The organism is Streptomyces sp. NPDC088197 (assembly GCF_044741185.1).
GTDB lineage: Bacteria > Actinomycetota > Actinomycetes > Streptomycetales > Streptomycetaceae > Actinacidiphila.
Genome location: NZ_JBIUSD010000002.1, coordinates 170,343 through 401,028 on the forward strand (window position 1 = coordinate 170,343; position 230,686 = coordinate 401,028).

A 230,686-nucleotide genomic window follows, 5' to 3' on the forward strand; every position below is an offset into this window, starting at 1 on the left:
GGATCCCAACAGAAGCGCATGCGGGCGGGGCCCCGCCGCCGGTCGGCCGGGCCCCGCTTCTTGTCGCTTTTTGCCCGTCCTTGACGGGCATTCGGGTCAGCGTCCGGCGACGGCCTCGGCCAGGGCGAGGACCCTGCGGGCCTCTTCCACGTGCAGATTCTCGATCATCCTGCCGTCCACGGTGACCACGCCTCGCCCCTGTGACGTGGCCTCTTCGAAGGCTTCGACGATCCGGCGGGACCTGTCGATCTCCTCCTGCGCGGGGGCGAAGATCCGGTTGCACGGTTCGAGCTGCGTGGGGTGGATCAGCGTTTTGCCGTCGAAGCCGAGCTGCCTGGCTTGTCGGGTCTCGGCTTCGAAGCCGGGCAGATCACGTACGTCGTTGTAGACACCGTCCAAGACGGCCTTGCCGCTGGCGCGGGCCGCGAGCAGGGCGAGCGACAGACCGGTGAGCAGCGGGGCCCTGCCCGGTACGTGCTCGGCGCGTAGTTCCTTGGCGAGGTCGTTGGTGCCCATGACGAGGACGGTGAGCCGCGGGGAGGCCGCCGCGATGGCCGCTGCGGCGAAGACGGCCCGCGGGGTCTCGATCATCGCCCAGATCGCGGTGCGGTCCGGGGCCCCGGCCCTCACCAGGGCCTCCTCGACCTCCCGTACGGTCTCCGGGGAGTCGACCTTCGGTACGACGACGGCGTCCGGGGCCGCTTCCGCCGCGGCCTTCACGTCGTCGGCGTACCAGGGGGTGCCGGGCGCGTTGACCCGGACGGTCACCTCGCGGTAGCCGTACTCGCCGCTCGCCGCGGCCTCGGCGACGCGCTTGCGGGCGTCGGCCTTGGCGTCGGGGGCGACGGAGTCCTCCAGGTCGAGGATGAGGGCGTCGGTGGGGAGGGTCTTGGCCTTCTCCAGGGCGCGGTCGTTGGCGCCGGGCATGTAGAGGACGGAGCGGCGGGGGGTGATCCGGTCGTTCATCGGGTGTCCTCCTTCTCGGCCTGCTCGGCCCTCTCCACTTGCTCGGCCTGCTCCGCCTTCTCCGCCGCCGCGTAGGCGTCGGCCAGCTCCGGGTCGCGGGCGGCGAGGGCGTCCGCCAGTTCCGACACCACCAGGCACTGCTTGTACGTGGCGTCGTCCTGCATCTTGCCGTCGATCATCACCGCGCCCGTACCGTCGCCCATGGCGTCGATCACCCGGCGCGCCCAGGCCACGTCCTCGGGGGCGGGCGAGAAGACCCGCTTGGCGACGGCGATCTGCACCGGGTGCAGCGACCACGCGCCGACGCACCCGAGCAGGAAGGCGTTGCGGAACTGGTCCTCGCAGGCCGTCACGTCCTGGATGTCCCCGAAGGGCCCGTAGTACGGCAGAATCCCGTGCGCGGCGCAGGCATCGACCATTCGGGCGATCGTGTAGTGCCACAGGTCCTGCTGGTACGTCGCCCGGGGCGCGCCGTCGCCCTTCGGGTCCTCCCGCACCAGGTAGCCGGGGTGTCCCCCGCCGACCCTGGTGGTCTTCATCCGGCGGCTCGCGGCGAGGTCGGCCGGGCCGAGCGACAGCCCCTGCATCCGGGGGCTCGCGCCCGCGATCTCCTCCACATTGGCCACGCCGGTCGCTGTCTCCAGGATCGCGTGCACCAGGATCGGCCGTTCGACGTGTGCCTTGGCCTCGAGCTGCGCCAGCAGCCGGTCCACGTAGTGGATGTCCGCCGCGCCCTCCACCTTCGGCACCATGATGACGTCGAGGCGGTCGCCGATCTCCGTCACCAGCGTCAGCAGGTCGTCCAGCGCCCACGGCGAGTCCAGGCTGTTGATCCGCGTCCACAACTGCGTGTCGCCGAAGTCGTTCGCCTTCGCGACCGCCACCAGGCCCTCGCGCGCCGCCACCTTGCGGTCCGCCTGTACGGCGTCCTCCAGATTCCCCAGCAGCACGTCGACCTGCGGCGCCAGCGTCGGCACCTTCGCCGCCATCTTCTCGTTGCCGGGATCAAAGAAGTGGATCATCCGCGAGGGCCGGAACGGCACCTCCCGCACGGGGGCCGGTGCCCCCACGGCCAACGGCCGAAAGAAGTCCTTCGCCGAGCGCATGCCATCTCCCGTTTCATCGATCGAGGGTGGGGAGCCTACGTCTGTGCCCGCACGTATGAGCCCGCCCGCGCCCATCCGTACGCCGCTCACCTTATGACCGCGCCCCTCTCCGGGTTACCCGACAGTACGTGTGCCGTTCGTCACCGGCCCGTTTTCGATATCGAGCGAGATATACTCGACACCTAAGTTGATATCACCAGAGGTGCATCATATGAGCCGGACCGTGATCGACCTGGACGACGAACTGCTCGCCGATGTGGCCCAGGCCCTTGGCACGGGCACGAAGAGAGAGACCGTCAACACAGCCCTGCGTGAGGTTTTGGAGAACCGGAGACGAGCGCTCGCCCTCACGCGTTTGCGTGCCCAAGCCGCCAACGGGGCCTTCGACTTGGAGATCTTCGAGGACAAGACGAACTACCGCCGGTGAGCGCGGCGCAGTTTCTGATCGACACCAGCGCCCTCGCACGGATCATGCGCGGCGACGCGGAGCAGTTCGGCTGGGACCAAGCGGCAGCGGCCGGTCTGATCGCCACCTGCCCGATCACCGAGTTGGAGTTCTTCTACAGCGCAGGGTCGGCCGCCGACCGTGCGCAAGCCACCGCGGACATGCGCATGCTGTTCGGCTGGGTGCCCGTGGACGACCGCGCGTACGACCGCGCCTGGCAAGTGCAGGGCGTCCTCACGGAACGCGGAGAGCACCGCAGCACCGGCGCCGTGGACTTGGTGGTCGCCGCCACAGCGGAACTGCAGGGCCTCACCCTCCTGCACCGCGACCGCGACTTCGAGCGCGTCGCGGCCGTTACCGGCCAGGCACTCCAGTGGTACGGGCCTCCGGCCGGGAAGTAGTCGGCCCCAGGGCAAGCCGGGCTCTGGGGGCCTCCTACGGGTCCACGGAGTCGGAGACGGTGGCCGAGTCGCCTCGGACGACGTAGATGGCGCTGCCCGGCGGGGACTCGTCCGAGCGGGAACGGAGGTCGGCGAGGTCGAAGCCGGGGGGCCAGCGGGTGCCGGTCTCGGTCCAGCGGACGGCGGTGAGGTCGGCACCGCGCAGGTCGACCGAGGTGAGGTCGGTGACGGTGAAGTCGTCCAGGAGCAGGGCCATCCGCTGGTCGTCGTGGGTGACCAGGTGAGTGGCGAACTGGCGCCGCACCAGGGCGATCCGGACCGCGCCGAGGATGCGGGCGGCGCGTTCGGCCAGGGCCCGGTCGAGGCCGGGGGCGGCGGCGATTTCGTAGGCCAGATCAGCCGTCCACGACAGGTAGGAGTCTCCTCCGGCGGCCATCCCGTGCGTCGCCTCGCGGGCGAGTCGCAGAGCCTCCCTGAGATAGCCGTCCGCGGTCAGGGGCCGGCCGGGCGCCGGTTCAGCGCGCCCGAGGAAGGTCGCCGCACGGCGGAAAGCGCTGACGAACTCGGGTTCCCTGACCATATGCCGGGCGAAGTCGAGGACCGCCGCGAGCAGATCGACGCGGTCGAGGGCGCGCCCCCAGTCTCCGCCGTCGTCGTCCGCGAGGCGCTGTGCCAGGAAGACGGCCCGCGTACCGGCGGCGATCTGCGGCTGGCTCCGCACTTCCATGCGCCCGACGGCCGGGGTCAGCGTGGATTCAAACTTGGCCATGCCAGCAGGGAAGTTGACGTGCAGCATCGCCTCCACGAGGTTCGGACTCCTGGGCGGGGCGTACTTCGTGGTCGGGGCGGGTGGCGGCGGCGCGCCGGGAATCCGGTCCGGGTCCGGCGCGGGGAGTACGGACGCGAGGCCCGCGTCGACGTCGAGGGGCACGTCCTGTGTGAGAGCCGCGTGGCGGGACTGGAGCAGCACCTCGGACAGACCCGCCTCGATGTCGAGGACGCCGTCGAGGTCCCCGGCGAGGGAGCGGGCGTGCTCCGCGAGCAGCCACTCGTCGTGGTGATGTTCAGCCGTCACCGGTCGTCCTCCTCGGCGAGGAGACGCACGGCGGCGCGCCGCGCCTTCTTCAGACTGGCGCGTACGGCCTCGGGAGTCATCGTCAGTTGCTCGGCGATCTCGGCGGGCGCGTACCCGTCCAACGTCCAGGCCAGGATCTGCCGTTGGCGCGGCGGAAGACTCCGGAGCAGGGCGAGCGTCACATGCCGCTCCTCCAAGTCGGCGTACGCGTCCGGACGCGGCAGCAGCGAGGTGGGTTCCGGCACCTCGTCCACCGGGTCCTCCCGGACCGCCGCCGTCTTGCGGGCGAGCGCGCGGGCGGCGACGGTGCGGACGTACGCGCGCGGAGTGCGGACCGTGGTCCAGTAGCGGTGGACCTGGATCATCGCCTCCTGCGCCATGTCGGCCGCGACGGCCAGCGCGGCCCCGTGGTGCAGCAGAAAGACGACGAGGCCGCGTATCTCGGCGCGGTAGAAGTCCGAGAACTCCTCGTCCACGGTGCCGCGTACGCGCTCGGGGGCCCCGGTCTCCCCCGGTAAGCGCTGTGCCGACGCGGTGGTCGGCGGTTCATGGTCGGTCACGTGCTCTCATCGTCCCTTCGGCCCGCCGCGCGGCTGATCGTCAGGTGGAGCCGGTGGCCGCCACCGCGTGCGTCGTCCAGTTCCAGCCGGTCCCCCGCCCCGAGGCCGTTGACGGCCTCGGCGAGATACGCGGCGCGCGCGTGCTCGTAACGCGCCCGCCAGCGCAGCCGCAGCCAATACCCCAGCAGCGCGCACCCCTTGGCCGTGAGAACCGAGAGAACGGTGACGGCAAGCGTGGCCCGGTCCATGGTGTCCCTCCCCGAGGGGCCGTGGATTTCGGCCCGCTACAGAAGAAGAGGCGCGGGACCGTACCCCGCGTGAACCCGTACAACCGGACTGTACGAGCCGGACGAGGGTGGCGCGGGTTTGGGACGGAAATAGAGATCGCATGCCCTACGGAAAGCGACCACGAAAAAACTCAGCGTGGCGCGTCATCGGCGCCACGGTCGGCCAGTTCAGGCGTGCGAGCGGTATGTCGCAGCAGCGGCTCGCCGACGAGGTGAATCTCAGCCTGGACCAGATCGCATCGATCGAGCAGGGCCGCAGACCGCTCGGCCTGCGGCTGGCCCGCCAGCTCGACCAGTTGCTCCGCACGAGCCAGACGCTGGAGGTGGCCGTCGCCGAAGTCCCGCAGGCGGAGCGGTATCCGCTGTTCGCGCAGGACTACATGGAGGAGGAGCCGCTGGCGCTGAGCCTGATGTCGTACGAGAACCAGGTCGTGCCGGGCCTGCTCCAAACCGAGGGTTACGCGCGAGCCGTGTTCGGCAACCTGTACCCGCCGCTGAGCCCCGACGAGCTTGAGGAGAAGGTCGCCGACCGAGTAACCCGGCAGAGCATCTTCGATCGCTTGCCCTGGCCGCCGATGATGACATTCGTCCTGGAGGAGTCCATCCTGCGGCGGCCGATCGGCGGCCGCAGGGAGTTGCACCGCCAGATCGCACACCTGCGGGAGCTGGCCCAACTCCCCTTTCTGAACATCCAGATCATGCCAACCGACCGTGAGCATCACGCGGGGCTCGCAGGTCCGATGGTGCTGCTGGAAACGCCCGCTCACGAGCACTTGGCATACCTGGAAGGTCAACACGTGAGCGTGCTGGTCGATGATCCAGATGATGTCGCTCTGCTCCAACAGAAATATGGGATGCTGCGTTCACAGGCCCTCACGCCCGAGGAGAGCATGAGCCTGATGGACGATCTGCTAGGAGACCGATGAACCGCGCAGCACGGCCAAGCCCCTCCCCCGACCTCGTCTGGGTCAAGTCCAGCTTCAGCAGTGATGCGGGCGGGAACTGCGTCGAATTCGCCTACGACTGGCGCAAGTCCTCGTACAGCAGCGATGAGGGCGGCAACTGCGTCGAGGTCGCGTGCGACTGGCACAAGTCCTCACACAGCACCGGCGAAGGCGGCAACTGCGTCGAGGTCGCCGCGCATCCACAGGCGATTCACATCCGCGACTCGAAGGACCCCGAGGGCCCGGCGCTCACCGTCACGCCCGCCGCGTGGTCGGCGTTCGTGACGTTCGCCGCCGCGCAGCAGCCCGCGCTCTGACGTATCGGGCGACATGTCCGACGGATCGCCCGCACGGCGTGAGTGCGGGCGCCGCCGTTGCGGTCCTAGACTCGGCTCATGGGTAGGACCGACCGCGCCAGCCGGGTGATCGCGGCACCACCGGCGACCATCTACGGCGCCCTCATCGACCGCGACTCCCTCGAAGCCTGGCTGCCGCCGGACGGTATGCGCGGCCGGATCGAGCACTGGGACCCCCGCCCCGGCGGCGGCTTCCGTATGGTGCTCACGTATCTCGACGCGGCCGACAGCCCGGGCAAGTCCTCGGACGCGACGGACGTCGTCACGGTCGCCTTCACGCAATTGGTCCCGCACCGCCGCGTCGTCCAGCAGGCCGTCTTCGAGGCGGACGACCCTCTGTACGCGGGCACCATGACGATGACCTGGTCTCTCACGCCCACCGACGACGCCGGCGACGCCACCGAGGTCGCCGTCACCGCCACCGACGTACCGCCCGGTATCGACCAGGCCGACCACGAAACCGGCATCGCCTCCTCGCTCGCCAACCTCGCCACGTACGTCGAACCGATCGGCTGACCGGCCCCGGCTGGGCGAGTGGTACGCAATCGTTGCAGGTAGAGGGTTGTCTCCTGCCGGTAGGCCCTGTGTACTCGGCGGCATGAGTGACAGACAGCCACCTCCATACGACGGCGACAACGGCGGACAGTCCGGCCCCTGGGAGCACAACCCGCAGGGGCAGCAACAGCCCAACCCCTATGGCCAGCCCGGCCCTTACGGGCAGGGACCCATACCGTCCTACCCCGGCGGCGGCCAGCCTGACGTCGCGAACTACGGTCAACAGCCGACCGGAATGCCCCCGTTGGCCAACTGGGGGGCGCGGGCGGGTTCGTATCTCATCGACGCGCTCATCCTCGGTGTCCCGTACGCGATCCTGCGCTTCGGCATCGGCGGCACGGCCGGGGCCCTGCTGGGCGCGGTCGTCGCCCTGGCCGGTTCGATCTACTTCTCCTACATGGAGGGTACGACCGGGCAGACGCCGGGCAAGAAGGTCGTGGGCACCCGCACGCTGCGCGAGGCGGACGGCCAGGTCCTCGGCTTCGGTCTGGCCTTCGGCCGGCGCCTGCTGCACATCCTGGACGCTCTGCCCTGCTACCTCGGCTTCCTGTGGCCCGCCTGGGACGCCAAGAAGCAGACCTTTGCGGACAAGATCGTCCACTCCGTCGTCATCAAGCCCTGACCCGCACCCTGTTGTCCGTGTGCCCCGGCCCTGCCGCCGGGGCGCCCGGACACGGATAGGCCCGCCTCCATGGACTGGGACCGCGAACGTCCCTGGCGCGACAACATTTGGGTCCGCCTCGCGCCCGCCGTGCTCTACGTCGCCGTGTGCCTGTTCTGGCTGCCCGCCCCCACCGTCCCGCTCGTCGGCGGCATGGCCGGCGGCTTGGTGTTTGCGTGGCGAGACCTGAGAAGCCGGCGGCACATCGCCTCAGAGACCGGGCTCACCCCCCGGCAGGTCGCCGTGGCCGCCCGCCTCATGCGCAAGGAGGTCATCCCCTCCGACCCCGCGGCCCGCCACGCCATGACCCTCCTCCTGCACCGCCAACGCCGGGCAGCCCGCACCACCCGCCGCCTGGCGCTCGCCCTCGCCACCCTCTTCGCCGCCCTGGGCGCCGCCGTGCTCCTGTGGGGCCCCACCGCCAAGGACCTCGCCGCCATCTACCTGGCCCTCGCCGCCCTCCTTCTCCTCACCACCCTCCCCTCCACCCGCCGCACCACCCACCGCCTGGCCCGCACCGAAGCCCACCTCACCCCGCCCCCTCCCCTGCTGGAGCAGTGATCCGCAGGCCGCGACCACCTGTTCCGGTCATCGGGAACCCCGCCGCAGTTCCCACACGTCACTCATGACCGAGGTGAAACAATGCCCCGGAGCTGACGGGGACCACGGGGGGACGGGCGTCACCACGCCGGACGGCAGCGTCTGGCGCTATCTGTACGACGCGCTGGGCCGTCGGATCGCCAAGCAGCAGTGGGGCGACAGCGGCCTCATCGCGGAGACCGTGTTCGTCTGGGACGGCGCGCGCATGACGGAAGAGGTGACGGGGCAGGCCGCCACGACCTGGGAGTACGCGCCTGGCACACACCGTCCGCTGGCCCAGATCGATGAACGCTTCTACGCCATCGTCACCGATCTCATCGGTGCCCCCAGCGAACTCATCGGCTCCGACGGCGATGTGGCGTGGCGGAGCACGCGCACGGTATGGGACCGGCAACCAGCCGTCGACGGGCAGACCGACTGCCCGCTGCGCTTCCCCGGCCAGTACGCCGACGCCGAGACCGAACTCCACTACAACCATCTGCGGTATTACGACCCGGTCACCGCCCGCTACCAGAGCCCCGATCCCCTCGGCCTGGTCCCGGCTCCCAACCACCACACGTATGTGGAGAATCCATACGACGAGATCGACCCGTTCGGCCTGAGTCCCTGTACGGAACTGGGTCGCGCCCTCAAGCCGGGCGAGATCTTCATCTACCGTGCCGTCCAGGCCAAGGAGCTGGCACAGCTGCTCAAGACGCGGCGGTTCGAGAACGTCCTCGGCATCGAGACCAAGTACTTCTCGACGACGATGGAGGGCGCGGCGGCTTATGCCCGGGCCGCGTTCAAGGCGTACAAGGAAGAAGGTCCTTATACCCTGGTCAGATCGGTGATCCACAAGGACGCGATCAACCCCGAGAGCCTGATCGACCACCTGGCGGACGCGGGCGGCGGAATCGACGCTCTGGCCCTGTCCGTGGAAGAGATGGCCCACGCGGGACGAGTTCGCGTCCTTCCCTTCATGCCCCTGCCCTGATGCACCCCTTCTGAGTGGAACGCGACGTGGACATCATCATCGTTTCGGACAACGCACGGCTTCTTGAGGTGTGGCGGCGGCATTTGGGGGATGGTCTGCCGGTGGAGTTGTGGGAGGCCGAGGCCCGGGACGTGGGCGCTGATGCCGTGATGGTGGCCGGGGTGTTCGCGCACGGGCGGTACGGGGGGAAGCCGACGCCGGGGCGGGCGCAGATTTTGCGGAACGTGCGGGGGGACGGTTATCCGGGTCTTGTCGTGGTGCCCGCCACGCGCCCGGCGATGCTGGACGGCGAGGGGCGACCGGTGGTGCGGCCGGAGTACGCCGACGTCAGCCCCGCGTATTTCGGGGTGTCGCGGGCGCTCGAGGCGGTGCGGGAGTGGAACGCGGGCGGGGAGGTGCCGCGAGTGGACGTACTGCTGTTTCCGCTCGGGCTGTTGGGAATGGAGTCCGTCGAGGACACGGCTACGCCGGAGGCTGTGGGGAGGGCGGTGCGTGAGGGGTGGGAGGCGCTGGGAGGGGCTAGCTGAGCCAGAGGGCTATCGCGTCGCCTTCGGCGGCTGCCGCTTGGAAGAAGGGGACGAGGGCCTCGTAGTGCTGGGTCGCGTATTCGAGCGTTTCGAGGGCCTGGCCCTCGACGCTCGGGTAGAGGACGCCCTCTTCGACCTCGGCTTCGGTGAGGTCCTTGGTGAGGGCGGCGGCGGGGAGTGCGGTCAGGGCGGCGGCGGCCGTGCGGACCTGGTCGGGGGTGAGGTAACGGGGCGGGCCGTAGCCCCAGTCGCCGGCGCCGGGTATCGGCTGGCCGCCGTGGACGATGTCGAGCGGGAACTCGATCCGCCGGAACAGGAAGTCCAGGGCGTCCCACGCCTTGTCGATGTCGAGACAGCGCGGCTGACCCGCGCCCGTGGTCTCCTCCGACTCGGCGTACATCAGGTCGAAGACGAACTCCTGCGTCCAGTCCGGTTCCCGGACGGCGCGGTCGAGTTCGGCGGGTGTCAGACGTGCGTAGTTCTCGATCATGCCCATGCGTCGCATGCTAGCGCCGGGGTCTGACACCCGCCGCCCCTGGAAAGGGGGTTACGGCCAGCGCATGGAGAGGTCGGGCTCCTTCTCCATGTTGCGGGAGCCGTCGTTGGTGTCGACCAGCGTGAAGCCGTGGTGCTCGTAGAAGGCGCGGGCGTCGGTGTTGCGCTGGAAGGCGAAGAGGGTGAGGCCGGCGGGGCTGTGCGCCTTGGCGCGGGCGAGGAGGCGGCTGCCGATGCCCTGGCGGCGCACCTCCGCCAGGAGGTAGAGGGCGTCGAGGACCCCGTCCTCGACGGACGCGTAGCCGACGACGGCGCCGCCCTGCTCGGCCACCCACACCGCCGAGCCGGGCAGCACGATGTCCCGCACCCACGCCTCCACTTGGGCGTCCGTCCGCTTGCGCGGCGGCAGGTACGGCATGGTCACCTCGCGCGAGGTGACGTGGACGTGCGCGATGGCGGCGGCGTCGGCCGCCACCGCGTCCCTGACGATGGTCTCGGGGGTGTCTGTCACCCGCGTGACCTTACGTATCGGGGGCCGTGGGCTCGACCCATTTTCCGTCACCCCTGCCAGGACGGCCCCGCCCGGGACGGCCCCGCACGGGACGGCTGCCGCCGTGGGCGGGGCTCGGGGTGCTGGCCGCGTGGGCGGCGGCGGCCCTGCTCGGGGGCGGGCTGCTGCTGCGGGGACGGGACGCGTGACGGAGCAGGGGGGCGCGCTCCTCACAGGGCGGGCAGGTGCAGGCGGCCCCGGCCCTCCCGCACGTGGGGCAGGACGGTCGGGTCGCCGACCAGCGCGCCGTCCAGGTCCGTCGTCACGCGCAGGGCGTGTTTGCCGAGGTAGACGGGGCCCGGCTCGGGCTCGTCGCGGTAGAGGACGAAGCCGGTGACGCGGTCGACGCGGTTCGGGAGCAGCCGCCACACGCCGGTCGCGGAGCACACCGTCGCTTCCGGGACCGCCTCGGCCAGCCACGCGGCGGCGCTCGCCTCCACGGCGGCGGCGAAGCGCTGGCTGTCGTCGAAGGGGCGGACGAGGTCGAGGCGCCCCGAGCCGGGGACGGGGACGCCGTCGCGCCAATCGAACCAGGCGCGGTAGTACGGGCGTTGGCCGGACAGGGCGGCGAGCCGCCGTCTCGCGGTCACCCGCAGCAGCGTCGGGGCGCTCGGGTCGCGGTCCTTCAGGCCCGCCACCAGGTCGGGGTGGGCGATCAGTACGGTCGTGGGCGTGGCGCCGGACCAGCGGGTCAGGCACGCGGCGATACGGGTGAGGAGGTCGTCGACCGTTCCGTTACGGGGGTCGGCCGCGATCCACGGCTCGGCGACGACGTTGCCGAGGGCGTACACCTCGTAACCGCCTGCGCGGAACGCCGCGTCGAGGCCGCGCCAGGTACGCGCCCGGTCCAGGGCGTCCGCCACCGCCTTGCGCAGCTCGTCCTCTTCCGGCTCCGCCCGGTACACCCTCAGCCGCACGACGGCGTCCGGGTCGTCCGTCACCCGGAACATCACCTCGGCGCCGCCGGCCGCGGGGAAGCGGGAACGCGCGCCGTAGACGGACAGTCGGCCGGGGAAGAGGCGGTCGCCCATGCGGGCCGCCGTGCGGCGGTGCCGCCGCGTGCCGAGCAGACCTGTCGCCGCTCCGAGCAGCATCACCAACCACAGCACGGGGGGCTCCTTTCGCCTACCCCGACGCTAGCCGTCCGCCTCCGGCGCGGGCCTGAGCATCCGTACTCATCCTTCCCGGGGCGCGGCCCCGTGCGGTTCCTCTGCTGTGGGGCGGTTCGCCGATCTTTTGAGGGGCGCGGGGAACCGCGCGCTCAGCCACCGACGGTGGCGCGGCCTTTTGAAGACCGGCGCCAGCGGGGCAGATGCCGTTGTCTTCGGGCTGACAGCCCGGTGGGGGCTGGTCGCGCGGTTCCCCGCGCCCCCGAGAACAAGGCCCTGTGCTGCGGCAGCGCACGTTCCCCGCGCCCCGGAGGGGGTCAGCAGCCGCCGCAGGTGTAGAACAGGGCGTCCCAGTGGCTGCCCTCGTCGGCGTAGATGTTGCCGGAGGCAGCCTGGTACTGGGGGTAGCCGTCACCGCGGAGACCGATGTAGGTGAAGGCGCTGTGGATGTAGTTGGTGATGCAGGTGTTCTTGCCGAAGTCGAGCTTGTAGCCGTTCCAGTGGGAGTACGTGCCGCTGGCGTGGCCGGTCTCGGTGCCGCCGGTGATGTTGAGGGCGCAGCCGCTGGCGTGCTTGAGGGTGACGGCGCCCTGGGCGGTGGTGAGGTTGAGCTGGTCGAAGGACGTACACGTCGAGACGTTGCGGTTGGAGCAGCCGCCGGAGGACGACCAGGTGATGCCCGCGCCGCTGAACATGCTCGTCGCCTGGGCGTGGGTGAGCTTGGTGACGGCGAACGCGTCGGTGGAGCTGGCCAGTCCGATGCCGGGGGCGAACACCGCGGTGACGACGAGAGTCAGGACACTGAGCACGGATCGGGCGCGCAGACGTAGCGTCATGCGATTCCTCCTGCTGTTTCCGCTGGGGTGGGTGGTGTGCGGGTGACCGGTGTGCAGGTGGCGCAGGAGGAGTGTGCCCGAGCTCTACGCGCGTCCGCCAGTGTCCGCACATGAACGGTCCCGGTCGCGGGGAACACGACCGGGACCCGGAGCACGGCAAAGACCGGTAAAGGCCGGTAAAGGCCGGTAAACGGCCCGCGAGGGGTGACGCCCAGGGGGCCAAATCCCGCTACTGCTCCTGGGGTTCGAGGCCCGCGCGCAGCAGCCCGTACGTGTACGCGTCGTCAAGTGCCGCCCAGGACGCGGCGATCACGTTGTCCGCGACGCCGACCGTGGACCACTCGGCGGCGCCGTCCGTGGTGGTGATCAGCACGCGGGTGGTGGAGTCGGTGCCCGAACGGCCTTCGAGGATACGGACCTTGTAGTCGACCAGCGCGAAGGCGGCGAGCTGCGGGTAGATCCGGCCGAGGGCCGCGAGCAGGGCGCGGTCCAGGGCGTTGACCGGGCCGTTGCCTTCGGCGGTGGCCACGATGCGCTCGCCCTTGGCCCACATCTTCACCGTCGCCTCGTTGGCGTGGGTGCCGTCGGGGCGGTCCTCGGTGATGACGCGCCAGGACTCGGTGCGGAAGAAGCGGCGCGGGCCGCCGTTCTCAGCGCGTTCCAGCTCCTCGCGCAGCAGCAGCGCGAACGACGCGTCGGCGGCCTCGTAGGTGTAGCCCTTCAGCTCGCGCTCCTTGACGCGCGCGACGACCCGGCCGACCAGCTCGCGGTCGCCGCCGAGGTCGATGCCGAGTTCCTTGCCCTTGAGCTCGATGGAGGCGCGGCCCGCCATGTCGGAGACCAGCATCCGCATGGTGTTGCCGACCTGCTCGGGGTCGATGTGCTGGTAGAGGTCGGGGTCGACCTTGATCGCGGAGGCGTGCAGACCGGCCTTGTGCGCGAATGCGGAGACGCCGACGTAGGGCTGGTGGGTGGAGGGCGGCAGGTTGACGACCTCGGCGATGGCGTGCGAGATGCGGGTCATCTCGCCGAGCGTGCCGGGCGGCAGGACGCGGCGGCCGTGCTTGAGCTCCAGCGCGGCGACCACCGGGAAGAGGTTGGAGTTGCCGACGCGCTCGCCGTAGCCGTTGGCGGTGCACTGGACGTGGGTGGCGCCCGCGTCCACGGCGGCCAGGGTGTTGGCGACCGCGCAGCCGGTGTCGTCCTGCGCGTGGATGCCCAGGCGCGCGCCGGTGTCGGCCAGGACCAGCCCGGTGACGGCCTGGACCTGGGCGGGCAGCATCCCGCCGTTGGTGTCGCACAGGACGACGACGGACGCGCCCGCCTCGTGCGCGGCCCGTACGACGGCGGTGGCGTAGGCGGCGTTGGCCTTGTAGCCGTCGAAGAAGTGCTCGCAGTCGACGAAGACGCGGCGCCCTTGGGCGACGAGGTGGGAGACGGTGTCCGTCACCATCGCCAGGTTCTCTTCGAGAGTGGTGCGCAGGGCCAGTTCCACATGCCGGTCGTGGGACTTGGCGACCAGGGTGATGACCGGGGCGCCGGAGTCCAGCAGGGCCTTGACCTGCGGGTCCTGCGCGGCGACCGCGTTGGGGCGGCGGGTGGCGCCGAAGGCCACCAGCGTCGCGTGTTTCAGGTCCAGTTCGGTGGCGGCTCGGGCGAAGAACTCGGTGTCGCGGGGATTGGCGCCGGGCCAGCCGCCCTCGATGAACCCCACTCCGAAGTCGTCCAGGTGCCGGGCGATCGTCAGCTTGTCGGCGACGGTGAGGTTGATTCCCTCGCGCTGGGCGCCGTCGCGCAGCGTGGTGTCGAAGACGTGGAAGCTGTCGTCCAGTTCGGCGGTCATGGCTGTCGTAACTCCTGTCGGGTGAGTGGGTTCCCGTCCGGACATGCGGATATCGGGAGGATCCAGCTCCACTTGCCCCCATCGTCCCTCGCGCCCCGCCTCCCGGCGGTGGTGGGCCGGAAAACGAAAAAACCTCTCGCGGATGCGAGAGGTCTGCACGCGGGTCTGGGCGGGTGACGCTCCCCTGTGGTCAGGGGATCAGTCACTGCGGACCGGCGTGCCTGCGGCCAATAATCACGTTGGCGTACGGGTGCACGTTGGCAGTGTGCCACAAACCGGCCCACTCGGGACGCCGGTCTCACCATTCGGTCGCTTCCCTGGTGGGCGGCGCCTCGCGGTCCGACGCGCCGCCCCCGCCCGCGCTCAGCCGCCCAGCGGGTGCATCCAGCCGTACGGGTCGGCGGCCCGGCCGCCCTGGATGTCGAGAAGCGCCTCCCGTAGGCGCATGGTGACCGCGCCGGGCGCGCCGTCGGCCACCGGCCAGCTCGCGCGGGTGGACTTGACGGACCCGACCGGAGTGATCACGGCGGCGGTGCCGCACGCGAAGACCTCGGTGAGGGTGCCGTCGGCGGCGTCCCGCTTCCAGTCGTCCACGGAGATCCGGCCCTCGCCGACCTCGTAGCCGAGGTCCGCGGCGATGGTGAGGAGGGAGTCGCGCGTGATGCCCGGCAGGAGGGAGCCGGACAGCTCGGGGGTGACGATGCGGTCGCCGTACACGAAGTACAGGTTCATGCCGCCCATCTCCTCGATCCAGCGGCGCTCGATCGCGTCGAGCCAGACCACCTGGTCGCAGCCGTGCTCGATGGCCTGGGCCTGGGCGACGAGGGAGGCGGCGTAGTTGCCGCCCGCCTTCGCGGCGCCGGTGCCGCCGGGCGCGGCGCGCACGTACTCCTCGGACAGCCACACTGAGACCGGCTTGACGCCGCCGGAGAAGTAGGAACCGGCCGGGGAGGCGATCACCAGGAAGAGGTACTCGTTGGCCGGGCGCACCCCGAGGCCGACCTCGGTGGCGATCATGAAGGGCCGCAGGTACAGGGACGCCTCGCCCGCGTCCGGCACCCACGCCTTCTCCTGCCTGACCAGCACGTCGCACGCCTCGATGAAGGTCTCGACCGGCAGCTCGGGCATCGACAGACGGCGCGCGGAGGACTGGAAGCGCCGCGCGTTGGCCTCGGGCCGGAAGGTGGCCACGGTGCCGTCGGGCTGGCGGTACGCCTTCAGGCCCTCGAAGATCGTCTGCGCGTAGTGCAGCGTCATGTTCGCCGGGTCGATCGAGAGCGGGGCGTACGGCACGAGCTGGGCGTCGTGCCAGCCGCGGCCCTCGGTCCACTTGATGGTGACCATGTGGTCGGTGAAGTACCGCCCGAAGCCGGGGTCGGCCAGGATCGCCTCGCGCTCGGCGGCGGCCAGCGGGTGGGCGGAGGGCTTCAGCTCGATCGTGGGTGTCGTCATGTCCGTGTCCTTCGCCGTGTTCGCTGTCGTTCGCCGTCGTTCGCCGTCGTGCGCTGGCGGGTGCTGTCAGCGCAGGTCAGCCGTTGTCGTTCGCCGTCGTGGCGGCGGGGACACCGGGACAGGTCCTAGGACGTCCGAGCATCCGGTCGCACCGCGGCCCCACCGCCGATTATCGCAGCGGTGGGGCCGGGTACCTACAGGTGGGGCCGGGGCAGCCCCTGGCCTCGAGGTCGGACCGCCGCGTCAGGCGGATACCCGGGCGGCCAGCGCGTCGCCGATCGCGACCGTGCTGCGGGCGGGCTGTCCGGTGCGCTCGGACAGGTCGGCCTGGACGGCGGCGTCGATCCGCTCGGCCTCGGCCTCGTAACCGAGGTGCCGCAGGAGCAGGGCGACCGAGAGCACGGTGGCGGTCGGGTCGGCCTTGGACTGGCCCGCGATGTCGGGCGCGGAGCCGTGCACCGGCTCGAACATCGAGGGGAAGTCGCGGCTGGGGTTGATGTTGCCGCTGGCGGCCACGCCGATGCCGCCGGAGACGGCCGCGGCCAGGTCGGTGATGATGTCGCCGAAGAGGTTGTCGGTGACGATCACGTCGAACCGCTCGGGCTGCGTGACGAGGAAGATCGTCGCCGCGTCCACGTGCAGGTAGTCGGTGCTGACCTCGGGGAACTCGGCGCCGACCTGCTCGAAGATCCGGGTCCACAGGTGGCCCGCGTGCACGAGCACGTTGTTCTTGTGCACGAGCGTGAGCTTCTTGCGGGGGCGGGCCTGGGCGCGGGCGTACGCGTCGCGCACCACGCGCTCGATGCCGAAGGCGGTGTTCAGGCTGACCTCGGTGGCCACCTCGTGCTCGGTGCCGGTCCTGATCGAGCCGCCGTTGCCGGTGTACGGGCCCTCGGTGCCCTCGCGGACCACGACGAAGTCGATCTCCGGGGTGCCCGCGAGCGGCGAGGCGACACCGGGGAACAGCTTGCTCGGCCGCAGGTTCACATGGTGGTCGAAGGCGAAGCGGAGCTTGAGCAGGAAGCCGCGCTCCAGCACGCCCGACGGCACCGACGGGTCGCCGATCGCGCCCAGCAGGATCGCGTCGTGCGCCTTGAGCCGGCCGAGGTCGTCGTCGGTCAGCGTCTGACCGGTGGCGTGGTAGCGCTTCGCGCCGAAGTCGAACTCCTCCGTCTCCAGCTTGACGTCCTGCGGAAGCACGGCGGCAAGGACCTTGAGGCCCTCCGTCACGACTTCCTGGCCGATTCCGTCACCGGGGATCACTGCGAGGCTGATGCTGCGAGACATGCCGTGCACCCTACTCCGCGTCCCAGCCCCTGACACGGCGTGTCCGCATGCCGGACGACCGGAGGTATCCGGCATCCTGGGCGTCAGCCGGTCGCCACGCCGCGTTCACCGCGCGGACGGACGCCAGTCGGGCCACGGTAGGACGGCGCTGGGAGATTGCGCGTCATGGACACACCACAGATGGGTATCGACGCCAGGCTCGCCGGTCGGATGAGCATGGCGGAGCAGCACGAATACCTGCGCGCCAAGCTGACCCGCCGCCGGGTCATCGGCGGCAGTGTCGCGGCCGCGGGCACGATCGCCGCCTCCGGCCTCCTCAGCGGCGTCGCCGCCGCGAGCACCCCGAGCCCCGGCGCGGGCCCGACGCTGCTCGGCCGGCCCGCCACCGGGCACCACGTCGACGGCGCGCTGGTCGCCCCGTTCGGCCGCCACCTCGCCTTCGGCCCCGACCCGAAGACCCAGTTCCGGGTCTCCTGGCAGGTGCCGCTCGCGGTCCGCAGGCCGTTCCTGCGGGTCGGTCTCCAGCCCTGGTCGCTCAGCCACAAGATCGAGGCGGAGGTGCGGGCGCTGCACACCCCGCAGCTCCTCAACAGCAAGCTGCCGCCGGTCGACCAGTTCTACCTGCACGTGGCGCTGGACAAGCTGCGTCCCGACACCACCTACTACTACGGCGTCGGCCACGAGGGCTTCGACCCGGCGGACGCCGCCGCCTTCGCGACCGTGGGTTCCTTCACCACCGCTCCCTCGCAGAGCAAGCGGGAGCGCTTCACCTTCACCGCCTTCGGCGACCAGGGCGTCAGCTACCACGCGCTGGCCAACGACTCGCTGATCCTGGCCCGCAACCCGGCCTTCCACCTGCACGCGGGTGACATCTGCTACGCCGACCCGGACGGCGCGGGCCTGCCCGCGGACGGCGCCGACTACGACGCGCGCACCTGGGACTCCTTCCTCGCGCAGACCGAGTCGGTGGCCGCGCGGGTGCCGTGGATGGTGACCACCGGCAACCACGACATGGAGGCCTGGTACTCGCCCAACGGCTACGGCGGCCAGGAGGCCCGCTGGGCGCTGCCCGGCAACGGCCACGACCCGAAGAACCAGCCGGGCTCGTACTCCTTCGTCTACGGCAACACCGCGGTGATCGCGCTGGACGCCAACGACGTCTCGTACGAGATCCCGGCCAACTACGGGATCACCGGCGGCAAGCAGACCGCGTGGCTGGACCGGACGCTCGGCCAGTACCGCAAGCAGCACGGCATCGACTTCCTGGTGGTCTTCTTCCACCACTGCGCGTACTCGACCACAAACGCGCACGCCTCGGACGGCGGTGTGCAGGCGCAGTGGGTGCCGCTGTTCGAGAAGCACCGGGTGGACCTGGTGATCAACGGCCACAACCACGTGTACGAGCGGACCGACGCGATCCGCGGCGGGCAGGTGTCCCGGCAGGTGGCGATCGGTGCGACGACCCGGCCGGAGACGGACGGCGTCGTCTATGTGACCGCGGGCGGCGCGGGCCGCAGCCTGTACGACTTCCCGGCGCCGGACTCGGTGGAGGGCGCGGAGCACCACGTGGACTCGGTCACGACGTGGCACTCCGCGAAGGGCGGCGGCAAGGTCGCCGACACCGTCGAGTGGTCGCGGGTCCGCTACACCGGCTACTCGTTCATCTCCGTGGACGTCGAGCCCGCGCGGCCGGGGCGGGAGTCGACCCTGACCGTGTCCGCGCTGGCGGAGACGGGTGCGCGGATCGACCACTTCACGGTGGCGCGGCGCGCGCGGTAGGGCCGGAACCGTGAGACCGGTGGTGGGGAGCCGGTCTCATGAGGCCGGGCCACGGGGCCGGCCGCGGGCCGCGCGCCGCTCGTGCGGCGTGCGGTCAGCGGGCCTCGTGGCCCGTGCTGCCGCCGTTGTCGCGGCGGTCCATGCTGCGCTGGAGGGCGCGGAGGGCGTTCTGGCGGGCGGTCTCGTCCATGGTGATCAACTCCAGGGAAAACTTGAGGAGATGGATGGCGGTCGCCACGGAACGGGGCGGGGAGCGGGCGCCGCGGGGGTGACCCGCGCGAAGGGCGCTGCTCGCATCCGCCGCTCGCTCGATGGAGCGAGACGTTCGGCTTCTTACAAAGTTAGGTCAGCGTGGCCGTCCTGTCGCCACAATTACTCGGACTTCCTACTATCTGAGACGACCGTCACCCATGAGGAGGCCCCCGCCACCGGATGGGGACCGGTGACGGGGGCCGCTGAGGGCAGGGCGTGGTCAGCCCTGGTGCGGGTAGCGGTAGTCCGTCGGCGGGACCAGCGTCTCCTTGATGGAGCGCGTGGACGTCCAGCGCAGCAGATTCTGCGCGGCGCCCGCCTTGTCGTTGGTGCCCGACGCCCGGCCGCCGCCGAACGGCTGCTGGCCGACGACGGCGCCGGTCGACTTGTCGTTGATGTAGAAGTTGCCCGCGGCGAACCGCAGCTTCTCCATCACGTCGGCCACCGCGGCCCGGTCCTGCGCGATGACCGAGCCGGTCAGGCCGTACGCCGAGACCGACTCCATCTGCGCGAGCATCGTCTCGAAGTCGGCGTCCTCGTAGACGTACACACCGAGCACCGGGCCGAAGTACTCCTCGCGGAAGATCTCGTTGGCCGGGTCGGTGGAGACCAGGACGGTCGGGCGGATGAAGTACCCGACCGAGTCGTCGTACGTGCCGCCCGCGACGACCTCGATCGTCGGGTCGGCCTTGGCGCGGTCGATGGCGGCCTTGTTCTTGGCGAAGGACCGCTCGTCGATGACGGCGCCGAGGAAGTTGGACAGGTCGGTGACGTCGCCCATGGTGATGCCGTCGACCTCGGCCGCGAACTCCTCCTTGAAGCCGCCGTCCCAGATCGAGCGCGGGATGTAGGCGCGGGAGGAGGCCGAGCACTTCTGGCCCTGGTACTCGAAGGAGCCGCGGGTCAGCGCGGTCTTCAGGATCGCGGGGTCGGCGGACGGGTGCGCGACCACGAAGTCCTTGCCGCCGGTCTCGCCGACGATCCGGGGGTAGGACTTGTAGCCCTCGATGTGCTCGCCGACCGTGCGCCACAGGTGCTGGAAGGTCTTGGTGGAGCCGGTGAAGTGGATACCGGCGAGGTCCGGGTGGGTCAGGGCGACCTCGGAGACGGCGATGCCGTTGCCGGTCACCAGGTTGATGACGCCGTCGGGCAGCCCGGCCTCGCGCAGCACCTTCATCAGCAGGACGGCCGAGTGGGTCTGCGTCGGCGACGGCTTCCACACCACGACGTTGCCCATCAGGGCGGGCGCGGTGGGCAGATTGCCCGCGATGGCCGTGAAGTTGAACGGCGTGATCGCGTAGACGAAGCCTTCGAGCGGGCGGTGGTCGAGGCGGTTCCAGACGCCGGGGGCGTTGGCGACCGGCTGCTCGGCGAGGATCTGCCGCGCGAAGTGGACGTTGAACCGCCAGAAGTCGACCAGTTCGCAGGGGCTGTCGATCTCGGCCTGCTGGGCGGTCTTGCCCTGCCCGAGCATCGTGGAGGCCACGATCGTCTCGCGCCAGGGTCCGGCGAGCAGTTCCGCGGCGCGCAGGATGATCGCGGCGCGGTCGTCGAAGGCCATCGCGCGCCAGGCGGGGGCGGCGGCCAGCGCGGCGTCGACCGCGTCCTGCGCGTCCTGCGCGGTGGCCTCGGCGTAGCTGCCGAGCACGGCGCCGTGGTTGTGCGGCTGCACGACGTCGGAGCGCTCGCCGCCGCCCATGCGCTGCTCGCCGCCGATGAACATCGGCAGGTCGACGGGGTTGCCCGCCAGTTCCTTGAGCTTCGCCTCCAGACGGGCGCGCTCCGGGCTGCCCGGCGCGTACGAGTGCACCGGCTCGTTGACCGGCGCGGGAACCTGGGTCACGGCGTCCATGAAGCGTTTCTCCTTCGGTGAAGAAAGGGGGATCAGCGGGCGGGAGTCGACGGGCGGATCAGGGGCCCGGGACCGGCGGGCCGGATCAGCGGGCGGGGAGGAAGGAGCGGAGGAAGAAGGCGAGGTTCGCCGGGCGCTCCGCGAGGCGGCGCATGAAGTATCCGTACCAGTCTGCGCCGTACGGCACATAGATGCGCATACGTTCGCCTTCGTCCGCGAGCCGCCGCTGCTCCGCGGCCCGGATGCCGTACAGCATCTGGAACTCGTACGACCCGGCCGGCCGGTGGTTGCGCGCCGCCAGGTCCTGAGCGATGGCGATCATGCGCGGGTCGTGCGAGCCGACCATCGGGTAGCCGTCGCCCGCGAAGAGGATGCGCAGCGCCCTGACGTACGCCTTGTCCACGTCGGCCTTGGCCTGGAAGGCGACCTCGGCGGGCTCCTTGTACGCGCCCTTGACCAGCCGTACGCGCGAGCCCGCGACCGCCAGCGCGCGGGCGTCGTCCTCGGTGCGGAAGAGATACGACTGGAGGACGGCGCCGGTGCCGGGGTGCTCGCGGCGCAGCTCGTGGAGTATCGCCAGCGTCGAGTCGACGGTGGTGTGGTCCTCCATGTCGAGGGTGACGGTGGTGCCGACCTCGGCGGCCAGTTCGGCGACCCGCCGTACGTTGGCCAGCGCGATGTCGTGGCCGCCGTCGGGCAGCGTCTGGCCGAAGGCGGACAGCTTCACCGACACCTCGGCGCGGCTGCCGAGGCCGTCGTTCCGCAGCGCTTCCAGCAGCCGCAGATACGCGTCCCTGGTGGCCTGCGCGGTGGCCCGGTCGGTGACGTCCTCACCGAGGTGGTCGAGGGTGACGTCGAGGCCGGAGGCGGTCAGCGACCGCACGGTGTCCATCGCGGGGCGCAGTTCGTCGCCCGCGATGAAGCGGTTCACCACGGGACGGGTGACGGGTGCGGCGGCGACGACGCGGCGCATACGGTCGCTGCGCGAGGCGGCGAGCAACACGGGACCGAGCACGGTGGCTCCTCCGGGACGAGGGCGGTACGGGGGAACGGCCGTCCCCGGCCGTCGCCCCGAATCTAGGATTCGCCTACCCGTTGGACCAGCGACACCTGTCACGCATCAGGGTGTGGTCCCTCATACAGATGTATGAGGGAGAATGGACGAGTGCGTAGTGACTACGGCGGCAGCGGCGGTTTCAGTGGCTTCGGCGGCGATCTCCAGGAGCTGGTCGACGAGGTGTCGGCGCTGCTGGGGGCGCCCGCGACCTTGGAGGACCGGGACTTCCGGCTGATCGCCTTCGGCGTGCACGACGGTGACGACGGCGCGACGGACCCGGTGCGTACCCGGTCGATCCTCACGCGCGGCTCCACCACCGAGGTCCGCGCCTGGTTCGAGCAGTTCGGCATCACCCGCGCCACCGGGCCGGTACGGATTCCGGCCGCGCCCTCGGCGGGCGTCTTCCGCGGCAGACTCTGCCTGCCCGTGCGGCACGGCGGCGTGGTGCACGGCTACGTCTGGCTGCTGGACGAGGCCGAGCACACCGCGACCCAGCTCGACGCGGCGATGGCGGTGGCCGCCAGGATCGGCGACCGGCTCGCGGTGACGGCCCGCGAGGGCGCGGGCACCGGCCGGGCGCTGCGCGACCTGCTGACCGCCCGCACCCGCGCCGCCCGCGACAACGCGGAGGACGCGCTGCGGACGGCGCTCGGCCCGGACGCCGACGAGCCGCACGCGCTGGTCTGCATCCGGCCGCCGTCCGGCGGCGAGGACGACCTGCCGGGGCCGCGGACGATCCCGTCGGCCGCCGCGCTCTGTTTCGTGCCGGGCCCGCGCGGCGACTGCGTCGCGCTGCTGGTGCGGCTGCGCACCGTACAACTGCTGGCCACGGCCAGGTCGGCGGCGGCGCGGGTGCTCGGGGAGGTGGCCTCGGAGGGCGCGGTGGCCGGGGTCAGCGACGGGCGCAAGTCACTCGCGGAGCTGCCGGAGGCGTGGCGGGAGGCGGGGGACGCGGCGCGCGCCGCGCTCGCGCAGCCGCTGCACGGGCCGATCGCGAAGTGGTCGGGCATCGGCCCCTACCGTTTACTGACCGCGCTCCCGGCGGACGTCCCGCCGGACCCGGTGATCGCCCCCTTGCTCTCCCCCGCGCACCGCGAACTGGCCCACACCGCCGAGGCGTTCCTCGACAACGCCGGGCAGGCCGGCCGCACCGCCACCGCGCTGGCCATCCACCGCCAGACCCTCTACTACCGGCTCTCGCGCATCGAGCAGTTGACCGGCCTCGACCTGGCCGACGGCGAGTCGCGACTGCTGCTCCACATGGCCCTGAAGGCGGCGCGGCTGTAGGGCGGCCGGACATACCGACGGCGCCGCCCCCCACACCCGGTGGGGGGCGGCGCCGTCGTACGCGTGCGGACCGTCAGTCCGTCAGGTTCACCGCGCGGGCGGACGTCGCGCCGATCTCCGCCGCGATGTCGCTGAGGACACCGGCCGGGATCGTGGAGTCGACGGTGAGGGCGACCAGCGCGTCGCCGCCGGCAGCGGCGCGGGCGACCTGCATACCGGCGATGTTGACGCCGACCTCGCCGAGGATGCGGCCGAGGGTGCCGACCACGCCGGGGCGGTCGGTGTAGCGCAGGAAGGCCATGTGGTCGGCGAGCACCAGGTCGGTGTCGACGTCGCCGACCGCGACGATCTTCTGGATGTTCTTCGGCCCGGCCAGCGTGCCGGAGACCGAGACCTCGGTGCCGTCGGCGAGCGTGCCGCGCACCGTCACCAGATTGCGGTGGTTGGGCGACTCGGAGCTGGTGGTGAGGCGGACCTCGACCCCGCGCTCCTGCGCGAACAGCGGCGCGTTGACGTAGGAGACCGTCTCGGCGACGACGTCCTCGAACACGCCCTTGAGCGCGCTGAGTTCCAGCACCTTCACGTCGTGCTGGGTGATCTCGCCGGAGACCTCGACGTCGAGGCGGGCCGCGACCTCCCCGGCCAGCGCGGTGAAGATCCGGCCGAGCTTCTCGGCGAGCGGCAGAGCGGGCTTGACGTCCTCGGCGATGACGCCGCCCTGGACGTTGACCGCGTCCGGGACCAGCTCACCGGCGAGCGCGAGGCGCACCGAGCGGGCGACGGCGATGCCCGCCTTCTCCTGCGCCTCGTCGGTGGAGGCGCCCAGGTGCGGGGTGGCCACCACGTTGTCGAACTGGAACAGCGGGGAGTCGGTGCACGGCTCCTTGCTGTATACGTCCAGACCCGCGCCCGCGACCCGGCCCTCCTTGAGCGCCGAGGCCAACGCCTCCTCGTCCACGATCCCGCCGCGCGCGGCGTTCACGATCCGGACCGACGGCTTGACCTTGTGCAGCGCCTCGTCACCGATCAGGCCGAGCGTCTCGGGCGTCTTGGGCAGGTGCACGGTGATGAAGTCCGCGGCTTCGAGCAGCTCGTCCAGCGTGAGCAGCTTGACGCCCATCTGCGCGGCGCGCGCGGGCTGCACATAGGGGTCGTACGCGACGATGTTCATCCCGAAGGCGGACATCCGCTGGGCGACCAGCACGCCGATCCGGCCGAGGCCGACGACGCCGAGGGTCTTCTCGCTCAGCTCGACGCCGGTGTACTTGTTCCGCTTCCACTCGCCGTTCTTGAGCGCGGCGTTGGCCGGGGCGATGTTGCGCGCGGTGGCGATGATCAGACCGCAGGCCAGCTCGGCGGCGGTCACGATGTTGGAGGTCGGCGCGTTGACGACCATGACGCCGGCCTTGGTGGCGGCGGAGACGTCGACGTTGTCGAGGCCGACGCCCGCGCGGGCGACGACCCGGAGTTTGCTCGCGGCGGCTACGGCTTCCGCGTCGACCTTGGTGGCGCTGCGGATCAAGATGGCGTCGACATCGGTGATCGCGGACAGCAGGTCGGCTCGGTCCGCCCCGTTGCAGTGCCGGATCTCGAAGTCCGGGCCGAGCGCGTCCACCGTGGCGGGCGACAGCTCTTCTGCGATGAGTACGACAGGCTTCTGGCTCACGTGGTCCTCACTTGTCCTTCGTGGGCGGCCGGTCCCGCGGTCGCTCCAGGGAGGGAGGGGATGGCATGCCGCGTGGAAGACGCACGACGCTGTGAGCCTGACGCGCTTGTTAAGGCAGTGTATCGGCGCGTTGACGGGCACCCTACGCCTTGGTGTAAGGATCACCCGAAGGTGGTTGTACGCCACGGCCAAGGGGCTTCTCACCCGCCGGACAGACCCCTTGGCCCGCCCGGCGGCCGAGAGCCCCCGAGACCGCGTGAGGGGTGTTACGCCTCTTCGTCGACCCAGCTCATCAGCTTGCGCAGCTTGCGGCCGGTCGTCTCCAGCAGGTGGTCCTCGTCGGCCTTCTTGTACTCGTTGTACTTCGGCAGACCGGCGTTGTACTCGGCGATCCAGTTGTTGGCGAAGGTGCCGTCCTGGATCTCGCCGAGGATCTTCTTCATCTCGGCCTTGGTGTTCTCGTTGATGATCCGCGGGCCGGAGACGTAGTCGCCCCACTCGGCGGTCTCGGAGACCGACCAGCGCATCTTCTCCAGGCCGCCCTCGTACATGAGGTCCACGATCAGCTTCAGCTCGTGGAGGCACTCGAAGTACGCGATCTCCGGCTGGTAGCCCGCCTCGACCAGGGTCTCGAAGCCGGCCTTGACCAGTGCGGAGGTGCCGCCGCACAGGACCGCCTGCTCACCGAAGAGGTCGGTCTCGGTCTCCTCGGTGAAGGTGGTCTTGATGACGCCGGCGCGGGTGCCGCCGATGCCCTTGGCGTACGACAGGGCCAGCGGGAAGCCCTTGCCGGTGGCGTCCTGCTCGACGGCGGCGATGCAGGGCACGCCGCGGCCTTCCTCGTACTGACGGCGGACCAGGTGGCCGGGGCCCTTGGGGGCGACCATGCACACGTCGACACCGGCCGGCGGCTTGATGAAGCCGAACCGGATGTTGAGGCCGTGGCCGAAGAAGAGGGCGTCGCCGTCCTTCAGGTTGTCCTTGATGGACTCCTCGTAGACCTTGGCCTGGATCGGGTCCGGGACCAGGATCATGATCACGTCGGCCTCGGCGGCGGCCTCGGCCACCGACACCACGCGCAGGCCCTGCTCCTCGGCCACGGTCTTGGACTTGGAGCCCTCGTGCAGACCGACGCGCACGTCGACGCCCGAGTCACGCAGCGACAGCGCGTGGGCGTGGCCCTGGCTGCCGTATCCGATGACCGCGACCTTGCGGCCCTGGATGATGGACAGGTCGGCGTCGTCGTCGTAGAACAGCTCGGCCACTTCGGGTCTCTCCTTGGATCGGGTTGTACGGCCCACCGTACGACGGGTGGGGACACGGGGGTTGCGGGGTCTCGCCATACGGATTCGGGCGAGGAGGCGTTACGTGACGCCGCGGTGCTACGCGGAGCGGTCCAGCGCGCGCAGGCTGCGGTCGGTGATGGAACGGGCGCCCCGGCCGACGGCGATGGTGCCGGACTGGACGAGTTCCTTGATGCCGAAGGGCTCCAGCATCTTGAGCATGGCCTCCAGCTTGTCGGCGCCGCCGGTGGCCTCGATGGTGACGGCCTCCGGGGAGACGTCCACGGTCTTGGCGCGGAAGAGCTGGACGATCTCCACGATCTGGGAGCGCGAGTCGTTGTCGGCCCGCACCTTCACCAGAACGAGTTCGCGCTGAACCGCCGACGCGGGGTCGAGTTCGACGATCTTCAGCACGTTGACGAGCTTGTTGAGCTGCTTGGTGACCTGCTCCAACGGCAGTTCGTCCAGCACGTTGACCACGATGGTGATGCGGGAGATCTCGGGGTGCTCGGTGGTGCCGACCGCGAGGGAGTCGATGTTGAAGCCGCGCCGGGAGAACAGCGCCGTGATCCGGGCGAGGACACCGGGCTTGTTCTCCACCAGGACGGAGAGGGTGTGCTTGGACATGGTCGGGATTCCTTCTCTCACGTGTCCGCGGTCGCTTCAGTCGTCCAGCTCGTCGCTGAAGTCCGGGCGGACGTCGCGGGCGGCCATGATCTCGTCGTTGGAGGTGCCTGCGGCGACCATCGGCCACACCATCGCGTCCTCGTGGACGATGAAGTCCACGACGACGGGGCGGTCGTTGATGGAGTTGGCCTTGGCGATGACCGCGTCCAGCTCCTCGGGGGTCTCGCAGCGCAAGCCCACGCAGCCCATCGCCTCGGACAGCTTCACGAAGTCCGGGACGCGGGTGCCGCGGTTCTGGATGGAGCCGACGCCCTGCGTGGAGCCGGGGACGTTCTCGGCGCCTGAGTGCAGCACGGTGTTGGAGAACCGCTCGCCGTAGAAGAGGTTCTGCCACTGGCGGACCATGCCCAGCGCGCCGTTGTTGATGATCGCGATCTTGATCGGGATGTTGTTGAGCGCGCAGGTGACCAGTTCCTGGTTGGTCATCTGGAAGCAGCCGTCGCCGTCGATCGCCCAGACCGTGGCGTCGGGGCGGCCGGCCTTGGCGCCCATGGCGGCCGGGACCGCGTAGCCCATGGTGCCCGCGCCGCCGGAGTTGAACCAGGTGGAGGGCTTCTCGTACTTGATGAACTGGGCGGCCCACATCTGGTGCTGGCCGACGCCCGCGGCGAACAGCGTGCCCTCCGGGGCGAGTTGGCCGATCCGCTCGATGACCTGCTGCGGGGACAGGCTGCCGTCGGAGGGCAGGTCGTAGCCGAGCGGGTAGGTGTTGCGCCAGAAGTTCAGGTGCTCCCACCAGCCGGTGTAGTCGCCCTTGTGACCGGCCTCGTGGTCGGCCTGGACGGCGACGATCAGATCGGCGAGCACCTCGCGGGCGTCACCGACGATCGGGACGTCCGCGACGCGGTTCTTGGAGATCTCGGCCGGGTCGATGTCGGCGTGCACGACCTTGGCGTACGGCGCGAAGGTGTCGAGGCGGCCGGTGACGCGGTCGTCGAAGCGGGCGCCGAGGGCGACGATCAGGTCGGCCTTCTGGAGCGCGGTGACCGCGGCGACGTCGCCGTGCATGCCGGGCATGCCGACGTGCTGCGGGTGGCTGTCGGGGAAGGAGCCGAGCGCCATCAAGGTGGTGGTGACGGGCGCGCCGGTCAGTTCCGCGAGGATGCGCAGCTCGCCGGTGGCGCGGGCCTTCATGACGCCGCCGCCGACGTAGAGCACGGGGCGCTTGGCCTCGTTGATCAGCCGGGCGGCCTCGCGGATCTGCTTGGCGTGCGGCTTGGTCACCGGGCGGTAGCCGGGCAGGTCCTGCTGCGGCGGCCAGGAGAACGTCGTCTCGTTCTGCATCGCGTCCTTGGCGATGTCGACCAGGACCGGGCCGGGGCGGCCGGTCGAGGCGATGTGGAACGCCTCGGCGATGGTGCGCGGGATGTCGGCCGCGTCGGTGACCAGGAAGTTGTGCTTGGTGATCGGCATGGTGATGCCGCAGATGTCCGCCTCCTGGAAGGCGTCGGTCCCGATGGCCTTGGCGGCGACCTGCCCGGTGATGGCGACGATCGGCACCGAGTCCATGTGGGCGTCGGCGATCGGCGTGACGAGGTTGGTCGCGCCGGGACCCGAGGTGGCCATGCACACGCCGACCTTGCCGGTGGCCTGCGCGTAGCCGGTGGCGGCGTGACCGGCGCCCTGCTCGTGCCTGACCAGGATGTGCCGGACCTTCGCGGAGTCCATGAGCGGGTCGTACGCGGGCAGGATCGCGCCCCCGGGAATGCCGAATACCGTGTCGGCGCCAACGGCCTCGAGGGAGCGGATGAGCGACTGCGCGCCCGTCATGCGCTCGGGGGTGGCTGCTGCGGCGGGAGCCGCGCTGCGGGTCCGCGGCTGCGGATGGTGGGACCCGTTGGCCTGCTCGGTCATCTGCGTTCTCTTCTCTCGAAGATGGGGGTGATGAGGGTTTTGTGGGGGTGTCCGACGGGGGCCGGACAACAAAAAACCCCTCGTGCCGTGAGGCAAGCGAGGGGAGCGCGTCGGTGCGTGTGCGAGGCTGTACGGCCTCGGTCAGCCGACGCGCTTTCCAAGTACGAGAATTCGGGTGCGCATGGCCTTGACCTTCCTCCCGGACCCCGGCGGGTGTCAAGCCGGTGGGACACGCGTCTCAGTATTTGAGCGACGCGAGGGCAGCGGAAGTCCGTTCGATGTGACCTGTTCACGGGGTGTTTCCCGCGGTACGGGATAGCCGCCGCGGGTCAGCGAGCCGCGCAGCCGGTGCTCGTCCAGCGGCCCCGAGAAGGCCATGCCCTGGCCGTGCGTACAGCCCATGTCGCGCAGGACGTGCAGTTGCTCGGGGCGGTCCACGCCGTCGGCGACGCTGCCCACGCCCAGGTCGTGGGCGATCCGCAGCAGACCGCGGGTGATCTTGTGCAGCCGGGCCGACTCCACGACGCCCTCCACGAAGCAGCGGTCGAGCTTGACGAGGTCGACGGGGAGTCTGCGCAGCGCGATGAGCGAGGCGTAGCCGCCGCCGAAGCCGCCGAGCGCGATCCGTACGCCCATCCTGCGCAGCGCCGACAGCCGCCGCTCCAGGTCGTCCAGGGCGATCCGGGGGTCGCCGCCCGCCAGCTCCAGGACGAGGCCGCCGGGGGGCAGTCCGTGCCGGGTGAGCATGGTCTCGATGCCGGACACGGGGAGGTCGCGGTGGAGCAGGCGGTGGGCGGGGAGCCGGACGGCGACGGGGACGGTGTGACCGGCCCCGTACCGCAGCGCCGCCTGCTCCACCGCCTGTTCCAGCAGCCACCGCCCCAGTTCTAAGGAACGGTCGGTGTCCTCGGTGGCGCGCAGGAATTCGGCGGGGGTGAAGAGGATGCCCTGCGCGGACCGCCAGCGGGCCTGCGCCTCGACGGAGGTGACCCGGCCGCTGTCCAGTTCCACCACGGGCTGGTGGAGCAGGGTGAACTCGCCGTCGTGCAGCGCCTTGCGGAGCCTGCCGGCCAGTTCGGTGCGGCGGACGACGTCGGCCTGCATCTGCGGTGCGTAGACCTCGACGCGGCCCTTGCCCGCCTGCTTGGCGCGGTACATCGCCAGGTCCGCGTTGCGCATCAGCTCGCCGGGGGTGGCGCCGGGTTCGGCGAAGGCGATGCCGATGCTGGCGGCGACCCGGACCTCGCCGCCCTCCACGCGGTACGGCTCGCAGAGCACCGACCGCAGGCGTTCCGCGATGTCGAGGATCTGGAACTCGCGCTCACGCGGGTCGGCGCTGGCGCCGCAGACCAGGGCGGCGAACTCGTCGCCGCCGAGCCGGGCCGCGGTGTCGCCGGAGCGCAGCGCGTCCCGTATCCGCCGGGCGGCCTGGACCAGCAGTTCGTCGCCCGCCTGGTGGCCGACCGTGTCGTTGACGGCCTTGAAGCCGTCGAGGTCGACGTAGAGCAGGGCGGCGTGGGCGTCACCGGCCCTCCGGCCGCTCAGGGCGCGGGTGACGCGCTCGGTGAACAGCGCGCGGTTGGGCAGGTCGGTGAGCGGGTCGTGCGAGGCGTTGTGCTGCAACTGGGCCTGGAGCCGGACGCGTTCGGTGACGTCCCGGCTGTTGAAGATCAGGCCGCCCTGGTAGCGGTTGACGCTGGACTCGACGCTGAGCCAGCAGTCGTCGGCCACCGAGCCGTCCTGGTTGCGGGTGTGGCCGGAGCGGATGCGGCACTCGATCCTGGTGGCGGGTTCGTCGCCGGGCGGCGCGGCGAGGAATCTGCGGACCTCGTGGACGACGCGTCCCAGGTCGTCGGGGTGGATGTGCGCGGCCAGTTCGGTGCCGACCAGCTCCTCCGGGTCGCGGCCGTAGACGCCCTGCGCGGCGGGGCTGACGTAGCGCAGCACTCCGGTGGGCGCGGCGATCATGATGACGTCGCTCGACCCCTGGACCAGGGAGCGGAAGTGATTCTCCTTCTGGGCCAGTTCCTGGGTGAGCGAGATGTTGTCGAGCAGCATGATGCCCTGGCGTACGACGAGGGCGAGGACGACGGTGCAGCCGGTGAAGAGGACGACGCGGTCGCACTTCTGGCCGGTGATCACGTTGTAGAGGATGCCGAGGGTGCAGACGGCGGCGGCCAGATACGGCGTGAGGGCGGCGAGCGAGCCGGTGACCTTGCGGGTCGCGGTGGCGGTGCGCCGCACCGGGTCGGTGCGGGTGCCGGTCCACGGCGCGTACGCCAGCAGCATGCTGCCCGCGAACCAGCCCGCGTCGAGGATCTGGCCCGAGCGGTAGTGCTCGCGCAGGATCGGCGAGGTGAACAGGGCGTCGCACAGCACGGTCATGGCGAGCGCGGCGATGGCGGTGTTGACCGCGGCGCGGTTGGCGGCCGAGCGCCGGAAGTGCAGGGCGAGCACCATGCTGACCAGGACGATGTCCAGCAGCGGGTAGGCCAGCGAGAGCGCCATGCGGGCGGTGCTCGGGCCGTCCCAGGCCGCGGTGTGGGCGAGCGCCAGGCTCCACGACAAGGTGAGCAGCGAGCCGCCGATCAGCGACGCGTCCAGCGCCAGGCAGACCCAACCGGCTCTGGTGACCGGGCGTTTGGCCAGGACGAGCAGGCCGATGATGGCGGGCGGCGCGAACATCAGGAAGCAGAAGTCGGCGGCGGAGGTCTGCGGCACCGGGCGGCGCAGCACCACCTCGTACCAGCCCCAGATGCCGTTGCCGAGCGCGACCATCGCGGAGGAGACCGCGAACAGCAGCCAGGCGGGGCGGTGTTGGCCGCAGACCTTGCGCGCGTAGACCAGCGAGGAGACGGTGGCGGTGGCCGCGGCGGCGGAGAGTCCGAAGTCGCCCATGACCAGGGCGACTTCGCTGGAGCCCCAGCCGAGCACGGCGCCGGTGGTGTAGCCGCCGCACAGGACCGCGACCAGGAGTTGGGGCAGCAGGCCCGCCCGGCCGCCGCGCGCCGAAGGGCGGGCGAGCACCGCCCCGGTGGAGCTCACCGTGCGGTCCGGTGTCGTCGGCGCGGGCCGAACGGCCGCGGTGTGCTGCTCAGTACGGCGCTCTGGGCCCGCGCGCTGGAGTGACCGGAGTGAATCCATCGGCCGTGCATCGCCCGTCGCCCCCCTTCACTTGCTCGTCGTTCACATCACCGTGGCCGTCCCTCCCGGCCCCGGTGAGTCCCCCGATCGGGACGATACACCAGATCCGTCACTCAGGGACATAGTTCCTCTACTCAGCGTAACCACAGGGAAGATGGCGGACGCGCGTGCGGTCGCCGCGTGCCGAAGGGCCGTCCTCCCCCGTGCTGTAGGCGTGCCCGTCCCGCATCACGCATACGCGTCGGCCGCGCCCCGACGGCCGTGCGCGGGACGTCTCGGTCCGCCCATCGGCCGGTCGGCCGGTCGCTCGGCCAGCCGGGTCAGCTCGTCGCGACGACGTTCTCCAGCGGTTCACCGGCCGCGAAGCGTACGAGCTGCTCGCGGATCAGCCGCTGGGCGCGCGGCATGAAGGCCGAGGTGCTGCCGCCCACGTGCGGGCTGATCAGCACGCCCGGCGCGTGCCACAACGGGTGCCCCGCGGGCAGCGGTTCGGGGTCGGTGACGTCGAGCGCCGCGGTCAGCCGCCCCGCCCCGGTCTCGGCGAGCAGCGCCTCGGTGTCGACGACCGGGCCGCGCGCCATGTTCACCAGCAGCGCGCCGTCCTTCATCCGGGCCAGGAACTCCGCGCCGGCCAGGCCGCGGGTCTGCTCGGTCAGCGGAGTGGTGAGCACCACCACGTCGGCGGACGGAAGGAGGCGCGGCAGCTCGGAGAGGGCGTGCACCGGTCCGCGCGGCGCGTTCCTGGCGCCGCGCGCCACCCGCACCACCTCGCACTCGAACGGGATCAGCCGCTCCTCGACGGCCGCGCCGATCGAGCCGTACCCGACGATCAGCACCTCGCGGTCGGCGAGCGCCGGGTAGAAACCGCCGTGCCACTCCTCGGCGTCCTGGCCGCGCACGAAGCGCGGGATGCCGCGCAGCGAGGCGAGGACGAGCGCGAGGGCGAGTTCCGCGGTGCTCGCCTCGTGCACCCCGCGCGCGTTGCACAGGCTCACGCCGGGCGGCAGTCGCTCCAGGTGCGGCAGGATGTGGTCCACTCCGGCGCTGAGCGTCTGCACGGCGCGCACCCCGGTCATCCGCGGCAGCGGCAGCGCTCCCGCGGTCGCGCCCTTCATGTAGGGGACGACGTAGAAGGCGGCGTCCGCCGGGTCGGCGGGGAAGTCGCCGTCACCGTCCCAGAAGACGTACTCGAAGGCGTCCGGCAGTCCGTCCACGCCCTCGGGCGGCACGGAGAGCCACACCTGGGGACGGCGGTCTCGGGTCATGTCGTTCATGGTCAGGAGGCTATGACACAGTGGGGCGGCGGCTGGGATCGGTCCGGCGGATCACGAACGGCCCTTTGAGGGAGGACGGTCGGGTGGAGCGCAGGACAATCGGTGCAGCAGCTCTCGAAGTGGGCGCCGTGGGCCTGGGATGCATGCCGATGAGCTGGGCGTACAGCACCTCGCGCCAGGACGGCGAGACGTCGCTGCGGGCCGTGCACACCGCGCTCGACACGGGTTCGACGCTGCTGGACACCGCCGACATGTACGGCCCGTTCACCAACGAGCTGCTGCTGGGGCGGGTGTTGAGGGAGCGGCGGCGCGACGCCTTCGTCTCCACCAAGTGCGGGCTGCTCGTCGGCGAGCAGCACATCGTCGCCAACGGCCGCCCCGGGTACGTCAAACGCGCCTGCGACGCGTCGCTGCGCCGCCTCCAGACCGACGTCATCGACCTCTACCAGCTCCACCGCGTGGACGCCGAGGTGCCCATCGAGGAGACCTGGGGCGCGATGGCGGAACTGGTCGCGGCGGGCAAGGTGCGGGCGCTCGGCCTGTGCGCGGTCGGCGCGCGCGGCAACCGCCGCACCGGCGCGCACCTGCACGACGAGACGATCCGGCACCTCGTACGCGCCCAGCAGGTCTTCCCGGTCAGCTGTGTGCAGGCCGAGCTGTCGGTGTGGGCGGCCGAGGCCCTGGAGTCGCTGCTGCCGTGGTGCGCGGCGCGCGGGATCGGCTTCATGGCCGCGATGCCGCTGGGCAACGGCTTCCTCACCGGCACGCTGACGCCCGGCGGCGGTTTCGAGCCGGACGACCTGCGCGCCCGGCATCCGCGCTTCACCGCCGAGATGATGGCCGCCAACCAGCCCGTGGTGGCCGGACTGCGCCGGGTGGCCCAGCGGCACGACGCGACCGCCGCCCAGGTCGCCCTGGCCTGGGTCCTCGCCCAGGGGCCGCACGTCGTGCCGGTCCCCGGCGCCAAGTCGGCCCGCTGGACGGCCGAGAACGCCGGGGCCGCGCGGCTGCGGCTGACCTCGGAGGACCTGTCGGAGATCGCGGAGCTGCCCGCCGCGCGCGGCTCGTGGGACTGACGCGGGTCTGCCGTGCGGCCCCGGCGGGTACGGGTGATCGGCGGGCGGGACGCCGCTCGCGTGTGATGTGCTGGGGCGAAACGAGGGAGTGAGCGCCGTGAGGTCTTGGAGCGCAGTGCGCCGCGGGCCGGTCCGCCGGACGGCGGCCGGGACTGTGGCCGCCGTGGCCGTACTCGTCCTCGGCGGCTGCTCGTCGGACGGCCCGAATCTCGTCACTCCCCGGCCGTCGGGCAGTGGCGCCTCGCCGTCCGCGACCTCCCCGAGCGGCGGCACGGCCGGGACCACCGCGCCGCCCACCAGCCCGTCGGAGTCCGCCGCGCCCGCCAAGGGCACCGCGAAGGTGACCGGCACCGTCGCCTCCGGGCTCGACACCCCGTGGGGCGTCGCGACGCTGCCGGACGGCACCATGCTGGTCGGCTCCCGCGACACCGGCCGGATCGTCCGCGTGGACCCGGTCAAGAAGACCACCAGCGCGGTCGGCACCGTGCCCGGCGTCCAGGCGGGCGGCGAGGGCGGTCTGCTCGGCCTCGCGGTCTCCCCCGACTTCGGCTCCGACCGGCTGGTCTACGCGTACTTCACGACCGCGTCGGACAACCGCATCGTCCGCATGCTGTACGACACCTCGCACGCCGAGGGCCAGCAGCTCGGCGCCCCCGACACGATCCTGCGGGGCATCCCCAGCGGCACCATCCACAACGGCGGGCGGATCGCCTTCGGCCCCGACAAGATGCTGTACGCCGGGACCGGCGAGACCAACCAGCGCGGGCTCGCGCAGGACAAGTCCTCGCTCGCCGGGAAGATCCTGCGGATGACGCCCGACGGGCAGCCGCCCAAGGACAACCCCACGCCCGGCTCCCTCGACTACTCCGACGGCCACCGCAATGTGCAGGGCCTGGCCTGGGACGACAAGGGCCGCCTGTGGGCGTCGGAGTTCGGCCAGGACACCTGGGACGAGCTGAATCTCATCGAGCCCGGCAAGAACTACGGCTGGCCGGTCGTCGAGGGCATCGCGCACCGCGCGGGGTACGTCGACCCCGTCGTCCAGTGGCACACCGACCAGGCGTCGCCCAGTGGGATCGCCTACGCCGCCGGGTCCATCTGGATGGCCGCCCTCCACGGCGCCCGCCTGTGGCGCATCCCCCTCGACGGCGTCCGCGCCGCCGCCGCGCCGCAGTCCTTCTTCACCGGCGCCTACGGCCGCCTGCGCACTGTCGTCGCCGCCGACGACGGCACCCTGTACCTGACGACCAGCAACACCGACGGCCGCGGCACCCCCGCCAAGGGCGACGACCGCATCCTGCACCTCACGGTGAGCTGACCCGCGCGGGCGGCGTCAGGACGCCGCCGGGGCGAAGAGGTTCAGCCGGTGGGCCAGCGCGGCGGCCTCACCGCGGGTGGACAGCGAGAGCTTGGCGAGGATGTTGGAGACGTGGACGCTCGCCGTCTTGGGTGAGATGAACAGGACTTCGGCGACCTGACGGTTGGTGAGGCCGTCGGCGACCAGGCGGAGCACGTCGCGTTCACGGGCGGTGAGCCCGAGGGATTCGACGGGGTCCGCGGCGGGGGGCGCGGGGCTGTCCAGGGGCAGGCGACCGCGCTGGGCCAGTCGGGTGATCCGGTCGCGCAGGGGGCGCGCGGCGAAGGCGTCCGCCGTCGCGTACGCCTGCGCGAGCAGGCACCCGGCCTCCTCACGGCCCTCGGGCCCCGCGGCCAGCAGCGCCTCGGCGTGCCGGTGGCGTACGGCGGCCAGTTCGTACGGCCGTTCCTGGCGGGCGAAGGCGAGCGCGGCGGCGGCCCACAGGTCGGGCTCCGTACGGCCTTCGGCGCGGGCCAGTTCGGCGTCGACCACCAGGGCGTACGCCTCGGCGAGCGGGGTCGGCCGGGACAGCTCGCGGGCGGCGGCGCGGATACGTTCCAGGACGCGCGGTTCGGCGGCGCCGTCGGCCTCGGCGGCGGCTCCCGCGGCGAGCAGGGGCCAGGCGAAGCGGGTGGTCCCGGTGGCGAAGCCGCTGTCGATCGCGCCGAGGAGTTCGCGGCGCGCGTCGTCGAACCGGCCCTGGGCCGAGGCCAGTTGGAGCGCCAGGGTGCGGCTCGGGATGAGGTGCTGCGGCTGCGTGTCGTGGAGGAGACCCGCCCGGGCGGCGGCCTGGTAGCGGACGGCGGCCTCGGTGTCGCCGAGCAGCAGAGCGAGGAATCCGTGGTGCATCTCGATGCCCGCGCGCGGATACGAGCCGTCGGCGTACCGCAGCGCCTCGGCGAGGGCGACGGCGGCCTCCGCGTACCGGCCGAGCGAGATCAGCGACTCCCCCTCGTTGGTGAGCAGCCACGAGCGGATGCCGAGCGAGACGCGCGCGCCGATCAGCCGCTGGCCCTCGCGGGCGACGGCGACGGCCTCGCGGGAGCGGCCCGCGCCCTCCAGGACGGAGGACAGATTGCCGTAGGTGCGGGCGATGGCGCCGGGCACCGCGTGGTCGCCGCTGAGCAGCCGCCGTACCTCCTCGACCTCCGCGATGCCGCCGTCGATGTCACCGCCGTCGGCCTGGAGCAGGCCGAGGGTGACGCGGGCGTGCAGTTCGGTGTCGCGGGCGCCGGCCTGCCGGGCGTACTCGACGGCGCGGCGCCCGATGTCGATGCCCTCGGCGCCGGATTTGTGCACCATGATCCAGCTCGCGATCATCGTGAGGACCTCGGCGTGCGCGGCGGACGGCGGCTGGCCGCGGACCAGTTCGCGGGCGCGCGACAGCTCGTCCCAGCCGTCGCCGCGGCCGAGCGCCTCGGTGACGCGGGAGCGCTGCGCCCAGAACCAGGCGGCGCGCAGCGGGTCGTCGCCGCTGTCGGCGCGGTCCATCAGCCGCAGTGCCCGCTTGGCCATCGCGTGCGCGCGTTCCCGCTCGCCGCCGAGCCGGGCGGCGACGGTGACCTCGGCGAGCAGGTCCAGCAGGCTCAGCGGGGTGTCGGGGTGGCAGCCGCACGCCGGGTACGCCTCCGCGTAGTCGGCGGGCCGCAGCTCGGCGCGGGTCTCCTCGGGGGCGTCGTCCCACAGTTCGAGCGCGCGCTCCAGCAGCCGGTACTGCTCGGCGTACGCGTGCCGCCGCCTGGCCTCGACGGAGGCGCGCAGGACGGCGGGCAGCGCCTTGGCCGGGTCGTGGGCGGCGTACCAGTAACTGGCGAGCCGCGCGGCCCGCTCGTCGGCGCGGACGAGCGTCGGGTCGGCCTCGACGGCCCGCGCGTACCGCCGGTTGATCCGGCTGCGCTCGCCGGGCAGCAGGTCGTCGCCGACGGCCTCGCGGACCAGGGAGTGCCGGAAGCGGTAGCCCTCACCGCTGTCGGAGGGCAGCAGGATGTTGGCGCCCACTGCGGTGCGCAGCGCGTCCAGCAGGGCGTCCTCGTCCAGTCCCGTGATGGCTTCGAGCAGCCGGTACTCCACCGTGCTGCCGCCTTCCGCGACGAATTTCGCCACCCGCTGGGCGTCGTCCGACAGCGCCTCGACGCGGACCAGCAGCAGGTCGCGGAGGGATTCGCTGATGCCGGTGGCGCAGCCGCGGGTGATGCTGCACGCCAGCTCCTCGACGAAGAAGGGGTTGCCGTCCGAGCGGGTGAAGACCTCGTCCACGACGGCGTCCGCGGGCTCCGCGCCGAGGATCGACGCGAGCTGACGGCGCACTTCGGCGCGGCTGAAGCGGGGCAGCTCGATGCGCTTGACGGTCCGCAGCCGGTCGGTCTCGGCGAGGAAGGGCCGCAGCGGGTGCCTGCGGTGGATGTCGTCGGCGCGGTAGGTGCCCGCGATCAGCACGCGGGCGCGCTGGAGGGAGCGGAAGAGATACGCCAGCAGCTCGCGGGTGGAGCGGTCGGCCCAGTGCAGGTCCTCCAGGACGACGACGAGCGTACGGTCGGCGCCGAGCCGTTCCAGCAGGCGGGCGGTGAGCTCGAAGAGGCGGACCCGGCCGTCCTCGTCGTGCGGGTCGCGCGGCAGGCCGCCGCCGGATTCGGCCAGCTCGGGCAGCAGCCGGGCCAGCTCGGCCTCCTGCCCGGCCGCGGCGGCCGTCAGCTCGGCGCCGAGCGCCCGGTACAGGGCGCGCAGCGCCGTCGAGATCGGGGCGAACGGCAGTCCGTCCGCGCCGATCTCCACGCAGCCGCCGACCGCGGTGACCGCGCCGGCCGCCCGCGCGGCGGCCACGAATTCCTCGGTCAGCCGGGTCTTGCCGACCCCCGCCTCCCCGCCGATCAGCACCGCCTGCGGCTCCCCCGCCGCCGCGGCGGCCAGCGCGGCGCCGAGCTTCGCCAGCTCGGCGTCACGGCCAATGAACTCGGGACTCAGCGACTGCGTCTGCACGCTGCCGAGCATCGCACGCCCACGCCTTCCCCCGACACCGATTACCCGGGCGGCGCCTTGCCCGTCCCTGCCGCCCGGCGCGGGAGAGGGGCCGCCCGCCGGGGTCGGCCCCTGCGCCCGCGCACCCGGCAGCGCGGTCGCGGTGGTCCGGGCCGGCGCCGGGTGCGGCGCAGTCATGCGGCTTGGTGGCGGGCTCGGCCGCGGGACGGGCGCGGGGAGGCGGGGGCCTCCGCGGCCGAGTCCGCCTCGGTGCCGGTGCGGGCGGCGGTCCTGGTGGTCCTGCGGTTCCTGCGGGCGGCGTCGCGGGCGGCCTTGGCGTCCCGGGCCAGCCGCCAGGCGTCGGCGCGGTGCTGGAGGTCGTCACGGCGGGCCTGCTGGAGTTCGTAAGCGAACATCGGTCTCTCCCCTTGGATGATGTGCTTGTTCCGCTGCCACAAGCTTCGTCTCCAAGGGGGTCCCGCCACATCGGGCAGTTGCCGCAACTCTCGGCCCCAGGGGGCCTTAGACGGCTGCCCCGTACGGGGTGCGGGTGCCTTAGACGCTCACCGCGCGGGGGTCAGGACGCGGGGACCGTAGGGAGGTCGGCGAACACGTCGAACCACATGGCGCCCGCGATGAGCAGGCCGATGAAGGCCAGGACGACACCGCCCCAGGCGAGCGCCTGGCTCCAGTGGCCGCGGGCGGCGCGGGCCCGGGAGGCCGGGTGCAGCAGCACTCCGCCGCAGACGATCAGCGCGACGACCGCGAAGATGCCGTTGACCAGGGCGATCGCGTGCCAGGGCGTGCCGTATCCGGCGGCGATCTGCTGCTTGGCGGTGCCGCTGGACGTCTTGATCTGGCCGATCAGGCCCTGCCGCTGGGAGACGACGTTGCTGAGCCAGGTGCCGGTGAGCGAGGACAGCGCGAGCGCGGCGCCCGCGACGGCGGCGGCGCCGGTCACGATGGCGGAGGCGGCGGACGGCGCCGCGGGCTCCGCGGCGAGGGCGTCGTCCTCCTCCTCGTCGTCGGCTCCGTCGCCGATCACCTCGTAGTCGGTCTCGTCCACGACTTCGAGGTCGGCCGCGGTCTCCGCGGCGGGGGTGCCGGGCTTCTCCTGCGCGGACGCGGTCCCGGTCCCGGTCTCGGTCCCGGTCTTGGTCCCGCTCTCGGTCCCGGTCCCGCTCTCAATCCCGCTCTCGTTCTCGGCGTCGGTCACTGTGGGGGGCTTGGTGGTCTCCATGGTCCGCACCGTAGGGATGCTTTCTGAGAGCGGACTGAGAGTCGTCTGAGAGTGCCCGCCTCAACCTGTGAGATCCACTGTCCACATCCCGGCCGACTCACGTCGCCGGGCACGGCCGAGGCCGCCCTCGGCGACGTGAGCCGCCCACGGCGACGGGACCGCCCACGGCCGAGGGCGGCCCCCGCCACCGGGAACCGCCCTCGTATAACCGTCCGGCACGCGCGGGCGGCCTGGCCTCAGCCCTGCACGCCCAGCTTCTCCAGCACCAGCTCACGGACCCGCTTCGCGTCCGCCTGCCCGCGCGTGAGCTTCATGACGGCGCCGATCAGCGCGCCCGCCGCGGCCAGGTTGCCGCCACGGATCTTGTCCGCGATCGCCGCGTTGGCCGCGATGGCCTCGTCCACGGCCGCGCCCAGGGCGCCGTCGTCGGACACGACCTTCAGGCCGCGCTTGTCGACCACCTGGTCGGGGTCGCCCTCGCCCGCGAGAACGCCCTCGATGACCTGGCGGGCCAGCTTGTCGTTGAGGTCGCCCGCCGAGACCAGCGCCGCGACCCTGGCCACCTGCGCCGGGGTGATCGGCACATCGGCCAGCTCGGTGCCGGACTCGTTGGCGTGCCGGGCCAGCTCGCCCATCCACCACTTACGGGCCGCCGCCGCGTCCGCGCCCTCGTCGATGGTGGCGAGGATCAGGTCGAGCGCGCCCGCGTTGAGCACCGACTGCATCTCGTGGTCGGCGATGCCCCAGCTCTCCTGGAGCCGCTTGCGGCGCAGCCGCGGCAGCTCGGGCAGCCCGGCGCGCAGCTCCTCGACCCAGTCACGGGCCGGGGCGACCGGCACCAGGTCGGGCTCGGGGAAGTACCGGTAGTCCTCGGCCTCCTCCTTGATCCGGCCGGAGGTCGTCGACCCGTCCTCCTCGTGGAAGTGCCGGGTCTCCTGGAGGATCGTGCCGCCGGAGGACAGCACCGCCGCGTGCCGCTGGATCTCGAAGCGGGCCGCCCGCTCCACACTGCGCAGCGAGTTGACGTTCTTGGTCTCGCTGCGGGTGCCGAACTTCTCCCGCCCGTGCGGGCGCAGCGACAAGTTGACGTCGCAGCGCATCTGGCCCTGCTCCATCCGGGCCTCGGACACGCCCAGCGCCTTGATCAGCTCGCGCAGCTCGGCGACGTACGCCTTGGCGACCTCGGGGGCGCGCGCGCCCGCTCCCTCGATCGGCTTGGTGACGATCTCGATCAGCGGGATGCCCGCGCGGTTGTAGTCCAGCAGCGAGTGCGAGGCGCCGTGGATCCGCCCGGTGGCGCCGCCGACGTGCAGCGACTTGCCGGTGTCCTCCTCCATGTGGGCGCGTTCGATCTGCACCCGGAAGACCTCGCCGTCCTCCAACTGGACGTCCAGATAGCCGTTGTACGCGATCGGCTCGTCGTACTGCGAGGTCTGGAAGTTCTTCGGCATGTCCGGGTAGAAGTAGTTCTTCCGGGCGAAGCGGCACCACTGCGCGATGTCGCAGTTGAGCGCGAGGCCGATCTTGATCGCGGACTCCACGCCGACCGCGTTGACCACCGGCAGCGCGCCGGGCAGGCCAAGACAGGTCGGGCAGGTCTGCGAGTTGGGGTCGGCGCCCAGTTCGGTCGAGCAGCCGCAGAACATCTTGGTCCTGGTGCCCAGCTCGACATGGACCTCGAGGCCCATCACCGGGTCGTACGACGCCAGCGCGTCCTCGTAGGACAGCAGCTCCGTGACGGTCACAGTTCCCTCTACCTTCTCAGTCCGTCCGGTCAGCCGGTCAGGATGTCGTCGTCGTTCGCCTGGCGCAGCTCGCGGATGAGCAGGGCGACGCCGGTGGCCACCGCGGCCACCCGGATCAGGCCGTCGACCAACTGGAGGGTGTCCTGCTCGCCGCGGGCGGTGCGGACCTTCTTGATGTTGCTGAAGGCCGCGAAGAGCGTGCTGCCGATGGCCAGGTACGTGCCCGGCTTGCCCTTCTTCTTCACGGTGCTCATAGCTGGGGTGCCTCCTCTAGCAAGGGGTGGCCCCACTTCTTCACGAAGGCGGCCTCGACGGCGGCGCCGACCCGGTAGAGCCGGTCGTCCTTGAGTGCGGGTGCGATGATCTGGAGTCCCACCGGCAGCCCGTCCTCGGGGGCCAGTCCGCAGGGCAGCGACATCGCCGCGTTGCCCGCGAGGTTCGCGGGGATGGTGCACAGGTCCGCGAGGTACATCGCCATCGGGTCGTCGGCGCGCTCGCCGATCGGGAAGGCGGTGGTCGGCGTCGTCGGCGAGACGATCACGTCGACGCTCTCGAATGCCTTCTCGAAGTCCCGGGTGATCAGCGTGCGGACCTTCTGCGCCGAGCCGTAGTACGCGTCGTAGTAGCCGGAGCTGAGCGCGTACGTGCCGAGCATGATGCGGCGCTTGACCTCGGGGCCGAAGCCCGCGTCACGGGTCAGCGCGGTGACCTCCTCGGCCGACTTCGTGCCGTCGTCGCCGACCCGCAGGCCGTAGCGCATGGCGTCGAAGCGGGCCAGGTTGCTGGAGCACTCCGACGGCGCGATCAGGTAGTACGCGGCGAGCGCGTACGTGAACGACGGGCAGGAGATCTCCACGATCTCGGCGCCCAGGTCGCGCAGCAGCTCCACCGACTCGTTGAACCGCTGGACGACACCGGCCTGGTAGCCCTCGCCGCCGAACTCCTTGACGACGCCGACCCGCAGGCCCGCCACGCCGCCGTTGCGCGCGGCCTCGACGACCGGCGGCACCGGCGCGTCGACGGAGGTGGAGTCGAGCGGGTCGTGCCCGGCCATCACCTCGTGCAGCAGCGCGGCGTCCAGCACCGTACGGGCGCAGGGGCCGCCCTGGTCGAGCGAGGACGAGAAGGCGACCATGCCGTACCGCGAGACGCCGCCGTAGGTGGGCTTCACGCCGACCGTCGCGGTCACCGCGGCGGGCTGCCTGATGGAGCCGCCGGTGTCGGTGCCGATGGCCAGCGGGGCCTGGTACGAGGCGAGCGCCGCGGCCGAACCGCCGCCGGAGCCGCCGGGGATACGGGTCAGGTCCCACGGGTTGCCGGTCGGGCCGTACGCGCTGTTCTCCGTCGAGGAGCCCATCGCGAACTCGTCCATGTTGGTCTTGCCGAGGATCACCACGTCGGCGGCCTTCAGCCGCTTCGTGACGGTCGCGTCGTACGGCGGGATCCACCCTTCGAGGATCTTCGAGCCCACGGTGGTGGGCACGCCCTCGGTGGTGAAGATGTCCTTCATCGCCAGCGGCACACCCGCCAGCGGGCCGAGCGGCTCGCCCGCCGCGCGCTTGGCGTCCACGGCGCGGGCCTGCTTGAGCGCGCCCTCGCGGTCGACGTGCAGGAAGGCGTGCACCTTCTCGTCGACGGCCTCGATCCTGGCCAGGTGCGCCTCGGTGACCTCGACCGCGGTCAGTTCGCCGGACGCGATCTTCTCCGCCGTCTGAGCGGCGGTCAGCCTGATGATGTCCGTCATGGTCTTAGTCCTCCCCCAGGATCTGCGGCACCTTGAAGCGCTGCTGCTCCTGCGCCGGGGCGCCCGACAGGGCCTGCTCCGGGGTCAGCGACGGCCGGACGTCGTCCGGGCGCATGACGTTGGTCAGGGGCAGCGGGTGCGAGGTCGGCGGTACGTCCTCGCCGGCCACCTCGGACACGCGGGCTACCGCGCCGATGATGTCGTCGAGCTGTCCGGCGAAGTGGTCCAGCTCGTCGGCGGACAGTTCCAGCCGTGCCAGCTTGCCGAGGTGGGCGACCTCCTCGCGCGTGATGCCAGGCATGCGATTGCGATCCTCTGCGGGGTGAGATGTCGGTGGACCCCTCATCCTACGGGCCCGGGGGCACGCCCCCAGACCCCATTTCCCTCCCGCACGCGGCAACCCGATCTTTTCAGGGGCGCGGCCCCGGTACGGTGCGCTGACGCGGGACGGTGCTTTTCAGGGGCGTACCCACCTGCGCAAGCGGACGCACAAGGGCCGTGCCCATGGGCGCGTCAGGGTCGGCGGATCTCCGGCAGAGCCGAATGCTCGGGCTCGGGTTCGGGCGTCGCCGCCAGCGCGGCGACAGGCCGCTGCCACCCTCGTTCACCGCGGGCGCGCAGCCACGCCGTGGCTTCGTCGGGAGGCATGGCGGCGGCGACGAGCCACCCCTGGACGGCGTCGCACCGCAGGTCACGAAGGCGTTCCCAGGTCTCGTCGTCCTCGACGCCCTCGGCGACGACGAGGAGGCCGAGGGAGTGGGCGAGGTCGATGGTGCAGCGCACGATCTCGGCGTCCTCGTTGTCGATGACCAGGCGGGCGACGAAGGAGCGGTCGATCTTGAGTTCGCTGACGGGGAGCCGTCGCAGGTGGACCAGGGAGGAGTAGCCGGTGCCGAAGTCGTCGAGGGACATCTTGACGCCGTGTCCGGTGAGCCCGTTGAGGGTGTCGGCGGCGCGCTGCGGGTCTTCGAGCAGGACGTGCTCGGTGATCTCCAACTGGAGCGAGCCCGGCGGGACCTGGTGCCGGGCGAGGCGGGCGGCGACGGCGCCCGCGAAGCCGGGGCTGTGGACGTCGCGGGGCGAGACGTTGACGGCGACGGGGACTTCGAGGCCCATCCGGCGCCAGCGGGCGACCTGTGCGAGGGCGGTGTCGAGGACGTACTCGGTGAGCTGCGGCATGAGCCCGGACGTCTCGGCCATCGTGATGAACTCTTCGGGGTTCACCCGGCCGCGCTCCGGGTGTTCCCACCGCACCAGCGCTTCGAGTCCGGCGACCTGGCCGTCGAAGCGGACCTTGGGCTGGTAGTGGAGCTGGACGTCCCCGGCGTCCAGGGCGCGGCGCAGGTCGCCGAGCAGGCCGAGCCGGTCGGGGGTGTTGCCGTCGCGCTTGGCCTCGTAGACCTCGACGCCGCTGCGGTCCAGCTTGGCCTGATACATCGCGACGTCGGCGCGGCGCAGCAGCCCTTCGGCGTCCACCGCGTGGTCGGGGAAGACGGCGACCCCGGCGCTGGCCTCCAGCACCAGGGTCAGGCCGTCCAGGCTGATCGGGGAGCCGAGCGCCAGGGCCAGCGCGCGGGCGACGCGCTGGGCGCGGGTCGGCGAGTCGCAGATGGGCAGCAGGACGGCGAATTCGTCGCCGCCGAGCCGGGCGGCCTCGGCGCCGCGCGGCAGCGCGAGCCGCAGCCGGTCGGCGACCTGGAGGAGCAGCCGGTCGCCCGCGAGGTGCCCGAGCGTGTCGTTGACCGAGCGGAATTTGTCGAGGTCGATGAGGATCAGGGCGCTGCGCTCGCCGCGTCCCTGGGCGATGTCGAGCGCCGACCGGACGCGTTCCAGGAGCCATTGACGGTTCGGCAGGCCGGTGAGCGGGTCGCGGAGCTGTTCCTCGGCGCGGGCGTGCGCGATCCACAAGGTGGAGTCCAGCGCGATCAGCGGGACGGAGAACAGCGGCAGCAGGACGGGCATGTCGCAGGCGACGACCAGGATCAGCGGGGAGATGCCGAGCAGGGCGACGCCGACCATGCCCTGCCGGATGAGCGCGGTGCGCGCGACCGTGGGCAGGCCGCCGCCGCGCGGGGCGAACGCGAGCCACAGCAGCAGCCGGGTCGCGGTCAGATAGGCCAACGCGGTGACGAGGATGGCCGGGGCGGCGGACAGCGTCCAGGCGGCGGGCCGCCAGGGGCCCTCGACGGAGGGGTGGTCGCCGAAGCAGTAGAGGGTGAGCGCGCCCGCGCCGATGCCGAGGATGTCGATGGCGCCGTGCAGGGCGGCCTCCCGCCAGCGGTGCCTGCGGGCGGCCCCGACCAGGACGACCACCGCGAGGCTGACGAGGACGGCGGGCACCCAGCCGTAGAGCAGGAGCATGGCGAGGGTGAGGGCGGCGCCGGATCCGGTGCCGCCCCACCAGCGGTCGCGGCCCATCGCGACCAGGTGGCCGACAACGATGCCGGTGAGTACGGCCAGGGCCCAGCCGATGGTGCCGCCGGGGAAGAGCGCGTGGCCGCTGACGACCATGCGGACGACGCCCGCGACGAGCGCGGCACCGGCCACCGCCGGCACCCCTATCCGGATCGACGGCCGGGTCGCGCACGGGAGCGGTGTCGCGGCCTGGCTGCTGGGCAGCGGCGCCGCTACGACGCCCTCCGTCGTTTCCATGCCCGTCCCTCTCGCAGCCTGGTGTGGCAAGCAGGTCCACCGCGCCGGTGCCCGCGGTGGGACCCGCTGAGGCCGCTGGAAGGTTCATGCCCGGCGGGCGCGCTTCTCAACAGTAGGCCGCGACACGCCACCTCGGGCACCGATCGGCAGGGGTTCCCGGAATGCGACCTGGGCGATCGCCGTATTCTGATATAGGCCGAACGGGTGACATCCCAGGGCCATTCAGCCGGATTCGGCGGCCGTTTCTGTGCCGTCGGCGTCCGCCGCTTCCACGTCTTCGGCCACCGGCTTGTCCGCGGCACCTTCCTCCGTTTCCGCCGCCTCCGGCGGATTCACCGCGACGGCTCTGGCGGCTTCGGCCCCCTGTTCGAGCAGGACGGCGAAGCCCGGCTCGTCCAGCACCGGCACCTTCACCTGGAGCGCCTTGTCGTACTTGGAACCGGGGTTGTCGCCGACGACGACGAAACTCGTCTTCTTGGAGACCGAGCCGGTGACCTTCGCACCGCGGCTGACCAGGGCCTCCTTGGCGCCGTCCCGGGTGTGTCCGGCCAGTGTTCCGGTCACGACGACGGTGAGTCCTTCGAGGGGACGCGGTCCCTCGTCCGAGCCCTCCTCGGTGAACTTGACGCCCGCGGCCCGCCACTTCTCGATGATCTCCAGGTGCCAGTCCTCGGCGAACCACTGCTTCACCGACGCGGCGATGGTCGGGCCGACGCCGTCGACCGCGGCCAGTTCCTCCTCTGCGGCGTCCTTGATCCGGTCCAGGTCGCGGAATTCGCGGGCCAGCGCCTCGGCGGCCACCGGGCCGACATGACGGATCGACAGACCGGTGAGGATGCGGGCCAGCGGGCGCTCCTTGGCCGCGGCGATGTGCTCCAGCATCGCCAGCGCGTTCTTCTTCGGCTCGCCCTTCTGGTTGGCGAAGAAGGTGACGATCTTCTCGTCGCCGCTGTCGGCGTCCCGCTTGGGCAGGCCGGTGTCCTGGTCGAGTACGTAGGAGCGGATCGGCAGCAGCTCCTCGATCTCCAGGCCGAACAGGTCGCCCTCGTCCTTCAGCGGCGGCTCGGAAGGCTCCAGCGGCTGGGTCAGGGCGGTCGCGGCGACGTATCCGAAGTTCTCGATGTCGAGGCACTTGCGGCCCGCGAGGTAGTAGATCCGCTCGCGCAACTGGGCAGGGCAGTAGCGGGCGTTGGGGCACCGCAGGTCGATGTCCCCTTCCTTCATGGGCTGGAGGGCGGTGCCGCAGTCCGGGCACTCGGCGGGCATCACGAACTCCCGCTCGCTGCCGTCCCGCAGGTCCGCGACCGGCCCGAGGATCTCCGGGATGACGTCGCCCGCCTTGCGCAGCACGACGGTGTCGCCGATCAGGACGCCCTTCTTCTTCACCACGTCCTGGTTGTGCAGCGTCGCGAACTCGACCTCGGAGCCCGCCACCGTGACCGGCTCGACGACCGCGTACGGCGTCACGCGCCCGGTGCGGCCGACGCCGACGCGGATGTCCACCAGCTTGGTGTTGACCTCCTCGGGCGGGTACTTCCAGGCGATCGCCCAGCGCGGCGCCCGCGAGGTGGAGCCGAGCCGTCCCTGGAGCGGGATCTCGTCCACCTTGACCACGACGCCGTCGATCTCGTGCTCGACGTCGTGCCGGTGCTCGCCGTAGTAGGCGATGACGTCGGAGACCTCGGCGAGCGAGTCGACCACCTTGTTGTAGCGGGCGGTCGGCAGGCCCCACTCGCGCAGCAGCTCGTACGCGTGCGACTGGCAGTCGATGTCGAAGCCCTGGCGGGCGCCGATGCCGTGCACCACCATGCGCAGCGGGCGGCTCGCGGTGATCCGCGGGTCCTTCTGCCGCAGTGAACCGGCCGCCGCGTTGCGCGGGTTGGCGAAGGGCTTGTCGCCCGCCTCGACCAGCCGCTCGTTCAGCTCCTCGAACTTCTCGCCGGGGAAGTACACCTCGCCGCGGATCTCCACCAGTTCGGGCACGCGGTCGCCCGCGAGCCGGTCGGGGATGTCGGCGATCGTCCGTACGTTGGGCGTGATGTCCTCGCCGGTCCTGCCGTCGCCGCGTGTGGCGGCGCGGGTGAGGCGGCCCTGTTCGTACGTCAGATTGACCGCGAGGCCGTCGACCTTCAGCTCGCACAGGAAGTGGTACGGGCTGTGCGTGTTGTCCGGCGGGCCCAGCTCCGCGGCGACGCGCTCGGCCCAGGTGGCCAGCTCCTCCGGCGCGAAGGCGTTGTCGAGCGACAGCATCCGCTCGCGGTGCTGGACGGAGGTGAACTCCGTCTCGTACGCGCCCGCGACCTTCTGGGTCGGCGAGTCGGGGGTGCGCAGGCCCGGGTGCTCCTCCTCGACCGCTTCGAGTCGGCGCAGCAGCGTGTCGAATTCGGCGTCGCTGACGACGGGCGCGTCGTTGACGTAGTAGCGGAAGCGGTGCTCCTCGATCTGCTCGGCGAGGCGTGCGTGCTCCTCGCGTGCCTCGGCGGGGATCTCCGCCGCGCTCGCCTCGCCCCGGCTTGCGTCGTCGTCCACGGCTGCCACGAAACTGTCCCTTCCCTCACTCAGGGTTGTCGACGAGCGATCGCGCCGCCTTCGCGCAGTGCACCAGGGCGGCACGGGCATAGGCCGGAGAGGCCCCCGCCAGACCGCAGGAAGGGGTGACCGCGACCGAGGAGCCCAATGCCCCCGGCGCCAGCCCCAGCCTGCGCCACAGCGCCCGAACACCACTGACGCTACCGCCAGGGTCCGACAATGGGGCATCCTTGCCGGCGACGACACCGGCGAAGAGCGCGGTGCCGCCTTCCGCGGCCTCCCCGAAGTCGTCCCAGTCACGCTCGGTGAGCAGGTCGAAGTCGAAGGAGATGCCGACGACCCCGGCGCGCCGCAGCAGACCGAAGGGCACCTCGGGGGCGCAGGAGTGGACGACGGCCGGTGCGCCGACCGCCGCGATCAGGTCGCGCAGCGTCGACTCGATGACGGCGCGGTCCACCGCGCGGTAGGTCTGGTAACCGCTGGCCGTCCTGATCCTGCCGTGCAGCACTGAGGTGAGCGACGGCTCGTCGAGCTGGAGCACGATCTGGGCGCCGGGGACCCGGCGCCGCGCCTCCTCGACGTGCAGCCGCAGGCCCTCGGCGAGCGATCCCGCCAGGTCGCGTACGGCCCCGTGGTCGCGCAGCGCGGCCTCGCCGTTGCGGGTCTCGACCCCGGCGGCCAGCGTCCACGGGCCGACCGCCTGGATCTTGAGCGGCCCTTCGTAGCCCTGGGTGAACTCCTCCAGCGCGTCCAGGTCCTCGCCGAGCCAGGACGTGGCCCGCTTCGAGTCCCGTCCCGGCCGGTCGCCGAAGCGCCAGCCGCTGGGCTCCACGCGGGCGTAGAGGTCCACGAGCATGCCGAGGGTCCGGCCGATCATGTCGGCGCCGGGGCCCCGGCCGGGCAGCTCGGGCAGGAAGGCCATGCCCGCCGTGGCCTCCACGGCCACCCGCGCCGCCTCCCGGGCGTCGCCGCCCGGCATGGACCCGACACCGGTCGCGGTGCCCGCGGGCAGGGAGAAGTCAGTCTGGGTACTCACGTCCGAAAGCGTATGCGCTCCGCGGCCGGTCGCTTTCCCTCGCGGCGGTCGCCCTCTCCTCCGGCGGTCACCCTCTCCTGCCGGTCGCCCTCCCTACGGCGGGCCGTTCCACACCAGCGACAGGTGGACTCCGTAGATCGCGGAGGCGACGGCGGCGAAGGAGAGGGTGCAGGCGATGGTGCGCGGGTGGGTGCGGGCGAGGACGCGGGCCAGGGGGATCAGCAGGGGGAAGCCGGGGAGCAGGAAACGGGCGCGGGCGATGTAGACGCCCGCGCCGAGGGTGAGGACGGCGAGGAGCGCGCCGCTGAAGAGCAGCAGCGGCAGCGGCTGGCGCTGGACGAGGCTGAAGGCGAAGAGCGCGAAGCAGGCCACGACGACGAGGGTGACGACGACGAAGGCGACGGGTACGTCGCTGCCGCGCGGGCCGAGGAAGACCCAGCGGAAGCGCCGCAGCAGGTAGCCGCCCTTGCTGAAGCGGTTGCCCCAGGCTTCCTGGACGGCGAAGTAGCCGTCGGCGCGGTGCACGCGCACGCCCACCCAGACGACGAAGGCCAGCCATCCGGCGGGCGCGAGCAGCATGCCGAGCGCGGGCCGCCAGACCGGCCCCCACCAGGGTCCCTCGCGCGGCTGCCGCAGTGCCCGGACCGCGGCGAGCCCGGCGGTGAGGCCGACGGCCGCGGCGATGGCGACGCCGGTGGGCCGGGTGAGTCCGGCCAGCGCGGCGAACGTCCCGGCCCACACCCAGCGTTTGGCCAGGGTGGCGTAGAGGGCGGCGGCGCAGAGCGCGGTGAACAGCGACTCGGTGTACGCCATGCTCTCGACCAGCGCGTGCGGCAGGCAGCCCCACAGCACCGCGAGGATGACGCCGGTACGCCGCCGGTGGAGGCGGTTGCCGACCAGGAAGATCAGCCAGGCCGCGGCCATCGAGGCGGTCAGCGAGACCAGCCAGGACGCCTTGGCGTCGCCGACCGGCAGGACCGCGTCCGCGACGCGGCAGAGCGCCGGGTACAGCGGGAAGAACGCGAGGTTGCTCCAGCCGTGCCAGGCGTTGGGCACTCCGGTGACCGTACGGTCGTAGCCGTGCTCGACCACGTCCTGGTACCAGCGCGAGTCCCAGGACCCGTACAGCACCGTGCCGGGTGAACGGCCGCGCCGCTCGGCGAAGTAGCAGAGCAGGACGATGCCGAGGGCGCGGGCGGCGCCGTAGCCGAGCAGCGCGGGGGCGGCGAGCCGCAGGGCGGCCTCGGCGCGGGTCCGTACGTCCCGCCCGGCGCTGCTCGGCCGGGGTACTGCGGTGGCAGAGGCCATGGTCGGTCCGCTCCCTCGGATCGGGGTGGGGCGCGGATGACCTTAAGGTGCGGAAGCGACGAAAGCGGTCGGATATCGGCTGCGCCGGAGCAATCGACCGGCATAAGTACACGGTTGGGCGACCGCCCCCTGCGGGAAGCCCACCGAAACCGGCGGGGCGGGGGGCCGCCCGCCCGAAACGTGACGCGCCCCCGGCCGCCGAGACGCGACGCGCCGGTCCGGGGCCGACGTACGACGGGGCGCCGGGCGGCCTCACGCGCGGCGCACGCCACCCGCCACAGCCCGCACCCCGCCGTCGCCGTCAGCCGTCACCGTCAGCCGTCGCCGTCAGCCGTGCCGGAGGCGGCACACCGCCGCCGCCAGGCGCGCCCGAGGCGTTACCGGCCCGGTCGGACCGTCAGGTCGGTGATCTCCGCGTCCCGGGGCAGGTCGATCGCGGTGAGGACCGTGGTGGCGACCGACTCGGGCGCGATCCAGCGCTCGGCGTCGTACTGCTTGCCCTCCTGCTGGTGCACCTTGGCCTGCATGGGCGTGGCGGTGCGGCCGGGGAAGACGGAGGTGACGCGCAGGCCGTTGGCGTGCTCCTCGCGGCGCAGGGCGTCCGCGAGGGCCTTGAGGCCGTGCTTGCTGGCCGCGTACGGGCCCCACTGCGCATGCGCGTCGAGTCCGGCGCCGGAGTTGACGAAGACCACATGGCCGCGGGAGAGCCGCAGTTGGGGCAGGAACAGCCGGGTCAGCTCGGCGGGGCCGACGAGGTTGACCGCGAGCGTCTCGTTCCACACCTTCGGGGTGAGGTCGCCGATGTCGCCCAGTTCGACTACGCCGGCGATGTGCAGCAGCGAGTCCAGCCGGTCGGGCGGCGACTGGTGGCCGAGCGCCCAGGACAGCCGGGACGGCTCGGCGAGGTCGCCGACCAGGGTCCGCGCGCCGGGGAAGGCGGCGGCCAGCGCCTTGGCCCGGCCCGCGTCCCTGGCCAGCAGCCACAGTTCGTCGCCGCGCTCCAGCAGCCCGCGCGCGACCGCGGCGCCGATGCCGGAGCCGGCTCCGGTGACCAGGTGGATGCTCACACGTTCTCCGTCAGGTAGGTCATGGCCTCTTCGCCGGTGTCGGCGAAGGCCACCAGATCGGCCAGCGGGAGCGGCAGGAAGCCCTCCTCGTCCATCCGGTGCAGTTGTTCCCTGAGCCCGTCGTAGAAACCGGCGCTGTTGAGCAGCACGACGGGCTTGGCGTGCAGCCCGTGCTTCTTCAGCTCCAGGATCTCGGTGGCCTCGTCCAGCGTGCCGGTGCCGCCGACCATGATGACGATCGCGTCCGCGCGCCGCAGCAGTTCCGCCTTGCGCTCGGCGAGGTCGACCGCGGTCACCATCTCGTCCGCGTTCTCCCGCGCCTTGGACCGGAGGAATTCCACCGACACCCCGACCAGCCGGCCGCCGCTCTCCTGGACGCCGTCCGCGACGACCTTCATCAGGCCGACGTCCGAGCCGCCCCAGACCAGGGTGTGGCCGCCGCGCCCGATCAGCTCGGCGAATTCACGCGCAGGGGCCGTATACCGCTCGTCGAGATCGGCGGCGGAGAGGAAGACACAGATGTTCATACGGTCACGGTATCGGCGCCCGCGCGCGCTCCTGCGGCCTGATCGGCGTTCACGGCGGCGGTCCGTTCCGGCCGCGGGTCCGTCCGGTCGGCGGTGGCCCGGTCCGCGGCCGAACCCGCCCGGTCCGTCGTGGCGATCGTCGCCGAGCCGACGACGCGCGTGCCGTCGTACAGCACGACGGCCTGGCCCGGCGCGATGCCGCGCACCGGCGCGCCGAAGCCGACCCGCAGCTCGCCGTCCACCAGCTCCGCCGTCACCGGTACGTCCTCGCCGTGCGCCCGCAGTTGCGCGGTGTACGCGGCGGGGCCGGCCGGCGGGGTGCCGCACCAGCGCGGCTTGATCGCGGTGAGCGATGTCACGTCGAGAGCGTCGAGGGGGCCGACCGTCACGGTGTTGTCGACCGGCGAGATGTCCAGGACGTAGCGCGGCTTGCCGTCGTCCGCGGGGACGCCGATCCGCAGGCCCTTGCGCTGGCCGATGGTGAAGCCGTAGGCGCCCGTGTGCGTGCCGACCCGCGCGCCGTCCTCGTCCACGATCGCGCCCTCCGCGGTGCCGAGGCGCTTGGCCAGGAAGCCCTGGGTGTCGCCGTCCGCGATGAAGCAGATGTCGTGGCTGTCGGGCTTGCGCGCCACCGCGAGCCCGCGCCGCTCGGCCTCCGCGCGGATCTCGTCCTTGGTGGTCAGGGTGTCCCCCAGCGGGAACATCGCGTGCGCGAGCTGCCGCTCGTCCAGGACGCCGAGCACGTACGACTGGTCCTTGGCCGCGTCGCTCGCCCGGTGCAGCTCGCGCGTGCCGTCGTCCTTGACCAGCACGGTCGCGTAGTGCCCGGTGCAGACCGCGTCGAAGCCCAGCGCCAGCGCCTTGTCCAGCAGCGCGGCGAATTTGATCTTCTCGTTGCAGCGCAGGCAGGGATTCGGCGTCCGGCCCGCCGCGTACTCCGCGACGAAGTCCTCGACCACGTCCTCCCGGAAGCGCTCCGCGAGGTCCCACACGTAGAACGGGATGCCGATCACGTCGGCCGCCCGCCGCGCGTCCCGCGAGTCCTCCACCGTGCAGCAGCCCCGCGCGCCCGTCCTGAAGCTCTGCGGATTCGCCGACAGCGCCAGGTGCACGCCGGTCACGTCGTGCCCCGCCTCGGCGGCGCGCGCCGCCGCCACGGCGGAGTCCACACCGCCGCTCATCGCGGCCAGTACGCGCAGCTTCTTGCGATCGGCGTCAGGGAAGTCATTCACTCCCCCAGAGTAACGGCCTCCCGGCCCGGCCCTCAGGTCTGGCCCGCGGCCCTGGCGCGTTCGACGGCCGGGCCGATCGCGGCGGTGAGGGTGGCGATCTCGGCGGGGGTGGTGGTGTGGCCCAGGGAGAAGCGCAGGGTGGCGCGGGCGTGGGTGGGGGGCTGGTGCATGGCGAGCAGGACGTGGCTGGGCTGGGCGACGCCCGCGGTGCAGGCGGAACCGGTGGAGCAGGCGATGCCCTGGGCGTCGAGGAGCAGGAGCAGGGCGTCGCCCTCGCAGCCGGGGAAGGTGAAGTGGGCGTTGCCGGGGAGGCGGCCCGCGGGGTCGGGGTCGCCGTTGAGGATGGCGTCGGGCACGGTGGCGAGCACGTCGCGGACGAGGGTGTCGCGCAGGGCGCCGATGTCGCGGGTGAAGGCGGTGCGGCGCTCGGCGGCGAGGGTGCCTGCGGTCGCGAAGGCGGCGATGGCCGGTACGTCGAGGGTGCCGGAGCGGCTGCGCTCCTGGCCGCCGCCGTGCAGCAGCGGTACGGGGGTGTCCTCGCGCCGCAGCACGAGCGCGCCGACGCCGTACGGGCCGCCGATCTTGTGGCCGGTCACCGTCATCGCGTCGAGGCCGCTCGCGGTGAAGTCCACCTCGGCCTGGCCGAACGCCTGCACGGCGTCGGAGTGCATCGGAATGCCGAACTCCCGTGCCACCTCGGCCAGTTCGGCGACCGGCAGCACCGTACCGACCTCGTTGTTCGCCCACATCACGGTGATCACGGCCACGTCGTCGGGGTCACGCTCGATCGCGGCGCGCAGTGTCTCGGGGTGGACCCGGCCGTAGCCGTCGACGTCCAGCCACTCGACGACGGCGCCCTCGTGCTCCGCGAGCCAGTGGACGGCGTCCAGCACCGCGTGGTGCTCGACCGGGCTGGCCAGTACGCGGACCCTGCGCGGGTCGGCGTCCCTGCGCGCCCAGAACAGGCCCTTCACCGCCAGGTTGTCCGACTCGGTGCCGCCGCCCGTGAAGACGATCTCGCTGGGGCGCGCGCCAAGTGCCGCGGCGAGCGCTTCCCGTGACTCCTCGACGGTCCGCCGGGCCTGCCGCCCGGCGGCATGCAGTGCGGACGCGTTCCCGGTCACCGTGAGGTGGGCGGTCATCGCCTGGACCGCCTCCGGGAGCATGGGCGTGGTGGCGGCGTGGTCGAAGTAGGCCATGGTGCCCCGATTCTACGTTCGCCGGAGCAACCTTCCGACCCCCACCCGCGTCCGCCCCCTCCCCGCCCCTCGCCCCCACCCCGAATCGGGCGGGAAACAGGTGTGTCCTCACCGCTCCATGCCCCCTCTCCGGGTGGGACCCGGCGCTTCACCGTACGGCCATCGGCACCGGCGTGGTGGCCGACCGCGGCGGGAGGGGGGTCAGGGGCGGGGGGCGCGGGCGAGTTGGCGGGACTGGGCCACGAGGCGGTTGGCGGTGTCCCAGACTTCGGCGTCCTCTTCGAGGAGGCCGCCGGCGAGATTGCGGGTGGTGAGGGCGATGCGGAGGGGGCCGGGGGCCGGGCGGGCGCGGAGGTGGACGGTGAGTTCGAGGGTGGGGACCCAGCCCTTGAGGCCGAGGTCGAAGGCGGTGGGGGGCAGGGCGTCCACGGCCAGGAGGAGCGAGAGGACGTCGTGGTCGCGGCCGTCGGCCAGGCCGAACCAGCCGCGCATGTCACCGCGCCCCGAGGGCACGCCGACGGCCCAGCCCGCGGTGGCCGGATCGAGCCGGAGCGCGATGCGGTCGAGGAGGGCGCTGGAGCCGGGCAGCGGCGCGCCGCCCTCGGGGGCGTCCTCGGGGCCGACGCAGTCCGCGTACTCCGGCATCGACGGCTCGGGCGCGGTGGTGCGTACGTCGTCGGGCAGCGCGCCCAGGTCGCCGTACGCGGCGATGACCCGCATCCGCTCGACCTCACGGCCCTGCTCGTCGGTCTGGTAGAGCGACGCCTGCCCGCTGGAGAGGGTCCGGCCCGCCCGTACCGTCTCGGTCCTGATCACGGCGGGGCCGGGGCCTGAGGCGGTCAGGTAATGGGCGGTGATGGTGAAGGGGTCGTCGTGCGGCAGCGCGTCGCGCAGGGCGCGGGCGACGACGGCGAGCAGATACCCGCCGTTGACGGCCGCGGCGATGGTCCAGCCCGGTGAGAGGTCGATGTCGTACGTGCCGGGCTCGCCCGGCCGGGCCGTCACCGTCGTGTCGCGGTCGAATTCGCTGTCGCCGAGGGTCGCGCGGGCTGTCGCATGTGCCATGCCCCGATGTTACCCAGCGGTAGAGACTCCGTGTCCAGCGCTGGCGGTTTCCCGCCGCGGCGACCGGCCGCGCGACCCCGCCGTTCATACGCACGGCCCGGCACACGCGCGGCCCGCGTACGCACGGTCCGCGTCCGTACGACCGGCACACGCACGGGCCGGCCCGGACGGAGTCCGCTACTCCCCCTCCGCCGCCGCGCTCCTGCGGTGCCACGCCCGCGGCGCCCGCCAGTGGAACCGCAGCGCCAGCAGCCGCAGGACGAAGGCGACCAGCGCCGCGAGCCCCGCGGTCACACCGCCCAGCACGTCGAAGTGGATCAGCAGCGCGACCGTACTCGCGCCGACCAGGGCCGGGACGGCGTACAGATCGCGGTCCCAGCGCAGCAGCGACGGCACCTCGTTCGCCAGCAGGTCGCGCAGGACGCCGCCGCCCGCCGCCGTGGCGAGGCCGAGCGCGACGGACGGGGTGAGCCCGAGCCCGTACGTATGCGCCTTGATCGTGCCGCTCACGCAGAACAGCCCGAGCCCGGCCGCGTCGAAGACGTTCATCGTGGCGGTGATCCGCTCGACCTCGGGGTGCAGGAAGAAGACCAGCGCGGTGGCGACCAGCGGCGTCGAGAAGTAGCCGACGTCGGTGAACGCGGCGGGCGGCACCGCGCCGATGACCAGATCGCGGAAGACCCCGCCGCCGAGCGCCGTGACCTCGGCGAGCACCGCCATGCCGAACACGTCGTAGTTCCTGCGGACCGCCGCCAGCGCGCCGGAGATCGCGAAGACGAAGATCCCGACGATGTCGAGCGTGTGCTGGACGGTGGGCGTGAACAGATCCGTGGCCATGCCGATGTTGTACTACGGCCCGCCGTACGAACCGCGAGGCCCACCGTACGAACCGGCGCCGGACCGGCGGCGCCGGCCGTACGGCCAGAAAGCAGCGACCGCACGGCCCGCCCCGTCACGACTGCCTACGGCGTGACAGCCGCGCTGTCCTGCTGGTTGTCCGGCTGGTTCTCCGGGTGGTTCTCCGGGTGGTGGCACGCTACTTGGTGGCCGGTCGCCAGCGGCGCCAGCGGCGGCTCCTGCGTCTTGCACACCTCCGTCGCCTTCCAGCACCGGGTGTGGAAGCGGCAGCCGCTCGGCGGCGAGATCGGCGACGGCACGTCACCGGTGAGCAGGATGCGCTTGCGCTGCGTGCGCCGCCGCGGGTCGGGCACCGGCACCGCCGACATCAGGGCGGTGGTGTACGGGTGGAAGGGCGCGCTGTACAGCGCCTCCCGGTCCGCGATCTCCACCACCTTGCCGAGGTACATCACCGCGATCCGGTCCGAGACATGGCGGATCACCGACAGGTCGTGGGCGATGATCACATACGTCAGGCCCAGCTCCGACTGGAGGTCGTCCAGCAGGTTCACCACCTGGGCCTGGATGGACACGTCCAGCGCCGAGACCGGCTCGTCGGCGACGACCAGCTTCGGTTTGAGGGCGAGCGCCCGCGCGATGCCGATCCGCTGCCGCTGACCGCCGGAGAACTCGTGCGGGTAGCGGTTGTAGTGCTCGGGGCTGAGCCCGACCAGCTCCAGCAGATTCTGCACTTCGCGCTTCACACCGTGCTCGGTCGCGACCTTCTGGAGCTTGTACGGGGCGCCGACGATCGTGCCGATGGTGTGCCGCGGGTTCAACGAGGAGAAGGGGTCCTGGAAGATCATCTGGACGTCACGCCGCATCGGGCGCATCGCCCCGGTGCTCAGGTGCGTGATGTCCCGGCCCTGGAACTCGATCGTGCCGCCGGTCGGTTCGAGCAGCCGCGTGATCAGCCGTCCCATCGTGGACTTGCCGCAGCCCGACTCGCCGACCACGCCGAGCGTTTCGCCCGCCGCGACCTCGAAGTCGATGCCGTCCACGGCCTGTACGGCGCCGACCTGGCGGCGCAGCAGGCCCTTGGTGATCGGGAAGTGCTTGACCAGACCGGTCACCTTGAGCAGCGGCTCGCCGCCGCGCTGCCGCGGCAGCGGGACGCTCTTGTCGAGCGAGGGCCTGCCCGACGAAGTGCCGCCGCCCGAGGCGGAGTTGTCCGGCAGGACGTCGTCCGACGCGGGCCTTTCCGGGGGCGTGCCGTCCGACTGTGTGCCGTCCGACGAGGACGCGTCCTGCGGCGGCTCGTCCGGCGAGGGGTTCTCGGCCACGGGTTCTTCCTGACCCTTCACAGCTTCGGTTCGATCTCTTCGGTCCAGATCCGGAGGCGGTCGGCCTCGCCGAGGTGGCAGGCGGCCATGTGGCCGGGGCCCACCTCGCGCAGTTCCGGCACGTCCGTCTCCGCGGCGCCGCCGGTCAGCGCCGCGTACGGGCAGCGCGGGTGGAAGGCGCAGCCGGACGGCACGTTGATCAGGCTGGGCGGGGTGCCCTTGACCGGGTTGAGCCGCTCCAGGCGCTCCCGGTCGAGACGCGGCATGGAGCCCAACAGGCCCCAGGTGTACGGGTGTCGGGGCGCGGTGAACAGCGTCTCGGCGGTGCCGCGCTCCACGGCCCGGCCCGCGTACATCACCAGCAGGTCGTCGGCGACCTCGGCGACCACTCCGAGGTCGTGGGTGATCATGATGACCGCGGAGCCGAACTCCTTTTGCAGGTCCCGGATCAGGTCCAGGATCTGCGCCTGCACGGTCACGTCGAGCGCGGTCGTCGGCTCGTCGGCGATCAGCAACTCGGGGTTGTTGACCAGCGACATGGCGATCATCGCGCGCTGCCGCATACCGCCGGAGAACTGGTGCGGGTAGTCCGAGAAGCGCTTCCCGGGCTCCGGGATGCCGACCCGGTCCAGCATCTCCACGGCCCGCTCGGCCGCGACCTTCCGCGACACCTTCTGATGCACCCGGTACGCCTCGACGATCTGCGCGCCGACCGTGTAATAGGGGTGCATCGCGGAGAGCGGGTCCTGGAAGATCATCGCCATCTTGCGCCCGCGCAGCCGCCGTACGTGGTCCGGGTCGGCGGCGACCAACTCCTCGCCGTCCAGCCAGACCTCGCCGGATATCCGGGCCCGCGAGGTGCGGTGCAGGCCCATGATGCCCAGCGACGTCACGGACTTGCCCGAGCCGGACTCGCCGACGATGCCGAGCGTACGGCCGCGCTGGAGGTCGAAGCTGAGGCCGTCGACCGACTTCACCAGGCCGTCGTCGGTGTCGAAGTGGATCCGCAGGTCGCGTACCGACAGATACGCGTCCCCCGCGGGGGCCGGGCCGGGGTCCGCCACCGGCTCCCCGACGACGGACGCCGCCTTGTCGAACCCGACGGCGCCGCCCTCGGACGTTTCGGACGTGCCGCTGTCGGGGGCACTGCCGTCCGTGGTGCTCACGAGTACCTCACGCGGGGGTCGATGGCGGCGTACAGCAGGTCCACCACAAGGTTGCAGAAGACGATGAAGGTGGCCGCGACCATCGTCACGCCGAGCACGATCGGCAGGTCGTTGTCCTTGACGCCCTGCACGGCGTAGGCGCCGACTCCCTGGAAGGAGAAGACGCGTTCGGTGATGATCGCGCCGCCGATCAGCAGGCCGAAGTCCATGCCGAAGATGGTGACGATCGGGGTCAGGGCCGCGCGCAGCGCGTGCTTGCCGACGACCGTCCGCTCCGGCAGGCCCTTGGCCCGCGCGGTACGGATGTAGTCCTCGCCCATCGTCTCCAGCATCCCGGCTCTGGTGAGGCGGGCGTACAGCGCGGAGTAGAGGAAGGCCAGCGCGATCCACGGCAGGATCAGATTCCACGCCCATTGGGCGGGATCGGTGGTGAACCCGACGTACTCGACGTTGTCCCAGATCGTCCACTTGTAGGAGAACAGGCCGAGCAGCACCATGCCGGTGAAGAAGATCGGCAGTGAGACACCGGCCAGGGCCACGCCCATGGAGATCCGGTCGAAGACCGTGCCGCGCTTGAGCGCGGAGATGACGCCGATGACGACACCGGAGACCACCCAGATCACGGCCGCGCCGATCGCCAGCGAGAAGGTCACCGGGATACGGGTCTTGATCTGCGGCCACACCTCGACGTGCGACTTGAAGGAGTAGCCGAAGCAGGGGCGGTGGCAGACCGCCGCGTCCGGGCCGAACTTGTAGTTCGCGCCCATGACGATGGCCTTGATGAAGTGCCAGTACTGCTGGTAGAGCGGCAGGTCCAGCCCGAGGTTCTTCTTGACCGCCGCGATCGACTCGGGGTTGGCGTCCTTGCCCACGTACTGGGTGGCCAGTTGGGTCGTGCTCTGGCCGCCGATCTTGGGGACCAGGAAGAAGATCGCGAAAGTGACCGCGCTGACGACAAGCACCAGGATTATCGCGGCGATCACGCGTCGAATGATGTACGCAGTCACAGCGGTTCGGCGCCGGGTCCGCCGGGCCGGGGGTCAACCCCGGTCCCGACGGACGCCGATGCCTTCACCTGCCTTCCGGTGTTCGGTGCTCTCGCTTACTTGGAGGAGCTGAGCAGCAGGTAGTCGTACATGCCCAGGTACGCCTGAGTGATCGTCACGTTCGTGGCGCTCTCCGGGCGGTACAGCAGGTTCTTGCGGTAGATCAGCGGCACGACGGTGGCGGTGTCGAGCACCATCTTGTCGATGTCGCCCCAGGCCTTCTCACGGGCGGCCGCGTCGGTGTTGGCGATCGCGTCCGACAGCGCCTTGTTGATGGCCGGGTCGTTCAGCTCCATCAGGTTGTTGCCGCCGGAGGGCTTGATGGCGCTGCCGTCCACGATCTGGTCGAGGAAGCCGTAGCCGGTCGGCCAGTCGGCGCCCCACGCCATCATCATCAGGCCGAGCTGGTGCTCGTGCACGTAGCTCGGGACACCGGCGAAGTTGGCGAAGTACTTGCCCGCCGGGTAGCTCTTGATGTTGGCGGTGATGCCGACCTGCTTGAGCGAGTTCTGCACCGCGGTGGCCTGCGCCATCTCGGCCGGACGGTCCGAGCGGGCGGTCAGGTTGGTGGTGAAGCCGCCCGGCTTGCCGCAGGCGCTCAGGGCCTGCTTGGCCTTGGCCACATCGCCCTTGTTGCCCTCGGTCGGGTACTGGTCGAACTTCGCGTAGCCGTTGACGGTCGGCGGGAGCAGCGTGGTGGCGATGTCGCCCTTCACGCTGCCGCCGATCGCGGTCTGCACCGAGACCTTGTCGATCGCGTACTCGACGGCCTTGCGGCACTCGATGTTGTCGAACGGCGCGACCTTGGAGTTGATCGCCATGTACGCGGTGGCGCCGGCGTACGAGTCGTCGGTGCTGCCCTTGTACTTGGGGCCGAGCACCTTGCCCTGGGTCTGCGGGGTGACACCGGTACCGCCGGAGTCCACCGTGGTGTTGCCCGCCAGCAGGTTGTTGTCGATGGTGACCGCGTCGACCTTGAACTTGATCGTGTACTTGTCCGGCAGCGGGTTGCGCACCGGGTCGGTGGCCTGGCTCCACTGCGGGTTACGGACCAGCGTGGCGCCCGCGCCCTCGGTGTACGAGGAGAACTTGTACGGGCCGGACGACACGATGTGCTTCACGTAACCGGCGCCGTCGTCCTTCGCCTGCGGCACGGGGGCCGTCTGCGAGAACGTCGCCAGGTAGTCGAAGTCCGCGAAGGGCTTCGCCAGGTGGAAGACGATCGTGGTGTCGTTCGGGGTCTCGATGGACGCGAGCCCGTTGGGGTTCTTGTCCTTGTACGGACCCTGGTACTTGTCGCCGCCCGCGAGGTACGCCTTGAAGTACGTCGGGCCGTTGGACAGCGCCTCGGGCGCGAAGTTGCTGCGCTCGATCGCGTACTTGATGTCCTTGGTGGTGATCGGCGTGCCGTCTTCGTACTTCAGGCCGGACCGGATGGTGTACGTCCAGGTCTTGGCGTCCGGGCTGGCCTTGCCGAGTCCGGTGGCGAGGTCGGGGACGACGGTGAGGCCGTCCTTGCCCGCGGCGGGCTTGAAGGTGAGCAGGGTACGCGCGTAGAGGCGGGAGAAGTTCTGCACCCAGCCGTAGTACGTGTTGCCCATGTCCAGGGAGTCCGGCACGTCGGAGTTCTCCATCACGACCGTCCCCCCCTTCTTGTCGGACTTGTTGACGATCGAGGTGAGCGCGGCGTCGGAGCCGGAGGCGGACTTGCTGCTGCCGCCGCTCGGGTTCTTGCCGCCCTTGTCGTCCTTCGAGTCACTGCTGCACGCGGATGCTCCCAGGGCCAGAGCCATGGCAAGCGCCAGCGCGGCTGTCGCTTTTCTGCTGTTCATGCCGAGGAAAGCCTCCAAATCGAATGGATATACGTGGTTTCAGCGGTGGTACGGGCGGGCTGGTACCCGGTACGGGCGGTGCGGCGTGGCGTGCTGCGGCCGTTCACTTGCTGCGCGGGTCGAGGGCGTCGCGCAGTCCGTCGCCCAGCAGGTTGAAGGCCAGGACGGTGATGAAGATCGCGAGGCCGGGGACGACCATGTACTGCGGGTCGGCGTAGAAGAGGTCGACGGCGTCGTTGAGCATGCCGCCCCACGAGGCCTGGGGCGGTGCGATGCCGACGCCGAGGAAGCTCAGGGCGGCCTCGAAGAGGATGTTGGTCGGGATCAGCAGCGTCGAGTAGACGAGGATCGGCGCGACCAGGTTGGGCAGCAGTTCCTTGAAGAGGATGAAGGGGCCGCGGGCGCCCATGCTGCGGGCGGCTTCGACGAACTCGCGTTCGCGCAGGCTCAGCGTCTGGCCGCGCACGATGCGTCCCATGTAGGGCCAGTTGAAGAAGCCGATCACGAAGATCAGCACGCTGATCCGCAGCGGCAGCCCGTTCATCCCGAAGGCGCCGTCCTGGAGGGAGGCGGAGATCGAGATCGCGAAGAGCAGCAGCGGGAAGGCGAGGAAGGTGTCCATCAGACGGCTGATCAGGCTGTCGACCCAGCCGCCGTAGTACCCGGCGATGACGCCGAGGACGGTGCCGATGATGTTGGACAGGATCGTCGCGCCGGTCGCCACCAGCATCGAGACCCACGAGCCCTCGATGATCCGGGCCAGCAGGTCACGGCCGAACTGCGGGTCGATGCCCAGCGGGTGGGCCCAGCTCATGCCGCCGAAGGGGCCCTTGGGGGCGACGCGGACGGGGTCCACGAGGTCCTGGTGGAAGGCGGTCGGGTCGAGGCCGAAGACGTGCTCGATCGGCTTGGCCAGGATCGCGAGCAGCACCAGCAGGATGACGACGACACCGCCGGCCACCGCCACCTTGTCGCGCTTGAAGCGCATCCAGGCGATCTGACCGAGGGACCGGCCCTCGATCTGGCTCCGCTCGACCCCGCTGAGGATGGCTTCCGGCTGTGCCTCGGCCTGCCCATGGGTGGTCTCAATCGGTGCGGTCATGGTGTGACTGACCCCTCTCGCCGGCGGGTAACCGGCGCGCGCCCGCCGCTGTAGCGGCTTTACTCATCAGTCGTGCTGCTGGTGCGAGTCTCATGAATTGCGTGATGCATGAACTGGCTCTGCAGAAAGTGCTGTTGGTACGAGGCGGTGCAGGTGGTGCAGATGACAACGGGGGCCTGAGGCCCTTGCCGCTGGATTCTTCTGCGATGTGTCGATCACCCGCCAGCCCTCACCACGAAGGGATGCGCAACTGTGATGTGGTGATTCATCGACCGTTACCGACGCGTACCTCGGGGTACGGTCGTGTGGTGAACGAGCGGCTGCGTGCGGTATGCGACCTGATGGTGCCGGTGGTACGGGAAATGGCGGGGCGTCACGAGTACGACGGCCGCGTCCAGGACCTGTCGCCGGACGGCGTCCGTCGCGGCCTCGACGCGATGGCCCGCGCCCAGCGCGCCGCGGGACCGCTGGAGTCCGCCCACGACGACCGGCACCTGACGGTCTTCGAGGAGGCGCTGCGCGTGCAGTACGGGGAGCTGGAGCTGCACAGGCGCGACCCGTACCCGCATCTGTCCAATCTCGAACTCGCCTGCTACGACCGGGAGTACGCCTCCGGGCGGGAGCGCGCCAAGGCCCGCCGCAAGCATCTGGCGCGCTGGCCGGAGGCCGTGGACGCGGCGGTGGCGTCACTCGACCGGGTGAGCGCGCCGGTCGCGGACGCGCTGCTGGGCGCCGTACGCGGACTCGCCGCCGGGCTCGACGCCGAGGACAGCCCCGACACCGCCGCCGCGCTGGCCGCGCACGGGCGGCTGGTCGCGCACATCGAGCGGGCCGCCGAGCACGGCGACCCCGACCCCCGGCTCGGCGGCAACGCGCTGGCCGCGCTGATGGGCAGTCAGGAGGGCCTGAGCGTCGACCTGTCGGCGCTCGCCGTCGAGGCCGACCGGGAGCGGGCCCGGCTCACCGAGCTGCTGGTCGACTCCTGCCGCGCGTACGACCGGCACCGGCGGGTGGACGAGCTGCTCCCCGAGCTGATGGCCGACCACCCCGACGCCGACGGCGTCATCCCCGAGGCGGCCAGGCTCACCGACGAGGTGATCGCCTTCACCCGCGCGCACAAGCTCGCGCCGTACGTGGACGGGGACTGTCTCGTCGGGCCCGCGCCGCCCTCCCGGCGCTGGGCCATGGCCATGATGAGCTGGGCCGCGCCCGCCGAGGCCGATGCCGCGTCCTGGTACCACGTCACTCCGCCGGAGCCGGACTGGCCGGCCGAGGAGCGCGAGGAGTGGCTGACCGTCTTCAGCCGCACCAGCCTGCCGTCGATCACCGTCCACGAGGTCGCTCCCGGGCACTTCGCGCACAGCCGCTCGCTGCGGCGGGCCGCGACGCCGGTGCGGCGGGTCCTGCACAGCCTCTCCTTCGCCGAGGGGTGGGCGCACTACGTCGAGGAGGTCTGCCTCGAAGAGGGGTTCCGGGCGCGGGACCCGCGCTTCGCCATCGGGGTCGCGCTCGAAGCGCTGGTCCGCGTGACGCGGCTGACGTGTTCCATCGGGCTGCACACCGGGGCGCTGTCCCTTGAGGACGCGACCCGGCTCTTCATGCGCGACGCCCATCTCGCCCGGGCCGGGGCCTCCGCCGAGGCGCGGCGCGGCACCTTCGACGCGGCCTACGGGCGGTACACCTGGGGCAAGCTGGAGATCATGCGGCTGCGCGAGCGGGCCAAGCGGAAGGCTTCCTTCACCTTGCCCGAATTCCACGCCGCCCTGCTCGCCCTGGGCAGTCCGCCGCTCGGCCTGATGTCCGCCGCCCTGGACGATTCCGGCGCTTGAGGGTCGCTCATCGCCGTTCGGGATCCGCCGGACAGGCCCTAGCGGGGGCCCCAGGCCGGGCCGCCGGCGAAGGCTTCGCGGTCGAAGAAGGGCTGCCCGTTGGCGCGCATCCACATGGCGACGGGATCGTAGGCGTCGGCCATGGCGACGGTGGAGACGGGCAGACCGTCGGGGACACCGGCGACGGACTGCTGCATCATGAGGCGGACGGACTCGACGGACTGCGGAGAGTCGTCGTAGACCTCGACGCCGATGGCGAGATAGGGCTCGCCGAGGGTGGGCTGGACCCAGGCGCGCCGGAGGGCGCGCACGGCGGGCGTGCGGTGCGCGGCCTGCGCGAGCAGAGCGTAGAACTGCGGAATCTGTAGCGAGGGTTCGCCGATCTGGAGCGGCCCGGCGGGCAGCAGGTCGAGCCCGGCGGCGATCCGGCGCAGGTCGAGCCAGGGCACCCCGACCCCGCCGCCCGGCGCGTGCGGGTTGAGCCAGAGGCCCCAGCGGTCGGGGAAGAGGGTCAGGGCGATGTCGCGCCCGGAGACGACCTCGTACTCCCGGGTCCAGCCGCTGGCGGCCAGCTCACGCGGCGAGGTGACGCACGGCGCGTAGCCGTGGCCGCCGATCCGGAGGTTGCCGTACTGGGCATCGGCCGAACCGGGCGTGCCGTGCCAGAGCAGCATCCACACCTGGCCCTCGGCCAGCGACGCGAGCAGGTTCTCGTATGCGTCGAAGCGACCGGGCGCCACCTGGAGCAGCATCTGCTCCACATGGCCGGCCGCCGCCGCACCGCCTTGCGCGCCCGCGATCACGTGGGACCGCCCCTTCCCCTCGTTCGGTCTGCCCGGCGCACACCTGTGCGCCGCCCGCCATCAAACCAGGTCACGTCCTGGATCCCCACCCATGCCGTACGGCCTCCCGCCGGTCGGTCCCGTTCGGTCCCGATGAGTCCGGTTCGGTCCGGTTCAGTCCCGCGTGAAGAACGGCCGTACGGTCTCCAGCATCCAGTCCGCGACCGGGTCCTGTGCGACGTCCAGCAGAATCAGGTGGACGGGCCAGGGCAGCGGCGCGGCGCCGAGGGCGCGGCCGATGGCGTCCATGGCCGCGGCGCGGTCCACGTCCTGCCAGCGGTCCAGCTCGACCCCGACGAAGAGCGCGGGCGGCTCCTCCTCCACGGCGGCCAGCGCGCGACGGGCGGACAGCACGACCGGGGTGACGGCGAACTCCCCCGCGGCGGTGGCGAGGAAGTCCACCGGCTCGTCGTCGTGGTCCGGTTCCCACAGCCGTACGCGGGCGCCGACCGTACGGCCGGGCGTGCCGTCCTGCTCGTACCGTTCGGCGGCGCCGCCGCGGCACAGCTCGGCGACGGCGGCGGGCGGCAGCGGCACTCCGACGGCGCCGCCGGGGTTCAGGGCGATGCCGACCAGCGGCGGCAGGCCGCGGGCGAATTCGTGGACGGGCGCGACGGTGCAGGCCATGCCGTCGGCGGCCTGCCGGAACTGCTGCTCGGAGCTGAAGACGGGCACATAGGTCGCGCCCTCCAGTTCGACGGTGGGCAGGTCGAGCCCCGGCGCGTCCGGCGCCCCGCCGTTCGGCAGCGGCACCCAGACATGGGAGCGCCCCAGCACCTCCAGCAGCCGGGGGGCGGCCGAGGGGTTGCCGAGGCTCGCGGTGAGCACCTCTTCCAGCTCGTTGGCCGGCCATATGTACGGTGCCGTGTACGGTGCCGGAATCTCCATGTCCACCCTTGTCCGCCCATGTGCCACTGTCCTGCCCGGAAACCCTAGCGGCTGGCGTGCAATGATTGGCGGCACAACTTGCATACCGGCCGTTGGAGGCCGCGCGGGAGAGTTCCGTCCCCTCACCGGGCCGGGCGCCGAAGGAGCAAGCCCTCCCTTGAATCTCTCAGGCACAGATACCGCGCGGGCGAGGCAGATCTGAAAAGCGGGCGGCTCCCTTGACGGGGAGCGGCCCCACCCAAGGTGCAAACCGGGGCCCGCGAGGGTCACGGTGAACCTCTCAGGTTCCGATGACAGATGGGGAGACCCGGGGCGAGCATGCCCCGGCCCGCCCTGTCCGTCCCGTGCCGTCACCCCTCTGGGAGCCCTCCGATGAGCCAGCCACCGACCTCCCCGCGCCACACCGCCCTCGACGCGTCGCACCGCGCGCTCGGCGCGACCATGACCGACTTCGCGGGCTGGGACATGCCGCTGCGGTACGGCAGCGAGCGCGACGAGCACACCGCCGTCCGCACCCGCGCCGGACTCTTCGACCTCTCCCACATGGGCGAGATCACCGTCACGGGACCGCAGGCGGGCGAGGCCCTCGACCACGCGCTGGTCGGCCACCTGTCGGCGCTCGCGGTCGGCAGGGCCCGCTACACGATGATCTGCGCACCCGACGGCGGCATCCTGGACGACCTGATCGTGTACCGGCTCGCCGAGCAGGAGTTCATGATCGTCGCCAACGCCTCCAACGCCCAGGTGGTGCTGGACGCCGTCACCGAGCGCGCGGCCGGTTTCGCGGGCGCCGCCGTACGCGACGACCGGGACGCGTACGCGCTGCTCGCCGTCCAGGGTCCGGAGTCCCCCGGCATCCTGAAGTCGGTCACGGACGCGGACCTGGACGGGCTGAAGTACTACGCGGGCCTGCCCGGCACGGTCGCCGGGGTGCCCGCCCTGATCGCCCGTACCGGTTACACCGGCGAGGACGGCTTCGAGCTGTTCGTGGCGCCCGCCGACGCCGAGCGGCTGTGGCAGGCGCTCACCGAGGCCGGGGCCGCGGCCGGGCTCGTACCGTGCGGCCTGTCCTGCCGGGACACGCTGCGCCTGGAGGCGGGCATGCCGCTGTACGGGCACGAGCTGACCACCGCGCTGACGCCGTTCGACGCGGGGCTCGGCCGGGTCGTGAAGTTCGACAAGGCGGGCGACTTCGTGGGCCGGGCGGCGCTGGAGGCCGCGGCGGAGAAGGCGGCGGCCACCCCGCCGCGCAAGCTGGTCGGGCTGATCGCCGAGGGCCGCCGGGTGCCGCGCGCGGGGTACGCGGTGAGCGACGCCTCGGGCGCCGTGGTCGGCGAGGTCACCTCGGGCGCGCCGTCCCCGACGCTGGGCGTGCCCATCGCGATGGCGTACGTGGACGCCGCGCATGCCGCGCCCGGTACGGAAGGGGTCGCGGTCGACATCCGCGGCACCCGTGAGCCGCACCGGGTCGTGGCGCTGCCGTTCTACAAGCGTGAGCGCTGACACGCTCGTACCGCCACCTGGTACCGGGCCTGTCCGGCCGGTACCGGACCTGTCCGTCGAGCCGACCGACCGCGCCGTCCCCGCGCGCGGGCACCCCTTCGCATCCGGGAGAATTCCGTCATGAGCATCAACCCCCAGAATCTTCGGTACACCAAGGAACACGAGTGGCTGTCGGCCCCCGAGGCCGAGGGCGTCACCGTCGGGATCACCTCGCACGCCGCCGACGCGCTCGGCGACGTCGTGTTCGTGCAGCTTCCCGCGGTGGGCGACGCCGTCACGGCGGGTGAGACCTGTGGTGAGCTGGAGTCCACCAAGTCCGTCAGCGACCTGTACTCGCCGGTCACCGGCGAGGTCACGGAGATCAACCAGGACGTCGTGGACGACCCGGCCCTGATCAACTCCTCGCCCTTCGCGGACGGCTGGCTGTTCAAGGTGCGCGAGCCGCAGGCGACCGACGAGCTGCTGTCCGCCGCCGAGTACGACGCCTTCATCGCGGGCTGACCTTCCGGCCTCCGTCACGGGCCGGTCCCCCGGCCGTCACGGCGGGCCGGCCCCCGGCTGTCATCGCGGGCTCGCTTCCCGCCGGGCCCGCCGTCATCACGGGCTCGCTTCCCGCCGGGCCCGCCGTCACCGGCCGTTCGCCGGCCCCCGGTATTCATCGACCTTCTGACCAGGAAGATCTCATGTCGCTGCAGAACCAGTCCCTGCACGAGTTCGACCCGGACGTCGCCGCCGCGGTCGACGCCGAACTCCACCGCCAGCAGTCCACCCTCGAAATGATCGCGTCGGAGAACTTCGCGCCGGTCGCGGTCCTCGAGGCCCAGGGCTCCGTGCTGACCAACAAGTACGCCGAGGGCTACCCGGGCCGCCGCTACTACGGCGGCTGCGAGCACGTCGACGTGATCGAGCAGCTCGCGATCGACCGCGTCAAGGCGCTGTTCGGCGCCGAGGCCGCGAACGTGCAGCCGCACTCCGGCGCGTCCGCGAACGCCGCCGCGATGACCGCCCTGATCAAGCCGGGCGACACCATCCTGGGCCTCGACCTGGCGCACGGCGGCCACCTGACCCACGGTATGAAGATCAACTTCTCCGGCAAGCTGTACAAGGTCGCGGCCTACCACGTCGACGAGCACACCGGTCTGGTCGACATGGCCGAGGTCGAGAAGCTGGCCAGGGAGCACCGGCCGCAGCTCGTCATCGCGGGCTGGTCGGCGTATCCGCGCCAGCTCGACTTCGCCGAGTTCCGCCGGATCGCGGACGAGGTCGGCGCGTACCTGATGGTCGACATGGCGCACTTCGCGGGCCTGGTCGCGGCCGGTCTGCACCCCTCCCCCGTGCCGTACGCGGACGTGGTCACCACCACGACCCACAAGACGCTCGGCGGCCCGCGCGGCGGTGTGATCCTCTCCAAGGCCGAGCTGGCCAAGAAGATCAACTCGGCGGTCTTCCCCGGTCAGCAGGGCGGCCCGCTGGAGCACGTGATCGCCGGAAAGGCGGTCGCCTTCAAGGCCGCCGCCACCGACGAGTTCAAGGACCGGCAGGCGCGTACGCTCCAGGGCGCCAAGATCCTCGCCGAGCGGCTGGTACGGGACGACCTCACCGAGGTCGGCGTCTCCGTCCTGTCCGGCGGCACCGACGTCCACCTGGTGCTGGTCGACCTCCGCGACTCCGCGCTCGACGGCCAGCAGGCCGAGGACCGCCTCCACTCGGTCGGCATCACCGTCAACCGCAACGCGATCCCCAACGACCCCCGGCCGCCCATGGTCACCTCGGGGCTGCGCATCGGCACGCCCGCGCTGGCCACGCGGGGCTTCGACGCGGAGGACTTCCGGGAGGTGGCGGAGATCATCGCGGCGGCCCTCAAGCCGAGTTACGATGCCGCGGCTCTCCGGGACAGGGTCGCCGCCCTGACCCGCAAGCACCCGCTCTACGCGTAGCCCCGTAGGGGCGAGGGGGGCACCTCCCGGCCGCAGGCCGACGGAGGAACCGCGTGCTCAGCCGGAGCGCTCCCGCAGGTCACCACCCGCCCCGGCGGGCAGTCCGGTTGTCGCCGGACCACCCGCCGGTGGGGGCTGGTCGCGCAGTTCCCCGCGCCCCTGGGGAACCCTCCTCCGCGGAGGAACCGTGAAGGGGCCGTGCCCCTTCGAGATCTGGAGTCCTCATGGCAATATCCGTATTCGACCTCTTCTCCGTGGGCATCGGCCCCAGCAGCTCGCACACCGTGGGCCCGATGCGTGCCGCGGGCATCTTCGTGCACCGGCTGAAGAACGAGGGACTGCTGGCGCACACCGTGTCGGTCCGGGCGGAGCTCTTCGGGTCGCTGGGGGCGACGGGCCACGGGCACGGGACGCCGAAGGCGGTGCTGCTGGGGCTCGCGGGCCACTCGCCGCGGACGGTGGACGTGGAGACGGCGGACGACGAGGTCGCGGCGGTGCGCGCGGCGGGCAGGCTGAGCCTGCTCGGGGCGCACGAGATCGCCTTCGACCCGCAGACGCAGATCGTGCTGCACCGGCGCAGGTCGCTGCCGTACCACGCCAACGGGATGACGCTGTTCGCGTACGACGCGGACGGCGCCCCGCTGCTGGAGAAGACGTACTACTCGGTGGGCGGCGGTTTCGTCGTGGACGAGGACGCGGTCGGCGAGGACCGGATCAAGCTGGACGACACGGTGCTGCGGCACCCCTTCCGCACCGGGGACGAACTGCTGCGGCTCTCGCGCGAGACGGGGCTGTCGATCTCGGCGCTGATGATGGAGAACGAGAAGGCGTGGCGTACGGAGGAGGAGATCCGCGCCGGGCTGCTCGACATCTGGCGGGTGATGGAGTCCTGCGTGCGGCGCGGGATGTCCCGTGAGGGCATCCTCCCGGGCGGCCTGAAGGTCCGCCGCCGCGCGGCGCAGTCGGCGCGCCAGCTGCGCGCCGAGGGCGATCCGGCCGCGCACGCGATGGAGTGGGTCACCCTCTACGCGATGGCCGTCAACGAGGAGAATGCGGCGGGCGGCCGGGTCGTGACCGCCCCCACCAACGGCGCCGCAGGCATCATCCCGGCCGTCCTGCACTACTACCTGAACTTCGTCGCGGCGCCGACCGCCGGCGCCGTCGACCAGGAGGACGCCGTCGTGCGCTACCTGCTGGCGGCGGGCGCGATCGGCATGCTCTTCAAGGAGAACGCCTCCATCTCCGGCGCCGAGGTCGGCTGCCAGGGCGAGGTCGGCTCGGCCTGCTCGATGGCGGCCGGCGGCCTCGCCGAGATCCTCGGCGGCTCCACGGAACAGGTCGAGAACGCCGCCGAGATCGGCATGGAGCACAACCTCGGCCTCACCTGCGACCCGGTCGGCGGACTCGTCCAGATCCCCTGCATCGAGCGCAACGGCATGGCCGCCGTCAAGGCCGTCACCGCCGCCCGCATGGCCATGCGCGGCGACGGCCGCCACCACGTCTCCCTCGACAAGGTCATCAAGACCATGAAGGAGACCGGCGCCGACATGAAGGTCAAATACAAGGAAACCGCCCGGGGTGGCCTCGCGGTGAACGTCATCGAGTGCTGAGCTTTTAGCGCCTGAGCTGGGGTTTCCCGTCTTTCGGCGCTGTCGGAGCCTTCCGTGCTTGCACGGCGGAACGTCCCTCGGAAGTCCCTCCGACAGAGTGGAGAGTCCCTGACTCCGCGTAGGCACGCACGGGCTCGGCCGTTGAGGCAGTGCTTCACGGTGCGAAACCCGAGCACCAAAGAACAGGGCAGTAGACGAGCGACCCAGGAGGTCGCCACTGGCCGAGCGCATCACGACAAGGAATGCCACCGACCCTGCGGAAATCCGCTCGCCCAAGGGTGCCGCACGGAAGATCTTTCGCAGGCGTTGGCGCTGCCCTCGGGAATGGGGTTTGCTAGGCCCTCCCTGAAGGGAGGACCTAGCGGGCTGTGTTCCCCAAGGGGGGACGAGTTGTGCGGCTGCTTGACGCGACAGCGCTCGTCGCGAGTTCCTACTCGTGACGGTTGTCCCGCAGCGCTCTTACGATATCGATGGCCATAAAGCCTATACCGACGCCCATGAGGGCCACAATGGGCCACGAAGAGTGGCTTATCGCTTCGATCATTACGGCCGCGAGCAGTAGGGCGATAAGCGCCGGGATAGTGATCCGGACAGGTCTAGGCATCGATCAGCACTTCCGTTCGTCGATTCGCCAGAATCCGGTGGGGAGATCTGTGACGAAGGTGACACAGCGTGCTCGCACTGCCGCGTGGGATGCCTTGGCCGTGACTGCCCACAGTCCCCAACGGAGCGCGTAGGCAATAGCCTTGACAGCGGGCCACGGAATCTTGGATTCAATCATGCCGAAGAAACCCCCCGCCACACCGGCTCCCCAGGCAACGTGCCTGGTCAGTTGCAGGATCGTACTGTCCGGGTCGCTGGCCGCTGTGGTGGCGGCGAGGCCGCCGCCGATGCTCTGGACGTTGCGGGTGGGTATGCCGGTGGCGTCCTGGGTGGTCCACGCCGGAGCCGGTGGCGGAACAGTAGGTCGTGACGGTGGCCCCCGCGTCGGTGCCCGCGGACTTGGGCAGGGTGGCCTTGATGACGCGGCCCTGGGCGTCGTAGGCGGTGGTCGTGACCAGGTTCAGTCCGGCCGGGTCGGTGTCCTTGTTCGTACCGGCGTCGGCCGCCACGCTTGTGGTGTTGAACACCGATACGGTCGACAGCAGTTGAGCACGTAGCCCGAGAGATCCTCGACACGGCCGAACCGTCAGTAGAATGCGGGGACTTACCGTAGTGAGTACGGCACGCAGCCCGGGGGCGAACGACCGAGTGCACGAACTCGCCGTGACGGAACAGGAAGTCGTGGTCCACGTCTTCGTCCCGCTCGACGCGCCGCATGCCGACGTCTGGCCGACCGCAGTCCGCGTGATGTGGCAGCGCTTCCGTGCCCTCCAGGGCGCGAACCAGCCGGTGTGGGCGACGGCACCCACCGAGATCCCGGAGGTGCTGCCGGACGCGGCGCTGCACGGCTCGGTGACGGTGGCTGCCGTCCAGTCGCCCGGGGGCCTCGACCAGGCGATCGTGCGACGTCACGGTGCCGTACTGAATCTGTCGCTGCTGCTCGGGGCGCGCGAGGACCGTGCCTGGCCGGAGTTGGAGCAGCGGGCCGCCGACGTGCTCGGCCCGCTCGACGCCAGCTGCCTGGGCGCCGTGGTGCTGCTCGTCGGCAAGCAGCCGGGCGGGGCGGTCGGCGGGCTGGACCTGCTGGAACCGGAGCGCGAGGACGACGACCGGTACCTGCGCCGGCTCCTCCTGCTCGGGCATCCGGAGCAGGACGCCTTCCTCGGTGCCTGGGCGTGGTCGGCCGACAGCAGTGCCGAGATGCCGCCGTTCGTCAGCTACCTGATGCATATGGCCGCTGTCCGGCATCAACTGCGGGTCCACAAAAGGCTCTCCGCCATCGACGGCGGCGACACGGGTCTGCGGGCCTTGGTACGGCTCCCCTATGGCGGCGGGATCGGCGAACTGCCGCTCGGCGATCCGGCGCGGGCACTGCGCGCCCTCCGGCACACCGTGGACGTCACGTGGACCAACGCGCGACTGGCCCTGCGTCGGAGCCGCGAGGCACACGGCGGCGATGTGACCGACACCGACGTGCTGGACGACGACCGCGAGGTCGTCGACTGGTTCGTCCAACTTCTTGAGGACGGCATCACGCGCGTGGAGACGACCGACAGCCTGCCCGTAACGGCAACCGCCGAGCGTCAGGGCGCACGGCAACCGCCGCCGGACAACGACGAATCGGAACCGTCGGCGGAGTTGGCGCCGGTCGCGGCGACGGCGCCGACGCGGCCGGACGGCTGCCCCGTGCGGGTGCTCGCGGTGACCGACGAGTGGTTTCCCGCGCACGGCGGCCTGACGGCGTTCAACCGAGGGCTGTGCCTGGCGCTGACGGTGGCGGGCGCCGAAGTCCACGTGCTGGTGGAGAATTTCACCGCCAAGGAACAGGCCGACGCGGAGGAGCACGGGGTGCGTCTGCTCGCCGCGGCCCGTCCGGGCCGTACCGGGCGGCAGTCGCTGATGCGTCGCGCCGAATTGCCGGAGGGAGTCGTGCCGGACCTCGTCATCGGGCACGGCAGGGTCAGCGGACCTGCGGCGCAGGCACAGGCGGAGGACCATTTCAGGGGGGCGCGGCGGCTGCACTTCCTCCATGTCGAGCCGGACCAGGCGGAATGGTCCAAGGAAGACGAGGGTGACGACGTGGGTGCCCGCGCCGAGGCCCTCACGGAGTTGGAGTTCGACCTGTGCCGAGGTGCCGCCCGCATCATGCCGGTGGGACCGCGCCTCGAGGAACTGCTGGAACGGGAGCGAGGTCTGCCGGGATACCGGGACCTGCCCCCGATACAGCGCATCGACCCCGGATTCGACGGCGAGGCCGACCCGGTGGACGGACCGCGCTCCGGTCGGACGCAGATCCTGTTCATGGGGCGCCTGAAGGATGCGCAGTTGAAGGGGCTGGACATCGCCTGCCGGGCACTGGAGAAAGCGGTACCGCCGAGGTCCGGGCCCGGATACTGGGAACTGCTGGTCCGCGGCGCGCCCGAGGACACCTCCCGCAGCCTGAGCGAGTACGCGAAGGACTTGATCGGCCATCCGGCCATCGACGTCAAGGTGCGGACCTACACAGAAGACCAGGAGAAGATCCGCAGGGATGTGCGGCGGGCCAGTCTGGTGCTGATGCCGTCCCGAGCCGAGGCGTTCGGTCTGGTGGCGCTCGAGGCGATCGTGGCCGGGGTGCCGGTTCTTGTGAGCGGCCGCAGCGGGCTGGGCATGCTGCTTCGCGAGATCCTGCCCGCGGAGGCGGAGCAGGTCGTCGTTGACGTGGACGGTTATGAGAAGCGGCTGGCGGCGGACGCCGCCGCGTGGGAACGGGCCATCAACTCGGTGATGTTCGACCGGCCGAGCGCCTTCGCCCGGGCCGCCCGCCTGCGCGAGGCGATGGCTGAAAGAGTGACGTGGGGCACGGCCGCCGCCCACGTGCTGCGGTGCGCGGAGGTGGACGGCCGGCCCCAGGAGTCCTGAACCGACGGTCGTGCCGGGGTCTTCCGGTGTGTGTCCTCAGTGAGTCTGCATGGCTGTCGTCCTCCCGGGCCGGCCCGGCGAACAGCGCGCCGCCGGTGTCGGACCCCACCGGAACACGCGGATCCTCAGCACTCCCGGCCGCTCTGGAAGACACTGGACAAGTCTGGAGGCGCGGTACGAATCCGCACGGGTCGTATGCGTCACGATCCGGGTACGAGACACGCGGCGGGCATGCCGTACGGGTGTGCACGTCAGCCACGTCCGCCAAGGCGTAGGGCCGGTACGGAGGGAAAGCGGTGGCAGGGGATCGGACCCCGGCGACGGATGAGGACCCGTCGGCGCTCAGGCAGCGGCTGGCCGTCGAGTTGGCCCATGCCGTGGTCCGCGCCGAGAAGCGGCTCGGCCGCGCGTTGGACCGGGCCGAACTGGCCAGACGGCTGAACGTCTCGCCGAGCAGTCTGTACGCCTACCTCAACGGGACGACGCTCGCGGGGGTGGGCGTCTTCGATGAACTGCTGGTCGCACTCGGTGTCGGCGGCCCGGAAGCCGGTCGGCTGAGCACGCTCCGGGACCGCGCCGAAGCGGCCCGGAGGCTCCGCCCCGCCGCGGCCAGAGCGACCGTCGGCACGAGCGGTCCGCCATCGTCCTCCCGCGTGCCCCACCAACTTCCCCCGTCTCTGCGGAATTTCGTCGGCCGGGAGCCCGAACTGCGGCGGCTTGACGGGCTACTGGAGCCGGATCCGGTCGCGGCGGTCCGGCCGGTGGTGATCACCAGCATCGAGGGCACTGCGGGAGTCGGCAAGACATCCCTGGCGCTGCACTGGGCACGCCGGGTGGAGGAGCACTTTCCCGACGGTCAACTCCACCTGAATCTGCGGGGCTTCGACTCGGGAGTGCCCATGTCCCCCGCGGAAGCGCTGCACGACCTGTTGCAGTCGCTGGGCGTGACGCCCGACGCGATCCCGGCCAGGGAGACTGCCGCCGCAGGTCTGTTGCGTACCGTGCTGGCGGGCCGTCGGGTGGTGGTGGTGCTCGACAACGCGCGCTCGGCCGATCAGGTTCGCCCGCTGCTGCCGGGCGGGCCGGGATCGCTGGTGATCGTCACCAGCCGCAACCGCCTCGACGGACTGGTGGTACGGGACGGGGCGTTCCGGGTCACCCTGGACGTGCTGCCGCGGTATGCCGCCCGGGCCCTGGTGGAAGGGCAGATCGGAGCCGACCGGCTGGCGGACGAACCACGGGCCGCTGACGAACTCGTGGACCTGTGCGCCCGGTTGCCCTTGGCCCTGAGCGTTGCCGGCGCGAGGGCGGCGCTGGAGCCCAAGGGCTCGATCGGTCTTTTCGTCGCACGGCTCCGGCAGGCCAACGCGCGGCTGGGCATCCTGGAGCTCAAGGACGCGGACGTCAACCTGCGGTCGGTCTTCCAGGGTTCGTACGCCCTGCTGCCACCGCCCGTGGCGCGGCTGTTCCGGCTGCTCGGCTGCCACCCCGGCCCTGACCTCGACGCGACCGCGTGCGCGGCGCTGCTCGGCGAACAGGCGCCGCCGGACGAACTGCTCGACGCGCTCACCGCCGCCCATCTGGTGCGGCAGCACGCGCCGGGCCGGTATGTACTGCACGACCTGTTGCGGCTGTACGCGCAGGAGTTGGCGGACGACGGCCCGGCCGCCGAGCGCGCCACCGCCGTCGAGCGCCTGCTGCGGCACTATCTGAGTGCCGCGCGACTGGCGGACCGCCGCCTCGAACCGTGGCGGCGCACTCCGGTCGAGCCGACTGGCACCGAACCGCCCGTTGAGAATCACGCGGCGGCCATGGCGTGGTTCGAGGCCGAGTTGGGCACGCTACAGGCGGTGATCGCGCTGGCCGCGCGGAGCGAGGGGCTGGAGTCGTACACCTGGCGCCTCGCCCAGGCGTGCGCGGTCTATCTGCGTCGCTCGGGGCGGCGGTTCCAGCGCGGTCTGGTGCACGAAATCGCCCGGGACGCGGCCGCGAAGGCCGGAGACCGCCGGGCCTGGGCGTCGGCCACCCGCCGGCTGGCGGACGCCCTCTCCCGCCTCGACCGGTCCGACGAAGCCCTGTCGCTGCTCTACGAGGCGCTGCGCGAATGCCGCCGGCTGGGTGATGACGACGGCGCGCGCCAGGTGCGGCTGTCCCTGGTGCGGGTGTACGCCGCGCGCGGCGACCACCGGCGGGCGCTCCCGCAGGCCCGGCTCGCGCTGGCGATGGCCGAGCGGACCGCGGATCCGCTGCCGCTGGCAGATGGCCTCAGCGCCCTGGCCCAGGAGCAGGAACGCTCGGGGGACCACGCGGCGGCGCTGGTACACGGCCGCCGGGCGTTCGACCTGTACGCGGAACTCGGCCATCTGGACGGCCAGGCGGCGATCCTGCTCACCACCGGGCGGGCCGAGCAGAGTTCGGGCCGGCACGCGGCGGCGATCGGCACCTATGAACGGTCCCTGGCCCTCGACCGGGCGGTGGGCGACCGCTACCGCGAGGCGCACGCCCTCGACCATTTGGCGGACGCGCACGCCGCGCTCGGCCACGACCGCGACGCGTACGCGCTGCGACGGGAAGCGCTCGATGTGCTGCGGACCCTGCACCACCCGGACGCCGCCCGGATCAGCGCCAAACTGCCGGACGCGCCGATCTCTCAGTAGCCGGGCGGCACTTCGGGGTCGGGCTCGGGTGCGGCAGGGGCGGGTCCGTCCTGCCAGCACAGTCCGTAGCCGTATCCCACCCGCATCGCGTCGAACTCCACTGCCACCGTGCCCTGCCGGTCGGGGCGCAGGAGGGATGTCCCCGGCGCTCGCTGGTAGATGACGGCGGTCGGGACTCGGCTCAACTGCCAGACGGACAGCGGCGGACGTCCGGGGGCGAAGCGCACCCGCAGGCTGAAGCGTTCGCTGCGGGTCAGCGGGACATGGACGAAGTGCGGTGCCATCGGCTGGTTCTGGGGGATGCGCAGCCGGAGCGTGTACGTGTGGCGGGCACCTGTGCGCAGCGGGGTCGGGAGGATCAGCCGCTGTTGGAAGAAGCTCTCGTAGGGGTGTTCGGGCAGATCGAGGCGGCCGCCGTCGAGGACAGAGACCTCCAGACCGTGGCCGTCGGCCTCGTCGTCGGTGCGGCGCGGCACGCTGAACGCGACCGGGATCTCGGCGAGGCCGTCGCAGGTGGCGACGATGACCCGCCGCTCCACCGCCTCGGGTGTCACGGTGTCCAGGCGCAGCCGGGTCTCGACCGACTCGGTGTACCAGCCGTGCGGATCGGTACGGGCGCAGCCGCTCGGACAGAGTTCGCCGTGCGCCCCGCCCGCGATCGACGGGGTCCAGGGGGGCGGCGAGACGATGACAGTCCCGGGCACGGCGTCCTTGTCCAGAGCGCGGTGCACCTCGGCCCAGAACGCGCCCCACTTGTCGATGTCGCCGCCGCAGGCGCCGACGATCGCCATCGTCACCGGGAGCGTCGGGTGCGAGTCCCCGCGGAGCGCGTCGGTCATGGTGGTGCGACCGTACCCGGTGTGACGGGAGAGTTGGTCGAAGGTCAGTCCCGCGGTCCGACGCAGATCTCGCAGCCAGAACGCGAACAGCGTGACGGGCGAACCGTCGGGAGGCAGTTCCTTTTGCGGACGGCCCATGCCCCGAACTCCCTTTCGCCGCCTGCTGCCACCGCCGAGTCTGGCACAACGCCCGGTGGCCTGGGAGCGCCCGGCGGCCGGTGCCGGTGCCGTGCGGAGTTCTCCGGAGATCGTCCGGGTACGCCGGAGAACCATTGTGCCCATTCTCCGTCCGTTGCTAGACACGTACTGCCGCCGGACACGTACCGACCGGACACGCGGACCGGTTCGCGGCCCACGTCGCCGTGGACGGCACGGTCGAAGCAGGGAGGGATCATGAAAGTCGCTTCGGACGCCACAGGCTCCTCACGGCTCCCGGCCGATGTCGTTCTGCGGATGGAGCGGTTCGGCCGTTTCGAATTCGATGCCACGGGGATCGAATTCGGCGCTGATCTGGTGTGGAGCGAACTACAGGCGCCGTTTCTGGAATTCGCCCAGTCCGACAGTGACCGGTTCACCACTCAACTGGCCGCGGCCGTCATACCGGCAGGCGGCTTCGCGCTCTTCGGAGCGGCCAGGACGGTCTGGAACCTGCTCGGCCCGGACTTCGCGCATCCCTGCTACGACGCCTTGCGGATGGACGCGCTGGAGTTCTTCCGAGCTCGCGGGGTACCCGGCAACCGCCTGTCCGCAGGGGATCGCGAGTTCTGGCGACTGCACCGGGGACCCGACGAGCCTTGGCTCGTCGGCCGACCGCCCCCGGCGCCGGGGGCGGCTCTCCCACCGCTGGCAACAGGGGAACTGCGCCCGGTCGCCCGGATGTCGGCCGGACCTCACGCCGAGACCGTGTACGCCAGGGCCGATGTCCAGGACGGCTGCGTGGCGGTGGTCGAGGCATGCGGTCGGGGCCGCGATCCGGCCGGTTGCCGGTTCGACTGGTTCGGCGCCGCGACGCAGTACGAACTCTATCTGCGGATCGGCGAGGCATTACAAGTCCCGGCCCATTGGGTCGCCGACGAGCTCATGCCGTTCATTCCCTTCTCCGCGCCGAGCCTCTGACCGGCCGGCCGAAAACGCCGCACGTCACGGTAACCGCTCCCGTACTTCCGGAAACCGTGCAACAAAACCCACCGCGGTTCCGTTTCAGTGAGAAGGTCGTGGCGGAACGCAGTTCCCGCACAAGAGCACCGCCCCCACGGCACCACGGGGTTCACATCGGGGAGTTGAGCAGATGACCAAGCAGCCGGTGGATATATCCACCACGGCCTCCGTGGAGGACGCAGCGGCCTTGTTCCGCACGGATATGCGAGCGAACTGGTTCGGGGAGAACAACACCGGAATCGCCACGACGTTCACGGAGAGCGGTGGTTCACCGCTCGGCATCCACCACACCGATATGCCGGACCTCGCACTGACGGCCGAACTCGTGAGCCGGGGAGAGAGCACCGAGCGGTTGTCGGTCCACCTCCTCATCTGGGACCGGGGGGAATGCCGGAAGATCCGGCTCGAAGCCGAAGGCAACGTGCGCGCCCTGCGCATCCTTGCGAACCGCAAGATGCGCCGATTCGTCGTCTCGCTCCAGGAGGAAGATCCCTCCCTCACCTACACGGGCATCTGAGCGGACAAGGGGAGGGGCTGCAAGGCCGGTCCGCCCGCCCGACGAATGAACGTCCGGCTTCGCGCCGGGCGTTCATTCGTGTCCGAAGGCCGTGGCCGAGACGTCCCGTTCCAGCGCGGCCCGGTGGATTCCGTATGTCGTGAGGTGCGATGCCTTGATCACGATGCAGTAGCGGTCCACCGAGACGAGGACCCTGCCGAGCCGGTCGTACTCGCGCCGCAAGAAGTTGATGGCCGCCTGGTTCGCCGCGGAGGTCTGGCCGCATATCAGCAGCACGGGGCGGCTGGACTCCGCAGGCGTGAACTTGGCGACGAGGGCGTACTCCTGATTGCCGCGGTCGAAGAGGAAGCGGTCACCTCCGACCTCGATGGCCACCGAGTCGGGCCCGCCGTTGTAGGGGTGGATGGTCACGCCCGGCAGGTGGGCGGCCAGATGGCCGCCGGTGCGGATGTTCGAGTCGCCGATCGGTCCGCCGACACAGAATTCCGTGCGGTCGGCGTTGCTGCCGCGGAACTCTCCGGACTCGACGGTCACCCGGCAGCCCAGCTCACCGGCGAGCATGGCCAGTTCGATGACCGCCCGCACGTCCCGGTGCTGTGCGGTCCCGGGGGCGTTGTGCTTGTTGCTGAGCACGATGAGGCAGGTTTCGCCGGGGCGGACGCCGAAGAAGGCAGCCTTCCTATTCAGTGCGCGGGACCGCCTGCCCCGCTCCCACAGCCAGCCGAAGCCGAGGCCCAGGAGGCTCGTCACCAGCCCGATCGCTATGTTCACCAGCACTGAGATAATCTCGCCGCCCTCCCCGGACAGTCCCCCATTGTGCGGCAGTTCACCGTGCGGCCGGAAGATCTCGACCGGTCACACCCATGGCCACGTCATGCCTTGCCGTTGCCCGCGGGCGGTGCCTGGCCGCCGCCGCCCGCCGGCTTCGAGGCCGGGTCCAGGGTGTGGATGAGAGCGACGACCCGTTCGCGCACCCGGGGCGGCGACTGCTGCTTGCCGTCGGGTGTCGTAGTGCCGTGGGGACCCATCCGTCCGACACGCCGACCGTTCGTCTCCAGCTCCGCCGTCACCTCACCGACCAGGACCGTGTCGCCCTCACCGACCGCTTTCGTCAGCACGGCGATCCGCTCGTCGACCTCCTCCCACGAATCCGGCGGCAGCCGCCAGGCCAGCACCGCGTCAAGGACCGCCAATGCCTCGAACCTGGCCGTCCTTCCGATCCGTCGTGCTCCGTCCGACGTACCCATCACTGCCTCCTGTTGATCTTGCTGATCCTGGAAGTGCTGCTGATCCTGGAAGTGCTGTCGGTCCTGGTGGCGCTGCCGGTCCTGTCGACCGTCGTCATCGGCGGCCGGAAAGGCGTACTGCCTCACCGGCCGGTGTGGATGTAGGGCGCCCACGCCGCCGGTGAGGCGGCGTGGCGAGCGCGAAGTTCGCGTACCACCCCGTGCAGGGCGACGGCGCAGTCGCCCACGTCGATGCCGCCGCCGTAGCGCCGCAGCGAGCGGTACAGCCGACGGGCGAGGCCGGCCGAGACCAGGTCCGCCGCCTCCCACAGTGAGCCGATCACCTGGGGGTATCCCGCGGTCAGGAACGCCGACGTCAGGTGAATCGCCTCGTCCGGGAGCCGGTCGGTCCGCGAGGTGTTGCAGGCGAGCAGCACGGCGAGCTGGGCGTACGGCAGTTCGTGGCGGTTGACTGCCCGCACCTCAAGGGGTCCGTCGGCCAGCAGCAGGTGGCTCTTCGAGGGGTTGTCGGGGTCGCTCACACCGTGACAGGCGAAGTGCACCGTGGCCGCCGACGGCAGTGCGGCCAGCACCCCGTCGACCGTGGCGTCGGCGTCCGCGATCACCCGCAGTCCGGCCAGCGCGCCGGCCGCGGCGGAGATCTCCGCCGCGGCCGCCCCGGAGCCGCCGTCCGTACCGGTGGCGCGGCCCACCGCGAGGTGCCGGGCGGCGCCCTGCGCCGCGGGGCGACGTTCCAGTCGGGCGTGCCGCAGCGCCCTGATGCTGGGCGTGTAGGAGGAGGCGACCCGGTCGAGCACGGAACGGCGCTCCCCCAGGTCCGCCTTGCGCTGGTAGCCGGCGGCGTGCAGCGGCAGATGCGCCAGCGGGCCGGAGGCGGACCACCACAGCCGAGGGACAGCGTGTCTCGGCGTCCCGTCCGGGATCGGCTCGGTGAGGCCGGCCGCCCGCAGCACCGGTTCCGCGACCTTGTCCCACAGCCACTCAAGGGTCCGGAAGATGGTCTCGGCCGCCGCGGCGCGCACGTCCTTCGGGCTGTCCAGATCCACGGCGACCGCGGCAAGGAAGTCCCGGGCCGTGTGGGCCAGCAGTCCTTCGGTCACGTCGAGTGTCACGGTCCTGATGCCCCGGGACGTGACCACCAGCGCGTCACATCGCAACCGGTCAATGTTGATCAGCACGATGGGCCCCTGTACCGCCTCCGCCTGCATCTGCATCGCGGTCGGCGGCAGCAGGAAGCTGCCGAAGCCGGGGTGGGACCGGATGTCACCGAGGAGCAGCCGCCACTGCTCGGCCGCCCGGTGCTGCGCCCGTGCGCCCGAGGTCTCGTCCCGCGACGCGATGTCATCGGCCTCCCGCATCCGCCCGGCGAGGTCGGTGAAGCGCGCGGCGAGCCGCGGATGAGCCTCTGCGAGGTCGGACACGTCGCCGCGCGCCTCCAGGTCCTGGCTCATGAGGACGGCACGGCCCTGTTCCAGCAGCGCGGCCGCCTGTTCGGTCCGGCCGGCGGCGAGCGCCACCGCGCACCCGGTTCGGGTCAGGCTGGTGCCCGTCGAACTGTCCGGGGACAGCCCTTGGAGGGCAGAGTGCACGGCGCGCTGGCGATCGTCGCGGTGCAGCGCCCGCGAGGTGAGCAGCGGCAGCATCTCCAGCGCGACGGCCGCGGCGTCCGCGGCCCGTGCCCAGTCCCCGAGCTCCACCCGGCGGCCGAGCGCGACGCGCGCGTTCTCGAATCTCACCGCTGGGGGCAGCTTGGCCTCTGCCTCAGGCTGCCACCGCACCTCGGCTTCCTCGACCCCGATCAGGTCTCCGCGGAGGTCGTGGTCGGCCATCACCACCAGGTCGGTGATCGTACGCAGCGTCGGCCGCAGGCGTTCACGCTGCTCCGCCATGCTGCCCCAGTGGCCGGGGGCGTCCGGGAGCGCCTCCAACGTGCGGGCCACCTTCCGCACCAGCCCGACCGCCTCCTTCGACATGTCCGGGTCGCGGCGGAGCATCGAGACCCCGGCAAGGGCCTTGGCGTAGAACATCGCGCAGGCGACCCACTGCGGTGACTCGGGGCGGACGTGGTCCACGGCCCACCGCAGGCCGTCGCAGGCCCGGAGCATCGTCGCGGCGTCGCCGCGGAGCGAACCGTACGCCTGCCGGTGCTCCTCAACCGCGCACAGCAGTTCGATATAGCGGGAGCTGGTGGCCGGGAGGGTGGCGAGTACGTCGTCGCCGGCCCGCACAGCCCGCTCCAGGTCCGCGGCGTCCCTACTGATGAGGTACTTCGCGGCCCACACCTGGAGCAGGGCCGCGGCCGTCCATCCCCGGCGGCCGGCACTGAGTCCTGGTTCGGCCAGCCTGGCGAGCAACTGCTTCTCGGCGAGCGCCAGTCGGCGCGGGTCCGACGGAGACGTGTCGACCCCGACGAGACTGCGGAGGACCGCTTCCGCGTCTGGTGGCAGACCCGTCAGGTCGGACTCCAGGGCAGGGTCGCAGACGAGGCCGGGCGCGGGCGCCGGGCAGGGCGGCCAGTGCGGTGAGGTGGAGGACGCGGGTCCCCCGTCGCCGCCCGGTGCGCGTTCGCCGTCCGGCCCGCGGGGTGTTCGCGCCTCCGGGTCCGGAGCACCGCCGAAGGAGGCCATCTCCTCCGGTCCTGCGCCCGGTGACCGGTAACCGGGGCTGCGTGGCGGTTCGTACAACCGGATCGGCGGCAGCGGGGGAAAGGTCAGGAGTGGACCCATCCACGGCCGCACGAGGCGGAGAAGACCTCCCGACTTGAACGGGAGCATTCCCATCAGCCGCACCATCTCGGCGGTCGCGGCGCGCTTCTGGGCGATATGCGGAAGCAGCGGGTCGCCCGGCCGCAGGTCCCGCTGCAACATCGCCCACAGCTCGTCCGACCTGGCGACGTCCCGCCGGGATCCGCTGAGGACGGCGCGCGCGGCCAGCAAGGACGCCATGTTGACCGCGTAGACGCCGCCGTCGTCCGGTGGGCCGTCGGCCCGGAACGCCTCCATGTGCGCGATGGCCTCGTCGGCCGTCTTGAGGTCGAGTTCGTAGGTCAGTACGGACATCAGGGCTATCGCCAGCAAGAGGTGCACCGGGGCGGCCTCGTGGGGCCGATAGTCCGTGCCGTGGACCCGCGCGTGCTCCACGCCCGCCAGCGCCAGTCGGCCGGCGGTGACCGCGAAGGCGGCCGAGGCGCGGTCCTTCGGGTCCGCACGGAATCTGACGACGGCGGCGTGTGCGGCCGTGCGCCCGACCAGTTCCGCCTCCAGGTGGTCGGGCGTGACGGCGTCGTGGGCGGCTCGGGCGAGCCGCCACATCTCGGGGAGCGCCGACTCGTCGCCGGACTCGTACCGGAAGCACGCGGACTGGGCGAGCCGTACCAACAGGCAGCAGCGTGCGATGTCGTCCCGCGGGAGCGAGTCCGCCAGCCGGGCCGCCGCCGACTCGATGGGCAGGACCGGCTGGAAGTGCCGGGGCAGCGGCAGTTCGGGGTAGGTGGCGGCGACCCTTACCGGGTCGTCGGCCGTACGCCCCTGCTTCTGCGCGCCGAGATGGTGCTGAACGTCGCGCGACAACCGGTAGTCGCCGAAGCGGAACGACAGGGTGCGCTCGGCCAGCCACAGGTGCAACACCCACGCAGGCCGCCCGGGATCGTCCCGCGCGCCGGTGTCCAGCGCGAACTCCAGCAGCGCCGCGGCGGCCACCGCCGCGTCGCGGCCGCCGCTCGACCAGGAGGACAGCAGCAGTCCGTCGGCGGCGGACAGCCAGCTCCGCGGGTCGGCGCGGACCGCGCCGACCCGGCGTTCGATGTCGGACGACCAGGACGCTTCACAGCGTCGCATCACGCGGTCCACGACTGCTCTCATATCCGGCATGTCGAGTCCTCTCTGAAGGGTGGGACGGTCGGGACTTGCGGGTCGGCCGCGCGGCACGTGGCGATCGGCGGGCCGCGGGGTGGGGCGGTCGGCTGCCGACGAGCGCGCGCCCGGACGGGCGGTCATGTCCGAGCGCGCGCCCGGACGGTTCAGCAGACGAGGTCCAGGACGACGGAGCGGTTGCGTTCGGCGGGGCCGGGCAGCAACCGGCCTTCGCTGTCGAGGTCTTGGACGTGGCCCGGCCACCGCGTGCCGACTCCCCGCAGCGTGATGTCGTGGGCGGCCACACCGAGCGAGACGAGGACGTCGCGGACCGCTGTTGCGCGGTCGAGGGACAGTCGCCTACGGCCATCGGCCGTTCCCGCGGACGCCGTCGTACCGATGAGCCGGATCTTCGCGTGGTGGGCCACGGCCCAGTCGGCGAGTTCCCTCAGGGCGGCGGCGGCAGCAGGCCGGTCGCGCAGTACCGACGTGTCGGGCAGGAATCCGACACTGCCGCTGTTCCGCAGCACGTGGTTCCCGCAGGAGGGCGGATACGTTTCCAGGGGACGCACCTTGACGACGGACACGGCGGGGGTGTGCGGTACGGCGGCACCCGTCGCCGGCACGGGGTCGGCCGCGACGCACTCGGCCCCCGCCTCGACGGCGATCGCCTTCCATATGGCGACGAGGTTCTTGTGCTCCGGGAGCGGCAGTCTGGCCTGCGGCGGCGCCGTGTCGCCGACGCCGCTGAAGAGGACGGAGATACCGGTGAGCTGCGGGAGCGAGCCCTGCCGCTTCAGGAAGTCGGCGACATCGGTGGCCTGGGCGTCCAGCACGCCGTCACGGCGGAAGTCCAGTGGCGCGACAGTCTGAAGCCCGGAGTCGGCCACCACGACCGTGCCGCCCGGACCGACGTTCCCCGCGGCCTCGGCCAGCGCCGCGAGCAGGTCGGCCTCGGGACGGCCGGCTTTCATGCGGTGGATCGTGTTCGTCAGCGACTTCACGAATGTGTCGTGGTCTTTGGCGCTGCGGGAACCGTTCTTGCCCGTGTCCTCGAAGGCCCCGCGGAATTCCACGTCGGGTGCGCCGTCCACTCCGACCACGGAGATCAGCTGACCCCCGTCGATCGCGGTATCCACCAGTGAGAGCGCGGCGGGTGTCAGCCGGGGCGCGGGTGTGTTGGCTCGGGCGCCGAGGACGAGGGCGACGCGGCCTCGGCCGGTGGCGCACGCGGCGGCCTGCTCCCGCTGCTCCGACGCGCTGTTCTTGGCCGGGTGACCGCAGCCGGATGCCGCAAGCGCCACGGCGCCCAGCAGGCAGAGAGCGGTGAGTCCGCGGAGAAGGGATCGTAATCTCGGTGATGCCATGGTGTGTGCTCCAGGAGTTCGAATCGATCGACGGCGCGGGGCCAGGTTCAATGAGCCCGGCCGCCCGGAGGCGTCCGGGCGACCGGATGACGAGCGGGAAGTGGCGGGACGCTGCGCGGACGTCAGGGGCTGGTCCAGTGCCGGCCGCACGACGGGCAGCGCAGGCCCAGACGGCAGTTCGAGCAGTCCGGACACGGCAGCAGACGACGGGCGCAGTGGGGGCAGAACTCGGGCCGGGGAGCGGGCGGCCGCATCGGGAACGGGCGCGGCTGCGGGCTCACGCCGCCGCCCCTTGGCCGTTCTCCTCATCGGGCTCGTCGGACTCCCCCGGTCCGTCGGGCCGATCGGCGGCGCGCAGGTCGGGGCCCTTCCAACCGCCGGGGACGAGCCGGTCCCCTGAGTCGGTGAGTCCGTCGGTGGCCGCCGGGTCAGCGATGTGCACGGCCATCAGGAACCGGGCGTAGTGCTTCAGGTCGTCGGCCCAGCCGAGGCATTGCCCGGTAGCCACCTCCCAGCGCCGGTGGTCGCGCTCGCGCTCGGCCAGCTCCTGCTGGTGGCGGTGGACGGCACGGACATGGCGTGGCGTCAGCCGCTGCACCTCCTGCCGGGCGGCCGCACGGTGTGCCAGGGCCATTCGGTACGCCGTGGCCAGCGGATTGTGGGCGAGGTACGCCGTGACCGCCGCCACCAGGCCGCCGGCCAGGTAGAGGCCGAGGAACAGCAGGGCCGTGCCGAGATTGGCGCTGCCGGTCAAGTCGTCGGCGGGCGCCCCCGCGGTGCTCGGGAGACCGAGGGTCTCGAGCCCGCTGCCCCCCGACGTGGCGGGCGTGTTGGTGGCGCGGACGAAGAAGCACACGGCGCCCATGAACAGCCAGACCATCGTCAGCACCACCGCGAGAGCACCCACGGCCGGCGTGGACCGCTCCACGAACCTGCGGGCGAGTACACCCACCTGGTGGCTCACAGCCAGCGCCAGGCCGGTGAACCCGAGGACAAGCGGAATGATCATCCACCCGGCCTCGTTCACCAACAGGCCGACGACTTGGTAGAAGGCGATCCCGTCTGCCCCCACCGCCAGCACCAGCGCGAGGTAGGGGTAGTAGTGCCTGGTTCTGCCGACGACCAGATCAGGGTCGGCGAACGGCATGTGACCGGGCGGGACGGTTCTGCTCATGGGGTCGGTCCTCCTTGCGGGGGCGGGGTGGGTTCAGCGGGCGACGCGGCCTCGGCAGGCCCGGCGGGCGACACGCTCACAGTGGCGGGCGGGGAGAGACGGGCACGGAACGCGCTCAGGTCGCTCTCGGCCCGGCTGAGGTCGTCCTTGGCGTGGTCGAGTGCCGTCTGCGCGTCCGAGAGCTCCTCGGCGGCCACGCCGATCAGGTGGTCGCAGACCGCCTCGCGGAGCTTGTGCTCGGATTCGAGCCGGGTGACCCACTGGACCGTCCAGGCGTCGATGAGGTTGTCCAGCGCGGTGCCCGTACCGGCGTCGATGGCGTTGGGAGCGAGTTCGCCGACGAGTTGGCGCACGGTCTCCTCGGCGGTGCCGAGATCGGCCGGTGGCGCCATCCGGTAGAGCGCCGGAATGGTCCAGCTCGGGTCGCCGTCGACCACGGTCGAAAACGTCGGCTCGGGCTGTTCGGGCGGGCGCTTGGTCTTACGGCGGAGAAAGGGAAGGTCCACGGAGGGTCCTCTCGGGGCGGGTGTTCACGGGTCCCTGGGTGGTTGGGCCGTCCAGGGAACGGCCGTTCACGAGTCCGGCGGAATTCAGCCGAGTTCGGGACGGTGGCCGGCAACCCAGGCGGGCAGCTCGGGACCGCCGTACTTGGCCTCACCGTTGATCCGGGCACCGTCCGCGTGTCGCCGGACCAACTGCCGGTCGTAGGCCATGACACGGCGCATGGCCTGCTCGTGCAGGTAGACCGCGCGTGCCGCGGCGGCTTCCCGCCGCACCGCGATACGGGCCTCGACCGTGTGCAGTTCGACGGTCAGTGCGGCAGCACGCCCGGCGGCCTGTTCGGCGGCGGAGCGCAGGTCGGCGAGCCGGCGCGACCATTCGCGCGCCCGGCGGGCGCGCACCACCGCCTCGGCGGTCTTGTGCTCGCCGCCGCGCCGCCGGTTCTGCTCTTCCTCGCTCAGGGGGCCGGCCGACTCGGCGGCGGCTGCTTCGGCCTCGGCGGCGAGCCGTTCGGCCTCCTGTACGCGGGCCCGGAGGACCAGCGCCCGGCCCCGGTCCTCGGCGGTCTCCCTGAGGCAGAGGATCCATTCGGCCTGCTGACCAGCGGCGGCTCCGCGACCGAGGAACTCGGGCGTCGGGGTGCCGCCGACGCCGCTCTCGCCGAGCGCGGGCAGTCCGGCCTTCGCGTCCCGGTTGGCATGGTGCCGGTCCACCAGGCGCAGGTGGATCGCATAGCGCCGGGGCTTGGGCAGGGGTGCGGGCTTGGTGCGGTCGTTGAGGCGAGGGGACATCTGGGGCCTCCCGTGGGCTTGGCAGGCACCGCGAAGCGGTGCGACGGACGGGAGGGACGCCCTGTGCACCCTCGCAAGTCCATCGATATGAAGCGTCTCTTCTTGTCTAACCAGAGTCAACTCTGTTTGTGAATATTCTCTACTTCAGGAGCAAAAGTTATCTGGGGTTTACAGATCGCTACAAGCCAGTACTCTCGTGACGTGCACTGACCTGCGATTAGAGGAGAGACGGCCAGTGATCCTCAAAGCCCAGATCCCCCCCATCCCGGAGAGCCGGGGCCGGCAGATGCCGGCCCGGCTCGCCCGCAAGGTGGGACCGCTCTTCGGAGTCGCCTGGGACGGCGCCCCGGGCGGCATGCATTCCTGGTGCTGCGACTACGCGCAGGTGACGCTCGCCGAGATCATGCGCGGCGCCCCGCGCCCCGCGAAGCCGTCCGAACTGGGGGACCACACCGACCGCGGACTGCCGGACAGCGAGGTGACCAAGGCGGGGCACACTCCGATCGCCAACGCCACGGCGTCGCGCTACGGCCCTGACACCAAGGCCGCGTTCGTCCTCATCGGCACCAATGTGCTGCTGGCGCCGGTCACCGAAGCCCTCGGTCGGGCGCTCGACGAGATTCCCGTCGAGGACCCGCACCTGCTCATCGGCGCCTTCGCGTACAGCCTGCTCGAAGTCTTCCGCTCGGAGCCGATCCTGCTTGTCGCCGCGCTCCAGGCGCAGGGCGTGCAGCACGCGTTGGGCGCCCTGGACGCCCCGGTCCGGAGCGAGGGCGTGCGGAGCCTCGCCTCCCACGAGTACGGTCCGATCCGGGCGCGGTACGACGCCGATCACGCGCCGCTCGGTCTGGACCTCGTGGAGAAGTTGGCGACGGTCCTGTGCGCGCGCCTGCGCCCCAGGGAGTCGAACGAGGTCGGCATGAACGAGCCGCTGCCGGGCGGGAGCGCCCGCGACCGCTTGCGCCGCACCGTCGTGGGCATGGCGCAGGCCACGCTCTTCGACCTCTCCGCGGTCACGGACGACGCCGCGGTGCGCATCGTGGACAACAAGAAGGGCCGGAGGGCTGAGCTCCATCTGCACACCGAGGTACGGGTGCGGCGCTTCGCGCAGGCGGTGCTCCCCCACGTCGAGCTGCCACCACAGGAGACCCCCGCCCGGATGGCGGACAAGCTCAGCTTGCTCCAGTCCGTGATCGAGGAGACCCCGTCCGGTCCCGATCTCGACGTCAAGGCCGCCCTGACCGTGCGACAGGGCCTGGTGACGGCGACGCTGGCGCTCTTCGAGGACCGGGACGAGTCGACCCGGCACGTACGGGCCCGCATGCTGGAACAGTTCGCCGACCGGGTCCGCGAACTGTTCGGCGCGGACTCCCCCGAGTTCCTGTTGGAGCGGCTGCACGCGCTGGCCGATCTCGTGCAGTTCCCCGCCGCGCAGGACGAGGACCCGTCACACCCGCAGATCGTCACCCGGCGTGCGGGGTGGCTGCGCGAGGGCGTCGCGCTGGCGAAGACGCTGATGGGCCGGGTCAGCGGGGGCAGCGTGGACGGCGGATACCTCGCCACCCGCCTCGACGACCTGCTGGTCGGCGTGAACCAGTTGCGCAAGGCGCAGTATGAGGCTCACGTCACCGGGCTTCCCGACGCGGAGCAGATCACGAGAGAGCTCATCCCGCTCTGGGACGACTGCATCGAACTGCTCACCTGCTTCTTCGAGAACGGCAGCCCGCGCTACTACGTGCGGCTGCACAACTACTGCGCCTTCCTCGTCGGGGCAGGCTCGAACGTCGAGATGCGCGAAGAGGGCCTGGAGCTGTACGACAACGAGGTGATCCCGGTCCGCCGCCGGATGAACGAGTTGGGCACCGCGTTCACCTCCCTGCGCAACGTCCTCCAGGTAGCGATGCGCGGGCACGTCTCGCTGGCCCGGGACCTTGACGACCCGCAGCGCTCGCGCGAGCACCTGGCGGCCGCCCGGACGTACGCAGCGGAGATCCGGGCCAACACCGACGAGGTGGACCGACTGCTGGAGTACGCGGGCGAGCGGGCGACCGGGTTCGTCATGGCGCTGAGCCTGGCGAACTGCTTCCTGACCTCGGCGGAGTACGCGCTACCGGACGATAGGGCGGACCGCGCCAGGTGGGCCGAGCAGGCCGCGGAGCTGATGGCCGTCGCGGCACCGTACGTCTCCGGCGGCCAGAGGAACCGCGCAGACCGCAGAAGGGAGTTCGAGAACCTCGGCAGCCGACTGCGCGCCCTCGACAGCGCCGCCGCGTGAGACACGCGGCGGGCATGAACCGCGCCGGCGAGGAGTACGGGGACCGGTCGCAGCCGGCCCCGTGGCAAAGAGCACCGCGCACACGTCGACGACCGTCGATACCCCCGCCGCACGGGTCTGGCCCCCGCGATACGGTGCGCGTTCCCGCCGCGGCCCGCTGAGTCAGCGGCGGCGGAGGGAGGGGTCGAGGAGGGCGGGCGGGGTGTCGAACTTCTCCTGGGGGGCGAGATCGGTGCCGGGCGGGACGATGGCGTCGAGGGCGTCCAGGACGTCGGCGGTGAGCACGGTGTCGGCGGCGGCGAGCTGCGAGTGCAGGTGGTCCAGGGTGCGGGGGCCGATGATCGCGCTGGTCACGGCGGGGTGCGCGGTGACGAAGCCGAGCGCGAGCTGGATCATCGTCAGGCCGGCGTCGTCGGCGACGCGGGCGATCCGCTCGACGGCGTCGAGCCTGGCCCGGTTGGACGGGACGGTCAGGTCGAAGCGCTCCGGGAGGTGGGCGGAGCGGTTGGTGGTGATGTCGCGGCCCTCGCGGACCGCGCCCGACAGCCAGCCGGAGGCCAGCGGGCTCCAGGCGAGCACGCCGAGCCCGTACTCCTCGGTCACCGGCAGGACATGGGTCTCGATGCCGCGCTGGAGGATCGAGTAACTGGGCTGCTCGGTGACGTAGCGGGCCAGGTGCTGCTCGCGGGCGGCCCACTGCGCCTGCACGATGCGGTACGCGGGGAAGGTCGAGGAGCCGAAGTAGCGGATCTTTCCCGCGCGTTGGAGGTCGGTGAGGGCCGACAGCGTCTCCTCGTCGCTGGTGCGCGGGTCCCAGCGGTGCATCTGGTAGAGGTCCACGTGGTCGACGCCGAGGCGGCGCAGGCTGTTGTCCAGTTCGGTGACCAGCCAACGGCGCGAGCTGCCCCGGTGGTTGCGCTCGTCGTCCATCGGCATGGTCGCCTTGGTGGCCAGCACGATGTCGTCGCGGCGCCCGGCGATGGCCTTGCCGACCATCTCCTCCGAGTCGCCGTGCCCGTACATGTCGGCGGTGTCGATGACGTTGATTCCGGCTTCGAGGGCGGCGTCCACGATGGCGGTGGCCTCGTCCTGCGTGGTGCGGCCGATCGCGCCGAAGTTCATCGCGCCCAGCGCGAGGGTGCTGACCTGCACGCCGGTGCGGCCCAAAGTGCGGTACTGCATGAGTGGATTCCTCCGTGCTCTGGCATCATGAGATAAACGGAACATTGTTCCGCCACAAACGACGATACGGAACGACGTTCCGGATAGCAAGCGCGACTGCCGGGGACACGGGACGGAGGACGGTGCGGTGAACGACGGAGAAGGCGGCGCGGGCGTGGGGGGCGGCCCGGACATGGGGGGCGGCGCGAACGCGCGGGGCGGCGCGGACGGCAGGGGCGGCGCGGCGGGCGGCGCGGGCGCGGCCCCCCGGCCCAAGCGGGCGGACGCACGGCGCAACAAGGAGGCCCTGCTCGACGCGGCGGCGGCCGTCTTCGTGACGTCAGGCGTCGAGGCGCCGGTACGGGACATCGCCGCCGAGGCGGGCGTCGGCACCGGCACGATCTACCGGCACTTCCCGACCCGCGCCGACCTCATCATCGCCGTCTACCGGCACCAGGTCGACGCCTGCGCCGAGGCCGGTCCCGCGCTGCTGGCGGCCGATCCGTCCCCGTACGCCGCCCTCGGGCAGTGGATCGACCTCTTCGTGGACTTCCTGGTCACCAAGCACGGGCTGGCGGGCGTGCTGCACTCCGACGAGGCCGGGTTCGACGCGCTGCACGCGTACTTCCTCGACCGGCTCGTGCCCGTGTGCACCCGGCTGCTCGACGCCGCCGTCGCCGCCGGCGAGATCCGCTCGGACGTCGAGGCGCGGGTGCTCATGCGGGGGGTCGGGAATCTCTGCATCGGGGCGGACAGCGATCCGGGGTACGACGCGCGGCGCCTGGCCGGTGTCCTCGTCGCCGGACTGCGGCTGCTGCCGTAACGGTTCCCGCCGCCGCTCTCAGCGCCCCAGACCGCCCGAAGCGTCACGCACGCCCCCGCCGGAAGCCTCACGCCCCCCTTATGCCCCCGCCCGAAGCCTCACGCCCCCCTTATGCCCCCGCCGGAAGCCTCATGCCCCCTTACGCCCCCGCCGGAAGGCGGCTGTCCAGCGCCCGGATGAACCCGGCGACGGTCGCGGTCATGGCGCGCCGCCCCTCGCGGAGATAGACGCGGGGATCGGTGATGTCGTCCACGGCGAGGCGGGCGCGGACGGCGCCGGTCATGGCGATGTCGAGCCCGGTTCCGACAGTGACCTTGCTGATCCCCTCGGCGGCGGCGAGGCCGAGTTCACCGGCGGTGGCGCCCGCCGTGTCGCGCAGGACGAGGGGGACGTCGAGGGCGGTACGCAGCCGGGCCAGCAGTCGGCGGTCCGGGCGCGCGCCGAGCGGGACGGTCAGGGCGTCGACTCCCGTCGCGGCGACGAAGGCGCGGGCCGCGGCCGGGCCGCCGCCCGGCTCGGGACCGGTCGCCGCGCCCGCGGGGACGGCCGCCGCGTCGGCCTCGATCCACAGATTCTGCTCGTGCGCCCACTGCGCGGCGTCGCGCGTCACCGCCACGTTCTCCGCGTACGGCAGGCGCGCCGCGTCGTACATGATCGAGCTGAAGCCGCAGTGCGCGGCCTGGGCGAGGAGCGCCGTCCTGCGCACCCGGTCCAGATGCAGCGCGACCGGTACGGCGGCGGCCCGCGCGGTCTCCGCGGCGGCGCGGGCGAGCGGCAGCAGTCGCCCGTCGTAGTACTGCACCACGCTCTCGCTGACCTGGATGATCACCGGGGAGCCGACCGACTCCGCGCCTTCGACGACGGCTTGTACGTGTTCGAGGGTGATCGCGTCGAAGGCCGCGATGGCGCGGTGCTCGACCGCTGCGGCGGTGATCAGCGCGCGGGCGGCTGCAAGAGGCATGGGTTCTCCCGACGGTGCTTGCGCGAGGATGCTTGTATTTGCACCTTACTCCGCACAATCGAACACTTTCAAGCATTTCTGGTGCGCACAGTCCGCACGGCCGTGGGGTCCGCACGCGTGTGCCACGCTGGTGCGCGCACGATCACGCCGAACCGGTCGAGCCGAGCCCGATCAGCCGCGCACGGTCGAGCCGAACCGGCCAACCCACGCACGATCAAGCCGAGGACGATCACGTCACGGAGGAGAACGCCTGTGTCCAGGGACGCCCGGTGGACCGCACTGCTGGATCTGCTGGCCGAGCACGGCCGCGTGGAGGTGGAGGAGGTCGCGACCACGCTCGACGTCTCCACCGCCACCATCCGCCGCGACCTGGACCAGCTCGCCGAGCAGCAGATGCTCACCCGCACCCGCGGCGGGGCCGTCGCGCACGGCGTCTCGTACGAGCTGCCGCTGCGCTACAAGACGGCCAGGCACGCCTCCCAGAAGCAGCGCATCGGCAGGACGGCCGCCTCCCTCGTCGCTCTCGGCGACGTCGTCGGCCTCACCGGCGGCACGACCACCACCGAGGTCGCCCGCGCGCTGGCCCTGCGCGGCGACGTCACGGCGGACGGCACCCGCCAGCCCGCCCTCACCGTCGTCACCAACGCCCTCAACATCGCCAACGAGCTCGTCATCCGGCCCCAGATCAAGATCGTCGTCACCGGAGGCGTCGCCCGCCCCCAGTCCTACGAACTCACCGGCCCCCTCGCCCGCGGCGTCCTCCAGGAGATCATCCTCGACATCGCCGTCCTCGGCATCGACGCCCTCGACCCCGCCCAGGGCGTCTACGCCCACCACGAGGACGAGGCCAGCATCAACCGCCTCCTCGCCGAACGCGCCCAACGCGTCGTCATCGCCGCCGACTCCTCCAAAATCGGCCGCCGCGCCTTCGCCCGCGTCTGCGGCCTCGAAACCATCGACACCCTCATCACCGACGAGGCCATCCCCCCGGAAACCGCCGCCGCCTTCGAAGAAGCCGGCATCACCGTCACCATCGCCTGACCCGGGCCCCGCCCCTGACCCTGACCCCGCCGGGCCCGCCCGTGGCCGTTCGCACCCCTTACCCTTCCGCCATGGCACCGAGCGACGTCACCCGTACGGAGATCAGCCGGGCGATCGAGGAGTTCGACCGGCTCGGCCGCGACGCGTTCCTGCGGACGTACGGCTTCCGCCCCGCGCTGCGTTACTTCCTCCTGCACGACGGAGAGCGGTACGACTCCAAGGCGATCGTGGGCGTGGCCCACGGCTACCTCCCCGGCCGGCAGCCCCTCGCCCCGGCCGACTTCTCCGGCGGGCTGGCCGCCGCCGTCGGCGTGCTCCGCGCGCTCGGCTACACGGTGGTCGAAGCTCAAGCCGAGGCCGAGGCCGAAGTCGAAGTCGAAGTCGAAGTCGAAGTCGAAGTCGGGGCCGAAGCCGCGAGCGGGGCCGGGGCCGGGTCCGACGACAACGCCGTCCTGCTGGGCGCGTACGGCGAACTCGTCGGCCGCATAGGGCGGTTGAAGGTGAACAAGGCGCAAGGTGCCCCGCTGCTGTACCAGCCCATGACGCTGCTCTGGGCGCTCGGGCGGGCGGGGCGGGGGCGCGCGCGGGTGCTGCCGTGGAGCCGCGTCGAGGAGGAGCTGGGCGGGCTGCTCGAACGGCGCGGGACGCGGGGCGAGCGGCCGCGGGCCGACTACCCGGTGGCGGCGCTGTACCGCGCGGGGCTGTGGGAGCTGTCCGGCCACTCGGGCGCCGTACCGCCCGCGCACGGTGATGCGACGCTGGCGCGCTGGTTCGCCGAGCAGCAGCCGTCGGGCGGTCTGACCGAGGCCGTGTACGACCTGCTGCGCCGGTCGGGCGAGGCGCGGGCCGTCGTCGTCGACACGCTGGTGGACACGTACTACCAGGACGTCGACCCCGGCCCGCTCCTGCGCGAGGTCGGGCTCGATGACGACGAAGTCGACGTGCCCGACGAGACCCACGAGACCCACGAGACCCACGAGACCCACGAGACCGAACGGTACGGAACCGGGCCGCATGAGGACCGTCAGCCGTATCAGGACGGCCAGGTCGCCGAGGGCGCGGAACGCTTCACCCCCGACCCCGTTGTCCTCGCGGCCGGTTACGACCGGCTCTGCCGCGCCGCCGAGCACCACGAGAAGCGGCGCGGGACCGGCCGCGTGAGCACCACCACCGAGCGCTACGTCCGGTCGCGCGCGGCGCGTCAGGCCGTCCTCGAGCGCTGCCGCGGACTCTGCGAGAACCCCGGCTGCACGGGCCAGCCCGCGGACACGACACCGAGCGGCGCGGCCATAGTGGAGATCGACCACGTCGTCGACCTCCAGCTCGGCGGACGCGACCACCCGAGCAACATGGTCGCCCTGTGCCCGAACTGCCACGCGGTGAAGACCCGCGGGCGCAGGCGCGAGAAGCTGCGCGCCGTCCTCGCCGAAGAGGCCGGAAAGCGGCACGCGGCGACTCTCGCCCGTCGGCACAGCCGCGGTCCTGGCGGTAGCACTGGGCGGGGGGACTGATCGGCGGTACGGGAAAGCGTCGTCGGGAACTACGCAGATTTAACCTCTCGGCTCCTTCTACGGCGGGGTCTACGCGCGTATCTTGAGCCGGATCGCTCATTCCGGCTCATGGTGATGTGCCGTCATGAGACGTGGAAACACGACGTATTCATCGCGTTCAACACACCGCACGAAGGAGACCCTCACCGGTGTCGCACATCTCTGGGGCAGAGCCCCGCCCTGACAGACCCGGTACTGCCGGGAACCGCAAGCGGCTGGTCACGATCGGGATAGCCGGCGCTGTGGTGCTGGCCGCGGTCGGCGTGCACACCGCCTTCGCGACGCCGTCCGCCGATGTGATGGTGTCCGAGGTGTACGGCGGCGGCGGCAACTCCGGTGCCACGTATACGAACGACTTCATCGAGCTGGCCAACTCGGGCAGCGCTCCGCTGGACCTGAGCGGGTACAGCGTGCAGTACCTGCCGGGCGCGCCGACGCCGACGTCCAAGTGGCAGGTGACGCCGCTGACCGGGTCGCTCGGCGCGGGCGCGCGGTATCTGGTGCAGGAGGCCGCGGGCACCGGCGGGACGACGGCGCTGCCGTCGCCGAACGTGGTCGGCGCCATCAACATGTCCGGTACGACGGGAACGGTCGCCCTTGTGCACGGCACCGACCCGCTGACCTGCGTGACGAAGGCGGACTGCGCCGCCGACGGCACCATCCGCGACCTGGTCGGCTACGGCACCGCCGCGGTGTTCGAGGGCAACGGCCCGGCGGCCGGGGCGAGCAACACCGACTCGGTGGCGCGCCCCGCCCTGACGGACACCGACGACAACGCGGCGGACTTCACCGCGGGCGCGCCCACTCCGGGCGCCGCGGGTGACGGCGGCGGCCCGACGACGCCCCCCACCACCCCGCCGACCACGCCGCCCACCTCGCCCCCGACCGGCGTCGAGGCGAAGATCCACGACATCCAGGGCGACACCCGGCTCTCCCCGCTCGCGGGCAAGGCGGTCACCGGCGTGACCGGCATCGTCATCGGCGTCCGCTCCTTCGGCTCCTCGCAGGGCTACTGGGTGCAGGACCCGACGCCGGACGCCAACCCCCGTACCAGCGAGGGCATCTACGTCTTCACCGGCTCGGTCACCCCGACCGTCGCGGTCGGCGACAGCGTCTCGCTCGCGGGCACCGTCTCCGACTACTACCCGGGCGGCACCTCCGCCGGCGGCCAGCCGGTGACCGAGCTGACCAAGGCCGCCGCCACGGTGGTCTCGCACGGCAACGCGCTCCCCGCGCCCGTCGTCCTGGACAAGAAGAGCGTCCCCGACGCGTTCGTCCCGGCCGTCGGCGGCGGCACGATCGAGAACCTGCCGCTGCGTCCCGACGAGTACGCGCTCGACCTCTTCGCCTCGCTCGAGGGCATGAACGTGCAGATCGGTGACAGCCGCGTCGTCGGCGCCACCGACCCGTACTCCGAGCTGTGGGTGACGGTCAAGGCGGACCAGAACAAGACCAAGCGCGGCGGCACCCTCTACACGGGCTACGACCAGCCCAACTCCGGCCGCCTGATGGTGCAGTCGCTCATCCCGACCGCCACGCAGGCGTTCCCGGTGGCGAACGTCGGCGACACGCTGCGCGGTACGACGGCGGGTCCGCTGGACTACAACCAGTACGCGGGCACCTTCGCCGTCCAGGCGCGCACGATCGGCACGGTCAAGAGCGGTGGCCTCAAGCCCGAGGTGACCGACAAGGCCAAGTCGGACCAGGCGACCATCGCCACGTACAACGTGGAGAACCTGGCGCCCGGCAACCCGCAGTCGAAGTTCGACGCGCTCGCCAAGGGCCTGGTCACCAACCTCCGTTCGCCCGACATCGTGGCGCTGGAGGAGATCCAGGACAACAACGGCGCCACCGACGACGGCACGGTCGCCGCGGACAAGACGCTGACCAAGCTGACCGACGCCATCAAGGCGGCGGGCGGCCCGAGTTACCAGTGGCGCTCGATCGACCCGGTCAACGACAAGGACGGCGGCGAGCCCGGCGGCAACATCCGCTCGGTGTTCCTGTTCAACCCCGACCGTGTCAGCTTCGTCGACCGTCCCGGCGGCGACTCCACCACCGCGGTGGGCATCACCGGCACCGGCTCCAAGACCGCGCTGACCGTCTCCCCCGGCCGCATCGCGCCCACCGACCCGGCGTGGAACAGCAGCCGCAAGCCGCTGGTGGGCGAATTCACCTTCCGCGGCGAGAAGTTGTTCGTGATCGCGAACCACTTCAACAGCAAGGGCGGCGACCAGGGCATCGACAGCCGCTTCCAGCCGCCGGTCCGCAGCTCGGAGGTGCAGCGCAACCGCCAGGCGATCCTGGAGCACGACTTCGTGCAGCAGCTCGAGAAGGCCGACCGCAACGCCAACGTCGTGGTCCTCGGCGACCTGAACGACTACCAGTTCTCGCCCGCCGCCCAGGCCCTCACCGGCAACGGCACGGTCCTCACCGACCTGGTCAACACCCTGCCCAAGGACGAGCGTTACTCCTACGTGTACGAGGGCAACTCCCAGGTCCTGGACCACATCCTGGTCAGCCCCAGCCTGAAGCACGTCGACTACGACGTGGTGCACATCAACTCGGAGTTCGCCAACCAGACGAGCGACCACGACCCGCAGGTCGTCAAGATCAAGCCGTAGCAGGTCGTCATTCGTACGGCGTCACGTCGTCGCAGGTCGTCGTACGGCTGAGTGACGCGTGAGGCACATGTGAGGGGCGGGCCCGGCGGGGTCCGCCCCTTCGCGCTGCCCGGCTTTCCTGCCCCACGCCTTGACGCGCGCATGGCGGAGTTATAGACCATTACCTGTTCGAGAGAGCGCTCTCACGAGCGTGCCCCACCCTGTACACGGCCCCCCACCCGGTCAGGAGTCCTCATGCACGCCACGCCGGAAGGCAGCGCGATGCCACACGGCAGCCTCTCGCAGTCAGCGCTCCCGCACGCGCCCTGAGCCGCCGGAAACGGTTACGCCGTAACGCGCGGTCCCGCCGCACCCAGCGGTCACGCCGCGCTCAACGGCCCCGCCGTACACGGCGGTCACGCGGTACGCGGCGGTCACGCCGTACTCCGCACACGGGCGCACCCCCCACAACGCTTCGTCGGGACAGGAGATCTCGCATGTCCACCGGACACGCACCAGAGCAGGACCACGGGCACGACCCTCAGGACCGGGCCGGTACGGCCGGCGCCGCGTCGCACCGCGGGCGCCGCTCCCGCACCCGGATCGGCCTCGCGGCACTGGCCGTCGGCGCGCTGGCCCTGGCCGGCCTGACGGCGGTGGCGAGCCCGGGCGGCGCGGCCACCCCCGCGGCGGCCCCGGCCGTCGCACCCGCCGCCGTACCCGCCCCTCCGGCCGGTTTCACCACCACCTGGAGCGACGACTTCAACGGCGCCTCGGGCACCGGGGTCGACGGCGGCAACTGGAAGTACGACACCGGCCCCGGCAGCAGCTTCGGCACCGGTGAGATCGAGACGATGACCAACAGCACGTCCAATGTCTTCCAGGACGGCAACGGCCATCTCGTGCTGCGCGCCCTCCACTCGGGCAGCGACCCGCGCGCGGGCTGGACCTCGGGCCGGATCGAGACGCAGTCGTCGTCCTTCGGGGCGCCTCCCGGCGGCGTCGTGATGATGCAGTCGTCGATCCAGCAGCCGAATCTGACGACCGCCAACGGCGCCGGCTACTGGCCCGCGTTCTGGATGCTCGGCTCGACGCTGCGCACCGGCACCACATGGCCGACCTCCGGCGAGGTCGACATCATGGAGGACATCAACTCCCGCAGTTCGGTGTTCGGCACGCTGCACTGCGGCGTCAACCCCGGCGGTCCGTGCAACGAGTCCACCGGCATCGGCAGCGGTGAACGCGCCTGCTCCGGCTGCCAGACCGGCTACCACACCTACGCCGTGCAGATCGACCGCTCGGTCTCGCCCGAGCAGATCCGCTGGTACCTGGACGGCGCCAACTACTTCACCGTCAACGCCAATCAGGTCGACGCCACGACCTGGGCCAACGCGGTGGACCACCCGTTCTTCATCATCTACGACCTCGCGATGGGCGGCGGCTTCCCCGACGCCTTCGGCGGCGGCCCCAACGCGGCGACCGTCAGCGGCGGCCAGATGAACATCGACTACGTGGCCGTCTACAACAAGGGCCCGGGCAGCACCACTCCGCCGTCCAACGGCACCAACCTGGCGCTGAACAAGCCCGCGACGGCCTCCTCCACGGAGAACGCGGGCACCCCCGCCTCGGCCGCCGTCGACAACAGCACCACCACCCGCTGGTCCAGCGCCTTCAGCGACCCGCAGTGGCTGCGCGTCGACCTCGGCGCCTCGCACGCCGTCAACCAGGTCAAGCTCAATTGGGAGGCCGCCTACGCCAAGGCGTTCCAGATCCAGGTCTCCAACGACGGCACCAACTGGACCAGTTGCTACAGCACCACGGCGGGCACCGGCGGCCTCCAGACCCTCAACGTCAACTGCACCGGCCGCTACATCCGCGTGTACGGCACCCAACGCGCCACCGCCTACGGCTACTCCCTCTGGGACTTCCAGGTCTTCGGGAGCTGACACCGCCCGAAGCCCGCACCTCCAGGAGAGCTGAACGCCTCCCCCGCGTACCAGGGCGGGCGGACCCCCTGCCGGGCCCGCCCGCCCTCGCCGCGTACCGCCGCGTGTCCTACGCCGTCGCGAAGCGGAAGGTGCTCGTCACCGCGTCGAAGATGTCGTGGAACGCTTCGGCGAGGTCGAGGACGGGGCTGGCGCCGGAGACGAGGACGATCTCGGCGGGGCGGCCGGGAACGGGGATGTAGGTCTGGGTGAGCGCCATCCGGACCGTGCGGGTGTCGCCCTGCTCGACGGGGACGTCCTCGACGCCCACCGTGCGGGCGCACAGGCCGACTTCGGGGATCTCGACGGTGGTGACCCGCCGCCAGGCGTCGCCTTCGCGGCGGGGCGTGATCGTCCTGAGCGTCTCGGCGATGACGCGCGGGTCGGTGCTCAGCGTGGAGCCCTGGGAGCCGGTGGCGCTCACGACGGTGACGGTGACCATCGCGGTCAGCGGGACGCCCTCGAAGTTCTCGGCCATGCAGCCGCAGTAGAGCGCCCCCGCGTCATGGGCGTCACGGGCCATCCGGCGCAGCAGCGCGACCAGGTCCTTGCGGTACGGGGCCAGTTCGGGGACGGCCCGGACGCGCGCGTCGATCAGCGCGCGGACGGTCTCCTCGCGGCCCTCGGGCCGTACGTCGAACTCCCACCACGACTCGGGTACGGACAGGGAGACACCGACCGGCGGGGCGGCGGGGGCTTCCGGCGTGCTCTCGTTCATGACCGGCTATTCCTTCGTGCCGTGCGGGGCGGGCCCCTGCTGCGGGCCGGGGGCGCTCTCGGTGGAGTCGGCGAGCTGCTTGGCCAGGTCGGTGTCCACCTTGCGGATCTCGCTGACCACGGTGGTCGCCATCTTCTCCAGGCCGGTGAGCTGCTTGTGGATGTCGCCCCTGCCGTCCTTCCAGTTGGACTGGAAGTGGTCGAGCGCGCCGGCGACGCTGCCGTCGCCCATGTCGTCCTCGAAGGCCCGCAGGGTCGCCTTCGTGTCGTCGAGCCGCTTGGTGATCGACCCGAGCATCGTGGCGAAGTCCTCCAGCAGGTCGAGCGGTATCGCCAGCCGGTCCTCGCTCATGCGTCGCCGTCCTCCCAGTCCAGGCTGCGGGCGCGGTACGTGTAGGTGGCGCAGAATGCGGCCAGTTCGGCGGGGAGCGGCTGGACGCAGTCCACCGAGTAGTCGAGGAAGTATTTCGGCGCGATGGCGTTGAACTCCCAGAAGGTGTATTCGGGTTCGAGCCGGTCGAGCACTTCCTGGTAGAGGTCGCGGACTTCGAGGAAGTCGAGCAGTTCCGGCAGCGTCCATTCGGCGACGGATTCGCCGGGGTCGCTCGGCAGCCGTGTCGTACCGGCTTCCGAGGACTTCCGCAGCGGGCTCCCTGCGGCGAGCGTCCGCACGTCGTCGGCGGAGAGGAAATGCCAGGGGCCGTCCTTCTCGACGAACACCCAGCTGTCGACGTTGGCATGGCGGAACAGCTCGCCGGACGCGCCGAAGAACACCTGCTCGGTGAAGGCCATTCCCGGGCGGCGCTGCTGCCGGGTCCGCCCCTCGAACTCGACCTCCACGTCGTGGTCGCCCTGGGTGAGCTGCCGCAGCGCGTCCGCGCGGAACTCCCGCCGGTACGGGGAGGTGCGCAGGCACGAGTGGTGGAAGGAGCCTTCCAGGAACACCTCTTGGGGGTCCCAGGGCGCCAGCAGCATTCGGTAGCTCTTCACGAACGTGGTCCAGCCCGGCACCTGGAGGACATAACGTCCGCAGAACTGGCAGGCGTTGGGTCCGTTCATCGCGCCCGAATCCTCCGTACTCACACTCAATGCCGTCGCTGAAGGTGATTCACGCCGACTATACATGAGGCACTCTCACCACGTACCCGCGGTCATTCATGGGACCGCCCGGCGGATATTGCCCCTGTGGCACGTCGATAATTCCGTTGTGGTCGAAGAACGTGACATTGCCGTCGCGGCTGACCACGGCTTCCACGTGCCTGCTCGCCTTGTTGTCGAGGTCGAACTGCATACTGTTCCGCATTCCCCGGGCCCGTTCGATATCGGTCGGCGGCCCCGGTATGCGGTCCTCGGGGTGGGTGTGGACGGTGAACTTGTAGCCCCGGCCGCGCAGGTCCTTCGGAATGGAACTGCCGATCTCCGTGCCCCGGAAAAGCCGCAGTTCACCGCCGGGGCCCTGGACGATGGCGTGTTCCACACCCGCGAATTTCTGGAGTTCCGCGAGGTGGGTGACATTCACCTCGGCGGGGCGGATCTGGATGTGGCCGTCCTCCAGCGCCTTCACCAACTGCTTGGCCTTCGGTGACAGATCGCGGAAGGGAATGGTGCCGCCGGGCAGCCGGTCGCCGCCCTTGAAGGCGACCGTGATCGCCCGGAGACCCTCGCCGCCGTCCCGGATCAGCGATGCCATGTTCTTGAGCGCGCCCTTGGCCGAACCCAGCGCGTGGGCACCGATCTTGAGCAGGCCGCCCGCCTTGTAGAGCTCGGCGAGCTTGCCGAGGGAGGTCAGGCCCTTGGTCATGGGGACGCAGTCCAGGACGGCGAAGAGCACGTCCCACAAAGTGGCCTTGCCCTGGATGTATTTGGTGACGGTGTCGGCAAGGACGAGCAGCGCCGCGGCGACGACGAGCCAGGCGAGCGGGCCGCCGATGATCATCACGACGATGCCGAGGACCGCCACGATCCACTTGCAGACCGTGATGATCTCGTCCCAGTGGTCGGCGACCCAGTGGACCGCCTTCTCCCACCAGTGCCGGTTCCTGATCCCCGCGTCCGACGCCTCGTGCAGCCTGGCCACCGTGCGTCGCGCCGCGTCCTCCCGCATACCCCGCGCCTGCTCCGCCAGCCGCTTCGCCGCGTCGAGCGCCGACTGCGCGGAGGAGACGGCCTGCTGGGCGTCGGCCCGACGGGCCTTGGCGGCGGCCAGGTCACGGGTGGCCTGGCGGACCTGGTCCGAATCGGGCGGCGGGACGGTCGCGCCGTGGTTCTTCGCCGGATCGTACGAGTCGGCGGTCGACGTGGCCGTGTGCACCCAGTCCTGCGCACCGTTCAGACCGCTCTGCGCGGAGACCAGCCGGGCATGCGCCGTGCGCCCGTCGGCCAGGGCGCGGTCCGCCTGGTACTGCGCGTGCTCCAGATCCGGCCAGTACGACTCCAGCGCCTCCGCCGCGATCCGGTACGACGTATGCAGCTTGTCGAGGTTCTTCGGCGTCGACCCGAACTCCTCCCGGAACGCGTCCGCCGACAGCCCCGCCCACGCCAGGATCGCGTCCTCCGACTGCATCCCCTTCACCAGCCGCAGCGCGCCGCCCACATCGTCCGCGAACTCGTGCAACTGCCGCGACAACGTCTTCACCCGCGACGCGTCACCCGGAACCGGATCGCGATCCATGTCGAGTATGTGCCAGTCGCTCGGACGACCCATGCGTCAATTCCCCCGTCGGCGCGTGGTGTTCAGCGGGTGGTGTTCACGGGTGGTGAACCGGTGATCAACAGCTGATCATCAGTAGAGACGTTTCACGCCACCTGAAGGGTTCCCGGTCGCGGTATCGGCTTTCTTTTGGTCAATCAGTGGTCAAGTCGCGTGTGAGGAAGACGAACTGAGCGGGTTTGTCCGGGAGTTCGACGCGGGGGCCGAGGGTGAAGCCGGTGCTGAGGAGACGGTCGATCGCGCGGGTGTTGCGGGCGTCGGGTTCCGCGACGATACGGCGGCAGGCGGGGTCGGCGAAGACGTGGGCGAGGAGGGCGCTCAACAGGTGCCGCGTGTAGTCGGGTTCGCGTTCGGCGCCGGGGTCGATGGGGCCGACGAAGACGTGGACGCCGACGTCGCCGGGCAGCCGCTCGTAGAAGTCGCCGATGGGGTCGGCCTCCGGCTGGTAGGTCTGGAAGAGGGCCACGGGGCGGTCGTCGCGGCGGACCAGATAGGCGTGGTGGGTGTCGAGCGAGTCCAGGAAGGCGTAGATCTCGCGCACCTGGTCGCGGGTCGCGTCGCCCATGCCCCAGAACCGGCCCCGCGCCTGGGTGACCCACGCGTGGATGAGGCCGATGTCCCGGTCGGGGTCGACGGGCACGAAGCGGACGGTCCCGAAGCCGGCGGGCGGCCCGTGAAAGGCGGCGGCTCCAGCGGGGCCAGCGGCAGGCGCTTCGGGGGCTTCGGGTGCTTTCGGGGCTTCGGGGGCTTCGGGGGCTTCGGGCACAGAGGTCTCCCTGGTGAGTCGGGTCCAGTCGGTGACCACGGGGACGAGGTCGCCGCGCAGCCAGTACGGAAGCTGGTCGCGGTGGTGCGGGCCGCCGGGCACTCCGCTCGCTCCGAAGGGCACGACCCACCGGCTGTTCTCACGGTCGGCCAGATCCCATACGTAGCGGGCGGCGGGCCCGCGCAGGCTGTGGTGGGTGATGCCGGGGACGCTGGACGTGGACAGCACGCAGTCGTGGTCCCCCGCCAGCCTCGGCCACACCTCGGGCGCGTGCCCGTACGCGTCGGGCGGCAGCGCCTGCCAGGGCGCGAGCCGGTGCAGTTCCCCCCAGGTCCGCTCCCCCGCACCCGCCTCCCCCGCACCGGCCCCCGCCGTCTCCTCCAGCGCGGCCCGTACGATCGCGGCCCGGTCCCGCGCGGTTATGAGCCCGCCGCCCAGCAGCGTCTCCAGCGCGAACGCCACCCGGGGCACCAGTGCCAGCCACGGCGTGAACGTCGCGGGATACGACGGCAGATGGACGAGTTCGGCCAGCGGGGCGAGCGCGGGGTGCGCGGCGAGACCGCGGACGACCGCCGCCCGCAGTAGGGCGTATGACGCGGCGTCAGTGCTCTCGGCCGCCATTCGCCGGTCCCAGCGCAGGAGTCGCGCGCCGAGAGCGGAGGCCGCGGGACTCAGCGGCGGCGTGTCAGGGCCCTGGAGGGCGGCCACGAGGTCCAACAGGGCGCGGGCGGAGCCGAGATGGACGTCGGTGTGGATCGCCCCCATGCCGTCCGCCGTCCAGTCGTCGGCGGATGCCAGAAGGCGGCGGATGCGGCGCGCGCGGTGCGGCGCGGCGAATTCGGTGCCGAGCGGGGCGGCCAGTTCGCGCGCGTTGGCCATCACCGCGAGGCCGTCGCGGACGTCGGCGCGCGGCAGGGGCGCGTAGGCGCCGGTCCACGCGTGCTCCTTCCGCCACGCGGGCACGGCGTACAGGGAGTTGTCCGGATGCCGTACGGGCACCCGGCCCGCCGTCCGGTGCAGGAGGCCGCCCTCGGTGTCGGCGGCCTGCACGACGTTGACCGGCTCGACCCAGCCGTCCAGCGCCCGGTCGACGTCGCCGACGGTGGTGGCGCGCAGCAGCGACGGCAGTGCGGAGAAGCCGAGTTCGGCTCCCGCGCGGGCGGGACAGCGCAGGCTGACGGCGTTCCAGATGGTGTCCGCGCCGCCGTCCGACGCGCCGCCGTCCGACGCGGCGGGGGTCTCGGGCGCGGCGGCGGTCTCGGGCGCGTCGGGGTTCCCCGGCGCGTCGGGGCCGCCGATGATCACCGGGCCGCGTGCGGTCTCGACGATCTCGACGCGGACGGGGTCGGCGTCCGCGACGGCGACGGTCTCGGTACGGGAAGCGGCGGGCTCCCAGCCGTCGGGGCCGAGGGCCCGGACGGAGCCGTCGGGGGCGCGGCGCAGGTGTTCGCGGTAGAGGTCCTGGTAGTCGGCCATGGCGTTGGTGATGGCCCAGGCGACCCGGCCGGTGTGGCCGAAGTGGGCGAGGCCAGGGACGCCGGGGACGGCGAGGCCGACGACGTCGAACTCCGGGCAGGCCAGGCGGATCTGCTGGTAGACGCCCGGTGCCTCGATGAAGCGGTGCGGGTCGCCCGCGAGGAGCGCCGCGCCCGTGGCGGTGCGGTCCCCGGTGATCAGCCAGCCGTTGCTGCCCGCGGTGCCGGGCCCGTCGGTGGCGAAGACCGCGACGGCGTCCGGGCCGAGCCGCCGGGCCGCCTCGTACCGCCAGAGTTTGGCGGGGAAGCCCGCGAAGAGGATGTGGGTGGAGAGCCAGACGGCCAGCGGCGTCCAGGGCTGCCAGCGGCCGGGTGCGAGGCCGGTGGCGGCGAACTCCGGTGCCTGCGCCGCGCCTTGGGGCAGCCCGGCGTTGACGCCCTCCACGTACGCGGCGACCCACCGCGCGGTGTCCCGGTCGAGCCGGGCGTGGCAGCGGCGGGCGGTGTCGGCGAGCAGCGCGCGGCGGGCGAAGCGGTCCCACTCGACGGCGTCGGCGCCGAGGAACGCGGCGGTGCCGCCCTCCGCACGGTGCCGTTCGGTCTCCAGCTGCCAGGCCCGGTCGACGGCGGCGTTCCGGCCTTGAGCGAAGGCGAGTTCGCGGGCGCTGTCCGCGCGGAGGTGGGGGATGCCCCAGGCGTCCCTGAAGACCTCGCTGCTCACCCTGACTCCCTCTGATCATTAAGGTTAGGGTGCCCTAACTTAACAGGAATCGGGGACCTCACAAGGGCCGGACACCTCACAGGGGCCGGGGACCTCACAGGGGCCGGGGACCTCACAAGGGCTGGGGACTCCACGAGGGCCGGGGAACCCACAGGGATCGCGGGCCACACGGCGGCGGGCGGCACGGCCGCGGGCGGTACGGAGCCCGCCCGTACCGCCCGCCGTCACGCCGCGTCCCCGGGTCCGCGCGTCAGACGCCCTCGGACACCTTGAGCACGATCTTGCCGGTCAGGTGCCCGGCCTCGCTCGCGCGCTGCGCGTCGGCCGCCGCCTCCAGCGGGAACACCTCGTGGACGGCGATGGTCAGCTTGTCCGCGGCGAACAGCGCCAGCGCCTCCGCGAAGGCGGGCTCGCCGTAGTACCCCTCGGCGCCCGAGGTGAAGCGGACGCCGAGCTTGCCCGCGCCCGGCGCGTCCGCGATGGACAGCACCCGCTCGGTGCCGCCGGTCAGCTCGACCGACGCCTGGAGCGCGTCGCCCCGCCCGGCCGCGTCGAGCGCCGCGTCGATCCCCTCGGGCGCGGCGGCCCGCACCCGTTCCACCAGCCCGTCCCCGTAGGCGACCGGGACCGCGCCGAGCGCCCGCAGGTGCTCGTGGTTGGCCTCGCTCGCCGTGCCGACGACCTTGACGCCGCGCGCGACCGCGAACTGTACGGCGACGGTGCCGACGCCGCCCGCCGCGCCGTGGATCAGCAGCGTCTCGCCGGGCCGCACCTTGAGCATGTCGAGCGCGCGGTACGCGGTCTCCGCCGCGACCGGAAGCGCCGCCGCCTGCTCCCAGCTCAGCGTGCCGGGCTTGAGGGCGACCTTCGCGACCTCGGCGAGCGCCCGCTCGGCGTAGGCGCCGGTGGCGGTCTGGCCGAAGACGTCGTCGCCGACCGCCAGGCCCTCGACGCCCTCGCCCAGCGCCTCGACGACACCCGCCGCCTCAAGGCCCGGCACATGCGGGAAGTCCACGGGGAAGACCTGCTCCATGTAACCGGCGCGGATCTTGCTGTCGAGCGGGTTCACGCCCGCCGTGCGCACCGTGATCCGCACCTGGCCGGGGCCCGGCTCCGGCACGTCGGTGTCCACGGCCCGCAGCACGTCCGCGGAGCCGTATTCGGTGAAGGCGATGGACTTCGTCATGGGTTCACAATCCTTCGGAGGGCTCGGAAATATTCGAGAACATTCGGAAACCTGAAGCAATTGCCTTGGCGGGCGCCCGAGGAGACGCGGCGCCCTGGTGCGACGGCGGCGTTCCCCGGGCGTTCCGCCGGCACCTCCTAGGCGTTCCCCGGGCATCCCCGGGCATTCCCCGGGTGTCCCGGGGAACTCCCCGGGTGTCCCCGGCACTCCCCGGGGTCCTTCAGGGCACTTCCCAGCATCGCCGCGGGCCGCCGCCGACCCGGCCCGCCGTTCGGACGGTTCCGCCCGGCCGAAAGGACAGTCCGCGCCCATCATCGCCGCCGTACGCTCGGGAGGCATGCCGAGCCATGACGGAATCCGCCCGCAGGACGCCCTCGCGCGGGCCCTGGTCGTCACCCGCGCACCGCTGCCCGACACCATGCGGCGGCTGTCGGAGGTGCTGACCGACCTGGTGCCGCACCGGGCGGTCGCCCGGCGGAGCGCCGTCTGCACGTTCACTCCGACGGCGGCCTTCGGCGATGAGGAGCTGACCGGCCGGATCACCGGCGCCGAACTGACGCGCCTGGCCGGGCGGGTGACGGCGGGCGCGCCCTGGCAGGGCGAGGCGGTGCTGGCCGGGGCGCCGCACCCGGTGCTCGCCGTCGCTTCCACGCGTGAGTTCGCCGAGCCCGCCGAGACCACCGAGGCCGCCGACACGGGCGCGGGCGCGGGCCCGCTGCTGGTCGCCGTACGCTCCTCGGCCGAGCCGCTGGACGCCGACGTCACGGCGGTGGCGCAGGGCCTGTGGGACCTGGTCACCGTCAACCAGGAGCGCCGGATGGCGGAGGCAGGACCGACGCAGGCGGCCAGTTCGCGGGCCGCCGCCGCGGCCAGGGCGCGGGCCATCGCGGAGCTGACCGACGCGCACTCCTCGGTGCTGTCGGCGATCCTCGGTACGCTGCGCGCCGCGTCGCTGGACGACACCGCCGCGCGGCGCGGCGCCGTGGACCTGGCCGTCGCGGCCCTGATCGACCTGCGCGCGGGCGCCGACCTGGACCGGGAGCTGAGCGAGGAGCCCGCGGACGCCGCCTTCGGCCGTCTCACCGCCGAGCTGCGCCCGCTGCTGCGCTACAGCCCCGTCGAGCTGGACCTGCGCCCTCCCGCCTCCCGCCGTACGCTGGCCGCCGACGTGGCCCACGGCGCGCGGGCGGCGGTACGCGGGGCCGTCCTGGCCATGCTGGAGCAGGGCGGCCTGGGGCGGCTCCATGTGAGCTGGCAGCTCGACGAGGACACGCTCCGCGTGCTGGTACGCGACGACGGGCCCGGCCTGCTCGCCCCGGAGGCGCTCGCCGTCCACCGCTTCACCGACCGGCTCACGGCGCTCGGCGGGCGGCTCGTCCTCGACGCCCTGCCCGGCTGGGGCTCCACCCTCACCGTCACCCTGCCGCTGTCCCCCGACCTCCCGGCCGCCCCCGCTGCGGCCGGGCCGCTGGACGCCCTCCATCCGAGGGAACGGCAGGTCCTCGAAGAGCTCGCCCTCGGGCGCCGCAACCGCGAGATCGCCCTCGCCCTCCACATCAGCGAGTCCACCGTGAAATTCCACGTCGCCAACATCCTCGCCAAGCTCGGTGTCGCCTCCCGCGGCGAGGCCGCCGCCCTCGCCCGTACGGCGGCGGCCACCGCGTAGCCCGCGCTCAGCCGTCACCGGTCGGGCGTCAGGCCGCGACGGCGACCGCCGCGCGGCCGAGCCGGACACCGCCGCGGGCCGGCCGGAAGACGACGAGCCGCAGGAGCAGGAAGCGGCCGAGGCCGGCGAGGGCGGAGGCCGCGATGTAGACGCCCTGCCGGGTGAGGGCGTCGCCGGACGGATACACGGAGGCGTAGGCGAGCAGCGCCCCGGTGGTGAAGAGGTACGACAGCAGGACGGTGAGCGCGCAGGCGCAGTGGTCGGACCAGGTGGCGCCGCCCCGGCCGAAGGTGAAGCGGCCGTGGAGTTCGGTGGCCAGGACCGTGGAGCCGATGGTGACGACGGCGTTGGACAGGGCGAGGGGGACGCTGTCGCCGATCAGCAGGAGGACGCCGCTGGCGAGGACGGTGACTCCGCCGCCGCACAGCACGAACCGCACGAAGGAGGCGAGGGCCGCGGTGCGCGAGGACGGGGACGCGATGGCCGCCCGGCCGGTGATCGCCGTGCTGGCGGCCATGGTCAACTCCTGTGTCGTTGACGGCCGCTGAGGGCGCCCGTCGTCGTGTCACCGACTCTTCCGCACGGCCGCGCGCGGGCCCATCAGGTGTGTCCCCCATTGCGTGTGGGGGCTACCCCCACCCCTCCTCAGGGGCGCGCCCCCCACATACCCGAGGGTCCCGATCATTAGAAGAAGATGAACGTACTTATCCATGGTTTACAAGGCGGGTGGCGCACATCACCCTTGCTTTGCGCGGCGCAATGCCTCTTTTGTCCAGATGTGAGCCATATGCGCGTTTGACCATGCCTGGCACTGCGTGCCAGAGTCTTCTCAACGGCCCGCACCGACCCGCGCTCGGCCGTTCCACAGACGCCGCGAACCACACCCCCCTTGCTTCGCGGCGGTTCGAAGAGGCCCTTGCGCAGTCGTTACCACGACGCGAAGGGCCTCTTCACAATGTCCGGGCCGGTCACGGCGGTACGGCCCCGACGCCCCCGCACGACGGCCCCGACTCCCGCGCCGGGCGCGAACTACCGCTCCGGGACCCGCAGTTCGAACCACGTCGTCTTGCCGCGCGGCTGGAGGTCGACACCCCAGCGGTCGGAGAGCTTGTCCACCAGGAACAGGCCCCGGCCGCTGGCGTCCAGGCCGCGGACCGGCAGCAGGCAGGGCAGCGCCCGCGAGGGGTCCCGCACCTCGACCCTGACCCAGCCCCGGCGCCAGTGCATCCGCAGCCCGAACGTCCGCGCCCCGGTGTGCCGTACGGCGTTGCCCACGAGTTCGGAGACGAGCAGTTCCACGGTGTCGGCGAACTGCGGGAGGCCCCAGACCCGTACCACGGAGAGCGCCAGGCGCCGGGCGGTGGAGGCGGATTCGGGACGGGAGGTCAGATGGACCTCCTGGACGGACGGGTCGCCGTACAGATCGAGGGCCTTGGCCGCCGTGTCGTCGGTGAGAACGGGAACCGCACCCGCGGCGGTGTCCACCCGCTGCGGCTGCTCAGATGCTCCCCGGCCCGCCATGACTTCATGATGGCTGCAATTGCAGCGCTCCGAGGGGTAACCGGAGGAATTCGTCCGACGGAGTACGCCGCCCCACACCTGTGACTAGGCATATGCCCTGGGCACAGAACACCCCACAACGGCCCTGCTGATCAGTGGAGTTGACATATGCAACCATCACAGCGGATGGTGGCGGCCTCCTATTCCTTAAGGCTGGCATAAGGTTGCCTTAAGGTGAGCCGCGCACCCTGCGTCACCTCTGACGCGCTGTCAGCCGAGCACCCGTTCGACGCTCAGCCGCATGTGCGTCGGATCGCCGTCCCCGGCTGACCACGCGTCAGCATCCGCGGGCTCAGCGGAAGGTGGCCTTCCCCGGTCCGTCCTCGACGAAGCTGCGCATCCCCGTCTCGCGGTCCGCCGTGGCGAACAGCCCCGCGAACAAGGTGCGTTCGATCGTCAGCCCGGTCTCCAGATCCGTTTCGAGACCCGCGTCGACGGCCTCCTTCGCGGCCCGCAGCGCGTACGCGGGACCGCGCGCCAGCCGCTCCGCCCAGGCCCGCGCCCGCGCGTACACCTCGTCGGCCGGGACGACCTCGTCCACCAGACCCAGCGACAGCGCCTCCCGCGCCGTCACCATCCGGCCGGTGAAGATCAGGTCCTTGGCGCGCGAGGGACCGACCAGCCGGGACAGCCGCTGGGTGCCGCCCGCGCCCGGGATCAGACCGAGCAGGATCTCCGGCTGTCCGAGCTTCGCGTTCTCGCCCGCGATCCGGTAGTCGGCACACAGTGCCAGCTCGCAGCCGCCGCCGAGCGCGTAACCGGTCACGGCCGCCACCACCGGCTTCGGAATCCGCGCCACCGCCGTGAAGGACTCCTGGAGCGCCCGCGAGCGGTCGACCATGTCCTCGTACGACATGGCCTGCATCTCCTTGATGTCCGCGCCCGCCGCGAACACCTTCTCCCCGCCCCACACCACCACGGCCCGTACCTCGGGACGCCGCGCCGCCTCCTCGGCGACCTCCTTGAGCCGGTCCTGCGTGCCGGAGTCCAGGGCGTTCATGGGCGGCCGGTCGAGCCGGACGGTGCCGACGCCTTCGTCGACTTCAAAGGTCACAGTCATACGGGCGAGCGTACGACGGACGGCCCGCCCCAGGTCAGGGGCGGGCCGTCGCGGCTCACGTGCGGTGCCTCACACGGGCGGAACCCGATGCGGAACCTGATGCGGAACCCGGTCAGGACGTCCACTCGCTCCAGGGGAGGTTCCAGCCGTTGAGGCCGTTGTACCACTGGACCGTCTTGTCCTTGGAGTTCTGCACCTGCACCACGTCACCGATGATCGACTGGTTGTAGAACCAGGCCGCGGGGGTGCTCGCGTCACCCGCGCCGCGCACGTCGTGCAGACCCACGCAGCCGTGGCTGGTGTTGCTGTTGCCGAAGACCGAGGTCGCGGCCCAGTAGTTGCCGTGGATGAAGGTGCCCGAGGTGGTCAGCCGCATGGCGTGCGGCACGTCCTTGATGTCGTACTCACCGCCGAAGCCGACCGTGTCGCCGTTCATCCGGGTGGTCACGTACTTCTCGGAGATGACCATCTTGCCGTTGTACGTGGTGTGGTCCGGCGCGCCCGAGGAGATCGGGATGGTGCGCAGCACCTTGTTGTCGCGGTAGACGGTCATGGTGTGCTTGGCCGCGTCCACGATGCTCACCTGGCGGCGGCCGACGGTGAAGTGGACGTCCTTGTGCTGCTTGCCGTAGACGCCGGGGGCGCCCTCGACACCGTTGAGGTTGAGGCTCAGCGTGACCTTCGTACCGGCCGCCCAGTACTCCTGCGGGCGGATGTAGAGCTGCTGGTCGCCGTACCAGTGCGCGGCGACCGGGACCGACGGGCTCGCGCTGACCTTGACGCCTTCCTCGACGGCCTTCTTGTTCGTGATCGGCCGGTTGAAGTTGAGGAAGACCTCCATGCCGACGCCGACGGTCGAACCGTCCTCCGGCGTGTAGTAACCGACGAAGGTGTTCTTCGGGGTGACCGTGGTGAAGCTGGAGTGCTTGTCGGACTCACGTCCCGCGTCGTCCTTGGCGACCGCGTCCACCGAGTACTGCGTGGACGTGTCCAGGTGCCCGGCCGGCACCCATCCGGCGCCGTCGGCGGAGATCGCGCCCTCCACCTCCGTGCCCTTGTCGTCCTTCACGACGACCGACGAGAGCTTGCCGCCCTGCGCCGTGACCTTCAGCGTCCCCGTGGTCGACACCTCGGTCGAGCCGTCCTTCGGCAGGATCGTCACGACGGCGGTCGAGGCGACCGTGTCCGACGCGTTCGCCTTGCCGTTCGAGGCCGACGTGGAGCCGTTCCCACTGCCGGCCTTGCCGCCGCCACCGCCGCCACCGCACGCGGTGACCATCAGCAGCAACGCTCCGAGCGCCAGCACCAGAACGTTTCTCCTGATACCCGGCGCAGCCAATATCGGCTTCAACTCTTGCTCTCCCCTACCGCCCGGAACACCTGAACTCCCCTGGTCAGCGCAAGACAATCACACGGAACAAGCGCGAGTGCTCACGAGATTGTCACCGTTCCGTCCCAGATGGCTGTGGACCAGGGCCGGTCGGGGGTGTAGTGGGGGTGCGGCGGACGGCGAGCCCGCGTGCGCGGACGGGGCGGCGGACGGCGAGCCCGCGTGCGCGGACGGGGCGGCGGACGGGGAGCCCGCGCATGCGGGACGGGTGCGGCGGACTGGCGAGCCCGCGCGCGGGACGGGCGGGGCCGCCGCTACAGCGCGGAACCCGCCTGCCACTGGGCCCAGCTGAGATTCCAGCCGCCCATCCCGTTGTCGGCGGCGACCGTGCGGTCATGGGAGTTGGTCACGCGGATCGGGTCGCCGACCAGGGAGTGGTCGAAGAACCAGCCCGCCGGGCTGGTGGCGCTGCCGCCCTTGACGTCGCGCAGCCCGATGCAGCCGTGGCTGACGTTGGTGGTGCCGAAGACCCCGGCGGGCGACCAGTAGTTGCCGTGCACGAAGGTGCCGGAGTTGGTCAGCCGCATCGCGTGCGGGACGTCCGGGATGTCGTATTCGCCGCCGAAGCCGACCGTCTGGCCGTTCATGCGCGTGACGGCGTGCTTCTCGGCGATGACCATCACGCCGTCGTACGTGGTGTGCTGGGGCGCGCCGGTCGAGGCGGGGAGGGTGCGCACGACTGCGCCGCCGCGCCGGACGACCAGGGTGTGCGCCACCGCGTCCACGGTGCTGCGCTGGTCGCGGCCGATGGTGAACCGCACGTCCTTGGACTGGGTGCCGTAGACGCCGGGCGCGCCCTGGACGTCGCGCAGCCGCAGGTGGAGGGTGACGCGGGTGCCGGCCTTCCAGTAGTCGGCGGGGCGCAGGTCGAGCCGCTGGCCGCCGAACCAGTGGCCGGTGACGGTGACGGCGGGTACGGACGTGACCGTGATGGCGCGTTCGACGGCGGCGCGGTCGGTGACCGGGCGGTTGAACCTCAGCGAGACGATCATGCCGACGCCGACGGTCGAGCCGTTCTCCGGGGTGAAGAAGCCGATGAAGGTGTGCTGCGGCACGAGGGTGGTGAAGTCGGCGTGCTTGGCGGCCGGGCGGCCCTGCTCGTCGACCGCGTAGGCGTCGACGGTGTAGCGGGTGGCCAGCGCGAGGCGTCCGGTGGGCTTCCAGCCGCTGCCGTCGGCGGCGAGGGTGCCGGGCACGGGGGTGCCGTCCGCGCTCTTGGCGGTGACCCCGGTGAGCTTGCCCTGGCCGACGGTGACGCGCAGCGTCCCGCTGGCGGGTACGTCCTTCGCGCCGTCGCCGGGCGATACGGTGATGGCCGCCTGCGAGACGTCCGGTACGGCGGTCGAGGTGTCGGTCGACGTGGCGCTCGGCGCCCGGTCGTCACCCCCGCCCGTCCCGCCGGACCCGCCGGACCCGCCCGGTCCCCCGCAGCCCGCGATCAGCGTCGCACCCAGTACCACTCCCGCACCCGCGCGCAGCACGCGCCTCACCGCTGTCTTCACGCACCGTCAACGAGACGACCGCCGCCGGGGAAACGCGCTGTCCGCCGGCACGTGCACCGATCAACCGTGTGACTCCGTACCCCCCGGTGGGAATGAATGGAGCAGCGGGTGCGGGGAAACGGCCGTCGACGCGGGGAGGGACACCCGGCGTACGGTACGGACCCGGCCCGCCCTGCCGGCACAGCGCACCTGGTCACAGCTCGGTCCTTCGGAGCCGCGGGAGGCATACACGTGTCAGAGACACGCGAACACGGCGTCGTGGGACGCCCGGAGGGTCTTCCGCTGCCCGCAGGCGATCCGGGGGTGGCGACCGTACCGCCGCCGTCGCCGGTGCCGGGCCCGGCCGTACCGCGGGACCCGTCTGTCGCACTCGCCCCGGCCGTACCGCGGAATCCGCCGGTGGCTTCCGTATCGCTGCCGTCCGGTGCGTCGGACCGGCGGGTGGCGCCGCGGCTCGCGACCGTGTGGCCCGGCTCGGCGCAGCCGCTCGGCGCGCGTTTCCACGCCGGTCCCGGCGGGCGCGCGGGCACCAACTTCGCGCTGTGGGCGGGCGGGGCGGAGTCCGTCGAGGTGTGCCTGTTCGACGCGGACGGCACCGAGACGCGGGCGCCGCTGACCGAGCTGACCCATGAGATATGGCACGGCTTCGTACCGGACGCGCTGCCCGGCCAGCGGTACGGCTACCGGGTCGGCGGTCGCTGGGACCCGTGGACCGGCGCCCGCTGGAATCCGGCGAAGCTGCTGCTCGACCCGTACGCGCGGGCGGTGGACGGCGACTTCACGCTGGTCCCCGAGGTGTACGGGCACGTCCGCGACTGGCCCGAGCGGCAGGTCGCCGACACCGTGCGCGACAACCGCGACTCGGCGCCGTACGTCCCCAAGGGCGTCGTGGTCGACGATGACGACGACTGGGAGGACGACCACCGGCCGAAGACGCCCTGGTCGGACTCGGTGATCTACGAGTTGCACGTGCGCGGTTTCACCCGGGCGCACCCGGACATTCCGCCGGAGCTGCGCGGTACGTACGCCGGTCTCGCGCACCCGGCGGCCATCGCCCATCTGACCCGGCTCGGGGTGACCGCCGTCGAGCTGCTGCCGGTGCACCACTTCGCGCACGAGGAGCACCTGGAGCGCAAGGGGCTGCGCAACTACTGGGGTTACAACTCGATCGGCTACTTCGCACCGCACGCCGCGTACAGCGCGAGCGGCACGCGCGGCGAACAGGTCGGCGAGTTCAAGCGGATGGTGCGGGCGCTGCACGCGGCGGGTATCGAGGTGATCCTCGACGTGGTCTACAACCACACCGCCGAGGGCGGCGAGGGCGGCCCCACGCTGTCGCTGCGCGGTATCGACAACCGCGGTTACTACCGGCTCCAGCAGGACGCGCGGCGCTACGCCGACTACACCGGCTGCGGCAACACCCTCAGCGTCGTCCAGCCGCACGTGCTGCGGCTGATCACCGACAGCCTGCGCTACTGGGTGACCGAAATGGGCGTGGACGGCTTCCGGTTCGACCTGGCGGCGGCGCTGGCCCGCTCGACGCACGACGTGGACATGCTCTCCCCCTTCCTCACGGTGATCGCCCAGGACCCGGTGCTGCGCCGGGTCAAACTGATCGCCGAGCCGTGGGACGTGGGCTCCGGCGGCTACCAGGTGGGCGCCTTCCCGCCGCTGTGGACGGAGTGGAACGACCGGTTCCGCGACACCGTACGGGACTTCTGGCGGGGCGCGGCCGGGGACGTACGCGATCTGGCGTACCGGCTGTCCGGGTCGAGCGACCTGTACGACTGGGGCGGGCGGCGGCCGTACGCCTCGGTCAACTTCGTCACCGCGCACGACGGTTTCACCCTGCGCGACCTGGTGAGCTACGAGCGCAAGCACAACGAGGCCAACGGCGAGGACGGGCGGGACGGCACCGACGGCAACCGGTCGTGGAACTGCGGCGCCGAGGGGCCGACCGACGACCCCGGCATCAGCGCGCTGCGCCGCCGCCAGATCCGCAACCTGCTCTCCACACTGCTGCTGTCCACCGGGGTGCCGATGCTGGTCGCGGGCGACGAGATGGGGCGGACGCAGGGCGGCAACAACAACGCGTACTGCCAGGACAACGAGGTGAGCTGGATCGACTGGTCGCTGGCGGACGATCCGGCCTGGCGGTCGCTGTCCGATCTCGCGGCGCGGCTGATCGCCCTGCGCAGGGCCCATCCGGTGCTGCGGCGCGGCGGCTTCTTCTCCGGGCTCGCGCAGGCGCCGGAGGGGCTGCGCGATCTGGCCTGGTTCGGGCCGCGCGGCGAGGAGATGACGGACGAGGACTGGTTCGCGCCGGGCTCGACGCTGGGGATGTTCCTGTCGGGGCAGGAGATTCCGCAGCGGAACGCGCGGGGGGAGGCGGTCGTGGACGACAGCTTCCTGCTGATCGCGCACGCGGGGTCGCGGCCCGCCGCTTTCACGCTGCCGGGGGCGCCGTGGGCGGCGGCGTACGAACTGCTCGTCGACACCGCCCTGGAGGAGCAGACGGCGGCGCCGGAGGGGGCGCGTGCGGCGGCTGGTTCCGAGGTGGCGGTGGTGGAGAGGTCCGTACGGCTGTACCGGGCGTGCGGCGGCGGGGAGGGGCGGGAAGAGCTGCTCAGCGGGTGAGTTCGGTCACCGGAGCGGGCGGGCGGCGGGGGGTGGCGCCGGGTGGCGGGGGCCGGGGTGGGGGGGTGGCGTGGACCGGTGTGGACCGGTGTGGACGACACCGAATGGTCCAGTCCACTATGTCCTGGTGACCTCTTCCGCGCCCAGCCCCGACCGCGCCGGGGCCGATGCCGCCGAGCCGCTTTCGCAGCCGAATCTCATGCCGTTGTCCGACGCCGCGGTGGACCTCCCGCGTACCTCCCCGGTGGACCTCCCGCGCACGTCCCCGCTACCGGGCAAGGAGCGGCTGTGGTCGGCGAATTTCCGGTTCTACTTCACGGCCCGCTCCGTCGCCATGCTCGGCGACACGATGCTGCCGGTCGCGCTGTCCGCGGGCCTGATCCAGTACGGCTACTCGGCCGGTGACATCGGCCTGGTGATGGCCGCGTCCACCGCGTGCTTCGCCGGATTCGTGATCTTCGGCGGGGTCTTCGCGGACCGCTTCAACGCGCGGCGGCTGATGATCGGCGCCGATCTCGTACGCGTCGGCACGCAGTCCACCGCGGCGGTGCTCTTCCTCACCCACCACATCACGCTGTGGGAGATGGCGCTGATCGCCGTCGTCAACGGCACGGCGGCGGCCATGTTCCAGCCGGGCGTGGCCAGTACGGTCGTGCGGGTCGCCACCGATGTGCAGGGCGCCAACGGTGTGACCCGTACCGCCGAGTCCGTCGCGGGGCTGGCCGGGCCCGCGGTCGCCGGTGTCCTGATCGGCTTCACCTCACCGGGCGTCGTCTTCGCCGTCCACGCGTCCACGTATCTGGTCAGCGCGCTGTGCCTGATCGCGCTGCGGCTGCGACCGCTTCCGGCGAAGACGGGTGCCGGGACGGGGTCGGGGTCGGGCACGGGCACGGGCACCGGCTCGGGCACTGGCACTGGCACTGGCACTGGCACGTTCAAGGCCGATCTCGCGGAGGGCTGGCGGGAGTTCCGCGCGCGCACCTGGATGTGGGGGGTGATCGTGATCTGGATGGGCTACATGATCTTTGTCTTCGGCCCCTACATACCGCTCGCCGCCGGTCAGATCATCCCCGAGCACGGCGCGGGCGCCTACGGCCTCGTCAACTCCGCCCTCGGCGGCGGCACCGCGGTCGGCGCGCTGATCGCCATGCGCGTACGCGCGGACCGCCCCTTGCGCGCGGGCTCCATCGCCCTCTTCGGCACCGCCCTGATGCCCGCCTCGGTCGGCTTCGACCTCCCGGTCCCCGCGATCGCCGCCTGCGTCTTCGGCTCCGGCATCTGCTGGGCCTACTGGGGCGTCAACTGGGCCACCAGCGTCCAGACCCAGGTCCCCGGCGAGATCCTCAACCGCATCCACGCCTACGAGGTCGCCGGCTCCATCGCCATGATGCCGGTCGGCCAGTCCCTCGCCGGCCCCGCCTCCGCCGCCTTCGGCGCCCGCCACGTCCTCCAGACCGGCGCCGTGGTCACCCTCATCGTCTGCACCCTCCTCCTCTCCGTCCCCGCCATCCGCAACCTCCGCCGAGTCCCCACGACGTAGGGCCTGTGAGCCCCGGCCATCCACGCTCCCGCACCTCCCCACCCACCCCAACCGGGCAAGTCGGTTGCCCCGGACCGCCGGTACAACCAGGCTCGCTCTGGCCACGACGAGGTCGGTCAGCGCGGCGAGAAACCGCCGCCCTGCTGGGGCGAGTTCGACGACCATTGCGCCACCGACCACGGGAAGCGTCCCCTCGCACCGTCTCCACGTCATCGGTGGGCACGGCCAGGTCGTACGACCCGCTTCCGGTCGTCAACTCGAACCGCCGAAACTTGAACGCCCCCGGCACGCGTTCCCTCAACTAAGGACTGTCCCGCAGAGAGTTTGTAAGGCTTGGGTGACGGCGATGCCGGTGTGGCGGATACGGTGGAGCGGTTCATCGGTAGGGGGCTGGGGGGAACAGTGGGGCGCAGTGAGCTTCCCGTGGAGAACGCTGGCGAAAGGGATCTCTGTCTGTTCATCGAGCCGTACGGCGAGGACTTCTACCTCAAGCCTGGGGAGGTCTTCACGGTCGCACCTGAAGCCGAAGGGCTCGATGTCTGGTTCTCCACCCTTGTCTGGGAGGGAGGCATCACCGTGTGGCCCTACGAGAACGGCGATCCGACCAGGATTGTCCTTGAGTACACAGTGACCGACGCCAACGGGACTCGGCTGGAGTGCGGTCACCAAAGGCCGCCGAGGCCGACCGGTTCTGACATGCCTGCACTGGAATGACCCCCTCAGTCACCGGGTCGAAGCAAGATTGTGAAGCCGGGCGACGCCGAGCACAGCTCGGTACACGCCATCGCCTTTAAGGCGGCAGTCGCGGAGGATCTTCCAGCTCTTCATCCGGGCGAAGGTGTGCTCAACGCGAGCGCGGACCTGTTTGTGGGAGCGGTTGTGCTTCTCCTTCCGGGGCGAAGTTCTTCGCCCTTACGGCGGCGGTGCGGGATGACCAGACCGGTGTCCTGGTAGCCGCCGTGACGATAGTCATAGCGGTGCCGACGGCAGCCTTGGCCCCGGACTCCCCCCAGCCACGGGAGGGTGGGCACCAGGGTCCCGCCGACGATGAGGCACGGTGTCCTTGCGATCGTTTCACTCGGCAGAGAAACAACCACCGCCCCATACCCTCCCGGCCTGAGTCGGTCCAAAATGCCGCCATGGATGACGAAGAGCACAACGAGGCAGCTGCACGCACATTCCTGTCATGCGCCACCGAGGTGGCGCGGCTGATGGATCTCGGGAACGCGGCCGACGTGCCGGAAACCCGCCGGGCACGGCACCTGGCCCATGCGGTGCGCAAGCCACTGCTCCAACGCGCCTACCTACCCGAAGAGTTCTTCGCCCCGTTGATGGCCGCAGCGGTCTACGACCCGGACCCTAGCTTCTGCCGCTGGTTCGCCGAACCAGCGGTCTACGCCTTCGGACGACGCCGTGTCATGAGCGCACTACTCGACTATCTACGGACAGGCACGGACGCCGAGCAGGCGGGTGCCGAGCGGGCCTGGTACTGCGCCCACGTGCCGCTCCGCGCAGACCGGTCCCCGGCCTATGCGCCAGGCGGAAGGCGCGATCCCGCGCTGGATGAGTCCAGCGATGTGAAGGACGAGTGGCGGGAAGCGCTTCGACGATCGGCCAGGTGACCGGGCCGCCTCGAAACCTGAGCCAGGCCCGGTGCCATAGACCTGCTGCTCACTCTGACCATTGAGCGGGACAGCCCTTAATCCTGGTTATCTGTTCTTCGTTCTAGCAGCCAAATGCCCGATTGAGCCGCGGCAATGTACTCCTCACCCAGATCAGGACGTCCAACTGCAACTTCACTCGAATGTGATTCTCCAGAAACCAACCGGAGCAGAGTAACCATAAGATGACTCCACACGAATGGCTTTACCCCATCCCCCAAGCCGGCCAAATTTACGGAAACCGCTGGGACCGCGGCCTCGAAAAGCATTGACTGACTTCCAGATGGCCATCCAAGCCGTGATCAAAGATGTCACCGGGCACAGCAGCGTCGAACAGCCGCGATAAGGTCTCCGGAATGCGCCTCGCCGTCTCCCCGCACCCGCACCGGTACGCATCCCAGTCGTGCCGGTGCAATTGGCATCTCATGCCACACCTTGCCCGCACCAGCGTTCCGCACAGCTTCCGCCACACGAGCAGGGTACTGCCATGTCCCCCGTGGGTACCCGTATACCCGCGGTACAAGTTCGACACTTCGCTTTCTCCGTGGCCGCACTTCCGGCTCGACCGCGATACTCATTTGCCGCCGGAATACGACTCTCATTCAGCGTGACGGGAAACCGGAGTGCCGCCCACTGCGGATTCTGCGCGGCCGCGCGCGACTTGACGGTCACGTTCTCGGCGAATCCGTCCGCGACCGCGGAGACCACGAGGTCCACGTCGGGCAGCACGGAGGCGCAAGTGGCCGTGGCCCCGGCCAGGGTCGGCGCCGGGAGCGTCCACGGAGCGGTGGTGCCGTACGACTTGCCGTCCACCGTGACGGTCTCCAGCGGCCGGTGCCGCCGCCGAGTCCCGACGGCCTCACCCGCCCCCGGCGCGGGGAGCCACGCGGAGGGCGGCCTCGCCGTCTGGTCCGGGGGCCTCGGGTCATGGGGAGGTAATGAATTCTTCAAGGATTCGCATGGTGTGCGACAGGTGATCGCGGGGGCGGCCCCGTGCCTGTGGCGGGAAGAGATCGGAGGGGCGTGGGCGCGGCGGAAAACAGGGTGAGCGGTGTCGGTGGTCGCGCCTAATGTCGGGAGGGATGTCTGCCACGACCACTGACCCCGCGCCCGCCGTCCGTTCGAGATCAGCGATTCGGTCGCTGCTGCGCCTTTGGCCTTATGTGCGGGCGGTGCGGGTGCGGTTGGGGGTGTCCGCGGTGGTGGGCGCGGGCGCGTCGTGCGTGGCGCTGCTGATTCCGCTGGTGCTGAAGTGGATGGTGGACGGGCCGGTCTCGGACCACGATCCGGCCGGGGTGTGGCTCGGCGGCGGGCTGATCCTGCTGCTCGGTCTGCTGGAGGCGCTGCTGTTCGGGATCAGGCGGTGGCTGGTGGCCCGGCCGCTGGCCGGGGTCGAGGCGGCGATGCGGGCGGATCTGTACCGGCATCTCCAGCGGCTGCCGGTGGAGTTCCACGACCGCTGGGCGTCGGGGCAGTTGCTCTCGCGGGCGACGATGGACCTGCAGATCCTGCGGATGTTCCTCGCCTTCCCGCTGGTCTTCCTGGTGGTCAACACCGTCACCGTGCTGATCGGCTTCGCGATCCTGTTCGCGCAGTCCTGGCTGCTCGGCCTGGTGCTGCTGGCGCCCGCCGTGCCGCTGATGATCATGTGTTCCGTCTTCGAGACGCGGTACGCGCTGGCCGCCCGCCGCGCGCAGGACCAGGCGGGCGATCTGGCCACGCTGGTCGAGGAGTCGGTGCTGGGCATCCGGATCATCAAGGCGTTCGGCCGGCACCGCAGCCAGGCGCGGGCCTTCCGCGCGCAGACCCGGGGGCTGTGGCGTACCGAGATGCGCAAGGCGCGGCTCCTCTCGGACATCTGGGCCGTGATCATGACGCTGCCCGAGGTGGCGATCGGCGCCGCGCTGGTGTGCGGTGTGCTCCAGGTCGCGGACGGCAAGCTGTCGGCGGGCACCCTGGTGGCGTTCCTGTCGACCGCGCTCGCGCTGCGCTGGCCGGTCGAGTCGATCGGCTTCCTGCTCGCGATGAGCAACGAGGCGGCCACCGCCGCCGACCGGTACTTCGAGGCGATGGACACCCCCGAACCCGACAGCAGCGGCAGGACCGGCAGGACCGGCAGCACCAGCGGGAGCGAGGACGACGGAAGCGCCGCGAGGGCGACGGACGGCACCGGAGCCGGACGACCGAGCGACGGCCTGCGCATGCACGCCGTCCGTTTCCGTTACCCCGACGCCCCCGACGCGGGCCCCGACCTCCTCAAGGGCGTCGACCTGCACATCGGCCCCGGCGAGACGATGGCGCTGGTCGGCGCCACCGGCAGCGGCAAGACGACGCTGACCGCGCTGCTCCCCCGGCTGCACCAGGCGACCGGCGGCCGGATCACCCTGGACGGCGCGGACATCGCCGACCTGCCGGTCAAGCGGCTGCGCGAACTGCTCGCCGTCGCCTTCGAGGAGCCGACGCTGTTCTCCGCGACCGTACGGGAGAACGTGGCGATGGGCGCGGGCCCTGAGGGCGCCGACGAGGCGGACATCGTACGAGCCCTGGCCGTCGCGCAGTGCGGCTTCGTGGAGCGGCTGCCGCAGGGCCTGGACACGCAGGTTGGCGAGCAGGGACTGAGCCTTTCCGGCGGGCAGCGGCAACGGCTCGCGCTGGCCCGCGCGGTGGTCGGCCGCCCGCAGTTCCTGGTCCTGGACGACCCGCTGTCGGCGCTCGACGTGCACACCGAGGCGCTGGTCGAGGCCGCGCTGCGCGAGGTGCTGGCCGACACGACCGCGCTGGTCGTCGCGCACCGCCCGTCCACGGTGATGCTCGCGGACCGGGTGGCGCTGCTCGAGGACGGCCGGATCACGGCCGTCGGCACGCACGCCGAACTGCTGCGGGACAGCGCGGTCTACCGCCACCTGATGTCGGGTGCCGACGAAGAGTCAGGCGCCGACGAAGAGCCGGACGCCGAGGGGCACCCGGACCTGCCGGAGCAGCACGGCGCCGAAGAACGGACCGGGGAGGCCGACGAGGCTTCCGCCGCGCGGGAGAGGAGCGACGCCCGATGACCTCCGCGACAGAACAGGGCGCGACAGAACAGGGCTCGACGAAAGAGAGGGCGGCGAAAGAGAGCGCGACGAAAGAGGACGCGACAGAAGCCGGCACCACCGAGGAGTACGACTTCGACGAGCCCACCGCCGCGCCGCTCCCGCCCGACGACCCCTTCGCCAAAGACGTCCTGCCCGCCCCGAAGAACGCCCAGTTCACCCTCCTGCGCTCGCTCCTCGGCCCGCACCGCGCCCGCGTCTGGCTGGCCGCGATCCTGCTGCTGGTCCAGCAGGCGGCCGTGCAGGCGGGCCCGCTCCTGGTGGCGTACGCCATCGACCACGCCATCCCGGCGGTGCGCGACGGCCGGCACGGCGCGCTGATCGCGGTCGCCTGCGGCTACATGGGCTGCGGCATCGCCTCCGGCACGCTCCAGCGCTTCTTCATCCGGGTCGCCGCCCGGGTCAGCCAGGACGTGCTGGTCGACCTGCGCGGCCGGATCTTCCGGCACGCCCAGACCCTCAGCCTGGACTTCCACGAGCGCTACACCTCGGGCCGGCTGATCTCCCGCTCCACCTCGGACGTCGAGTCGATCCGCGAACTGCTCAACGACGGCCTGGACGAGCTGATCGAGGTCGTACTGTCGGCGGTCTACATCACCGCGCTGCTGATCTTCCTCGACTGGGAGCTGGGACTGGCGGCCCTGGTGTCGTACGCCCCGCTGTACGTGGCGATCCGCGTGTACCAGCGGCGCTCGATGGTCGCCTATCGCAAGCGGTCCACGGCCATCGCGGCCGTCATCGTGAAGTTCACCGAGACGATGAACGGCATCCGCCCGGTGAAGGCGTTCCGCCGCGAGGAGCCGAACGACGAGGCGTTCCTCGAACTGAACCACCGCCATGAGCGGGCCAACGGCGACGCGATCCTGGAGATGGCGCGTTACGTCGTCGGCTCCCGCGTGATCGCCAACGTCACGATCGCCGCGATCGTGATGTGGGGCGCGTACCGGGTGGCGGACGGCGGGATGGCGCTCGGTGTGCTCGCCGCCTTCGTGCTGTATCTGCGGCGGCTCTACGACCCGATCGACCGGCTCGGCATGTTCCTCAACTCCTATCAGTCAGCGGCGGCTTCACTGGAGAAGATCGCCGGGCTGCTGGCCCAGCGGCCGACCGTGCCGGAGCCCGCGCCCGAGCGCGCGGTGCCGCTGCCGGAGCGGGCGGGCGAACTGCCGGGCCGCGAGGTCGTCTTCGACGAGGTGCGCTTCGCGTACCGCACGGGCGGCGAGGTGCTGCCGCGGTTCTCGTTGCGGCTGCCCGCGGGGCAGACCGTCGCCGTGGTGGGCGCGACCGGCGCGGGCAAGTCGACGCTCGCCAAACTGCTGGCCAGGTTCTACGACCCCACCAGCGGCCGAGTGCTGCTGGACGGCGTGGAGTTGAGCGATCTCACGCAGACCGATCTGCGGCGCGGGGTCGTGATGGTGACGCAGGAGGCGTTCCTGTTCTCCGGGACGGTCGCGGAGAACATCGCGATCGGCCGGCCGGACGCCTCCCGCGAGGATGTGGAGGCCGCCGCGAAGGCCATCGGCGCCCATGACTTCATCGCGGCGCTGCCGGACGGCTACGACACGGACGTACGCAAGCGCGGCGGCCGTATCTCCGCGGGCCAGCGCCAACTGGTCGCCTTCGCGCGGGCGTTGCTCGCCGACCCCGGCGTGCTGATCCTGGACGAGGCGACGTCCTCGCTGGACGTGCCGGGCGAGAAGGCCGTCCAGCACGCGATGCACACCGTGCTCAACGGGCGTACGGCGGTGATCATCGCGCACCGGCTGTCGACCGTGGAGATCGCCGACCGGGTCCTGGTCATGCGCGACGGCCGGATCGTCGAGGACGGCACCCCGGACGAACTCATCGCGGACGACGGCCATTTCGCCGGACTCCACCAGGCGTGGCGGGACAGCCTGGTCTGACCGTCAGCGCCCCTACGACGAGGCCGTCCACGCCGACGCGGCACCCGCCCGCGTCGGCGCACCGCCCCGCTGGTGTCGGCGAATCACCCCGTCCGGTCGCCGCACCGCCCCACTGGCGTCGGCGAACCACCCCGTCCGGATCGGCGCACCGCCCCGCCCCGCGTCGCCGCACCGCCCGGCCCGCGCCAACGAACCGCCCTTCGCGCCACGCGCCAAGGGCGGTTCGTATTGCCGGGACACCAACTGCGCCTGATCCAGAGGGCCGGATTGGCCCCCTCTTGACCCCATTCGCCCGCAGAAAAACTTCTTCTCCGCGCAACACCGCGATGACAAATGACCGCTATGCGAACACCGCTCACCGAACAACGGACTGTTTTCGGCCAAGTTTGCCCCACGCCACTGACATGTACCGGTAAAGGATGCCACTCTGTGCCCCGTTCCACAGCAACGCCACAGCACTACAGCAGTGCCACAGCTCTACCCGGACAGATCACCAACCCCACCTGTCCGGACTGTCACCGACCGCCCATCCGCGGTCGCCGCAGAAGGAGTGACGAGTGCGCAGATCCCCCCGCAAGGCAACAGCAGCAGGAGTGCTGATTGCCGGTGCAGCGATGCTGGCGGTCGCACTGCCCGCGGGTACGGCCTCAGCAGGCGTACCCGGGCAGGCAACGGCCCAGGCCAGTACACATGTTCAGCCGCGAGCGGGTGCGCTGCCCGCATCGCTCTCCCCGGCCCAGCAGGCCACCCTCGTCTCGCAGGCGCAGACCAAGAGCGCGGCCACCGCGTCCTCGCTGCACCTGAGCTCGGGTGAGAAGCTGGTCGTCAAGTCCGTCACCAAGGACACCGACGGCACCGTCCACACTCGCTACGAGCGCACGTACCAGGGCCTGCCGGTCCTCGGCGGCGACTTGATCGTGCACCAGGACGCCGCAGGGGCGACCACCGGTGTCGACAAGGCGACCAACGCCTCGGTGGCGGTGGCCAGCACGACCGCGGTCAAGAGCGCGGACTCGGCGAAGACCACGGCGCTTGCCCGCGCGAAGGCGGACGGCGCGGCCTCCCCGGCCGCGGTCGGCGCGCCGCACAAGGTCATCTGGGCCGCGTCCGGTACGCCCGTACTGGCCTGGGAGTCCGTCATCGGCGGCTTCCAGGAGGACGGCACGCCGAACCAGCTCCACGTCATCACCGACGCGAGCACCGGCAACCGCCTGTACGAGTACCAGGGCATCGAGACCGGCATCGGCAACAGTGAGTACAGCGGCCAGGTCACCATCGGCACCACGCAGTCCGGGTCGACGTACACGCTGACCGACGGCGGCCGCGGCGGCCACAAGACGTACAACCTGAACCACGGCACCTCCGGCACCGGCACGCTGTTCTCGCAGTCCAGCGACACGTGGGGCGACGGCAACCCGTCGACCGCCACGACCGCCGGTGTGGACGCGGCCTACGGCGCCCAGGAGACCTGGGACTTCTACAAGAACACCTTCGGCCGCAGCGGCATACGCGGCGACGGTGTGGCCGCGTACTCCCGCGCCCACTACGGCAACAGCTACGTCAACGCCTTCTGGGACGACTCCTGCTTCTGCATGACGTACGGTGACGGCAGCGGCAACACGCACCCGCTGACCGCGCTCGACGTCGCGGGCCACGAGATGAGCCACGGCGTCACCTCCAACACCGCGGGGCTGAACTACTCGGGTGAGTCCGGCGGTCTGAACGAGGCCACCTCGGACATCTTCGGCACCGGCGTGGAGTTCTACGCCAACAACACCTCCGACCCGGGTGACTACCTCATCGGCGAGAAGATCAACATCAACGGCAACGGCACGCCGTTGCGGTACATGGACCAGCCGAGCAAGGACGGCGGCTCGAAGGACTACTGGTCCTCCAGCCTGGGCGGCCTCGACGTGCACTACTCGTCGGGCCCGGCCAACCACTTCTTCTACCTGCTCTCCGAGGGCAGCGGCGCCAAGGTCGTCGGCGGTGTGAGCTACAACAGCCCGACCTCCGACGGTCTGTCGGTGCCCGGCATCGGCCGGGACAACGCCCTCAAGCTCTGGTACAAGGCGCTCACCGAGCGCTTCACCTCGACCACCAACTACGCGTCGGCCCGCACCCAGTCGCTGCTCGCGGCGGCCGACCTGTGGGGCGCCAACAGCGCCACGTACAACACGGTCGCCAACACCTGGGCGGCGATCAACGTCGGCAGCCGGGTCACCACGCCCAGCGGCGTCACCGTCACCAACCCGGGCGCCAAGTCCACCGTGGTGAACACGGCGGCCAGCCTCCAGATCCAGGCGAGCACCACCAACGGCGGCGCGCTGACCTACACCGCGACGGGCCTGCCGGCCGGTCTGTCGATCAACGCCTCCAGCGGCCTGATCTCGGGCACCCCGACCGCGACCGGCAGCTCCAGCGTGACGGTCACGGCGAAGGACTCCACCAACGCCACCGGTACGGCCACCTTCACCTGGACGGTCACCAGCGCGGGCGGCGGCGGCTGCACCGCGGCGCAGCTCCTGACCAACCCGGGCTTCGAGAGCGGCAACACCGGCTGGACGACGACGTCGGGCGTGATCGACAACAGCACCGGCGCCGCGTCCCACGGCGGCTCGTACAAGGCGTGGCTGAACGGCTACGGGACCACGCACACCGACACGCTCGCCCAGTCGGTCACGATCCCCGCCTCGTGCACCAGCGCCACCTTCACCTACTGGCTCTACATCAGCAGCCAGGAGACCTCCACGACCACGGCGTACGACAAGCTCACCCTCACGGCGGGCAGCACGACCCTGGTCACCTACTCCAACGTCAACAAGGGCACCGGCTACGTCCAGCGCTCGGTCGACCTGTCCTCCTACAAGGGCCAGACCGTCAGCCTGAAGTTCACCGGCACCGAGGACGCCTCCCTCGCGACGTCGTTCCTGATCGACGACGCGGCGGTCAACGTCAGCTAGCCCGTACGGCTCGTGTCTGAGTCCTGCGGCGGGTCCCCACCCGCCGCAGGACCCGGGCGGAGCAACTCGCCGGGACAAGATCGACCGGAGGCCGCAGGACTCTGGTAGGCTGGTCGCGTTGCAGTTGTGGTACCCAGAACTTTTTGTGCGCCTGGATGATTGCGATTCCGGGCGCACTTTTGTTTTGCCGGATTTCTCCGGTGTGGGGTGATCATCTACAGCGACCCATATCCGTACAGTGCGGGTTTGGAAACTGCCCCACCATAGGGAGATTGTTATGGCTACCGGAACCGTGAAGTGGTTCAACTCGGAAAAGGGCTTCGGCTTCATCGAGCAGGAGGGTGGCGGCCCGGACGTGTTCGCCCACTACTCGAACATTCAGTCCCAGGGCTTCCGTGAGCTGCTTGAGGGCCAGAAGGTCGAGTTCGACGTCACGCAGGGCCAGAAGGGCCCGCAGGCGGAGAACATCCGTCCGCTCTAATTCAGAGTAACCGGGCCGCGACGCTCGGTAACGGGAGGCCCGCACCGCACGGTGCGGGCCTCTCGCGTGCAGCCGCCGCAATGGCTCCCGCCGTGGCGGCCCGAGGAAGGAATCCCGCTTTTGTCACCCGTGTCCCCCGTAAAGCTGTTCTCCGAGCTTCCGCTCGACCCGGCGCTGGTCGCCGCCCTGGACGCCGACGGGGTGACAGAACCGTTCCCGATCCAGGCCGCGACGCTGCCGGACTCGCTCGCCGGCCGTGACGTGCTCGGCCGCGGCCGTACCGGCTCGGGCAAGACGCTGGCCTTCGGCCTGCCGATGCTGACCCGCGTCAAGGCGCTCGGCCGCCGCGCCGACGCCAAGCGTCCGCTGGCGCTGGTGCTGGTGCCCACCCGCGAGCTGGCCACCCAGGTGACCGACGCGCTCGCGCCGTACGCGAAGGTGCTCGGGCTGCGGACCACCGCGGTGGTCGGCGGCGCCTCCATCACCAAGCAGATCGCCGCGCTGCGCGGCGGGGCCGAGATCCTGGTCGCGACCCCCGGACGGCTCTTCGACCTGATCGAGCGGCACGCCTGCTCGCTGGACCAGGTCGGCGTGACGGTACTGGACGAGGCCGACCAGATGGCCGACATGGGGTTCCTGCCGCAGGTCACGCGGCTGCTGGAGCAGGTCAAGCCGGGCGGGCAGCGGATGCTGTTCTCGGCGACGCTGGACCGCAATGTCGACAAGCTGGTCAAGCGGTTCCTGAAGAATCCGGTCACGCACTCGGTGGACCCGTCGTCCGCGACGGTGACGACGATGGAGCACCACGTGCTGCACGTCGACGAGGCGACCAAGCGGGCGGTGACCGCGGAGATCGCCGCCCGGCAGGGCGGCGTGATCATGTTCGTCGGCACCAAGCGCGGCGCCGACCGGCTCACCAAGCACCTGCTGGGCCTCGGGGTGCGGGCGGTGGCGCTGCACGGCGGCAAGTCGCAGCCGCAGCGGAACCGGGCGCTCGACCAGTTCCGTACGGGGACGGCCGACGCGCTGGTGGCCACGAATGTCGCGGCGCGCGGGATTCACATCGAGGGTCTCGACCTGGTTGTGAACGTCGATCCGCCGACCGAGGCCAAGGACTATCTGCACCGCGGCGGGCGTACGGCGCGGGCCGGTGAGTCCGGCACGGTCGTCACGCTGGTGCTGCCCGAGCAGCGGCGCGAGAACGCCCGGCTCATGACGCAGGCCGGTATCCGGCCGCACACCGCCCGGGTCCGTCCGGGCGACGCGGATCTGGTCAGGATCACCGGTGCCCGGCAGCCGTCCGGCACCCCGGTCACGCTGCCCGCCGCCGAGGTCCCGGCGCCCAAGGCCAAGGCTCCCGGCGCGGCCCCGTCCCGCCGCCGTCGCGGCGGCAGTGGACGCGGCGGCGCCGCCACCGCCGGTGAGCGTCAGCAGCCCGCCAAGAAGGCCGCATCCCGCCGTACCGGCGCCACCGCCAACGAGGGCGCGGCCGGCCGGGGCCGCCGCACCGGCCCCGGCGCCGCCGCCGGCCGCGGCGGCGCGGTGGGCCGCCGCGCCCGCGGCGGCGACACCGGCAGCTCAGGCCGCGCGGCCTGACCCCACCCCGCACACCGAAGCGCCCCCGCCGATCCCCATGGCAGGGGCGCTTCCCCCTCTCCGCCGCACCGCCTCGGCCGCCGGGCAGCTCCGAAACAGCCCCCGGCCGCAGGCCGAATCGGCGACCCGAAGCCTCCGGCCCCCTGCACCGCACGAGCCGAGCAGGCCGGAGACACCGGGCGAAGCCCCGGTCGGAAGGCCGACCCCACGCCAGAGGCGAGCCCCCGGCCGCAGGCCGACCGGCGGATCGGGGCCGCAACGCTTCCCACGCCGAAGGCGAGCCCCGGCCGCAGGCCGACACGGCGACCCGGAGCCACCGGCCCCCGGCACCGCACGAGCCGGGCAGGCCGGAGGCGCTGGGCGAAGCCCAGGCCGGAAGGCCAATCCCACGCCGGAGGCGAGCCCCCGGCCGCAGGCCGACAGGGCGACCCGAAGCCTCCGGCCCTCTGCACCGCACGAGCTGGGCAGGCCGGAGGCACCGGGCAAAGCCCCGGCCGGAAGGCCAACCCCACGCCGGAGGCGAGCCCCGGCCGCAGGCCGACACGGCGACCCGAAGCCTCCGGCCCTCTGCACCGCACGAGCTGGGCAGGCCGGAGGCACCAGGCGAAGCCCAGGCCGGAAGGCCGACCCCACGCCGGAGGCAGGCCCTCGGCCGGAAGGCCATCCCACGCCGGAGGCAAGCACGCGGCCGGAGGCCAACCCCGCTGGGGAGGCGGGCCCCGGTCGGAGGGCGGTTAGCGGAGGAGGCCGGCGGTCATGCCCTCCGTTTCCGGGGGGATGGCCATCAGGCCGAGCTCGGCGGGAGTGGCCAGGTGGGGGTGGGTGGGGAGGACGCGGACGGTGTAGCCGAAGGGGCCGGTGCGGTCGAGGGTGAGAGGCCCTTCGTAGTGGTAGCGCCCCGCGCTGTCGGTGCGGGAGGTGGGCTTGAGCGAGGCGACGGTGGGATCGGCGAGCCGGTCGGCGGCGTCGACGCGGCCGGACAGGAGCTGGACGTCGACGTCCGTCGGGTCCAGCTCGCCGAGGGCGACCTCCACCCGGAGGGTGAGCGTGGAGCCCAGCTCCGGGGTGCCGCCCACCGAGCCGGTCTCCACGTGCTGGACCGAGACCCGCGGCCACTGCTGCCGTACCCGCCGCTTCCAGGCGGCCAGCGCCCCGGCCTCCTCCCCGTGTACGGCGCGGTGCGAACGGGCGGCGGGCGCGTACAGCGTGCGGACGTAGTCCTGGACCATCCGGCCTGCCACCACCTTCGGGCCGAGGGTGGTGAGGGTGTGCCGGACCATTTCGATCCAGCGGCCGGGCAGGCCCTGCGCGCCCTGGTCGTAGAAGCGCGGCGCGACCTGCTTCTCCAGCAGGTCGTAGAGCGCGGCGGCCTCCAGCTCGTCGCGGCGGTCCTCGTCGACGACGCCGTCGGCGGTGGGGATCGCCCAGCCGTTGTCGCCGTCGAACCACTCGTCCCACCAGCCGTCGAGCACCGACAGGTTGAGGCAGCCGTTGAGCGCGGCCTTCATCCCCGAGGTGCCGCAGGCCTCCAGCGGGCGCAGCGGATTGTTGAGCCAGACGTCGCAGCCGGGGTAGAGCAGCCGCGCCATCCGCATGTCGTAGTCCGGCAGGAAGACGATGCGGTGCCTGACCCGGGGGTCGTCGGTGAACCTGACCAGCTCCTGGACCAGCCGCTTGCCGCTGTCGTCGGCCGGGTGCGCCTTGCCCGCGACCACGATCTGGATCGGCCGCTCGGCGTGCAGCAGCAGGTCCATCAGCCGGTCCTGGTCGCGCAGCATGAGGGTGAGCCGCTTGTACGACGGGACCCGGCGCGCGAAGCCGATGGTGAGCACGTCGGGGTCGAGGACGCTGTCGGTCCAGCCCAGTTCTGCCTCTCCCGCGCCGCGCTGCCGCCAGGACTCGCGGACCCGGCGCCGTACGTCCTCCACGAGCTGTTCGCGCAGTTCGCGGCGGAGTTCCCAGACGGCGGCGTCGGGGATGTCGGCGATGGCCTCCCAGCGGTCGGCGCCGCCGACCATCAGGGCGTCCTCGGCGCGCTGGGTGCCGATCTGCCGGGCGCCGAGCCGGAACACCTCGGGGGCGACCCAGGTGGGCGCGTGCACGCCGTTGGTGATGGACGTGATCGGCACGTCCTCCGGGTCGAAGCCCGGCCAGAGCCCGGCGAACATCTCGCGGCTGACCGAGCCGTGCAGGGTGGAGACGCCGTTGGCGCGCTGGGCCAGCCGCAGACCCATCACCGCCATGTTGAACAGGTTGGGGTCGCCGCCGGGGTAGGTCTCCATGCCCAGTTCGAGGACGCGGCCTATGTCGACGCCGGGCAGCTCGCCGCCGTCGCCGAGGTGGCGGCCGACCAGTTCGCGGTCGAAGCGGTCGATGCCCGCGGGGACGGGGGTGTGCGTGGTGAACACCGTCCCGGCCCGTACGGCCTCCAGCGCCGCGTCGAAGTCGAGCCCTTCGAGGGCCAGTTCGCGGATGCGCTCCAGGCCGAGGAAACCCGCGTGGCCCTCGTTGGTGTGGAACACCTCGGGTTCGGCGTGGCCGGTGATCCGGCAGTAGGCGCGGACGGCGCGGACGCCGCCGATGCCCAGCAGCATCTCCTGGAGCAGCCGGTGCTCGCTGCCGCCGCCGTAGAGCCGGTCGGTGACGTCGCGCTCGGCGGGTTCGTTGGCCTCGACGTCGGAGTCGAGGAGCAGCAGCGGGACGCGTCCGACCTGGGCCTTCCAGATCTGGGCGCGCAGCGATCGGCCGCCGGGCAGGACGAGGGAGACCTCGGCGGGGGCGCCGTTCGTCTCGCGGAGCAGGGTGACGGGCAGTTCGTTGGGGTCGAGGACGGGGTACTGCTCCTGCTGCCAGCCCTCGCGGGAGAGGGTCTGGCGGAAGTAGCCGTGCCGGTAGAGCAGGCCGACGCCGATGATCGGGGCGCCGAGGTCGCTCGCGGCCTTCAGGTGGTCGCCGGCGAGGATGCCGAGGCCGCCGGAATACTGCGGCAGCGCGGCGGTGATGCCGAATTCGGGTGAGAAGTAGGCGATGGCTGCGGGCAGGTCGCTCTGTTCCTGATACCAGCGGGGGTTGCTGGTGTAGTCGGCCAGTTCCTCCGCCGCGGCGGCCAGGCGGCGCAGAAAGCGCCGGTCCCCGGCGAGCGCGGCGAGCCGTTCCTTGGACACGGCGCCGAGCAGCCGCACGGGGTCGCCTTGGGCGGCCCGCCAGCCCACGGGGTCGACGCTCTGGAACAGCTCCCGGGTCTCCGGGTGCCATGACCAGCGTAGGTTCTGGGCCAGCTCCCCGAGCGGGCGCAGAGGTTCCGGCAGGACGGTGCGCACGGTGAATCGACGGATTGCCTTCACGTATTCGACCGTAGACCCGATGGCGGGGGGCCTGCGGCCAGTGTCCACGATCCGGTGGTTCAAACGCGCGAACGGCGGCTCACGGAAGCGACCGGTCGCAGTGCGGATCACGCCGGTGGGCGGGGCAGGTCGTACGGGCCCGGTCGGGGGTCACCGGCCCGGCGCGTGACCGCCGTCGCCCTGGGGGTTCCGGGTGACGTGAGGGTATAGCCGTACGCGGGCGTGTCGGGTGCTTCGCGTACGGTGGGGGCGTGCGCGGGGGCGCTCTCGGGGGCGCGTGTCAGGCGCGCCCGTGGTCGGCCCCACAATGGCGTCAGGGGCAGGTCGGGGGTGGCGGATTGAGCATTCGTGACGCGCTCCCGAAACGCTTCGGTGAGGTGCTTTCGTCTCGCGGAGCGTGGGCAGGCTCCGATTGCGGGGCTTCGCGCGGAGCACGAGACTGCACCACACAGCGTCACAACGCACCGTCAGGTCCCACGGCACCACACGTACGGCACCACAGTCATGGCAGCAATCGTCCCGGATCGTCACCTATCACCTCCACACGAGTGAACGCGGACTGGAGCGGCCATGCAGGCAAGCCCGCACTGCCCGGAACAGCTAAAAAGAGCGGGGGCCCGCGAGGGAGCGGCCCGTCGCGACGCTGCTCGCCGCCGCCGTGGGCCGCTGTCCGGCGCCCCCCATCTCCGCCGTCCCATCCACAGCGCTGTCAGGTGAGGCAATGATCGGTCGTATTCCCGTCGTCGATGTCCGTCCGTTGGTGGACTGTGGCCGCCGCCCGGCGAAGGCGGTGGCAGGAGAGACCTTCGAGGTGACCGCCACCGTGTTCCGGGAGGGGCACGACGCGGTGGCCGCGAACGTGGTGCTGCGGGACCCGACCGGCAGGTCGGGGCCGTGGACGCCGATGCGCGAGCTGGAGCCCGGCACGGACCGGTGGGGCGCGCGCGTCACCCCGACGGCCGAGGGGCGCTGGACGTACTGCGTGGAGGCCTGGTCCGACCCGGTCGCGACCTGGCGGCACGCGGCGGGCATCAAGATCCCCGCCGGGATCGACACCGAACTGGTGCTGGCCGAGGGCGCGCTGCTGCACGAGCGGGCGGCGGCCGGGGTGCCCAAGAGCGACGGCAGGGCGGGCGTGCTGGCCGCGGTGGACGCGCTGCGGGACGCCTCGCGCACCCCCGCCGCCCGGCACGCGGCGGCGCTGGCGGACGACGTGGTCGGCGCACTCGACCGGTATCCGCTGCGCGAGCTGGTCAGCGGCTCCCGGCCGCTGCCGCTGCACGTGGAGCGGGAGCGGGCGCTGTACGGGTCCTGGTACGAGCTGTTCCCCCGCTCGGAGGGGGCGGTGCTCGAAGAGGGCGCCCCGCCGCGCTCGGGCACCTTCCGTACCGCGGCCGAGCGGCTGCCCGCGGTGGCCGCGATGGGTTTCGACGTGGTCTATCTGCCGCCCATTCACCCGATCGGCACAGCTTTCCGCAAGGGCCCGAACAACAGCCTGACGCCCGGCCCCGACGACGTCGGCTCGCCGTGGGCGATCGGCTCCCCCGAGGGCGGGCACGACGCCGTCCACCCGGACCTGGGCACCCTGGCGGACTTCGACCACTTCGTGGAGCGGGCCCGCGAGCTGCGGATGGAGGTGGCGCTGGACTTCGCGCTCCAGTGCTCGCCCGACCACCCGTGGGTGGCCAAGCACCCGGAGTGGTTCGCGCACCGCGCGGACGGCACGATCGCGTACGCGGAGAATCCGCCGAAGAAGTACCAGGACATCTACCCGATCGCCTTCGACGAGGACTTCGCGGGCATCGTCAGGGAGACCCTGCGGGTGCTGCGGCACTGGATGGCGCACGGGGTGCGGATCTTCCGGGTGGACAATCCGCACACCAAGCCGGTGGTGTTCTGGGAGAAGGTCATCGCGGACATCAACCGCACCGACCCGGACGTGATCTTCCTGGCGGAGGCGTTCACCCGTCCCGCGATGATGGCCACCCTCGGCCAGATCGGTTTCCAGCAGTCGTACACGTACTTCACCTGGCGTAACGACAAGAGCGAACTGACCGACTACATGCGGGAGTTGAGCGGGGAGGCGGCAGCGTGGATGCGGCCCAACTTCTTCGTGAACACCCCCGACATCCTGCACGCCTTCCTCCAGCACGGCGGCCGTCCGGCCTTCGAGGCGCGGGCAGTGCTCGCCGCGACGCTCTCGCCCACCTGGGGCGTCTACGCGGGCTTCGAACTGTGTGAGGGCACCCCTGCCAAGCCCGGCAGTGAGGAGTACCTGCACTCGGAGAAGTACGAACTCCGGCCGCGGGACTGGGCGGCGGCCGAGGCCGAGGGCCGCTCGCTCGCCCCGCTGATCACCACGCTCAACCGGCTGCGCCGCCGTCACCCGGCGCTCCAGCAGCTACGGGACATCACATTTCACCCAGTGGACAACAGCGCGGTACTGGCCTACTCCAAGCGCCGCGACGACGATGTCGTACTGGTGGTCGTCAACCTGGACCCGTTCCACACCCAGGAGGCCACCGTCTCGTTGAACATGCCGGCACTCGGGCTCTCCTGGCACGAGTCATACCCGGTGCGCGACGAGCTCACCGGGGACACCTACCACTGGGGCAGAGACAACTATGTGCGCCTTGAGCCGGGCCGCGCGCCCGCGCATGTCCTGTCGCTGCGACCGTCTCCTTCGATCGGAGGGTCACTCAGTTGATCGTCAACGAACCCGTCCCTGACACCTTCGAGGACACACCGGCCAAGGACCGTGATCCCGACTGGTTCAAACGGGCGGTGTTCTACGAAGTCCTCGTCCGGTCCTTCCAGGACAGCAACGGAGACGGCGTAGGCGACCTGAAAGGCATCACCGCCAAGCTGGACTATCTCCAGTGGCTCGGCGTGGACTGCCTCTGGTTGCCGCCGTTCTTCGCGTCACCGCTGCGGGACGGCGGATACGACGTGGCCGACTACACGGCCGTGCTGCCGGAATTCGGCGACCTGGCGGACTTCGTGGAATTCGTGGACGCCGCGCACCAGCGCGGCATGCGCGTGATCATCGACTTCGTCATGAACCACACGAGCGACCAGCACGAGTGGTTCCAGCAGTCTCGCAGCGACCCGGAGGGACCGTACGGGGACTTCTACACCTGGGCGGACGACGACAAGCAGTACGACGGCGCCCGCATCATCTTCGTCGACACCGAGACCTCGAACTGGACGTTCGACCCGGTGCGCAAGCAGTACTACTGGCACCGGTTCTTCTCCCACCAGCCGGATCTCAACTACGAGAACCCGCGGGTGCAGGAGGAGATCCTGGCCGCGCTGCGCTTCTGGCTCGACCTCGGGATCGACGGTTTCCGGCTGGACGCGGTGCCCTATCTCTTCCAGGAGGAGGGCACCAACTGCGAGAACCTGCCGCGTACCCACCAGTTCCTGAAGAAGGTGCGCTCCGAGATCGACGCGCACTACCCCGACACCGTGCTGCTGGCCGAGGCCAATCAGTGGCCCGAGGACGTCGTCGACTACTTCGGCGACTTCCGCAAGGGCGGCGACGAATGCCATATGGCGTTCCACTTCCCCGTCATGCCGCGCATCTTCATGGCGGTCAGGCGGGAATCGCGCTACCCGGTGTCGGAAATCCTGGCGAAGACTCCCGCCATCCCGGCGAGTTGCCAGTGGGGCATCTTCCTGCGGAACCACGACGAGCTGACCCTCGAAATGGTGACCGACGAGGAACGCGACTACATGTACGCGGAGTACGCCAAGGACCCGCGGATGCGCGCCAACATCGGCATCCGCAGGCGGCTGGCACCGCTGCTGGACAACGACCGCAACCAGATCGAGCTGTTCACCGCGCTGCTGCTCTCCCTGCCGGGATCCCCGATCCTGTACTACGGCGACGAGATCGGCATGGGCGACAACATCTGGCTCGGTGACCGGGACGCGGTCCGTACGCCGATGCAGTGGACCCCCGACCGCAACGCGGGCTTCTCGTCCAGCGACCCCGGACGGCTCTACCTGCCCACGATCATGGACCCGGTCTACGGGTACCAGGTCACCAATGTCGAGGCGCAGATGAGCTCACCCAGCTCGCTGCTGCACTGGACGCGGCGGATGATCGAGATCCGCAAGCAGAACCGTGCCTTCGGGCTCGGTTCCTACACCGAGCTGCCGTCGAGCAACCCGGCCGTGCTGGCGTTCCTGCGCGAGTCCGGCGACGACCTCGTGCTGTGCGTGAACAACTTCTCGCGGTTCGCCCAGCCCACCGAGCTGGATCTGCGGAGCTTCGCCGGGCGGCACCCGGTGGAGCTGATCGGCGGGGTGCGCTTCCCCGCGATCGGTCAACTGCCGTACCTGCTCACCCTCGCGGGCCACGGCTTCTACTGGTTCCGGCTCCGCCGCGAGCAGGTGTGACGGCGGGGGGCCGGAGCGACCGGCCCCCCGCAGCCGACGCGGGTGGCGCACCGCCCCCGCGGCCGGCCCCCGCTCCGAGTAGCGGGCATCCCGGACCCCTGGCAGTATCCGGAGTACCCCAGCAGCACCCGCGGGGCGCATTCCGTCGTACGTCGGCTCGCTGACACATGATCGTCACGCGGGCGGGCCGTACGGCGGTTTCCTGTCACCCGCCCGGGGCAGGCTCCCCGTGTCGCCGGACAGCCCGAACCCGTCATCCGGGAGGCTGGCGCCCCCGCCGCGCGTCGAAGCGGCCGGGTGCGCGACTCCCCGGGGAAAGGACGTCATGTCGGACCGCTCCTGGACCCGTGCTCCTTCCGTACCCACCTCACCATCCGGATCCACCTCACCGTCCGTATCGAATTCACCATCGAGTTCACCATCCGTGTCGGGGTCACGCCCCGTGACGGACGCGCGCTCGGCCGCGGCATCCTCATCCGCCCCGGCCGCGGCCTCGGCCGCGGCCTCGGCCGCCGCTTCGCCGACGGGCCCGGACGTGCCGTCCGCGACCGGCGTGCCGCCCGTCGCCGGGCGGCCGCTGGCGCCCGGCCTGCTGCGGTCGCTCGAACCGCTGCTGCGCTCCTGGCTGCCCAAACAGCGCTGGTTCGCCGGCAAGGGCCTGCCCATCGGCGGCTTCCGGCTGGCCGCGGCCACCGAGCTGATGCCTCCCGGCGGCCGGCTCGGCCCGCTGGGGCTGCTGCACGTCCTGGTGGACGTCGAGCAGCCCGGCCGCCCCGCCGACTGCTACCAACTGCTGCTCGGCGCGCACCCGCTGCTGCCGTCGGCGCTGGTACGGGCCGCGCTCGGCCCGGCCGTCGGCGGCCCGTACGACGGCCTGACGCTCTACGACGCGCCGCACGACCCCCGGCTGGCCGCGCTGCTGCTCGAACGGCTCCGCGCGCCCGGCACCACCGGGCGGCTGCGTTTCAGCGTCGAACCGCAGGAGGAGTTCCCGCCGGGGCTGACCCCGCGCGTCTCCACCGCCGAGCAGTCCAACACCTCGGTCGTGTACGGGGACGCCTACATCCTCAAGCTGTTCCGCCGCGTCTCCCCCGGCACCAACCCGGATCTGGAGCTGTCGCTCGCGCTGGCCCACAAGGGCTCGCGGCGGGTCGCGGAGCCGGTCGCCTGGTTCGAGGCGCTGCCGCCGGAGGGCGTCATGGGCCCGCAGGGCGCGGCGGCGGGCACGACGGAGCCGACCACGCTCGGTGTGCTCCAGCGCTTCCTGCCCGGCTCGTCCGACGGCTGGGCCCTGGCCCTGGCTTCGGTCGCCGAGGACGGCGACTTCACCGGCGAGGCGGCGGCGCTCGGCCGCGCCACGGCCGAGGTGCACGGCGCCCTGGCCGACGCGCTGCCGGTCCGTACCCTGGACGGCCCAGCGCTGGAACGTATCGCCTCGGCGATGACCCGGCGGCTGGACGAGACCGCGAAGGAGGTCCCGGCCGTACGGCCGCACGTCGCGGCGCTGCGCTCGGCCTTCGACGACCTCGCGCGGCTCGGCGCGGCCCCCGGCAACGCGGTGACCGCCCAGCGGATCCACGGCGACCTGCACCTGGGGCAGGCGCTGCGCGGTCCGGACGGCGAGTGGGTGCTGATCGACTTCGAGGGCGAGCCCGCCCGGCCGCTGGCCGAACGGCGCCGGGCGGCGCCGCCGGTCCAGGACGTGGCGGGCATGCTGCGGTCCTTCGACTACGCCGCCCACCACAGCGGCAACGGTCCCTGGGCCGCCCGCCACCGGGACGCCTTCTGCGCCGGGTACGCCGCCGTGTCCGGGGTGGACCCGCGCGAACAGCCCGTGCTGATACGGGCCTTCGAGACCGACAAGGCGGTCTACGAGGCCCGGTACGAGGCGCGGCACCGCCCCGCCTGGCTCCCCATCCCGCTCTCCGCCCTGGCCCGCCTGGCCGCCGCCACTTCTGACGCCGCCCCTTCTGAGGAGTCCAGCCCGTGACACGCCCCGACGACCGTTTCCTCCCCGAGGCCCAGGCGCGCGGCTACGACCGCGGCACCCCCCACCCGGCCGCCTCCGGCACGGCTCCGGGACCGGCCCCGCTTGCGGATACGACCCCGCCTGCCCCCCCGTCTGACGCCGCGGCGGTACCGGCCGCCCCGGTGCCGGGCGCGGGCCCTGTGGCGCCGGCGGTCACGGTGCCCGGCGCGGGCCCGGCCGCGACCGGCCGGCTCGCCGAGAGCGCCCCGCAGGGGCCCGGGGCCGAGTCCGATGTGCGGCTGCCGCCGCGTGAGCGCGAGCAGCCCACCACCGGCGGGAGGTCCGGGGCCGACCCCGAGCCCTCCTTCGGGCCGGAACCCGGAAGCCTGGTCGGCGACGACCGCCGGCGGCTGCTGGACGGCGCGCATCACGACCCGCACGGAGTGCTGGGTGCGCACCCGGTGGACGGCGGCGTCCGGATCAGGGCGCTGCGGCCGTTCGCACGGGCGGTGGCGGCCGTCGTGGACGGCGAGCGGTTCGACCTCACCGACGAGGCCGACGGCCTCTTCTCCGCGGTGCTGCCCCGCACCGACGTGCCGGAGTACCGGCTGGCCGTCACGTACGACGACGGCGAGCACATCGTGGAGGACCCGTACCGCTTCCTGCCGTCCCTCGGGGAGCTGGACCTGCATCTGATCGGGGAGGGGCGGCACGAGGAGCTGTGGAAGGCGCTGGGCTCCCGGCCGATGACGCACGGCGGCGTGACCGGTACGCGCTTCGCGGTGTGGGCGCCGAACGCGCGCGGGGTGCGCGTGGCCGGGGAGTTCAACTACTGGGACGGCACCGGCTTCCCGATGCGCTCGCTGGGCGCGACCGGGGTGTGGGAGCTGTTCGTGCCGGGCGTCGGCGCCGGGACGGCGTACAAGTACGAGATCACCCGGCCCGACGGCTCGCGCGGGATGAAGGCCGACCCGATGGCGCGGGCCACCGAGGTGCCGCCCGCGACCGCGTCGGTCGTCACGGAGTCGGCGTACGAGTGGGCCGACCAGGAGTGGATGGCCCGCAGGGGCGAACTCCCGGTGCACCGGGCGCCGTTCTCGGTCTACGAGCTGCACCTGGCCTCGTGGCGGCCGGGGCTGACCTACCGTGAGCTGGCCGAGCAGTTGCCCGCGTACGTGAAGGAACTCGGCTTCACGCACGTGGAGTTGATGCCGGTCGCCGAGCACCCCTTCGGCGGCTCCTGGGGCTACCAGGTGACGTCGTACTACGCGCCGACCTCGCGGCTCGGCTCGCCCGACGACTTCCGGTACCTGGTGGACGCCCTGCACGCGGCCGGGATCGGCGTGATCATGGACTGGGTGCCCGCGCACTTCCCCAAGGACGACTGGGCACTGGCCCGGTTCGACGGCGCGCCGCTGTACGAGCCCGCCGACCCGCGCCGGGCGGAACACCCGGACTGGGGCACCCTGGAGTTCGACTTCGGCCGTACCGAGGTGCGCAACTTCCTGGTGGCGAACGCCGTGTACTGGTGCGAGGAGTTCCACATCGACGGGCTGCGGGTGGACGCGGTGGCCTCGATGCTCTACCTCGACTACTCCCGCGAGGGCGGCGACTGGCTGCCCAACGCGTACGGCGGCCGGGAGAATCTGGACGCGGTGGCGTTCCTCCAGGAGATGAACGCGACCGTCTACCGGCGCTGTCCCGGCACCGTCACCATCGCCGAGGAGTCGACGGCCTGGGACGGGGTCACCCGGCCCACCCACCTGGTCGGCCCGGCCGGCTTCGGCGGCCTCGGCTTCGGCCTGAAGTGGAACATGGGCTGGATGCACGACTCGCTGGACTACGTCTCGCACGAGCCGGTGCACCGCAAGTACCACCACAACGAGATGACGTTCTCCATGGTGTACGCGTACTCGGAGAACTACGTGCTGCCCATCTCGCACGACGAAGTGGTGCACGGCAAGGGCTCGTTGGTGGCGAAGATGCCCGGCGACTGGTGGCAGCAGCGGGCCACCGTACGGGCGTACCTGGGCTTCATGTGGGCGCACCCCGGCAAGCAACTGCTCTTCATGGGGCAGGAGTTCGCGCAGGGCGCCGAGTGGTCGCACGAGAACGGCCCCGACTGGTGGCTGCTGGACGAGAGTTACCCGGCCGCGGCCGACCACAAGGGCGTACGCGACCTGGTCCGCGACCTGAACGCGGCGTACACGGCCGCGCCCGCGCTGTGGCAGCTCGACACCGACCCCAGCGGTTTCACCTGGATCGACGGCGGCGCGGTGGAGGACAACACCTTCTCCTTCCTCCGCTACGACGAGGCGGGTGACCCGCTGCTGTGCGTCAGCAACTTCTCCCCCGTCGTCCGCGAGAACTACCGCCTCGGCTCCCCCGACGTCGTCTGGAAGCAGGTGCTGAACACCGACGATGCCCGTTACGGCGGCAGCGGCGTCGTGGTCGCCGAGCCCGTCAAGAGCGAGCCGACGCCCTGGAACGGCCAGCCCCACAGCATCTCGCTGACCCTTCCCCCGCTGGCGACCCTCTGGCTGCGCCCGGCGTAGCCCCCGCATGACGGACACGGCCCCCGCGGGCCGGGCGACGGCCCGGCCCGCGGGGGCCGTTTGCGCCCCACCAGCAGGACAGGAAAGTTTCCTAACCAAAACCCTTGTTGCGGACACGCCAGCGCTACTACCGTTCCGGCAATGCCTTTCCGGGCCCTTCCGGAAGCTCAACTCCCCGCTCAGGCAAGGAGTGTCCCCCCATGTCGTCCTCCGCAACCCCCCGCCTCCGCAGGACCGCCCTCGCCGCCGCCACCGGGCTGACCGCCGCCCTCGCGCTCGGCCTCGGCACGGCGGCCGGTTCCGCCCACGCGGCGGCGACCGCGCTGCCCAGCGGCATCTCGGCGCCCTATCTCTACCTGGGCTGGGGCAACCCGCCCTCGGCCACGTCGGTGATGTCGGCGACCGGCATCAAGCAGTTCACGATGGCCTTCATGCTCTCCGACGGCGGCTGCAACCCGAAGTGGGACGGCGGCCGCGCGCTGACCGGCGGCACCGACCAGTCCACGATCAACGCGATCAGGAACGCGGGCGGTGACGTCACCGTCTCCTTCGGCGGCTACAGCGGCAACAAGCTGGGCCAGAAGTGCACATCGGCGTCCGCGCTCGCCGGGGCGTACCAGAAGGTGATCGACGCCTACTCCCTGAAGTCGATCGACATCGACATCGAGGCGGGCGAGTTCAGCAACGCGACCGTGCGGCAGCGGGTGGTCGACGCGCTCAAGACGGTCCGCGCGAACAACAGCGCCCTGAAGATCTACGTCACCTTCGGCACCACGCCGACCGGGCCCGACTCCGCGGGCAAGGACCTGATCAAGAAGGGCGCCGCCGCCGGGCTGAACATCGACGCCTGGGCCGTCATGCCCTTCGACTACGACCAGGGCGGCACCACCGACATGCTGGCCACCACCAAGTCCGCGGTGGACGGCCTGAAGAACGCCGTCGCCAGCGCGTACGGGCTGTCCTCCGACGCCGCCTACCGCAAGGTCGGCCTGTCCTCGATGAACGGCAAGACCGACAGCGCGGGCGAGACCGTCTCGCTCGCGGACTTCAAGTCGATCGTGTCCTACGCGACCGGCCACCACCTGGCCCGCGTCAGCTTCTGGGCCCTCAACCGGGACCGCAAGTGCGGCTCCGGCGAGTCCGCGGGCGACTCGTGCAGCGGCATCACGCAGAACACGTACGACTTCACCAAGGCCCTGGCCGCGTACACCGGCTGAGGCCGCGTCAGACGGCCTCAGCCGGCCTCGGGCGAGGGCAGCGGAGGAAGGGGCGGGGTCAGAAGACCGACTCCGCCTCTTCCATGCGCTCCTCGGGGACGGTCTTGAGCTGGGTGACGGCGTCGGCCAGCGGGACCAGGCCGATCGTCGTGCCCTGGAGCGAAGTCATGTGACCGAAGGCCCCCTTGTGGGCGGCCTCCACCGCGTGCCAGCCGAAGCGGTTGGCCAGCACCCGGTCGTACGCGGTCGGCACGCCGCCGCGCTGGACGTGGCCGAGGATGACCGGGCGGGCCTCCTTGCCCAGCCGCTCCTCCAGCTCCATGGCAAGCGTGGCGCCGATGCCCGCGAAGCGCTCGTGCCCGTACTTGTCGATCTCGCCGACGCCGTAGTCCATGCTGCCCTTGGCCGGGTGGGCGCCCTCGGCGACGCAGATGACGGCGAATTTCTTGCCGCGCGCGAAGCGTTCCTCGACCATCGCCACCAACTGGGACGGCTCGAAGGGGCGTTCGGGGATGCAGATGCCGTGCGCGCCGCCCGCCATGCCCGCCTCCAGGGCGATCCACCCGGCGTGCCGGCCCATCACCTCGACCACCATCACGCGCTGGTGGGACTCCGCGGTGGTCTTCAGCCGGTCTATGGCCTCGGTGGCGACGGTCACGGCGGTGTCGAAGCCGAAGGTGCGGTCGGTGCCGTTGATGTCGTTGTCGATGGTCTTGGGCACTCCCACCACCGGCATCCCGGCGTCGGAGAGCATCCGGGCGGCGGTCAGCGTGCCCTCGCCGCCGATCGGGATCAGCACGTCGATGCCGTACTCGGCGCACATCTCATCCGCGTTGTCCGCCGCCTCGCGCAGCCGGGCGCGCTCCAGCCGGGCCGAGCCGAGGATGGTGCCGCCGCGGGCGAGGATGCCGCTCACCGAGTTGAGGTCGAGCGGCCGGAAGCGGCCCTCCAGCAGGCCGACGAAGCCGTCCTCGAAGCCGATGACCTCGTCGTCGTACCCGGTCAGCGCGCGGTGCACGACCGACCGGATGACGGCGTTGAGGCCGGGGCAGTCGCCGCCGGCGGTGAGGACTCCGATACGCATGGGCCTGTCTCTCCAGACGGTCGTCGGCTGCTGCTGTGGCGCGTGCTGTCACGCGCTGTCGGTATCCAGTGGATCACAGCGCCTGGTCACCCCGGAGCGGGGCTCCAGGTCACGGGGACTTCGGGACCAGCGTGCACTCGGTGATCCGGCCCGCCACATAGTCGTCCACATTGCGGACGGTGGCGGCGACGATCTCGTCGATCGCGTCCACCGTGAAGTACGCCTGGTGCGAGGTGATCAGCACATGCGTGAAGGTCAGCAGCCGGGCCAGGGTGTCGTCCGTCATCACCTCCAGCGACTTGTCGTAGAAGAAGACCCCGGCCTCCTCCTCGTACACGTCGAGCCCGACGCCGCCGAGCCTGCCCTCGCGCAGCGTCTCGACCAGCGCGGCGGAGTCGATCAGGCCGCCGCGGCTGGAGTTGATCAGGATCGCGTCGTCCTTCATCAGCGCCAGCCGCCGCTCGCCGACCAGGTGGTGGGTGGAGGGCATCAGCGGCACATGGAGGCTGATCAGGTCCGACTCCCGGAAGAGCCGGTCCAGTTCGACGTACTCCATCCCCAGTTCGGTGCAGGCGGGGTTGACCGCGATGTCCCAGCCGAGAATCCGCATGCCGTAGCCGCGGGCGATGGCGGTGAAGGCGGTGCCGATCTTGCCGGTGCCGACCACGCCGACCGTACGGCCGTGGAAGTCCCGGCCGAGCAGGCCGTCGAGCCGGAAGTCGAAGTCGCGCGTGCGGCTCGCGGCCCGCACGATCCGCCGGTTCAGCGCCGAGGCCAGCGTCCAGGCGAACTCCGCCACCGAATACGGGGAGTAGCGGGCCACGCGCGCCACCGTCATCCCCAGCCGCTCCGCGTGGTCCAGGTCGATGTTGTTGTAGCCCGTCGAGCGCTGCGCGATCAGCTTCGTGCCACCGCGCACCAGGGCTTCGAGCACCGGCGCGTCCAGCACCGCGTTCACACTCGTCGACACGGCCTCGTACCCCGCCGCCAGCGGCAAGGTGTCCTTGGTGAGGAACGTCTCAAGACACCGCACCTGATGGCGCGCCCCGAAGGCCGCCTCCAGCAGAGGGCGCTCGTCGCGCTGCACCCCAGTCGCCAACACGTCCACAGGACCGGCCCTCCTTACGTGAGTCCTTCCTCACTCTACGTGCGCGCCGCGCGCCCCGCGCCACGCCTCGCGGAGGCGGGCCGGTGCCCCTGGGCGGCAGGCGGTACCCGGGAGCGTTAGCGTCAGGGGTGCGTACGGCCGTACGCGAAGGGTTCAGGGCAGAACGGACGGATCAAGCGTGACGCGCAGCGTCTACCTCACGGGGATCGGCCGCGGCGACGGCCGCCAGGTGATCGAGCTGGGGGTGATGGAGCTGCTGACCCGCCAGGTCGACCGGGTCGGCGTCTACCGCCCGCTGGTCCACGACACCCCCGACCGTATTTTCGAGCTGCTGCGCAGCCGCTACCGGCTGACCCAGGACGCGGCGAGCGTCTTCGGCATGGGGTACGAGGAGGCGGCGGCGCTCCAGGCCGAGCAGGGACAGGAGGCGCTGACCGCCCGGTTGGTGGACGGCTACCTGAGGGTGGCGGCGGAGTACGAGACGGTGCTGATCCTCGGGTCCGACTTCGCGGGCACCAACCTCCCGGCGGAGCTGGGCGTCAACGCGCGGCTGGCGAACGAGTGCGGCGCGTCGGTGCTCGCGGTGATCGGCGGTCTGGAGCAGTCGGCGGAGTCGGTGGTCGCCGAGGTGCGCAACGCGTACCACGCGTACACGAATCTGGGCTGCGACGTGATCGCGATGATCGCGAACCGGGTGGCCCCGGCGGAGGTCGCGGAGGCGGCGGAGCGGCTGGGCCGGGTCCCGGACGTGCCGGTGTACGTGCTGCCGGACGAGCCCGCGCTGTCGGCGCCGACGGTGGCGCAGATCGCGGAGACGCTGGGCGCGCGGGTGCTGCTGGGCGACGACGCGGGGATGTCCAGGGACGCGCTGGACTTCGTGTTCGGCGGCGCGATGCTGCCGACGTTCCTGCCCGCGCTGACCCCCGGCTGTGTGGTGGTGACGCCCGGCGACCGGGCGGATCTGGTGATCGGGGCGCTGGCGGCGCACTCGGCCGGGTCGCCGCCGATCGCGGGGGTGCTGCTGACGCTGGACGAGAAGCCGCCGCCGCACATCCTGGCGCTGGCGAACCGGCTGGCGCCCGGCACCCCGGTGCTGTCGGTGGCGACCGGCTCCTTCCCGACGGCGGCCGGGCTGTTCGCGCTGGACGGCAAGCTGGGCGCGGGCACACCGCGCAAGGCGGAGACGGCGCTGGGCGTGTTCGAGACGCATGTGGACACCGCGGAGCTGACCGAGCGGCTGTCGGTGGCCAGGTCGGCGCGGGTGACGCCGATGATGTTCGAGCACGCGCTGATTGAGCGGGCGCGGTCGGCGCGCAAGCGGATCGTGCTGCCCGAGGGCGGCGAGGAACGAATTCTGCGGGCCACCGAGGTGCTGCTGCGCCGCGGGGTGTGCGACCTGATCCTGCTCGGCGAGGAGGACACGCTGCGCAAGAAGGCGGCCGACCTCGGGATCTCCCTCGACCAGCCGGGCGTGAGCGTCGTCGACCCGCAGACCTCACCGCTGCGGGACCGGTTCGCCGCGCTGTACGCGCAGCTGCGCGCGCACAAGGGCGTCAGCTACGAGCTGGCGTACGACGTGGTCGCGGACGTGTCGTACTTCGGCACCCTGATGGTCCAGGAGGGCCTGGCCGACGGCATGGTGTCGGGCGCGGTGCACTCCACGGCGGCGACGATCCGCCCGGCCTTCGAGATCATCAAGACCCGCCCCGACGCGGCGATCGTCTCCTCGGTGTTCTTCATGTGCCTGGCGGACAAGGTGCTGGTGTACGGCGACTGCGCCGTCAATCCGGACCCGGACGCCGAGCAGTTGGCGGACATCGCCATCCAGGCGGCGGGCACCGCGGCCCGCTTCGACGTACAGCCGCGGATCGCGATGCTGTCGTACTCGACCGGCACCTCGGGCTCGGGCGCGGACGTCGACAAGGTGCGGGCGGCCACCGAGCTGGTCCGCGAGCGGCGGCCCGACCTGCTGGTGGAGGGGCCGATCCAGTACGACGCGGCGGTGGCGCCCTCGGTGGCGGCCACCAAGATGCCGGGGTCCGCGGTGGCCGGGCAGGCGACCGTGCTGATCTTCCCCGACCTGAACACCGGCAACAACACGTACAAGGCGGTGCAGCGCTCGGCGGGCGCGGTCGCCGTCGGACCGGTGCTCCAGGGTCTGCGCAAGCCGGTCAACGACCTGTCGCGCGGCGCGCTGGTGCAGGACATCGTCACGACGGTCGCGATCACCGCGATCCAGGCCCAGGGAGAGAACCCGTGAGCGCGACCCGTGTACTGGTCATCAACTCCGGCTCCTCGTCGGTGAAGTACCAACTGCTGGACATGGCCGACCACGCGCGTCTGGCGACCGGTCTGGTGGAGCGGATCGGCGAGGGCGGCGGTGCGCCCGACCACGCGGCGGCGCTGCACACCGTGGCGGAGCAGCTCGACGAGCAGGGCCTCGGCCTGGACTCGCCGGAGCTGGCGGCGATCGGCCACCGGGTGGTGCACGGCGGTACGCGTTTCACCGAGCCGACGCTGATCACCGACGAGGTGGTGGCCGCGATCGAGGAGCTGGTGCCGTTGGCACCTCTGCACAATCCGGCCAACATCACCGGTATCAAGGTGACGCGTGAGCTGCGGCCCGATCTGCCGCAGGTCGCGGTCTTCGACACGGCCTTCCACTCGACGATCCCGGAGGCCGCGGCGCGGTACGCGATCGACGCGGCGACCGCCGACCGGTACGGCATCCGCCGCTACGGTTTCCACGGCACCTCGCACGCCTTCGTCTCGCGGGCGACGGCGGAGCTGCTCGGCAGGGAGCCGGCCGACGTCAACGTGATCGTGCTGCACCTGGGCAACGGCGCGTCGGCCTCCGCGGTGCGCGGCGGGGTGTGCGTGGACACCTCGATGGGCCTGACGCCCCTTGAGGGGCTGGTCATGGGCACCCGCTCCGGCGACCTCGACCCGGCGGTGGTGTTCCACCTGGAGCGGGTGGCCGGCATGGGCACCGACGAGATCGACACGCTGCTGAACAAGCGCAGCGGTCTGCTGGGCCTGTGCGGTGACAACGACATGCGGGAGATCGGCCGCCGGATGGCCGAGGGCGACCGGGCGGCGCAGCTCGCCTTCGACGTCTACGCGCACCGGATCCGCCGTTACGTAGGGGCCTTCAGCGCGGTGCTGGGCCGGGTGGACGCGATCGCCTTCACGGCGGGCGTCGGCGAGAATTCGGCCGCAGTTCGCGAAGCGGCTTTGTTGGGTCTCGACAATCTAGGTGTCACTATGGACCCTGTACGCAACGCGCTTCGCGGCACTGCGGCCCGGCTGGTCTCGGCGGCGGCGTCGCGGGTGGCCGTCGCGGTGGTGCCCACTGACGAAGAGCTGGAGATCGCCCGCGATACTTACGTACTGGCGACCGAATAAGCATGGCTGACCGTCCCGCAGCCACGACCGCCCCTGGAATATTCCGGAGCGGAACAAACCGATAGGATAGCGCCCATGCGCCGAGCCAAGATCGTCTGTACCCTGGGTCCCGCCGTCGACTCCTACGACCAGCTCAAGTCGTTGGTCGAGGCGGGCATGAATGTGGCCCGTTTCAATTTCAGTCACGGCAGCCACGCCGAGCACGAGGAGCGCTACCAGCGCGTCCGTAAGATCGCCGCCGAGACCGGCCGGGCGATCGGAGTCCTCGCCGACCTCCAGGGTCCCAAGATCCGCCTCGCCAAATTCGCCGACGGACCGGTCGAGTTGATCGCGGGCGACGAGTTCACCATCACCGTCGAGGACGTCGCGGGCGACAAGTCCATCTGCGGTACCACGTACAAGGGTCTGCCGGGCGATGTCTCCAAGGGCGACCCGATCCTGATCAACGACGGCAACGTGGCGCTGCGCGTCATCGAGGTCGAGGGCCCGCGGGTCCGCACGCTGGTGGTCGAGGGCGGCGTGATCTCCGACCACAAGGGCATCAACCTGCCGGGCGCCGCGGTGAACGTGCCGGCGCTGTCCGAGAAGGACATCGACGACCTGCGGTTCGCGCTCCGGATGGGCGTCGACATGGTCGCGCTGTCCTTCGTGCGCGACGCCAAGGACGTCCGTGACGTGCACCGCGTCATGGACGAGGAGGGGCGCCGCGTCCCGGTCATCGCCAAGGTGGAGAAGCCGCAGGCGGTCGAGAACATGGAGAGCGTCGTCGCGGCGTTCGACGCGGTGATGGTGGCGCGCGGCGACCTCGCCGTGGAGTACCCGCTGGAGCAGGTGCCGGTCGTGCAGAAGCGGCTGGTCGAGATGTGCCGGCGCAACGCCAAGCCGGTGATCGTGGCGACCCAGATGATGGAGTCGATGATCACCAACTCGCGGCCCACGCGCGCCGAGGCGTCCGACGTGGCCAACGCGATCCTGGACGGCGCGGACGCGGTCATGCTGTCCGCCGAGTCGTCGGTCGGCAAGTATCCGATCGAGACCGTCAAGACGATGTCGCGGATCGTCGTGGCCGCCGAGGAGGAGCTGCTGTGCCGCGGGCTCCAGCCGCTGGCCCCCGGCAAGAAGCCCCGCACCCAGGGCGGCGCCGTGGCCCGCGCCGCCGCCGAGCTGGGCGACTTCCTGGACGCCAAGTCCCTGGTCGCCTTCACCAAGTCCGGTGACACCGCCCGCCGCCTGGCCCGCTACCGCGTGCCCGAGCCGGTCCTGGCCTTCACCACCGACCCCGCCACCCGCAACCAGCTCGCGCTGACCTGGGGTGTGGAGTCCTTCGTGGTCGAGCACGTCGACAACACCGACGCCATGGTCGAGCTCGTCGACCGCGAGATGCTCAAGCTCTCCGAGTACGCCAAGGGCGACACCGTCATCATCACCGCCGGCTCCCCTCCGGGCGTCCCCGGCACCACCAACCTCGTCCGCGTCCACCACCTCGGCGACTGACCGCCCCCTCCCCCGGAGAAACCAGCGACCAGCGACCGCCCGCGGCCCGCGCCCCTTCCGAAAGGGGTGCGGGCCGCGCGGCGTCGGGGGCTCGGCTAGCCGGGGGTGCCGTAGATGTGCATGCCGGGGACGTGGAGGGTGCCGCCGAACTGGGCCGCCTGGATGACGGTGGCGTTGGTGAAGAACAGTTCGGGGAGGGTCAGCGGCGGGGGCGCCTTCGGGGTGAAGGTGATGGGGATCAGCCCGAGGAGATTGCCGCTGAGGGACTCGGTGTAGAGCGTCACCGTGCCGTTGGTGAACTTCGAGGTGGAGCCCTTGGCCGCCTCGACGTTCGTCTTCGTGCCCTTGGGGCCGTCGACTATCTGGTGCAGATTGTCGATGTCGATGCCGGAGACGGTGAACTTCAGGACGTCCTTCACCGTGCCGTTGTGCGTCTTGACCTTGACTATGCCGTGGTACGACAGGCCGTGCAGGGTCAGCTTCGTGGTCTTCAGGACCCACGGGGTGTCCGGCAGCAGGGGTATGCCCTGCTCGACATCGGCGTCGGCGAGCGCCTTCGCGTCGTACACCGGGCACGGGTAGGACTGCGGGTCGTCGGTGCCGCCCGCGCTCGGGGTGGCACTGGGCGACGCCTTGTCCTTGGCGCCCTTGGCCGCGTCCTTGGCGTCCTTGGCCGCGTCCTTGGTGTCCTTCACCGTCTTGTCGAGACCGCCGACGGCGGTGTCCACGGTGTCCTTGACGGTCTTGCCGGCCGTGCCCACCGGGTCGTCGCCCTTGGCGGGCGCGCTCGCCGACGGCGACGTGCTCGGCTCGGGCTTCGCGGTCGTCGGCGCCGGGTCCGGCTGCGGGGCCTGGGTGGTGGGCGTCGCGGTCGGGGTCTTGCCGCCGCCGAGCAGCCCGCTCACCAGGTCGCCCAGGCCCAGCGGGTCCCACGGGTTGACCGACTTGGTCGGGCTCGGGGTCGCGCTCGGCGTGCCGGTCGCCCGGGACGTGTTCTCGGTCTTGCTGTCGGCGCCGCTGTCGGACGACGGGGCCTTCGCCGAGTCGGTCGGCGCGGGCGCCTCCGGGCTCGTGGAAGGACTCGGACTGCTCGACGGGCTCGGGCCGGTCGTCGGCTTCGACGTCTCCTGCCCGCCCGGCTTGTCCGTGGCCTTGCCGTCCGCCGCGCTCTTGGAGGCCGAAGGGCTCGGGGTGTCCGACTGGGTCACGCAGGGGCCGGGCTTGTACGGGTTCTTGGGCATCTCGTCGGCCTGCGCGAGGTGCGGCGTGAAGCCCATGCCCATCAGCACGGCCGTGGGCATCGCGGCCAGGGCGACCGCCTTCCCGGCGGGCACGTGCAGCTTGGTCAGCAGGGACTTGCGGGGAGCCGCGTGCCGCGGTCCCGAGGTGGCCCGGTTACGGGACCCGTCGCTCTCGGCCTGCTGAGCGTCGTCACCCAGCACGGTGCCTCCCGTTCTCCTCGGTGTTCTCTTCGTCGGGCCGCGCTCCGGCGTGGACCGGCTCGGGCTGTCCGTACGCCTCAGCGGGCTCGTGGGGCCCCTGGGACTGCGCGGGCAGGGTGGGCGGAGCGTTCTCGTCGCCGCCGCCCTCAGGGGCGCCGTCGGGCAGCTCCGCCTTCTCGCCCGGCTCGTCGGCCGCCGGGACACCCGGCGCCCAGGAGACGGCGAGCGCGCCGCCGAGCAGCGCGGGCAGGAAGCCGACGAGGAAGCCGCCGAAGTTGGAGACCACCAGCGACACCAGGGCGAGCAGGATCGACGCGACACCGGCGAAGATGCGTACCGCGCTCTGGAACCACATGGTGAGGCCGAGCACGAACAGCAGGACACCGATGATCAGCGAGCCGGAGCCCGCGGTCGTCGCCATCCGGACGGTCAGTTGGCCGAGCGTGAGGTTCGCGTACGGGAAGTAGGCGATCGGCACTCCGGCGAGGAGGGTCAGCAGACCCGCCCAGAACGGGCGCCCCCAACGCCAGTGGCGGAACGACAGCCGCCAATAACGGATCCGGGCACTCAGTCCTGTTGACTCGGCGCTCATAGGAAACAGCTCCCTGGGACTGGCTTTGCTGAGAGATCGATCGGTGGCGCCGGGTGAGCCGCGTCCCGCGCGGCTCACCCGGACCACTCAGGCGGTGCTTAGTAGCACTCCACCCCGGCGCCGGAGCCCTTCTTGACGCCGAGGCTGAGGCCCGCGAGCTTGAAGGTGCCCGCGCTGGTGGCCCAGGCGGTCTGGTGCACGCCGTCGAGGATGGCCCGGTCGGCCTCCTGGGCGAACGACCCTGGGTCCGTCGCGTCCTTGTCCTTGATGCCAGGACCCTTGTGACTGTCACCGGCCGCGACACCGATGTTGATGTTCCGGAACTCTGCATCGGCGTCGAGCTGGTCGAGGTCGATGTAGAGGTTGTGTGCCACAACCGGCTTCTTCGGGTCCTTGCCGGCGGTCAACTTCAGGGTCACGTCACCGATCGGCGTCGGGACGACCACGGACTGGCACAGGCCGTTGATGGTGGCGTCGGTGAACGCCGAGACCGCGACCGGAATGTACTTGCCACCGTGCTGAACGTCGAGCGCGCCGTACTGCTCGAAGCCGGTGCCGTCCAGGTGATCCGCCGTTACCTTGAACTGCTGACCTGACACGCTGAACGACGCGGCGAGCGCGCCCTGAGCGATGGCTATACCCACCGCGGCCGTAGCCGCGACACTCGGCACCATGACGACGGCGAACCGCCGCCATCTGGTACCGCCACGAACGAGCGACTCCATTTTTCCTCCTTCTCGGACGTACATCTCCGGCCGGGATGTTCGGGTCCTGGCCTGGGATGGGAGAAGTGCTACGTCCTCGGGAAGGAGAGCGCCGGTGATCGGCGGACCGTCCCTCCCCACGAAGAAGCAAGGAGTACGGACGGCGGTGTCCGAATCTTCGGCGATCACCCCCGAGCGACAACCACTGGCCACGCTCTCGCGCAACCTGCTGGACAGGCTCCGCCGGTAGGCGAAGACCCCCCTGTCCCGGAGCGGCGGCATGAGCCGTACGCACCCACTCGGCGGGGACCCGCGGACCGTGGCGCCGACTGGCGGCCGGGCTGTGGCAACGGACCGAGCTTGGCCGATCGTGGTCCATTCGGGCGCGCCGCACAAGGGGCTCATTACTAGCGAGTAACGGATGGGTGTCGCGGCCGTGCGCCCCGGACGGGGCGATTTCACGCAGAGTGAGGAAGACCGGGGCATGTAAATCCGGCATAAAGAACATCAGCGGTCGAAACGGAGCTGATTTCTTACCGGAGGTAACGGCGACCGCTCATTGTCACGGTTTGATAAAGTGCGGTCGCCGTATCGCTAAATCTCTGAGTAAAACCGGGGCGGGCACTCGGGGAACCGGCGGTAACTGACCGCAGGGTCAGCTCGGCGGAGCGTCCCGTTCAGCCGCCCGGCCGCCTCAGAAGAGGACTCTGATCAGCGCCGTACGCGCGGCGACCACCCGGGGGTCGTCGGGGCCGATGACCTCGAACAGTTCCAGCAGCCGTACGCGGACCGCGTCGCGGTCGTCGCCCGCGGTGCGGCGCACGGTGTCCACCAGCCGCGAGAAGGCGTCCTCCACATGACCGCCCACCAGATCGAGGTCGGCGGCGGCGAGCTGCGCGGTGACGTCGGAGGGTGACGCGGCGGCGGCCTCGCGGACCGCCTGCTGGTCGGCGCCCTGCACGCGGTCGAGCAGCTCGGCCTGGGCCAGGCCCAGCTTGGCCTCGGCATTGCCCGGCTCGTCGGAGAGCACATTGCGGTACGCCTGGATGGCGCCGCCCAGGTCACCGGCGTCCAGCGCGTCGTGCGCGGCGGACAGCGCCAGCTCCTGCGGGGTGGCCGGGCGCGGCGGCGCCTCGGCGGCCGGGGCCGCGCCCTGGGCGGCGGCGTCCGTGTCGACCTCGGGGCCGACGATGCCGAAGCGCTGCTCGGCGACGGCGATCAACTGGTCGAGCACTTCGGTGATCTGGTCCTCGGGCGCGCTGCCCTGGAAAAGCGGCATGGCCTGCCCGGCCAGCACCGCGAAGACCGCGGGCACTCCCTGGACACCGAACTGCTGGAAGAGCATCTGGTTGGCGTAGACCTCGGCGGTGGCGAGGACGAAGCGCCCGCGGTACTCGGCGGTGAGCCGTTCCAGTACCGCGTTGAGCTGCTTGCTCGCGTCGGCCTGGTCGGCCCAGAAGCTGATGACGACCGGGACTTCGGCGGAGCGCTGGAGGACGTCGCTCTCGAAGGTCTCCTCGGTCACCTCGATGACGAGCGGCGAAGCGGTGTGGGCGTCGGCGTTCGCGGGGTCCTGCCGCTGCGCCCTGGCCTGCTCGGCCTTCACCTTGGCCTCACCGGCCGCCTTCACCGCGGCGAGGTCGACCACGCCGCTCATGGACATGTTCCGTGGCTGCATGAGGTCAATCCTCCCCCCTACCGGAGCCGATCGTGCACAGACCCCGGATAGACCCCGGATCTGGTGGTGCTGAGCGGTGCTGTCGGTGCGGATCCCCATCCGCACCCGTGGTTGTCGCACGTTTCGCTACGGGTCGTAGCGTAACTGCCCTGAGCTGCCCGGCGGAAGCCGCCCGATGTGATACCGGTCACTCGTCACGTAACCTACCGGCCGGTATGGTCCGCCTTATGGAGCCGCTCGTGGAGCCCCCCGCCCCTCACAGACGCACCGGCCGCCCGCGAAGTGCCGAGGCGGACCGCGCGATCCTCGGCGCCACCCGCGAGGCGCTGGTCGAACTGGGCTGGGGAAAGCTGACGCTGAGCGACGTGGCGGCCCGCGCGGGCGTCGCCAAGACCACCCTCTACCGGCGCTGGAACGGCAAGAACGAGCTGGTCGTCGACGCCATCGCCGCCCTGTTCGAGGAGCAGCTCGACCTCCCGGACCTCGGCAGCCTGCACGCCGACATCCGCGGCGTGGTCCTGCGCTTCGCCGAACTCCTCAACCGGCCCGCCATCAGAACGGGCCTGATGGCCGTCGTCGCCGAGGCCACCCACGACGACGCCCTGCGGCTGCGCATCCGCGAGGCGATCGTCGACCGCCAGAAGCACCTCGTCCTCCTCGGCCGCCACCGCGCCCAGCAGCGCGGCGAACTCCCCCCGGACCCGCCCGCTCCGTGCGACCCCGCCCTCGCCGGCCGCGACGCCGACCTCATCTTCGACGTCATCGCCGGCTCCGTCGTCCACCGCGTGATGGTCAGCGCCGGCCCGGTCGATCCCGACTGGGCCGACCGCCTCGCCCTCCTCCTGACCACCGGCCTCACCGGCGTCAGGAGCTAGGGGGCCGGAGCCAGGGGGCCAGAGCCAGGGGGCCGGAGGCGGCCGGCCCCGGCGTCAGGGGGTCGCGTTCACAGCGCCGCACTCCGGGGTCTCCACGCCTGCCACGAAGTGGTCGAACTCCCCGGCGCGGACGCCCTTGACGAAGGCCTCCCATTTGGCGGGGGTGGTGACGGCCACGATCTCCGGCTGCTCGGTTTCGCGGATGTGAATCATCCCGTCGTCGCCGACGGTCGCTTCAAGGGCCACGAACGTCCTTTCGCTGGAGGGCCGGTGGATTGCGCACGAGATGTCGAGGCTACCCAGCGAACAGCGAACGGAACGGGCCGTGACGACGACGGACTACACGGCGCGCCGGACGGACGACAGGCCACGGCCCGACCGGCGGCGTACCACCGCGGGTCAGAAGCGGGCGGGCTCGGTGTAGGTGCCCCATTCGGCGCGCAGGGCGTCGCAGATCTCGCCGAGGGTGGCCTCGGCGCGGACGGCGTCGAGCATGGGCGGGATCATGTTGGAGCCGTCGCGGGCGGCGGTGAGCATGGCGTCCAGGGCGGTGCGGACGGCGGCGTCGTCGCGGGCGGTACGGCGGGAGGCGAGGTCGCGGACCTGGTCGCGCTCGACCTCGTGGCTGACCCGCAGGATCTCCAGGTCGCCGGTGACGGAGCCGTGGTGCACGTTGACGCCGACGACGCGCTTGTCGCCCTTTTCGAGGGAGCGCTGGTACTGGAAGGCGGACTCGGCGATCTCACCGGTGAAGTAGCCGTCCTCGATGCCGCGCAGGATGCCGGAGGTCATCGGCCCGATCGGGTGCTCGCCGCTCGGCACGGCCTTGGCGCCCAGCGCCCTGATCCGGTCGAAGATCTTCTCCGCGTCGGCCTCGATGCGGTCGGTCAGCGCCTCGACGTACCAGGAACCGCCCAGCGGGTCCGCGACGTTGGCGACGCCGGTCTCCTCCATCAGCACCTGCTGCGTGCGCAGCGCGATCTCGGCGGCCTGCTCGCTGGGCAGCGCCAGCGTCTCGTCGAGGGCGTTGGTGTGCAGCGAGTTGGTGCCGCCGAGCACGGCGGACAGCGCCTCGACGGCGGTACGTACGACGTTGTTGTACGGCTGCTGCGCGGTCAGCGACACCCCGGCGGTCTGGGTGTGGAAGCGCAGCCACTGCGCCTTGTCGCTGGTGGCGCCGTACTCGTCGCGCATCCAGCGGGCCCAGATACGGCGCGCGGCGCGGAATTTGGCGATCTCCTCGAAGAAGTCGAGGTGCGCGTCGAAGAAGAAGGACAGGCCGGGCGCGAAGGTGTTGACGTCCAGGCCGCGCGACAGGCCGAGTTCCACGTAGCCGAAGCCGTCGGCCAGGGTGTACGCCAGCTCCTGCGCGGCCGTCGCCCCGGCCTCGCGGATGTGGTAGCCGGAGACGGACAGCGGCTTGTACGCGGGGATGGAGGCGGCGCAGTGCTCCATCAGGTCGCCGATCAGCCGCAGGTGCGGGGCGGGCTCGAAGAGCCACTCCTTCTGGGCGATGTACTCCTTGAAGATGTCCGTCTGGAGCGTGCCGTTGAGCACGGCCGGGTCGATGCCCTGCCGCTCGGCGGCGACCAGGTACATGCAGAAGACCGGGACGGCGGGTCCGGAGATGGTCATCGAGGTGGTGACGTCGCCGAGCGGGATGTCGTCGAACAGGACCTCCATGTCGGCGGCCGTGTCGATGGCGACACCGCAGTGGCCGACCTCGCCGAGCGAGCGGGGGTCGTCGGAGTCGCGGCCCATCAGGGTCGGCATGTCGAAGGCGACGGAGAGGCCGCCGCCGCCCGCGGCCAGGATCATCTTGTAGCGCTCGTTGGTCTGCCGCGCGTTGCCGAATCCGGCGAACTGCCGGATCGTCCACGTACGCCCCCGGTAGCCGGTCGGGTGCAGTCCGCGTGTGAACGGGTACTCGCCCGGCCAGCCGATCCGCTCGAACCCGGGGACGTCCGCACCCGCCGGCGGGCCGTACACCGGCTCCACGGGGTCGCCCGAGAGCGTGCTGAAGTCGGCCTCCCGCTTACGGGCTGAGTCGTACCGTGCCTGCCAGCGCTGGCGGCCTGTCTCGATGCCTTGGGAGTCCATACCCCTGAATTTACTTGGACGTCCTAGTAAATGTCGATGGGAACACGGCTCACCTTTGGGGTGAGCCGGGTCTCAGAGGGCTGGGGCCCAGACGTGACGGCCCAGACGTGACGGCCTTGACGGGCTCGGGCTTGACCGGCTCAGGCTTGACGGGCGCGGGCTTGACGCGCCCAGGCGGTCGACGGGCTCAGGCGTCGACAGGCTCAGGCGTTGACGGGCTCGGGCTTCTCCGGCTGGATCACCTTCGGCGCCAGCTCACGCGTCACGCGACGCTCCACGAAGAACGCGGCGGTCGGGACGGTGCCCGCCAGCAGCACCCAGGCCATCCGGCCGATCGGCCACTTCGCCTTGTTGCACAGGTCGAAGGCCATAACGAGGTAAACGACATAGAGCCAGCCGTGGGCGAAGCCCACCGCGCTGGTGAAGGTGCCCGCGCCATTGATGTCGAACACGTACTTGGCGATCACGCCCAGGGTGAGCGCGATCAGCAGCACGCCTGTCACGTAGGCCATCACGCGGTAGCGGGTCAGCACGCTGGATTTCATGGCATCGAGCCTAGCCGCCCCGAAATGCCGGGCTCATCCGGGTCGGGGGACGACGGGACGCGCGGAGCCGACCGCAGGTCAGGACTCCTCGAAGTCGCCCGCCGCTATCCGCAGGGGGCGCAGCAGCGCGAAGATCTCGCCGCACTCCTCCGCGTCGTAGGCGCTGAGGCCGAAGTCCATGGCGACCAGGTCGCGGGTGGCGGACTCGACGATCTCGCGGCCCTTGTCGGTGATCGAGGCGAGGGTGCCGCGGCCGTCGTTGGGGTTGGGGCGCTTGGCGACGAGACCGGCGGAGACCAGCCGGTCCACGGTGTTGGTGACGGACGTCGGGTGCACCATCAGCCGCTCGCCGATCTTGGACATCGGCAGCTCGCCCGCCTTGGAGAAGGTGAGCAGCACCAGCGCCTCGTACCGCGCGAAGGTCAGCCCGTACGGCCTGACCACCGCGTCTACCTGGCCGAGCAGGATCTGCTGGGCGCGCATGATCGAGGTGATGGCACCCATCGAGGGGACCCCGCCCCAGTGCCGGGTCCACAGCTCGTCGGCGCGGGCGATCGGATCGAAGGGCAGGCTCAGCGGCTTTGACACGGCGAAGAGCCTACCCGTCGGTCACATAGTGGGCACAAGTGTCTCGTCAGGCGAGCGCGCTGAGCCGGCGCCACGCGTCCTTGCCGAGGTTCCACTCACCGAAGCCGTTGCCCTTGTCGACGGTGGCGCGCGTGGAGCCCGAGGTGATCACCAGGTCGCCGCGGACCGACCGGTCGAAGAACCACTTGGCGTCCGCGGTGTGCATGCCGATGCACCCGTGGCTGCCGTTCTGCACGCCCATCATCGCGTCGTTCCAGGGCGCCGCGTGGGTGTACGTGCCGGAGGTGGTGATGTGGACCGCGTACTTCACGTCCTTGTCGTAGAAGTCCGCCGAGTCCTCGGAGGTGGCGATGCCGACCGACGAGGACGTCATCCGCACGGTGGACTGCTTGCTGATCACCACCATCTGCCCGTTCCAGGTGGGGAAGGCGGGCTTGCCGCCGGAGATCTTGAAGTTCTTGACGGTCTTGCCGTTCTCGGTGACCCGCATGGTGTGCGCCTTGAGGTCGACGTACGAGATCCGGGCGGTGCCGATGGTGAACGTGTCGTGGATGTCGCGGCGCAGATAGCGCCCGCCCCCGGTGTCGATGCCGCTGAGCTTGGCGGTCAGCGTGACCTTGGTGTTCGGCGTCCAGTACGCGTCCGGCCGCCAGTCGACCCGCTGGATGCCGGTCAGCGGGTCGGTGATCCAGCCCCAACTGCCCTGGACGGCAGGGCTGGTGGTGACGGTCAGCGCCTTCTCGACCGCCGCCCTGGCCGCCTTGTCGGTGACCGGCTTGTCGAAGGCGAGGGAGACGGGCAGGCCGACGCCGACGACCGCGTTGTTCAGCGGGGTCGGGGTGACGCCGTTGACCTTGGCCGCCGTGAGGGTGCGGAAGGCGCTGGTGGTACGGGTCTGCTTGCCCGCGCTGTCGGCCGCGGTGACCTGGACGGTGTAGGCGGTGCCGGGGGTCATCGTGCGGTCGGAGGTCCAGGTGTGCTTGGCGGCGTCCAGGGCGCCGGTCACCTCGATCGGCGTCACGCCGTCCTTGGACGTGCCCTCGGGGGTCACGGTGACCGTGCCGAGTGTGCCGCCGTCGACGGTGACCTTGACCGGCGCGGCCGGGTCGACGTCCGCGGTGTCCTTGGCCGGTGTGACGGTGATGCGCGCGCCGGAGTCGGCGGACGCGGACCGGCCCGCGCCCTTGCCGTCGGACGAGCCGCCCGCCTTGTCGCCGTCGTGGCCGCCGCACGCGGTGACGCCCATCGCCACGGCCAGCAGGAGGGCGGGCACGGCGAGCGCCCGCGGTCGGGGGTTGCGTATGCGAGTGCGGTACACGGCAGTCGGTTCCTTGTCAGAGGTGGTCGGGGCGAACGGTGGTCGGGGCGACGAGTGTTCGGATCGGCTGTGTTCGGATCGGCGGCGGGCAGGTCGGCGGTGATCGGCTCGGCGGTGATCGGGTCGGCGGCGGATGAGGTCAGGACAGAACGCGGCGGCTCAGCACGACTTCCCGTCGCCGACGAAGCCGCGCGACATCGTGGACCCGCCGCCGACCCCGCTGCCGACCCCGCCGCTGGTGCCGTCGATGGAGACGTCCGGCGGCGACATGGAAGCGCTCGGTCGCGCGCCGGCCTCCGTCAGCCGGTTCAGCGACGCCGCGATGCAGGCGATCGGCTGCGGGTGCTTGTTGGCATAGTCGCTCCCGGAGCCCAGCGGGTTCCCCAACCCGCGGATCAGCAGCACGGCGAGGTAGGCGCCCTGCCGGTTCATCAGGATCTGCACCCCGGTGCCCGTTCTGCTGCTGCCCTGGTAGGTGACCGGACTGTCGGCGGCCTCACCGGTCGTGCCGAGGTCGGTGGTCAGCTCGACACCGCACGTGTCCTTCACCGCCTCGCCGAACCGTTCCGTCCGGTAGCGGGCGGCCTCGGCGTCGGTGAACGCGTAGAGCAGGTACTCCGCCTCCTCCCCCGCCGACGCGCCGTACAACCGCACCGCGCCGGCCTGTACGTCTCCGGCGGGAGACGGTACCGGGCAGGCCCCCATGAGCTTGAGCGCGGTGCCCGGGGCGAGGGTCTTCCAGGGGGCCACCGGGAAGAACGGCAGGGCGCCGGGCGGCAGCAGCTCGTCGGTGAGGCGGTGGGCCAGGGCGGCCGGGTCGGGCGGCTCCGGCGGGGGCGTGGTGGACGCGACGGTGCCCGGCAGCGCGCCGGTGCCGCGCGGGCCGTCGGAGCCGGGCAGCAACTGCCAGGTGCCGACGGCGACCGCGAGAGCCGCGACCAGCGACACGGCCCCGGTCCTGCGGCGGGCGCGCCGCCGTTCGCCGAGCCTGCGGGCGGCCGGGGCCCCGGCGAGTACGACCAACGGCTCGGTGTCGCGGGCGAGTCCGCGCAGCCGCTCGTCCAGCGGATCGGCGGAGCCCGGGCCGATGTCGGAGTCCGAGCCGATGTCGGTGTCCATGTCGGCGGCGGGGGTGTCGGCGGCGGTGCCGAGGGGGTCGGGACCGGCCGGGCGGCCGAACGGGTCAGCCATGGAGGGGCACCTCCTCGGTGCGGTGGCGCGCCGCACGTGCGTGGCGTGCGTCGTCGGCGGTGGCGGTAGCGGTAGCGGCGTCCCGACCGGCGGGGTCGTGAGCGCCGCGACCGGCGGTGTCGTGGGCGGCGGACGCGGACGCGGCGGGTTCGGGCTCCGCGTCGTCCGCCGGGTCGTCCTTGAGCAGGGCCCCCAGTGCTCTCCTCCCCCGGCTCAGCCGGGTCCGTACGGCAGCGCTGGACACGCCGGTCTGCCGGGCGATCTCCTCCACCGGCAGGTCGAGGAGGTGGTGCATGACCACGGCGGTGCGCTGGTCGTCGCCGAGCGCGCGCAGGGCGTCGATCAGCGCGACCCGGTCGGGTGCGAGCGCCGGGGCGTCGGGCGGCGGCCCCTGCCGGAAGTGCGCGCGCACCCGGTTGCGGGCCTTGCGCCAGGTGCTCACCGCCAGACGTACGGCGACGGTACGCACCCAGGGCGCGGGGTCGCCCTCCGCGGTGAGCTTCGGCCAGCGCTGCCATGCCCTGGCGTACGCCTCCTGCACGGCGTCCTCCGCCTCACCCAGGTCCCCGGTGATCGTGTAGACGACGGCCACCATGCGCTTCGCCGTGGCGGCGTAGAACTGGTCGAAGTCCGCCGCCGGTTCTGGCTGTGCGGTCATGTGGTTCTTCCCTCCCTCAGAACTACACGCGCGGCGGCGGCCTTATGTGACAGGCGGACGGGAGTTTTTTTCCGTGGGCCCCGCGCCGCGCCTCTTGGCAGGCCCTCCCGTGAGCCGCGACACCGGTCCGAGGTCGAGCCCGAGCGGCCGGGCCAGCACCAGCGCGGGCAGGCACAGGGCGGCGGCGCCCAGCAGCAGGCCCGTGAGGTCGCCTGCCGGGCCGCCGCCGAGCCGGGCAGTGACGGCGTGGGCGGTGAGCAGCGCCAGGGCCGCGCCCGGCAGGAAGGCCGCGGTGAGCCGTACGTGGTGGCCCAGGACGCGGGGCCGCCAGCCCAGGCGGCGGCGCAGCAGCGCGGCGGTGGCCAGCAGGCCGACCGTACAGGCGAGCGCGTATCCGGCGGCCATGCCGGTGACCGCCCAGCGGGCCGGGAGCAGCGCGTAACAGGCGGCGGCGCTCGCGGCGTTGACGGCGGCGATGAGGACGTTGAGGAAGAAGGGCGTACGGGTGTCGCCGAGCGCGTAGTAGCCGCGCGCGAGCAGGTACTGGCCCGCGAAGGCGGGCAGGCCGACGGCGAAGGCGACCAGCATCCAGGCGATGGCGCGGGCGTCCGCCTCGCTGGTGGCGCCGTGCTGGAAGACGACGCCGGTGATCTGCGGGGCGAGCGTGAGGAAGGCGAAGACGGCGGGGACGACGGCGGTGCCGGAGACGGTGAGGCCGCGCGTGAGGTCGGCGCCGATCGCCGCGTGGTCGCCGTCGGCCGCGGCCCGGCTCATGCGCGGCAGCAGCGCGGTGGCCAGCGACACGGTGACGATGCCCTGCGGGACGACCCACAGGCTGTACGCGTTGCTGTAGGCCGCGTAGCCGACGCCGGTGGAGTGGCCCGAGGCCAGCGCGCGCAGTCCGGCGGAGGTGGACAGCCGGGTCACCACCCAGTACGCGCCCTGGTTGACCAGGACCAGCAGCAGCGTCCACACGGCGGCCCGCATCGGCTGGGTGAGTCCGGCGCCGCGCCAGTCGAACCGCGGGTGCCAGCGGAAGCCGGTGGCGCGCAGCGACGGCAGCAGCGCGAGGGCCTGCACCGCGATGCCCGCGGTGCTGCCGAGGCCGAGCAGCAGCGCGTCCCGGTGTCCGATGCCCCCGCTCGCGACCGCGAGGTACAGGCCGAAGACGGCGATCACGACGAGGTTGTTGAGCACCGGGGTCCACATCATGGCGCCGAACCGGTCGCGGGCGCCGAGGACCTGGCCGAGGAGCGTGAACAGGCCGTAGAAGAGGATCTGCGGCAGGCAGTAGCGGGCCAGCGACACGGTCAGGTCGCGCTGGCCGCCGCTGAAGCCGGGCGCGTACGCGCTGACCAGCCAGGGCGCGGCGAGCACAGCGAGGGCGGTGACGGCGAGCAGCGCGACCGCGCACAGGGTGAGCAGCCGGTCGGTGTACGCCTGGCCGCCGTCGGCGTGCTCGCGGGCGGCGCGGACGAGTTCGGGGACGAAGACGGACTGGAGGGCGCCGCCGATCATCAGCGCGTAGATGATGTTGGGCACGGTGTTGGCGACCCCGAAGGCGTCTCCGGCCGCCGCCGTGCCGAGCGCGGCGGTGATCGTCGCCAGCCGCAGGAAGCCGGTGGCGCGGGACACCAGCGACCCGGCCATCATCAGACCGCCGCTGCGCCGCAGGGAGTTGGTGTCGCGGGCGTGCGCCCGCCGCCCCTTGCGGTGCGTGGAGCCGTCCACTGCTGAAGTCACCCGTCGGTCCCCTGTTCACGCTGATCGTCCTGTGCCCGGTACCGGCTGGTCGCGCGGGTCCCCGTCCCCTGGGCAGACGCGCAGTCTGCCCCGGCGGTCACGGCTGACGGAAGTCGCGGGGCGGTACGGCGGGTGTCGGAAAAGTCTCTGTCACCTGACGGCCGCGCCGGGCGTGTCCTTCGTGAGCGGGCCGCCCCGGCCCGCCCCGCAGCGCGGAGGACGACGCCTTGACGATGACCACTCACCAGCGTTCCGGCTCCGGCTCCGGCTCCGACCGCGCCGCGAGCGACAAAGGCACCGGCACCGGTGCTCTGCGGCTGCTGCCGATGCCCGCCTCCGCGCACGCCGACTTCGTCCGCCGCCCCGGCCCGTACACCGCGAGCTTCCTCCAGACGCCCGCCTGGGCGCGGGTGAAGTCCGGCTGGCAGGCGGAGAGCCTGGCCTGGCTGGACGAGCACGACCGGCCGGTCGGCTCCGCGCTGGTCCTGTACCGCCAACTGCCGGGCGTACGGCGGTCGTTCGCGTACCTCCCGGAGGGCCCCGCGGTGGACTGGGCCGATCCGCGCCTGGACCGCTGGCTCGACCCGCTGCTGGAACACCTGCGCGGTACGGGGGCGTTCGCGGTACGGATGGGGCCGCCGCTGGCGTACCGGCGGTGGACGGCGCGGACGTTGAAGGACGCGTCGGGCCCCGGGCGCCGGGTCGGTGACGTGCTGCCCGACCTGGTCGAGCCGTTGGGCGCGGCGGTCTCCGACCGGCTGCGCGAGGGCGGTTGGCGGCGCTGCGGCGAGGACGGGCAGGGTGGGGACGCGCAGCCGCGGCTGGTGTTCGAGATACCGCTGGCCGGGCGCGGTCTGGACGACCTGTGGACCGGCCTCAACCAGGAGTGGCGGCGCAACGTGAAGAAGGCCGCCAAGTGCGGTGTGCGCACGGGTGTCGAGGGCCCGGAGGCGCTGCCGGCCTTCCACGAGCTGCTGCGGGTCACCGAGGCCCGCGACGGCTTCGACCTCGGCCGGTCGCTGGACTACTACCGGCGGCAGTACGAGGCGCTCAACGCCGAGGAGCCGGGCCGCATGCGGCTGTACACCGCGCGGCACGAGGGCGAACTCCTCGCCGCGCACACGCTGTTGACCGCGCCGGACGGCGGCCGGGTCTGGTACCAGACGGGTGCCTCGGCCGACCACCGCCGCGAGGTGCGGCCGAGCAACGCGCTCCAGTGGCGGATGCTGTGCGACGCGCAGGCGATGGGCGCGGCGGTCTACGACATGCGCGGGGTGCCCGACGGCCTCGACCCTGCGGCGCGCGCCTACGGGCTGCTGCGCTGGAAGTTGGGCACCGGCGGGGAGGCGGTGGAGACGGTGGGCGAGTGGGAGCTGCCGCTCCAGGGCGCGGTCAACAAGACGCTGCACCGGGCGATGCACGCGTATCTGACCCGGCGCTGAACGCCCCGGGGCCACGGGCTGACAAATTCACCGGCTCACCGGCTCACCGGCTCACGGGCCCACGGGCCCACGGGCTCACGGGCTCAACGCGTAGCCCCGAAAGGGCCGTTGCCGCTCAGGCGGGGCTGGCCGCGGCGCCCATCGGCTGCGTACGGCGTACCGACCGCAGCACGGGCACGACGCTGAGCGTGCCGAGTATCCCCGCGCCCGCGATCACCGCGTAGGGCGGCACCCACTCCGCGACGGCGCCGCCGACCGTCATGCCGACGCCCTGGAGCGTCATGATCCCGGCGCCGAGCAGCGACATGGCCCGGCCGCGCATGTCCTCGGGCACGTCGTGCACGAACCACTTGTCGATGCCGAGCGCGTACGCGGTGGTGACCCCGGTGATCAGCAGCAGCACGATCGCCAGCGGCAGCGAGGGGTGCACGAGGAAGCAGACGAAGGGCAGCATCGAGACGGCGGCGAGCGGGATGGCGATCCGTTCGCGGGCGGACGGGGTGAGCAGCGTGCCCGCCAGCACCTCGCCGACGACGGTGCCCGCGGGCATCGCGGCGAGCAGGATGCCGAAGCCCGCGGAGCCCGCGCCCGCCGCGTCCGCGTAGGGCGCGGCGACGCCCTCGGCGACGACGCAGAACATCGGCGGCACCCACCACATGAGCATCAGCGAGCGGATTCGCGCGTTGCGGAACAGCCGCCCCGCGGAGCCGATCGAGTCGCGCATCATGGCGCCGGTCCCGGTGACCCGGGCGGGCCGGTCGCGGGTGCCGAAGCGCAGCAGCAGCGCGGAGCTGAGGAAGGTGCCGATCGTCACCAGCAGCGCGGCGCGCGGCGACAGCCACACCAGGACGAGACCGCCGATTCCGTAGCCGATGATCTGCGAGCTCTGGCCGACGATCCGCACCAGGGAGCGGCCGAGCACGAAGACGTCGCCGTGGAGGATGTCGGCCAGGCTGGCGGCCCTCGTGCCGGTGAACAGCGGCGTGATCATCGAGACGGACACGCGTAGCACGAAGAGAAGGGCGAGCGGCGTGGCCGGCACGGCCATCACCGCGACGAAGGCCGCGCAGAGCAGATCGCAGGCCACCAGGACGCGGCGGGTGGGGTACCGGTCGGAGATTCCGGACAGCAGGATGCCGCTGAGCGCGTAGGGCAGGAAACCGAGCGCGAAGATCAGCGCGGTGAGGACGGCGGAGCCGGTCTGCCGGAAGACGAGGACGGCCAACGAGACCTCGGCGAAGACGCTGCCGAGGACGGACAGGACATGCGCGGCGAAGATCGGGCGGAATTCCCTGACCGCGAAAACGGCACCGTAGCCGGTGGGGGTGCTGTCGCCGGTGGCGGTCGCGCCGCTGGTAGGAGGCGTGCCGTCGCCCTTCCCGTGGGTGGTGGGAGCGGGCTGAGAACCGGTCGGCGATGGGGTGCGTCCACCTGGTGGGGGGTGCTCGCTGTCCGTTGTCATGACATCACCCTGGTGGCATGAGCACTGCATATCGTAGTGTTTCGGACTGAGCCGAATCTTGGGGGTCGTGATGTCGTTTCGTATGCGATTTGCGGCTGAGGACCTTCTGCGGTGCCGCTTCGCCATCTCACCGCTGCGGGAGACCCAGGGGGCGATACGTACCCTGTCCCGGCCGGACCGACACGGCTACCACCTGCCCTGGTTGCGGCAGGTCAGGGCCGCCGCGGCCGGTCTCGACCTGGCTCCGCTGTGGCTGCTGGCACCGGATCACGGGCACCCCCCGGACTTTCTGCACCCCCCGCCCCAGGCGCCCCTGGGCACCCTGGACGACGAACTCGACGTCGTACGGGCCACGGACCCGGACGAGGCGCACCGCCAGATCCAGGCCGCGCTGGCCCAGACCCCGGGCGCGGAGCACGGCAAGCGGGGCCGCGCGATGCTCGCCGATCCGGCCGGAACCGTACGGCAGTTGGCCGGTTTGTACGAGCATGTGTGGGCTGCCCTGCTCGCCCCGCACTGGCCCCGGCTGCGGGCGGTGCTCGAGGCGGACATCGCCTATCACGCGCGGCGGCTGGCGGACGGCGGCATGCAGCGGCTGTTCACCGCGCTGCACCCGAAGCTGAGCTGGTCGGAGGGCGCGCTGACGGCGGCGGGGCACACCTCGCACCTGCCGGATCTCAGCGGCCAGGGGCTGGTGCTGGTGCCCAGCGTCTTCTTCTGGCCCGAGGCGGGCAACGCCTTCGACCCGCCCTGGCAGCCCACCGTCGTCTATCCGGCGCGCGGCATCGGCGGGCTGTGGGCCGAGACCGGGCCGACCGCGTCCGCCGCGATGATCGCGCTGCTCGGCGCCAACCGGGCCGCGATCCTCAGCGACCTCGACGCGCCCAGCACCACGACGGCGCTGGCCCACCGGCACGCCCTCGCGCTGTCGTCGGTCTCCGCGCATCTGGCGGTGCTGCGCGACGCGGGTCTGCTGGCGTCCCGGCGCTACGGGCACCAGGTGCTGTACGAACGGACGCCGCTGGGGATCGCGCTCACGACCGGCGGGCTGTTCTGAGCACGCGGGACAACGGGCCGCTGACGGCGCCCGCCGCCATCCGGGCGTCCGCCATCGCGGCACTCCGCCGCCCCGCCGCTCCGCTACTCGGAGAGGTGGCGCTCCACCGTCTCGACCTTCGAGGTCAGTCCGTCCGTCACGCCCGGCCTGATGTCGGCCTTGAGGACCAGCGACACCCGGGGCGCACGCGCCTCGACCGCGGCGACGGCCCGCCGTACGACGTCCATCACCTCGTCCCACTCCCCCTCGACGGAGGTGAACATCGCGTCCGTACGGTTCGGCAGCCCGGACTCGCGGACCACGCGGACGGCGTCGGCCACGTACTCGCCGACGTCCTCGCCGACGCCCAGCGGGGTGACGGAGAAGGCGACGATCATGCGCCGACCGCCTCGCCCTGAGCGCCGCGCGCGGCCACGACCGACTCCTCGGACTCGCGGCGCAGCATCCGCTCGGCGAAGAAGCCGCCGGTGGGCAGGACGGACAGCACGAAGAAGAGGGCACCGCGGGCCGGCGACCACTTGGCGCGGCGCCAGGCGTCCGCCCAGAAGACGACGTAGAGGACGAACAGGACTCCGTGCACCATGCCCATGACGGGCACCGCGTTGAAGTCGGTGGTCCGCTTGAGCACCGAGCAGACCATCAGCAGCAGGAACGACACCGCTTCCGGGGCGGAGATCAGACGGAGCCTGCGCAGGGCGGTGGCGGTCTTCAGGTCCACGAGAACCTCACTGTCGGTGACGGGAAACAGGCTTGTGAACGTGATCACAAGACCACCCCATTATCACCGGCCCGTATCGATGGTCCGCCCCGGGGGTAGGAAACCGCGGGACGGGCGATAGCGTCCCTGTCCACGACACGACCCGTACGCACCACCCGCACGACGTGATCCGCACGACCTGACCGACCACCCAACGGGGACCGAGACACGATGACGATGGACTGGGACCGGCGGCACTGCGCCCGCAAGGGGCACATCACCTACGCGCCCGACGAGAACCACCTGCGGCAGAAGCTGCACGCGAGCACCGCCGTCGGCACGGTGTGGCGCTGTCTGCGCTGCGGCGACTTCGTCCTCGGCGACCCGCACGGCGCCGGCCCCGCCGACCGCGCCCCCGAGGTGCCGCGCGGCCGGGCGCTGCGCGACCTGTTCATCCTGCGCTTCCTGGCCGTCGAGCGAATCCTGCGCGGCCTGCTGGTCCTGATCGCCGCCTGGGCGGTCTGGCGGTTCAGCAACTCGCAGAACGCGGTGCGCGACCTGTTCGAGAAGGACCTCACCGTCTTCAAGCCGGTCGCCGAGCACTTCCACTACGACCTGGACCACTCGCCGGTCGTCGACACCATCCGCAAGACCTTCGACTACAAGCACTCCACCCTCCAGCTCGTCGCCGCCCTGCTGCTGGCGTACGCGCTGATCGAGATCATCGAGGGCTTCGGCCTGTGGTGGGGCAAGCGCTGGGCGGAGTATCTGGCGGTGGTGGCGACCGCCGCGTTCCTGCCGATCGAGGGCTACGAGCTGACCGAGCGGGTCAGTTGGTTCAAGGTCGCCACGATCACGCTCAATGTGCTGGCCGTCCTCTACATCCTGCTCGGCAAGCGGCTGTTCGGGCTGCGCGGCGGCCACAAGGCGTTCGAGGCCGAGCGCCGGAGCGCGTCGCTGCTGGAGGTCGAGGAGGCCGCGGGCGAGGTGCCGGGCGACCACGCGCCCAAGCCGCCGCTGCCGGTGCGGCAGCGGTCCACGGCGGACGGCGTCTGATCCGCGATGCCACGCTTCCGGCTCCAGGGCACCCGGGTGCTCGCCGTGGACCTCACCGGCGACACCGTCAAGGCGAAGAACGGCGCGATGGTCGCCTATGAGGGCGAGATGACGTTCAAGAAGATGACCGGCGGCGGCGAGGGCCTGCGCGGCCTGGTCACCCGCCGGATCACCGGTGAGTCGATGGCCGTCATGGAGGTGAAGGGGCACGGCACGTGCTACTTCGCCGACCGGGCCACCGAGATCAATCTGGTCCGGCTGAACGGCGAGAAGCTCTACGTCGAGGCGAGCAATCTGCTGGCCACCGACTCCGCGCTGCGCACCGGCACCACCTTCACCGGGCTGCGCGGCGCCTCGCAGGGCAACGGCCTGTTCACCACGACCGTCGAGGGCACCGGGCAGGCGGCCGTGATGTCCGACGGGCCCGCGATCGTGCTGCGGGTGTCGGCCGCGACGCCGCTGATCGTGGACCCGGGCGCGTACATCGCGCACACCGGGAATCTGCGGCAGCAGCTCCAGCAGTCGGTGGGCTGGCGCACGGTGATCGGCGAGGGGTCGGGCGAGAGCTTCCAGATCCGCTTCGAGGGCGAGGGGCTGGTGTACGTGCAGCCCAGCGAGCGCACCACGATCGGGGGTCAGCTCTGATGCCGTTCACCAGGATCAACTCCAAGATGGTGGAGGCCGCGATCGCCCCGGGCCAGCGGATGTTCAGCCAGCGCGGGGCGATGCTGGCGTACCGCGGCGAGGTCTCCTTCACGCCGAGCATCACCGGCGGGCAGGGCGGTGTGATGTCGATGATCGGCCGCCGGGTCGCCAACGAGGCGACGCCGCTGATGACCATCGAGGGCGACGGCTCGGTGATGTTCGGGCACGGCGGGCACCACATCCACTCCATCGACCTCGCGGGCGAGACGCTGTACGTCGAGGCCGACCGGCTGCTCGCCTTCGACGGCTCGCTCCGGCAGGGCACCATGTTCATGGGTTCGCAGGGCGGTGTCATGGGCGTCATACGCGGTCAGGTCACCGGGCAGGGCCTGTTCACCACCACGCTCCAGGGCAAGGGGTCGGTCGCCGTCATGGCGCACGGCGGTGTCATCGAACTGCCCATCGCCCCGCAGCGCCCGGTGCACGTCGACCCGCAGGCGTATGTCGCCCACCGCGGCGACGTACGCAACAAGCTGTCCGCGGCGCTCGGCTGGCGCGAGATGGTCGGGCGCGGTTCGGGCGAGGCGTTCCAACTGGAGCTGTCCGGGCAGGGAATGGTCTACGTACAGGCGTCGGAGGAGAAGCTGTGAGCGGCGGTCCGATGGGCTGGGGCCCTCCGGGGGGCGGCGTACCGGGCGGCGCGCCGGGCGACAGCGGCGGGCCCGTGGTGTACGACCCGTACACGCTGCCGGTGAACGACAACGTCAACCCGTACGCCTTCTGCGTGGAGCTGGACGGGCAGTGGTTCCTCCAGAAGGGGAAGATGATCGCCTATTACGGGCAGGTCGACTTCCACGCGATCGGGCACGGCCCGCTGGACCGGCTGGTCGCCACCAGTTTCCACTCGCCGCTGCACGCCGCGGACTGGGTGGTGGCGCAGGGGCGCGGCAAGATGCTGCTCGCCGACCGGTCGTACGACATCAATTCGTACGATCTGGAGGACGGCAATCTGACCATCAGGTCGGGGAATCTGCTGGCCTTCGAGCCCACGCTGGCGCTCAAGCAGTCGATCATTCCCGGCTTTCTGACGCTGATCGGCACGGGGAAGTTCGTGGCCGCGTCGAACGGCGCGGTGCACTTCGTGGAGCCGCCGATCCGGGTCGACCCGCAGGCGCTGGTCGGCTGGGCGGACTGCCCGTCCCCCTGCCACCACTACGACCACGCGTATCTGCGCGGTGTCCTCGGCGGTATCCGCGCGATGACCGGGATCGGCGGGGCGTCGGGCGAGGAGCACCAGTTCGAGTTCGTCGGCGCGGGGCAGGTGCTGCTCCAGTCCACCGAGACGCTGATGGCCGAGGTCGACACCGGCGGCGTGCCGGGACAGGCCGGACCCGGCGTCCCCGGCGCGGGCGCACCCGGGCAGGGCCGTTTCGGACGGTGACCGTCCCGCTACCCTGACGATCATCCGTGGTGTGACCGCCGGTAGAATTCACTCTATGGAGACCGTGACAGCAGAAGCTGAAAGCGCTACGGCTTGGCTCACCGAGGACGAGCAGCGCGCCTGGCGCATCCATCTGGACGTCAGCCGGCTGCTCATGTACCAACTCGAGCGGGACCTCCAGTCCTTCGGCCTGACCAACAACGACTACGAGATCCTGGTCAACCTCTCCGAGGCCGAGGAGCGACGGCTGCGCATGAGCGATCTGGCGCGCTCCACGCTCCAGTCCAAGAGCCGCCTGTCGCACCAGATCACCCGCATGGAGGCGGCCGGTCTCGTCCGCCGCGAGAACTGCGAGTCCGACCGCCGCGGTCTCTACGCGGTCCTCACCGACCAGGGCTGGGCCACCATGCGCCAGGTCGCCCCCCGTCATGTCGCCGCGGTCCGCGCGCACTTCATCGACCTCATCGCCCCGGAGGACCTCGCGACCTACCGCCGCGCCATGGCCCCGGTGGCCGACCACCTCCGCACGGTCCGCGAGAAGTAGCCCCGCGGGCCTCAGGGGCTCAGGGCCTCAGGGCCTCAGGAGAGGTCCCGGGGCTCGTTCGAGGTGAGGCCGGCGATCAGTTCGTCGGCCGCCGCGTAGGGGTCGAGGGTGCCGTCGGTGACGCGCTCGGCGAGGGAGTCCAGGCGCTGGTCGCCGCGGAGGTCGCCGATGCGGGAGCGCAGGGCGGTGACGGCGATGTGCTCGACCTCGGTGGCGGCGCGGGCCCGGCGGCGGGTGGCCAGGACGCCGCGCTCCTCCATCCAGGCGCGGTGCTTCTCCAGGGCTTCGACGACTTCGTCGATGCCCTCGCCGCGCGCGGCGACGGTCTTGACGATGGGGGGCCGCCAGTCCCCCGCCTCGCGGGCTTCGCCGAGGCCGAGCATGTGGTTCAGCTCGCGGGCGGTGGCGTCGGCTCCGTCGCGGTCGGCCTTGTTGACCACGTAGACGTCGCCGATCTCCAGGATTCCGGCCTTGGCGGCCTGGATGCCGTCGCCCATGCCGGGGGCGAGCAGCACGACGGAGGTGTCGGCCTGCGCGGCGATCTCGACCTCGGACTGGCCGACGCCGACGGTCTCGACGAGGACGATGTCGCAGCCCGCCGCGTCCAGCACCCGGATGGCCTGGGGGGCGGCCCAGGCGAGGCCGCCGAGGTGGCCGCGGGTGGCCATGGAGCGGATGTAGACGCCGGGGTCGGAGGCGTGCTCCGACATACGGACTCGGTCGCCGAGCAGGGCGCCGCCGGAGAACGGCGACGACGGGTCGACGGCCAGGACGCCGACCCGCTTGCCCGCCTTGCGGTACGCGGTGACCAGCGCCGAGGTCGACGTGGACTTGCCGACGCCGGGCGACCCGGTGAGGCCGACCACGTACGCGCCGCCGGTCAGCGGCGCGAGTGCGGCCATCACCTCGCGGAGTTGCGGGGACGCCCCCTCCACGAGCGAGATCAGCCGGGCCACGGCCCTCGGCCGCCCCTGCCGCGCCTGCTCGACCAAGGTGAGGACGTCCACCACGTCTGTTCGCTCCCTCTTCCCGCTCACTACCGAAAAAGCCCGAAAAGACCCGGGAAGAACCCGGAAAAGCCGTGGAACCGAAGGGCCGGGCCCGTCAGTTCCCCGCGACCGTGATGATCAGCGCGTCGCCCTGTCCGCCGCCGCCGCACAGCGCCGCCGCTCCCGTACCGCCGCCGCGCCGCTTCAGTTCGAGGGCCAGGTGCAGCACGATACGTGCTCCCGACATGCCGATCGGGTGGCCCAGGGCGATGGCGCCGCCGTTCACGTTCACCTTTTCAGGGGTGACGCCCAGGTCCTTCATCGACTGGACGGCGACGGCCGCGAACGCCTCGTTGATCTCGATGAGGTCGAGGTCGTCCACGGTCAGGCCCTGCTTGCCGAGCGCGTGCCTGATGGCGTTGGACGGCTGGGACTGGAGCGAGTTGTCCGGGCCGGCGACATTGCCGTGGGCGCCGATCTCGGCGAGCCATTCCAGCCCCAGCTCCTCCGCCTTGGCGCGGCTCATGACGACCACGGCGGCGGCGCCGTCGGAGATCTGCGAGGCCGTACCGGCGGTGATCGTGCCGTCCTTCTTGAAGGCGGGCCGCAGCTTGCCCAGCGACTCGGCGGTGGTCTCGGGGCGGATGCCCTCGTCCTGGCTGAAGACCACCGGGTCGCCCTTGCGCTGCGGGATCTCCACCGGGGTGATCTCGGCGTCGAAGACGCCGTTCTTCTGCGCGGCGGCGGCCCGCTGGTGGGACAGCGCGCCGAACTCGTCCTGCGGGGCGCGCTCGATGCCGAGCCGCCCGTTGTGCGTCTCGGTCGACTCGCCCATCGCGATGTTCTCGAAGGCGTCGGTCAGCCCGTCGTACGCCATCGCGTCCAGCATCTCGATCGCGCCGTACTTGTGTCCCTCGCGGGACTTGGGCAGCAGGTGCGGGGCGTTGGTCATGGACTCCTGGCCGCCCGCGACCACGATGTCGAACTCGCCGGCCCGGATGAGCTGGTCGGCCAGCGCGATGGCGTCGAGGCCGGACAGGCACACCTTGTTGACGGTGAGCGCGGGCACGCTCATCGGGATGCCGGCCTTGACCGCCGCCTGCCGGGCCGGGATCTGGCCCGCGCCCGCCTGGAGCACCTGGCCCATGATCACGTACTGCACCTGGTCGCCGCCGATTCCGGCGCGGTCGAGCGCGGCCTTGATCGCGACACCGCCGAGGTCCGACCCGGAGAAGGTGCGCAGGCTGCCCAGGAGCCTGCCCATCGGGGTTCGGGCACCTGCGACGATCACGGATGTACGTGCCTGGCTGGTCATGGTGCGGCCCCTTCGGCTGAAGAGAGAAGTTAACGAGGGTTATCGTCAATGTACTGAGGGGTAGGCCGCTCGGTCACCCGTCGGAACGTGTGACGGCGCGCACGTTGCGTGACCACATACCGGTGCGGTGCACTGTGTCCATGGCTACTGGGCTGACCCGCATCGACCACATCGGCATCGCCTGCTTCGACCTGGACGCGACCGTCGAGTTCTACCGTGCCACCTACGGCTTCGAAGTGGCGCACAGCGAGGTGAACGAGGAGCAGGGCGTACGCGAGGCCATGCTCAGGATCAACGGCACCTCCGACGGGGGCGCCAGCTACCTCCAGCTCCTGGAGCCCACCCGGGAGGACTCCGCGGTCGGCAAGTGGCTGGCCAAGAACGGCGAGGGCGTGCACCACATCGCCTTCGGCACCGCGGACGTGGACGCCGACTCCGCCGCGATCCGCGACAAGGGCGTACGGGTGCTCTACGACGAGCCGCGCAGGGGCTCGATGGACTCCCGGATCACGTTCCTGCACCCCAAGGACTGCCACGGCGTACTGACCGAGCTGGTCACCTCGGCGGAAAAGACCACGGCAGAGACAGCGAAGGGCTCCCGGGACCACTGACCCAACCCCCGTCCTGCCCGGTAGAGTGACCGGGCCGACCGGGGTGGGCACGCGGGTACGCTCGCGCTCCGCGACGTTGATCTGACACCATTCTTCGTAGAGCTCTGTCTTCAAACGGAGTGACGAGGAATCTCACCCGGTTGGCGGGTGAGTACGCCAGGAGACCGATGGGACCGCGGAGTGCGGGGCAACGACAGCTACCAGGCTGACGACCACCTCTCTCAGCTCGAAGCCGAGATGGAGCGGCTTCGTACCGAGCGGGGCAAGGCCGTCGACCACGCCGACGACCTCGGATACCAGGTCGAGGTGCTGCGCGCCAAGCTGCACGAGGCGCGCCGCAATCTGGCGTCCCGCCCTGCCTACGACAACATCGGCCACCAGGCCGACCAGCTCCTGCGCAACGCCCAGATCCAGGCCGACCAGCTCCGCGCCGACGCCGAGCGCGAGCTGCGCGACGCCCGCGCCCAGACCCAGCGGCTGCTCCAGGAGCAGGCCGAGCACCAGGCCCGCTTCGAGGCGGAGTGGCACGCCGAGGCCATCGCCCGGCGGCGGCAGCTCGACGAGGAGCTGGGCGAGCGCCGCGCGACCGTAGAGACGCACGTCAACGAGAACGTGGCGTGGGCCGAGCAGCTGCGGGCCCGCAGCGAGTCGCAGGCCCGCCGCCTGCTGGACGAGACCCGCGCCGAGTCCGAGGCCGCGCTGGCCGCCGCCCGCGCCGAGGCCACCCGGGTCGCCGAGCAGACCCGCGAGCGGCTGACCTCGGAGGCGCAGGCCGCGCGCAACGAGGCGGAGCAGCTGCTGCGCCGGGCCCGCACCGACGCCGAGCGGCTGCTGACCGCCGCCTCGACGCAGGCGCAGGAGGCCACCAGCGAGGCCGAGCAGCTGCGCACCTCCACCCGCAGCGAGTCCGACGAGGCCAGAAGCCGGGCGATCGAGCTGTCCCGGCTGGCCGAGGAGCGGCTGCGGGAGGCCGACGAGGCGCTGCGCACCGCCCGCGCGGAGGCCGAGCGGCTGCGCGAGGAGGCCACGGCCGGCGCCGCCAAGCGCCTGGCGGCCACCGAGACGGAGAACGAGCAGCGCACCCGTACGGCCAGGGCCGAGATCGCCCGCATGGTCGGCGAGGCCACCAAGCAGGTGGACAGCGCCAAGACCGAGGCCGAGCAGACCGTCGCCGACGCCCGCGCCGAGGCCGAGCGCATCCGTACCGAGGCGCAGGAGACCGCCCGCGCCGCCGCGTCCGAGGACGCCGCCGCCCAGCTGGCGCAGGCCGCCAGGTCGGCCGAGGAGATCCTGACCAAGGCGTCGGAGGACGCCCGCTCCACCACGAAGTCGGCGGGCGAGGAGGCCGAGCGGATCCGGCGCGAGGCCGAGGCGGAGGCCGAGCGGCTGCGCAGCGAGGCCGAGGCGTCCGCGCAGGAGCTGCGCGGCGCCGCCCAGGACGACACCGAGGAGTACCGGGCCAGGACCGTCGAGCTCCAGGAGGAGGCCAGGCGGCTGCGCGGCGAGGCCGAGCAGCTGCGGGCCGACGCGGTCGCCGAGGGCGAGCGGATCCGCGGTGAGGCGCGCAGGGAGGCCGTCCAGCAGATCGAGGAGGCCGCGAGCCGCGCCGAGGAGCTGCTGGCCAAGGCGAAGGCCGACGGCGACGAGCTGCGGCAGGGCGCGGCCGCCGAGGCCGACCGGATGCGGACCGAGTCCGTCGAGCGGGCCTCCGCGCTGAACACCAAGGCCGAGGAGGCCCTCCAGCACGCCCGTACCGAGGCCGAGGAGCTGCGCCAGGAGGCGGAGCGGCAGGCCGCGACGGTCAAGGAGGAGGCCGAGCAGGCCGCCGAGCGGCAGCGCACGGAGGGCGAGACGCTCGTCGCCCGGATGCGCGAGGAGGCCGAGACCGACCTGGTACGGCTCCGCGAGGAGGCCGAGGCCCGGCTCGCCGCCGCCGAGCAGTCGCTGCGCGACGCGGACACCGAGGCGGAGCGGCTGCGCCGGGAGGCCGCCGAGGAGGCCGAGCGGCTGCGCCAGGAGACCGCCGAGCGGGTCCGCACCCTCCAGGAGCAGGCCGAGGCCGAGGCGGTACGGCTGCGGGACGAGGCCGCGGCGGACGCGGCGCAGACCCGCGCGGAGGGCGAGAGCGTCGCCGTACGGCTCCAGGCGGAGGCGGCGGCGGAGGCCGAGCAGCGGCGCGCGGAGGCCAAGGAGCACGCGGACCGGGTCCGCGCGGAGGCCGCCGCGGCGGCCGAGCGCCTCGGTACGGAGGCCGCGGAGGCGCTGGCCGCCGCGCAGGAGGAGGCGGCCAGGCGCCGCCGCGAGGCCGAGGAGCTGCTGGGCGCCGCCCGCGGCGAGGCCGAGCAGGAGCGCGCGCAGGCCCGCCGCGAGAGCGAGGAGTTGCTGGCCGCCGCCCGCAAGCGCGTCGAGGACGCGGCGGCGGAGGCCGACCGGCTGGGCGCGGAGGCCGACCAGCGGGCCGCGGAGGCGGTCGCGGCGGCGGAGGCCACCGCGCAGCAGGTCCGCGACTCGGTCGCGCATCTGCACCAGGAGGCCGAGGAGGAGATCGCCGGGCTCCGCTCGGCGGCCGAGCACGCGGCCCAGCGGGTGCGCGGCGAGGCCCAGGGCGAGGCGGACCGGCTGCGCGCGGACGCCAACTCCGAGCGGGAGCGGGCGTCGGAGGACTCGGCGCGGATCCGCCGGGAGAGCCAGGAAGAGGCCGACGCGGCACGGCAGTTGGCCGACCGTACGGTCACCGAGGCGATCGAGGAGTCCGACCGGCTGCGCGCCGAGGCCCGCGACGACGCCAACCGGATGCGTACCGACGCGGCGGGCCAGGCCGACCAGTTGGTCACCAAGGCCCGCGAGGAGGCCGAACGGCTCGGTATCCTCGCCAAGGACGCGCTGGACACCGCGGAGCGCGAGGCCGAGGAGGCGCGGACGCATTCGCAGCGCGTCCTCGACGAGGCGCGCGAGGCGGCCAACAAGCGCCGCAGCGAGGCCGCGGAGCAGGCGGACGAGCTGATCGGCAAGGCGCAGGCGGAGGCCCGCAGGACCGCGGCGACGGCCGAGGAGCAGGCCGACGCGATGGTCGGCGCGGCCCGCGGCGAGGCCGAGCGGCTGGTCAACGAGGCGACGGCGGAGGGCAACGGCCTGGTCGAGCGGGCGCGGACCGACGCGGACACCATGCTCGGCGAGGCCAGGCACGACGCGACGGCCATAAGGGAACGTACCGAGGAACTGCGCCAGCGCGTGGAGTCCGAGGTCGAGGAGCTGCACGACCGGGCCCGCAAGGAGGCCGCGGAGGCGATGAAGACCGTCGGCGAGCGGGTCGACAAGCTGGTCACCGCCGCCACCGAGCAGCTCGCCGAGGCGGAGCAGAAGGCCGCCGAGATCAAGTCCACGGCCACCTCCGAGGCGAGCAAGGTCCGTATCGCCGCGGTGAAGAAGGTCGAGGGCCTCCTGAAGGAGGCCGAGCAGAAGAAGGCCGAGGCCGAGCGCGAGGCCGAGCGGGTCAAGGGGGAGGCCCGCAGCGAAGCCGATCGCATCGTGACCGAGGGCAGACGAGAGCTGGAGATCCTCGTGCGCCGCAGAGAAGACATCAACGCGGAGATCTCTCGCGTCCAGGACGTGCTGGAGGCGCTGGAGTCGTTCGAGGCACCCGGTGGCGGTGTCACCGCTGGTGCGGGCGCGGGAACCACTCGTTCGAGTGGCAAGCGCATCGACGATGCTCCACTCGATTGAGCGGACATTCTCCATACCTAATAGGCAATGGCTCGGTGACACGCCGCCTGGGCCCCTAGGATTCCCCCTATCACCTCAACCGGTCTGAATCGACAGGATCCCCATGAGCGACACTTCCTCCCCCTTCGGCTTCGAGCTCGTTCGGCGCGGATACGACCGCGGACAGGTGGACGACCGCATCACGAAGCTCGTCGCCGACCGTGACAGCGCACTGACGAGGATCACCGCGCTGGAGAAGCGCATCGAGGAGTTGCACCTCGAAACCCAGAACGCCCAGGCCCAGGTCAATGACTCGGAGCCGTCGTACGCGGGTCTCGGTGCCCGTGTCGAGAAGATCCTGCGCCTCGCCGAGGAGGAGGCGAAGGACCTGCGCGAGGAGGCCCGCCGCGCCGCCGAGCAGCACCGCGAGCTGGCCGAGTCGGCCGCCAACCAGGTGCGCAACGACGCGGAGGCGTTCGCCGCCGACCGCAAGTCGAAGGCCGAGGACGAGGGCGTCCGTATCGTCGACAAGGCGAAGGGCGACGCTTCGCAGCTCCGCGCCGACGCCACGAAGGACGCGCAGAACAAGCGCGAGGAGGCGGACGCCCTCTTCGAGGAGACCCGCGCCAAGGCCGCCCAGGCCGCCGCGGACTTCGAGACGAACCTGGCCAAGCGCCGCGAGCAGTCCGAGCGTGACCTGGCGGGCCGTCAGGCCAAGGCCGAGAAGCGCCTGGCGGAGATCGAGCACCGCGCCGAGCAGCTCCGCCTGGAGGCGGAGAAGCTGCGCACCGACGCCGAGCGTCGCGCGCGTCAGACGGTGGAGACCGCTCAGCGTCAGTCCGAGGACATCGTCGCGGACGCGAACGCGAAGGCCGACCGGATCCGCAGCGAGTCCGAGCGCGAGCTGGCGGCGCTCACCAACCGCCGCGACAGCATCAACGCTCAGCTCACCAACGTCCGCGAGATGCTGGCGACGCTGACCGGTGCCGCGGTCGCCGCGGCCGGTGCTCCGGCCGACGACGAGCCGATCTCGCGTGGCGTCCCGGCGCAGCAGTCCCGCTGATCTCTCGATCGGAAGCTCGGGCCCGGTCAGGAGCCGCGGCCGAAGGAAGGGCCAGAGCGTCTGAACACGGGCTGAAGCCTCTGAACACGGGCTGAACGTTCGCCGACGGGTCGCCCGACACCCCCGCCCATCCCGGGCGGGGGTTTCGGTTTACTCCGGGGCGGTTGCTAGCCTCGCCACCATGATTGAGTTGCAGGGGCTCACCAAGCGGTACGGGGACAAGACCGCCGTCGACAATCTGACCTTCACCGTGCGCCCCGGCGTGGTGACCGGCTTCCTCGGGCCCAACGGCGCGGGCAAGTCCACGACGATGCGCATGATGCTCGGGCTGGACAACCCGACGTCGGGCAACGTACGCATCGACGGTCAGCACTACGCGCAGCTCAGCGAGCCGCTGAAGTACATCGGCGCACTGCTGGACGCCAAGGCCATCCACGGCGGGCGGACGGCGTACAACCATCTGCTGTGCCTGGCGCAGTCCAACCGCATTCCGCGGCACCGGGTGGACGAGGTGCTGGAGACGGTCGGTCTGACGGCCGTGGCGAAGAAACGTTCCAAGGGCTTCTCGCTGGGCATGGGCCAGCGGCTCGGCATCGCGGGCGCGCTGCTCGGCGACCCCGAGATCCTGATGTTCGACGAGCCGGTCAACGGCCTCGACCCCGAGGGCATCCACTGGATCCGCAACCTCATGAAGGGGCTGGCCGCGCAGGGCCGTACGGTCTTCGTCTCCAGTCACCTGATGAGCGAGATGGCGCTGACCGCCGAGCATCTGATCGTGATCGGCCGCGGCCGGCTGATGGCCGACACCTCGATGGCCGACTTCATCGAGAAGAACTCCCGCTCCTACGTGCGGATTCGCACCCCCCAGCCGGAGCGGCTGAAGGACGTGCTGGCCACGGCGGGGTTCACCCCGGTGACCACGAGCGACGGCACGTTCGAGATCCAGGACGGCGACACGGCGCAGCTCGGCGAGCTGGCCGCGCAGCATCAGGTGGTGCTGCACGAACTCAGCCCGCAGCGGGCATCGTTGGAGGAAGCGTTCATGCAGCTCACCGCGGACTCGGTGGAGTACCACGCGGGCGGTGTGCTCGCGCCGCCGCCCGGTCCGGGCGGTGCCGCGCCGCAACCCGGCGCCCCCGCTCCGCAGTGGGGTGCGGACTGGCGCAACTCCGGCTCCGGGAAGGGGAACTGACATGGCGTCTCCTACCGCCGTCCTCCAGTCGGAGTGGACGAAGATCAAGTCGGTACGGTCCACGGTCTGGACGCTGGCGCTCGCCTTCATCGTCACCGTGGGTCTGGGCGCGCTGATCTGTCTGGTGGTCAACAACACCTTCCACGACAGGTCCGCCACGGACAGGGCGACCTTCGACGCCACGAACACCAGCTTCTTCGGCATGTCGCTCGGCCAGTTGGCACTGATCGTCTTCGGTGTGCTGGTGATCTCCAGCGAGTACAGCACCGGCATGATCCGCACCTCGCTTGCGGCCGTTCCGCAGCGCGGGATGTTCTACTTCTGCAAGGTCGCCATCGCGGGCCTGCTGGGCCTGGTGGTCGGCATGGCCACCAGCTTCGTCGCGTTCTTCCTCGGCCAGTCGCTGCTCGGCTCGCACAAGACGTCGATCAGCGACTCGGGGGTGCTGCGGGCCGTCTTCGGCGCGGGGCTCTACATGACGCTGATGGTGCTGCTGTGCGTCGGCGCCGCCGCGATGATGCGCAGCCCGATGCTGGGTCTCGGCATCCTGATGCCGTTCTTCTTCCTGGTCTCGCCGATCCTGTCGGCGGTGCCGAAGGTGAAGACGTTCGCCAGGTACCTCCCCGACCAGGCGGGCCAGAAGATCATGCAGGTGGTGCCGGATTCGGGCGACCACACCGCGTACGGCCCCTGGGGCGGTATCGGCATCATGGCGATCTGGGTGATCGTGGCGCTGGTCGGCGGTTACGTGGTGCTGGCCAAGCGCGACGCCTGACGCGGTAGGGGGCCGCCTCCCGGGCGGCCCCGCACGTCGGCCGAGTCCCGATTGTCGCAATGGGGGCACCTCCCGGGTGCAACTCCGGGGGACTGTGGGGGGAACCAACCCCCACCGGCTACGCTTCCTCCCTCACGGGGGCGAGTCGCCTCCGTTGCAGCGAGGGGCGGAGCATGATCCAGGCAGTCGGCCTGACCAAGCAGTACGGCGCGAAAACAGCCGTGTACAACCTGTCGTTCCAGGTACGGCCTGGCACCGTCACCGGATTCCTCGGCCCGAACGGCTCGGGCAAGTCCACGACGATGCGGATGATCCTGGGCCTGGACGAGCCGACCTCCGGCCAGGTGACCATCGGCGGAGTGCCGTACCGGCGGCTGCCGAACGCGCCGCGCAAGGTGGGCGCGCTGCTGGACGCCAAGGCGGTGCACGGGGGCCGCAGCGCCCGCCAGCACCTGCTCTGCGTGGCGCAGCTCTCCGGCATCCCGGCCCGCAGGGTCGACGAGGTGCTGGGCGTCGTCGGCCTCCAGGACGTGGCCTCCCGCCGCTCGAAGGGCTTCTCGCTGGGCATGGGCCAGCGGCTCGGCATCGCGGGCGCGCTGCTCGGCGACCCGGAGGTGCTGCTCTTCGACGAGCCGGTCAACGGCCTCGACCCCGAGGGCATCCACTGGGTGCGCAATCTGATGCGCAAGCTGGCGAGCGAGGGCCGTACGGTCTTCGTCTCCAGCCACCTGATGAGCGAGATGGCGCTGACCGCCGACCACCTCATCGTCATCGGCCGCGGCCAACTGCTCGCCGACATGAGCGTCAAGGACTTCATCGCGCACCACTCGACCGGCTACGCGCTGGTCCGCACGCCCGCCGAGGGCGGTGAGCGGGAGAAGTTCAGCAAGGCGCTCACCGAGGCGGGCGCCGCCGTACAGCCGGAGCAGGACGGCGCGCTGCGCGTCACCGGCCTCGAACTGCCCAGGATCAGCGACATCGCGTACGACGCCGAGGTCCGGATCTGGGAACTGTCGCCGCACCAGGCGTCGTTGGAGGAGGCGTACATGCGCCTGACCAGCGGCGCGGTCGACTACCGCTCGACGCAGGACCCGCGCCAGGGCCTCCAGCACGCGGCGCCGTACGCCGTCCAGGGCCCCGGCGGCTACGCGCCGCCGCCGGGAGCGCAGGGCTGGCAGCAGCCGTACGGGCAGCAACAGCCTTACGGGCAGCCGGGTTACGGGCAGCAGCAGCCCGGCTGGGGGTACCAGCAGCAGCCGGTGGCCGCGCCCGTACCGCAGCAGTCGTACGCTCCCCAGCCGCCGCCGGCCGCTCCCGCCGCTCCTGCGCCTCAGCCCGCCGCACCCGCCGCACCGCCCACACCCGCCGCCCTGAACATGGACAAGTCCGACAGCGAGGACGCCCGATGACCGCCCCGGCCCAGTTCCCGGCCTCCGCCCCCCACGGCGGCTACCAGCAACAGCAGCCGCCGCAGCCGCAGTTCGCCTCGCAGTTGCCGGTCGCGCAGACCACCCTCGGGCAGGCGGTGCGCTCGGAGTGGACGAAGATCCGCACGGTGCGCTCCACGGTGTGGACGCTCGGCGTGATGCTCGTCCTGGTCATCGGCATCAATCTGCTGGTGGTCGTGCCGATCGACCACAGCAACGACACCAGCGTGCCGGTGCTCGCGCCCGGCCTGTTCGGCCTGATCCTGGGCCAGTTGGCGATCATCACGCTGGGCGTGCTGGTGATCACCTCCGAGTACGGCACCGGCATGATCCGTACCACCCTGACCGCGTGCCCGCGGCGCTCGCGGGTCCTGACGGCGAAGGCGATCGTCTTCTTCCTGCTGTCCTTCGTGACCACCACGGTCGCCTGCACGATGACCGCGCTCATCAGTTGGAGCGTGATGTCCGGCAAGCGGGTCTCCGGATACGACCTGGAGGACCCGCACCCGGGCGTCGTCATCAAGGACGGCGTGACCGCCGCGAGCGGCACCGAATGGCTGGGCGCGACCGTCGGCGTCGGCCTCTACGTGGCGCTGCTCGGCCTGCTGGCGCTCGCCGTCGGCACGCTGCTGCGGCACTCGGCCGGGGCGATCACCACCATGCTGGGCGTCGTCCTGCTGCCGCTGCTGATCGCGATCTTCCTGCCGTCCAGCCTGGACGGGGCCCGCGACAAGCTGGTGCGGTTCTCCGCGCCCAACTCGCTGGCCTCGCTCTACCACTTCCCGATGATCGGCGAGGGCGACCAGAACGGCCTGCCCCAGCTCATCACGCTGGCCTGCGTCACGGCGGTGCTGCTGGGAGCGGCGTACGCGACCCTCAACAGCAGGGACGTCTGAGCACCAGGGGCGTCTGAGCGCCAGGAACGTCAGGGGCGTCAGGGGCGTCTGAGCGTCAGCAACGTCTGAGCGCCAGGAACGTCTGAACACCGGCGCCGCCCGAGGCGTACCGGACGGCTCAGCCGCTTCAGCCGCCGCCGGACATGGCCCCGGTTCAGTGCCGGGGGGCGTTACGGGACCGCTGCACCTTGCTGGTGCGGCGGTCCCTCGCGTTCCAGCACGCCCGGTGCCAGTGCCGCCGGTCGTCCACTCCCCCGTACTCCCGCCAGGCCACCACGTGCCCGACGCCGGGCGGGATCTCCTGGTCGCAGCCGGGGCAGCGGTAGTGCTTGCCGGAGGCGCTGCCCGCGACCGGGCGCACCACCCACTCCTCGCCCTGCCACTCCACGGTGCTGCCGGCGCCGAACCCCGACTCCTGCTGCTCCGTACGGTCGGCGGGGCGGCCTCCGCCGGGCGGGCGGTTTCGACGCGGCGACACGGGACACCTCGCGCTCTGCTGGGCTTCGCGGACTCTCCGTCAAGGGTACGCGGCCGGTCGGTCCATACCGGAACACCCGCCTCGCGCACACCAGAACGGCTCATCTCCGATATGACTGCCGAAAATCATGAAAACGTCCCAGAAAGCCGTGCCTTTGGCACGTGCCAAGCGTTACCAAGGGAGGAGGGATGAGCAATGCGAGTTGGGACTTTCGTCATAGCGGCCCAGTTCCCCGGTCAGGGCCAGGGAGAGGCGCTGCACCGGGCGATATCCTCGGCCGAGGCCGCTGACGCCGCGGGACTTGACACGGTATGGCTGGCAGAGCACCACTTCGTCCCGTACGGCGTGTGCCCGTCGGCCGTCACCCTCGCCGGACTGCTGCTCGGGCGTACGCGGCGGATCGGCGTGGGCACCGCGGTGAGCGTGCTGCCGACCGCGCATCCGGTGGCGCTGGGCGAACAGGCCGCGCTGCTGCACCTGGCGTCCGGCGGACGCTTCACCCTCGGGGTCGGCCGCGGCGGCCCGTGGGTGGACCTGGAGGTCTTCGGCACCGGACTGGCCGCCTTCGAGGCCGGTTTCCCCGAATCGCTCGACCTGCTGCTGCGCTGGCTGCGCGAGCCCGCGGTCGGCGCGGACGGTCCGCGCTACGCCTTCCGCGAGGTGTCCGTCGTACCGCGCCCCGACGAGCTGTACGACCCGGCGGCGGAGCCGGTGGCGGGCTCGGGGCCGCCCGTCGTGGTCGCCTGCACCTCCCCCGCCACCGTCCGGCTGGCCGCGGAGCGCGGGCTGCCGATGCTGCTGGGGATGCACTGCGGGGACGAGGAGAAGGCCGCGATGGTGGCGGTCTGGCGGGAGACGGCGCTGGCCGCCGGGCACTGCCCCGACGCCGTGTCGGCCGCCGGTCATGTCTCGGCGGGCGTGGCCCAGGTCGGGGACACCAGGTCGGACGCGGTGGAGACGCTGCTCAAGTCGATGCCCGGCTGGCTCCAGCGCGGGCTCGGCGCCCACCGCACGGTGGACGGCAGCGCGCGGGCCATGCGCGACCCGCACGCCTACACCGAACTGCTCTGTGATCTGCACCCGGTGGGTCCGCCGCGGCTGTGTGCCGACCGCCTCGCGGCGACCGCGGAACGGACCGGTATCACCCGGTTCGCCCTCCTGGTGGAAGGCTCGGGGGACCTCACCGCCACCTTGGACAATGTGGCCAGGCTGGGCGCCGACGTGCTCCCGGAACTGGCCTGATTACGCGGGCGGGTCCGGTTGCGGGAGCGGGCCGCATTGTGCCGACGCCCAGTGCGCGCTAGGGCCGTGACCGGCGGTGTTCGCCGGGCGGGGCGTTACGTCAGCAGTCCCTGAACTCCGGTGACTGGTTGAGCACTTGGGACCTGACGGAAGTGAACTTGCCGTAGCTCTCGGCGATCCCGGGGTCCACCGTGTCCAGTGGGAAGACCGCCACGCGGTGGCAGTTCTGGAAGGCGAGCCGCACCCCGAAGTGCCGCTGTAGGGCCCCTCGTATCGCGTCGCTGGCCAGTGCACGGAGCAACTGGCCGCGTTCCTTCTCGCTCGGCGGCGGCACCTGGTTGTCGGCGAAGGCTCCGCCGTCGACCTTGAGCTGTGCCACCAACGAGCTGATCATCTCCCACGCGTAAGGGAGGGACGTCCTGACGCAGTCGACGAATTCCTGTTCGTCGACCTCGCCTCGCTCGGCCTGTTCGAGGAGGGCCGGTGAGACGTCGAGCGACATGGGTACTCCTCTCGTGACCCCGTGATCACACGGAGCCAGACGGACGGGTTGCCAGCGGCCGGACCAGCGTTCCCGCACGTCCGGCCTCCGCTTCAACCGTAGGGTCGTTGGTCCGACCGCACCAGGAGGTAGCACACTTAACCGGCCAAGTTTCCGCAGTCGTCCGGAGTCGTACGCACAGGGGCGGACGGGACGTGCGGGGGCGAAAGGTGCGGCGGTGAATCACACGGGGCCGAATCGCGTACGGGGCGGCGCGTCCAGTAGCGTTGCGCACCATGCGTCTCGTCATCGCCCGCTGCTCCGTCGACTACGCGGGCCGGCTCTCCGCCCACCTGCCCTCCGCCACCCGGCTGCTGCTCATCAAGGCGGACGGCAGTCTGTCGGTGCACGCCGACGACCGGGCCTACAAGCCGCTCAACTGGATGTCCCCGCCCTGCACGCTCAAAGAGGGCGACGACGGCGTCTGGACGGTCGTCAACAAGGCCGGTGAGCAGCTCATCATCACCATCGAGGAGGTCCTGCACGACTCCTCGCACGAACTCGGTGTCGACCCCGGCCTGATCAAGGACGGTGTCGAGGCGCACCTCCAGGAGCTGCTGGCCGACCGGATGGAAGTCCTCGGCGAGGGCTGGACCCTGATCCGCCGCGAATACCCCACCGCCATCGGCCCGGTGGACATCCTGTGCCGCGACGCCTCGGGCGCCACCGTCGCCGTCGAGCTGAAGCGGCGGGGCGACATCGACGGTGTCGAGCAGCTCACCCGTTACCTCGAACTCCTCAACCGCGACCCCCATCTCGCCCCGGTCCGCGGGGTGTTCGCCGCCCAGGAGATCAAGCCCCAGGCCCGCGTGCTGGCCACGGACCGCGGCATCGGCTGTGTCGTCCTGGACTACGACGGCATGCGCGGCATCTCCGACGACAAGCTGCGGCTGTTCTAGCCCGCCCCTTTGACTCGCCGCGCTGGCCCGCCCCTTTGACTCGCCTCTTTGCCTCACCGCTTTGGCCCGCGGCGCTGGTCCGCGGCTTCGAGGGAGTCGAGCCGGCGCGGGAGGCGGGCGCCGGCCCGGGCGGGGGTCAGTCGAGGCAGAATTCGTTGCCCTCCGGGTCGGTCATCACGATGTGGCCCGGACTGAGGAGGGCGGGCTCGTGGCGGGCGAGGCGGGTGGCGCCGAGGGCGACGAGGCGGTCGGCCTCCTTCTCGTGGGCCGCCATCCGCTCGTCGCCCTCCAGGCCGGGGGCGGCGCGGACGTCGAGGTGGACGCGGTTCTTGGCCTGCTTCCCCTCGGGGACGCGCTGGAAGAAGAGCCGGGGCCTGACGCCCGAGGGGTCGACGGCGGCGGAGCGTTCGTTGCGCAGCTCGGGCGGTACACCCATCGACTCCAGGGCCTCGTCCCAGGACGAGAAGCCCTCGGGCGGGTCCTGGAGCCGGTAGCCGAGGGCCTCGGCCCAGAAGACGGCCAGCGCGTTCGGGTCGGCGCAGTCGAAGGTGATCTGGATGTCGCGGACTTCCTGGTGCTCGTTCATGATCCCAGCGTGACGCATATAGCGGACAGATACGTTCCGTGATGGCCGGGCGGTGTGGAACGATCACCCGATGACCGTAGAAGCGACGACCGAACGGGTGCTGCGGCTGCTGTCGCTCCTCCAGCACCGCTCGTCCTGGACGGCCGGTGAACTCGCCGCCGAGCTGGGCGTCACCGACCGCTCGGTGCGCCGCGACGTGGAGCGGCTGCGCGCGGTCGGCTACCCCGTGCACGCGGTCCCGGGCGTCGGCGGCGGCTACCGGCTCGGCGCGGGCACCCGGCTGCCGCCGCTGCTGCTGGACGACGACGAGGCCATCGCGACGGCGGTCTCGCTGCGGCTGGCGTCGGGCGGCACGGTCGCGGGCGCGAGCGAGGCGGCGCTGCGGGCCCTCGCCAAGCTCGACCAGGTGATGCCGCCCCGGCTGCGCGCCGAGGTGCGGGCCGTCCAGGGCGCCACCGACACCCTGGTGGGCCCCACCGACGAAGTCGACCCGGACCTGCTGATGACCTTCGCGCGGGCCTGTCGGGACACCGTACGCGTACGGTTCGCGTACAGCGGCCGGGACGGCGGCACGGCGCGCGAGCGTACGGTCGAGCCGGTGCGGATGGTCACCACGGGGCGCCGCTGGTACCTGATGGCCTGGGACGTCGACCGCGACGACTGGCGCACCTTCCGGCTCGACCGGATGCGCGACGCGCAGAGGACCACCTGGCGCTTCCGGCCCCGCGAGCACCCCGACCCGGTCGCCTACGTGCGGCGCTCCGTGACCGAGTCCCCGTACGCGCACCTGGCCCGCGTCCGGCTGCGCGCCCGGACGGAGCTCGTGAGCGACATGGTGCCGCCGCAGGTCGGACGCGTCGAGGACGACGAGCGCGACGGCTGGTGCGTCCTCGTCATCGGCGCGGATTCCCTGGAGGTGACCGCCGCCCGCGTGGCCGCGCTGGGCTTCGAGGCCGAGGTGCTCGAACCGCCGGAGCTGCGCGAGGCCGCCGCCCGCCTGGCCCGCCGCCTCGCCGCCATGGCGGAGGGCGGCTGACCTCAGCCGGTCGGCGCGACGGTGTCCGTGGGTGCGCGGCCGGTGGCTCCGGGGCCGGTGGCTCCGGCTTCCGTCGTCGGCGGGGTGAAGGTGCCGGTCCTGGTGGGGGCGGCGCCGGAGGGGGTGAGGTTCGGCGGAGAGGAGACGTCGGCCGAGGTGGGGTCGATGGGCGGAGTCGTCGTGTCCGTCGGCGCTGGAGTCGTCGTAGGCGGCGGCGTCGTCGGAGTTGTCGGCGGCGTCGAGGGTGTCGTCGGCTTTGTCGTACGCGTCGGCGGCCTCGACGTCTGCGTGTTGCGCGGCGGCGTCGGCGTATCGCCCGGTGCCGACGTCAGGCCGCCGTCTGGGGGCGTGACCGGGGCTCCGGGGGCCGTTGTCGGGCCGCCCGTCGTCCCGGCCGGTGTCGACGGCGTCGGGGACGTGGCGGAGGCGGACGGCGAGGCGGCCGTGGGGCCGTCCGTCGAGGGATCGTCCGTCGGGGCGTCGGTCGAGGGGTCGTCCTGCTGGGCGGACTCGACCGGCTGGACCTGGTTGGGCTTGGGGCCGTCGCCCGAGGTGGCGCCCATGGTGACGATGGTGGCGAGGGCCGCCGCGAGCGCGACGCCGGTGCCGACCACCACCAGATTGCGGCGTCGGCGGTGCGTGGCGGGGCGCCCGGCCTCGCCCTGCGGTGCCGGGGCGCCGCTCTTGTTGATCACCGTCAGCGGCGTCGTGGCCGCCGTGATCGCGAGCGGCGCCGTACCGCCGGAGCCGCCCGGCGGGAGTTCGAGCAGCGCGGGCAGGTTCGGGAGGCCGCCGCCGTCACGGTCGTTGACCAGCGCGAGCGTACGGCGGCCGACGACGGTGCCCTGCCGGTCGGCGAGGGCCCCGCGCAGGGCGATGGACGCCTCCAGTTCGGCGCGGGCGCGGTCGGTGTTGCCGGTGCACAGCGCGAGGACGCCCAGCTCGTGGTGGAAGTACGCCTCTTCGGCGACCTCGCCCGACAGCCGTGCGGCCTCCTGGCCGATCCGCAGTGCCCGCTCCCAGGCGCCCCAGTGCAGCGCGGCGGCGAAGGCGGGCGCGACGGTGCGGGCGAGCAGGACGGCCGCGCTGGGGTTGCCGCCGTCGCGGCAGGCGGACATCGCGGCGAGGATCGCCTCGGACTCGGCGGCGGCGCGCTCGGGGCCGACCGAGGGGTGCCCGGTCCACCAGGCGTAGTGCAGGGCCGCGGTGTGCGACTGGACCGCGCTCAGCTCTCCGTCGGCGGTGAGCCGCGGCGCGAGCTGCTGGACGACTCCGGCGGCGAGGCGGAAGTGCGCGGAGACCGGTACGGCCAGGCCGACCGCGGTGAGTTCGCCGAGGGCCGCGTCGCCGTGGGTGTCACCGACGAGGGCGGGCAGGTGCGAGGGGTGCGGGCACTCGCCGTCGAGTGCCACGGCGAAGGCGAGGGCTTCGCGGGCCGATTCGCTCAGCCTGCTGGCGAGCAGTTCCGCGGGTGCCGCGCTCTCGGCGAGCGACGGCAGCGGCAGGTCGACGGGCGGGCCGGTGTATCCGGCGGGGCCGGGCTTGGGGGCGGACCCCGGTATCTCCGGTGTCGCGGGGGTCGCCGCGGTGTCCGGGCCGGCGGTGAGCGCGTTCGCGGGGTCCTCGGCGCCGTGCCCGGTCGGTGCGTCGGGACCCTGGAGTATGTCGAAGCCGGTGAGGTCGGGTATGGGCGGCGTTCCGGCGCCCTGCGGGCCGGTCGGCGAGCCGTTCTCCCACACCGAGTCGTCCCAGTCGGGCTCGGGCGGCTGGCGCAGCGCGTCCCGCTGCCGCAGCAGCGCGCCTGCCTGCACGAAGCGCAGCGGCAGGCCCTCGGACTCGAACCACAGGTCGGCCGCCCACGCGGTCTCGTCCTCGCCGAGGGGCCGCCCGGTGACGAATTGCAGCAGGTCGACGCAGGCGACGCGGGTCAGGCCCGACAGGAAGACCTCTTCGATCATCGAGTCGGCGGACGGTGTGGTGACGTCGGGTGTCGCGGACATCAGGAAGGCGCACTCGGGGGCCGCGGAGAGCAGTTCCTCCAGCCCCGCGCCGCCGAATTCCAGGTCGTCGATGACGACGACGGCGCCGGTGTCGCGCAGCAGGCCCGGCAGGTCCGCGCGGTCGGGGCGGTGGCCGTCGGTGGCGTAGACGGTGGCGAAGAGTTCCTGGAGCACGTCGGCGGGGGTGCGGCGGTAGCCGGACAGCCAGAGCACGCCGTCGGGGGCGAGGTCGGCGCAGGCGTTGGCGACGGATTCCAGCAGCGCGGTGCGGCCCGCGCCGGACGGTCCGGTGACCCGTACGGAACGGCCTCTGGCCAGCAGCCGGATCAGCCGCTCGCGCTCCTCGTCGCGCTCCAGCAGCGGCAGTTCGGGGGCGGGCGGTCCCGGCGGCGGCGACGGGCGGCCAGCGGCCAGGTGCGCGACGCGCTCCTCGGGGGTGCGGCGCAGCGGCAGCGGGCGCTCGGCGGGCGGGCAGAGGGTGACCTCGGTGCCGTCGATCGGGTTGACGGTCAGCAGGTAGTCGGAGGTGGTGACGCGCAGCACGCGGGCGTTGCCGCCGCTGGAGGCGCCGCCCAGTTCCGGGGTGAGCGGGTCGCGGGAGGCGCGGGGGCCGCGCAGCGCCAGGGTGCTGTCCGTGAGGGCGGGCAGGGACCCGGTGGCGTGGCCGTTGCCGTGGCCATTGCCGTGGCCATTGCCGTGGCCGTGGTCGGCGGGGGCACTGAAATCGGAGCCGGAGCCCGCGGCGAAGTCGGAGCCGAAGCCGGTTCCCGGGCCGGGCGTGGGGGCCGGGCCGAAGTCGGCGGCGAAGTCCGCGCCGTGCCCGAATTCGACGCCCTGGCCGAAGTCGGGGCCGGTGGCGGGGCGCGCGTCGGCGTCGGCGACCGTCAGGTCGTCGACGTCCGGTATCGGGCGTTCGCCCGACTCGCCGGTGCGGTGGTCCATCTCGTACGCCCCCCAGGTGCGTGACGTGCGGGGGCCCGATCGGGCCGCCCTGTGTCCGCTGCCGGACCCGGCCCGATTCCCCTTTTCTGGCGTACGGGGTGGCACGCCTGCTGGCAATCTGCGGCAAACTCTAAAGGCTGCCACAGTATTCATGAAGTGCCGGGGCCACGGTGCCGCCCTTACGTCACCTTTCGGCCTCGATCGCGAGGATTCGGTGCAGCCGGGTGGCGACCAGCAGGCGCTGCATTCGCGGCGGGACCCCGCGCAGCACGAGCCTCCGGTTGGCGCGGCCCGCTCTGCGGTGGGCGCCCATGATCACGCCGAGACCGGTGGCGTCCCACGAGTCCAGCTCCGTGAGATCGAGCACCAGGTCCCCGCGGCCGGAGTCGACGGCGGTGTGCAGGGCCGAACGGGCGTCCGCCGCGCTCCGGACGTCGAGGCGGCCCCCGACGACCAGCTCGGCGTGGTCGCCCTTGATGTGCATAGTCGCTCCCCGAGGAGTGCCGGCTCGTGGGCCCGGCTCGTGGCATGGCCGCCGCGGGACGGCGACGGCACGGACCATCCGTATGTCTTCACACAACTGACGGTCCGTCGTATGGAGAAGTTGCCGTCTGTGAGCGAACCGATACCGAATTCACTCCTGGGGGTGACGTTGTTTAGTACGCGTGCCCAGGATGCGCGTTCCGTACGGTGCCCCGGTGCGGGTGGAAACTCAGTACGAGTAGAAGCCCTTGCCGCTCTTGCGGCCGAGGTCGCCCGCGTCGACCATGCGGCGCATGATCTCCGGCGGCGCGAACTTCTCGTCCTGCGACTCGGTGTAGATGTTGCCCGCGGCGTGCAGCAGGATGTCCACGCCGGTGAGGTCGGCGGTGGCGAGCGGGCCCATCGCGTGGCCGAAGCCGAGCTTGCAGGCGATGTCGATGTCCTCGGCGGAGGCGACGCCCGACTCGTAGAGCTTGACGGCCTCGACGACCAGGGCCGAGATCAGCCGGGTGGTGACGAAGCCCGCCACGTCGCGGTTGACGACGACGCAGGTCTTGCCGATCTCCTCGGCGAAGGCGCGGGCGCGCTCCAGCGTGGCGTCGCTGGTCTTGTAGCCGCGGACAAGCTCGCAGAGCTGCATCAGCGGGACCGGCGAGAAGAAGTGGGTGCCGACGACGCGTTCGGGGTTGCGGGTGACGGCGGCGATCTTGGTGATCGGGATCGCGGAGGTGTTGGAGGCGAGGACCGCGTCGTCGCGCACGATCGTGTCGAGGGCGCGGAAGATCTCCTGCTTGACCTCGATCCGCTCGAAGACGGCCTCCACGACGATGTCCGCGTCCGCGGCGGCGTCGAGGTCGGTGGTCGCGGTGATCCTGGCCAGCGCCGCCTCGGCGTCCGCCGCGTCCAGCTTGCCCTTGGAGACGAACTTCTCGTACGAGGCGCGGATGCCGTCGGTGCCGCGCTTGAGCGCCGCGTCGGTGACGTCCCGCAGGACCACGTCGTACCCCGCCTGGGCCGACACCTGCGCGATACCGGAGCCCATCAGTCCCGCTCCGACGACGGCGAGCTTCTTCGCCACGGCACACACCTCTCCATTGGGGCCGAGCCATTGCGGCCGACTGGCCGAATTCGCTGATCTCGCCGGACCTTAACGCCCGTTCACCTCCGCGCGCAGCAGGAAGTAAGCGGTGTCACCGTGTGTCCTTCGTCGCACTGGGCGTCAACCGGCCGTCGGACGGGGGCGGGAGACGGCCCGTCGGGCGGGCACGCTCTACGCTCGACCGTATGGTCAACCTCACCCGCATCTACACCCGTACCGGCGACGACGGCACCACGGCGCTCGGCGACATGAGCCGGACCGCGAAGACCGACAGCCGGATCGCCGCCTACGCCGACGCCAACGAGGCCAACGCCGCGCTCGGTGTGGCGCTCGCGCTCGGCGCGCTGCCCGAGGAGGTCGCCACCGTCCTGGTGCGCGTGCAGAACGACCTCTTCGACGTCGGCGCCGACCTCGCCACTCCGGTGGTCCCCGACCCGGAGTACCCGCCGCTGCGGGTCGAGCAGACCTATGTCGACCGGCTGGAGGAGGAGTGCGACCGCTTCCTCGCCGATCTGGAGAAGCTCCGCAGCTTCATCCTCCCCGGCGGCACGCCCGGCGCCGCCCTGCTCCACCAGGCGTGCACCATCGTCCGCCGCGCCGAACGCTCCACCTGGGCCGCTCTGGAGGACCACGCGGACACGATGAACCCGCTCACCGCGACCTACCTGAACCGGCTCTCCGACCTGCTGTTCATCCTCGCCCGCACCGCCAACAAGTCCCGCGGGGACGTCCTGTGGATCCCCGGCGAGAACCGCTGACACCAGGGGCCCGATATGGTCCAGACCTCTTGACCGGTGGTCCAGACCTTTCTAGGCTCCGGCTGACCCATACGGCCGGGGGTCGACACCGCCGCCCGTCGGCCTCCGGTCCTCACCGGGCGCGCCCGGGAATCCGCCCGCGAATCCGCCCGGCCGAAACCCGCGCCGAGCGACGCACCGGCCCCTGAAACGCGCGAAGCCGCGCCTCCCAGAGGCACGGCAAGGAACAGGTGCTACGCCACGTTGACCCGCTGGCCGGGCGGCGCCGCCTCGAGCCAGGCGAGGAAACCCGTCAGGGCGTCGTCGCTCATCGCCAGCTCCAGCCGGGTGCCCTGATGCTCGCAGGAGAGCACCACCGCGTCCGACAGCAGCGCCAGCTCCTCCGAGCCCTGCGGGTCCCGGCGCCCCAGTACCTCGATCGCCGGACGCAGCAGCACCCGCCGCGGGCGGGGCGCGTACGAGAAGACCCGGAACCACTCCACCCGGTCACCGCTGTAGCGCGCGACTCCGTACACCCAGCCCTTGCCGCCACCGCCGGCCGGCTCCGCGTCCTGCTCGGGAGCGGGGCGCAGGCTGCAGTCGAAAGTGCCGCCTGGCCGTTGGATCAGCCGGCGGCGCAGTCCGAAGACGAAGAGTCCGAGCAGCGCGGCGGCGATCACCGCGCCACCCACCTCAAAGGAGAGGATCACGTCCACCGACCTCCTCGCCTAGAAATGGGTTACTGCCCTTGCTGTACCGGAGCCGCGGACCGCCCCAGGAGGGCAGTCCGCGGCACCGTGGTCGTTCGGTCACGCCTGGTACGTCTGCTGATGCGGTTGTGGTGGTGCGGTTGCCCGGTCAGCCGGTCGCGCCGACCCGCGGACCGTCCTGCGGACCGGTCAGTGCGCTCCCGCCGCGGCGGCCAGCCGGACCTCGGCGCGGCGCTCGGCCGCGGCGTCGGTCTCCGACTTCGACCGCTCAAGAGCACGCTCGGCGCGCGCCACATCGATCTCGTCCGCCAGCTCCGCGATCTCCGCGAGAATCGAGAGCTTGTCGTCGGAGAAGGAGATGAAGCCACCGTGCACGGCGGCCACGACAGTGCCGCCGTCAGAGGTGCGCACCGTCACCGGGCCGGACTGGAGCACCCCGAGGAGCGGCTCGTGTCCCGGCATGATGCCGATGTCACCCGACGTGGTACGGGCGATGACCATGGTGGCCTCGCCGGACCAGACACTACGGTCCGCGGCGACCAGCTCGACGTGAAGATCGGCCAAGACGGCTCCTCGGGTTGGCACCCACCGTCCTCAGTGGATGCGTAAGACACAGAATAAGGGGTGCGAGAGGGGGCGGGCGCCCCGGGGCTTCGCCACGGGACTCACCGCCCCCCTTTCACGCTGTCGCGCGCGCTCCTACCGACGCGGACGCGCGGCCTGCGCGAGGCTCCCGCGTCAGTTGACGCCGAGCTTCGCCGCGTTGGCCTTGAGGTCGTCCAGGCCACCGCACATGAAGAACGCCTGCTCCGGGAAGTGGTCGTACTCACCGTCGGCGATGGCGTTGAACGCGGAGATCGACTCGTCCAGCGACACGTCGGAGCCGTCGACACCGGTGAACTGCTTCGCCGCGTGGGTGTTCTGCGACAGGAAGCGCTCGATCCGGCGGGCGCGGAAGACGGTGAGCTTGTCCTCTTCGCCCAGCTCGTCGATGCCGAGGATGGAGATGATGTCCTGGAGGTCCTTGTACTTCTGCAGGATTCCCTTGACGCGCATGGCGCAGTCGTAGTGGTCCTGCGCGATGTAGCGCGGGTCCAGGATGCGGGACGTGGAGTCCAGCGGGTCCACCGCGGGGTAGATGCCCTTCTCCGAGATCGGCCGCGAAAGCACGGTCGTCGCGTCGAGGTGGGCGAAGGTGGTCGCCGGGGCCGGGTCGGTCAGGTCGTCCGCGGGGACGTAGATCGCCTGCATCGAGGTGATCGAGTGACCACGCGTCGAGGTGATCCGCTCCTGGAGCTGACCCATCTCGTCGGCCAGGTTCGGCTGGTAACCCACCGCGGACGGCATACGGCCGAGCAGCGTGGAGACCTCGGAACCGGCCTGCGTGAAGCGGAAGATGTTGTCGATGAAGAACAGCACGTCCTGCTTGGCCACGTCACGGAAGTACTCCGCCATGGTCAGACCGGCCAGCGCCACGCGCAGACGGGTGCCCGGGGGCTCGTCCATCTGACCGAAGACCAGCGCGGTCTGCGGCAGCACGCCCGACTCGGCCATTTCCGCGATGAGGTCGTTGCCCTCACGGGTGCGCTCGCCGACACCGGCGAACACCGAGACGCCCTCGTGCAGCTTGGCCACACGCATGATCATTTCCTGGATGAGCACGGTCTTGCCGACACCGGCGCCGCCGAACAGACCGATCTTGCCGCCCTTGACGTACGGGGTCAGCAGGTCGACGACCTTCAGGCCGGTCTCGAACATCTCGGTCTTCGACTCGAGGTCGTCGAACTTCGGCGCCTTGCGGTGGATCGCCCAGCGGTCGGTGACCTCGGACTCGGCCTCCGGCTCGTTCAGGATCTGGCCCAGGGTGTTGAACACCCGGCCCTTGGTGACGTCGCCGACGGGCACCGTGATGCCGTCGCCGGTGTCGGTCACCGGGGCCTGGCGGACCAGGCCGTCGGTGGGCTGCATCGAGATGGCGCGGACCAGGCCGTCGCCGAGGTGCTGCGCCACCTCCAGCGTCAGCGTCTTCGTGCCGGACTCGGCGCCCGTGTCGGCCACGTCGACGTGCAGCGCGTTGTAGATCTCCGGCATCGCGTCGACGGGGAACTCCACGTCGACGACCGGGCCGATGACCCGCGCGACGCGGCCGGTGGCCGTAGCGGTTTCAACAGTGGTGGTCATAGTGGTTAGTCACTCCCCGCGTTCGCGTCGGCCAGCGCACTGGAGCCGCCGACGATCTCGCTGATTTCCTGGGTGATGTCGGCCTGTCGGGCCGCATTGGCAAGCCGCGTGAGCGACTTGATGAGGTCTTCCGCGTTGTCGGTCGCGGACTTCATCGCACGGCGGCGGGCCGCGTGCTCCGAAGCCGCCGCCTGGAGCAGCGCGTTGAAGATGCGGCTCTCGACGTAGCGAGGCAGCAGCGCGTCCAGCACACCCTCGGCGGAAGGCTCGAACTCGTAGAGCGGCAGGATCTCGCCCTTGGCGGCCCGCTCCTCGGCACCGGCGGCGGCCGTCTCGTCCAGCGAGAGCGGCAGCAGCCTGGCGTCGACCGGGGACTGCGTCATCATCGACACGAACTCCGTGAAGACGATGTGCAGTTCGTCCACGCCACCGTCGGCCGTGTCCTTGAGCACCGACTCGATCAGCGGCGCCGCGACCTTCTTGGCGTCGCCGTAGCCGGGGCTGTCGGAGAAGCCGGTCCAGGACTCGGCGACCGTCCGCTCGCGGAAGCTGTAGTACGCCACGGCCTTGCGGCCGATGAGGTACGAGTCGACTTCCTTGCCCTCCGCGCGCAGCCGCTCGATGAGCCGGTCGGCCGCCTTGATCGCGTTGGACGAGTAACCGCCCGCCAGACCGCGGTCGCTCGTGACGAGCAGGACCGCGGCGCGGCTCGGGTTCTCGGCCTCGGTGGTCAGCGGGTGCTTGGTGTTGGAGCCGGTCGCCACCGCCGTGACCGCACGGGTCAGTTCATCGGCGTACGGGGACGAGGCCGCCACCTGGCGCTGCGCCTTGACGATGCGCGAGGCGGCGATCATCTCCATCGCCTTGGTGATCTTCTTCGTGGCGGTGACGGACTTGATCCGGCGCTTGTAAACCCGAATCTGTGCGCCCATGCGATCAGCCCTCGACCAGCAGCGCGCCCGAGGACGTCTCGAACTGCTTCTTGAAGGCGGCGACCGCGTCGGTGAGCACCTCGACGGTCTCGTCCGGCAGCTTGCCGGTCTCGACGATCGCGGTGAGCAGCGACTTGTGCTCGCGGTGCAGGTAGTCGAGCAGCTCGCGCTCGAAGCGGCGGACGTCCTCGACCGGTACGTCGTCCAGCTTGCCGGTGGTGCCGGCCCAGATGGAGACGACCTGGTCCTCGATCGCGTACGGCGCGTACTGGCCCTGCTTGAGCAGCTCGACCATCCGCTGACCGCGCTCGAGCTGGGCCTTGGACGCCGCGTCCAGGTCGGAACCGAAGGCGGCGAACGCCTCCAGCTCGCGGAACTGGGCCAGGTCCACGCGCAGCCGTCCGGCCACGCCCTTCATGGCCTTGATCTGCGCGGAGCCGCCGACGCGGGAGACCGAGATACCGACGTTCAGCGCGGGGCGCTGACCGGCGTTGAACAGGTCCGACTCCAGGAAGCACTGGCCGTCGGTGATGGAGATGACGTTGGTCGGGATGAACGCCGACACGTCGTTCGCCTTGGTCTCGACGATCGGCAGACCGGTCATCGAACCGGCGCCCAGGTCGTCGGAGAGCTTGGCGCAGCGCTCCAGCAGGCGGGAGTGCAGGTAGAAGACGTCGCCCGGGTAGGCCTCGCGGCCCGGCGGACGGCGCAGCAGCAGGGAGACCGCGCGGTAGGCGTCGGCCTGCTTGCTCAGGTCGTCGAAGACGATCAGTACGTGCTTGCCCTGGTACATCCAGTGCTGGCCGATGGCAGAACCGGTGTACGGGGCGAGGTACTTGAAGCCGGCCGGGTCGGACGCCGGGGCGGCGACGATCGTCGTGTACTCCAGGGCGCCGGCCTCCTCCAGCGAGGCGCGCACGCCCGCGATGGTGGAGCCCTTCTGGCCGATGGCGACGTAGATGCAGCGGACCTGCTTCTTCGGGTCGCCGGAACGCCAGTTGTCGCGCTGGTTGATGATCGTGTCGATCGCCAGGGCGGTCTTGCCGGTCTGCCGGTCGCCGATGATGAGCTGGCGCTGGCCGCGGCCGATCGGGGTCATCGCGTCCACGGCCTTGAGGCCGGTCTGCATCGGCTCGTGCACCGACTTGCGCTGCATGACCGTGGGGGCCTGCAGTTCAAGGGCGCGGCGGCCGTCGGTCTCGATCTCGCCGAGGCCGTCGATCGGGGTGCCGAGCGGGTCCACGACCCGGCCCAGGTAGCCCTCGCCGACCGCGACGGAGAGCACCTCGCCGGTGCGCTGCACCGGCTGGCCCTCCTCGATTCCGTTGAACTCGCCGAGGACGATCGCGCCGATCTCGCGCTCTTCCAGGTTGAGGGCGAGACCGAGGGTGCCGTCCTCGAACTTCAGCAGCTCGTTCGCCATGGCCGAGGGCAGACCCTCGACCTTCGCGATGCCGTCTCCGGCAACGCTGACCGTGCCGACCTCCTCGCGCGAGGCGGCGTCCGGCTTGTACGACTGGACAAAGGTCTCCAGCGCGTCCCGGATCTCCTCCGGCCGGATCGTGAGCTCCGCCATCTGGGTTCCCTGCTCTCCTTGTTGGGCCCGAAAGTCTTCTTGGGGGTTTCTGGGGTCAACCCCCAGAAAGGCTCTGTTAGGCTCCGTCGGCCCAACTCGGGCCGCTCGTACTGCGTCGTCGTGCTTCGTACTGCGTTCTGCGTGGCTGGCGCCGCGCGGTCCTGGTGGAGCGACCGGCTGTCAGCCCGCCATCCGCCGGGCCGCCTCGTCGAGACGGTCGGAGATGGCTCCGTTGATGACCTCGTCACCGACCTGCACCCGGACTCCGCCGAGGACCGTGGGGTCCACGTCCAGGTTCAGATGCACCTGGCGGCCGTAGATCCGGGCCAGCGCGGCGCCGAGGCGCTGCTTCTGCTGGTCACTGAGCGGAGTCGCCGACACCACTTCCGCGACCATCCGGTCACGGCGGGCCGCGGCCAGCTTGGACAGGGATTCGATCCCCGACTCCAGGCTACGTCCCCGCGGCGTGGTGACCAGCCGGACGACCAGCCGTTCGGTGACCGGATTGGCCCGCCCGCCGAGCAGCGTGTGCAGCAGTGCGGCCTTGGCCGGAGCGCCGACGACGCGGTCGGTGAGAGCGGAGCGCAGTTCGGTGCTGCCGGAGACGATCCGGCCGAAGCGGAACAGCTCGTCCTCGACGTCGTCGAGGTGACCGGCCCGCTGGGCGGTGGCGAGGTCGGCGCTCGACGCCAGCTCCTCGACCGAGTCGACCAGGTCGCGCGAGCGCGACCAGCGGGACCTGACCATGCCGGTGAGCAGGTCGAGGCTTTCGCCGCCGATCTGGCCGCCGAGGAGCTGCCGCGCCAGCGACGCCTTGGCCTCGCCGGACTTCGCCGGGTCGGTCAGGGCGCGACGGAGCGTGCCCTCGCGGTCCAGCAGCCCGGTGACGGCGGCCAGGTCCTCGGCGAGCTTGGCCACGTCGACGGACTGGACGTCCGTCAGCGCGTCGAGCCGTTCGCGGGCCGCGCCCAGCGCGTCGCGGCTCGCGCCGTTCATCGCGCCGCCTCGGCCGTCGCGGAACCGGCGGCGGGAGCCGCGTTGTCCAGGCCGTCGAGGAAGCGGTCGATGGTGCGGCTCTGCCGGGCGGAGTCCTCCAGGGACTCACCGACGAGCTTGCCCGCCAGTTCGGTGGCGAGCTTGCCGACGTCCTGGCGCAGCGCGGCGGCGGCGGCCTTGCGGTCGGCCTCGATCTGCGCGTGACCCGCGGCCACGATCTCCTCGCGCTGGCGCTGGCCTTCGGCCCGCATCTCCGCGATCAGCGCGGCGCCCTGCTCCTGCGCCTCCTGGCGCAGTCGCGCGGCCTCGTGCCGGGCCTCGGAGAGCTGCTCGCGGTACTGCTCCAGCGTCTGCTGGGCCTCGGCCTGGGTGGCCTCGGCCTTCTCCATGCCACCTTCGATGGCCTCACGGCGCTCGTCCAGAACCTTGTTGATGTTCGGGAGGAGCTTCTTGGCGAGGAAGAAGAAGACGATGGCGAAGGCGATCAGGCCGATGATGAGCTCGGGGATCGGCGGGATGAGCGGGTTCTCCGCTGTCGCCAGCGGTACCTGGGCGATCACATCAGTGCCTTCCGTCTAGGTTTCTGTTCGTCGGCCGGGATCAGGTGGCCGGGTAGACGAACGGCATGACCAGACCGATGAGGGCGAGCGCCTCACAGAAGGCGAAGCCGAGGATCTGGTTGGCTCGGATCAGACCGGCCGCCTCGGGCTGGCGGGCGAGGGCCTGGGTGCCGTTACCGAAGATGATGCCGATGCCGACGCCGGGGCCGATGGCCGCGAGGCCGTAACCGATCGAGCCGAGGTTGCCCTTGATCTGGGTGGCGGCGAGCGTCGCGTGCGCGAGAGCGGACATGCCGGTTCTTCCTTATCTTTCTCGGACCGGTGGGGGTTGGCCACCGGACATCTATCGGGTCGTGGGGGCGGTGCTCAGTGGTGCTCGGCGAGCGCGCCCTGGACGTAGCTACAGGCCAGGAGCACGAACACGTACGCCTGAACGGCCTGGATGAACAGCTCGAAGGCGGTCATCACGATGGTCATCACGAACGAGACGCCCGCGTAGGCGATGCCGATGCCGTTGAGCATGTACCAGCTCGCGATGGTGAACAGCAGCAGCAGCGTGTGACCGGCGAACATGTTGGCGAAGAGCCGGACCGCGTGGGTGAAGGGCCGCACCAGGACGTTCGAGAAGAACTCGATGGTCATGGAGAGCGGCAGCACGGCGCCGAGTGTCTTGTCGTAGCCGGTGATGTTCTTCAGGCCGCCGACGAAGCCGTGCTTCTTGAACGTCAGGTACATCCACGTGACGTAGACGATCGCGGCCAGCCCGACGGGGAAGGCGATGATCGACGTCACGGGGAACTGGGCGACCGGGATGACCGACCAGATGTTCATGATCCAGACGAAGAAGAACAGCGAGACCATCAGCGGGACGTACTTCTCGCCGACCTTCTTGCCGAGCGTCTCGTAGACGATGCCGCGGCGGACGAAGTCGTAGCCCGCCTCGCCCACCATCTGGACCTTGCCCGGGACCACCTTGGGCTTGTTGAACGCGGCCCAGAAGAATCCGACGACCACGATCGTGCTCAACAGCGCCAGCAGCATCGGCTTGTTGAAGTGGAAGCTGCCGATCGAGAAGATCGGCTCGAAGACGAACGAGTGCAGTCCGGGGGCCGGGAAGCCGCACCCGTCGAAGAGGTGGCAGTTCGTCTCGAAGGCGAGAACCTGGTCAGCACTCACCGCGAGCTCCTTCAGCGTGGCGCATGGGTACGGCAACCTCGATGTGTCGGCGGGCCTGACGGCCACGGAACGGCACTGGACTGGTGGGTCGGATGTGTACGCGGCGAGTCGGCGCTGAACCGAGCGGCAGGGCAGGCTTGAGCGCCGCTCGCGGCAGCTCCGCCGCAGTTGAGTCCGGACGATAGCAAACGAGCGGCAGGGTCTTTACACCGGCCCTACCGAACCCGCGGCTCACGACGGTGTTCCCGCCGACTCGGGCTCGACGTAAAGAATCTTGGTCTTCATGTGCGCGCGTGCCTGCGCGGCGATCCAGACGAGCGCCGCGGCCAGCAGCGAGAAGGCGAACGCGCGGGTGTTGAAGAGCGAGGTGTGCTTGAACACCGCGAGCACGATCGCCAGCAGCAGGATCTGCACGGTGTAGAGCACGAGGCCCATCATCTGGAACAGCGACGGGTACGCCTTGGCGGTGCGCTGGAGCACCACCATCCCGATCGCCATGAAGGCGATCACGACCAACGTGCCGGCGGCGGCGCCGATCGCTCCCTTGCCACCGGCCACCGCTCCGCTCACAGCGGTGGCGATGACACCGGCCGCGGCAGTGGGGACGGTGCAGTTGAGGAGAGTTCGGACGTCGTTGGACTGCATGGTGGCAGCTCCTCCGGCGGGAGTTGGGGAAAGCGGGTGTCGTCGGAGACGAGCGTAATCCGGGTTTGGGGACGTGCCTCACGCCGGAAGACCATCTCACTACGGTCTTTCGGCTTGTTTCCCGGGTTTCGTGAACGGTATCACAAAGTATTTAGCCAGGGCTTTACCATGGAGATGTGCTCACTGTCACACGGGAGAGGTATCGACACGCCGTTCAACTGACGTCCTATTTGCCCACTTCGGGGAAATTGCCGGATATGCCGGACTTAAAGGACTTTATCGATGACGGTCAACTACCGGCCGCCGACGCCGCTCAGAGCCTGCCCGACACCTACCGGCGGCTCTCGACGGGACGCCGGTCCGGCAGCCGCGAACGGTCGCCGATCGCGGTCGATCCGTGCAGCGGCGGACGGTCCTCGGAGCGCATCTCCCGCTCGGCCGCGGCAGCGGCGGCGGCCAGCCGGCGGCGTCGGCGCCGGTAGCGCGGCGGTACGAACGCCTCGGCCCAGTGCGGCGCGCGCGGCCGGAACCGCGGCAGCAGCAGGACCAGCAGACCCAGCGCGCTCAGGCCGACGATCACCATGACGATGCCGAGGCTGGAGGAGTTCACCGAGAACGCCACCGCGGAGAAGGCGAACAGCGCCGACCAGAAGTACATGATCAGCACGGCCCGGCTGTGCGAGTGCCCGATCTCCAGCAGCCGGTGGTGCAGGTGGCCGCGGTCGGCGGCGAACGGCGACTGCCCCTTCCACGTCCTGCGGACCACGGCCAGCACCAGGTCGGCTGCCGGGATCGCGATCATCGTCAGCGGCAGCAGCAGCGGCATGTAGACCGGCACCATGAAGTGCACGGTGCTGCGGCTGGAGCCGGTGAAGTCGGTGATGGCGTCCGGGTCGACCTGCCCGGTGATGGAGATCGCGGACGAGGCGAGCACCAGGCCGATCAGCATCGACCCCGAGTCGCCCATGAAGATCCGCGCCGGGTGGATGTTGTGCGGCAGGAAGCCCACGCACATGCCGATCAGGATCGCGCTGAACAGCGTGGCGGGCGCGGCGGCCTCGACGCCGTAGCCGTACCACATGCGGTACGCGTACATGAAGAACGCGATGGCGGCGATGCAGACGACGCCCGCGGCCAGACCGTCGAGGCCGTCCACGAAGTTGACCGCGTTGATGGTGATGACCACCAGCGCGACCGTCAGCAGCGTCGACTGGATCGGGGTGAGCGCGACCGGGCCGACACCGGGCACCGGCAGCCACAGAATGGTCAGGCCCTGGAAGACCATCAGACCCGCGGCGATCATCTGCACGCCGAGCTTGACCAGCGCGTCGACGCCCCACTTGTCGTCCAGCACACCGAGCAGCCAGATCAGCCCGGCGCCGGACAGCAGCGCGCGCGGCTCGTTGGACTGCGAGAACACGTCCCCGATGTTGCTCAGGTGCGCGGCGACCAGCAGACCGGCGCACAGCCCGCCGAACATCGCGATGCCGCCCAGCCGGGGCGTGGGCTCGCGGTGCACGTCACGCGCGCGGATCGGCGGCATGGCGCCCGCCGCGATGGCGAACTTCCGTACCGGGCCGGTCAGCAGATACGTGACAGCGGCGGCGACGCACAGGGTCAGCAGATACTCGCGCACGAGCAGCCTCCGACGACTTCGGGGGCGTAGCAGCGCTGCGCACACGTCCGGGGGATCCTCACAGCGTCACACCCTAGTGGTGGCCGGGCCGAGACGGCGAACATCAATCAAGACTCACAGGGAGGGCCCACGGTTGCACACCGGCTGTACGGGGAATGTGAAGGGGTTGTCCCGGGCGTGCCGTCGCGGGCTCAGACGGCCGCGGGGATGCCCGTCAGGGCGGTGACGACGGGGTCGAGCGCGGTGTGGATCTCGTCGCCGATGCTGCGGAAGTACGAGATGGGAGCGCCGTACGGGTCGTGGACCTCGTCGGCGTCGGGGCTGGGCGCGAGCAGCCAGCCGCGCAGCGCGGCGGCGGCGCCGACCAGGGCGCGGGCGCGGTCGGTGACACTGCCCTCGGGCAGCGTGGTGGGGTCTATGGCCCGAACCAGGCGGGTGAACTCCTTGAGCGTGAAGGTACGCAGACCCGCCGCGTGTCCCATCGAGATCACCTGGGAACGGTGGTCGCGGGTCGCGGTCAGGACGAGGTCGGCGTCGATCACGTGGTCGTCGAGCAGCTCCCGGCCGGTGAAACCGGTCGGGTCGGCGCCGTACTCGGCGAGTACGGCGGCGGCGTGCGCCTCCATCGGCGCGCCTTCGTGGCCCCAGGTGCCCGCGGACTCCACGACGATGCCGGTGGCGCCGTCGCCGAGGCGGCGCGCCAGCCCATGCCGCGTCAGCCGCTCGGCCATCGGCGAGCGGCAGACGTTGCCGGTGCAGACGTGGAGGATGCGGAAGGCGTCACCGCCCTGTCCGGGGAGGGTCCCCGCGCGGGCGGCGAGGCCCGGTATGCCACGCCCGTCGGGCGCAGTCAACTGCGCTCCTCCAGGTCGGGGACCACCTTGCGCAGCTCCTCCGCACTGATCGCCCCGGCCCGCAGCAGTACCGGGACCTTCCCCGTCACGTCCACGATCGAGGAGGCGACGGCGGACGGGGTGGGGCCGCCGTCGAGGTAGACCGCCACGGAGTCGCCGAGCATGCCCTGGGCGGCGTCGCAGTCCTGCGGCGAGGGGTGTCCCGTGAGGTTGGCGCTGGAGACGGCCATCGGCCCGGTGGCGGTCAGCAGCTCGATCGCGACCGGGTGCAGCGGCATCCGGACGGCGACGGTGCCGCGGGCGTCGCCGAGGTCCCAGTTGAGCGACGGCTGGTGCTTGGTGACCAGGGTGAGCGCGCCGGGCCAGAAGGCGTCGACGAGCTCCCACGCCTGCTCGGAGAAGTCGGTGACGATGCCGTGCAGGGTGTTCGGGGAGCCGACCAGGACGGGCGAGGGCATGTTGCGCCCGCGGCCCTTGGCCTCCAGCAGGTCGCCGACCGCCTCGGCGTCGAAGGCGTCCGCGCCGATGCCGTACACGGTGTCGGTGGGCAGGACGACGAGTTCACCGCGCTTGACGGCCGAGGTGGCCTCGCGCAGGCCGGTGGCCCGGTCGGTCGCATCCGAGCAGTCGTATCGCCGTGCCATTAGCTGACCTCCAGAAGATGCTGTGTCCCCGTCATGGTGTCGCCTTACGGGCCGTGGTGAAACGGGGGCGGTTGTTGAGATCGGGGTGGTCGGCCGCGTCCGCCCAGCCCGCGTCCTCCTTGAAGATCCACGGCACTTGGCCGCCCTGGGAGTCGGCGTGCTCGATGACGACGACGCCGCCGGGCCGCAGCAGCCGGTGCGCGGTGCGCTCGATGCCGCGGATGGTGTCCAGGCCGTCCTCGCCGGAGAACAGGGCGAGTTCGGGGTCGTGGTCGCGGGCCTCGGGCGCCACGTACTCCCACTCGGTGAGCGGGATGTAGGGCGGGTTGGAGATCACCAGGTCGACGTGGCCGTTGAGTTCGGGGAACGCGGTCAGCGCGTTGCCCTGCCGCAGGTCGACCTTGCTGCCCTCGACGTTCTTGCGGGCCCACTCCAGGGCGTCCTCGGACAGCTCCACGGCGTGCACCCGCGAGCGCGGCACCTCCTGGGCCAGCGCCAGCGCGATGGCGCCGGAGCCGGTGCACAGGTCCACGATCAGCGGTTCCGCGACGTCCATGGCGCGTACGGCGTCTATCGCCCAGCCGACCACCGACTCGGTCTCCGGGCGGGGCACGAACACCCCTGGCCCCACCTGGAGTTCGAGGTAGCGGAAGAAGGCCCGGCCGGTGATGTGCTGGAGCGGTTCGCGTGCCTCGCGGCGCGCCACGGCCTCCCAGTACCGGGCGTCGAACTCGGTGTCGGCGACGCCGTGCAGTTCGCCGCGCTTGACTCCGTGGACGTACGCGGCGAGTTCCTCGGCGTCGAAGCGTGGCGACGGCACGCCCGCGTCGGCCAGTCGCTGGGCGGCCTGCGCCACCTCGGCGAGCAGCAGGTTCACTCTGCCTTCCCCCCTTAGCTGCCGTCGCCAGCGGCGGCCAGTTTGGCCGCCGAATCGGCGTCCACGCAGGCCTGGATCATCGCGTCCAGGTCCCCGTCGAGCACCTGGTCCAAGTTGTACGCCTTGAAGCCGACCCGGTGGTCCGAGATGCGGTTCTCGGGGAAGTTGTACGTACGGATGCGCTCGGAGCGGTCGACGGTACGGACCTGGCTGCGACGGGCGTCGGAGGCTTCCTTCTCGGCCTCCTCCTGCGCGGCGGCCAGCAGCCGGGAGCGCAGGATGCGCATCGCCGACTCCTTGTTCTGGAGCTGGCTCTTCTCGTTCTGGCAGGAGACGACCAGGCCGCTGGGGAGGTGTGTGATGCGGACCGCGGAGTCGGTGGTGTTGACGGACTGGCCGCCGGGGCCCGACGAGCGGTAGACGTCGATCCGCAGGTCGTTGGGGCCGATCTCGACCTCGACCTCCTCGGCCTCCGGGGTGACCAGCACACCGGCCGCGGAGGTGTGGATACGGCCCTGCGACTCGGTGGCGGGCACCCGCTGGACGCGGTGCACGCCGCCCTCGTACTTCATACGGGCCCAGACGCCCTGGCCGGGCTCGTGGTTGCTCTTGGCCTTGACCACGACCTGGACGTCCTTGTAGCCGCCGAGGTCGGACTCGTTGGCGTCGAGGATCTCGGTCTTCCAGCCGACGCGCTCGGCGTAGCGCAGGTACATCCGCAGCAGGTCGCCGGCGAACAGCGCGGACTCCTCGCCGCCCTCCCCCGCCTTGACCTCCAGGATGACGTCCTTGTCGTCGCTCGGGTCGCGGGGCACCAGCAGCAGCCGCAGCCGCTCGGTCACCTCGCCGCGCTGCTTCTCCAGGTCCTTCACCTCGGCGGCGAAGTCCGGGTCGTCGGCGCCGAGTTCGCGGGCGGTACCGATGTCGTCGCCGAGCTGCCGCCAGGAGCGGTACGTGCTGATGATGGGGGTCAGCTCGGCGTAACGCTTGTTCAGCTTGCGGGCGTTGGCCTGGTCCGCGTGGACCGCGGGGTCGGCAAGCTGCTTTTCGAGGTCGGCGTGCTCGCCGATCAGTTCCTCGACCGCCTCGAACATCTTCGGTTCCCTAGCTGGATGAAGTGGCTGCCTGGCCTGGCTGGCCCGGGACGACAAAGCGCCGGTCCGGTCACCCATGACTGGGCGACCGGGAACCGGCGCTTGCGGGTCGCTACTTCTTGGCGGACCCGGCGGCCTTGCCGAAGCGGGCCTCGAAGCGGGCCACACGGCCGCCGGTGTCGAGGATCTTCTGCTTGCCCGTGTAGAACGGGTGGCACTCGGAGCACACGTCGGCGCGGATCTGGCCGCTCTTCTCGGTGCTGTGAGTGGTGAACGAGGCGCCACAGGTGCAGGTGACCTGGGTCTCGAAGTACTCGGGGTGGATGCCTTGCTTCAAGGGATGCTCCTAGGTTCGGGAGGGCGCCGGGTCGTACCGCGGGTTTGCGTGCACGTGAACCGGAGCCAGCGGTCCAGTCTGCCAGGACTGGCCGTATCTCCCAAAACGAGGGGTGGGCCCGGATAATTCCCGGCCCGAAAGCGCAGGTCGGAGCGGGTGCGGGGCGCGGGCCCCGGAGCGGGTCCGGGGCGGGTCCGGCCAGGTCAGGGCGTGGTGCTCGGGCTGAGGCCCGGGCTCGGCGAGGTGCCCGGGTCCGCGGTGGCGCCGGCCCCGACCACCTTCTTGGCGTTGACCTCGTCGGCGGCCGAGCCCTTGGTGGCGGCGGCCGGGATCGGCCGGTCGGCCCGCAGCGCGGCCCACACCATCGCGGCCTGCGCGGGCATCGGCTCCACCCGGTTGGGATCGCTGACCGCGTACTGGACCGGCAGTGTCACCATGTGGACATTCGTCGAGTCCAGGCCGCGCACGCTCTCCGCGAAGCCCATCAGGGAGCCGACCGAGGCGAGGTCGGAGTCGGTGGTGATGGCGCTGGTGGCGGTGTCGGCGACGTCGATCAGCTTGGTGGGGCTGGTCAGCAGGCCGAGCCCGCTCACCCGGTTCATCAGCGCCTTCATGAACGCCTGCTGGAGCTGGATCCGGCCCAGGTCGCTGCCGTCGGCCACGCCGTGCCGGGTGCGGACCAGGCCGAGCGCCTGCTCGCCGTTGAGGGTGTGGGTGCCCGCGGCCAGGTCCAGGTGGCTCTTGGTGTCGTGTATGGCCTGGGTGGTGGTGAGCGGGACGCCGCCCAGCGCGTTGATGAGGTTCTTGAAGCCGGTGAAGTCCACCTCGATGTAGTGGTCCATCCGCAGGCCCGTCATGGCCTCGACGGTCTTGACCGCGCAGGCCGGGCCGCCGACCTCGTAGGCGCTGTTGAACATGACGCTCCGCACGGCCGGTGCGGTGCCCCCGCCGGGCTTGGCGCACACGGGCCGGGGGACGAGGGTGTCGCGCGGGATGCTGACCACGCTGGCGGCCTTGTGGCCCTTGTTCAGGTGCACGATCATCGCGGTGTCCGAGCGGGCGCCGCCGCCCGCGTGGCCGTACTCGCTGTTGGCGCCGGACCGGGAGTCCGAGCCGAGCACGAGGATGTCCATCGCGCCGTTGCCCAGGGCCGCGGGGCGGTCGGTGCCGAGCGCGGAGTCGATGTCGACGCTCTTGATGTTGCCGTTGAGCCGGAAGTAGAGATAGCCCGCGCCCGCGCCGCCGAGCAGCACCAGGCCCGCGGTGCCCCAGGCGACCACGCGCAGCACCCGGCGGCGCCGGGTGCGCTGGTGCCGCCTGCTGCCCTTGCCGTCGCTGACGGCAGTGGCCCCGGTCGGCAGCTGGTCCTCGGACATGGCTCCCTCCGTTTCCTGGGCGTCGTGGGCGTGCACGGTCTTCGTGGGCTTCGCCGGCGTCACGGTCTCCGTGGGCTTCGCGGGCATTCGTCCCGAAGTGTCAGACGCTCCATCCTCCGCCGAGGTTCCCCTTCCCGGCATCCGGGGAGACCGGGAGAAGACGTGCGAGCGCCCGCGTACCCCCAGGTCAGGGGGTACGCGGGCGCTCTTTTGATCACCCTGCGTGAAACTCAGCCGAACAGGTTGTACGCATTCCAGCCGGTCCCGATCTTGACCTTGGCCGCGTAGGGGCCGGACGCGGAGCCCGTGCCCTTGTACAGCCACAGCGTGCCCGAGGCGTCCCGGGCGATCAGGTCGGCCTTGCCGTCGCCGGTGATGTCACCGACGGCCGCGAAGGCGTTGTACGCGTTCCAGCCGGTCCCGATCTTCGTACGGGCCGCCCAGGGCCCGGACGCGAGGCCCGTGCCCTTGTAGAGCCACAGGGCGCCCGCGCTGTCCCGCGCGATGATGTCGGGACGGCCGTCGCCGGTCAGATCGCCCTTGCCGTAGATCTGGCCGTTGAAGATGTCCCAGCCGCCGCCGATCTTGGCGCGGGCGCCGAGGGCGCCCTTGCCGTTGCCGGGGTAGAGCCACGAGTTCCCGCTGGTGTCGGTGGCGACCACGTCCGGCAGACCGTCGCCGTTGACGTCACCCGGCGTGATGATCGACTTCATGACGTTCCAGCCCGGACCGATCAGCACATTGTTACCGCTGTATCCGTCCAGCCAGAACAGCCGGCCGTCCGTGGTGCGGACGACCAGGTCCTGGTAGTCGTTCCGGTCCAGGTCGCTCTGACGGACCAGGTTCAGTCCGCTGAAGTCGCCCATCGACGCCTTCGGGGCGAAGGCGCCGCCGGTCGACACGTACTCGTACGCCGATCCGGCCGGTGTCACGGCGACCAGGTCGGCCTTGTCGTCCAGGCTGAGATTCGCGTCGTCGATCCGGGGGTTGACGGCGCCGACGTAGGCGCTGACCCGGCTGAAGACGCTGTACGTGCCCTGCGCGACACAGTCCTTGGTGCCCCACGAGACGACGCCGACCAGCTTCCCGGCGACCACGAGCGGACCGCCCGAGTCACCGTTGCAGCTCGCGGTGGTCCCGGCGTCCGCGCCGGAAGCGGGCGCTCCCGCGCAGACCATGTGGCCCGCGACGAATCTCGACCCGTACACCGTTGTGCACGCGGTGTTCGCGGCGACCGGCAGGGTCGCCTTCCGCAGCGTCTGCGAGGGGTCCGGGCTGCCGGAGCTGGTGCGCCCCCAGCCGTAGACGGTTCCCTGGGTGCCGGTGACGTACGAGGCGCTGTCGGTCGCCGTGGTGATCGGCAGCGGCTTGGCCGTCGTGGGGACGTCGAGCGTCAGTACGGCCACGTCGTTGTCGTACTCGGGGTTGTCGTACGTCGGGTTGCTCCACTGCCGCCACACGCCGGTGGCGGTACCGCCGTGCAGATCCGTGGTGGTGCCGTCGGCGCTGTCGGTGGGGAGCTGGTCGGTGCCGCCGATGACGACACCGTGCAGATTCCAGTTGAGGCCCGCGACGCAGTGGGCGGCGGTCAGGATCTTCGACGGGGACACCACGGTGCCGCCGCAGAAGAAGCTGTCGTCGTCCTTCGTCGAGTCGGTGCCCTTGTCGTCGAAGTACCAGAGCTGGACCATCCACGGCGCGCTGGAGATCGTCGTGGTGGTGCCGCCGATGATCTTCGGGTCGACCGTGTGCGGGCCGGCGGAGAGCTTGGTGCGGGACGGGCCGTCGTCCGCCGCCACCGCGCCCGCGACGCGGGCGCGCAGTTCCGCCTGGGACGGCGCACTGGGGTGCCCGGCCGGGTGGAGAACGGGCGGCTGCGGGTCGCCGGCCTGGGCCGGCGTCGCCAGGAACAGACTCACGGCGCCCGCGGCGACCGTGGCTGCGAGGACCGCTGTACGGCTGCGCCGCCAGCGCCCCCGGCCCTCATGGGCAGAGAACACTCAGAACTCCTGTCGTAGAAATGCGCGACGGCCGCCAACGGGCGGTGGCCGCACGGGAGATGTGCACAGGAGCGAGTAGCTGACCGGACGTCGGCGAAAAGGGGCGCGGGCAGGCTGAAGCACAGCCCTGCGGCCGGGTCGGACGTCCGAAGATGGTTCCCCCCACCTGCGACTGGCAGATCATATGACTGCCAGCTTGGCCCGGACCACCCTCACCGGTAGCCGGGAACACATGTTTGAGCAAAGAAACAGCTCGGCCCGCCGGGAAACCGGCGGGCCGAGCTGTTTCTCGTCTGTCCTGACCGGAAGGTCAGTCGTTGTTGCCCGGCGTCGTCTTCGCGATCTGCATCAGGAACTCCGCGTTGGACTTCGTCTGCTTCATCTTGTCCAGCAGCAGCTCGATCGCCTGCTGGGAGTCGAGAGCGTGCAGAACGCGGCGGAGCTTCCAGACGATCGCCAACTCGTCCCGGTCCAGCAGGATCTCTTCCTTACGGGTACCGGACGGGTCGACGTCCACCGCGGGGAAGATCCGCTTGTCCGCGAGCTTGCGGTCGAGCTTGAGCTCCATGTTGCCGGTGCCCTTGAACTCCTCGAAGATCACCTCGTCCATCCGCGAGCCGGTCTCGACCAGCGCGGTGGCCAGGATGGTCAGCGAGCCGCCGTCCTCGATGTTGCGCGCCGCGCCGAAGAACCGCTTCGGCGGGTAGAGCGCGGTCGAGTCGACACCACCGGACAGGATGCGGCCGGAAGCGGGCGCCGCCAGGTTGTACGCGCGGCCCAGACGGGTGATGGAGTCGAGCAGCACGACCACGTCGTGGCCCAGCTCCACGAGCCGCTTGGCCCGCTCGATGGCCAGCTCGGCGACCGTGGTGTGGTCCTCGGCGGGGCGGTCGAAGGTCGAGGAGATGACCTCGCCCTTCACCGACCGCTGCATGTCGGTGACCTCTTCGGGACGCTCGTCGACCAGGACGACCATCAGGTGGCACTCGGGGTTGTTCGTGGTGATCGCGTTGGCGATGGCCTGCATGATCATGGTCTTGCCGGTCTTCGGCGGGGCCACGATCAGACCGCGCTGGCCCTTGCCGATCGGCGACACGAGGTCGATGATCCGGGTGGTCAGCACGCCCGGGTCGGTCTCCAGACGGAGCCGGTCCTGCGGGTACAGCGGAGTGAGCTTGTTGAACTCCGGACGGCCGCGGCCGGAGTCGGCGCCCATCCCGTTCGCGGAGTCCAGCCGGACCAGCGCGTTGAACTTCTCGCGGCGCTCGCCGTCCTTGGGCTGCCGTACGGCGCCGGTGACGTGGTCGCCCTTGCGCAGGCCGTTCTTGCGGACCTGGGCGAGCGAGACGTACACGTCATTGGGACCCGGCAGGTAGCCGGAGGTCCGGATGAAGGCGTAGTTGTCGAGGATGTCCAGGATGCCCGCGACGGGGATCAGCACGTCGTCGTCGGAGACCTGGACCTCGCCGCCGCCGAACTCGTCACGGCGGTTGCCCCGCCCGCGGCGGTCGCGGTAGCGCCCGCGCCGACGGCCGCGACCGTCGCCGAACTCGTCGTCGTCCTGCGCGTTGCCGCCGCCGCCCTGGCCGCCCTGCTGCTGGTTCTGGCCGCCCTGGCCGCCGCCCTGCTGCTGGTTGCCCCGGTCGCCGCGGTCGCGGTTCTGCCGGTTGCCGCCGTCGCGGTTGCCGCCCTCGGCGCCGTCCTCGCCGCGCCCGCGGCGGTCGCGCTGCCGCTCACGGCGGTCGCCGCGCTGGCCGCGCTGCCGGTCCTGGCGCTCGTCACCGGACCCGGCGGCGCCGCCGCCGTTCTGCTGCTGCTTGCCGTCGCCCTTGGCGTCCTTGGCCTCGGTACGGCTGTCGGTCTTGCCCTCCGCGGTGTCGGCGGCGGCCTCGGCGGCGCGCTCGGCCTTCGCGGCCGACTTGGCCTGCTCACCGGCGGGCTGGCCGGGAATCTCGATCTGCTGGGGCTCCGCGGGCGCGGTGGCGGCGGCCTTGGCGGGGGCGGCCTTGGCCGCACCGTCCGCCTCGGCGGGCGCCTCGGCCAGCCGGGCCCGCGACGTCGCGCGGCGCTTGGGCTTCTCGGCCGCGGGGGCCTCTGCCGCGGGCGCGGCGGCCTGGGCCGTCGCGGCGCCGCCGCCCGCCTGCTTCTCCTTGATGGTCTCGATCAACTGGCTCTTGCGCATCCGCGCGGTGCCCTTGATCCCGAGACCGGAGGCGAGCTGCTGCAACTCGGCCAGGACCATGCCGTCAAGACCGGTCCCGGACCGGCGTCGCCGTGAGGCACTGGCCGTGGCAGCACCGGTAGCAGGCGCGTCGGCATCGGACGCGGCGACAGAGTTCTCTGCGCGCACGCCCATCAGATCGGTGGTGTCGCTCACGAAGGGTCCTTCCCTGGAGCGGACGTCGGCCTGTCTGGCTCGGCGACCGGTCGTGCTGTCCGGATCTGGGCGTTTCCGCTGCTCAGAGCCGGGGCGGTGGTCCGCCTGACGGCGGCAGAAATACATTCGGGGCTCGGCACGACAAGGGTTCTGGTGCCGACTCCGGAGCGTGCTCGACACTGCGCAGGACTGCTGCCTATGCGGTGTGGGAGGCTCCCGGAAGATAAGCGGTCCCACGGAAGGGACACAGTGCATCGCGCCCATTGGGCGTCGAATGCAGGCTTGAGGTTAACACTACCGGATCCAACAAACATTCCCCCTCTCTACGACCGGCAATCGTGTCACTGCCCCCCTGCGAGCGGCAGGACACTGGCTCCGGCCGTGTCGAGCGCCAGACGGTTGGCCGCCCAGCCCTCGCCGGCGAGCCGGGTGACCTTGTCGGCGGCGCCCTCCTCGGTGAGCGCCAGCACCGTGGGTCCCGCACCGGAGATCACGGCCGGTACGCCGTCGGCGCGCAGCCGGTTCACCAGCGCCAGGCTCTCGGGCATGGCGGGCCCGCGGTAGTCCTGGTGCAGGCGGTCCTCGGTGGCGGGCAGCAGCAGCTCGGGGCGCCGGGTGAGCGCCTCCACCAGCAGCGCGGCCCGGCCCGCGTTGGCCGCGGCGTCCACATGCGGGACGGTACGCGGCAGCAGCCCGCGGGCGGTCTCGGTGAGCAGGGGGGTGGCGGGCACGAACACCACGGGGACCAGCGAGCGCGCCGGGTCCAGCCGGATCGCGCGGGCCGCGCCGCCCTCGGTCCACGCCAGGGTGAAGCCGCCCATCAGGCAGGCGGCGACGTTGTCGGGGTGGCCCTCGATCTCGGTGGCCAGCTCCAGCAGCGCGATGTCGTCGAGTACGGCGGGGCCGCCTATCGTCACCGCGCGGGCGGCGATGATGCCCGCGCAGATGGCGGCGGAGGACGAACCCAGGCCGCGGCCGTGCGGAATGCGGTTGGCGCACACCACCTCGAGGCCGCGCGGCTGACCGCCCAGCAGGTCGAAGGCGGTCCGCAACGACCGTACGACCAGGTGCTTCTCGTCCCTGGCCAGGGTGTCGGCGCCCTCGCCCGCGATGTCCACGTGCAGGCCGGAGTCGGCGACGCGGACCACGACGTCGTCGTACAGGCCGAGCGCCAGGCCGAAGGCGTCGAAACCGGGGCCCAGATTGGCGCTGGTCGCGGGGACGCGCACTCGTACTGCGGCGGCGCGGAACGCGGGACCGGCCATCGTTCGACGAATCTCCTCGTGCGGTTCGCCCTGCGGGCGCGGCGTCATCGCCGGGCGGCGGGGCGGGGGAGGCACTGCCCATTGGCAACTGCCGGAGTCGGGCACACTGCGGTGCCGCTGAGGTAAGCCTATCGAAGGAAGGTTCTCCTGCGACATAGGGCGCACGAAGAGCGCGTGATGCGTGTCGCCCCTCCCCTGTGCGCCCCGTGCCTGCGGCACGCTTCCCCATGACGGCGAGCCGATCTTTTCAGAGCCGCCGCACCGCCGAGGACGGCGAGCCGATCTTTTCCGGGGCGCGGGGAACTGCGCGACAAGCCCCCACCGGGCTGTCAGCCCGGAAACAGCCGCAACTGCCCCGCTGGGGCCGGTTGTTAGGCCGCGCCACCGTCGGTGGCTGAGCGCGCAGTTCCTCCCCCAGCCTTCGGCCGGGAGGTACCCCCAGCGCCCCTGAAAACCTGGCCCTGCGTCAGCGCGACACCGCGCACCGGCGCCCCGGAAAAGATCGGCTCACCGCCCGGAGACGGCCCGGCTCAGATCAGCCCGAGCCGCTGCGCAGCAGCATCGGCATCGACCGGCACGATCACCGGCTGCGGAGCACCCTCCACGGCCCACCCGGGGTCCTTGAGCCCGTTCCCGGTGACCGTGCAGACGATCCGCTGACCGGGATCCACCTTGCCCTCTTCGCGGGCCTTGAGCAGCCCGGCGACCGAGGCGGCGGAGGCGGGCTCGACGAAGACGCCCTCCTTCGCGGCCAGCAGTCGGTAGGCGGACAGGATCTGACGGTCGGTCACGGCCTCGATGAGGCCGCCGGACTCGTCGCGGGCCTGCTCGGCCTGCTGCCAGGACGCGGGGTTGCCGATCCGGATCGCGGTGGCGATCGTCTGCGGCTGACGTACCGGCGCGCCGTTGACGATCGGCGCGGCGCCGTGCGCCTGGAAGCCCCACATCCGCGGCCGCGAGGCGGACACACCGTCCGCCGCGTATTCGCTGTACCCCTTCCAGTACGCGGTGATGTTGCCCGCGTTGCCGACCGGGAGGAGGTGGATGTCGGGGGCGACACCGAGCGCGTCGACGATCTCGAAGGCGGCGGTCTTCTGCCCCTCGATACGGGCCGGGTTGACCGAATTGACCAGCGCCACCGGGTACTTCTCGCTCAGCCCGCGCGCCAGGTCGAGGCAGTCGTCGAAGTTGCCGTCGACCTGGAGGATGCGGCTGCCGTGCACCAGCGCCTGGCCCATCTTGCCGAGCGCGATCTTGCCCTGCGGCACCAGCACCGCGCAGACCATGCCCGCGCGCACCGCGTAGGCGGCGGCCGACGCCGAGGTGTTGCCGGTCGAGGCGCAGATGACGGCCTGCGCGCCCTCTTCCTTGGCCTTGGAGATGGCCATGGTCATGCCCCGGTCCTTGAAGGAGCCGGTGGGGTTGGCGCCCTCGACCTTCAGGAAGACGTCACAGCCGGTCAGCTCGGACAGGAGCTGGGCGGGGACCAGCGGGGTGCCACCCTCCAGCAGCGTGACCACCGGGGCGCCCGGGGCGACCGGCAGCCGGTCCCGGTACTCCTCGATGATGCCGCGCCACTGGTGGGTGCCCGACATTCGGGGCCGGTCGACGGTTCCGTTGTTCATGGTGCTGTTCATAGCGGGCCCTACTCCCCTTCCACGCGCATGATGCTGGCGACGCCGCGTACGGTGTCGAGTTTCCGCAGGCTGGCGACCGTCGCCGAGAGGGCGGAGTCGAGCGCGCGGTGAGTGACGACGACGAGGGAGGCCTCGCCGTCCTTACCCTGCTGCCGCACCGTGTCGATGGACACGTCGTGCTCGGCGAAGACCGTCGCGACCTGAGCCAGGACGCCCGGTTTGTCCGCCACGTCGAGGCTGATGTGGTAGCGGGTGACCACATCGCCCATCGGGCTCACCGGCAGTTGCGTGTACGCGGACTCGCCGGCGCCGGTGGTCTCCGCCAGCTTGTTGCGGCAGGCGGCCACCAGGTCGCCGAGGACGGCGGAGGCGGTGGGTGCACCGCCCGCACCAGGACCGTAGAACATCAGCCGCCCGGCCGCCTCCGCCTCGACGAAGACCGCGTTGTACGCCTCGCGCACCGAGGCCAGCGGGTGGCTGAGCGGGATCATCGCGGGGTGGACGCGCGCGGTCACCGAGCGCCCGTCGGGGCGGCGCTCGCAGATGGCGAGCATCTTCACCGTGCAGCCCATCTTCCGCGCGGACGCGATGTCGGCGGCGGTGACCTCGGTGAGGCCCTCGCGGTGCACGTCGTCGATGGTCACGCGGGTGTGGAAGGCGATTCCGGCGAGGATCGCGGCCTTCGCGGCGGCGTCGAAGCCCTCGACGTCGGCGGTCGGGTCGGCCTCGGCGTATCCGAGCGCGGTCGCCTCGTCCAGCGCCTCGCTGTACCCGGCGCCGGTGGAGTCCATCTTGTCGAGGATGAAGTTCGTCGTGCCGTTGACGATGCCCAGCACCCTGTTGACCTTGTCGCCCGCGAGCGACTCGCGCAGCGGCCTGATCAGCGGGATCGCCCCGGCGACGGCGGCCTCGTAGTACAGGTCGACACCGTGCTCGGCGGCCTTGGCGTGCAGCTTCGCGCCGTCGGCGGCGAGCAGCGCCTTGTTCGCGGAGACCACGGACGCGCCGTGCTCGAAGGCGGTGGTGATCAGCGTGCGGACCGGCTCGATGCCGCCGATGACCTCGACGACGACGTCGATGTCGCCCCGTTTGACCAGGGCGGTCGCGTCCGTGGTGAGGAGTTCGGCGGGGACGCCCTCGCGGACCCGGTTGGGGCGGCGTACCGCGATCCCGGCCAGTTCGATGGGGGCACCGATCCGCGCGGCGAGGTCGGCGCCCTGCGTCGTGAGGATGCGCGTGACCTCTGAGCCGACCACTCCACAGCCCAGCAGCGCCACCTTCAGCGGACGCGTACGCATCATCCGACCTCGTCTCTCGTACAGCTCCGTGCGGACCCGGGGTCCGTACAGCTCTTGGATGGGAACCAGTCTCACTCACCGGACGGGAGATGCCACGCCCTGTCCGGTGAGTGAGACCGGCCGTTCACCCGGCGATATTTCACGTCACCGAGCGCGTTCGGCCCGTGAGATTACGCGTCAGCGGGCCCTCGTACTGCCGAATCGCCTCAACGTGCTTGCGGGGACGGTGAATTCTTCACCATCGCGGGCGCTTCGCGCTGCCGGCGTCCCGGCGGCGTCTGGCGGCATTTCGGCGGCTCTTCGGCGGCTTTTCCGCGGCCTTTTCGGCACCTTCGGGGTCAGCCGACGTCCAGCCGCAGCAGGTCGTCCTCCGTCTCGCGGCGGACGATCACCCGCGCCCGGCCGTCGGTGACCGCGACCACCGGGGGCCGCAGCGCGTGGTTGTAGTTGCTGGCCATGGCCCGGCAGTACGCGCCGGTGGCCGGTACGGCGAGCAGGTCGCCGGGCGCGAGGTCGGCGGGGAGGAAGGCGTCCTTGACGACGATGTCGCCGCTCTCGCAGTGCTTGCCGACGACCCGGCTGAGCATCGGCTCGGCGTCACTCGTACGGGACACCAGCGAGACGCTGTACTCGGCGTCGTAGAGCGCGGTGCGGATGTTGTCCGACATGCCGCCGTCGACGCTGACGTACGTGCGCAGGCCGTCCAGCGGCTTGATCGTGCCGACCTCGTACAGCGTGAAGGCGGTCGGTCCGACGATCGCGCGGCCCGGCTCGACCGAGAGCCGGGGCACCGCGAGCCGGGCCGCCTCGCACTCGCGGGTGACGATCTCGCCGAGCGCCTTGGCGATCTCCTGCGGCTCGCGCGGGTCGTCGTCGGTGGTGTACGCGATGCCGAGGCCGCCGCCGAGGTCGATCTCGGGCAGCTCGACGCCGTGCTCGTCGCGTACCTCCGCCAGCAGCGACACGACACGGCGGGCGGCCACCTCGAAGCCGGCCATGTCGAAGATCTGCGAGCCGATGTGGCTGTGGATGCCGACCAGTTCGAGGCTCTCCAGCTTCAGCACCCGGCGGACCGCCTCCGCGGCCTGCCCGCCCGCCAGCGCGAGACCGAACTTCTGGTCCTCGTGCGCGGTCGCGATGAACTCGTGGGTGTGCGCCTCGACGCCGACCGTCACCCGGATCTGCACGCGCTGCCGCTTGCCCTGCCGGTCCGCCTCCGCGGCGACCCTGACGATCTCCTGGAACGAGTCCAGCACGATCCGGCCGACGCCGGTCTCCACCGCGCGCTCGATCTCCGCGGTGGACTTGTTGTTGCCGTGCAGCGCGATCCGCTCGGCGGGCATCCCCGCCTCCAGCGCCACCGCCAGCTCCGTACCGGAGCAGACGTCCAGATTCAGCCCCTCCTCGTGCAGCCACTTCACGACCGCGCGGGACAGGAACGCCTTGCCCGCGTAGAAGACGTCCGCGTCGTGCCCGAAGGCCGCCCGCCACGCGCGGCAGCGGGCCCTGAAGTCCGCCTCGTCGAGGATGTACGCGGGCGTGCCGTATTCCTCGGCGAGCGCGCGCACGTCCAGGCCGCCGACTTCGGCGGCGCCGTCGGCGTTACGGGTGACGGTGCGGGACCAGACGCGGGTGTCGAGGGTGTTGAGGTCGGCCGGCGGGGCGGCGTAGTGGCCCTCGGGCAGCACATCGGCGTGGCGGGGCCCGGCGGGGTGTGCGGAACGGCTCACGGTGTCGTCTTTCTTCGCAGATCGGGGGTTGTTTTATGGGGTGCTGGGTTGTGGACCGGCCTCGTCGTCGGCCCGCTGTCGTTCGCCGGGCTTCCGGCCGTCAGACGCGGTCGGGAGCGCTGATGCCGAGGAGGTGGAGGCCGTTGGCGAGCACGATGCCGGTGGCGTCGGCGAGCCGGATCCGGGCGGCGTGGACGGCCGAGGGTTTCTCGTCGCCCTTCGGCAGCGCGGGGCACTCGTCGTGGAAGCGGAGGAAGGCGTCGGACAGCCGTTCCAGATGGCGGGCGAGCCGGTCGGGCGCGCGGCGCCGTGCGGCGGTCTCGATGACGCGGGGGAAGTCGGCGATCAGGCCGAGCAGTTCGGTCTCCGCGGGGTGGTGGTACGGGTCGTCCACCGTGCTCTCGATCTCCACGCCCAGGTCATGGGCGTTGCGGAGCAGCGCGCGGGTGCGGGCGTGGGCGTAGCGGATACGGAAGAGCGGGTTGCTCTCGCGCTGCGCGAGGAACGTGTCGTCCGTACGGGGCGGGTCCTCGGCGGGCGGCCGGAGCAGCGACCAGCGGGCGGCGTCGGGGCCGAGGCGGGCGACGGGGTCGTCCTGGGGTTCGGCCGCCGTCACGCGTTCCTCGGCGGCTCCTGGGGCGGCGCCCGCGGCGCGCAGCAGCCGGTTCACGGCCTCGGCGACGGCCTGGGCCCGTACGGCCCCTTCGTCCGCGGCCACGCCGCCGGCCTCACCGGCCAGGCCGTCCCCGGTCCCGTACTCCGGGCCCTGGGCGCGCACCTGCCGGACGACGTCCGCGTACGCCCACGCGTTGAGGGTGATGTTGAGGAAGCCGGGGCCCGCGATCTCGACCAGCGCGATGCCGGGCTCGGCGCTGAGCCGCCTGCTGAGGATCTCCGCGACCTGTCGCGGCGGGCGCCCCGCGGCTCCCGCGAGCTGCAACGCCACGTTCGTCGCGTAGTCCCCGCATCCCGGCCGCGGCGGTCGCTGCACCACGACTCGCTCCGGCACCTCCACCCCCAGCTCCCCCGCCGCGACGGCACGGCGCACCGTACTCAGCACGGTGCGGGACAGCTCAGCGGGGGTCACGCGGCAAAGCCTAGGCGAGGGGGTGGGCCCGGGGGCGACCGGGTTTTCCCAGGGGGGCGCGGCCCGCGGCTTTGCGGGGGGGGCGGGGGCGTCTTTCGACGCGGGGGGGGCGGGGCGGGGGCCGCACGGGCCGGTGCGGGGTGCGGCGCTAGCTCTACGCAGGGGCAGGCGCCACCGCCCGCAGCGGCGTTACGGGGGCGGGGCGGGCGCGGCACTCTCGCCCTACGGAACGGGCCCCTGCCGAACGGGCTCGGGTACGGTCCCCCGGCCCTGCCCAGGCGCCGGGCTTACGCGGAACCGGGTGCGGAAGCCGTCTGCCCGCGGGGCTCGGGCGGCACGGGGCCGCGCCGGACCAGCCCACGTACGGTCTCCACGAGGTCGGCGGGCTCGAAGGGCTTCGCGACATAGGCGTCCACCCCGCCCGTCCCCTCCGGCAGGGACCCGGCGCTCACCATGACGATGCCCACGCGCCGCGTCTCCGGATCCGGGTCCGCCCGCAGCCGCGCCGCCGTCCGTACCCCGTCCAGCCGCGGCATGACCACATCCAGCGTCACCACATCCGGCCGCACACTGTGCACGATCTCCAGGCACTCGGCACCATCAGCCGCGGTCACGACCTCGAAGCCCTCCAGCTCCAGGTTGACCCTGATCAGTTGCCGGATCACCTTGTTGTCATCCACAACAAGCACCCGGCCGGACGCACCCGCCACACCTCGAAGAGTAGGCGTGCCCCTCTCGATGCGTCCGCGTTTTGCCCATTTCTTCCCCGCCACGGGTGAACCCCCCTCCCCCCAGCACCCCCCACCTCCCCTCCCCCACCCAAACCCTGTCCAGCCCACCTCCCCCAACCTGCTAATGTTCTTCCCGTCGCCCCCGTAGCTCAGGGGATAGAGCAACGGCCTCCGGAGCCGTGTGCGCAGGTTCGAATCCTGCCGGGGGCACTTCCGGAAACAAGGCTCTGACCAGCAGAAATGCCGGTCAGAGCCTTTCTTGTACCTGCCAAAAGACACACGGTCTTCTGACCTTTGCTCTTTTCGGGCCCGCTCGGGCCTCCCAGAGCCGGTGCCAACCGCCACTCCCCCATCTTTGCGCTGGTCAGCGGCCTTGCACGTCGAAGTGGACGGGGCGCACGGCCGGCGCTCGGGGCCGCTCGGACGGGCCGGGCGCCCGGCTGCCACTTCGTTGGGCAACCGCCCATGACCTGCCCCGATGCCGCGAGAGCCCTCGAAAACGCAAGCGGCGTTGGGGCGTTTGCGCATGACTTGAGTTGTTACAGGTGGTAGGGCTGTCCGGCCTGCGTGGGGGTGATCTGGTCGGTCGGGACCTCCTTGAGGGCGGCCATCACCTCGGGGTCGGAGACGAGGGAAATCAGTTGGGCAGCGGTAAGAGGCTGGCCCTTCTCCAGGGACAGCGTTTTGGGATTCACCGCCGTGGCGCCGTTGGACAGACCCCATGCCTGACCGTCTTGGGTGTATATCCGCACGGTCACGGTGTACCCGTCCTGTTGAGCGGCCGCTTCCCAGGCCCAGCCCCGGGAGCCGTCCGCCAGCGAGACGGGCTGGCAGTTGCTGTTGATCTGGGAATCGGTGCACGGGTTCTTCGCGCCTGCGAGGTTCTGCAGCCCGACCAGCGTCCCCAGTTCTGTCACCGTTCCATCGGAGCGCACCAAGTTGAAGTCACTTGGCCCGGAGCCGTCTTCGAGTGTCATTCCCGCCGGCAAGCGGCCGACCAGCGCCGCGCGCAAATCGGCGTGTGCCTTGTCGAGGTTGGCGCGGCTGTTGTCGTGGGGCGGGAGCGAGGGGGTTCGGGCCTGACCCGCCAGATCCGTTGTCACGCTCTGATCCTTCGAGCCTGCTTGGGCGTGCGTCAGGCTGTATCCCACGCCGAGCCCCGCAACGGCCAGGACCGCGGTGCCCAGCGCGACCTGTCGTACGATCGCGCGCCGCTGCTTCCTGCCTCCCCGGATGATCTCCTCCATGTCCGGTCCGTCGTCGGGCTCGGCGTTCAGGGCCTGCCGCATCGCGTTCTTCACGTCGTTCTCGTTCATCACCTGACGGTTCCTTTCTCCCCCAGCGTTTCCCGCAGCGCGGCCAGGCCTCGCGTCGCGTCCGATCGGACGGTGGCGGGTTTGCGGTTCACGATTCGTGCGACCTCGTCCACCGGCATGTCCTCCCAGTACCGCAGCACCACGACGGCGCGCTGTATCGCGGGCAGTGATTGCAGTGCGGTCAGCAGCGTCTGACGCAGTGCTATGTCGGTGTCGTCGAGGAGCTGGTCGGCAAAGTCTTCGGCGGGGAGTTCCCCTGCTGATCCTTTGCGTTGCCAGTCGATCCAGGTGCGGGTCAGTGTTGTACGTGCGAAAGCGTTGGCTCGGGCGGCCCGGCGTAGCGTCCACCAGCGGACGTACACCTTGATAAACGTTGCCTGCACCAGATCCTCGGCGGTGTGCCAGTCGCCGCACAGCCAGAACGCCGTACGCCGCAGCGCAGCCCATTCCGTGCGGGCGAACTCCTCGAACTCCACGCAGCTCCTCCTCGTCGAACATCAAGTAGACGAGACGTCATGGCCCCCGCGTTGCAGTTGCGGTGCGTCGGACTTACGGCTGTTTTCTCTTCATGGGCGACCGGGCTGCACGCCACGGGCTGCGCATCGATCACGGTCGACGTCGAGGTGCTGTGGCGCCTGCTTCCACCGGACAGGCCTGCGATGAGCATTCGTACCATTTGCGGAATTAGTCAAAAGCTGTGAGGCAGCGCCCAGGAGGCGCAGCCTCGTTCGGGGTGCCCCCGAGGCAAACCGATCACAGGACGTCGGTTCGACGGTTACCTTCTGTGCCTACGCATCCGCTTAATGGAGGTCTGCGTGCTCCGTCCCGCTCGTTTCGTTGCCGTGGCTGCCACCCTTGCGATGGCAGCCCTGACCGGGTGCTCCTCGTCCGGCTCGTCGGGCGCCGCGGGCAAAGGCTCGTCCCCGTCGACGGCGCCCTCGACTTCGTCCAGCGCGCCGACCGTCCAAGCCGCCCCCAGCTCGAAGGCGGACGTACGGATCACGAAGGCCGGGGTGGAGGACGACCCGGTGTGGGGGCCGCACGCGTACGTCGTGCACTACACGGTGACGAACCACGGGGCCGGTGCGGCGGACTGCTTCGCGCAGTTGGAGTTCCTGGACGCCGACGGTGACCACCTGGGGAACACGGGGATCACGGCTGACACGCTCGGGGCGGGCAAGTCCAAGACGGGCGACGCCGCGCCGCTGGACGTCGAGATCCAGAACGGGAAGATCGCCGATATCCGGTCGGTTCGTGTGACCGAGGTGGACCGTACGCCGTCGTCGTGACGGTCTCGGATCCGAGGTCGGTAGGTCGTTGGACCGCAGGTGACGGACGGATAGTTGGGGGCAGAGCGGCGTGACGGCGACGACGGATGATCCGTGGCTCGTGGATGCGATGTGGCGGGCGGTCGACTTGCGGGTGGCGTACCTCGAGGAGGACCGGGCTCGGGTCGTGAGCAGTCCGGCTGGCCTGGACGACGCCCGCCTGACGAAAGCTTCGCTTATCTGAAATGAACCAGAAACGCAACGAAGATAACCTCGCGGCGGGACTAGGATGTATTCTTAAAAATCGGAGGAATTTACTGCAACGAGGCCGAATGGCTCAAGAATCGGAATGAAAAACTTACAGTACCAGCCCAGATCGGCGAACTTAGAGGACTCCGAAATGAGCCTCTTGTTCACACTTTCCGAGAAAGTCACCCGAGAATGCCCCGGGGAGAACAGCAGGTCTCCACCGCTTTCAGAATTTCGAATCCCTACGGCAACTCCACTCACCGATCCGGAGATCCATGAATTCTCGATTAGGCACAGCACTGCATCCAGATCGGCGGAGTCAGCCCGGATCCAATCGTACAGATCATCCTCGGCATTTACAAAATACGAAATACCCTCACGATCAAACTCTACCCCAGCCTCTCGCAAACCACAGATGACCCCCTTAATGTCCAACGGGACTTCAAAGGTAAAATCGATCGACGATTCTCTACTCATACTTTATTAGCCACTCTCCTTCGGGATCATCTGCCACGGAATGCCCTTCTTTCGAGCCACGAGATAATGCCTTCAGACAATAATCCGGAATGTCCGCCTGTGCCATCTCCCAAAATTTACCGGATTTGGCCTCATGCCAAGTTTCCGCCCCAGTCACCTCGTCCGTAAATATACCGTCAAATTCTCGACCTCCTTACTTGAAATTCCTGCTCCCGCCAAGTTTCTCGTGAAGATAATTCTCATACTCCGGGCCATTTCGCTGGGCGGCTGCATCCCTGATTCGTGGGCTTCGTCGAAGGCTTGATTGAGGCCATCCCCGAGGGTTTTGGCGCCGTCGACGGCTTGGACGCCGCCGTAATCAACGGCAGCCGTGCTTTCCACGCCTGCGTCAGACGCTGGAGGTAGTCGTAGGTGAAGCACTGCGTGTCGGTTTTCGCGGCGCCGCCGCCGTCCTGTACGTCGCTGATGGACGTGATCTGCCCGGCCGGGTCATAGGTGTAGGCAGTTGCATCCACGTGGGTGGCGCCGGACTGCATATCCAGGGCGGTGTTCAGCAGCCGCCCGGTGGAGGCTTCCCAGGTCCAGGCCGGCCGACGCGCACGCCTCACGCAACGCGGCCAAGGTCGTATCGGCTGTGAACTCCGCAGCTCCGCCACCCGTTTGACCCTGGTCAGACACACCGGCTCACCCCGCCAGCAGCGTCAGCGGTGAGGTCGGGGCTTTGCGTATGTGCGGCCGGATGCGGCGGACCACGGCGGCCGTTTGCCAGTGATCGCAGGTCACGACGGGTCGGTGAACGTCTATCCAGGCCAAGGGGAGAAGGCTTCCGACTGGTCGAGACGGAACAGGGGACCGGGGTTCTCGGGTGCCCAGCCACGTGTGAGGGCAGCGCGCCCAGCCGAGGAGCTGGTCGTACGTCGGCCTGCGCCGCAGCCGCCACCGGTAGGTCACGCCGTCGACCACGATCCGTCGTGATCCCTTTTTCACCAATGTCATACGCACCCCCTCGGCAGCGCGGATGCTATCTGTTCACGCTCAACCGCCGCGATTGGATTCGGCGAAAGCTGACGGGGACCGCACCAGTTGTGCACCTCACCGGGGTGCGTTCACGCGTTGGCGAGGGAGGGGCGGGCGGCGGGGTCAGGAGGAGACGGGGTAGAGGAACCAGCGGGACTCGTCGTTGGTGCCGCAGGTGGCGATCATGAGGCGGCGGTCGGAGCCGCCGGGGCTGACGTTGCCGGGGCGGATGCAGAGGTTGCCGCTGATGAAGCTGCGGATGTGGACGGCGCTGTTGCCGACGGGTTCGAGCCACCAGAGCTGGTTGTCGGCGAGGGTGCCGTCGCAGTTGGCCTCGTTGAGGGTGGTGCCGGCGGGCTGGGGGCCGCGGTTGGGCATGTCGAGGCAGAGATCGTCCTTGGCGTTGACGAAGAGGACGAGGTCGGTGCCGCCGGGGCCCTTGCCGACGGGCTGGACGCGCATGTTCCAGATCTGGTTGTCGTTGCTCGTGCCGTCGCACTTGTGGGTGTTGACGGACCCGCCGACCTTGCCCGCGCCGAAGTAGGGGATGTCGGCGCACAGCGCCGTCGCGGCGTTCAGGAGCAGCGCGGTGGAGGGGTAGACGGCGATGGTCGGCGTGGGAGTGGCGGTCGCCTTCTCGGACCGCTTCGGCGAAGGCGTCGGCGAGTGGGTGGTGTGGACCGGCGCCTTGGGCGTGGCGGAGTGCGACGGCTTCGGCGTCGGCTTCTTCGCGGTCGGGCTGACGGAGCCGGTGGGGAGGTGGGCGAGCCGGTCGGCCGCCTTGGTCTGCGCGGCCGTGAGCTCCTTCGCGTCCTGGTCGGCCTGGTGGCCGCGCCAGGCGCCGATCCCCATGGTGGCGCCCGCGGCGAGCGCCAGTACGGCCGTGGCGCCCGCGACCCTGGAGCCCAGCCGGGAACGCTCCCCCGGCTGACGGGCACTGCTCGTGAGCACCTCGACGAACCGTGCCCGCCGCCGCCGCTTCGCCTCGTCCTGATCGGTGTCGCTCAACGCCCGTTCCCCACTCGCCAAGAGTCCAACAAAGAGATGCCCATCGCTCAGACGCACATGAAGGCCCTCAGGTCACACCCGGCCAGTCAAGCACCAGGACCGATGCCAACGGCCGCCCCCGAAACCGGATGGGCACGGAATGGGCACGACATGAGCAGAAGGACCGGCGGGACGGCGCCGCCCGGCCCGGTGCGGCGTCCACCGGCCGCGTGTCGTGCGCGACGGCGCCCGTACCGCTTGGTGACCGGAGTCCCCCACTCCCCTTGCGCACCACGAATATCACACGGCGCGTGCACCCCGCTACGGCGGTTCCTCTCGCGGATCCGGTGCCGGTGCGGGCACCGGATCCGCCGAGGTGTCCGGGGCGATCGGCGCTCTCGCCCTCACCGCCTCGTGGCCGGGCGCGGTTCGGAGCCGAAGAAGACCTCGGGCGCCGGTTCCCCGCTGGAGGCGGCCCGGTGCCGCGGGCCACTAGCCGTACCGAAGCCGAGTCGCAGCGGCGCGGACGGGGACGAGGACGGGACGGTGGCCGCCACGTGCCGGTCGGGCGCAGAGGACGCCGGGGCAGGGGCCGGAGCCGGGGCCTGGTCCGAGGCCAACTCCGGTGCCGACAGCGGCGATACGGGCGGTACGGGCCGCTGCTCCGGTACGCCGCCGACGGGCTCGGTCGCCGCCCACCGCGCGGTGTACGGAGCGGGGTCCGCCTGTTGGAAGAGCAGGACGGGGCGGCCGTCGTCCGGTCCTGTCGTCCAGGGGGTACCGTCCGGCGTCAGTACGGTGACCCGGAGCCCGAGCACGG

189 protein-coding genes, 1 tRNA gene, 2 pseudogenes and 1 riboswitch (1 of these 193 running past the window's edge) are annotated in these 230,686 nt (G+C 71.4%); of the genes and pseudogenes, 68 read left to right on the forward strand and 124 right to left on the reverse strand.

Going from position 1 to position 230,686, the window contains the following annotated elements:
* Window positions 1-96: 96 nt before the first annotated feature.
* Together ACIOC1_RS05605 and ACIOC1_RS05610 are read right to left on the reverse strand one after the other, a co-directional pair.
* A complete protein-coding gene (locus ACIOC1_RS05605; protein ID WP_401852168.1) occupies window positions 97-966 on the reverse strand; it encodes an HpcH/HpaI aldolase/citrate lyase family protein in 870 nt (289 codons plus the stop codon).
* Entirely contained in the window at window positions 963-2,072 is a 1,110-nt protein-coding gene (locus ACIOC1_RS05610) for an HpcH/HpaI aldolase/citrate lyase family protein (protein ID WP_401852171.1), read from the reverse strand. Before ACIOC1_RS05610 ends, ACIOC1_RS05605 begins: the two co-directional genes overlap by 4 nt.
* 211 nt (window positions 2,073-2,283) lie before the next feature.
* Between ACIOC1_RS05610 and ACIOC1_RS05615 the strand changes: the two genes are divergently transcribed.
* Together ACIOC1_RS05615 and ACIOC1_RS05620 are read left to right on the forward strand one after the other, a co-directional pair.
* Complete coding sequence (locus tag ACIOC1_RS05615) at window positions 2,284-2,499, forward strand: type II toxin-antitoxin system VapB family antitoxin (RefSeq protein WP_355349388.1); 216 nt, start codon at window positions 2,284-2,286, stop codon at window positions 2,497-2,499.
* A complete protein-coding gene (locus ACIOC1_RS05620) occupies window positions 2,496-2,918 on the forward strand; it encodes a PIN domain nuclease (RefSeq protein ID WP_401852173.1) in 423 nt (140 codons plus the stop codon). Before ACIOC1_RS05615 ends, ACIOC1_RS05620 begins: the two co-directional genes overlap by 4 nt.
* 34 nt (window positions 2,919-2,952) lie before the next feature.
* On the opposite strand, the gene ACIOC1_RS05625 is transcribed toward ACIOC1_RS05620, so the two are convergent.
* Genes ACIOC1_RS05625 through ACIOC1_RS05635 form a run of 3 tightly spaced genes read right to left on the reverse strand, consistent with a single transcriptional unit; the run spans window position 2,953 to window position 4,801 of the window.
* Window positions 2,953-3,993 (reverse strand): hypothetical protein, encoded by a 1,041-nt coding sequence (locus ACIOC1_RS05625; RefSeq protein WP_401852175.1) that lies wholly within the window; start codon window positions 3,991-3,993, stop codon window positions 2,953-2,955.
* Window positions 3,990-4,553, reverse strand: coding sequence for an RNA polymerase sigma factor (locus ACIOC1_RS05630; RefSeq protein ID WP_401852178.1), 564 nt, complete (start codon window positions 4,551-4,553; stop codon window positions 3,990-3,992). The genes ACIOC1_RS05625 and ACIOC1_RS05630 overlap by 4 nt, the downstream gene beginning before the upstream one ends.
* The gene (locus ACIOC1_RS05635; RefSeq protein ID WP_355349376.1) at window positions 4,550-4,801 is read right to left on the reverse strand and encodes a hypothetical protein; all 252 of its coding nucleotides are present in this window, start codon (window positions 4,799-4,801) and stop codon (window positions 4,550-4,552) included. Before ACIOC1_RS05635 ends, ACIOC1_RS05630 begins: the two co-directional genes overlap by 4 nt.
* A gap of 140 nt (window positions 4,802-4,941) precedes the next feature.
* Here ACIOC1_RS05635 and ACIOC1_RS05640 point away from each other — a divergent pair, with 140 nt between their 5' ends.
* The 7 genes from ACIOC1_RS05640 (at window position 4,942) to ACIOC1_RS05670 (ending at window position 9,456) form a co-directional block, all read left to right on the forward strand.
* Window positions 4,942-5,766 (forward strand): helix-turn-helix transcriptional regulator, encoded by an 825-nt coding sequence (locus ACIOC1_RS05640; RefSeq protein ID WP_188284956.1) that lies wholly within the window; start codon window positions 4,942-4,944, stop codon window positions 5,764-5,766.
* On the forward strand, window positions 5,763-6,101 hold the full coding sequence (locus ACIOC1_RS05645) for a DUF397 domain-containing protein (RefSeq protein WP_401852180.1): 339 nt from the start codon (window positions 5,763-5,765) through the stop codon (window positions 6,099-6,101). Before ACIOC1_RS05640 ends, ACIOC1_RS05645 begins: the two co-directional genes overlap by 4 nt.
* A 78-nt stretch (window positions 6,102-6,179) precedes the next feature.
* Window positions 6,180-6,656: an SRPBCC domain-containing protein gene (locus tag ACIOC1_RS05650; RefSeq protein WP_391050378.1), complete on the forward strand. Its 477-nt coding sequence runs from the start codon at window positions 6,180-6,182 to the stop codon at window positions 6,654-6,656.
* Between the two features lie 82 nt (window positions 6,657-6,738).
* Window positions 6,739-7,317, forward strand: a complete 579-nt coding sequence (locus ACIOC1_RS05655) for an RDD family protein (RefSeq protein ID WP_355349367.1) — start codon at window positions 6,739-6,741, stop codon at window positions 7,315-7,317.
* A 69-nt stretch (window positions 7,318-7,386) separates the two neighbouring features.
* Complete coding sequence (locus tag ACIOC1_RS05660) at window positions 7,387-7,917, forward strand: hypothetical protein (protein WP_391161478.1); 531 nt, start codon at window positions 7,387-7,389, stop codon at window positions 7,915-7,917.
* A 64-nt stretch (window positions 7,918-7,981) separates the two neighbouring features.
* Window positions 7,982-8,929: an RHS repeat domain-containing protein gene (locus tag ACIOC1_RS05665; protein WP_401852183.1), complete on the forward strand. Its 948-nt coding sequence runs from the start codon at window positions 7,982-7,984 to the stop codon at window positions 8,927-8,929.
* Between the two features lie 26 nt (window positions 8,930-8,955).
* The gene (locus tag ACIOC1_RS05670) at window positions 8,956-9,456 is read left to right on the forward strand and encodes a hypothetical protein (protein WP_401852185.1); all 501 of its coding nucleotides are present in this window, start codon (window positions 8,956-8,958) and stop codon (window positions 9,454-9,456) included.
* On the opposite strand, the gene ACIOC1_RS05675 is transcribed toward ACIOC1_RS05670, so the two are convergent.
* From ACIOC1_RS05675 to ACIOC1_RS05705, 7 genes are all read right to left on the reverse strand, one after another.
* Complete coding sequence (locus tag ACIOC1_RS05675) at window positions 9,449-9,952, reverse strand: DUF1877 family protein (RefSeq protein WP_391161482.1); 504 nt, start codon at window positions 9,950-9,952, stop codon at window positions 9,449-9,451. The genes ACIOC1_RS05670 and ACIOC1_RS05675 overlap by 8 nt on opposite strands.
* A gap of 51 nt (window positions 9,953-10,003) precedes the next feature.
* The gene (locus ACIOC1_RS05680; protein WP_355348151.1) at window positions 10,004-10,462 is read right to left on the reverse strand and encodes a GNAT family N-acetyltransferase; all 459 of its coding nucleotides are present in this window, start codon (window positions 10,460-10,462) and stop codon (window positions 10,004-10,006) included.
* Window positions 10,463-10,671: 209 nt separating this feature from the next.
* On the reverse strand, window positions 10,672-11,610 hold the full coding sequence (locus tag ACIOC1_RS05685) for a hypothetical protein (RefSeq protein WP_401852189.1): 939 nt from the start codon (window positions 11,608-11,610) through the stop codon (window positions 10,672-10,674).
* Window positions 11,611-11,927: 317 nt separating this feature from the next.
* Window positions 11,928-12,446: a hypothetical protein gene (locus ACIOC1_RS05690; protein ID WP_401722882.1), complete on the reverse strand. Its 519-nt coding sequence runs from the start codon at window positions 12,444-12,446 to the stop codon at window positions 11,928-11,930.
* 229 nt (window positions 12,447-12,675) lie between these two features.
* Window positions 12,676-14,289, reverse strand: a complete 1,614-nt coding sequence (gene cimA, locus ACIOC1_RS05695; protein ID WP_355348143.1) for a citramalate synthase — start codon at window positions 14,287-14,289, stop codon at window positions 12,676-12,678.
* 363 nt (window positions 14,290-14,652) lie between these two features.
* Window positions 14,653-15,741 (reverse strand): branched-chain amino acid aminotransferase, encoded by a 1,089-nt coding sequence (locus tag ACIOC1_RS05700; RefSeq protein WP_401852191.1) that lies wholly within the window; start codon window positions 15,739-15,741, stop codon window positions 14,653-14,655.
* 243 nt (window positions 15,742-15,984) lie between these two features.
* A complete protein-coding gene (locus ACIOC1_RS05705) occupies window positions 15,985-17,028 on the reverse strand; it encodes a 3-isopropylmalate dehydrogenase (RefSeq protein WP_391161487.1) in 1,044 nt (347 codons plus the stop codon).
* 165 nt (window positions 17,029-17,193) lie between these two features.
* Here ACIOC1_RS05705 and ACIOC1_RS05710 point away from each other — a divergent pair, with 165 nt between their 5' ends.
* Window positions 17,194-18,807: a fibronectin type III domain-containing protein gene (locus ACIOC1_RS05710; RefSeq protein ID WP_391161488.1), complete on the forward strand. Its 1,614-nt coding sequence runs from the start codon at window positions 17,194-17,196 to the stop codon at window positions 18,805-18,807.
* A gap of 94 nt (window positions 18,808-18,901) precedes the next feature.
* On the opposite strand, the gene ACIOC1_RS05715 is transcribed toward ACIOC1_RS05710, so the two are convergent.
* The 3 genes from ACIOC1_RS05715 to ACIOC1_RS05725 form a co-directional block, all read right to left on the reverse strand.
* Window positions 18,902-19,045 carry a hypothetical protein gene (locus tag ACIOC1_RS05715; protein WP_188284990.1) on the reverse strand — a complete coding sequence of 48 codons (144 nt, stop codon included), beginning with the start codon at window positions 19,043-19,045 and terminating at the stop codon, window positions 18,902-18,904.
* A 234-nt stretch (window positions 19,046-19,279) separates the two neighbouring features.
* Window positions 19,280-20,911, reverse strand: coding sequence for an L-glutamate gamma-semialdehyde dehydrogenase (pruA, locus tag ACIOC1_RS05720; RefSeq protein WP_391044767.1), 1,632 nt, complete (start codon window positions 20,909-20,911; stop codon window positions 19,280-19,282).
* An 85-nt stretch (window positions 20,912-20,996) separates the two neighbouring features.
* Window positions 20,997-21,926 (reverse strand): proline dehydrogenase family protein, encoded by a 930-nt coding sequence (locus ACIOC1_RS05725; protein ID WP_355348129.1) that lies wholly within the window; start codon window positions 21,924-21,926, stop codon window positions 20,997-20,999.
* 132 nt (window positions 21,927-22,058) lie between these two features.
* Between ACIOC1_RS05725 and ACIOC1_RS05730 the strand changes: the two genes are divergently transcribed.
* Window positions 22,059-23,255, forward strand: a complete 1,197-nt coding sequence (locus tag ACIOC1_RS05730; protein WP_355348126.1) for a helix-turn-helix domain-containing protein — start codon at window positions 22,059-22,061, stop codon at window positions 23,253-23,255.
* A gap of 73 nt (window positions 23,256-23,328) precedes the next feature.
* On the opposite strand, the gene serA is transcribed toward ACIOC1_RS05730, so the two are convergent.
* From serA to ACIOC1_RS05760, 6 genes are all read right to left on the reverse strand, one after another.
* On the reverse strand, window positions 23,329-24,921 hold the full coding sequence (serA, locus tag ACIOC1_RS05735) for a phosphoglycerate dehydrogenase (RefSeq protein ID WP_355348123.1): 1,593 nt from the start codon (window positions 24,919-24,921) through the stop codon (window positions 23,329-23,331).
* 266 nt (window positions 24,922-25,187) lie between these two features.
* The gene (gene ilvC, locus ACIOC1_RS05740; protein WP_355348120.1) at window positions 25,188-26,186 is read right to left on the reverse strand and encodes a ketol-acid reductoisomerase; all 999 of its coding nucleotides are present in this window, start codon (window positions 26,184-26,186) and stop codon (window positions 25,188-25,190) included.
* Between the two features lie 117 nt (window positions 26,187-26,303).
* Window positions 26,304-26,831, reverse strand: a complete 528-nt coding sequence (gene ilvN / locus ACIOC1_RS05745) for an acetolactate synthase small subunit (RefSeq protein WP_188284938.1) — start codon at window positions 26,829-26,831, stop codon at window positions 26,304-26,306.
* A 36-nt stretch (window positions 26,832-26,867) separates the two neighbouring features.
* Entirely contained in the window at window positions 26,868-28,745 is a 1,878-nt protein-coding gene (locus ACIOC1_RS05750; protein ID WP_355348116.1) for an acetolactate synthase large subunit, read from the reverse strand.
* Window positions 28,746-28,961: 216 nt separating this feature from the next.
* Complete coding sequence (locus ACIOC1_RS05755; protein WP_401852197.1) at window positions 28,962-31,790, reverse strand: putative bifunctional diguanylate cyclase/phosphodiesterase; 2,829 nt, start codon at window positions 31,788-31,790, stop codon at window positions 28,962-28,964.
* 419 nt (window positions 31,791-32,209) lie between these two features.
* Complete coding sequence (locus ACIOC1_RS05760) at window positions 32,210-33,154, reverse strand: NAD(P)-dependent oxidoreductase (RefSeq protein WP_391044844.1); 945 nt, start codon at window positions 33,152-33,154, stop codon at window positions 32,210-32,212.
* Between the two features lie 92 nt (window positions 33,155-33,246).
* Between ACIOC1_RS05760 and ACIOC1_RS05765 the strand changes: the two genes are divergently transcribed.
* The gene (locus tag ACIOC1_RS05765; RefSeq protein ID WP_355348110.1) at window positions 33,247-34,239 is read left to right on the forward strand and encodes an aldo/keto reductase; all 993 of its coding nucleotides are present in this window, start codon (window positions 33,247-33,249) and stop codon (window positions 34,237-34,239) included.
* Window positions 34,240-34,402: 163 nt separating this feature from the next.
* The gene (locus tag ACIOC1_RS05770; protein ID WP_401852199.1) at window positions 34,403-35,557 is read left to right on the forward strand and encodes a PQQ-dependent sugar dehydrogenase; all 1,155 of its coding nucleotides are present in this window, start codon (window positions 34,403-34,405) and stop codon (window positions 35,555-35,557) included.
* Between the two features lie 15 nt (window positions 35,558-35,572).
* Here ACIOC1_RS05770 and ACIOC1_RS05775 read toward each other — a convergent pair whose 3' ends face one another.
* The 22 genes and pseudogenes from ACIOC1_RS05775 to ACIOC1_RS05880 all read right to left on the reverse strand — a co-directional run bounded on the left by ACIOC1_RS05775 (window position 35,573) and on the right by ACIOC1_RS05880 (window position 63,221).
* Window positions 35,573-38,584: an AAA family ATPase gene (locus ACIOC1_RS05775; protein ID WP_401852202.1), complete on the reverse strand. Its 3,012-nt coding sequence runs from the start codon at window positions 38,582-38,584 to the stop codon at window positions 35,573-35,575.
* Window positions 38,585-38,745: 161 nt separating this feature from the next.
* Window positions 38,746-38,967, reverse strand: coding sequence for a hypothetical protein (locus tag ACIOC1_RS05780; protein ID WP_355348101.1), 222 nt, complete (start codon window positions 38,965-38,967; stop codon window positions 38,746-38,748).
* Window positions 38,968-39,128: 161 nt separating this feature from the next.
* Window positions 39,129-39,791, reverse strand: coding sequence for a hypothetical protein (locus ACIOC1_RS05785; RefSeq protein ID WP_401852205.1), 663 nt, complete (start codon window positions 39,789-39,791; stop codon window positions 39,129-39,131).
* A 236-nt stretch (window positions 39,792-40,027) separates the two neighbouring features.
* Complete coding sequence (gene gatB, locus ACIOC1_RS05790; protein WP_355348095.1) at window positions 40,028-41,536, reverse strand: Asp-tRNA(Asn)/Glu-tRNA(Gln) amidotransferase subunit GatB; 1,509 nt, start codon at window positions 41,534-41,536, stop codon at window positions 40,028-40,030.
* Window positions 41,537-41,565: 29 nt separating this feature from the next.
* Window positions 41,566-41,790, reverse strand: coding sequence for a hypothetical protein (locus ACIOC1_RS05795; protein ID WP_355348092.1), 225 nt, complete (start codon window positions 41,788-41,790; stop codon window positions 41,566-41,568).
* Window positions 41,787-43,280: an Asp-tRNA(Asn)/Glu-tRNA(Gln) amidotransferase subunit GatA gene (gatA, locus tag ACIOC1_RS05800; protein ID WP_355348089.1), complete on the reverse strand. Its 1,494-nt coding sequence runs from the start codon at window positions 43,278-43,280 to the stop codon at window positions 41,787-41,789. The genes ACIOC1_RS05795 and gatA overlap by 4 nt, the downstream gene beginning before the upstream one ends.
* A gap of 4 nt (window positions 43,281-43,284) precedes the next feature.
* Window positions 43,285-43,581 (reverse strand): Asp-tRNA(Asn)/Glu-tRNA(Gln) amidotransferase subunit GatC, encoded by a 297-nt coding sequence (gene gatC, locus ACIOC1_RS05805; protein WP_355348086.1) that lies wholly within the window; start codon window positions 43,579-43,581, stop codon window positions 43,285-43,287.
* 212 nt (window positions 43,582-43,793) lie between these two features.
* Window positions 43,794-45,932 carry a putative bifunctional diguanylate cyclase/phosphodiesterase gene (locus ACIOC1_RS05810; RefSeq protein ID WP_401852209.1) on the reverse strand — a complete coding sequence of 713 codons (2,139 nt, stop codon included), beginning with the start codon at window positions 45,930-45,932 and terminating at the stop codon, window positions 43,794-43,796.
* Between the two features lie 222 nt (window positions 45,933-46,154).
* On the reverse strand, window positions 46,155-48,461 hold the full coding sequence (ligA, locus tag ACIOC1_RS05815; protein ID WP_401852212.1) for an NAD-dependent DNA ligase LigA: 2,307 nt from the start codon (window positions 48,459-48,461) through the stop codon (window positions 46,155-46,157).
* A 25-nt stretch (window positions 48,462-48,486) separates the two neighbouring features.
* A complete protein-coding gene (locus ACIOC1_RS05820) occupies window positions 48,487-49,497 on the reverse strand; it encodes a methionine synthase (RefSeq protein ID WP_355348077.1) in 1,011 nt (336 codons plus the stop codon).
* A gap of 93 nt (window positions 49,498-49,590) precedes the next feature.
* The gene (locus ACIOC1_RS05825; protein WP_391044745.1) at window positions 49,591-50,805 is read right to left on the reverse strand and encodes a hypothetical protein; all 1,215 of its coding nucleotides are present in this window, start codon (window positions 50,803-50,805) and stop codon (window positions 49,591-49,593) included.
* Window positions 50,806-51,182: 377 nt separating this feature from the next.
* Window positions 51,183-51,872 (reverse strand): SDR family oxidoreductase, encoded by a 690-nt coding sequence (locus tag ACIOC1_RS05830; protein ID WP_355348071.1) that lies wholly within the window; start codon window positions 51,870-51,872, stop codon window positions 51,183-51,185.
* Entirely contained in the window at window positions 51,869-52,399 is a 531-nt protein-coding gene (locus tag ACIOC1_RS05835) for a TIGR00730 family Rossman fold protein (RefSeq protein ID WP_401852216.1), read from the reverse strand. Before ACIOC1_RS05835 ends, ACIOC1_RS05830 begins: the two co-directional genes overlap by 4 nt.
* A 110-nt stretch (window positions 52,400-52,509) precedes the next feature.
* Window positions 52,510-53,580 (reverse strand): annotated as a pseudogene (gene mnmA, locus ACIOC1_RS05840) (tRNA 2-thiouridine(34) synthase MnmA); the annotation flags it as partial.
* An 83-nt stretch (window positions 53,581-53,663) separates the two neighbouring features.
* On the reverse strand, window positions 53,664-54,830 hold the full coding sequence (locus tag ACIOC1_RS05845) for a cysteine desulfurase family protein (protein ID WP_401722840.1): 1,167 nt from the start codon (window positions 54,828-54,830) through the stop codon (window positions 53,664-53,666).
* A gap of 201 nt (window positions 54,831-55,031) precedes the next feature.
* A complete protein-coding gene (locus ACIOC1_RS05850; protein ID WP_401852219.1) occupies window positions 55,032-55,895 on the reverse strand; it encodes a thioesterase family protein in 864 nt (287 codons plus the stop codon).
* Between the two features lie 177 nt (window positions 55,896-56,072).
* Window positions 56,073-56,732, reverse strand: a complete 660-nt coding sequence (locus tag ACIOC1_RS05855) for a trimeric intracellular cation channel family protein (RefSeq protein WP_401852221.1) — start codon at window positions 56,730-56,732, stop codon at window positions 56,073-56,075.
* A 125-nt stretch (window positions 56,733-56,857) separates the two neighbouring features.
* On the reverse strand, window positions 56,858-57,901 hold the full coding sequence (locus ACIOC1_RS05860; protein ID WP_401852755.1) for an ABC transporter ATP-binding protein: 1,044 nt from the start codon (window positions 57,899-57,901) through the stop codon (window positions 56,858-56,860).
* A gap of 191 nt (window positions 57,902-58,092) precedes the next feature.
* Window positions 58,093-59,139 carry an ABC transporter ATP-binding protein gene (locus ACIOC1_RS05865; RefSeq protein WP_401852758.1) on the reverse strand — a complete coding sequence of 349 codons (1,047 nt, stop codon included), beginning with the start codon at window positions 59,137-59,139 and terminating at the stop codon, window positions 58,093-58,095.
* A 98-nt stretch (window positions 59,140-59,237) separates the two neighbouring features.
* On the reverse strand, window positions 59,238-60,248 hold the full coding sequence (locus ACIOC1_RS05870; protein WP_355348056.1) for an ABC transporter permease: 1,011 nt from the start codon (window positions 60,246-60,248) through the stop codon (window positions 59,238-59,240).
* A 95-nt stretch (window positions 60,249-60,343) separates the two neighbouring features.
* Entirely contained in the window at window positions 60,344-62,119 is a 1,776-nt protein-coding gene (locus ACIOC1_RS05875) for an ABC transporter substrate-binding protein (protein WP_355348053.1), read from the reverse strand.
* A 103-nt stretch (window positions 62,120-62,222) separates the two neighbouring features.
* Window positions 62,223-63,221, reverse strand: coding sequence for an ABC transporter permease (locus ACIOC1_RS05880; RefSeq protein WP_188283044.1), 999 nt, complete (start codon window positions 63,219-63,221; stop codon window positions 62,223-62,225).
* 308 nt (window positions 63,222-63,529) lie between these two features.
* On the opposite strand from ACIOC1_RS05880, the gene ACIOC1_RS05885 reads away from it, so the two are divergent.
* Window positions 63,530-65,050 (forward strand): DUF885 family protein, encoded by a 1,521-nt coding sequence (locus tag ACIOC1_RS05885; RefSeq protein WP_355348049.1) that lies wholly within the window; start codon window positions 63,530-63,532, stop codon window positions 65,048-65,050.
* Between the two features lie 38 nt (window positions 65,051-65,088).
* Here the strand turns inward: ACIOC1_RS05885 and ACIOC1_RS05890 are convergent, their stop codons facing one another.
* Complete coding sequence (locus ACIOC1_RS05890; RefSeq protein ID WP_355348163.1) at window positions 65,089-65,802, reverse strand: enhanced serine sensitivity protein SseB C-terminal domain-containing protein; 714 nt, start codon at window positions 65,800-65,802, stop codon at window positions 65,089-65,091.
* A 204-nt stretch (window positions 65,803-66,006) separates the two neighbouring features.
* Window positions 66,007-66,780 (reverse strand): enhanced serine sensitivity protein SseB, encoded by a 774-nt coding sequence (locus ACIOC1_RS05895; RefSeq protein ID WP_355348046.1) that lies wholly within the window; start codon window positions 66,778-66,780, stop codon window positions 66,007-66,009.
* A gap of 94 nt (window positions 66,781-66,874) precedes the next feature.
* Window positions 66,875-66,972: riboswitch (glycine riboswitch) on the forward strand.
* A 180-nt stretch (window positions 66,973-67,152) separates the two neighbouring features.
* On the opposite strand from ACIOC1_RS05895, the gene gcvT reads away from it, so the two are divergent.
* From gcvT to ACIOC1_RS05925, 6 genes are all read left to right on the forward strand, one after another.
* On the forward strand, window positions 67,153-68,283 hold the full coding sequence (gene gcvT / locus ACIOC1_RS05900) for a glycine cleavage system aminomethyltransferase GcvT (RefSeq protein WP_401852225.1): 1,131 nt from the start codon (window positions 67,153-67,155) through the stop codon (window positions 68,281-68,283).
* A 120-nt stretch (window positions 68,284-68,403) separates the two neighbouring features.
* Window positions 68,404-68,784 carry a glycine cleavage system protein GcvH gene (gene gcvH, locus ACIOC1_RS05905; RefSeq protein WP_355348040.1) on the forward strand — a complete coding sequence of 127 codons (381 nt, stop codon included), beginning with the start codon at window positions 68,404-68,406 and terminating at the stop codon, window positions 68,782-68,784.
* Window positions 68,785-68,966: 182 nt separating this feature from the next.
* Window positions 68,967-70,220 carry a serine hydroxymethyltransferase gene (glyA, locus tag ACIOC1_RS05910; protein ID WP_355348037.1) on the forward strand — a complete coding sequence of 418 codons (1,254 nt, stop codon included), beginning with the start codon at window positions 68,967-68,969 and terminating at the stop codon, window positions 70,218-70,220.
* A gap of 224 nt (window positions 70,221-70,444) precedes the next feature.
* The gene (locus ACIOC1_RS05915; protein ID WP_355348034.1) at window positions 70,445-71,830 is read left to right on the forward strand and encodes an L-serine ammonia-lyase; all 1,386 of its coding nucleotides are present in this window, start codon (window positions 70,445-70,447) and stop codon (window positions 71,828-71,830) included.
* A gap of 1,266 nt (window positions 71,831-73,096) precedes the next feature.
* Entirely contained in the window at window positions 73,097-75,334 is a 2,238-nt protein-coding gene (locus tag ACIOC1_RS05920) for a CATRA conflict system CASPASE/TPR repeat-associated protein (protein ID WP_401852229.1), read from the forward strand.
* A 296-nt stretch (window positions 75,335-75,630) separates the two neighbouring features.
* Window positions 75,631-77,991, forward strand: coding sequence for an ATP-binding protein (locus ACIOC1_RS05925; protein ID WP_401852230.1), 2,361 nt, complete (start codon window positions 75,631-75,633; stop codon window positions 77,989-77,991).
* Here ACIOC1_RS05925 and ACIOC1_RS05930 read toward each other — a convergent pair.
* Entirely contained in the window at window positions 77,985-78,968 is a 984-nt protein-coding gene (locus ACIOC1_RS05930; RefSeq protein WP_401852233.1) for a helix-turn-helix domain-containing protein, read from the reverse strand. The genes ACIOC1_RS05925 and ACIOC1_RS05930 overlap by 7 nt on opposite strands.
* 315 nt (window positions 78,969-79,283) lie before the next feature.
* Here ACIOC1_RS05930 and ACIOC1_RS05935 point away from each other — a divergent pair, with 315 nt between their 5' ends.
* Together ACIOC1_RS05935 and ACIOC1_RS05940 are read left to right on the forward strand one after the other, a co-directional pair.
* Window positions 79,284-79,946: a hypothetical protein gene (locus ACIOC1_RS05935; protein ID WP_355348022.1), complete on the forward strand. Its 663-nt coding sequence runs from the start codon at window positions 79,284-79,286 to the stop codon at window positions 79,944-79,946.
* A gap of 172 nt (window positions 79,947-80,118) precedes the next feature.
* Window positions 80,119-80,505 carry a hypothetical protein gene (locus tag ACIOC1_RS05940; RefSeq protein ID WP_355348019.1) on the forward strand — a complete coding sequence of 129 codons (387 nt, stop codon included), beginning with the start codon at window positions 80,119-80,121 and terminating at the stop codon, window positions 80,503-80,505.
* 72 nt (window positions 80,506-80,577) lie between these two features.
* Here the strand turns inward: ACIOC1_RS05940 and ACIOC1_RS05945 are convergent, their stop codons facing one another.
* Window positions 80,578-81,282, reverse strand: coding sequence for a hypothetical protein (locus ACIOC1_RS05945; RefSeq protein ID WP_401852237.1), 705 nt, complete (start codon window positions 81,280-81,282; stop codon window positions 80,578-80,580).
* 95 nt (window positions 81,283-81,377) lie between these two features.
* Window positions 81,378-81,698, reverse strand: coding sequence for a CATRA system-associated protein (locus tag ACIOC1_RS05950; protein WP_401852240.1), 321 nt, complete (start codon window positions 81,696-81,698; stop codon window positions 81,378-81,380).
* Window positions 81,699-81,764: 66 nt separating this feature from the next.
* Here ACIOC1_RS05950 and ACIOC1_RS05955 point away from each other — a divergent pair, with 66 nt between their 5' ends.
* Window positions 81,765-81,896 carry a hypothetical protein gene (locus ACIOC1_RS05955; RefSeq protein WP_401722810.1) on the forward strand — a complete coding sequence of 44 codons (132 nt, stop codon included), beginning with the start codon at window positions 81,765-81,767 and terminating at the stop codon, window positions 81,894-81,896.
* On the opposite strand, the gene ACIOC1_RS05960 is transcribed toward ACIOC1_RS05955, so the two are convergent.
* The 5 genes from ACIOC1_RS05960 to ACIOC1_RS05980 all read right to left on the reverse strand — a co-directional run bounded on the left by ACIOC1_RS05960 (window position 81,875) and on the right by ACIOC1_RS05980 (window position 89,436).
* Entirely contained in the window at window positions 81,875-85,588 is a 3,714-nt protein-coding gene (locus tag ACIOC1_RS05960; protein ID WP_401852242.1) for a CHAT domain-containing protein, read from the reverse strand. The genes ACIOC1_RS05955 and ACIOC1_RS05960 overlap by 22 nt on opposite strands.
* A gap of 182 nt (window positions 85,589-85,770) precedes the next feature.
* Window positions 85,771-86,907 (reverse strand): OmpA family protein, encoded by a 1,137-nt coding sequence (locus ACIOC1_RS05965; RefSeq protein ID WP_401852244.1) that lies wholly within the window; start codon window positions 86,905-86,907, stop codon window positions 85,771-85,773.
* 340 nt (window positions 86,908-87,247) lie between these two features.
* Window positions 87,248-88,144 (reverse strand): hypothetical protein, encoded by an 897-nt coding sequence (locus ACIOC1_RS05970; protein ID WP_401852245.1) that lies wholly within the window; start codon window positions 88,142-88,144, stop codon window positions 87,248-87,250.
* A complete protein-coding gene (locus tag ACIOC1_RS05975; RefSeq protein WP_391044707.1) occupies window positions 88,141-88,650 on the reverse strand; it encodes a hypothetical protein in 510 nt (169 codons plus the stop codon). Before ACIOC1_RS05975 ends, ACIOC1_RS05970 begins: the two co-directional genes overlap by 4 nt.
* Before the next feature lie 84 nt (window positions 88,651-88,734).
* Window positions 88,735-89,436, reverse strand: a complete 702-nt coding sequence (locus tag ACIOC1_RS05980; protein ID WP_401852247.1) for a hypothetical protein — start codon at window positions 89,434-89,436, stop codon at window positions 88,735-88,737.
* A gap of 235 nt (window positions 89,437-89,671) precedes the next feature.
* Here ACIOC1_RS05980 and ACIOC1_RS05985 point away from each other — a divergent pair, with 235 nt between their 5' ends.
* Window positions 89,672-91,711 carry a hypothetical protein gene (locus ACIOC1_RS05985; protein ID WP_391044703.1) on the forward strand — a complete coding sequence of 680 codons (2,040 nt, stop codon included), beginning with the start codon at window positions 89,672-89,674 and terminating at the stop codon, window positions 91,709-91,711.
* Window positions 91,712-91,873: 162 nt separating this feature from the next.
* On the opposite strand, the gene ACIOC1_RS05990 is transcribed toward ACIOC1_RS05985, so the two are convergent.
* The gene (locus ACIOC1_RS05990) at window positions 91,874-92,893 is read right to left on the reverse strand and encodes an aldo/keto reductase (protein WP_391161504.1); all 1,020 of its coding nucleotides are present in this window, start codon (window positions 92,891-92,893) and stop codon (window positions 91,874-91,876) included.
* 172 nt (window positions 92,894-93,065) lie between these two features.
* On the opposite strand from ACIOC1_RS05990, the gene ACIOC1_RS05995 reads away from it, so the two are divergent.
* Window positions 93,066-93,695, forward strand: a complete 630-nt coding sequence (locus ACIOC1_RS05995; protein WP_401852761.1) for a TetR/AcrR family transcriptional regulator — start codon at window positions 93,066-93,068, stop codon at window positions 93,693-93,695.
* 139 nt (window positions 93,696-93,834) lie between these two features.
* Here the strand turns inward: ACIOC1_RS05995 and ACIOC1_RS06000 are convergent, their stop codons facing one another.
* Window positions 93,835-94,656, reverse strand: coding sequence for a class II fructose-bisphosphate aldolase (locus ACIOC1_RS06000; protein ID WP_401722801.1), 822 nt, complete (start codon window positions 94,654-94,656; stop codon window positions 93,835-93,837).
* Window positions 94,657-94,908: 252 nt separating this feature from the next.
* On the opposite strand from ACIOC1_RS06000, the gene ACIOC1_RS06005 reads away from it, so the two are divergent.
* The 4 genes from ACIOC1_RS06005 to ACIOC1_RS06020 all read left to right on the forward strand — a co-directional run bounded on the left by ACIOC1_RS06005 (window position 94,909) and on the right by ACIOC1_RS06020 (window position 101,796).
* A complete protein-coding gene (locus ACIOC1_RS06005; RefSeq protein ID WP_188283080.1) occupies window positions 94,909-95,697 on the forward strand; it encodes a DeoR/GlpR family DNA-binding transcription regulator in 789 nt (262 codons plus the stop codon).
* Between the two features lie 71 nt (window positions 95,698-95,768).
* Entirely contained in the window at window positions 95,769-97,208 is a 1,440-nt protein-coding gene (locus tag ACIOC1_RS06010; protein WP_401852251.1) for an HNH endonuclease, read from the forward strand.
* Window positions 97,209-97,489: 281 nt separating this feature from the next.
* On the forward strand, window positions 97,490-99,871 hold the full coding sequence (locus ACIOC1_RS06015) for an endonuclease/exonuclease/phosphatase family protein (RefSeq protein ID WP_401852253.1): 2,382 nt from the start codon (window positions 97,490-97,492) through the stop codon (window positions 99,869-99,871).
* Between the two features lie 476 nt (window positions 99,872-100,347).
* Entirely contained in the window at window positions 100,348-101,796 is a 1,449-nt protein-coding gene (locus tag ACIOC1_RS06020; protein ID WP_355349321.1) for a discoidin domain-containing protein, read from the forward strand.
* 109 nt (window positions 101,797-101,905) lie between these two features.
* Here ACIOC1_RS06020 and ACIOC1_RS06025 read toward each other — a convergent pair whose 3' ends face one another.
* The 6 genes from ACIOC1_RS06025 to ACIOC1_RS06050 form a co-directional block, all read right to left on the reverse strand.
* Window positions 101,906-102,553 (reverse strand): hypothetical protein, encoded by a 648-nt coding sequence (locus ACIOC1_RS06025; RefSeq protein ID WP_391044687.1) that lies wholly within the window; start codon window positions 102,551-102,553, stop codon window positions 101,906-101,908.
* A gap of 6 nt (window positions 102,554-102,559) precedes the next feature.
* Entirely contained in the window at window positions 102,560-102,904 is a 345-nt protein-coding gene (locus ACIOC1_RS06030) for a hypothetical protein (protein WP_391122829.1), read from the reverse strand.
* A complete protein-coding gene (locus tag ACIOC1_RS06035) occupies window positions 102,901-103,611 on the reverse strand; it encodes a hypothetical protein (RefSeq protein WP_391044685.1) in 711 nt (236 codons plus the stop codon). The genes ACIOC1_RS06030 and ACIOC1_RS06035 overlap by 4 nt, the downstream gene beginning before the upstream one ends.
* Before the next feature lie 58 nt (window positions 103,612-103,669).
* A complete protein-coding gene (locus ACIOC1_RS06040; protein WP_355349308.1) occupies window positions 103,670-105,256 on the reverse strand; it encodes a putative T7SS-secreted protein in 1,587 nt (528 codons plus the stop codon).
* A 139-nt stretch (window positions 105,257-105,395) separates the two neighbouring features.
* A complete protein-coding gene (locus ACIOC1_RS06045) occupies window positions 105,396-108,224 on the reverse strand; it encodes a GNAT family N-acetyltransferase (protein WP_401852257.1) in 2,829 nt (942 codons plus the stop codon).
* A gap of 250 nt (window positions 108,225-108,474) precedes the next feature.
* Complete coding sequence (locus ACIOC1_RS06050; protein ID WP_391044678.1) at window positions 108,475-109,410, reverse strand: zinc-binding dehydrogenase; 936 nt, start codon at window positions 109,408-109,410, stop codon at window positions 108,475-108,477.
* 337 nt (window positions 109,411-109,747) lie between these two features.
* On the opposite strand from ACIOC1_RS06050, the gene ACIOC1_RS06055 reads away from it, so the two are divergent.
* Window positions 109,748-111,076 (forward strand): LuxR C-terminal-related transcriptional regulator, encoded by a 1,329-nt coding sequence (locus ACIOC1_RS06055; RefSeq protein ID WP_401852260.1) that lies wholly within the window; start codon window positions 109,748-109,750, stop codon window positions 111,074-111,076.
* A gap of 28 nt (window positions 111,077-111,104) precedes the next feature.
* Here ACIOC1_RS06055 and ACIOC1_RS06060 read toward each other — a convergent pair whose 3' ends face one another.
* From ACIOC1_RS06060 to ACIOC1_RS06080, 5 genes are all read right to left on the reverse strand, one after another.
* The gene (locus tag ACIOC1_RS06060) at window positions 111,105-111,593 is read right to left on the reverse strand and encodes a hypothetical protein (protein ID WP_401852262.1); all 489 of its coding nucleotides are present in this window, start codon (window positions 111,591-111,593) and stop codon (window positions 111,105-111,107) included.
* A gap of 512 nt (window positions 111,594-112,105) precedes the next feature.
* Window positions 112,106-112,597: an ATP-binding protein gene (locus ACIOC1_RS06065; RefSeq protein WP_355349293.1), complete on the reverse strand. Its 492-nt coding sequence runs from the start codon at window positions 112,595-112,597 to the stop codon at window positions 112,106-112,108.
* A gap of 331 nt (window positions 112,598-112,928) precedes the next feature.
* The gene (locus ACIOC1_RS06070) at window positions 112,929-113,696 is read right to left on the reverse strand and encodes an enoyl-CoA hydratase-related protein (RefSeq protein ID WP_391044672.1); all 768 of its coding nucleotides are present in this window, start codon (window positions 113,694-113,696) and stop codon (window positions 112,929-112,931) included.
* A 112-nt stretch (window positions 113,697-113,808) separates the two neighbouring features.
* Window positions 113,809-114,975, reverse strand: coding sequence for an Ig-like domain-containing protein (locus ACIOC1_RS06075; RefSeq protein WP_401852763.1), 1,167 nt, complete (start codon window positions 114,973-114,975; stop codon window positions 113,809-113,811).
* A gap of 365 nt (window positions 114,976-115,340) precedes the next feature.
* A complete protein-coding gene (locus tag ACIOC1_RS06080; protein ID WP_401852266.1) occupies window positions 115,341-116,588 on the reverse strand; it encodes an Ig-like domain-containing protein in 1,248 nt (415 codons plus the stop codon).
* A gap of 399 nt (window positions 116,589-116,987) precedes the next feature.
* Here ACIOC1_RS06080 and glgX point away from each other — a divergent pair, with 399 nt between their 5' ends.
* The 3 genes from glgX (at window position 116,988) to ACIOC1_RS06095 (ending at window position 121,479) form a co-directional block, all read left to right on the forward strand.
* On the forward strand, window positions 116,988-119,225 hold the full coding sequence (gene glgX / locus ACIOC1_RS06085) for a glycogen debranching protein GlgX (RefSeq protein WP_401852268.1): 2,238 nt from the start codon (window positions 116,988-116,990) through the stop codon (window positions 119,223-119,225).
* Between the two features lie 334 nt (window positions 119,226-119,559).
* Entirely contained in the window at window positions 119,560-120,765 is a 1,206-nt protein-coding gene (locus tag ACIOC1_RS06090; protein WP_401852765.1) for an MFS transporter, read from the forward strand.
* Between the two features lie 333 nt (window positions 120,766-121,098).
* Window positions 121,099-121,479: a hypothetical protein gene (locus tag ACIOC1_RS06095; protein WP_401722777.1), complete on the forward strand. Its 381-nt coding sequence runs from the start codon at window positions 121,099-121,101 to the stop codon at window positions 121,477-121,479.
* Between the two features lie 9 nt (window positions 121,480-121,488).
* On the opposite strand, the pseudogene ACIOC1_RS06100 reads toward ACIOC1_RS06095, so the two are convergent.
* A pseudogene (locus tag ACIOC1_RS06100) lies at window positions 121,489-121,783 on the reverse strand (transposase family protein); the annotation flags it as partial.
* A gap of 121 nt (window positions 121,784-121,904) precedes the next feature.
* Here ACIOC1_RS06100 and ACIOC1_RS06105 point away from each other — a divergent pair.
* The 6 genes from ACIOC1_RS06105 to ACIOC1_RS06130 all read left to right on the forward strand — a co-directional run bounded on the left by ACIOC1_RS06105 (window position 121,905) and on the right by ACIOC1_RS06130 (window position 132,462).
* Window positions 121,905-122,387, forward strand: coding sequence for a hypothetical protein (locus ACIOC1_RS06105; protein WP_391044662.1), 483 nt, complete (start codon window positions 121,905-121,907; stop codon window positions 122,385-122,387).
* A gap of 1,121 nt (window positions 122,388-123,508) precedes the next feature.
* Window positions 123,509-125,479 (forward strand): ABC transporter ATP-binding protein, encoded by a 1,971-nt coding sequence (locus ACIOC1_RS06110; RefSeq protein WP_401852271.1) that lies wholly within the window; start codon window positions 123,509-123,511, stop codon window positions 125,477-125,479.
* Window positions 125,476-127,422, forward strand: coding sequence for an ABC transporter ATP-binding protein (locus ACIOC1_RS06115; RefSeq protein WP_401852274.1), 1,947 nt, complete (start codon window positions 125,476-125,478; stop codon window positions 127,420-127,422). The genes ACIOC1_RS06110 and ACIOC1_RS06115 overlap by 4 nt, the downstream gene beginning before the upstream one ends.
* 614 nt (window positions 127,423-128,036) lie before the next feature.
* Complete coding sequence (locus tag ACIOC1_RS06120; protein WP_401852767.1) at window positions 128,037-130,385, forward strand: M4 family metallopeptidase; 2,349 nt, start codon at window positions 128,037-128,039, stop codon at window positions 130,383-130,385.
* A gap of 277 nt (window positions 130,386-130,662) precedes the next feature.
* Entirely contained in the window at window positions 130,663-130,866 is a 204-nt protein-coding gene (locus ACIOC1_RS06125) for a cold-shock protein (protein ID WP_188279682.1), read from the forward strand.
* Between the two features lie 51 nt (window positions 130,867-130,917).
* Window positions 130,918-132,462, forward strand: a complete 1,545-nt coding sequence (locus ACIOC1_RS06130; RefSeq protein WP_391161522.1) for a DEAD/DEAH box helicase — start codon at window positions 130,918-130,920, stop codon at window positions 132,460-132,462.
* Between the two features lie 734 nt (window positions 132,463-133,196).
* Here ACIOC1_RS06130 and glgP read toward each other — a convergent pair.
* Window positions 133,197-135,806, reverse strand: a complete 2,610-nt coding sequence (gene glgP, locus ACIOC1_RS06135; RefSeq protein WP_355349580.1) for an alpha-glucan family phosphorylase — start codon at window positions 135,804-135,806, stop codon at window positions 133,197-133,199.
* A gap of 721 nt (window positions 135,807-136,527) precedes the next feature.
* On the opposite strand from glgP, the gene ACIOC1_RS06140 reads away from it, so the two are divergent.
* The 5 genes from ACIOC1_RS06140 (at window position 136,528) to ACIOC1_RS06160 (ending at window position 145,951) form a co-directional block, all read left to right on the forward strand.
* Entirely contained in the window at window positions 136,528-138,513 is a 1,986-nt protein-coding gene (locus ACIOC1_RS06140) for an alpha-1,4-glucan--maltose-1-phosphate maltosyltransferase (protein WP_401852278.1), read from the forward strand.
* Window positions 138,510-140,210: a maltose alpha-D-glucosyltransferase gene (treS, locus tag ACIOC1_RS06145; RefSeq protein WP_355349586.1), complete on the forward strand. Its 1,701-nt coding sequence runs from the start codon at window positions 138,510-138,512 to the stop codon at window positions 140,208-140,210. Before ACIOC1_RS06140 ends, treS begins: the two co-directional genes overlap by 4 nt.
* Before the next feature lie 535 nt (window positions 140,211-140,745).
* Window positions 140,746-142,200: a maltokinase gene (locus tag ACIOC1_RS06150; protein ID WP_401852281.1), complete on the forward strand. Its 1,455-nt coding sequence runs from the start codon at window positions 140,746-140,748 to the stop codon at window positions 142,198-142,200.
* Complete coding sequence (gene glgB, locus ACIOC1_RS06155) at window positions 142,197-144,734, forward strand: 1,4-alpha-glucan branching enzyme (RefSeq protein WP_401852283.1); 2,538 nt, start codon at window positions 142,197-142,199, stop codon at window positions 144,732-144,734. The genes ACIOC1_RS06150 and glgB overlap by 4 nt, the downstream gene beginning before the upstream one ends.
* A gap of 200 nt (window positions 144,735-144,934) precedes the next feature.
* Window positions 144,935-145,951, forward strand: a complete 1,017-nt coding sequence (locus ACIOC1_RS06160) for a chitinase (protein ID WP_401852286.1) — start codon at window positions 144,935-144,937, stop codon at window positions 145,949-145,951.
* Between the two features lie 58 nt (window positions 145,952-146,009).
* Here the strand turns inward: ACIOC1_RS06160 and ACIOC1_RS06165 are convergent, their stop codons facing one another.
* Together ACIOC1_RS06165 and ACIOC1_RS06170 are read right to left on the reverse strand one after the other, a co-directional pair.
* Complete coding sequence (locus tag ACIOC1_RS06165; RefSeq protein ID WP_355349595.1) at window positions 146,010-147,035, reverse strand: ATP-dependent 6-phosphofructokinase; 1,026 nt, start codon at window positions 147,033-147,035, stop codon at window positions 146,010-146,012.
* Window positions 147,036-147,144: 109 nt separating this feature from the next.
* The gene (locus tag ACIOC1_RS06170) at window positions 147,145-148,143 is read right to left on the reverse strand and encodes a 2-hydroxyacid dehydrogenase (RefSeq protein WP_355349598.1); all 999 of its coding nucleotides are present in this window, start codon (window positions 148,141-148,143) and stop codon (window positions 147,145-147,147) included.
* Between the two features lie 178 nt (window positions 148,144-148,321).
* Here ACIOC1_RS06170 and pta point away from each other — a divergent pair, with 178 nt between their 5' ends.
* The 3 genes from pta to pyk all read left to right on the forward strand — a co-directional run bounded on the left by pta (window position 148,322) and on the right by pyk (window position 153,042).
* Window positions 148,322-150,403: a phosphate acetyltransferase gene (pta, locus tag ACIOC1_RS06175; protein ID WP_355349601.1), complete on the forward strand. Its 2,082-nt coding sequence runs from the start codon at window positions 148,322-148,324 to the stop codon at window positions 150,401-150,403.
* Window positions 150,400-151,548 carry an acetate/propionate family kinase gene (locus ACIOC1_RS06180; RefSeq protein WP_391044645.1) on the forward strand — a complete coding sequence of 383 codons (1,149 nt, stop codon included), beginning with the start codon at window positions 150,400-150,402 and terminating at the stop codon, window positions 151,546-151,548. The genes pta and ACIOC1_RS06180 overlap by 4 nt, the downstream gene beginning before the upstream one ends.
* A 75-nt stretch (window positions 151,549-151,623) precedes the next feature.
* The gene (gene pyk / locus ACIOC1_RS06185; RefSeq protein WP_355349607.1) at window positions 151,624-153,042 is read left to right on the forward strand and encodes a pyruvate kinase; all 1,419 of its coding nucleotides are present in this window, start codon (window positions 151,624-151,626) and stop codon (window positions 153,040-153,042) included.
* Window positions 153,043-153,137: 95 nt separating this feature from the next.
* On the opposite strand, the gene ACIOC1_RS06190 is transcribed toward pyk, so the two are convergent.
* From ACIOC1_RS06190 to ACIOC1_RS06205, 4 genes are all read right to left on the reverse strand, one after another.
* On the reverse strand, window positions 153,138-154,484 hold the full coding sequence (locus ACIOC1_RS06190) for a hypothetical protein (RefSeq protein WP_401852290.1): 1,347 nt from the start codon (window positions 154,482-154,484) through the stop codon (window positions 153,138-153,140).
* Window positions 154,474-155,076: a DUF6114 domain-containing protein gene (locus tag ACIOC1_RS06195; protein ID WP_401852293.1), complete on the reverse strand. Its 603-nt coding sequence runs from the start codon at window positions 155,074-155,076 to the stop codon at window positions 154,474-154,476. The genes ACIOC1_RS06190 and ACIOC1_RS06195 overlap by 11 nt, the downstream gene beginning before the upstream one ends.
* Before the next feature lie 98 nt (window positions 155,077-155,174).
* Entirely contained in the window at window positions 155,175-155,801 is a 627-nt protein-coding gene (locus ACIOC1_RS06200) for a DUF6230 family protein (RefSeq protein WP_355349616.1), read from the reverse strand.
* A 673-nt stretch (window positions 155,802-156,474) separates the two neighbouring features.
* On the reverse strand, window positions 156,475-157,458 hold the full coding sequence (locus ACIOC1_RS06205; protein WP_355349619.1) for a tetratricopeptide repeat protein: 984 nt from the start codon (window positions 157,456-157,458) through the stop codon (window positions 156,475-156,477).
* A gap of 227 nt (window positions 157,459-157,685) precedes the next feature.
* Between ACIOC1_RS06205 and ACIOC1_RS06210 the strand changes: the two genes are divergently transcribed.
* Window positions 157,686-158,333, forward strand: coding sequence for a TetR/AcrR family transcriptional regulator C-terminal ligand-binding domain-containing protein (locus ACIOC1_RS06210; protein ID WP_391161529.1), 648 nt, complete (start codon window positions 157,686-157,688; stop codon window positions 158,331-158,333).
* Window positions 158,334-158,387: 54 nt separating this feature from the next.
* On the opposite strand, the gene ACIOC1_RS06215 is transcribed toward ACIOC1_RS06210, so the two are convergent.
* The 8 genes from ACIOC1_RS06215 to murJ all read right to left on the reverse strand — a co-directional run bounded on the left by ACIOC1_RS06215 (window position 158,388) and on the right by murJ (window position 166,476).
* Window positions 158,388-158,579, reverse strand: a complete 192-nt coding sequence (locus tag ACIOC1_RS06215; protein WP_355349625.1) for a DUF397 domain-containing protein — start codon at window positions 158,577-158,579, stop codon at window positions 158,388-158,390.
* A gap of 153 nt (window positions 158,580-158,732) precedes the next feature.
* The gene (locus tag ACIOC1_RS06220) at window positions 158,733-160,433 is read right to left on the reverse strand and encodes a methylmalonyl-CoA mutase family protein (RefSeq protein ID WP_391044635.1); all 1,701 of its coding nucleotides are present in this window, start codon (window positions 160,431-160,433) and stop codon (window positions 158,733-158,735) included.
* Window positions 160,434-160,636: 203 nt separating this feature from the next.
* Entirely contained in the window at window positions 160,637-160,978 is a 342-nt protein-coding gene (locus ACIOC1_RS06225) for a DUF3817 domain-containing protein (RefSeq protein WP_355349631.1), read from the reverse strand.
* A gap of 78 nt (window positions 160,979-161,056) precedes the next feature.
* Entirely contained in the window at window positions 161,057-161,566 is a 510-nt protein-coding gene (locus ACIOC1_RS06230; protein ID WP_188282203.1) for a MarR family winged helix-turn-helix transcriptional regulator, read from the reverse strand.
* 46 nt (window positions 161,567-161,612) lie between these two features.
* Window positions 161,613-162,884: an Ig-like domain-containing protein gene (locus ACIOC1_RS06235; RefSeq protein ID WP_401852299.1), complete on the reverse strand. Its 1,272-nt coding sequence runs from the start codon at window positions 162,882-162,884 to the stop codon at window positions 161,613-161,615.
* Between the two features lie 159 nt (window positions 162,885-163,043).
* Window positions 163,044-164,075 carry a hypothetical protein gene (locus ACIOC1_RS06240; RefSeq protein WP_401852302.1) on the reverse strand — a complete coding sequence of 344 codons (1,032 nt, stop codon included), beginning with the start codon at window positions 164,073-164,075 and terminating at the stop codon, window positions 163,044-163,046.
* Entirely contained in the window at window positions 164,068-164,733 is a 666-nt protein-coding gene (locus ACIOC1_RS06245; RefSeq protein ID WP_401852304.1) for a SigE family RNA polymerase sigma factor, read from the reverse strand. The genes ACIOC1_RS06240 and ACIOC1_RS06245 overlap by 8 nt, the downstream gene beginning before the upstream one ends.
* Window positions 164,734-164,775: 42 nt before the next feature.
* Window positions 164,776-166,476 carry a murein biosynthesis integral membrane protein MurJ gene (gene murJ / locus ACIOC1_RS06250; RefSeq protein WP_391044624.1) on the reverse strand — a complete coding sequence of 567 codons (1,701 nt, stop codon included), beginning with the start codon at window positions 166,474-166,476 and terminating at the stop codon, window positions 164,776-164,778.
* A gap of 326 nt (window positions 166,477-166,802) precedes the next feature.
* Between murJ and ACIOC1_RS06255 the strand changes: the two genes are divergently transcribed.
* A complete protein-coding gene (locus ACIOC1_RS06255; RefSeq protein ID WP_355349677.1) occupies window positions 166,803-167,918 on the forward strand; it encodes a peptidoglycan bridge formation glycyltransferase FemA/FemB family protein in 1,116 nt (371 codons plus the stop codon).
* Window positions 167,919-168,033: 115 nt separating this feature from the next.
* On the opposite strand, the gene ACIOC1_RS06260 is transcribed toward ACIOC1_RS06255, so the two are convergent.
* Window positions 168,034-169,380, reverse strand: a complete 1,347-nt coding sequence (locus ACIOC1_RS06260) for an MFS transporter (protein WP_391044621.1) — start codon at window positions 169,378-169,380, stop codon at window positions 168,034-168,036.
* Between the two features lie 70 nt (window positions 169,381-169,450).
* On the opposite strand from ACIOC1_RS06260, the gene ACIOC1_RS06265 reads away from it, so the two are divergent.
* Window positions 169,451-170,437: a DUF5937 family protein gene (locus ACIOC1_RS06265; RefSeq protein WP_355349647.1), complete on the forward strand. Its 987-nt coding sequence runs from the start codon at window positions 169,451-169,453 to the stop codon at window positions 170,435-170,437.
* 83 nt (window positions 170,438-170,520) lie between these two features.
* On the opposite strand, the gene ACIOC1_RS06270 is transcribed toward ACIOC1_RS06265, so the two are convergent.
* Entirely contained in the window at window positions 170,521-170,814 is a 294-nt protein-coding gene (locus tag ACIOC1_RS06270) for an MTH1187 family thiamine-binding protein (RefSeq protein ID WP_189873200.1), read from the reverse strand.
* The gene (locus ACIOC1_RS06275; protein WP_188281912.1) at window positions 170,811-171,155 is read right to left on the reverse strand and encodes a DUF3817 domain-containing protein; all 345 of its coding nucleotides are present in this window, start codon (window positions 171,153-171,155) and stop codon (window positions 170,811-170,813) included. Before ACIOC1_RS06275 ends, ACIOC1_RS06270 begins: the two co-directional genes overlap by 4 nt.
* A gap of 210 nt (window positions 171,156-171,365) precedes the next feature.
* Here ACIOC1_RS06275 and ACIOC1_RS06280 point away from each other — a divergent pair, with 210 nt between their 5' ends.
* From ACIOC1_RS06280 to ACIOC1_RS06300, 5 genes are all read left to right on the forward strand, one after another.
* A complete protein-coding gene (locus ACIOC1_RS06280; RefSeq protein WP_355349651.1) occupies window positions 171,366-172,190 on the forward strand; it encodes a DUF2127 domain-containing protein in 825 nt (274 codons plus the stop codon).
* A 6-nt stretch (window positions 172,191-172,196) separates the two neighbouring features.
* Window positions 172,197-172,835 carry an AIM24 family protein gene (locus tag ACIOC1_RS06285; RefSeq protein WP_355349653.1) on the forward strand — a complete coding sequence of 213 codons (639 nt, stop codon included), beginning with the start codon at window positions 172,197-172,199 and terminating at the stop codon, window positions 172,833-172,835.
* A complete protein-coding gene (locus ACIOC1_RS06290) occupies window positions 172,835-173,485 on the forward strand; it encodes an AIM24 family protein (RefSeq protein ID WP_355349656.1) in 651 nt (216 codons plus the stop codon). The genes ACIOC1_RS06285 and ACIOC1_RS06290 overlap by 1 nt, the downstream gene beginning before the upstream one ends.
* 11 nt (window positions 173,486-173,496) lie before the next feature.
* Entirely contained in the window at window positions 173,497-174,276 is a 780-nt protein-coding gene (locus tag ACIOC1_RS06295; RefSeq protein ID WP_391161739.1) for an AIM24 family protein, read from the forward strand.
* Between the two features lie 64 nt (window positions 174,277-174,340).
* The gene (locus tag ACIOC1_RS06300) at window positions 174,341-174,820 is read left to right on the forward strand and encodes a MarR family winged helix-turn-helix transcriptional regulator (RefSeq protein WP_401852309.1); all 480 of its coding nucleotides are present in this window, start codon (window positions 174,341-174,343) and stop codon (window positions 174,818-174,820) included.
* A gap of 35 nt (window positions 174,821-174,855) precedes the next feature.
* Here ACIOC1_RS06300 and meaB read toward each other — a convergent pair whose 3' ends face one another.
* Window positions 174,856-175,830 carry a methylmalonyl Co-A mutase-associated GTPase MeaB gene (gene meaB, locus ACIOC1_RS06305; RefSeq protein ID WP_355349662.1) on the reverse strand — a complete coding sequence of 325 codons (975 nt, stop codon included), beginning with the start codon at window positions 175,828-175,830 and terminating at the stop codon, window positions 174,856-174,858.
* Window positions 175,831-175,924: 94 nt separating this feature from the next.
* Window positions 175,925-177,124, reverse strand: coding sequence for an acetyl-CoA C-acetyltransferase (locus ACIOC1_RS06310; protein WP_401306279.1), 1,200 nt, complete (start codon window positions 177,122-177,124; stop codon window positions 175,925-175,927).
* A gap of 140 nt (window positions 177,125-177,264) precedes the next feature.
* Between ACIOC1_RS06310 and mce the strand changes: the two genes are divergently transcribed.
* The 7 genes from mce (at window position 177,265) to ACIOC1_RS06345 (ending at window position 186,790) form a co-directional block, all read left to right on the forward strand.
* A complete protein-coding gene (gene mce / locus ACIOC1_RS06315) occupies window positions 177,265-177,735 on the forward strand; it encodes a methylmalonyl-CoA epimerase (RefSeq protein WP_355349668.1) in 471 nt (156 codons plus the stop codon).
* A 180-nt stretch (window positions 177,736-177,915) separates the two neighbouring features.
* Window positions 177,916-181,458 (forward strand): polarized growth protein Scy, encoded by a 3,543-nt coding sequence (gene scy, locus ACIOC1_RS06320; RefSeq protein WP_401852313.1) that lies wholly within the window; start codon window positions 177,916-177,918, stop codon window positions 181,456-181,458.
* Window positions 181,459-181,561: 103 nt separating this feature from the next.
* On the forward strand, window positions 181,562-182,500 hold the full coding sequence (locus tag ACIOC1_RS06325) for a cellulose-binding protein (RefSeq protein ID WP_188281921.1): 939 nt from the start codon (window positions 181,562-181,564) through the stop codon (window positions 182,498-182,500).
* A gap of 181 nt (window positions 182,501-182,681) precedes the next feature.
* Window positions 182,682-183,692: an ATP-binding cassette domain-containing protein gene (locus ACIOC1_RS06330; protein WP_355344135.1), complete on the forward strand. Its 1,011-nt coding sequence runs from the start codon at window positions 182,682-182,684 to the stop codon at window positions 183,690-183,692.
* A gap of 1 nt (window position 183,693) precedes the next feature.
* Complete coding sequence (locus ACIOC1_RS06335; protein WP_401852317.1) at window positions 183,694-184,467, forward strand: ABC transporter permease; 774 nt, start codon at window positions 183,694-183,696, stop codon at window positions 184,465-184,467.
* Between the two features lie 173 nt (window positions 184,468-184,640).
* Window positions 184,641-185,876 carry an ABC transporter ATP-binding protein gene (locus ACIOC1_RS06340; protein WP_401852320.1) on the forward strand — a complete coding sequence of 412 codons (1,236 nt, stop codon included), beginning with the start codon at window positions 184,641-184,643 and terminating at the stop codon, window positions 185,874-185,876.
* The gene (locus ACIOC1_RS06345) at window positions 185,873-186,790 is read left to right on the forward strand and encodes an ABC transporter permease (protein WP_391044602.1); all 918 of its coding nucleotides are present in this window, start codon (window positions 185,873-185,875) and stop codon (window positions 186,788-186,790) included. The genes ACIOC1_RS06340 and ACIOC1_RS06345 overlap by 4 nt, the downstream gene beginning before the upstream one ends.
* 154 nt (window positions 186,791-186,944) lie before the next feature.
* Here ACIOC1_RS06345 and ACIOC1_RS06350 read toward each other — a convergent pair whose 3' ends face one another.
* Complete coding sequence (locus ACIOC1_RS06350; RefSeq protein WP_355344147.1) at window positions 186,945-187,268, reverse strand: ATP/GTP-binding protein; 324 nt, start codon at window positions 187,266-187,268, stop codon at window positions 186,945-186,947.
* 195 nt (window positions 187,269-187,463) lie between these two features.
* On the opposite strand from ACIOC1_RS06350, the gene ACIOC1_RS06355 reads away from it, so the two are divergent.
* Entirely contained in the window at window positions 187,464-188,510 is a 1,047-nt protein-coding gene (locus tag ACIOC1_RS06355) for an LLM class flavin-dependent oxidoreductase (RefSeq protein WP_355344150.1), read from the forward strand.
* 100 nt (window positions 188,511-188,610) lie between these two features.
* Here the strand turns inward: ACIOC1_RS06355 and ACIOC1_RS06360 are convergent, their stop codons facing one another.
* The gene (locus tag ACIOC1_RS06360; RefSeq protein WP_188281928.1) at window positions 188,611-189,012 is read right to left on the reverse strand and encodes an SCO5389 family protein; all 402 of its coding nucleotides are present in this window, start codon (window positions 189,010-189,012) and stop codon (window positions 188,611-188,613) included.
* Window positions 189,013-189,287: 275 nt separating this feature from the next.
* Here ACIOC1_RS06360 and nucS point away from each other — a divergent pair, with 275 nt between their 5' ends.
* Window positions 189,288-189,950, forward strand: coding sequence for an endonuclease NucS (gene nucS, locus ACIOC1_RS06365; protein WP_355344154.1), 663 nt, complete (start codon window positions 189,288-189,290; stop codon window positions 189,948-189,950).
* 136 nt (window positions 189,951-190,086) lie between these two features.
* On the opposite strand, the gene ACIOC1_RS06370 is transcribed toward nucS, so the two are convergent.
* A complete protein-coding gene (locus tag ACIOC1_RS06370) occupies window positions 190,087-190,536 on the reverse strand; it encodes a VOC family protein (RefSeq protein ID WP_355344157.1) in 450 nt (149 codons plus the stop codon).
* Window positions 190,537-190,606: 70 nt separating this feature from the next.
* On the opposite strand from ACIOC1_RS06370, the gene ACIOC1_RS06375 reads away from it, so the two are divergent.
* Window positions 190,607-191,572, forward strand: coding sequence for a helix-turn-helix transcriptional regulator (locus ACIOC1_RS06375; protein WP_401852325.1), 966 nt, complete (start codon window positions 190,607-190,609; stop codon window positions 191,570-191,572).
* Between the two features lie 2 nt (window positions 191,573-191,574).
* Here the strand turns inward: ACIOC1_RS06375 and ACIOC1_RS06380 are convergent, their stop codons facing one another.
* The 3 genes from ACIOC1_RS06380 to ACIOC1_RS06390 all read right to left on the reverse strand — a co-directional run bounded on the left by ACIOC1_RS06380 (window position 191,575) and on the right by ACIOC1_RS06390 (window position 196,075).
* Window positions 191,575-194,514: an ATP-binding protein gene (locus ACIOC1_RS06380; protein WP_401852328.1), complete on the reverse strand. Its 2,940-nt coding sequence runs from the start codon at window positions 194,512-194,514 to the stop codon at window positions 191,575-191,577.
* A gap of 184 nt (window positions 194,515-194,698) precedes the next feature.
* Window positions 194,699-194,998: an STAS domain-containing protein gene (locus ACIOC1_RS06385; protein ID WP_188281939.1), complete on the reverse strand. Its 300-nt coding sequence runs from the start codon at window positions 194,996-194,998 to the stop codon at window positions 194,699-194,701.
* A 228-nt stretch (window positions 194,999-195,226) separates the two neighbouring features.
* Window positions 195,227-196,075: a 3-hydroxyacyl-CoA dehydrogenase family protein gene (locus ACIOC1_RS06390; RefSeq protein WP_355344167.1), complete on the reverse strand. Its 849-nt coding sequence runs from the start codon at window positions 196,073-196,075 to the stop codon at window positions 195,227-195,229.
* Between the two features lie 206 nt (window positions 196,076-196,281).
* Here ACIOC1_RS06390 and ACIOC1_RS06395 point away from each other — a divergent pair, with 206 nt between their 5' ends.
* A complete protein-coding gene (locus ACIOC1_RS06395) occupies window positions 196,282-196,854 on the forward strand; it encodes a cob(I)yrinic acid a,c-diamide adenosyltransferase (protein ID WP_355344170.1) in 573 nt (190 codons plus the stop codon).
* Between the two features lie 233 nt (window positions 196,855-197,087).
* Here the strand turns inward: ACIOC1_RS06395 and ACIOC1_RS06400 are convergent, their stop codons facing one another.
* From ACIOC1_RS06400 to ACIOC1_RS06520, 25 genes are all read right to left on the reverse strand, one after another.
* Window positions 197,088-197,543, reverse strand: coding sequence for a DUF2550 family protein (locus ACIOC1_RS06400; protein WP_391044592.1), 456 nt, complete (start codon window positions 197,541-197,543; stop codon window positions 197,088-197,090).
* A gap of 189 nt (window positions 197,544-197,732) precedes the next feature.
* Entirely contained in the window at window positions 197,733-198,107 is a 375-nt protein-coding gene (locus tag ACIOC1_RS06405) for a F0F1 ATP synthase subunit epsilon (protein ID WP_355344176.1), read from the reverse strand.
* Window positions 198,108-198,281: 174 nt separating this feature from the next.
* Window positions 198,282-199,724: a F0F1 ATP synthase subunit beta gene (atpD, locus tag ACIOC1_RS06410; RefSeq protein WP_355344179.1), complete on the reverse strand. Its 1,443-nt coding sequence runs from the start codon at window positions 199,722-199,724 to the stop codon at window positions 198,282-198,284.
* 5 nt (window positions 199,725-199,729) lie between these two features.
* A complete protein-coding gene (locus ACIOC1_RS06415; RefSeq protein WP_391044588.1) occupies window positions 199,730-200,656 on the reverse strand; it encodes a F0F1 ATP synthase subunit gamma in 927 nt (308 codons plus the stop codon).
* A 4-nt stretch (window positions 200,657-200,660) separates the two neighbouring features.
* Window positions 200,661-202,232 (reverse strand): F0F1 ATP synthase subunit alpha, encoded by a 1,572-nt coding sequence (gene atpA / locus ACIOC1_RS06420; protein WP_355344185.1) that lies wholly within the window; start codon window positions 202,230-202,232, stop codon window positions 200,661-200,663.
* A gap of 180 nt (window positions 202,233-202,412) precedes the next feature.
* Complete coding sequence (locus ACIOC1_RS06425; protein ID WP_355344188.1) at window positions 202,413-203,228, reverse strand: F0F1 ATP synthase subunit delta; 816 nt, start codon at window positions 203,226-203,228, stop codon at window positions 202,413-202,415.
* Complete coding sequence (locus ACIOC1_RS06430; protein WP_188281951.1) at window positions 203,225-203,788, reverse strand: F0F1 ATP synthase subunit B; 564 nt, start codon at window positions 203,786-203,788, stop codon at window positions 203,225-203,227. The genes ACIOC1_RS06425 and ACIOC1_RS06430 overlap by 4 nt, the downstream gene beginning before the upstream one ends.
* Window positions 203,789-203,828: 40 nt before the next feature.
* A complete protein-coding gene (gene atpE, locus ACIOC1_RS06435; RefSeq protein WP_188281952.1) occupies window positions 203,829-204,080 on the reverse strand; it encodes an ATP synthase F0 subunit C in 252 nt (83 codons plus the stop codon).
* Between the two features lie 74 nt (window positions 204,081-204,154).
* Window positions 204,155-204,979, reverse strand: coding sequence for a F0F1 ATP synthase subunit A (gene atpB / locus ACIOC1_RS06440; protein WP_391044822.1), 825 nt, complete (start codon window positions 204,977-204,979; stop codon window positions 204,155-204,157).
* Between the two features lie 216 nt (window positions 204,980-205,195).
* Complete coding sequence (locus ACIOC1_RS06445) at window positions 205,196-205,609, reverse strand: hypothetical protein (RefSeq protein WP_188281953.1); 414 nt, start codon at window positions 205,607-205,609, stop codon at window positions 205,196-205,198.
* Between the two features lie 331 nt (window positions 205,610-205,940).
* On the reverse strand, window positions 205,941-207,245 hold the full coding sequence (locus ACIOC1_RS06450; RefSeq protein ID WP_188281954.1) for an MraY family glycosyltransferase: 1,305 nt from the start codon (window positions 207,243-207,245) through the stop codon (window positions 205,941-205,943).
* Window positions 207,246-207,436: 191 nt separating this feature from the next.
* Entirely contained in the window at window positions 207,437-208,099 is a 663-nt protein-coding gene (locus tag ACIOC1_RS06455) for a protein-tyrosine-phosphatase (protein ID WP_188281955.1), read from the reverse strand.
* Entirely contained in the window at window positions 208,096-208,743 is a 648-nt protein-coding gene (locus tag ACIOC1_RS06460) for an L-threonylcarbamoyladenylate synthase (protein ID WP_188281956.1), read from the reverse strand. Before ACIOC1_RS06460 ends, ACIOC1_RS06455 begins: the two co-directional genes overlap by 4 nt.
* A 31-nt stretch (window positions 208,744-208,774) precedes the next feature.
* The gene (gene prmC, locus ACIOC1_RS06465) at window positions 208,775-209,620 is read right to left on the reverse strand and encodes a peptide chain release factor N(5)-glutamine methyltransferase (RefSeq protein ID WP_188281957.1); all 846 of its coding nucleotides are present in this window, start codon (window positions 209,618-209,620) and stop codon (window positions 208,775-208,777) included.
* A gap of 14 nt (window positions 209,621-209,634) precedes the next feature.
* Window positions 209,635-210,714, reverse strand: coding sequence for a peptide chain release factor 1 (gene prfA / locus ACIOC1_RS06470; protein ID WP_401852334.1), 1,080 nt, complete (start codon window positions 210,712-210,714; stop codon window positions 209,635-209,637).
* A 112-nt stretch (window positions 210,715-210,826) separates the two neighbouring features.
* Entirely contained in the window at window positions 210,827-211,051 is a 225-nt protein-coding gene (gene rpmE, locus ACIOC1_RS06475; RefSeq protein WP_188281959.1) for a 50S ribosomal protein L31, read from the reverse strand.
* Between the two features lie 203 nt (window positions 211,052-211,254).
* On the reverse strand, window positions 211,255-212,427 hold the full coding sequence (locus ACIOC1_RS06480) for an LCP family protein (RefSeq protein ID WP_391044579.1): 1,173 nt from the start codon (window positions 212,425-212,427) through the stop codon (window positions 211,255-211,257).
* Between the two features lie 230 nt (window positions 212,428-212,657).
* Window positions 212,658-214,427, reverse strand: coding sequence for a trypsin-like serine protease (locus ACIOC1_RS06485; RefSeq protein WP_401852338.1), 1,770 nt, complete (start codon window positions 214,425-214,427; stop codon window positions 212,658-212,660).
* Between the two features lie 310 nt (window positions 214,428-214,737).
* On the reverse strand, window positions 214,738-216,804 hold the full coding sequence (rho, locus tag ACIOC1_RS06490; protein ID WP_355344209.1) for a transcription termination factor Rho: 2,067 nt from the start codon (window positions 216,802-216,804) through the stop codon (window positions 214,738-214,740).
* A 341-nt stretch (window positions 216,805-217,145) separates the two neighbouring features.
* A complete protein-coding gene (thrB, locus tag ACIOC1_RS06495) occupies window positions 217,146-218,069 on the reverse strand; it encodes a homoserine kinase (RefSeq protein WP_355344212.1) in 924 nt (307 codons plus the stop codon).
* Between the two features lie 530 nt (window positions 218,070-218,599).
* Complete coding sequence (gene thrC, locus ACIOC1_RS06500; RefSeq protein ID WP_401852341.1) at window positions 218,600-219,706, reverse strand: threonine synthase; 1,107 nt, start codon at window positions 219,704-219,706, stop codon at window positions 218,600-218,602.
* A gap of 8 nt (window positions 219,707-219,714) precedes the next feature.
* Window positions 219,715-221,007, reverse strand: coding sequence for a homoserine dehydrogenase (locus tag ACIOC1_RS06505; protein ID WP_355344218.1), 1,293 nt, complete (start codon window positions 221,005-221,007; stop codon window positions 219,715-219,717).
* 335 nt (window positions 221,008-221,342) lie between these two features.
* On the reverse strand, window positions 221,343-222,734 hold the full coding sequence (gene lysA, locus ACIOC1_RS06510; RefSeq protein WP_401723571.1) for a diaminopimelate decarboxylase: 1,392 nt from the start codon (window positions 222,732-222,734) through the stop codon (window positions 221,343-221,345).
* A 100-nt stretch (window positions 222,735-222,834) separates the two neighbouring features.
* On the reverse strand, window positions 222,835-223,821 hold the full coding sequence (nrtL, locus tag ACIOC1_RS06515) for an ArgS-related anticodon-binding protein NrtL (protein ID WP_391161548.1): 987 nt from the start codon (window positions 223,819-223,821) through the stop codon (window positions 222,835-222,837).
* Between the two features lie 287 nt (window positions 223,822-224,108).
* A complete protein-coding gene (locus ACIOC1_RS06520; protein WP_391122650.1) occupies window positions 224,109-224,501 on the reverse strand; it encodes a response regulator in 393 nt (130 codons plus the stop codon).
* Between the two features lie 189 nt (window positions 224,502-224,690).
* On the opposite strand from ACIOC1_RS06520, the gene ACIOC1_RS06525 reads away from it, so the two are divergent.
* Window positions 224,691-224,762 (forward strand) — tRNA-Arg (locus ACIOC1_RS06525).
* A 329-nt stretch (window positions 224,763-225,091) separates the two neighbouring features.
* Here ACIOC1_RS06525 and ACIOC1_RS06530 read toward each other — a convergent pair.
* Entirely contained in the window at window positions 225,092-225,868 is a 777-nt protein-coding gene (locus tag ACIOC1_RS06530) for a hypothetical protein (protein ID WP_401852344.1), read from the reverse strand.
* Window positions 225,868-226,344: a SigE family RNA polymerase sigma factor gene (locus ACIOC1_RS06535; RefSeq protein ID WP_355344230.1), complete on the reverse strand. Its 477-nt coding sequence runs from the start codon at window positions 226,342-226,344 to the stop codon at window positions 225,868-225,870. Before ACIOC1_RS06535 ends, ACIOC1_RS06530 begins: the two co-directional genes overlap by 1 nt.
* A 366-nt stretch (window positions 226,345-226,710) precedes the next feature.
* On the opposite strand from ACIOC1_RS06535, the gene ACIOC1_RS06540 reads away from it, so the two are divergent.
* On the forward strand, window positions 226,711-227,157 hold the full coding sequence (locus ACIOC1_RS06540; protein ID WP_401852346.1) for a hypothetical protein: 447 nt from the start codon (window positions 226,711-226,713) through the stop codon (window positions 227,155-227,157).
* Window positions 227,158-227,433: 276 nt separating this feature from the next.
* Here the strand turns inward: ACIOC1_RS06540 and ACIOC1_RS06545 are convergent, their stop codons facing one another.
* The 4 genes from ACIOC1_RS06545 to ACIOC1_RS06560 form a co-directional block, all read right to left on the reverse strand.
* The gene (locus ACIOC1_RS06545; protein WP_401852348.1) at window positions 227,434-227,862 is read right to left on the reverse strand and encodes a hypothetical protein; all 429 of its coding nucleotides are present in this window, start codon (window positions 227,860-227,862) and stop codon (window positions 227,434-227,436) included.
* 239 nt (window positions 227,863-228,101) lie between these two features.
* Window positions 228,102-228,470 (reverse strand): hypothetical protein, encoded by a 369-nt coding sequence (locus ACIOC1_RS06550; protein WP_401852349.1) that lies wholly within the window; start codon window positions 228,468-228,470, stop codon window positions 228,102-228,104.
* A gap of 532 nt (window positions 228,471-229,002) precedes the next feature.
* A complete protein-coding gene (locus ACIOC1_RS06555) occupies window positions 229,003-229,887 on the reverse strand; it encodes an RICIN domain-containing protein (RefSeq protein ID WP_401852352.1) in 885 nt (294 codons plus the stop codon).
* Between the two features lie 383 nt (window positions 229,888-230,270).
* On the reverse strand, window positions 230,271-230,686 hold the end of the coding sequence (locus tag ACIOC1_RS06560; protein WP_401852354.1) for a hypothetical protein. The gene runs 9,481 nt beyond the window's last position; 416 of the gene's 9,897 nt are visible here — the last part of the coding sequence; the start codon falls outside the window, past its right edge — the gene reads right to left on this strand; it ends in the stop codon at window positions 230,271-230,273.

Bases quoted from the DNA above. Each gene is read 5' to 3' on its own strand.
- ACIOC1_RS05605 (WP_401852168.1), bottom strand. From the start codon at position 966: ATGAACGACCGGATCACCCCCCGCCGCTCCGTCCTCTACATGCCCGGC.
- ACIOC1_RS05610 (WP_401852171.1), bottom strand. From the start codon at position 2,072: ATGCGCTCGGCGAAGGACTTCTTTCGGCCGTTGGCCGTGGGGGCACCG.
- ACIOC1_RS05615 (WP_355349388.1), top strand. From the start codon at position 2,284: ATGAGCCGGACCGTGATCGACCTGGACGACGAACTGCTCGCCGATGTG.
- ACIOC1_RS05635 (WP_355349376.1), bottom strand. From the start codon at position 4,801: ATGGACCGGGCCACGCTTGCCGTCACCGTTCTCTCGGTTCTCACGGCC.
- ACIOC1_RS05640 (WP_188284956.1), top strand. From the start codon at position 4,942: ATGCCCTACGGAAAGCGACCACGAAAAAACTCAGCGTGGCGCGTCATC.
- ACIOC1_RS05645 (WP_401852180.1), top strand. From the start codon at position 5,763: ATGAACCGCGCAGCACGGCCAAGCCCCTCCCCCGACCTCGTCTGGGTC.
- ACIOC1_RS05650 (WP_391050378.1), top strand. From the start codon at position 6,180: ATGGGTAGGACCGACCGCGCCAGCCGGGTGATCGCGGCACCACCGGCG.
- ACIOC1_RS05655 (WP_355349367.1), top strand. From the start codon at position 6,739: ATGAGTGACAGACAGCCACCTCCATACGACGGCGACAACGGCGGACAG.
- ACIOC1_RS05660 (WP_391161478.1), top strand. From the start codon at position 7,387: ATGGACTGGGACCGCGAACGTCCCTGGCGCGACAACATTTGGGTCCGC.
- ACIOC1_RS05665 (WP_401852183.1), top strand. From the start codon at position 7,982: ATGACCGAGGTGAAACAATGCCCCGGAGCTGACGGGGACCACGGGGGG.
- ACIOC1_RS05675 (WP_391161482.1), bottom strand. From the start codon at position 9,952: ATGGGCATGATCGAGAACTACGCACGTCTGACACCCGCCGAACTCGAC.
- ACIOC1_RS05690 (WP_401722882.1), bottom strand. From the start codon at position 12,446: ATGACGCTACGTCTGCGCGCCCGATCCGTGCTCAGTGTCCTGACTCTC.
- cimA (WP_355348143.1), bottom strand. From the start codon at position 14,289: ATGACCGCCGAACTGGACGACAGCTTCCACGTCTTCGACACCACGCTG.
- ACIOC1_RS05700 (WP_401852191.1), bottom strand. From the start codon at position 15,741: ATGACGACACCCACGATCGAGCTGAAGCCCTCCGCCCACCCGCTGGCC.
- ACIOC1_RS05705 (WP_391161487.1), bottom strand. From the start codon at position 17,028: ATGTCTCGCAGCATCAGCCTCGCAGTGATCCCCGGTGACGGAATCGGC.
- ACIOC1_RS05710 (WP_391161488.1), top strand. From the start codon at position 17,194: ATGGACACACCACAGATGGGTATCGACGCCAGGCTCGCCGGTCGGATG.
- pruA (WP_391044767.1), bottom strand. From the start codon at position 20,911: ATGGACGCCGTGACCCAGGTTCCCGCGCCGGTCAACGAGCCGGTGCAC.
- ACIOC1_RS05730 (WP_355348126.1), top strand. From the start codon at position 22,059: ATGAGGGAGAATGGACGAGTGCGTAGTGACTACGGCGGCAGCGGCGGT.
- ilvN (WP_188284938.1), bottom strand. From the start codon at position 26,831: ATGTCCAAGCACACCCTCTCCGTCCTGGTGGAGAACAAGCCCGGTGTC.
- ACIOC1_RS05750 (WP_355348116.1), bottom strand. From the start codon at position 28,745: ATGACCGAGCAGGCCAACGGGTCCCACCATCCGCAGCCGCGGACCCGC.
- ACIOC1_RS05760 (WP_391044844.1), bottom strand. From the start codon at position 33,154: ATGACCCGAGACCGCCGTCCCCAGGTGTGGCTCTCCGTGCCGCCCGAG.
- ACIOC1_RS05775 (WP_401852202.1), bottom strand. From the start codon at position 38,584: ATGCTCGGCAGCGTGCAGACGCAGTCGCTGAGTCCCGAGTTCATTGGC.
- ACIOC1_RS05780 (WP_355348101.1), bottom strand. From the start codon at position 38,967: ATGTTCGCTTACGAACTCCAGCAGGCCCGCCGTGACGACCTCCAGCAC.
- ACIOC1_RS05785 (WP_401852205.1), bottom strand. From the start codon at position 39,791: ATGGAGACCACCAAGCCCCCCACAGTGACCGACGCCGAGAACGAGAGC.
- ACIOC1_RS05795 (WP_355348092.1), bottom strand. From the start codon at position 41,790: ATGAGCACCGTGAAGAAGAAGGGCAAGCCGGGCACGTACCTGGCCATC.
- gatA (WP_355348089.1), bottom strand. From the start codon at position 43,280: ATGACGGACATCATCAGGCTGACCGCCGCTCAGACGGCGGAGAAGATC.
- gatC (WP_355348086.1), bottom strand. From the start codon at position 43,581: ATGCCTGGCATCACGCGCGAGGAGGTCGCCCACCTCGGCAAGCTGGCA.
- ACIOC1_RS05810 (WP_401852209.1), bottom strand. From the start codon at position 45,932: ATGGAAACGACGGAGGGCGTCGTAGCGGCGCCGCTGCCCAGCAGCCAG.
- ACIOC1_RS05825 (WP_391044745.1), bottom strand. From the start codon at position 50,805: ATGGCCTCTGCCACCGCAGTACCCCGGCCGAGCAGCGCCGGGCGGGAC.
- ACIOC1_RS05835 (WP_401852216.1), bottom strand. From the start codon at position 52,399: ATGAACATCTGTGTCTTCCTCTCCGCCGCCGATCTCGACGAGCGGTAT.
- ACIOC1_RS05845 (WP_401722840.1), bottom strand. From the start codon at position 54,830: ATGGCCTACTTCGACCACGCCGCCACCACGCCCATGCTCCCGGAGGCG.
- ACIOC1_RS05850 (WP_401852219.1), bottom strand. From the start codon at position 55,895: ATGGCACATGCGACAGCCCGCGCGACCCTCGGCGACAGCGAATTCGAC.
- ACIOC1_RS05855 (WP_401852221.1), bottom strand. From the start codon at position 56,732: ATGGCCACGGATCTGTTCACGCCCACCGTCCAGCACACGCTCGACATC.
- ACIOC1_RS05875 (WP_355348053.1), bottom strand. From the start codon at position 62,119: ATGAACAGCAGAAAAGCGACAGCCGCGCTGGCGCTTGCCATGGCTCTG.
- ACIOC1_RS05880 (WP_188283044.1), bottom strand. From the start codon at position 63,221: ATGACCGCACCGATTGAGACCACCCATGGGCAGGCCGAGGCACAGCCG.
- ACIOC1_RS05890 (WP_355348163.1), bottom strand. From the start codon at position 65,802: ATGCTGCTCCAGGTGGCGCCCGGTCGCTTCGACGCATACGAGAACCTG.
- ACIOC1_RS05895 (WP_355348046.1), bottom strand. From the start codon at position 66,780: ATGGAGATTCCGGCACCGTACACGGCACCGTACATATGGCCGGCCAAC.
- gcvT (WP_401852225.1), top strand. From the start codon at position 67,153: ATGAGCCAGCCACCGACCTCCCCGCGCCACACCGCCCTCGACGCGTCG.
- gcvH (WP_355348040.1), top strand. From the start codon at position 68,404: ATGAGCATCAACCCCCAGAATCTTCGGTACACCAAGGAACACGAGTGG.
- glyA (WP_355348037.1), top strand. From the start codon at position 68,967: ATGTCGCTGCAGAACCAGTCCCTGCACGAGTTCGACCCGGACGTCGCC.
- ACIOC1_RS05915 (WP_355348034.1), top strand. From the start codon at position 70,445: ATGGCAATATCCGTATTCGACCTCTTCTCCGTGGGCATCGGCCCCAGC.
- ACIOC1_RS05930 (WP_401852233.1), bottom strand. From the start codon at position 78,968: ATGGGCCGTCCGCAAAAGGAACTGCCTCCCGACGGTTCGCCCGTCACG.
- ACIOC1_RS05935 (WP_355348022.1), top strand. From the start codon at position 79,284: ATGGAGCGGTTCGGCCGTTTCGAATTCGATGCCACGGGGATCGAATTC.
- ACIOC1_RS05940 (WP_355348019.1), top strand. From the start codon at position 80,119: ATGACCAAGCAGCCGGTGGATATATCCACCACGGCCTCCGTGGAGGAC.
- ACIOC1_RS05960 (WP_401852242.1), bottom strand. From the start codon at position 85,588: ATGCGACGCTGTGAAGCGTCCTGGTCGTCCGACATCGAACGCCGGGTC.
- ACIOC1_RS05970 (WP_401852245.1), bottom strand. From the start codon at position 88,144: ATGAGCAGAACCGTCCCGCCCGGTCACATGCCGTTCGCCGACCCTGAT.
- ACIOC1_RS05980 (WP_401852247.1), bottom strand. From the start codon at position 89,436: ATGTCCCCTCGCCTCAACGACCGCACCAAGCCCGCACCCCTGCCCAAG.
- ACIOC1_RS05990 (WP_391161504.1), bottom strand. From the start codon at position 92,893: ATGCAGTACCGCACTTTGGGCCGCACCGGCGTGCAGGTCAGCACCCTC.
- ACIOC1_RS05995 (WP_401852761.1), top strand. From the start codon at position 93,066: ATGGGGGGCGGCGCGAACGCGCGGGGCGGCGCGGACGGCAGGGGCGGC.
- ACIOC1_RS06000 (WP_401722801.1), bottom strand. From the start codon at position 94,656: ATGCCTCTTGCAGCCGCCCGCGCGCTGATCACCGCCGCAGCGGTCGAG.
- ACIOC1_RS06010 (WP_401852251.1), top strand. From the start codon at position 95,769: ATGGCACCGAGCGACGTCACCCGTACGGAGATCAGCCGGGCGATCGAG.
- ACIOC1_RS06020 (WP_355349321.1), top strand. From the start codon at position 100,348: ATGTCCACCGGACACGCACCAGAGCAGGACCACGGGCACGACCCTCAG.
- ACIOC1_RS06025 (WP_391044687.1), bottom strand. From the start codon at position 102,553: ATGAACGAGAGCACGCCGGAAGCCCCCGCCGCCCCGCCGGTCGGTGTC.
- ACIOC1_RS06030 (WP_391122829.1), bottom strand. From the start codon at position 102,904: ATGAGCGAGGACCGGCTGGCGATACCGCTCGACCTGCTGGAGGACTTC.
- ACIOC1_RS06035 (WP_391044685.1), bottom strand. From the start codon at position 103,611: ATGAACGGACCCAACGCCTGCCAGTTCTGCGGACGTTATGTCCTCCAG.
- ACIOC1_RS06040 (WP_355349308.1), bottom strand. From the start codon at position 105,256: ATGGGTCGTCCGAGCGACTGGCACATACTCGACATGGATCGCGATCCG.
- ACIOC1_RS06050 (WP_391044678.1), bottom strand. From the start codon at position 109,410: ATGACGAAGTCCATCGCCTTCACCGAATACGGCTCCGCGGACGTGCTG.
- ACIOC1_RS06055 (WP_401852260.1), top strand. From the start codon at position 109,748: ATGCCGAGCCATGACGGAATCCGCCCGCAGGACGCCCTCGCGCGGGCC.
- ACIOC1_RS06060 (WP_401852262.1), bottom strand. From the start codon at position 111,593: ATGGCCGCCAGCACGGCGATCACCGGCCGGGCGGCCATCGCGTCCCCG.
- ACIOC1_RS06065 (WP_355349293.1), bottom strand. From the start codon at position 112,597: ATGGCGGGCCGGGGAGCATCTGAGCAGCCGCAGCGGGTGGACACCGCC.
- ACIOC1_RS06070 (WP_391044672.1), bottom strand. From the start codon at position 113,696: ATGACTGTGACCTTTGAAGTCGACGAAGGCGTCGGCACCGTCCGGCTC.
- ACIOC1_RS06075 (WP_401852763.1), bottom strand. From the start codon at position 114,975: ATGGTCACCGCGTGCGGTGGCGGCGGTGGCGGCGGCAAGGCCGGCAGT.
- ACIOC1_RS06090 (WP_401852765.1), top strand. From the start codon at position 119,560: ATGCTCGGCGACACGATGCTGCCGGTCGCGCTGTCCGCGGGCCTGATC.
- ACIOC1_RS06105 (WP_391044662.1), top strand. From the start codon at position 121,905: ATGGATGACGAAGAGCACAACGAGGCAGCTGCACGCACATTCCTGTCA.
- ACIOC1_RS06110 (WP_401852271.1), top strand. From the start codon at position 123,509: ATGTCTGCCACGACCACTGACCCCGCGCCCGCCGTCCGTTCGAGATCA.
- ACIOC1_RS06115 (WP_401852274.1), top strand. From the start codon at position 125,476: ATGACCTCCGCGACAGAACAGGGCGCGACAGAACAGGGCTCGACGAAA.
- ACIOC1_RS06120 (WP_401852767.1), top strand. From the start codon at position 128,037: ATGCTGGCGGTCGCACTGCCCGCGGGTACGGCCTCAGCAGGCGTACCC.
- ACIOC1_RS06125 (WP_188279682.1), top strand. From the start codon at position 130,663: ATGGCTACCGGAACCGTGAAGTGGTTCAACTCGGAAAAGGGCTTCGGC.
- ACIOC1_RS06140 (WP_401852278.1), top strand. From the start codon at position 136,528: ATGATCGGTCGTATTCCCGTCGTCGATGTCCGTCCGTTGGTGGACTGT.
- ACIOC1_RS06160 (WP_401852286.1), top strand. From the start codon at position 144,935: ATGTCGTCCTCCGCAACCCCCCGCCTCCGCAGGACCGCCCTCGCCGCC.
- ACIOC1_RS06165 (WP_355349595.1), bottom strand. From the start codon at position 147,035: ATGCGTATCGGAGTCCTCACCGCCGGCGGCGACTGCCCCGGCCTCAAC.
- pyk (WP_355349607.1), top strand. From the start codon at position 151,624: ATGCGCCGAGCCAAGATCGTCTGTACCCTGGGTCCCGCCGTCGACTCC.
- ACIOC1_RS06195 (WP_401852293.1), bottom strand. From the start codon at position 155,076: ATGAGCGCCGAGTCAACAGGACTGAGTGCCCGGATCCGTTATTGGCGG.
- ACIOC1_RS06200 (WP_355349616.1), bottom strand. From the start codon at position 155,801: ATGGAGTCGCTCGTTCGTGGCGGTACCAGATGGCGGCGGTTCGCCGTC.
- ACIOC1_RS06205 (WP_355349619.1), bottom strand. From the start codon at position 157,458: ATGCAGCCACGGAACATGTCCATGAGCGGCGTGGTCGACCTCGCCGCG.
- ACIOC1_RS06210 (WP_391161529.1), top strand. From the start codon at position 157,686: ATGGAGCCGCTCGTGGAGCCCCCCGCCCCTCACAGACGCACCGGCCGC.
- ACIOC1_RS06220 (WP_391044635.1), bottom strand. From the start codon at position 160,433: ATGGACTCCCAAGGCATCGAGACAGGCCGCCAGCGCTGGCAGGCACGG.
- ACIOC1_RS06225 (WP_355349631.1), bottom strand. From the start codon at position 160,978: ATGAAATCCAGCGTGCTGACCCGCTACCGCGTGATGGCCTACGTGACA.
- ACIOC1_RS06240 (WP_401852302.1), bottom strand. From the start codon at position 164,075: ATGGCTGACCCGTTCGGCCGCCCGGCCGGTCCCGACCCCCTCGGCACC.
- ACIOC1_RS06245 (WP_401852304.1), bottom strand. From the start codon at position 164,733: ATGACCGCACAGCCAGAACCGGCGGCGGACTTCGACCAGTTCTACGCC.
- ACIOC1_RS06255 (WP_355349677.1), top strand. From the start codon at position 166,803: ATGCCCGCCTCCGCGCACGCCGACTTCGTCCGCCGCCCCGGCCCGTAC.
- ACIOC1_RS06260 (WP_391044621.1), bottom strand. From the start codon at position 169,380: ATGACAACGGACAGCGAGCACCCCCCACCAGGTGGACGCACCCCATCG.
- ACIOC1_RS06265 (WP_355349647.1), top strand. From the start codon at position 169,451: ATGTCGTTTCGTATGCGATTTGCGGCTGAGGACCTTCTGCGGTGCCGC.
- ACIOC1_RS06270 (WP_189873200.1), bottom strand. From the start codon at position 170,814: ATGATCGTCGCCTTCTCCGTCACCCCGCTGGGCGTCGGCGAGGACGTC.
- ACIOC1_RS06280 (WP_355349651.1), top strand. From the start codon at position 171,366: ATGACGATGGACTGGGACCGGCGGCACTGCGCCCGCAAGGGGCACATC.
- ACIOC1_RS06285 (WP_355349653.1), top strand. From the start codon at position 172,197: ATGCCACGCTTCCGGCTCCAGGGCACCCGGGTGCTCGCCGTGGACCTC.
- ACIOC1_RS06290 (WP_355349656.1), top strand. From the start codon at position 172,835: ATGCCGTTCACCAGGATCAACTCCAAGATGGTGGAGGCCGCGATCGCC.
- ACIOC1_RS06295 (WP_391161739.1), top strand. From the start codon at position 173,497: ATGGGCTGGGGCCCTCCGGGGGGCGGCGTACCGGGCGGCGCGCCGGGC.
- ACIOC1_RS06310 (WP_401306279.1), bottom strand. From the start codon at position 177,124: ATGACCAGCCAGGCACGTACATCCGTGATCGTCGCAGGTGCCCGAACC.
- mce (WP_355349668.1), top strand. From the start codon at position 177,265: ATGGCTACTGGGCTGACCCGCATCGACCACATCGGCATCGCCTGCTTC.
- ACIOC1_RS06325 (WP_188281921.1), top strand. From the start codon at position 181,562: ATGAGCGACACTTCCTCCCCCTTCGGCTTCGAGCTCGTTCGGCGCGGA.
- ACIOC1_RS06330 (WP_355344135.1), top strand. From the start codon at position 182,682: ATGATTGAGTTGCAGGGGCTCACCAAGCGGTACGGGGACAAGACCGCC.
- ACIOC1_RS06335 (WP_401852317.1), top strand. From the start codon at position 183,694: ATGGCGTCTCCTACCGCCGTCCTCCAGTCGGAGTGGACGAAGATCAAG.
- ACIOC1_RS06340 (WP_401852320.1), top strand. From the start codon at position 184,641: ATGATCCAGGCAGTCGGCCTGACCAAGCAGTACGGCGCGAAAACAGCC.
- ACIOC1_RS06345 (WP_391044602.1), top strand. From the start codon at position 185,873: ATGACCGCCCCGGCCCAGTTCCCGGCCTCCGCCCCCCACGGCGGCTAC.
- ACIOC1_RS06355 (WP_355344150.1), top strand. From the start codon at position 187,464: ATGCGAGTTGGGACTTTCGTCATAGCGGCCCAGTTCCCCGGTCAGGGC.
- ACIOC1_RS06360 (WP_188281928.1), bottom strand. From the start codon at position 189,012: ATGTCGCTCGACGTCTCACCGGCCCTCCTCGAACAGGCCGAGCGAGGC.
- nucS (WP_355344154.1), top strand. From the start codon at position 189,288: ATGCGTCTCGTCATCGCCCGCTGCTCCGTCGACTACGCGGGCCGGCTC.
- ACIOC1_RS06370 (WP_355344157.1), bottom strand. From the start codon at position 190,536: ATGAACGAGCACCAGGAAGTCCGCGACATCCAGATCACCTTCGACTGC.
- ACIOC1_RS06375 (WP_401852325.1), top strand. From the start codon at position 190,607: ATGACCGTAGAAGCGACGACCGAACGGGTGCTGCGGCTGCTGTCGCTC.
- ACIOC1_RS06380 (WP_401852328.1), bottom strand. From the start codon at position 194,514: ATGGACCACCGCACCGGCGAGTCGGGCGAACGCCCGATACCGGACGTC.
- ACIOC1_RS06385 (WP_188281939.1), bottom strand. From the start codon at position 194,998: ATGCACATCAAGGGCGACCACGCCGAGCTGGTCGTCGGGGGCCGCCTC.
- ACIOC1_RS06395 (WP_355344170.1), top strand. From the start codon at position 196,282: ATGGTCAACCTCACCCGCATCTACACCCGTACCGGCGACGACGGCACC.
- atpD (WP_355344179.1), bottom strand. From the start codon at position 199,724: ATGACCACCACTGTTGAAACCGCTACGGCCACCGGCCGCGTCGCGCGG.
- ACIOC1_RS06415 (WP_391044588.1), bottom strand. From the start codon at position 200,656: ATGGGCGCACAGATTCGGGTTTACAAGCGCCGGATCAAGTCCGTCACC.
- atpA (WP_355344185.1), bottom strand. From the start codon at position 202,232: ATGGCGGAGCTCACGATCCGGCCGGAGGAGATCCGGGACGCGCTGGAG.
- ACIOC1_RS06425 (WP_355344188.1), bottom strand. From the start codon at position 203,228: ATGAACGGCGCGAGCCGCGACGCGCTGGGCGCGGCCCGCGAACGGCTC.
- atpE (WP_188281952.1), bottom strand. From the start codon at position 204,080: ATGTCCGCTCTCGCGCACGCGACGCTCGCCGCCACCCAGATCAAGGGC.
- ACIOC1_RS06445 (WP_188281953.1), bottom strand. From the start codon at position 205,609: ATGCAGTCCAACGACGTCCGAACTCTCCTCAACTGCACCGTCCCCACT.
- ACIOC1_RS06460 (WP_188281956.1), bottom strand. From the start codon at position 208,743: ATGGCACGGCGATACGACTGCTCGGATGCGACCGACCGGGCCACCGGC.
- prfA (WP_401852334.1), bottom strand. From the start codon at position 210,714: ATGTTCGAGGCGGTCGAGGAACTGATCGGCGAGCACGCCGACCTCGAA.
- ACIOC1_RS06480 (WP_391044579.1), bottom strand. From the start codon at position 212,427: ATGTCCGAGGACCAGCTGCCGACCGGGGCCACTGCCGTCAGCGACGGC.
- thrB (WP_355344212.1), bottom strand. From the start codon at position 218,069: ATGGCCGGTCCCGCGTTCCGCGCCGCCGCAGTACGAGTGCGCGTCCCC.
- thrC (WP_401852341.1), bottom strand. From the start codon at position 219,706: ATGAACAGCACCATGAACAACGGAACCGTCGACCGGCCCCGAATGTCG.
- ACIOC1_RS06505 (WP_355344218.1), bottom strand. From the start codon at position 221,007: ATGATGCGTACGCGTCCGCTGAAGGTGGCGCTGCTGGGCTGTGGAGTG.
- ACIOC1_RS06530 (WP_401852344.1), bottom strand. From the start codon at position 225,868: ATGAACGAGAACGACGTGAAGAACGCGATGCGGCAGGCCCTGAACGCC.
- ACIOC1_RS06545 (WP_401852348.1), bottom strand. From the start codon at position 227,862: ATGAGTAGAGAATCGTCGATCGATTTTACCTTTGAAGTCCCGTTGGAC.